The sequence below is a fragment of the Micromonospora sp. WMMC264 genome (genome assembly GCF_027497275.1).
GTDB classification, from domain to species: domain Bacteria; phylum Actinomycetota; class Actinomycetes; order Mycobacteriales; family Micromonosporaceae; genus Micromonospora; species Micromonospora chalcea.
Genome location: NZ_CP114907.1, coordinates 1,313,977 through 1,544,662, shown reverse-complemented (window position 1 = coordinate 1,544,662; position 230,686 = coordinate 1,313,977). Strand labels below are relative to the sequence as shown.

Here is a 230,686-nt window from a genome sequence, read left to right as displayed (position 1 = left end):
CTCCGGCGCGACCGAGAGGCCCGCAAACGGCTTCAGACAGGCGGCCGAGGCAACTCCCAGACTCGCTCGAACTCCCCAGCCACCTGCGGCCACACCAACGCGAGGCCGTCCGCCACCGAGCGAATCTCCTCGGCCTGCGGCCCGCAGATGACGAACTCGTGCGGAATCAGCCGACCCGACTGGTCCTGACGCCCCAGCGGATCCGCGATGCGCAACGCCACCCTGTCCCCGACGGCGTGGCAGATCTCCGGCGCGTCGCCAGCACCCGCGAAAGCGGCTTCGTACTCCGGAAGAGGGTCCGGGAACCCGCCGGTGAGCAGGAAACGGAAGCCCCACACTCGGCCGCGGGTGGCCCAAATGAGGCTCATCGCACACTCCGGAGCAGGATCTGGTTCTCCTCGCCCTTCTCCAGGTCTATCCGGAAACCGGTCAGTGTGGCCGAGAGGAACTCCTTCTTGGACAGCGCCTCGGCATTGACGGCCCTCAGCTTGTCCCCCGCCAGTTTCGCCGCGTTGCTGACGAGGTCCGGACCGACGATATTCATCAGCAGACCGAGCGGGCCGGGCAGTTTGGTCTTGGCCAGCAACGCGAGTGCCAGATCGTCGGCACGACCGAGAAGGCCCTCGAACAGGCGTGCCGGAAGCTGTGTCAACTCGCGCCACCGGTGATGACGCTCGAACGGCAGGACGGCTGCCAGCGGCAAGATCAGATCCAACCCGACGCGCTCGGCCACCGTGATCCTGCCCGGCTCGAACTTCGCCGACGAGAGCAGCACGAAATCCTCGCCCACCGACAGCGCCTCGCGACCCTCCACCAGCCCGGCGATCGCCTCGCGCAACTGCTCGAGCTCGTCGCATGCCTTGGCCACGAGCAGATCACGGAACCTGTACACGTCCATGTCCGGAAGAAGGTCGGCCTTCGACAGCGCCATCACCCAGATCCGGGGGAACTGGGCAAGCGGCTTGCCGTCCTCGATCAGCTCGTCCCGTAGCGACAGGATGCCATTTCGGAGATTGCTGAACAGAGACTTGAGGTACCGGTCCTCCTCGCCCGCGTTGTCGAGCAGCTTCTGGCCATCCACCAGCAGCAGGGCGACGTCCGAGCTCAGTAGGGACCGGAAGGTGTCGGCGCGGCGCTGAGCCTCCTCGGGACTCTGCACGGACTGCTCGAACCACTCCCCCGGATAGTCGTGCCAGACCACCCGCAGCACGTCGAACGGCCGGGACTTCACCGCCGCGGGATCTGATCCGTCCTTCATCTGCACCTTGAAGGCGTACGACGTGGCGGCAAAACGGGTGGTGAGCGGCAGTGTTCCCTCGTCCTTCATGCCGAGGTAGTTCTTGTGCAGCCGGTTACCCTGGCCGATGTCTTCCGCCAGGACGTGGAACAGGCTCCTCTTCAGATACTGCGGCTCCTGCGTGCCACCGTAGAACGACGAGAGCAGAACGGTCTTGCCGCTACCGCTCTCCCCGAACACCGCAATGTGCTGCTCGAACGCCCTCGGCTGCATGTGAGGACCTTACGCGAAACGGCGATCATCGCGATGACCGACGCCAACCACGGCTCATCCGCCCGGCAACCACCGCAGCAGCCCAAACGACCGACACCGCGCGCGACGCCAATCTGGAGTGCTACCGGCCCGCCCTCGATACCGGAACCGCCCCAGCGCTGGCTACCAGTTGGATCGCGCAGACCCGGGGCCGAACACGCCGCGGAAGCAGGTCTATGCGCGATCGCGGGGCCAGCCCGCGCAGGTGAAGGCCGTCACCCTCCGAGCGTCTGGTCGCCGCACCCGATGGCGGCCGGCGGGCCGAGGCCACCGCGAATGCGATGCGCGTCGATGTCTTGACACTCCAGATGCAACCGCCAACAATTGTTCGTAACGCGCATTTAACAACCAGAAGGCATATATCTGCCTCGACGGGATGCACCCCGGCCCTGAAGCCCTGGGAGCGCACGCGATGCGGGTGATGTTAGCGCTAACCTGGGCCGCCCCAGGGGACTAAGGACGGCCGGACCACTGCCGGGCAGCAGCGGATTCGGCGGTCAGCCCGATGTCCGGAGCCAGAGAGGCTGGATCAGATGATCGACCACTTCCCGACGCGGACCACCTCGTCGCGGCGCCGCCCACCGGGCCCGGCGCGGAGCACCAGGTCACTACGCCGGCTGCTGATCGTGCTGGTGGCCGCGACGACGGCGATGGTCGGCGGCGTCGCCGTCGTGTCGTCGCCCGCCGTCGCCGTCACGAACCAGTTCCGAGGCATGAACTGGGCCGTGCTGGGTGACAACTTCAGCACCGGTCCCCTCGTCGTGCAGGGCCTCAGCTCCTCCGACAGCAACGCGACGGTGCGGGCCAAGGCCAACGCCCTCTACGACGACATGGCTTCCACCATGGGCGTCAACACCGTCCGGCTACCCATCAACACCCACACGGTGGGAACGGCGTGGTGGGAGGCCTACCGGGGCGCCATCGACGCCGCCACCGCCCGCGGGTTCAAGGTCATCCTCGCCTACTGGGAGGACGGCGCCGCCTCCGGCGGCCGGATCACGAACCTCGCCGCCTGGAACGCGATGTGGTCCACGGTGACGAACACGTACGGCTCGAACTCCAACGTCTACTTCGAGCCGATGAACGAGCCCCACGGCTACAGCTCGACGGAGTGGCGCAACGTCGCTGCCAACTGGCTCAGCTACCACTATTCGGCGGTGCCCAGCCGGGTGCTCATCGGGGGCACCGGGTTCAGTCAGGACCTGCGCGACATCTGCAACGACAGCCGATTCGCCTCGACGCTGCTGTCGTTCCACCACTACGCATTCTTCTACGGCGAGATGACCTACGACGCCTTCCGGAGCCACATCCAGACCCGCCTCGGCAACTGCGCGTCGCGGGCGGTCGCCACCGAGTTCGGCGCACCCATGAACGACGGCCGCAACTACGCCGACGCGAACAGCACCGACAACTTCGTGCGCCACATCCGCGCCATGGCCCAGGTCATGCGCGACAACCGGATGGGCGGCACCTACTGGCCCGCGCTCGGCGGCAAGCCCGGCACCATCGGCTACGACTGGTACTCGATGTACTCGCTCAGCGGTAGCGGCACCGACCTCAACCTGACCGTCCGCAACACCTCCGGCGCCGACCAGATCCGGTACGCCTGGGGCGACACCATCGGCGGCGGCCCCACGACGCCCCCGCCGTCGACTGACACGTTCTACCGGATCACCGTGCGACACAGCGGCAAGGCCATGGACGTCCAGCAACCGAACACCGACAACGGCGCGCGCGTCGGCCAGTACACGTACAACGGCAACACGTGGCAACAGTGGCAGTTCCAGGACGCCGGCAACGGCTACTGGCGACTCGTCAGCCGCAACAGCGGAAAGTGCCTCGACGTCGTGAGCGCGTCCACCGCCGACGGCGCCGAACTGATCCAGTACACCTGCGGCACCGGCACCAACCAGCAGTTCCAGATGGTCACAGGCGGCAGCTACTTCCAACTCCGGGCACGGCACAGCGGCAAGTGCGTGGACGTACCGGCCGCATCGACCGCTGACGGTGCGGTCCTCAAGCAGTACGCGTGCAACACCGGCGCCAACCAGCAGTGGTCGCGTACGACCGTCTGACCGACCCTCCGGCCGGCGCCCTACGTCGCCTGCGAGGAGGACTGCGGGATGCCGGTCACCTTCGCCGCGGGCCTGTCGGACGCCGCGGCGAAGGTGACCGGCGCGCCGAACGCGGCCCGCCGGACGGCGCGGCGCAGCGCGGCGAGGACGGCAGGACCGGCGAGGACTATCGCCACGGCGGTGGTGATCGCGCGGCCGGTGTCCCAACCGAAGGTGGACGTGACGGCGGTGAACAGGGCGAGACGGTGCAGGTTCTCCAGTACGGGGGCACCGGCGACGTAGGACAGCTCGGTGTCCGCGCCGACGCTGAACGGCCAGAACCACAGGTTCATCAGCAGGCCGTAGCCGTAGGCGGCGAGCATCCCGTACCCGGCCAGGACGGCGACCTCGGCGCGGCCGCGCAGCCGGGCCGGAAGCAGGCCGGCGCCGAGGCCGATCCACGAGGCGCAGAGCATCTGGAACGGCAGCCACGGCCCGACGCCTGCGGTGAGCAGGGCGGAGGCGAACAGCGACGTGGCACCGAGCAGGAACCCGAACCCGGGTCCGAAGACCCGGCCGGCCAGGACGAGCAGGAAGAACACGGTCTCGATGCCCGCGGTCCCCGCACCCAGGGGGCGCAGGGCGGCGTTGACGGCGGCGAGTACGCCGAGCATCGCCAGGGCTTTGCTGTCGATGCCGCCGGAGGTGAGTTCGGCGAGGACGAGCGCCACGAGTACCGGCAGCATGACGATGAAGACCAGCGGCGCCTCGCCGGTGCGGGCGGTGCTCTCCGGGTGTGCGGGGACGAAGAACGGCCAGGTGAAGGTGGCCAGCGCAGCGGCCGAGGCGAGGGTCAGCACCACAGCGGTACGCGGGGCGACCCGCAGCACGCTCATGCCGGTGCCCTGGTCTCGTCGAGCGCGGCGGCGACCTGTTCCACTGTCAGCCAGGGGGCGGGGGCGAGGACCTTGGCCACCTGCGGCGCGAACGCCGGCGAGGCGAGCATGACCTCTGCGGTGGTGCCGTCGGAGACGATCTCCCCTTCGGCCATCACGATCACCCGGTCGGCGAGGGTGGCGACGAGTTCGACGTCGTGGGTGGCGACCACCACGGCTCGGCCGCTGCCGGCCAGCATCCGGGCGACGGCGGTGAACTGCCGCTTGGCATGGTAGTCCAGGCCGCGGGTCGGCTCGTCGAGCAGGACCACCGGCGGAGCGGCGGTGAGCTGCACGGCGAGTGCGAGGGCGAGCCGCTGTCCCTCGGACAGGTCCCGGGGGTGCCGGTCACCGGGCAGTCCGGGGACGAGCTGGTCCACCAGCGCCCGGCAGGTGCCGGCCGGTACGCCGGTCTCCCGGTCGGCCTGGGCGCACTCCGCGTCGACTGTCTCCAGGTAGAGCAGGTCACCGGCGTCCTGCGGGACGAGGCCGACGTGCCGGCGGGCCTGACCGGCCGGCAGGGCCTTCGGGTCGACGGTGCCCTTCGGCCCGGTCACGGCGACGGTGCCGCCGTGGCGTGGGCCGCTGCCCTGCACCGCCCAGAGCAGGCTGGACTTGCCGGATCCGTTGCGGCCCATCAACGCGACGACCCGGCCGGCGCGCAGATCGAGGTCGACGCCGGCCACCGCGACGGTGCCCGGATACCGTACGACGATCTTCCGCGCGGTCAGCGTGGGACCGGTGTCCGCGCCCGCCGGGACCGGCGGCGGCGCCACGCCGGCGAGCCGGTGCCGGAGGTCGGACGCCCGCCGGCGGGCGTCACGGACCGACAACGGCGGCGGTGTCCAGCCGGCGAGGCGACCCAGCTCGATCAGGGGTGGCGCGATGTCGATGTGGGCCAGCCCGGTCGCTGGCGTCCCGTCGTGGACATGGCCGTCGCCGGGCAGGTACAGCAGCCGGTCGGCGTACTGCAGGACGCGCTCCAGCCGGTGCTCGGCCAGCACCACTGTCACTCCGAGGTCGTGCACCAGCCGGGTGACGGTGGCGAGCACGTCCTCCGCGGCGGTGGGGTCCAGCGCGGAGGTGGGTTCGTCGAGCACCAGCACCCGGGGGTGCGCCGTGAGCACCGCGCCGATGGCGACCCGCTGTTGCTGACCGCCGGACAGCGTCCGCAGGGGCCGGTCGCGCAGGTCGGCGATGCCGAGCAGGTCCAGCGTCTCCTCCACCCGCTTGCGCATCACCGCGGGTGGCAGGGCGAGCTGCTCCATCCCGTACGCCAGTTCCTCCTCGACGGTGTCGGTGACGAAGCCGGCCAACGGGTCCTGGCCGACCACGCCGACGACGTCGGCGAGATCGCGCGGCGGATGCGTGCGGGTGTCCCTGCCGTCGACGGTGACGGCGCCGTGCAGGGTGCCGCCGGTGAAGTGTGGGACGAGACCGTTGATCGCCCGCAGCAGCGTCGACTTTCCGGCACCGGTACGGCCCGCGACCAAGCAGAGTTCACCTTCCTCGACGCGAAACGTCACATCCCGCAACGGTGGCGGGCCGCCCTCGGCATAGTGGACGGTGACCCGGTCGAAAGTGATCATGGGCGGTCTCCCGGTGTCGATGCCCTCGCGGCGCGCACTCCGTCTGCCGGCACGTCCGTGACGGGGATGGGCCGGTCCACCGACGGCGGGCGTCCGGCACATACTGTCGGCGGTGGTGGCGGCGCCAGCCAGGCGGGTGCCGCCGCGACGCCGACGGCGAGAAGCATCAGCGGGGTCAGCTGGGGCCAGGTGAGCGGGCTGACCGGCGGGTAGAGCAGTTCCGGGTCCACCGAGCCGGCGAGCATGGTCAGTGCCGCGGCGGCCACCCCGCAGCCGGCCACGAGCAGCTCGGCCGGACGCCAGCGGTCCGGTCGGTACCGGCTGCGGCGGACCCGGCGACCGGCCAGCAGCATGCCGGTCACGGCGGCGGTCAGTCCGGCCAGGAGCATCGGCAGCCCCAGGTAGCCGGGTGCGGCGGTGTCGAGCAGCCCGTAGGTGCCGGCGCAGACGCCGACCAGCCCGCCGAGGACGAGCGCCCCGGTGACGGTTCGCTGCCCGGCGGGCACCGCCGCGGTGCGGCCGTAACCACGGGAGTCCATCGCGGCCGCGAGGGCCAGGGACCGGTCCAACGCGTCGGCCAGCACCGGCAGGGCGATCCCGCGCAGCGCCCTCATCCCGCGGGCGGACGCGCCGCGCAGCCGCCGGGCCCGGCGGACCCGTAGCACGCTCTCCACCAGCTGCGGGGCGACCGACAACGCGACCACGACGGCGGTGCCGATCGCGTACAGCGCTCCGGGTACGGCCTTGAGCAGCCGCTTCGGGTTGGCCAGGGCGTTCGCCGCACCGAGGCAGATCAGCATCGTCGCCAGCCGCAGCCCGTCGTAGAAGCCACCGAGGATCTGCTCGGCGGCGACCGGTCCGAACAGGCGGATGCCCGCCGCCCACGCGGGCAGCGGGATCTCCGGCAGCCGGACCAGGATGTGGTCGCCCTGGCCGCCGCCGAACACGATCCGGAACACCACCCGCATCGTGACGATCACCGCGCCGAGCCAGACGTACATGCGGAACGCCAACGCCCACGGCGCGTCGCCCCGGCGGCGCACCACCACCAGACCGGCGACGGCGACGAGCAGGGCCAGCGGCAGCGGATTCGTGGTGTGGCTGGCCGCGGTGGCCAGGCCGAGCGCCCACAGCCACCATGCGCCCGGGTGCAGCCCCCGGGGCAGCCACCACACCGGCCACCGGCCCGGCAGACGACGGGCGTCGGCCGGCCGCGACCCGGTGACCGTGACGTCAGTCATCCGGGTCGGCGGCACGGCGTCGTCGGGCCGCGACCAGCGCGCCGGTGGCGAGCAGGGCGAGCAGAAGCACCCCGGCGATCGTGCCCAGTGGCAGGCCGTCGTCGTCACGGGACGCGGCGACATCCGTCACCACCGGCTCGTCGGAGGAGCCCTGCGGTGCCGTGCCGGTGGCGGCGCCCGGCGTCGCCGTCAGGGTCGGCGTACCGGCCGTCGGTGACGTGCCGGCGGAGGTCGGCGGGCCGACGGAGACCGGCGGGCCGGAGGTGCCGCCCGGCCGGGTGGGCTCGCCGGGCCGGCCACCGGCGACCGGCGGCGGTGCGACGGTTCCTCCCGCCGGTGGTGGCGCCGCCGGCTCACCGCCCGTGGGCGGCGGCGGCGGTGGTGGCGGTGGCGGTGGCGGGGCGGGGCGTTTCGGCGCGACGCCGGGACGGGGCGCGTCGTCGGCGTTGCGGTTGAGGGAGAACGACCAGCCCTCGAAGCTGCCGGCCGCCGGCTTGCGGTTGAGCACGCCCTTGTCGCTGTACGTCCAGCTGCCGCCGTTCGGGGCGTGCCAGTACGACCAGTAGGCGCTCGCAGGCGGGGTGTCGACGCACTTCTCCGTCGCGGCCGACGGCTTGCCGTCGATCCGGCAGATGAACCCCTCGCCCCAGCGCAGGGTTCCGGTGATCGGGAAGCCCGCGTTCTTGAGCGCCGCGAGGCCGGTGGCCTGGGTGCCCGGCGCGCACCGCACCACCGTCCCGCCGCCGAGCTCGTTGAAGTCCACCACGACTGTGACCCCGGAGGCGTCCGGGCAGTAGCCGGCCGACCCGGCGGCCACCGCAGGACTGCCCGGTCCGATCGTGGTGCAGGCGGTGACCAGGGCGACGGCCAGCGCGCCACGGGCGGCGCGGAGGCTCATCCCGCCCGCCGTCGGCCGAGCACGAGCAGTGTCACTCCGCCACCGATCAGCAGCAGCGCGATCAGCAGGTAGCTACCGATCGCCACGCCGGTCGTCGGCAGCCCGCCCGGCCCGGACGCGGCCGGGGTCGTGATCGGCGGCGCGACGGTGGCCGGCGCCGCGGTCGTGGGCGCGGGTGTCGCCGGAGGGCGGGTCACGCTCGGCGTCGGGCCGGCGGTGCCGGTCGGTGGAGGCGAAGTGGTGAGCGTGGGAGACGCGGAGGGCGTGGACGGCGCGGTGGGCGAGGCCGTGCCGGTCGGGGTGGGAGTCGACGTGGGCGGCGGGTCGAGGCCGATCCGGCCCAGCGGGACCTGGGCCAGCCCGAGCAGGGCCTGCGCGGTGGCCCGGCGCCACTGGTCCCGGTCGGTGTCGGTGATCCCGGCCGCCGCGGCAGCCGTGAATCCGTCGGTGTTGTAGGCGATCGCGCCGGCGTCGGCGGAGGCCGCGCCACCGTTGCCCGCGGTGAGCTGCAGCGCGGCCAGGGCCGTCGCCGCCCGGGCGGCCTCGTCGTCGCGGCCGGCGGCGGCGAGGGCCTGCCCGGCCAGGCCGGTGCTGTTGGAGTTCGCGCCGGTGGTGGGTCCCGAGCCGCCGAAGGAACCGTCGGCGTGCTGCTGGGTGACCAGCCAGTCGGCGCCCTTGCGGGCGGCGTCGCCGGCGCCCGTGGCGCCGTCCTCGGCGGCGGCCAGCAACGCCTGCACGGCCATCGCGGTCGAGTCGACGTCGAGGGTGGCGCCGGGCTGGTCGTCGCAGGACGGCGACGGCCCGTCGGCGGCGTCCGGGTAGAGCCGGAAGCCGCCCGCCGCGCACTGCTGCCGGATCAGGAAGTCCACCGGATCCTGTGGCAGGTCGCCGCTGCGGGCCAGGCCGAGCACGGCGAAGGACTGGTCGAAGGTGTTGCTGGCGTCCGGGCCGCTGTCGGCGGTGGTACGGCTGGTGATCCGTCCCCGCTGGTGCCCGGCGTCGGCCGTGGCGATCAGCGACAGGGTTTCCGCCCGCAGGTCGTAGCCGCCGAAGTCGGTGGGGTCCGCGTCGGCGGCGGCCGCGGCGTAGAGCAGTTTGGCGGTGGCCCCGCCGTCGGTGAAGCCCTCGATGCCCCAGTCGTCGTAGCTGTTGTAGGACCGTACGTGTGTCGCGACCTGCGCGGTCGCCGCCTGCCGGGTCGGTGCGTCGACGCCGGTGGCGGACAGCGCGACCAGGCCGTCGATGGTCAGCCCCCAGTCCTCGGGGGCGAACGGGCCGGGCAGCGCCCCGTCGGTGAACTCGCCGGCCAGCCAGGACGCGGCGTCGCGGGCGGCGGTGATGTGGGCCGGGGCGGGTGCCGCGACAACGGCCGGCGGGGTGCCGGTGATCGCGGCGAGAGCCGTCACCGTGGCTGTACCGAGACCGGTGGTGAGACGCCGGGACAGGGGCATCAGGGGTGCCTTTCGCAGAGCGGTCGGTGAAACCTCCGGAAAGCACCCCGAGAGACGGACACCCCGCTCCGCGTGCTGCGGTGGGCGGGGTGGTCGGACCTCGGCGGCCCGGACTTCACCCTGTAGACCTCGACAGTGGAAGCCGCTCGTCCCGGGCGGGGCATTCCGGCTCGCGAAAGGGACTCTCGCTCACGGTTGCGGGTCAGCGCCGGCTTCGAACCGGCTTCCCCCCACACGGGACGTATGCAGTTGTGCCCGGCGCACCGGGTGCCGACACCGTACCGCCCGGGCGCGCGACGACGCCAGAGCAGCTGCCGGTACCCGGTGCGCCGCTGGTCACACCGTTCGCAGCCGCGGTTCAGGGAGCGGCGATGCTCGGCGGGGCGCCGGCGCCGAAGGACCAGCCCTCGACGCTGCCCGGCGCGGGGTTGTAGCCGGTCGCCCCCGACGTGCTGTAGGACCAGGAGCCACCGCTGGACGCGTGCCAGTACGACCAGTACGCGGTGGCCGGCGGGGTGTTGACGCACGGCTCGGTCGCGGCGGTGGGCTTGCCGTTGATCCGGCAGACGAAGGCCAGGCCCCAGCGGGCGGTGCCGGTGACGGTGAAGCCGGCGGCCTGAAGCGCGGCCAGGCCGGTGGCCGGATCGCCCGGCGCACAGGCGACCTGTACGCCGCCGCCGAGCGCGGCGAAGTCGACGACCACAGTGACTCCCGAGGTGCCGACGCAGGCGGCGGCGTGCGCCGACCGGGGCGCGGGTTCGACTGCGGTCAGCGCGACGCCGGCCACGACGGCGGCCAGCAGGCCGGCCATCCAGGTGCGGGCGGTGGGACGGTGACGGAACACGGGTCCTCCTGTGATCGGGTGAGCGGCGAGGCGGTTCACGGGCAGGCGAGCACCGGTGCGCCGGGGTCGGCGCCGGCGGCGGACAGACGGGCGTACCCGACCCCGGTGAGACCGAGGACGGCCTGGGCGGTGGCCCGGGGCGCGGTGGCCGGGTCGAAGCCGCCACCGTCGAAGTCGACAGCGCCCCGGTCGGCGGGCGCCCCGGCGCAGCCGACCTGGAGTCCGGCGAGGAACGCCCGGGACCGCGCCCAGGCCGGCAGCCGGTGACCGTCGCGCAGGGCCTGCGCGGCGAGGCCGGTGCTGTTGGCGTTCGGTGTGCCGGCCGCGTTGGCGAAGCCGCCGTCGGCACGCTGAACGGACACCAGCCAGCGCAGCCCGGCGGCGGCGTCGGCCGGACGGTCCGCGGCGCGCAGCGCCTGCGTCACGAGCGCGGTGGCGTCCACGTCGGACGTGCAGACCGGTTGGGCGGGCAGCAGCGGGTAGCCGCCGTCCGGGCATCGGGTGCCGGCCAGCCAGGCGGCCGCCGCCGGTGGCGCCCCGGCCGCGGTACGGTCCAGCGCCAGCAGCGCGAAGGACTGGCTGAACGCGTTGCTGTAGTCGCCGTACGCGGACCGGTCGCTGAACCGGCCGGCCGGCGTCTGCAGCGAACGCAGCCGGGCGATCAGGTCCACCCCGCCGACGTCGGCCGGGTCGCCGCCGCGCACCTGCACGGCGAGGGCGAGCTTGGCGGTCGCGCCCGCGTACGCCTCGGAGACGCCGTCGCCGAGGTAGCCGTCGCGGATGTCCGGCCGGGTGACCCAGGCCAGCGCGCCGGCGCCGTGGTCGTCGGCGACGCCGCCGGCGGCGAAGGCGAACACGGCGTCGAGGGTCAGCCCCTGGTCGGGGTAGGCGACACCGTCGAAGACCGCCTCGAAGCGTTCGCCGTCGACGAGTTGCCGGGCGAGCCAGCCGGCGGCGGCCTCCGGGCGGGTGAGGGCGGCGCGATCGGGGGCGGCGACGGCCGGTGTGGTGAGGGTGAGGGCGGCGAGTACGCCGCAGAGGAGCGCGAGCAGGCGGTGCCGGCTTCGGCGGACGACCATCGGAAGCGCCTTTCCGGCCCGGCGGTCGTCGAAAGCCCGGACGACCGCAGTACGCGGGGGCGTCCGGGACTCCGACCCGTGGGCCACGACGGGTGGGGAGCGGTTGCACGCGTACGACGGGTATTCGGGCTCGCCGCCGCAGAGTTCTCTGGGCGGCCTACCGTTGCGGGCCAGCGCCGGATTTCGACCGGTCTTCCCCCGCACGTACACGCGGTGGTTGAGTTGTCGCGACAGTCTGCTGTGGCCGGTGCGCCGATGTCAATGCGCCAGGAACCGGCCACGTGCCGTGACGGCCGGCGGAATCGGCGGTTTCACACCCCGACGTCGAGAGGCCGTCGTCCCGGCGCGTCCGCGTGGAGCACGCCGGTGAAGGACGCCCGGTGAGGACCGGGCGTCCCTCACCGTGTGGTCACTGCCGGCGGGACCGGGAGCCGGTCAACGGCGGAACGGACCGGTGACGCAGTAGGTGATGCCGCCGGACGACGAGCCGGTCGTGCCGCGTTGCGAGGAGAAGTACAGCCGGTCCCCCGCCGGGGTGAACGCCGGCCCGGTGATCTCCGAACCGCTCTGTCCGGTGATCCGCAGGAAGACCGAGATCTTGTCGTCCGGCGTGATCATGCAGATCTCCATGTTGCCGCCGTCCTCGGCGACGTAGAGGTCACCTGCAGTGGACCCGGTGATGTTGTCGACGCCGGTCAGCGGAGGGGCGCCCGGACTGACCAGGTTGTCGTCGTAGGCGAGCTCGTACGTGCCGGCGGCCAGGTTGACCTGCCACACGCGGTTGTCGCCCTTCGTGGTGAACCAGACGGTGTCGTCCGCGTAGTGACAGCCCTCGCCACCGTTGAACGTCTTCGCGCCGGACACCTGCTGCCGGGTCGGGGTGGGCGAGCCGTCCGGGTCGGGCACCGTGGCCCAGGTGAACGTGCCGGAGGTGGCCGTACCGGCGCGGAGGACCTGAAGTGTTCCGGCGGACAGGTCACCCCAGGTGGCCGGCACGAACCGGTAGAACTTGCCGTCGGTCTCGTCCTCGGTCAGGTAGACCACGCGGCGGACCGGGTCGGCCGCGGCCGCCTCGTGCTTGAACCGGCCCATCGCGGGACGCGCCACCGCGGTCCCGCCGAGAGGGTACGTCTCGAAGACACGTCCCAGGGACACCTCCTCGCAGGAGAGCCAGGTGTTCCACGGCGTCTTCCCACCGGCGCAGTTGTTGTTGGTGCCGGAGAGGATCCGCGACGCCCCGACCACGGCGCCGCTGGAGTTGAAGACGAGTCGCGAGGCGCCGCCACCCGCACCGGCCGACACCTCGGAGTTCGACACGTAGATCCAGCCGGTGCCGTTCGGGAACACGGCGCCGCCGTCCGGGGCGTCGTGCCAGGTGTACGACGTCCCCGGCACCGTCCGCCGGGACCGCGCGACGATCGAGCTGGTGAACCCGGCCGGCAACTGGATGCCGTTGGCGTCGGCTGCCTGAAGCCCACCGTAGGGCCCCGCCGCGTTCTGTGCCGGGGCTCCGTACGCCGCCGACCACGCCGTGAACGGCAGGGCGACAGCGCCCGCACCGACAACAGTGGCCCGCAACATGGCTCGACGATCCATGGAACCTCCTCCGTAGGTTCCATGGATCCGACCGTGCGGAGCTTACGCACGCCGATCTGTTGGATGAACGTCGATGGACGGCTCGATGTGCGATGTCCCGCCCACGCCGACCCGGTCGAGGGGTCGTACGGGTAGGAGAGGCAGCGGCACCAACCAGCAGTGGGCGCGCGCGGCCGTCTGACCGGCCCTCCGGCCGCGACCTCCCCTCCCCCGGTCACCGGCGCAGGTGGCCGATGCCGTGCTGGTCGAGCCAGGCGACAGTCCGCGGTACGAACGTCGGCGCCCCCGAGCCGGCGCTGACGTCGGTGGCGACCAGCGGCACCTGGGCGGCGACCGGGAGCAGCGTGGACCGCCAGCAGGCCGGCGTGGCGCAGGCCGAGCGGTCGTCGACGCGCCAGGCGGCGGCCACGCTGCGGCCGTCCGGGTCAGCCGGGCGATATTCCAGCCACCGGCTCAGATCGTTGCCGCCGTCGATCCCGGCGGCGAGGACCAGGTTGAACGAGCCCTGGACGCGAAGCAGGCGGATCTGCTCCTGCACGCCGAAGGGCGGCAGACCGGCGCCGGCGCACTCGGATCCGCCGTCGCGCCAGCAGGTCCAGACCGCCGCGGGATCGGTGCCGCCGACCGCCGGGAAGTCGTAGGACGAGATGTCGAAGACCACTGCGTTGTCGTCGCCGAACACCTCCGCCGCCGCGCTCCAGAACGTGCGGGTGGCGGAGATGTCGCTCTGGCGTAGCGACACGACGGGTGTGATGCCGGCCCGGACGAGCCGGTCGACGTACCGGGCCGCCTCGTCGAGGTAGCCGACGCGGTTCTGCCGATCGGCAGGGCTGCCGGTGTAGGCGTAGCAGGCGTCGCTCAGCACGACCCGTACCGCGTTGACGCCGCGGGCCCGCAGCGCGCCTACCGACGCGTCGTCGACCGGGCCGTCCCAGTGGATCGGTCCCCATGCGCATTCGCCGGGCGCGGCCGACCGGATGATTCCACGGGGCCGGTACGGCCTCGGACTGGCTGCGACCGTGAGGATGCGGTTGCCGAACGCCTTCAGCGCAGGCGCGGCGCCGGGTGCCTGCGGCGGGAGCACCCGGACGCCGCGGACCTCGGCGGTGGCCTGGGCGCCGCTGCTGTCGTAGGCGGTGGCGGTGAGGCGGGTGCCGCTGTTCGGCGGCACGCCGCGCCAGTCGAACGCGTACGGCGCGGTGGTGTCCACGGCGAGCAGCCTGCCGCGCTCGCGGAACTCGACCCGCTCGATCCGTCGGCCGGGCGCCGCCGTGGCCTCGGCACGGATGGGGATGACGCCCGGCGCGGCGAAGAAGTCATTGGGCCGGGGCGAGGTGAGCGCCACCGACGGCCCGCCCGGCAGTGGGCTGGGCCGCGGGCTCCCCGAGGCCGGCGGCGGCGACGAGCCGGTCGGGTCGGCGCCGTCCCCGTCGCACGGCTGGCCGCTCAACACCCAGTCGGTCGGCTCGGGGTCGGCACCCTGGTAGTTGCCGCCGAACCGCACCGTCACCGAGGCGCCGGTCGGCAGCGTGGATCCCGCCGGCGGACGGAGCATGGTCATCGGATACATCTCGCCGCTGCCCAGCGTGTATCCGTCCGGCAGCCGGTCGAGGCCCATGGTGATCGTCTGACCGTTCGCCTGCCGGAACCGCAGCCACCAGTCGGTGACGGGAGCGCCCAGGTTGGTGACGGTGAGCTCGGCCCAGAAGCCGCTGGACCACTCCCGGGTGATGGTGTAGTCCACCGTGCACGCCGTCGCGGCGTAGGCCGGCCGCAGCGCCATCGTCATGGCCCCGCCGACGACGACCGCGGCTGCTGTAGCCAGCGCGAAGATCCTGCGTCGCATCATGCCCCCGTAACATCGACATACATCACTTCATGCAGCCTCGGCGCTCGGGGCACGGCCTGTCAAGGGCTGAACCGGGCCCGGGCCGGGCGGAACGGCGCGGCGTTCCGCCCGGCCGGCGGCTCAGCGTCCGCGCAGCTCGGCCGCGGCGGCGACCAGGTGCTGGAGGGACGCCTCGACCTCGGGATAGCCGCGCGTCTTGAGGCCGCAGTCGGGGTTCACCCACAGCCGCTCGGCCGGCACCGCGGCCACGGCCCGGCGCAGCGCGCCGACGACCTCGTCGTGGGACGGCACCCGGGGTGAGTGGATGTCCCAGACGCCGGGCCCCACACCCCGGCGGTATCCGATCGCGGCGAGGTCGTCGAGGACCTCCATCCGGGAGCGGGATGCCTCGATGCTCGTGACGTCGGCGTCGAGGGCGTCGATGGCCGTGATCACCTCCCCGAACTCCGAGTAGCACAGGTGGGTGTGGATCTGGGTGTCGTCGGCGACTCCGCAGGTGGCCAGGCGGAACGCCCCGACTGCCCAGTCCAGGTACGCCTTCTGGTCCGCCCTGCGCAGTGGCAGCGTCTCACGCAGCGCCGGCTCGTCGACCTGGATGACCCGGATACCGGCTGCCTCGAGATCACGGCACTCGTCGCGCAGGGCGAGCGCGACCTGGTCCGCGGTGTCTGCCAGTGGCTGGTCGCTGCGGACGAACGACCAGGCCAGGATCGTGACCGGGCCGGTGAGCATGCCCTTGACCGGCCGGTCGGTCAGCGACTGCGCGTAGGTGGACCAGTTGACGGTCATCGGCGCCCTGCGTGCCACGTCGCCGTAGATGACGGGCGGACGCACGCATCGGGAGCCGTAGGACTGGACCCAGCCGTGTTCGGTGGCGGCGAACCCGTCCAGCTGCTCGCCGAAGTACTGGACCATGTCGTTTCGTTCCGGCTCGCCGTGCACGAGCACGTCCAGGCCCAGCCGCTCCTGGAGCCGGACGACGTGCTCGACCTCGGCGCGCATCCGCTGCGTGTAGGCGGCGTCGTCGAGACGCCCGGCCCGGTGCTCGGCACGCGCGCGGCGCAGCTCGTCGGTCTGCGGGAACGATCCGATGGTCGTGGTCGGGAGGGGCGGCAGGTTCAGCCGGGCCTGCTGTGCCGCCGCACGCTCCGGGTCCGCGCCGCGCTGCCGATCCGTGGCGCGCAGCGCGGCGAGCCGACCGCGTACGGTGTCGTCGCGCCAGGCGGCAGGGGTGGGCGGCAGCGGCTCGGGCAGGGACGTGGTGCCGTTGCGCAGCGCGCGGCCGAGCCGGACGACCTCATCGACCTTCTGCCGGGCGAAGGCGAGCCGCTGACGCAGCGCCGGGTCGAGAGCGGTCTCGGCGGACAGGTCCTCCGGCACGTGCAGCAGCGAGCACGAGGTGGACACGGCGACGTGGTCGGCGAGGGCGGTGACGGCGGCACCGGCCGCCACGGCGGCCCGCAGGTCGGTACGCCAGACGTTGCGGCCGTCGACGAGGCCGGCCACGATCGTCTTGCCGCGCAGTGGTCCCGCACCGGCCAGCCGCCGCAGGTTGCCGGGCCCGGCCACCAGATCCACGCCGACCGCTTCGACCGGCGTGTCGAGCAGGGCGGGCAGCGCGTCACCGAGCTCGCCGAAATAGGTGGCGACGAAGATCGCCGGCCGCTGTTCCACCGCGCCGAGCCGGGTGTACGCCTCCCGCAGCGCGTCGATCTCGGCGGCGCTCCGGTCGGCGACGTAGGCGGGTTCGTCCAGCTGCACCCATCGCACGCCCGCCGCGGCAAGGGATCGCAGGATGCCGGCGTACACGTCGACCAGGTCGGTCAGCCGGTCGAACGGTTCGCCGCGGGCCTCGGTGGGCTTGGCCAGCAGCAGGAATGTCGCCGGCCCGACCAGCACCGGCCGGCTGTCGATTCCCAGCTCGCGGGCCTCGCGGTACTCGCGCAGCGCCTTGTCGGGATTCGGCGCGAAGGTGGTGTCGGAGCCGATCTCGGGAACCAGATAGTGGTAGTTGGTGTCGAACCACTTCGTCAGTTCGAGCGCCGGCTCGGCATCGACGCCCCGGGCCATGGCGAAATAGGTGCCGAGGTCGCCGAGGCCGAGACGGGCGAACCGGCGCGGAATCGCGCCGACGGCGACGGCCGTGTCCAGCACGTGGTCGTAGTAGGAGAACGTGTTGGACGGGATCGCGTCCAGGCGCGCGTCGCGCAGCGTCCGCCACACCTTCGCCCGTAGCGCGGCAGAGGTCGCCGCCAACTCCTCGGCGTCGATCCGGCCCGCCCAGTAGGCCTCGACGGCCCTCTTGAGTTGCCGGTTGCCCCCGATACGTGGATAGCCCAGCACGGTGCTCTGACCGAATGCGGTACTCATGGAGATCCCTTCCCTCGAAGCACACGAGGCCGATCGAGGCGGGGAGGGAAGGGGTACAGACGGCGTACCGGCTTCCGCACCGGCCGTCCCGAGCGACCGTCGGCGGCGCACACCGGACGGTGCGCGCGGTGCGGGCAGGTCTTCGGACTCGCGGGCGCGACCGGATCCACCCGGTCACCTACTGGCCGTCGCTTCCCAGACCTCACGGTCCAGTGCTTCGATGACGGCTGTCGTTCCCACTCACCGCTGCGGGGCAGTCCCGGACTCACACCGGGTTCCCTCTTACGACGCCACACCCTTCACGGGCACGGCGAACCAGCACCGTTGTCCATCGTATGGGGCGGTGAGCCGACGTGGTCGGCGCGTCCGTCCTGCGGGACGGCGAGCCGTCGCGGCGGGTGGCGGGAGCGACTCGCGGTCGGCCCCCGCCCCCCGTCGCAGGGCCGGTCAGCCCTTGCGCCACTTCTGGCCGGCCGTGCCCGTGCAGTCCCAGAGCTGGAGCCTCGCGCCGTCGTTGCCGTTCCGGTCCTTGATGTCGACGCACTTGTCGGCCTGAAGGTTGACCAGGTCCCCGGCCGAGTTCAGGGTGAACTGCTGGGCGCCGGTGCCGTTGCAGGTGTAGAGCTGCACCACCGCCCCGTTGGCGGTGGACCCGGCGTCGACGTCCATGCACTTGTTGTTCTGGCTCTTCAGCGCCGTGCCGCTGAACGTCCACTTCTGCGCGTTGGTGTTGTTGCAGTTCCACATCTGCAGCGGCGCGCGGTCGACGAAGTTGGAGCTCGGCACGTCGATGCACTTGTTGTTCCAGTTGCTGACCACGGGCACCCCGGTGGTCGGGTTGCCGCCCCCACCTCCGGTGAACGGGCTGAGGATCAGTCCGGCCGAACGGGGGTCGCCGTCGTGCACCAGTGACTCGAATCCGCCGACGTCGTCGAAGGCGAACGCGTACGCCCGGCCGTCGGTCATGTTGGCGTGGATCAGGCGGGCGTACTGGTTGGTGGGGTTGCTGCGGTAGAAGTCGGCGGCGTTCGTGCTGGGCTGGGTGTCGATGGTGCCGAGCGTGCCTCGGTTGAGGGCCGCGCAGAGCGTACGCGAGATCGGGCCGACCACCTGGTCGTTCGGCGCGGGCAGGTCGCCGTCGCATCCCCAGACGCTGGCCGAGGAGGGCCGGTTGAAGGAGGCGACCACCTGGCCGCTGCCGTTTGTGAAGGTCATGGTGTTGCCCGAGGTGCGGCCGTAGTACCGGATGGCCGGCTGGTCGGCGAAGGGCGCCACGGTCAGCGTCTTCGTGGTGTACGCGTTCCACGCGGAGGCGATGTAGGAGTCCAGATAGGTGGTGCTCAGCAGGCCGGCCCCGGCCGCCTTCCCCGGAGCCAGGACGCGCAGCACGGTCCCGTCGGAGCGGGTGTGGACGGTGTTGGCCCAGCCCGGCTGCGCCCGGATGCCGTCGATGACCGCGTTGCGTCCGTTGGCCACCACGTCGCCGGTGCGCTTGGTGACGCCGTTGGCGCCGGTCACCGTGACCGCGTGCGGGATCGCGAACATGTCGACCTGGGAGCTGTTGAGCCACAGCCCGGAGTCGTTGTAGGTGAACTCGCTCCAGTCGAAGAGGATGTCGCGGTTCGCGTCACCGGCCGCCCAGGGCGCGGGCTGCACCAGTCCGTCCGGGGTGAGGAAGAACTTCAGCTTCTGCCCGAGGGCGAAGTAGGCCCGGCCGGAGAAGCCCCGGGGGAACTGGATCGTGGTGCTGCCGCCGTTGCCGGGGCCCGGTATGGAGACGTCCGGCGCGGGCGACGGCGGGATCTGCCCGCCGCTCCACGGCACGAAGGCGCCGCCGGCGGTGACGTAGCCGAGCCGGCCGGAGGACAGCTGGACGCCGATGACGTAGAGGTAGACCGGGTCGGTGCGACCGGTGGTGTTGGTGACGGTGACGGGTAGCAACGCGGGTCCGACCGCGTGGGCGGGCGTGGCGACGACGGTGCCCGCGAGCCCGGCGAGCAGTGCGGACGCGGCGGCGAGCAGCTTTCTTCGAAGACGCATGGCGACACCTCGCTGGAGACAGGGACGGGAGAGCGCTCTCTCAGCAGGGTCTAATTGTTAATATTGTTTGTCAATAGGCGATCACCGATGGACGCGAGACCGTCACGGGCGGGGCACCCGCCGTGCGACGGTCGGGTCCGGCGGGACGACATGCTTGGCGGTCTCGTTGGCGGCGACGTTGACCAGGGTGACCGCGGCGAGGGCCGCCAGCACCACCGGCGGGAGCGCGGCGAGTCCGAGTGGCGCGGACAGTGGGCTGAAGGGCAGCGCGACGGTGACCGTGATGAGCAACAGTCCGGTGCCGGCGAGCGCGGCGGAGGGGCGGCTGCGCAGAAAACTCCGATTGGAGCGCAGCACCAGCAGCGCGATGATCTCGGTGGCGGTGAACTGGACGAACCAGGCGGCGCGGAAGACGTCGGTCGACACGTGCCACCACCAGCGCAGGGCGCCGAGTACGAGGAGGTCCACGGCGATGCTGATCGAGCCGTACACCAGCATGAACCTGCGGATGGTCCGGACGTCGACGGTACGCGGATGCTGGATCTGCTCGGCATCGGCGTAGTCGGTGGACAGGGTGGTGTAGGGGATGTCGGAGAGGAAGTTGAGCAGCAGGACCTGACGGGGCAGCAGCGGCAGGAAGGGCAGCAGGAGCGCGGCGATGCTCATGCTGACGACGTTGCCGAAGGACGCGCTGGTGTTGACCCGGATGTACTTCAAGGTGTTGGTGAACGTGCGGCGGCCGAGGCGGATGCCGTCGGCGATCACGTCGAGGTTCTTGTCGAGCAGCACGATCGCCGCGGCCTGTTTGGCGACGTCGACAGCGGTGTCGACGGAGATGCCGACGTCGGCGGCGTGCAGCGCGGGAGCATCGTTGATGCCGTCGCCGAGAAACCCGACGACGTCGCCGCGTTGGCGCAGCGCGGTCAGGATGCGTTCCTTCTGCAGCGGGTCCACCTCGGCGAACACGGTGACGTCGGCGATCCGCTCCGGCAACTGGTCGTCGGGGCAGGCGGCGAGGTCGGCGCCGACGAGCGGTTCGCCGGCTAGGTCGACGCTGGCGGCGACGTGCCGGGCGGCGTGCCGGTTGTCGCCGGTGACCAGTCGGACCGTGACGCCCATGTCAGCGAGCCGGCGGATGGCGGCGGCGGCGTCTGCGCGGGGTGGGTCCTGGAAGGCGAGCAGCCCGACCAGCGTCATCTCCCGTTCGTCGGCGACGGCGACGGCGGTGGCGCCGGGCATGGCTCGCACGGCGAGGCCCAGCACCCGGTCGCCCTGGTCGCTGAGCGCGGCGAACCGTCGCAGGACCCGCTCGCGTACCTCGTCCAGCGGTACCGTGCCCGCGGCGGTGCGTGCGGTGGCGCAGACGTCGAGCACCGCGCGTAGCGCACCCTTGGTGACCAGGATCGGCTCGTCTCCGTCGCGCACCAGCAGGGACAGGCGCTGGCGGGTGAAGTCGTAGGGCGCCTCGGCGATGCGGGTGCCCGGGTCGGCGGGTGGTTGCCCCCTCATGATCGCCGTGTCGACAGGGTTGGGAAATCCACGCTGGAGGCCGGCGTTGAGCCTCGCGAGCCGGGCCACCTCGGCGTCCGGCTCACCCTCGACCGAGAGGCAGCCGGTGAGGGTGACCGTGCCGGCGGTGAGGGTGCCGGTCTTGTCGGTCAGCAGCACGGTCATGGCGCCGAAGTCCTCGATGACCTCGAGGCGCTTGACGATGACCCGGTGCGCGGCCATCGCACGGGCGCCGGCGGAGAGGCTGACCGCGACGATCGCCGGCAGCATCTGCGGGGTCAGCCCGACGGCGAGGGCGAGCGAGAACAGCAGGGAGTCGATGACCGGGCGGTGCAGCAGCAGATTGGCGACGAAGATGCCGACCAGCAGCACCACCATGATCCGCACGAGCAGCAGTCCGAAGCGGGTCAGCCCGCGTTGGAAGCCGGTGCTGGCGGGGCGGGAGGCGACCCGGCGGGACACCGCTCCGAAGGTGCTGTCGCGGCCGGTGCGCATCACCACCGCGCGCGCGGTGCCGCTGGCCACGTGCGTACCCATCCACAGCGCGTTGCCGCGCGCGGTCAGCTCCGCGTCCGGCGGCGACGGGTCGTCCGACTTGGGTACCGGGAACGACTCGCCGGTAAGCACCGCCTGGTCGACCTGCAGACGTTCCGCCTGAACGATCCGGCAGTCCGCCGGGACGACGTCCCCGGCGCGCAGCACCACGAGGTCGCCGACGACGACCTCCTCGACCGGTACGGACACCTCACGCCCGTCGCGGATCACCTCGGTGTCCACCCGGACCCGGGCCTGCAACGCGTCGACGGCCCGCCCGGCGGCGTGTTCCTGCCAGAAGCCGAGGCCACCGCTGGCCGCGACGATGGCCAGGATGATGGTGCCGTCGATCAGATCCCCGACGGCCATCGACAGCAGGGTCGCGGCAATCAGGATCAGGATGATCGGGCTGGTGAACTGCGACAGCAGGAGCCGCCAGCCCCGCCTGGCGCCCGCGTCGACCCGGTTGGGCCCGTGCTCGCGCAGCAGGGCGGCGGCGCGTTCACCGGTGAGCCCGGCCGTGGAGGCTCCGACGGCGGCCACGGCCTGCGGCAGCGGCCCGGCCCAGAACGCCGCGCGCCCGTCGTCTGCTCGCCCCACTGCGCACTCCGCGGTCGCCGGCCACCCCCACGAGTGACGCTACCGATCCGCCCCACCGCGCGCGGGTGATTGGCCTGCCCGCTCACCGTCGGCCGGTTCGCGCCGTGCCCTCTGCCACGCCCGCAGCGCCACGCCGACGCCGATCAGGGCCAGCAGCGCCCACTCCCCGATGCCCAGTTCCCGTTCCAGATAGCGGTAGGAGGCGGCGCCCAGGTAGCCCAGCAGCGCCACGGCCGTCGCCCACACCAGGCCGCCGGCCAGGTTCGCCCGCAGGAACACCGGCCACCGCATCCCACCTGCGCCGGCGATCATGGGAACCACGGCGCGCAGCACCGCCACCCAGCGTCCGATGAGCACCGCCCACGCCCCGCGGCGGGCGACCAGGCGGCGGGCCCGCGCGATGTCGAGGCGCCGGCGCAGCACTCGCGGGGCGCGGGCGAGCACACCCGCGCCGTACCGGCGGCCGAGGGCGTACCCGGCCTGGTCACCGAGGCAGGCCCCGGCCGCCCCGGCGGCCACCACCGCCCACAGCGGCAGCGCGCCACCGTGGGCCACCAGCCCGCCGATCAGGATCGCTGTCTCACCCGGTACGACCAGCCCGAGCAGCGTCGAGGACTCCAGGGCCGGCAGGACGATCACCAGGGTCAGGACGAGCAGCGGCGGCAGCCCCACGAGCACCGCCAGGATCCTGTCCACCCGATGATTGTCGCCCCGGAGAGTGGCCGGTGAGAGAGAAGCGCCTCCCGCGGGCGGACGAAACGTAGGGTTCGGGTCGACGGCAGGGACGGTGCCGGACGAGGGGCGGCCGAGGACCGGTGGGAGCGCGTACGCATCGCCCGTCGCCGGCGTTGCTGGTCAGCCTGACCGTCTCGGCGTGCCTTCTGGCGGCGCTCAGCGCGGCCGTACGCAGCCACCGGGTGCCTCGCTGGGAGCAGGACCTGTTCACCCTGCTCAACCACCTTCCGGCCGGGCTGACCCCGGTCCTGGTCCTGGTCATGCAGCTCGGCTCGTACCCGGCGGTGTTCGTCGCCGCCGCAGCAGCCGTCATCGCACGCCGCATCGGCGCCGCGTGGACTCTCCTGCTGGCCGGGAATCTAGCGTACTGGCTCGCGGCAGCCGTCAAGGCCGCGGTCGCCCGGCAGCGGCCCGCGGCGCTGTTCACCGACGTGGTCCTGCGCGAGACGATCACCGGACGCCTCGGGTACCCGTCGGGACACGTCGCGGTCGCCACCGCCCTGGCGCTCGTCGCCGCGCGGGCCGGCGGCCCCCGGTGGCGCCGCGCCGCCTGGGTGGTGATCGGGCTGGTCGCCGTCGCGCGGATCCACGTCGGAGCGCATCTGCCGATCGATGTGGCCGGCGGTGTCCTCGTCGGCTGGCTCGCGGTGTGTCTGGCCCGACTCGTGGTCGGCGAGGTCGGGCCGCAACGGTCGGTGCCCGCACTGCGGGCGACGCTGCGGCGGCGCGGGATCGAGGTGGCATGGTTGGCGCCGATCCACGGCGACGCCCGTGGCTCGCAGCCGTGGCAGGCGGTCACCACCGGCGGTCGGCGACTGTTCGTCAAGGTGACCGGTGGCGAGCAACGCGACGCGGACTGGGTCTACAAGCTCTACCGGCGGATGCGCTACCGCCACGTGGCCGACGCGCCGCCGTACCTGAGCGCACGGCAGCAGAGCGAACACGAGACCTGTCTGACCCTGCTCGCCGCGCGTGCCGGCGTGCGGATACCGGCCGTCGTCACGACCGCCGCCGCGCCCGGCGGCGACGCCGTGCTGGTGCAGGAGTTCATCGACGCCGCCCCGCTGGACGCCGTCGTCGGGCCGGTCCCGCTTGCCGCCGTACGCGACGCCTGGGACCAGGTGGCGCGTCTGCACCGGGTGGGCATCGCGCACCGGGACCTGCGGGCCGCGAATGTGCTCGTCGGCCGGGACCACGTCTACCTGGTGGACCTGGGCTTCGGCGCCGACGACGCCTCGGCCGAGCAGCGGGCCCGCGACGTCGTCGAGCTGATGGTCGCCCTGGCCGGCCGGGTCGACCCGGCCGGCGTGGTCGATGCGGCGATCGACCGCCTGGGTGTCGCGGCGGTCGCGGACAGCGTGCCGTTCCTGCAACCCGCGGTGCTGTCCCGCGCCGGCCGGACCGCCCTGCGCGCCCGGCCCGGCATGCTCGACAGCCTTCGCCAGGAGATCCTGCGACGCAGCCCGGACCGCGACCGCCCGGCGGCGAAGGTGGTCCGGATCAGCCGCCGCACCGTCCTGGAGCTGCTGGTCCTGGGGTTGGTCGTGCACCTGCTGCTCCCCCAGCTCGGCGAGATCCGCACCGCCCTGGGGCTGATCGTGCACGCCAACCCGGTAGCGGTCGCCGCGACGCTGCTCGGCTCCGCTCTGACCTACCTGCTCAGCGGTCTCGTGCTCCGGTTGGCCACGGCCGGCCGGGTCCCGCTGGGCGAGGCCACCCTGGTGCAGGTGGCCGCGTCGTTCGCCAACCGGCTGGCGCCCGGCAGCCTCGGCGGCGCCGCGCTCAGCCTGCGTTACCTGCACCAGAAGGGACTCGTCGCCGCTGACGCGGGCACCGCCGTGGCCGTCTCCCGCGCCGCCGGCGTGGTGTCCGTCGTGCTGCTGCTGCCGGTGCTGCTGCCGTTCGCACGCCAGCCCGCCCGCATCCTCACCCACGACGCGGCCAGGGCACTGCCGCTGCTACTGGGCGCCCTGGCCGTGCTGCTGGTCCTCGCCGGCGTGCTCGCCGTACCCCGGGTCCGGCGGCGTGGACGCGCCGCGGCCGGCCAGGTCGTGACCGCGCTGCGCGAACTGCGCCACCAGCACGGGCTGCGGTGGCTCGTCGTCGCGTCGACGGCGCTCACCCTCACCTATGGCCTCTGTCTCTACGTCGCGCTGATCGCCGCCGGCCCGGTCCCGCTGGCCCACCTGCCCCCGGTGATCCTGGTCTGCCTCGTCGGCGAGGGTGTCTCGTCCGCCGCGCCCACCCCCGGCGGGCTCGGCGCCACCGAAGCCGCGCTCGTCTCCGGTCTGCTGCTCTACGGAGTGCCACTGGACGCCGCCGTCGCGGGCACCCTGATCTACCGTCTCGCGACGTTCTGGCTCCCGGTACCGCCGGGATATCTGGCCTTCCGGCTCCTGACCCGGCGCCGGCTTCTGTGAACGCCGGCGACGGGGGGCGATCGTGGGCGGGGCCGGAGCTGCAGTGGCGATCCGCGCGTCTTCGACCGTCTCCCGAGCTACGCCCGGCCGGGTCAGCCGGCCAGCGCCCGGCGACAGCGGGCGAGTTCCGCGCGCAGATCCCGGCGCAGGGCCCGGTCCAGGCCGGGCTGGGCGAGCGCATGGGCGAAGTCGCGGGCCGCCTCGTCCCACCGGCCCAGCCGGGTCAGGGCCGTGCCCCGGTTGTAGCGCGGCACGGGGGCCTCCGACAGCGCCACCGCCCGGTTCAGGTCGGCGAGCGCGGCGGCCACGTCGCCGCGTTCGAACCGGGCGGCGGCCCGGTTCGTCCACGCCTCCACCAGCTCGGGGTCCCCGCTCAGGGCCCGGGTGAGCAGTTCGTCGGCCTCGGCGGGCCGGCCGCGCTCGGCGAGAACCAGGCCCAGGGTGCACAGCAGCGCGGGCTCGTACGGAGCGCCGGCCAGCCCGGCCCGTGCGCCGGCCTCGGCGGCGTCGAGCTCGCCGCGCTCCACGTGCAGGTTGACCAGGGCGATCCGGGCGTCGAGGTGCCCGGGTTCGATGGCGAGCACCCGCTCCAGGTCGGCGCGCGCCCGCTCGGGGCGGCCCCGCTCCTGGTGGAGCACGGCCCGGTTGTAGTACGCCTCGGGCAGGTGCGGTCCCAGCCGGATGGCGGCGTCGTAGTCCCTGATCGCGGCCCGGGTCCGGCCCGCCGCCCGGTAGAGGGCGGCGCGGTCCACGTAGTACTCGCAGTTGTCCGGGTCGTGCGCGATCACGGTGTCCAGGTCGGCCAACGCCCGCGCCGGGTCGCCCAGCGCGAGGTGAACCTGCGCCCGGTTGTGGCGCAGCCGGGCCAGGTCCTGCGGGCGTTCGCCGGGCCCGAGAGCGGCCGTCAGCCGGGCCAGTCCGTCGTCGACGAGCCGCAGCGCGCGGTCGGGCCGGCCGGCCCGGCTGTCCAGCAGCGCCAGGCCCTGCTCGTAGAAGACCGTCGACAACAGCCGCTGGCGTGGGTCGGCCAGCTCGGCGGCGAGGTACAGCGCCCGCTCCAGCCACTGCCGGGCCAGCGCCGGGTCCTGCTCGGCCACCGGCAGGTGCCGGGCGTGCAGCATGGCGGTGGCGTACGCCGCCGACATCGTGATCTTCGGATCGTCGGTGACGGCCCGCGCCTCGTCGTAGAGGTCGAGCGCCTCGGCGGCCCGGTTCAGGGCTGCCAGGGCGGTGGCCAGGCCGGTGGTGAACGCCCACCAGTGCCGCAGGTCGCCGTCGGGGGTGACCGTCGCCCGCCCGCGCCGGGCGACCCGGGCCGCGTGGTGGTAGTAGCCGCGGGCCAGGCTGTCGCCCAGGGCCCGCCGCAGCGCCTGCGGGGTGCGCCCGTCGGGCGCCGGGTCGGGGGCGCCCTCGTCGCGCAGGTCGAGGCGCACCGGGGAAGGCCCGAGCCGGCGGGCCAGCGCGTCCAGCAGCTCGGTGGTCGTCTCGTCGGCGCTGGCGACGTGATCGAACCGGACGGTCACCGGCCGCCGGAGCGTGCCGGCCCAGGCCGCCACCAGCTCCGCCGCGCCGTAGGCAAGGCAGGCGGTACGGCGGGCGGGGTGGAAGCGGATCGGCTCCTCCTCGGCGGCCGGCCGGGCCGCCGGATCGAGCCGGGGGGCGATCGCGCGCAGTTCGACCGCGTGCCGGGCCGCCAGGCGGGGCCGGTCGGCGGCGACCCGACCCAGAAAGACCGAGACCCCGGCGTACGGCCCGTGGTCGCGGTGGCAGTCGTAACGTTCCGGCCCGCCGGTCACCGCAGGGCCCACCGCCGCAGGGGCGGGCGCCCGGAAGCGCCCGCCGGACCGGCAGTTACCAGCACCACTCGATCCACAGCCGGCGTGCGCCCGACACCAGGCGGAGCGCAGAAGTGCGACGGATGGTCATTCTCCTCATAGGAACCTCCGATGTGATCCACCTCAGGACTGGCCCAGAGCGTAATCCCGGTCGATGCAAATAAGAAGGGTGCTCGCAATTCGCGGCGCAGGGCCGAGGTCTAGTAGCGGCGCCGCAGTCGGGCCTCGGCGCGGGGGTTGCGATTGGCGAGGTTCAGGTCGCCGCCGTAGTGCGCCAGAACCCGTGGGTTCATCACCCGGTACCACAGCGGCGGAACGAGAGCGAGCAACACCATCGAGGCGTAGCCTCCGGGCAGCCGCGGCGAGACGTCGAAGCTGCGCAGCGTCTGGTAGCGGCGCAGCGGGTTGGCGTGGTGGTCGCTGTGGCGTTGCAGCTGGAAGAGGAACACGTTGGTGACGACGCGGTCGCTGTTCCAGCTGTGTCGTGGGTCGACCTTCTCGAAGCGGCCGGTGGCTGTGCGCCGGCGGCACAGTCCGTAATGCTCGAGATAGTTGACCGCTTCCAGCAGCGAGAAGCCGACGATCGCCTGTAGGAGCAGAAAGGGCACGAGCCGCCACCCGAACACCGCGATCAGCAGGGCGAAGAGCACGACGGTCATGAGCCCGGCGTTGAGCAGGTTGTTGCGCAGCGTCCACGGACTCTTGTGCCGCAGCCGGAAGCGGCCGGTCTCCAGCCGCCACGCCGAGATGAGGCTGCCCCAGACCGTACGTGGCCAGAACGAGTAGAAGCTCTCCCCCAGCCTGGCGCTGGCCGGATCCTCCGGTGTGGCGACACGGACATGGTGTCCGCGGTTGTGCTCGACGTAGAAGTGGCCGTACCCGGTGGGCGCGAGCGCGATCTTCGACATCCACCGCTCGACCGTTTCGCGCTTGTGGCCGAGCTCGTGTGCGGTGTTGATGGCCAGTCCGTTGACGATTCCGATGGTGGCGACCAGGCCGGCGGCGCCGGCGAGACCGAGGCCGCCACGCGTCCAGACCCATGCTCCGAGCAGCAGGGCGGCGTACTGCGCCGGCAGGAACAGGAACGTGATCCAGCGGTAGTAACGGACCTCCTGCAACCGCCGGGCGACGTCGTCGGGCGGGTTCTCCCCGTCGTCACCGAGCAGCACGTCGATGACCGGGATGAGTCCGAAGACCACCGCCGGGGTGAGCCACCAGGCAGCGGGTCCCGCACCGGCCTGCCACAACGCGTACGCCAGGAACGGCAGCACCGGCACGAGAAGAGCCAGTGGCCACAGGTGCTTCTTGCCGTCATGCCAACCGGCGGCGACCGCTGGAGCATCGATCGAGGTCTGCATGTGCCGCCTCCGGAGTGTCGAGCGCTGCGTCGACTGTCACACGGATACCCATGCTTGACAATATCTGGCCCCGCGTAAATTTGGTGGGCATGCAAGGCGTATGTGTCCAGTCGATAGACTCGGCGCACCATGGTCGACCCTCCGCCTTATCGCCACACCGCGCGCCGCCACCTGCGCGACGCGGTCCTCAAGGCCGGCCGCGACCTGGCGATCGACCGCGGCTGGGACGCGGTACGAATGGCCGACGTGGCGGCCCGCGTGGGCGTGAGCAGGCAGACGCTCTACAACGAGTTCACCAACAAGGCCGGACTCGGCGAGGCCATCGCACACCGCGAGATCGACCGGTTCACGGACGGCGTGCGGGAGGCGTTGTCCGCACACGGCGGCGACGTGCGGGCCGCCGTCCATGCCGCTGTCACGTTCGTGTTGACGCAGGCCGGCACCGACCCGCTGGTCAAAACCGTCCTCAACAGCGCCCGAGGCACCGACGCCCTGCTCCCCTACCTGACCACCCGCGCCGACCTGGCCCTGGCCGCCGCCGTCACGGTGCTGAGAGAGTGGGCGGGCACGCACCTGCCCCGGGTGCCGGCCGATGACGTCACCGTCGGCGCCGAATCCCTCGCGCGACTGGTCGTCAGCCACATCGTGCTGCCGACCGCGCCCGTCGACACCACCGCCGACACCCTCGCCGATCTGGCACAACGCTTTTTGGACCCGCCGCGGGCGTGAACCGGCGCAACAGCTGCCACAGACGGCGGAAGGAGAGCATCCCCTCCGGTGACGATCTGCTGCCGGCCAGGCCGCTTGCCCGCCGGCGGGTGTCGGCCGTCCGGCGTGGTCAGAGGCCGGCGGCGGCGTCGTACCGGCGTCGCAGGTCGGCCATCTCCGATGCGGGCAACGCCTCCCTGAGCGCCAGTTCCTCGTACTTGTCGGGGAACATCTCCCGTAGCCGGTCGACGAACCTGACGTCGGCGGTCGCCTCGACCACCTGAATGCCGGGAGGTTGGGTGGTCATGTCCATGATCACCGGGCCGACGAGCTTGACTGCCCCGTCCCAGTGGCGCTTCTGTTCGGCTACGCCGCAGAGGTGGAAGCCGTAGACCGTCTCGACGTCGGCCAGTGTGGCGGCCTCGGTGGGCTCGTAACCGTAGACATGGACTCCGCAGACGATCGCCGGCGGCGCCTGCTCTCCGGCCGGCGCCTGTGGGGCGGTGTGCCCGGCGTGCTGATGATCTTTCGGGTCCGCCTGCTCGAGGGTCGTACGCATCCGGGTCAGGATCTCCTGGCGGAGAACTGCCGGGTCCGTCCTCGGGGTGGTCGAGGTGACCAGGGCGGCCACACCGAGCGACGCGGCAAGCAGGCACACCTCGATCCACACGAAGACGCTTCGGTACCAGCCGCCGACGCCTACCCGGGAAATCATTGTCGTTCCTCACCTCGTCGCGGTTCCTGATGCTGGCGCAGGGCCCTGCCGGCGGTGGGGTGGCGCGTGCCGCGCCACCCCACCGCAGACGCTGTTACCGGGCGGTGCAGGTGAGGGTGGGTGCGGAGTTGGTGCCGTTCCAGGAGGCGTTGAAGCCGAAGCTGGTACTGGCGTTGGCGCTCAGGGAACCGTTGTAGGCGACGTTCGACGCGGAGACCGACGAGCCGCTGGAGGTGACCGTCGCGTTCCAGGCGTTGGTGATGCTCTGGCCGTTGGGCCAGGTCCACGCCACAGTCCATCCGGAGATGGCGGCGTTGCCGGCCTGGACGGTGACATCGGCACCGAAGCCACCGGACCACTCGCTGGTCTTGCGGTAGGTGGCGGTGCAGGCGCCGTTGCCGGCCGGCGGCGGCGTGGTGGGCGGCGCCGTGGTGGGCGGCGGGGTGGTGGGCGGCGCCGTGGTCGGCGGCGGGGTCGTCGGCGGCGGGTTGTTGCCGCCGCCGAAGATCACGTCACTGCAGAGGTAGTACGGCTGGTCGAGGTGGGACGCCTGCCAGATGGTGTAGACGACGTGCCGCCCGGTGCGGTTGCCCGCGTTCACCTGCGCCTCGTAGAGCCCGGTGGTCGGGTAGCTGCCGGTGCGCAGCACCAGTTCGAGGCTGTTCCAGGTGAGGGGCTGGGTGGTCGGGTCGAAACCCTGCTTGGTGATGTAGATCAACATGTAGTCGGCACCGTGCTTGGCGCCGTCGGTCAGCGTCAGCGTGAAGTTGTTCGGCATCGACTTCGCGGTCCAGGCGCCGACCGCGTCGAGCGAGGCGTACAGGCCGTTCTGGGTGCGACCACCGCTGCACAGCTGCCCGTCCGGCACGGCGGCCTGGTGGTTGCCGCCGACGTTCTCGCGGTACAGGCCGTTCCAGTTCCACATGGTGTTCGGGTTGGCCTGCCACGCCTGCCAGCACATCGGGTCGGTCTGGGCCATCGTGGGGTTGAGGTGGTCGGAACCCCAGCGCTCGTAACATCCGTAGTTGCGTGACGGCGGGTTGGTGACCGATCCGTGCGCCGAGGCCGGACCGGCCTGGTTGACCACGACCATCGTGAACGAGGCGACGAGAACTGCGGCCGCGGCCAGTCCCAGACGGCGTGCTGTCCGTGAGATTTTCATGATGCTCCAGTGGATGCGCCGACGCCCAGTGGCCCTCGCTGGGTGCCCACCCCGGAGAAGGTGACGCCGATCGATTCAAGCCGCCCACCAGGTGGACGGCACTGCTGCCCAGCAGCGCTTGGCGACTCCCAGCCACGATCTTAGTAAAGACCGCCGTCAATGTAAATCGGACCCGTCCCGGATCAGACCGCGAGAGCCGCCCGTACCTCCCGCTCCGCCGTCACTCCCCCGTCGCCGTGCGAGGTGACCCGGCCGGATTCGAGGACGTGATAGCGGTTCGCCACCCGCAGCGCGAACCCGAGATGCTGCTCGACGAGCAGCACGCTGAAGCCGGACTGCCGGGTCAGCTCGACGATCCGCTCCTGGATCTCGGCGACCACCGACGGCTGGATACCCTCGGTCGGCTCGTCGAGCATGAGCAGCCGGGGCCGGGTGATCAACGCGCGGGCGATGGCGAGTTGCTGACGCTGGCCGCCGGAGAGGAGCCCGGCCCGCCGCCGCAGCAGGGGACGCAGCGCCGGGAACAGGTCCAGCGCCTCCGCCGTCGCCACCGCGCCGTCGCGCCGGGCGTCGGCGACGAGGCGCAGGTTCTCCGCCGCCGTCAGGTGCGGGAAGCACTGCTGGCCCTGCGGGACGTACGCCATGCCACGCGCCACCCGCTCGTGCGGCGCGAGACGGGTGACGTCCTCGCCGTCCAGCTCGACGGTGCCGGCGCTCGGGCGCAGCAGGCCCGCCGCGACCCGCAGCAGGGTGCTCTTGCCGGCGCCGTTGTGCCCGAGCACCGAGGCCACCCCGTCGGGCGGGACGGCGAGGTCCACGCCGTGCAGCACCCGGGAACGCCCGTATCCGGCGTGCACCCCACGCAGGGTCAGCATCATGCCTCCAGAGGGCTGGGGACCGACCCGGCGTCGACCGGGTGGCCGAGGTAGACCTCCTGCACGCGCGGGTCCGCCTGGACCTGCGCCACGGTGCCCTCGCTGAGCACCCTCCCCGCGTGCAGCACGGTGACGCTGCGCGCGAAGCGACGCAGGAAGTCCATGTCGTGCTCGATCACCACCACCGTGCGGTCCCGGCTCACCGTCTCCAGCAGGGCGCCCGTGGCGTCGCGCTCCTCGTGGCTCATCCCGGCGACCGGCTCGTCGAGCAGCAGCAGCCGCGCGTCCTGCACCAGCAGCATGCCGATCTCCAGCCACTGCTTCTGGCCGTGCGCGAGCGTGCCGGCGAGCTGGTCGGCCCGGCCGGCCAGCCCGATGGTCTCCAGCGCGGCGGCCACCTCGTCGGGGATCCCCCGCCGGCGCCGGGCCAGGGTGGCCCAGCTCCGGCGGGCGCCCGCGGCGATGTCGAGGTTCTGCACGACCGACAGCTCCTCGAAGACGGTCGACGTCTGGAACGTCCGGCCGACGCCGAGCCGGCTGATCCGGTGCACCGGGCGACCCAGCAGCTCCTGGTCGCCGAAGCGCACCGAGCCGGTGGCCCGCACCAGACCGGTGATCGCGTCGACAAGGGTGGTCTTGCCGGCGCCGTTCGGCCCGATCAGGAACCGGATGTCACCGGCGGGCACCTCCAGCGAGACGCCGTCGACGGCGGTGAAGCCGTCGAAGCTGACCCGCACGTCACGGACGGACAGCCCGTCCAGCCGGTCGTCGCTCACGGGTGCACCTCCGCCCGCTCGGCGCGGCGGCGGGCCAGCGCCCACAGCGACGCCAGGCCGCCGGGAAGGAACGCCACGACCACCACGAAGAGCAGACCCTGCAGGTACGTCCAGGTGCCCGGGAAACGTTCGGAGAGGGCGGTACGCGCCCAGGCGACCGCCACCGCGCCGAGCACCGGCCCGAGCAGCGTGGCCCGGCCGCCCACCGCCACACCGATGACGAACTCGATCGACGGGACGATGCCGATGAGGGCGGGCGAGATGATGCCCACCGCCGGCACGAACAGCGCGCCGGCGAGGCCCGCCATACCCGCCGCCACCACGTAGGCGACGAGCTTGACCGACGCCGGGTCGTAGCCGAGGAAGCGGACCCGCTCCTCGCTGTCCCGCACCGCCACCAGCAGTTCCCCGTAGCGGCTGTGGACGATCTGGCGGGCCAGCGCGAGCAGCGCGAGCAGGACGCCGGCGATGATGAAGTAGACCATCCGCTGGTTGACCGGGTCGTCCAGGTCGTAACCGAAGAAGCCCTGGATGTCGGTGAGCCCGTTGGTGCCGCCGGTGGTCCCCTGCTGGCCGATCAACAGGATCACCATGGCGGCGGCGAGCGCCTGGCTGAGGATGGCGAAGTACGCGCCCCGCACCCGGCGGCGGAACACCAGTGAGCCGAGCCCGAACGCGACGGCCATCGGCAGCAGCACCGCGGCCGGCAGCGCGAACCACGGGCTGGCGAACGGCCGCCACCAGACCGGTAGTTCGTCGAGCTGCCCGTACAGCTGCATGAAGTCGGGCATCCCACCGGGACCCGCGTCGGCGAGCTTGAGGTGCATGGCCATCGCGTAGCCGCCCAGGCCGAAGAAGACGCCCTGGCCGAGGGTGAGCATGCCGCCGCGCCCCCAGGCGATGCCGATGCCGACGGCCACCATGGCGACGCAGAGGTACTTGGCGAGCAGGGCCAGCCGGAAGTCCGACAGCGCCAGCGGCGCGACGGCGAACAGCAGCGCCGCGCCGAACGCGAACCCCGCCGCCGCGCGCAGCCGGGACCGGCCACCGGACCGGCTCGCAGGGGCGATGTCGTCCGGGGCCGGTGCGCCGGCGGTGCTCGGCGGCGCGGGTGTCACGGCGGTCATGCGAGGCTCCTGGTCCGCAGGGTGAACAGGCCCTGTGGCCGCCACTGGAGGAACGCGACGATCGCCACGAAGACGATCACCTTGGCGACGCTGAGGGTCGTGAGGTACTCCCCGGTGGCCTGGAGGACCCCGAGGGCGAAGGCGACGATCACGCTGCCCTTGAGCTGACCGATCCCGCCGACCACGACGACCAGGAAGGCGTCGATGATCAGGTTGGTGCCCATGGTCGGGCCGATCGGGCCGAGCAGGGTGAGCGCCACCCCGGCGAGCCCGGCCAGGCCCGAGCCGAGGAAGAAGGTCGTCCGGTCGACCCGCGCGGTGGGGATGCCGGACACCGCGGCGAGGTCGCGGTTCTGCACGACCGCGCGGATCCGGCGTCCGAGCGGGGTGAACCGCAGCGCCAGCGTGAGGGCGGCGACGGCGGCCAGGGCCAGGGCCAGGATGAACAGCCGGTTGTTGGCGACCGTCAGCCCGCCGGGCACCGCCACGTTGCCGGTGAGCAGATCCGGCGCGCGGGTCTGCACGTTCGGACTGCCGAAGATGTCCCGCGCGAGCTGTTGCAGCATCAGGGACACGCCCCAGGTGACCAGCAGGGTGTCCAGCGGACGGGCGTAGAGCCGGCGGATCAGCAGGATCTCCAGCAGCACCCCCATCGTGCCGGCGACCACGAACGCCACCGGCAGCGCGACCAGCAGCGACAGGCCGGCGCCGGTGATGCTCTGTTGCAGCACGTACGTGGTGTACGCGCCGGCCATGATGAACTCGCCGTGCGCCATGTTGATGACGTTCATCTGGCCGAAGGTCAGCGCCAGCCCGAGCGCGATGAGCAGCAGCACCGCGCCGATGCTGATGCCGGTGAAGAGTTGACCGAAGAGGACTGTCACGGTGGGTACTCCCGTACTGCTGGTCGAAACCCCGGGCGGGGCCACCCCGCCCGGGGCCGGCGTCGTCAGCTCAGGCCGCTCGCCCACGGATAGGTCTTCAGGTACGGGTCCGGCGCGATCGGCTTGCCGGAGTTCCACACCTCGGTGATCAGGCCGTCCGCGCCGACCTTGCCGATGCGGGCGGTCTTGGCGATGTGCTGGGTCTTGCCGTCGACGGTGACCAGGCCCTCCGGCGCCTCGAAGGTGATGCCGTCGGAGGCGCCACGGACCTTCTCGACGTCGAACGCGCCGGCCTTCTCGACCATCGCCTTCCACAGGTAGACGCTGACATAGGCGGCCTCCATCGGGTCGCTCGTCGGCTTGTCCGCGCCGTACTTCGCCTTGTACGCGGCCACGAACTTGCCGTTCGCCGCGCCGGGCGTGGTCTGGTAGTAGTTCCAGGCGGTCAGCTGACCCTCCAGGTACTGGGTGCCGATGCTCTTGACCTCCTCCTCGGCGATGGACACCGACACCACAGGCATCGCGGCGGCGGTGAGCCCGGCCGACTTGTACTCCTTGAAGAACGCCACGTTGCTGTCGCCGTTGAGGGTGTTGAAGACCGCCTTCGCGCCGGACGACCTGACCTTGTTGACGATCGTGCCGAATTCGGTGGACCCGAGCGGCGCGTAATCCTCACCGACCACAGTCATGCCGTTCGCCGCCGCGTACGCCTTGATGATTTTGTTCGCCGTTCGCGGGAAGACGTAGTCGCTGCCGACCAGGTAGACCGATTTCGTTCCCTGGGCCTTGAGGTAGTCGAGCCCGGGGACGATCTGCTGGTTTGTCGTCGCGCCCGTGTAGAAGATGTAGGGCGACTGTTCCAGGCCCTCGTACTGCACCGGGTAGAACAGCAGCGCCTTGTTCTTCTCGAACACCGGCTTGACCGCCTTGCGGCTGGCCGACGTCCAGCACCCGAAAACGGCCGCGACCCGGTCCTCGGAGATCAGCTTCTCGGCCTTCTCCGCGAAGGTGGGCCAGTCCGAGGCGCCGTCCTCCCCGATCGGCTGGATCTTCTTGCCGAGGACGCCGCCGGCCGCGTTGATCTCCTCGACGGCGAGCATGATGGAGTCGCGGACGGTGACCTCGCTGATCGCCATGGTGCCGGAGAGCGAGTTGAGCAGGCCCACCTTGACGGTGTCGCCGGAGACGTCGGCGGTGACGCCGGCCGCGCCGCCCTCGTCACTGGTCTTGCTGCCGCACGCGGTCACGGCGACCGCGGCGACGAGGGTCATGGCCCCCGCCAGGATGCGGCGGCCCCAAAGAAGTGACATCTAATCTCCCTGCGGTGCGCTCAAGTAGCGAAAGGACGGTCGGTGCGGTCCGGTGGAGTTGGCGATGCCGGGGTCGACGGGTGGACGTCGCCTGTGGTCATCGCATCGGCTATGGGCACGCAAAGCGTTGACCGGCATGATTGCGCGGACGTTTCCCGGTCCTTAATTGACTGTTTCCCGGAAACCCGGAGAGAACGCACGCCGCAACGGCTGACACCGCCCCGTGCGAGGCGGTGTCAGCCGTGATGAATTCGGTGAAGAATTGCGCCACCACAATGGTCGGCGGACAGATTCCGCCGACGGTGGACAGACATTCGCGGTATCCACCCCTGGGGTAGATACTTCACGCAGGAAGTATCTTAGGGCCGGGCCGGGTGGACGTGTCAAGGGCCGGTCCCGGGCGGTCAGAGCTGGGCGAGCACTGTGAAGTCGAGACCGTCTGCCTCGGCGAGGTAGATCCGCTGGCGCACGTGCCGTCGACGCAGCTGCAGCCGGCCGCGCGGCCCGTGGTACGCCACCGTGTCGGCAGCCGTCTCGATCGCCCGCACGTCGAGGGTGCGGGCCTGCCCGATCAGCGCGGCGAGCAGCATCACGCCCTCGTAGCAGGACTCCCCCAGGCTGCCCAGCGGCGGCGCCTCCACCCCGAACCGGCGGGCGAACTCGCCGTGGAAGTCGAGGTTCTCCGGCGTCACGAGGCCGGCGAAGAAGCCCGCCGTGCTGTAGAGCCGCCGCGTCGCGCCCGCCCCGCTGGCCAGCAGCATGTTCTCGTCCATCAGGGTACTCAGCCGCAGGCAGCGCTGGTCCATCGCGGCACGCGCGAACGCCCGGTTGAACCGCACCGCGTCCGCGCCGACGAGCAGCATCACCACCGCGTCGGCCTCGCTGCGCTCGATCCGGCGCAACACGTCGTCGAAGTCGTGTGTCTCCAACGGCAGGAACGCCTGCCCCACCACGCGACCACCGCCGCGCAGCGCGTACCGCTGGGCCGCCCGCGCGGTGCGCCGGGGCCACACGTAGTCGTTGCCGACCACGAACCAGCGGCGCGCGCCCTGCTCCCCCGCGAGCAGCCGCATCGCGGGCCACAGCTGAGCGTCCGGCGTCTCGCTGGTCAGATAGACCCCTTCGGTACGCTCACCGCCCTCGTACAGGGCGGTGTAGACGTACGGCACGCGGTGCGCGACCCGGGGCGCGAGCGCCTGCCGCACCGAGGAGATGTGCCAGCCGGTCACGCCCTGCACGGCGCCCACCGACACCAGCGCCTCCACCTGGGCGGCCACCTCAGCCGGCGGGGCGCCACCGTCGACCGGCACCAGCCGCACCTCGCGGCCCAGCACCCCGCCACCGGCGTTGATCTCCTCGACCGCGAGCTGGGCGCAGAGTTCGCAGGTCGGGCCGAACATTCCCGCCGGCCCGCGCATCGGGTACACCAGCGCGATGCTGACCACGGCCCGATCGACTGTGAGCCACGGCGGGGCCGGCGCGGACATGAGCCCATGATTGCCCGGCCGACGTGGGAAAACCATAGCTCTCCATGGAGCGGGACGAGTCGCTACCATGGCAGGGCCACCGGCCCAGGGAGTTCCATGTCAGACGTGCCCGGGGCGCCAGCCGATCTGCTGCGCTCGCTCACCCGCGCCGAACGGCTGCTCTCCCGCCGGTTGGCCGCCGTGCTGGCCGACGACGACCTGACCACCGAGGCGTGGCGGGTGCTCTGCCTGCTCGCCGACGGGCAGGGCCATCCGATGAGCGAAGTGTCCGCCGAGGCGTCGTTGCCGCCGGGGACCCTCACCAAGCTGGTCGACCAGCTCGTCGACCGGAACCTGGTGTTCCGGCGGATCGACCCGCTGGACCGGCGACGCATCCGGGCCCACCTGACCGCCCGAGGCCGCCGCGAGCACGCCCGCCTCGACGAGCGGGTCCGCACCAGCCTCGCCGAGGCGGGCGTACCGGCCGACACTCCCCTGCTCGACCACCTCGCCGACCTGATCGCCCGGCTCGACCCGGCGGCTCGGCGCGATGACGCCGAGGCGGCCGGCGTTCGCCTCACTACACCTCGGTGAGCAGCGGATCGCCTTCGAGGTGGGCGCGCAGCGTGTGCGCGTCGGCAGCGGTGGCGGTCCACAGTGTGGCCGGACCGCCCGCCAGGGGCAGCCGGGCGACGGTGCCCTCGACCGTCGCGGGCTCGTGGGGCAGCGACGGGTCCACCACCAGCAGTGACCCGGTGGCCGGCGCGCCGCCGAGCACCGCGGGGCCGGCCCAGCCAGGCGCGCCCGGTCCCACGGCAAGCGACTGGCGCAGCAACGGACGGCCGTCGTAGTCGACCCGGGTGTGCACGACCGCGCTGCCCGGCGCCTCGCCGTACCGGCCGCAGATCACCTCGTCGCGCCACGTCAGCCTCGCCCCGGCGGCCACCTCGACCCGGGACTCGGCGAGGTGGGCGCAGCCGGCCGCGGCGACCAGTTGCTCGGGCAGCCAGTGCAGCGCGCCGCCGTCGTGCACCACGGCACGGACCGCCATCCGCGACACGACGCCGGGCCGGCCGGGCAGGGCGACCGAGGCGGCGACGGTGTGCAGCCGCACCGCCGCCCCCGGTCCCACGTCGATCTCCAGCCGCAGGTCGTCGCCGGCGAGCGGGCCGGCCGCCCCGCCGACCACGTACACCGTCACGGCCCGACCGCGCCCGGGCGTCTGCCGCAGCAGCAGCGGTGTCTCACCGCGCAGCTCGGCGAGGACCGTGCCGCCCCGGCCGTCGGCCCGGGCCACCAGCCGGGCGTACGCGCGCATCAGGCCGGGCCGCCCCGCGCGGCGACCGGGTGCAGAGCCGCGTGGTGGGCCAGTTCGTGGCGGATCCAGTCGGCGACCCGTCCCGCCGCCGGGTCGCCGACGATCGACAGGAACACGGTCGGCAGGTCGCCGCGCCGGGCCCGCGCGTCCCGGTCCATGACGGCCAGGTCCGCGCCCACCATGGGGGCCAGGTCGGTCTTGTTGATCACGAGCAGGTCGGCGGACGTCACCCCGGGTCCGCCCTTGCGCGGCACCTTGTCCCCGCCGGCCACGTCGACCACGAATATCTGCCGGTCCACCAGCCCTCGGCTGAACGTGGCGGTCAGGTTGTCCCCGCCGCTCTCGACCAGCACCAGGTCCAGCGGGCCGACCGCCTCGGCCAGCTCGTCCACGGCGTCGAGGTTGGCCCCGATGTCGTCCCGGATGGCGGTGTGCGGGCAGCAACCGGTCTCCACGGCGCGGATCCGGGCCGGGTCCAGCACACCGGCCCGCTTGAGGAAGTCGGCGTCCTCGGTCGTGTAGATGTCGTTTGTGACCACGCCGAGTCGCAGCTCCCCGGCGAACGCCCGGCACAGGGCCGCCACCAGGGCGGTCTTGCCGGACCCGACCGGCCCGCCGATGCCGACGCGCAGCGCCCGGCCGGCTTGGGCCAGCGGCGGATGCGGGTCCACCCCCGGCTCGGGGTGGGTGTGCGGAACGGTCTCGTCGTGCGGGGCAGGATTCCGGTCGGCCTCGGGCGCAACGGTGTCAGGACGCAAAGAGACGCACCTCCCAGGTGGCATGAGCTTCGGCATGGATGTCGGCAAGCGGGGCGGCCGCCGCGGGCAGCCGCTCGGGTGGGTCGTCGGCGGCCCGGGCCGCCGCCGCGGCGATGCCGTCACACCGGCCGGCGAGACCCACAAGCAGGGCCTGGACCCGGTACGGGTCGAGGCCGAGCAGGCGTACCGCCGCACTGGCCGCACCGGTCACCGTCCCGTGGACGGCGACCGTGGCGGTCTCTGCGCGGCTCAGGCCCGCGGCGGCGCAGAGCAGCCCGAGCACCAACGGCTGGTGCGCTCCGCCGGGTGTGGCGGGCAGGTCGTCGAAGGACGCCTCCGGCCAGATGGCCCGGCCCGCGCGCAGCAGGGCCCGTCCCTGGCGGCGGGACACCGTACGCAGCGCCGGCGCCGCCGTCCGGGCGTCCAGCTCCGCGTCGAGCAACGCCAGCGTGGACCCGCGTACGGCGGAACCCGACGTCACCGCCCGGTGCGCCGCCGCCGCGAACGCCGCACCGACCAGCCCGGCGGTGGCCAGCCGGCCGGCCAGGAACGCCTCCAACGTGGCCAGGTCGGTGACCCGGCCGGCGGCGACGGCCGCCTCCAGGCCGCCGGAGTGGGCGTGCGCGCCGGCCGGGAAGCGACCGTCGGCCACCAGCAGGAGCAGGCTCGACGTCGTCATCAGAACAGGAAGTACCGCTGGGCCATCGGCAGGCGTGTCACCGGGTCCGGCTCCACCACCTGACCGTCGATCCGCACGGTGAACGTGTCCGGGTCCACCTCGATCCGGGGCATCGCGTCGTTCTCCGGCAGGTCGGCCTTGCCCCGCGAGCGCACGTCCGCGACGGGCACCACCCGCCGCCGCACGTCCAGGCGCAGCCCGGCGTCGAGGGCGGCCGGCGCGACGAACGCCAGGCTGGTCGCAGCCGCCGCGGCGCCGTACGCCCCGAACATCGGGCGCGGCAGCACCGGCTGCGGCGTCGGGATGGACGCGTTGGCGTCACCCATCTGGGCGTACGCGATCATGCCGCCCTTGAGCACCAGGTGCGGTCGTACGCCGAAGAACGCCGGATCCCACAGCACCAGGTCGGCCAGCTTGCCCGGCTCGACCGAACCGATCTCCCGGTCCAGCCCGTTCGCCATCGCCGCGCAGATGGTGTACTTCGCCACGTACCGGCGGGCCCGGTGGTTGTCGGCCGCGCCGTCGCCGGGTAGCGCGCCGACCCGCTCCTTCATGACGTGCGCGCTCTGCCAGGTTCGCAGGATCACCTCGCCCACCCGGCCCATCGCCTGCGCGTCGGAGCCGATGATGGAGATCGCGCCGAGGTCGTGCAGCAGGTCCTCGGCGGCCATGGTGGACGGCCGGATGCGGCTCTCGGCGAAGGCCAGGTCCTCCGGCACGGACGGGTTGAGATGGTGGCAGACCATCAGCATGTCCAGGTGCTCGGCGAGGGTGTTGGCGGTGTACGGCCGGGTCGGGTTGGTCGACGACGGCAGCACGTTCGGCTCGCCGGCCACTGTGATGATGTCCGGCGCGTGCCCGCCTCCCGCGCCCTCGGTGTGGTACGAGTGGATGGCCCGGCCGGCGATCGCCCGCAGCGTGTCGGCCACGAAACCGGCCTCGTTGAGGGTGTCGGTGTGAATGGAGACCTGCACCCCGGAGGCGTCCGCCACCCGCAGGCAGGCGTCGATCGCCGCCGGTGTGGTGCCCCAGTCCTCGTGCAGCTTGAAACCGCCCGCGCCGGCGCGCAGCTGCTCCCACAGCGCCTCCGGTGAGACGGTGTTGCCCTTGCCGAGCAGCAGCACGTTGACCGGCAGCGTGTCCAGCGCCTCGTGCATGCGGGCCAGGTGCCAGGCGTTCGGGGTGACAGTCGTGGCCCGGGTGCCCTCGGCGGGGCCGGTGCCGCCGCCGACGAGTGTGGTGATGCCGCTGGCGAGCGCCTCGGTGACGATCTCCGGGCAGATGAAGTGCACGTGCGTGTCGACGGCGCCGGCCGTGAGGATCCGGCCGTTCCCGGCGATGACCTCGGTGGCCGGGCCGATGACCAGCTCGGGGTGGACGCCGGGCATGGTGTCCGGGTTGCCGGCCCGGCCCAGCGCCACGATCCGCCCGTCGCGCAGACCCACGTCGGCCTTGACCACCCCCCAGTGGTCGAGCACCACCGCGCCGGTGATGACGGTGTCGAGGGCGCCCTCGGCGCGGGTCGCCCGCGACTGGCCCATCGACTCGCGGATCACCTTGCCGCCGCCGAAGACCGCCTCGTCGCCGCCTGCGCAGTGGTCGGTCTCCACCTCGATCAGGAGGCTCGTGTCGGCCAGCCGGATGCGGTCGCCGGTGGTCGGCCCGTACAAATCGATGTAGCGGTCCCGCCGCACGGCGGTCACCGCGTCGGCCCGTCGGTCGTCGGCGCCCCGCTCGTCGGCGCGTCTGTTCCCGGCGCGGCCGGTGGCGCTTCGTCCAGCGGCCCGGCGCACTCGCCGCGCAGGCCGGGCACGACGCGTGCGCCGCCGAGCGGAACCAGCTCGACGGTGCGGCTCACGCCCGGCTCGAACCGGACCGAGGTGCCCGCCGCAACGGCGAGACGCTGACCCCAGGCGAGCGCCCGGTCGAACATCAGGGCCGGGTTGGCCTCGGCGAAGTGGTAGTGCGAGCCGACCTGCACCGGACGGTCGGCCGTGTTGACCACGACCAGAGTGGTCACCGGCCGGCCCACGTTGATCTCGACCGGGCCGGCCGCCGGCAGGATCTCCCCGGGGATCACGGGATCGGGTGGTGCACCGTCACGAGCTTGGTACCGTCCGGGAACGTCGCCTCCACCTGCACCTCCCTCAGCAGCTCGGGGATGCCGTCCTGGACGTCCTCGCGGCCGAGCACGCTCCGGCCGGCCGACATGAGGTCGACCACCGACCGTCCGTCACGGGCCCCTTCGAGAAGGAAAGCGGTGATGATCGCGACGGCTTCGGGATAGTTGAGTCGCAGGCCGCGCTCGCGGCGGCGGCGAGCGACGTCGGCCGCGACGTGGACGAGCAGGCGGTCCTGCTCGTGCGGGCTGAGGAACACGGGATTCTCCGGTGGGGTCGGCGTGGCCCGCTCGCCGTCGGCTCCGCGTGGAGCCGCGCCGGGCAGGACCACCCGGAGTACGAGCTGGAGTCACACGACCGCCGCGACGCCGCCTACGGGTGGCCCGGGACTCCACCATCCCGGCCCGCGCGACGGGCACCCGGCGGTGTCGGTCGGATGCGGACCGCACCGCCCACCGCTTGAGCAGACCGTAGAGGATCGCCACCGGCGGGGGCAACAGTGTGCTCGGTGTGAGGGATCGAGCCCTGCCGGTGTCCGGGTCGGATGGCACGCCAGGGACGCCTCACGGTTCGCGGCGGCGCGGGTACGAGTACGGCGATGGGATCACGACCTCGACCTGTAGACCTTCCCTACCAGGTGACATCGAGTGCCGCCGTTCGGTGCATCCCGTTGCTCCCACCCTCCCCCCGATCCGGGCTGGTGTTCGGACTGAAGCGAAGAAGCTGACATGAATGGTCCCGCGCAGGTTCTTGGCAACGGCTCCTCGCTGCTAGAGCCGCGGCTTTGGCTGACAGCGGCGTCCTGCCACCGACCGCTAACCTGAAGCGCGCTTGACCTGCTCCCACTGCCCTACACTCACCGACCGCCGGCACGCGACGGCGGGCATACGATCACGGCGCTGCGGCCGCGTAGCGATGAAGAATCGAGCGTAGACGCGGCGCGGTCACAGGTATGACCAGCGATGATCGGTAGATGAAGAAGGTACGCGGGGCCGATGGTCAGCGCGGCCGTATCGAGGGCAAGTTGCGCGACCTGCGCGGGCGGCGCCTGACGTCGGTCGACTACTGGAACGTTCACGACTTCGGCCCGAACCGCGCGCCATGGGACTACGGCGACTGGCACCACGCCGTCATGGGCGTGCAACTCGGCACCGACCTCGGCTCCGTGGCCGTAACCCCGACCAACACGGTCTACCCCTATGGCGTCGAGGTCTTCCACGAGCCGATCGGACATCACCTGTTACTCGGCGAATCCGGCCCCGAGCGGGTGGGCCCGGACGTCGACGGCCAGAGTCCCTGGGCTCCACTTCTCGGGTCGAGGGTTCGCGGCACGGCCTGCCACTGGGAGCAGTTCCAGATCGGGCCGAGCCGACGGGCGGACGGCAGCATCGCCGCACCGGCGCATACGGTCGACGTGCCCATCGCGATACGCCTGGACTTCACCGCAGATCCGATCTGGTTCGTCGCGGCCATCCCCCGATTGCCCGGCCCGCAGGGCGTCGTCATCCCCGGCGACGAAATCATGGTGGTCTTCTCCGCCGGGAAGATGCGCGACATGGGCTTCGACGACCCCGCGTTCGTTGGTCCGTCCGCCTGACCAGCTCGACAAGAGGATCGGTTGGGTGCAGCCGCCACGACAGGCGGCAAATTCCGGATGTCAGATGATGACGGTGCCGGGCATCATTCATCGCGTGGGTGCCCGCCGAACGATCGTCCTGGTCGATGACCTCCGTTCGTTCGTGGATGGCCGTAGCGCTGAGGTGGCTCGCACCAGCGCCGCCGGCGTTGAACTCCTTGATCGGAATCGCGACCGGCACCTGGACGAACTGTGGCTGGACCACGACCTAGGTGGGGACGACACGATCTGGCCGGTCGTGGAGGTTCTGGAACGGGCAGTCTTCGACAAACGCCCCTTTGACGTCGGCGTCATCTACATTCACTCCGCCAATCCGGCTGGCGCCGCGAAGGTCGCCCAGGTCCTTCGGCGCTGGGGGTATCGGGTTCGAGTCGCGTCGGGCTCCACGGCCGTCGGCTACCTCGACGGCGTCGCTGAGCTGATCGACTCGAACGCGTCGCCTCACGGTTTTCACGCCGGAGGCGACGAGCCCGGGCGGCGGTGAGCGGCACCGCGCTGCTCCAGCGCACGGACAGGGCTGCCATGAGTGGGCGTCACGCCGCTGGGCTAACCTCAGTCGCCGGCGTCGAGGGTGTCCAGTTATACCCGAATCTCCGCCAGTAGGGCAGCGGGAGGAACTACGACAAAGTCGTAGCTCTCGGGGTCCTGGCGTCCATCCAGGCCGGCGCGCTGAGGCCGCAGAAGGCCCGCCGTAGGGCACGAAGCCAACTGGCTTGGCCTGCCACTCGTCGCGGTACCAGTCGATGGCCGTCTTGAGCGAGGCCGGGTAGCTGTGGTTGCACAGTGGAAGTCCGCCTCGACGTCGTCCTCTTCGAAGACCGGCGGCGGTGCCGGTGACGTGTCGGTAAAAGCCATCCCTGCGGGGCATCGCGCGATTGATGGCTCTATAAGAGGATCCCGGCGTCCAGCCCGGACCGCCCCGCACCAGCGCAGGGTGATTGTTCGACAGCGATGAGTGCATCTAGGGTGAGCGCGTGGCATCCCCTCCCGCCGGATCTGGTGACCTGTACCACGACGACCGCAACACCGCCCGGCCCACTCGTGCCCGCTTCCGCTACCAGGACGAGTGCGTCGCCCTGCGGTGCATCCCCAACCTGCTCTCGGAAGCGGTGACGGCTGTCGTGATCGAGTGGTCGACCGACTACATCGCCCTGCTGCCCGACGACGATCCGGAACTGGTCTCGGTCAAACACCGCGATCCGGGGACCGGAGAGTGGTCGATGTCCGAGTTGAAGCCGGTCATTCGCGATCTGCACCGGGTGTGGCAGGCGATGGGCGAATCGTGCCGCTGCGCCTTTGCTTCAAATGCCGCACTATCCCGAGACGCGCGGAAGCGGATCGACAGTGAGCTCGGCGCCTACATTGATGCCGACCCTGACGAGGTCGAGCGCTTCAAACAAGTGTTGTCCATGCCCGATCCACCACTGCCGCGGCGAAGCGAGATCACCTCAGTCGGCATCCGTGACATGGGCGGCGCGCTGTCCCTCCTGGACCGCGATCGACACTACGCTGAGCAGTGCTATTACGCGCTGGTCGACCGAATCGCTGCCGTCGGCACCGAGGAGCCGCCTTCCCCGGAACAGCGCATCGCGCGACTGACCGGGTCGCTGCGCGCAGTCACTGACCGCGGCCAACCCCAGCGCGACGAGCAGACGCTACTCATCGCCGATCTACGTGAACTGGTCGTGCGGCATCATGATGCGGCGGTCCGACATGCACCACCTCGGCTGGGCCTCACGCCGAGGCCGGCCAGGACGCCGGGCGATGCGAGCAACGAGTGGCAGGGCGGGCAGGAGATCGAGCTTGGCAACTGCCGCTATCTGATCCATGATCCAGTGCACGTCAGGCATCCTGAGGACCGGTCGTACCGGGAGTGTTGCGCACCGGCCCGGCAGCTGGCACCGCAGGAGCGCGACGTCCGCATCGTCCGGCTCGACGTTCTGCGTGCCGGCCGGCGCAGCGACGACCGCCGGGCCCAGTTGATCCGCGCGGCGGATCTCCAACGGCGCCTTCCCGGGCTGGCACGGATCCTCGACGTCCGGCACGACGCGGGCCAGGTGACGGTGATCGCGGAGCGCAGCGGCACCTCCCTACCCGACACGTACGGGCCACCGCCGTACCCCGGAATCGCTCTGGACGCGCTGCTGCGCGGGCTACCGGCGGTAGCACGCACTCTCGACGCTCTGCACGCCGCCGGGCACGCGCACCGCGCTCTGCACCCCGGCACTCTCCTCGTAGCGCTGAATGGGTTGACACTTCGGGATGTCGGGCTCGCGGTGGTGCCCGCCGCCGCAGGCGAAGGGCACCCGGCCTACCGGGCACCCGAGCAGGACCGACCGGCTCTGCTACCGCCGGGGCCGACGACGGACGTGTACCAGCTCGCCGCCGTCATCTATCACCTGGCGGTCGGTCAGCCACCGGGTTCTGCTCCCCCACCGCCCACGGTGATGCGGCCGGAGCTGTCGCCTTCCCTCGATGCGCCCCTGCTGGCGGGCCTCGCCCCGACGCCGGCCGATCGACCCACAACGCGAGACCTCGTCGCAGCCCTGACCGGTGTGCTGCGCAGCGGCGGGACGGTGCGATGCTGACGGGACAACCGAACACCTATCCACTGACCGAGCGGATCGCGTTGACGCCCGGCCGGAAGTTCGCCACCCGCTTCGCACAAGCACGCCAGCGGTATCCCCACCTACCGGACCTCGCGCCGTTCACCGAGGAGCTCAACCACCTCACTCGCCTCGGCGGAGTGCCGGTAACTGTGGACGAGGCGAGGGGCGACGGACGAGCGCAGTGGATCAGGCTCTACGCTCAACGCAGCTGCGTCGGGGTGCGCGTGTCGCCACAACAGGACGCCTACTTCGTCGAGTTCATCGAGCCGCTGAACCTTCGTGGTCACCGCCTCCTGGCCCGCAGCCGGGTTCGCCTGGCACCACGCGGTTGGGTCTACAGTCCGCTGCTCAACAGCGTTCCCGTCGGCTGCCGAGTGCCAGACGCAGCCACCCTCCATGCCTGGCAGCAGCAGGCCGCCCCACCGGCCACGCCGCAACGACCGGCCCGGCACGACGCGTTCTGCGACGCGCTCGACACCGTCGTCGAGGGGGCCCGCCAGATCGAGCTGGCACAACAGCAGGCGCGACCGCCACTCACTTACTATGAGGTACGCAACGCGGCCGAGTCCCGCCGCTCGACCGCTGCCATCCACGTGTTCCTGCTGTCGCGGCCAGGACAGGTCAAACCGGGCGACATGGTGGAGCTGCGTCAGGTGCCCGATCTCCGGGGCCGGGTCCAAAGCGTCGACGGGGAGCGGCTGACGGTCCAGTTCGACGCCGCGGTACACCGACCCCGGATACCCGCCCAAGGCGAGCTGGTGATCAGCGGAAACGATATCGTCCAACGCGTACAACATGGTGCTGTGGCCGCCCTACGGTCCGGTGCGACGCTCAACCCCCGGCTGCTACCGCTCCTGGCCGACCTGGACTTCGCCGGCTTCGCGGAACCGCCCGACAGCGTTGCCGCGCTGCGGCCTGTCGAGGCGCTGGACGCCGACCAGACGGACGCCTTTCACCGTGCGCTTTCCGTGCCCGACCTGCTGCTCGTCCTCGGGCCGCCGGGCACCGGCAAGACCCGTACCATCGTCGAGATCGCGACGGCCGCCGCTGCTCGCGGCGAGCGGGTCCTCGTCGCCTCCCAGACGAACACCGCCGTTGACAACGTCATCGAACGCCTGCCCGCGGCGTTGACCGCGGTCCGGGTCGGCAACGAGACCCGCATCACCGCGGCGGTGCAGCAGATGACAATTGCCGCGACCGCGTCCAAGCTGCAGCGAAGCATTCTGACCCAGTCGGAGGTGGCTGCCCAACGCCTCGCGCCCTGGCTTGCCGAACCATCTGCGGCACAAGCGTGGCTGCACCGCCTTACCAGCGCCATCGAGCAGGTCGGCGCCGCCCGAGCGGCACACGATGCTGCCGCAGCAGCCCAGTACGGCGCCGTCGCGGCCGTCCGCGCCCGGTTGGCACCGTCAGTGGACCGGGCCGCAGCGGCCCGACAGGAAGCGGAACAATTGGCGAGCGAGCTCGCCGCGCGGGTGCAGCGGCTGACCGCCCAGGTGCAGGAGGCACAAGGCCGCTCGACCGGCATCGCAGGATTTGTACACCGGTGGCGGGGAGGCCGCTACCAACGTCAGCTCGATGGAGCCCTCCCCCGGCTTGCCGAGGTGGAGACGGCCCTGACGCGGAGCGTACAGGAGTTTGCCGCCCGGACTGCCGAGCTGCAGCACGCCCTGCACGACGATGCCGCGATACGTAGCGCGAAGATGCGGGTCGCCACGGCGGACGATGCTCTCGGCCGGGCGCACGCGGACGCCCGGACTGCGGCCCTCGCGTACGCTCGGCGTCTGGCTGGTGTGGTCGCCGTGCCACCGGTTCCGGAGGATCTCGACGGGCTGATCGCCTTCGCCGAGTGGTGCAGCAGCAGCGAGCCGATGCTGCGCAACCGTGCCCGGCTGCTGGATGACTGGCGGCAGCAGTTGGGTCAGCCCAGTGAACAGCTGCACGCCGAGCTGATTCGCTACGCCGATGTCATCGGCGCCACCTGCATCGGCGTCGGGGTGCAGAAGAATCAGCTCAGCGACCTCGATTTCGACCTGGCGATTGTCGACGAGGCCGGGCAGATCCCCCTCACCTCCACCCTCGTGCCGCTGGTGCGGGCCCGCCGGGCCGTCCTGGTGGGTGATCACCACCAGTTACCACCGTTCGTTGACGACGACGTGCGGCAGTGGCTGGCCCGCGACGGGGGCGCGCCGTCCGGCACCGAGCCCGCTCAGATGATCGAACTGCTGACCCGCAGCGCCTTCGAGCGACTCATCGAGCGTGCGCCCGCTGCCAACCGCGTGCTGCTGTCCCGCCAGCGCAGGATGCCGGCCGTCCTGGCTGACTTCGTCTCGGCCCAGTTCTATGAGAATCGCCTGCGCACCGGCAAACCGGCCCGGCCCTCGTCGGCAGTGTTTCGCAGCCCGCTCGCCGTGGTGGACACGGCCGACCTGCCGGCGAAGGAGCGTGCCGAGCGGCAACGCGACCGGACCGAGACGTGGCAGCTCGCCGGCTGCGACAACCTCGCCGAGGCGCGGCTCGTGCTCGACCTGGTCCAGTGGTATGCCCGGCACGACCGCGAGTGGGCAGTCATCGCACCCTACCGGGCGCAGGTGCAGTTACTCACCGTACGGCTGGCCGAACTGCTCGGTGACAACGCGGTCGCGGACCGGATCGGCACTGTCGATGCGTTCCAGGGCCGCGAGTACGACAATGTCGTCTACAGCTTCACCCGGAGCAATCCGCAGGGGCGGGTGGGGTTCCTCAGCGAACTGCGCCGGCTCAACGTGGCCATCACCAGGGCCCGCGAGCAACTTGTCCTGGTCGGCGACATGAGCACTTTGGTTCGGGCGAACGATGGACACTTCCGGCACCTGGCCGGTGAGCTGTACCAATACGCCCGGAGTCGCGGTGACGTCGTACCGTCGCGGCAGCTCCGGGACCGGCTCTCATGACCACACCACCGGTACGGGCAGCGCAGCTTCCGATCCGCCGCATCGCGGAGCGGGTGACCGATCTAGCCGGCGTTCAGCCGCTGCAGATCCTTCCACTTCTGCTACCCGTCTGGGCCGTCGACATCAGCGCAACGATCCGCGAGGCCCAGCCATACGAGGTTTTCGACCGCTATCTCTCGCGCGCCATCGCCGAGGCGGGGCTGAACGACGCCCGTTCCCTCGCCGGGTTCTTCGGCGTGCGACCCGCGCTGATCGAACGCGCGCTGCGCTTCCTCGCAACCATCGGCCACCTGCACCGCGACGGTGACACGCTGAGGTTGACCGAGCTCGGCCGCCGTTCAGTACGGGAAGGCTGCCGGTATGTGGAGAAGGAGGACAGGCAGCGGCTCTACCTCGACGGCGTCACCGGGTCACCGCTGCCCCGCACCCACTATTCCGGCACGGTATGGCTGGAGGAGCCGCAGCTGACACTGTCCGATGGCACGAGATTTCATCAACTGGCAACGGTCACGCCGTTTCGCGCCGACACGATCGCGCACCTGCTGCACCGACCCGACCGCGAGGAGTTCAATCTGCCGGCTGGGCTCATAACCGCCACGCCGCACGAGGTACGACAGGCCTGGCTGCCGGCGTACGCCGTGGAATGCGTGTCATCGCTCTTGATCTTCGTTAAGGCCATTGACGGTGCAGACGGATACCTGTCCCGGGTTGTCGGACCGCGCCTCCGTGACGTGGTGACAGCCGAAGGTCGAGCCGACGCCGAGAAGGTCTGGCGGGAGTGGCTCGACGGGTCCGGCTTCCCCGACGTGCGCCCGCGTCAGCTCGCGAATGGGGTACTGCGGGCGTCCCTGCCGGCATCGGTGTTTCCGCGCCGCTACAAGTGGCACCGACTCGGGTCCTTCGAAGTACGTCGTCGGGTATTCCTGCAACTGTGGTGCGAAGACGAGGAGATCCGACGGCAGGCGGTGCTCGAACGCGCTGCCGCGATGGCACGAGCCGGCGCGGCTCGGGACCTGGACGAGCTGACCGACCGAGTGGCGGCGCTGGCACGCCAGCTCGAGGTTGCCGCACCGAGCGTCGCCGAACTTCGTCCCTACGTCGAGGACGCAGGTGCAGCCACCGCGGCCGGCGGCGTCGATGTCGGACAGGTTGCCGGAGGGTGAGGGCCCGCCCGGTGGTGGGTAGCCGGCGCGGTGCGCGGATGTCGACTCGCTGACAAGGGTCCGAACCCGCTCCCAGAAGGGCAGCCGGCGGCGCCAGCAACGCGACCTTCGCGGTCCGGCCATCCCGGCAGGCGCGGCGGTGCTGTTCCTATCGGGTACGGCCTTGCGGGATACGCCGTCGTTTGGGTGTGGTGTGCGGAAATCTCCATGCAGAGGGCAACGGCAAGGGAGGCAGCGTGCTGGTCGCGGACCGCAGACTGGTGGGCCTGCTGCTGCTGACCGCGGTGTCTCCGACGGTCGAGGCCGTCGTCTTGATCTCGCTGGGTTTCGTCGCGGCGCGGGGCCTCGCGCCGCAGGCGGCGGCGGTGTGGCCGTACGACACCTACCACGACCTGCGGTGGCTGTATGTCTATCACGACTCGTGGCCGTCATTCGTGTTCTGGCTCAGTTTGCTGGTGGTGGCCCGAGGGCTTTTCCACACGCTGCTGGTGATGTTGGCATGGCCGGCTGAGGTGCCTCGGCCACCGGCGCGGTGGCTGTTGAAACGGAATGTCGGGCTCGCCGCGTTGGTGGCGGTCTTCGTCGCCCCGTGGGCCTTGATCTCGGTGGCCGCGTCGGTGGTGGCGCTGTCCTGGGTCCTGCTGGCCTCCCTGGTGCCGTTGTTCCTGCTGGCGCCATTCCTGCAACGGGCAGCTGTGGTGGGGCCGTGGTGGCGAGGCCTGCCGTCGATCTCGCTGGTGGGATGGTCGATGCTCAACTTCGTGGTGCTGACCGTGGCCGGCGCGTTGTGCTGGAGTCTGCCGGGCTGGTGGTCGGTGCCGGTGGCCGCCGTGGCCGGGGTGGTCAACGGGCTGCTGTGGAACCGGACGGTCCGTACCGCGCTGATCAATCCGTCGACACGGTGGGTGAGGGTGCCGGCGACTCCCGTCGCGGCGGTTCTCGCCCTTGCGGTGCCGTTGCTCATCCCGCCGATGGTGGATGCCGTGCCGGACAAGAGCCTGCGGGCCGAGGCGGTGGTCCTCGACCACCCGCTGCCGCCCGACGTGCCGCAGGCAGTCATCGTCCTCGCAGGTTACGGGTCGTCGTACGGGGGCGAGCAACCTCTCGACAATCGTGTCGAGAGGTTCTCCTACCGGGGGTTGAGCCGGGACGGCACACCCCTGCCCTACCGGCCGCACGACACCACGATCTCGGTGGCGGACAGCGTGGGACTCCTCGACGAACAGGTGCGACGACTACACCAGCGCACCGGCCGGCCGATCGCCCTGATCGGGGAAAGCGAAGGCGCGATCGTCGCCCGAACCTACCTTCAGCAGCGAGCGCACCCCGCCGTCGACACGCTGGCCATGTTCAGTCCCCTGATCAACGCGGGTCGCGCCTACTACCCGCCCCCGCGCGAGAACCGCGGCTGGGGCGTGGCGACGGGATCGCAGCTTCGGATCGTGTTCGGCGTGATGCGCCTGTTCGGTGGCCCACATGCCGGGCCCGACGAACCGTTCATCCGCTCCCTGGTCGACGACGCGCCGTTCTACCGTAACCAACTCATGTGTCCGGTGCCCGGGATCCGGATGGTCGCTTTCATTCCCACCACCACGGCCGCAGAGGCGCCGCCCGGCGACTACAGCGGGATCCCCGTCTTCCAGATGCCCGGCGTACACGGGGGTCTTCTCAACCGCAGCCTGGTCGAAGACCGGCTCCTGGCCTTCCTCTCCGGCGAACCGATCCAGCAGGAACGCGAGGAGTACCCACTCCTGCAACGTCTCGGCGCCGCCTGGCAGGCCCCGCCCCTGCCCATCGCGGCCAACCCGGCCTGGTCCGCGTTCCGGCAACCCGATCCCGCCTTCACGGGGAAGGTGTGTCAGCCAACCGACTGATCCGTCCTCGTTGGTCGCCGGCCCACCGCGGAGCCGGCCTCTCGCCTTGCGTAGGCGTGCGGGCACCGTCGCCCGGACGCTCTCAAGCGACAGCGCGAGATCGATTGATGATCAGTAAGCGGGCGGCAGCCAGTGCCAGTCCGAGCACCAGCACCGTGCGGATCGGGTGATAGGTGAGGAAGAACAGGTGGAGCCCGACGAAGATCACCACCGCGGCCAGAGCCAGGGACCTCGACCAACGGCGGCGGAGCGGTCCGAGGGCTCCGGCCAGCGCCGTGAACACCCCGACGGCCAGATGCAGCCAAGCCCAGCCGGTGAGGTCGTGCTCGTGCACGGCACCGTCAGCAAGCGAGACGTAGCGGGCGCCGCTCAGGTCGGCCGCACCAGCTACCGCGTCGAAGATCCCGGCCAGGCCCAGCAGGACAGCCGCCAGCCGTAGGCCCCTGTCGCTTGCGTTCCCGTCGGCCACCACACCCTCCGTAGGAACTCGCCCCTGCTGGCGGAGCGTCGATGTGGCGGGCAGACACCCATTCGGGCCCTTGCTGCGCCTGCCCCGCCCTCCGATCTTTGCCGAAACGAGCCGATCCCAGACACCGAAGCGGGAGCGTCACCGCTGCGGGTGACCTCCGGCGGGCCGAGAACGGTCGGTGCGTGACCACATGCACCGGCCGTGCAGGCGTGCCGGGCGACCCGTGCACCCGAACAACCAGCTCGTCAGCGAGCTGCCGATCAGGAATCCGCAGTCCGGTACCTGCCGCAACAGGCACCACGTGTACGAGCGCGGGCACGGCATCAAGCGGATGAGCCACCCGGCGGTCGGACCGAGCATGCTGACGAGGCGCCATGCCGGGCACCCCGGACCAGACGCTGTTCCTCTGCGCCACCGACCCCGGCGTCCCGGCCCACGGCAACCTCCGTCTGCTGGGTCCCCTGACCGCCCAGGCCAAGCGGACGCCTCGTAGGGCCCAACGGGCAGCCCGCTCCCCGAGGCACAGCCACCGCCCCCGCACCTCGCCTACGGGGGCGACGGCCATGGCAGGGGCGTCACAAGCAGAGCGCCCAACGCATGGTCTGCCTCGCGGCAGCCCGGCATGAGGCACGTCCTGGGACATACGCCGGTCATCACGGGTGACGGCCTCGTCGTTACCGAAGGCTTCACGCGGTGGCGCCTCGTGAATGTGATGATCGGAGCCAGGGTCCGGCTGACTGGTGCCCCGCTATGTTCGTCGACTCGGTGCGCCGAGTCGACGCCGGCGGTGGCCCGCCAGGCTGACGGCCACGACGGCGAGGCCGGCGATGACTGCCGCGGCGAGGATGTCGCCTGGGTAGTGCACGCCGACCCAGACGCGGGCGACCCCGACGACAAGCGCCGCTCCGGCCAGTACCACGCCCCACCGGCGGCTCAGGAAGGCGTAGACGCCAAAGGCCAGCGCGAATGCGGCGGTGGCGTGGTCGCTGGGCAGCGAAACTCCCGCACCGTGAGGGATCAGCTGGTGCACGTGATGACTCTGGAATGGGCGCTGCTGACTGTTCGAATGCGCCAGGACGGTGGCTGCGGCAAAGGCGAGGACCAGGGCGGCGCCGAGCTCGACGACCGGGCGTGTTCGTCGGCGGCGCAGTGTCACCACGGCAAGCAACGCGGTGACTGCGAAGATCAGATACAGCAACCTGGTCGCGGCGAACTCCATGACGTCGTCGATACCGTCGATGCGTCCGGCGTGATCGTTGATGAGTTCGAACAGGCGGTAGTTCACCATGTCATCCTGCCGACTCGGTGGCGGGACCTCGGGGAGATCGGGTTATCCGCGGCGTTCCGGTCGGCGAAGCAGCCCGTCGGCGACCAGTTCGATGGTCACCGCGACGGCGACCGCCTCGACGGGTGCGCCGACGCCGAGCAGCACGCCCACGAAGGCACCGGGAAGGGTGACGGTCACCGTCGGCGGTGTTCGACCGATCCCGCCGAGCAGGCGGAAGCAGCGAGCCACACGCCGCCGCCGACCGTGACGGCCGCCAGGACAAGGCCGACGATACGGATGGGCTCGTCGGAGAGTGTTTCCCGGAAGACGGTGATGGCGACGAGAACGCTGACGACGGGGTCGGTGAGCGTGAGAGCTGTCAGGGGTGCGGCGAGGCGACCGTGCTGGAAGGCGGCCTGATTCAGGATCAGCCCGATGGCGACGGCCACTATCAGCGCCGCGGATCGCCAGCTGACCACGGCGGACAGCAGGGAGCCCGGGGAGCCGCCGGCGAGGTCCTTGACCAGCGCCGCCGCGAAGCTGTACGCGACGCCGCTGGCCACGCCCAGCAGCGCGCCCCGCACGGCGCCATGGCGGCGGCGCGCGGCCAGGACGCAGGCCGTAATGGCCGCCACCGCGCAGCTCATGGCGACCGTCCAGGCCGTCGGCGCAGGGCGGGTCACGCCGGCGCGGACGTCGGCGAGAAGCAGGAACGCGGTCAGGCCCACCACGCCCACCGCAACCGCGAGCAGGTCCCGGCGCGCGACGCGCTGGCCGGCGATGACGGCCTCGATCAGCACTGCCATGAACAGCCCGCTGGCCATGATGGGTTGCACGACCGCGAGCGCGCCGGAACGCAACGCGAGCACCTGGAAGACGACTCCGGCCGTGTCCGGGATCCAGCCGGAAAGCCACAGGCGGTTGCGGAACAGCCGCAGCAACAGCCGCGGGTCGAGCGCTGCGAAGCGCGGCTGCTGGGCCGCGGCGCGCTGATGCAGCGCGGCGGACAGCGCGAAGCTGAAGGCCCCGGCCAGCGCGTAAAAGATCATGGCTGGGTGCAGGAGCGGTCCGCGGGTGAGCGCCGGGACGTCACCGCGGGTTCCCATCCACTCCGGCCCCGGACCGTAGGGTCGCGGACACGATCGCGGCCATGTCGTCGGCGCTGGTGAACGCCGGCAGGGCGGAAGCCGCTGTGCGGGTCAACTCCTGGCACAGGTCGGCGGGGTTTCGGACGTAGGTGGTCAGGCCTGCGCCGGCGAGCACCTGCGCATTGGCTCGGCCGTGGCCGGGAAGCGGGCGATAGGTGATGGTGGGCAGACCCGCGGCCAGTGCCTGCTGGCAGGTGAGGCCACCAGCGTTCTCCACGATCAGGTCCACCGCCTGCATGAGGGTGGGCATGTCGTCGACCCAGCCCATGACGTGCCCGGGAAAGCCGGCCAGGCGCCGGCGCAGGCTGTCGTTTCGTCCGCATACCACCACCGGTGTGACACAGCCGGCGGCCAGTACCTCCCTGGCGGTACGGGCCACGTCGCCGGCACCCCAGGACCCGGCGACGATGAGCGCTAGTCTTCCCTTTTCGGGCAGCGTGAACTGGGCGCGGGCGGCGCGTCTGGTGGCATCCGTCGGTGGCCGGTAGCGGGCGGGTACAAGCGGGTCGACGAGTCGGACGTCCGGTGCGCCACGAACAGCGGCTTGCTGCTGGGTGGCCTCGTGGATCACGCAGTAGGTGTCGACGCCGGTCGCCATCCAGGTCGGGTGGATGACGAAGTCGGTGACATAGGTGACGACCGGTGTGCTCAGCCTCCCGCTGTGGCGCAGCGGGCCGAGGATCTGGTTGGCGAACGGGAACGTCGACACGACCAGGCCGGTGTCCGGCGGCATTTGCATCAGCATCCGCCGGCGGGCCGACCGTAAGGCGGACCTGATCATAGCCACCAGCGGTGGCGAACGGTCGGTGATCGTGAACAAGGCGTCGTAGCTGAGCGGGCACCAGCGCAACAGCGACCGGTAACCTTCGCGGATCATCCCGTGCAGGGGCTTGGGCAGGGACGTGAAGAAGTTGAGGTGGTGCACCTCGACGCCGTCGAGGGCGAGCCGGGCAGCCAGTTCAGCGGCGGCGGCGGCGTGGCCCGCGCCGATGTCGGCCGACACCACGACGATCCCTCCGCCGCCACACCGGCGATCCGGTGCAGGCCACGTTCCGGGAGGGATCCGGGCATGAGGATGCTCCCGCCACCCGTTGTTCACGGGCGCGGGTACCCGCTGTCACCGTCGTCACACCTGACCACCGACGCGGCCTGGGCGACTCCCCCCGTGGTCGTCCAGGCCGCGCCCCGAACCTGACCTCACCACCTACGGCGCACGGCCACGGATCCTCCCGACGAGGAGCCTGACAGCGTCCTGGTACTCCGGTTGCGTGTGATACGGCCAGTGGCGTTCCACCGCGGGCGGAACGGTGTCCGTCGGCTCCACGGTGACACCGCGGGGATCGCGCAGCCGCACGTCGACAGTTGCGGCCTCCCGAGGTACGCCAGGCGTGAGGTCGGGATGGTCGAAGATCGGCGCGCCGATCGGGTCGGTATCACGCCACAGGTTGCGCCACCGCCAGTCGATCCGCTCACCGAGCTCCCACAGCACCCGTTCGCCGAGGTAGGCCGGGTAGAGGCGGGCATAGATCCGGTACAGGGGGCTGCCGTGGGTCAGCAACGCGATCCGTGGCAGAGTCTCGGATGGCAGGTGCAGGACGGTGGCGGCGGCCAGTACCGAGCCGTGGCTGTGCCCGGAGATCACCACGGGCCCATGCGCGGCCAGTGCGCAGACCCGCCGCGTCAGTTCGGGCACGGCCCGCGCCGCGTAGCAGGGCGGTGCGAACGGGTGCACCGTCCGGGGCCAGAACGTGCCCAGATCCCACAACACGCCGACGAGCCGGCGGGTCTCCGGCGACCGGTACGCGCGGTAGGCCAGGATCAGCAGTCCGACGACGATGAGGCTGATGATCCAGATACCGATGTCGGTGACATATGCGGTGAGCACGGCGAGGACGTCGTGGCGCCGATTGAGGCGGGCGGCGAGTTGTGTGGGGCCGATCCCGACGAGGTCGAGCGCCACGGTGGCGAGCCCGAGTGAGGAGACCACGAAGAACGCGACCAGGGTCGGCCCGAGTTCCTCGGTGACGAAGGAGCGGGCGACCGTGTCGCGGACCGCGGCCAGCCGCGGCGCCGCCGAAGCGGGCGCGTCGGGGTAGTCCCGCTCGACCACGCGTTGCGCGTACGCCCGACGACGGCGCTGGGCGGCGGGCAGGGTGAGGGCAATCGCCGCGGTGACGACAAGCAACGCGGCCAGCCCGGCGAGCGCGGCCCACCAGTACGCCACCGGTGGTTCCAGTGGGCCCAGCGCAGGTGGGCTGGGCCGGATCGGGTCGGGGATGCGGCCCCGGTCGAGATGGTCGGCGGTGCGGAACACCAACGTGGTGGTGTAGGCGGAGGTGACCGTGACCGACATCGCCGCCACCAGCGGCGTGCCGAGTCCGCGCAGCAGCGCGCGCGAGCCGGCCGGCCGGGTGTGCTGCCGCGCCAGCGTCACCGCGGCGATCAGGACCAGCAGCAGTCCCTGCGCGGTGACCAGGCCGGCGGCCGCGCCCTCGTAGCCGGGCATCTGCCCGACCACCACCGGCATCTCCCGTCGGGACACGGCGTATCCGAGACTCGACACGGTGGCCACCGCGACGAGGATCCACAGCAGGCGTCGCAGCGGGCCGGCCCGCCTCACGCTCACTGTCACCAGCAGCAGCGCCGCGCAGAACAGCACGAGTCCGCCGGTGAGGCCGAGCAGCGCGACGGCTACGCCGTTCCACCGACCGTGTGACACCGCGACGACCAGGCTGAGGTAAACAGTGCCGGCGCCCAGCCCGACATGGATCTGACGCAGCCACGACGTCATCCGCTCGTCGTGCCAGATCCCCGGTGCGGCTAGGCTCCCGGTCGACTCCAGCAGCCGCTCGTGTGGCGGGGCGGCCTCGAAGCCTTCGAAGGCACGCGCCGAGCGCGCGCCGACGGCCCAGAACACCCGCAACGCCAGCAGCGGCACCAATGCCAGCACCGCCAGGCGCGGGCCCATTGGCAACGCCGCCAGCCAGGACAGGTACGGCCGCCCCTGCCGGCACTCCACGTACGGCACGCACTGCCAGCCGGGCAGGTTCATGCTCACCCCGACCAGCGCGAGCGTGAACGCCACGGTCAGCGACCCGGCGAGCAGGCGACACAACCCGCCGAGCAGGCCGAACCGGTCCGCCAGGGTGGGGCGCAGCCAGACCGCGAGGTTGCCCAGCATGAACGGCAACAGCAGCAGCATGGACGCCGTCCGCACCGCCACCCCCGCGGTCAGGGCCCCCCACCGGTACGCCTCCACCACCACCCCGGCGGTGGCGCCGCCCGCCCGACCGAGTCCCTCCCGGACCCGGTAGAACCCGGCGTGCCGGTCCCCCGCCACCCGCACCACGATCGGATGATCGACGATGGTCTCCGCCGACGCGCCGGAGACCCCGTGAACACGCAGCTCGACAGCCTCGTCACCGGGCGCGCTCACCAGGACAGCGTCACAGAAGCTGCCACGGTGCCGCTGCCGAACACCGAACACCGAGAGCGGGGATTGAGCCGCGCCCGGGGTGCGTTCACCGGAGTGGGTGATGGTCGACCTCATCCGGTCGGATCAGCCGTCAGCGCCCCACCTTCACGTAAGCGCAGGCGATCGGACGGGCCGTCGTTCACTGCCCGACAGGGCGGTAGCGGAGGTGTACGACGCCGTTTCGGAATCGGCGCTCGTCGAGGAGTTCGAGGTCGACGCGCATGCCGGACGGCAGGCCCGGCTTACCCCCGCCGACGACCACGGGCCAGACGAACAGCTGGCACTCGTCGACCAGCCCGGCCTCAAGAGCCTGCGCCGCGAGGTTTGCACCTCCAACGGTGAGATCGCTGCCGGCCGTGGCCTTCAGTTCGCGTACCGCGGCGGGGTCGAAGCGGCGTTCGAGCCGGGTGTCGGCGGTCGACACCGCGGCGAGGGTCGTGGAGTACACGACCTTTCCCGCTGCCTGCCAGGCGCTTGCGAAGTCGGCCATGAGGTCGGACTGCGCGGCCAGAGCGGCGTCGGTTTCCCAGACGGCCATCGCCTCGTACAGCCGCCGTCCGTAGAGGAACGTGCCCACGGACCGCAGGAGATCGGTGTAGACGACGAACACCTCGTCGTCCATCGGCAACCAGGCGAACGCGCCGCGTTCGTCCTCCATGTAGCCGTCGAGCGACACGTTGTTCACATAGATCAGCTTGGCCATGCCTTACCTCTCGATGGTCAACCGCAACAGCCTGGACGCACGGGCGCATCACCCAGCAGCCTCGTGGGCTGCCCCGCTCATTGACTACGAACACCCCTGCCCAGATCCGACACCTCCGGCGGACACCAACAGCGAACGGTGCACGCCCACCGCCGCGTGTGCCGGCCGGGGCGACCGCCGGGCGGCTGCGTACGCTGGTGGCGGAGGCGCTGAGGGAACCGTCGGCCCGGCAGACGATCAGGTGATCGTCGCCCCCGCCGGCCCGCGTACGACTCAGGACCTGACGGCGGAAGCCGGACTGTCGGCGGGACCGCCGCGCGGCTGACCAGGAGACCGGAGGAGCGCCCAGGCGCCGCGCACCGCGCGGACTCCGGCGACGTCCCGCCGGACAGGCCGCGGGAACCCGCGCCGTACGCACGGGTTCCCGCGGCCTGTCCCGGGTCCGCCGGGACTCGCCCTACCCCGCCCGCTGCGGGCCGACGACGGTCCAGCAGAGGCCGGCGGGGTCGCGCAACGTGACCTGGTGCGACGGGGCAGCCGGCGGCTCGACATGGGCGCCCGCGGCCACCGCCCGCCGCAGCACCGACTCGGGGTCCGTCCGCTCGATGGTCAACACCTCGTCACGGTTCGCGGCCACCGACGGGTCGCCCGCCTCCCACCACTCGCTCACGATCAGGCGATGACCGCCGACGGCCAGTTCCGCGTGCACGACATGCCCGTCGAGCAGGCACTCCCGTTGGATGGCCACGGCGTCGAAGACGTCCGTGTAGAAGGCGATCGCCTCGCTCGTGTCGCTGACCGTCAGGTGCGGTCCCGTCCGCTGGTCCTGTGCCCGCATGAGACTGCTGCGTCCCTTCGCTACTCGGCGATCCGGGTCCGGCCGGTCCAGCGGAAGACCACCGGCTCGACCGTCGCGGCGGCGGTGCCCCGCTCGAAGTGCTCGTACCCGCCGTAGTACAGGATCTTGATCTTCTTCTCGGCCCTGGACACCCGACGGCTGCGCAGATCGGCCGGCAGGCCGGCCGGGCCGCCCTCCAGGACGACATCGATGACGCCGGCGGCGTCCCGGGCGACCGGATCAGCTTGCGAAACGTCCTTCATGGCACGACCTCCGTCGCATTCCGCACACCCCACGAGCCGCCGCAGGGGCGACGCGGTTCGGTCCACACAGGTCCAACGACACCCGTTGCCGGGTGAACGGACGCTCCGCGGTCGAACGTCCTTGTCCGGTGAGCGGCCACCCGTTCAGCTCCGAACGTAGTGCAGATCACATTTCGTGAGCACCCTTAGCGCACCCCTAGAAACGGCCCTGGGCAGCGACGATGCCGGCGGACCAGCCCGGTCGGGAGGCGGGCTCACTCCCAGCGGAAGAACCGCGTCGCCCCCAGGGCGGCGACGGCGGCCGTGACGGCCAGGGCGATCAGCTGCGGCAGCTCGGGGTCGGCCCCCGCCCACGCCGCGCCGATGGTGTCGACAGTCGCGCCGAGCGGCGAGTAGTCGGCCACGGCCGCCAGGGCACCCGGCATCCGGTCGCGGGGCAGCCAGGCGCCGGCCAGGAAGAGCAGCGGGAAGAACAGCGCGGGGCCGATCGACTGTGCCGCCCGGGCCGACGGCGCCAGCGCCGCGATCAGCAGGCCGACGGCGAACAGGCACGCGACCCCGAGGAGGAAGGCCAGTACGAACCCGGGCAGGTTGGCCGGCGCCGGCTGGTCCAGCAGGAACCGCACGGCGATCGAGGTGACCACCGCACCGAGCACGCCCATCACGAGGTTGACCACGACCTGGGCGACCAGCAGCAGCGCGGGCTGCACCGGGGTGGTCGCCAGACGGCGCAGGATCCGGCGTTCCCGGTAGATGCCCAGCGCCATCGGCAGGGTGAAGAGCGCGAGCATGCCGATGGTGAGAGCCAGCGCGAGCGACGGCAGGAACGTCTGCTCGGCGTGCTGGCCGGTGTCGGCGGCGGTACCGGCACGCTGCGGCAGGCCGAAGACGAGCATCAGGCCGATCGGCAGGGCGAAGACGAAGAACAACGACACGGGCTCCCGGAGGAACAGCTTCGTCTCGACGGCGATCAGCTTGGACAGGGCGCTCACGACGACCTCCCGTCGGTCGGGGACTGCGCGGCGGCCCGGCCGCCGCGGCCGGTCAGGGCGACGAAGGCGTCGTCGAGGGTGGGCTGCTCGACCCGCAGGTCCGTGTAGGTCGTCCCGCGCCCGTTGAGCACTGCCAGGACCGACTGGAGCACGTCCTTCGTGCCGGTCACCGTCACCTCCGCCCCGTAGCGGCTGACCCCGGTCACGTCGGGCGCGGCGAGCAGCAGGGCGTCCTCGACCGGCTCCGCCGGGCGGAAGTGCACCCGGTGCTCGCTGCCGACCCGGGCGAGCAGGCCAGCGGGGCTGTCGATGGCCACCATCCGCCCCTTGTCGATGATCGCGATCCGGTCACAGAGTCGTTGCGCCTCCTCCATGAAGTGGGTGACCAGCACGACGGTGACGCCGCGGTCGCGAATCCGCTCGACGAGATCCCAGGTGTCCCGGCGGCCCTGCGGGTCGAGGCCCGTGGTCAGCTCGTCGAGGATGGCGATCTCCGGCCTGCCCACCAGCGCCAGGGCCACCGACAGCCGCTGCTTCTGCCCGCCGGAGAGCTTCTGGAAGTAGGTGTTGCGCTGCTCGGCCAGGCCGAGGTCGGTCAGCAGCTCGTCGATGTCGGCCCGGTTGCGGTAGAAGGACCGGTACAGGTCCAGCGCCTCCCGCACCCGCACCTTGTCCGGCAGCTGGCTCTCCTGGAGCTGGGCGCCGACGCGCTGGCGCACCTCGGTGCGGTCGCGCACCGGGTCCAGCCCGAACACCCGGACGGTCCCGCCGTCGGGACGGCGCAACCCCTGCACGCACTCCACAGTGGTCGTCTTGCCGGCGCCGTTCGGGCCGAGGACGCCGAAGATCTCGCCCTGCTCGACGGTGAAGGAAACGTCGTCGACCGCGACCTTCTCGCCGTACCGCTTCTGCAGATGATCGACCTCGATGACCGGCATCCGGGATGGTCCTCCTTCATGTGCGGTTTGCCGCCGGGAAGGGCGGACCACTCGGCTGATCGCGGCGTCGGTCCGCGGCAACGGGCCGGACCCGGGCCGACCGACGCCCGACATCATCCGCGCAACCGATGCGCCGATCAACTGATCAGGTGACGAATCGGGGGTGTCGAGGCGGGAAACCATCCTCCACAGGGGTACCGCCCGGCGACAGGGGTGTCGCCCGGTCACGCCAGGTGTCCGGGCGTCCGTCCGGGCGGGCGGCGGCTCCGGGCGGCTTCTCGCCCACGGATCCGGTGTGGCTCGTCACCGCCGTGCCGGACAGAGCGGCAGCAGCTCGTCGAGCCGGGTCAGAACGACGTCCGGGCCGGCCGCGCGCAGCGTCTCCTCGTCGGACTCGCCCCACAGCGCGGCCACCGCCGTCACCCCGGCCGCCCGCGCGCTGGCCAGGTCGCTGGGCGCGTCGCCGACCATCAGCGCCTCCTCCGGCCGGGCCCCGAGCAGGTGCAGCGCCCGCCGTACGATATCGGGCGCGGGCTTCGGGCGGGGCACCTCGTCCGAGCCCACCACGTGGTCGACGAGCGGCAACAGGTCGAGCCGGCCGAGCAGGTCCCGGGCGCGTACACCGCTGCGGCCGGTGGCCACGGCGAGCCCGATCCCCCGCCGACTCAGGGTGCGCAGCAGCTCCGCCGCGCCGACGACCGGGCTGACCCGGTGTGCAAGGCGGTTGCTCTGCCGCACGAACGGCTCGGCGAGCGCCGCCGGCAGACCCATCAGCTCCAGCACCTCCGGCAGGTACCGGCCCGGGTGGCGGCAGTACTCGTCGACCGGGGCCAGGCCGTCGCCGACCACCTCGGCGTAGGCGAGGGCGAACGCCTCTCTGGCCACGGCGAGGCTGTCGACCAGCACCCCGTCGAGGTCGAACACCACCGCCCGGACACCGTCGGGTGCCGCCGTTGCCCTCGCGACCATCGATGTCACCTCCCCGCCCGCACGACCGCCACGGCCGGTAGGGGTGGCAGGCCGCGGAGACCCCCGACTACGGTCAGGACCGTTCTCCCGGCCCACCGGCGGCGCACTCGCCCGCCCGGATCCGGCGGTACCCCACGACCCTACCGGCGTCGCGGCCCCCGGCAGGGCTCGGACCGGGCCGCTGAGAGGATCGCACCATGCCGCTGCTGGGCTGGCTGACGAAGGGCACCGACGAGCACCCGGACGCGATCCGGGTCGGCGGCCGGGCGGCGTCCTGGGTGGAGCTTCGCCGCCTTGCCACGGCGGTGGCCGACGAGCTGCGCGGCGTCGACCGGGTGGCGATCGAGGCCACCGCCACCCTGGAGACCGTGGTCGGCGTGGTGGGCGCGCTGACGGCCGGGGTTGCGGTCGTGCCGATCCCGCCGGACGCCGGGCCGATGGAGCGCGATCACATCCTGCGTGACTCGGACGCGACGGCGCTGCTGGCCCCGGCCGGCGCGGAACGCACCGTCGGTGACGCCGGCCGGCCCGTCGTACCCGTCGACCTGACCCGCCGGTCGGACACCGTCCACCCCGAGCCGGATCCGGCCTGCACCGCGGTGATCCTCTACACCAGCGGCACCACCGGCGCCCCGAAGGGCGCCGTGATCTCCCGCCGCGCGATCGCCGCCTGCCTCGACGGGCTGGCCGACGCCTGGGCATGGACGCCGGACGACCTGCTGGTGCACGGCCTGCCGCTGTTCCACGTGCACGGGCTGGTGCTCGGCGTGCTCGGACCACTGCGGCTGGGCGGCCGGCTGCACCACGTGGGCCGCCCCCGCCCCGACCGGTACGCCGCCGCCAACGGCACGATGTACTTCGGGGTGCCGACGGTGTGGTCCCGAATTGCCGCCGACCCGGACGCGGCCCGGGCGCTGCGTCCGGCGCGGCTGCTGGTCTCGGGCAGCGCGGCGCTGCCGGCGGCGGTCTTCGCCGACCTCGCCACCCTCACCGGTCACCGGGTCGTCGAGCGGTACGGGATGACCGAGACCCTGATCACTGTGAGCGCCCGGACGGACGGCCTACGCCGGCCCGGCACCGTCGGGCTGGCGCTGCCCGGGGTCCGTACGCGGCTGGTCGGCGACGACGGCACCCCGCTCCCGGCCGACGGGGCGACGATGGGCGAGCTTCAGGTCACCGGCCCCACGCTGTTCGACGGCTACCTGAACCGTCCGGACGCCGACGCGGCGAGCCGTACCCCGGACGGTTGGTTCCGCACCGGGGACGTCGCCACCGTCGACCCGGACGGCTGGCACCGGATCGTCGGCCGGGCGTCGACCGACCTGATCAAGAGCGGTGGCTACCGGATCGGCGCCGGGGAGGTGGAGGACGCCCTGCTGACGCACCCGGGGGTCCGTGAGGCAGCCGTGGTGGGCACACCGCACCCCGACCTCGGTCAGCAGGTCACCGCGTACGTGGTGGGCGACGGGGTGGGCGAGGCCGAGCTGATCGACTTCGTGGCCCGGCACCTTTCGGCGCACAAGCGACCACGCGAGGTGCGCCTGGTCGACGCCCTGCCCCGCAACGCCCTGGGCAAGGTGCAGAAGACGCGGCTCAGCGCCGACGGTTAGGACGCGACCGCCGGGATGCTGATCGCGGTGACCACCAGTCCCCGCTCGACCAGGAACCTGCCCGCGAACGCCCGCACCTCGGCCCCGCCGAGCACCGGACCGGGCACCAGCAGCCGGGCCTCGAACGTGCCGGCCGGGTCGAACACGATGTCCGCCTCGGAGAAGTCCAGCCACTGGCCGGTGAGCGGGAACCACGCCTTGTACACCGCCTCCTTGGCGCTGAACAACAGGCGGTCCCAGCAGACGGCGGGGCGGACCGCGCCCAGCGTGACGGTGCGCGACCGTTCGGCCGGCAGGGCGATCGCTCCGAGCACCCCGTCGGGCAGCGGGGCGTGCGGCTCGGCGTCCACCCCGAGGCTGGCGAACGCCGCCGTACGGCCGACGACCGCCGCCCGGTAGCCATCGCAGTGCGTCATACTGCCGACCACGCCGTCGGGCCAGAGCGGGGCACCGCGTGCGCCGGAGACGATCGGCGCCGGGGCGAGGCCCAGCTCGCCGAGGGCCAGCCGGGCGCAGTGCCGCACGGTGGTGAACTCCCGGCGTCGTTTCTCCACCGACCGTGCCACCAGCGCCTCCTCCTCGGGGAACAGGGTCACGCCGGCGGGATCGGTGAAGGACTCGGACACCGCCACGGTGGAGGGCAGGATCTGCTCGATCACGTTGGCCGATGGTAGGCGCTGCGGCACCCCTCGCCGCGGCGGGCCTCGGCGATAGGTGCACCATAGGGGTCGGGTACGGGTGCCGGCCTGCACGGGACAGGTGCCACTCTGAGCGCCGTCCCGGTCCTGCGGGCGGGGCACCTGGATTTGGGGCGGATGGACGCGGGAATGGCGATGCTCACTGGCAAAGTGGTGCGGTTCGACGAGGTGCGGGGCTACGGGTTCATCGCCCCGGACGACGGCAGCGACGACGTGTTCGTGCACGCGAACATGCTCGACGGCGACAAGTGGGCGCTGACGCCCGGCGTCCCGGTCGAGTACGACGCGGTGGAGACCGAGCGCGGGCCCAAGGCCGTGCTGGTGCGGGTGTCCGGCGTCACGGTCGGCGGCGGGCGCAGCAGGGACAGCGGACAGGCCACGGGCGGCGCGGAGGACGACGAGGGCCTGTGCGACGTCCTCTCCGAGCGGGCCTTCTCCGCGGAGACCACCGAGGCGCTGGTGACCTCCGTGTCGGACCTGACCGGAGCGCAGATCGTGGCGGTACGTGCGAGGATGCTGGAGCTGGCCCGGCGGCACGGCTGGGTGGAGGGCTGACCGTGGCGGGGGCGGGTCACCGCTGCCACCTGTCCGGCCGGCTCAGCCGCCGGCGATCAGCAGGGACTTCCTGATCCGCCCGAAGGCGCTGCGCGGCAACTCGTCGACGAAGTGCACCCGCCGGGGGCGCTGGCCCGCCGAGAGGTACCGGCCGACGTGGTCGATGAGCACCTGCGCGGTCACCCCCTCGGCGACGACGTAGGCGGTGACCTGCTCGCCGAGCGCGTGGTGCGGCGTGCCGACGACGGCGGCGTCGCGCACGCCGGGGTGGCTCAGCAACGCCTCCTCGATCTGCCCGGCGGGCATCCGCCGGCCCCGGCTGTGCACCACGTCGAGCCCGCGTCGCCCGATGATCCGGTACGTGCCGTCGGGGGCCACGCTGGCCAGGTCCCCGGTGGCGTGCCAGCGACCGGCGGCGAGGCTCCGCCCGCCGACGTACCCGCTGAACAGCATCGGCCCGCAGACGCTCAACTCGCCCGCCGACTGGCCGTCGGCCGGCACCGGCCGGTCCTCGCGGTCCAGCACGCGCGTCTCGACGCCGGGCAGGGGGGTGCCGACAGCGCCCGGCACCGTACGGTCGCCGGGGCGCCCGGTCAGCGCGACGAGCGTCTCGGTGGTGCCGTAGGCCTGCACCGGCCGGTGCGAGGTGAGCAGTCGGAGCCGTTCGGCCACGGCGCGGGCCAGCGGGCCGTCCGCGGAAACGAGGATCCGCGCCGCGGACAGCGGCCGGGCCCGGTGGCCGTCCAGCGCTATCTTCGCCCACTGGTCGGGCGACGCCAGGTGCACGGAGCCGACCGGCCCGGTGCCGGCGTGGTCGAGGTGGACGAAACGGCTGCCGGCCCGCAGCGCGCCGAGCAGGCCGACGACCAGACCGTACGCCCGGAACAGCGGGGTGCCCTGGACGACCACGTCCTCCTCGCTCCAGTGCCACGCACGGGCCAGAAGGTCGAGGTCGGCGGCGATGGCGCGGCGCGAGATGCGCACCCCTCGTGGCGGCCCTGATGCGCCACCTGTGTAGAGGATGACGGCGTCGCTGCCCGGGGCGGGCTCGGGATGCCGCGTCGAGGCGTGTTCTCGCAGGTCGACCGGGATCGTGGACAGGCCGTCGGCCCCGGACGGGGCACGGCCGAGGATCACCGTCGCTCCGGACTGCCGCAGGATACGGCGGCGTTCGCGTTCGTCGGCGCCGGGAGGCAGCGGTACGAGCGGCGCCCCGGCGAGGAGGGCGCCGAGCATTCCGACCACCGCTTCCAGCGTCGGTGTGCCGTCGACCGCGACCGCGGTCGCGCCCCTGATCCGATCGGCGACGGCGGTGACGCAGCCCAGCAGGGCCTCGCTGGAGAGGGCTTCTCCGGCCACCGTGACCGCGTCGGCCCGATCCGCACCGAATCCACGCAGCACCGGCAGCAGCGTCATCTCCGCTATCCCCTGCGCGGGGCCGCAACGAGTCGCGGCGGCAGCTGGGACATCACGACGGCCACAGAACCCTTCAGGTCTCGGGCCTGCACGGCCCCATGTCCGGCTATCCAGACGGTGGAGACCGGGTGCCCCGAAATTAGGGCCGGGCTATCGTCGGGCACAACCCCTAGCCGCCGAGTCCGAATCCCCCTGTCCGGGCCTACTGGCCAGCTAGGACCGAATCCCGGCCGTCCTGACACAACGGCCGACCCGAGCGCTCACTCCGGCTCGGCGAACAATGCAGAGGCCGCATTTGTCCTCAGCGAGCGAAAATCGACCGTAAAACGTCCTCCTCGATGCCCGGCAGCTCGCCGTCACGGCTTTATCGCATTGACGTGTGCCGCATTAGATCAGCCTTCGGGCCGGATGGGACCGCAGGCCTCCGCAACCAACGGGACACTCGGATTCATAATTCTTTTTCATACATAATCGCAGAATCTCCCAAACGTCCGAATCGTGGCCCGCCGACGCACACCAAGCCTCGACCGCCGGCAGGGCCGGACAGGCATCGATCGCAGTTCCGGCATCAATGCCTTACATCGCAACAATCGAGCGCCTCCGGCAATTGCCGGAGCCCCGACCGGACCCCACGGCCCCGCCCCGGGGGCGGACGACACCTCCACAGCAGCTTCCGGCACCACGCCCGCCCGCGCCGGGATCGGCACGGGCGGGGTCACGAACGCCGAGTTCAACGACGATGACGCCCAGCTCGACGCCTCCGCACGCCGCGACCGCGGCAGCCTCGAACCTTGCGGCGAGAGCGACCGGTAACGCCCGGACGTCGGATTAGCACGGAAGAGCCCATTCGCCAATCAGCAGGCGGGCCGAATAAGCGGAACCATCGGCTCAGGAGAGCGCTCTGTCACGGTACGGGACCAGTCGGCGACTTTCCGTCGCCACCCCCGGTCGGGTCACACGAGACAAGTAACCCATGTTTGCCCATCCTTTACACAACTCGGCTTGCCGCCCAATTGCCCAACTGCCATACTCCCACCATCAAGCAGGTCGATAGGAAGTGTCGACCCCGAGAGAGCTGGGGAATTATCGCCGACGCACACGGGAACACGGCTCGCAGCAGCCAACCGGTCAAGTCGGTCGATGGCGCACCGGCAAGGCTCGACACCAGTCGATCCTTGCCGATAATGGAATGGGTCAAGAATTGCCGGTCTCCAATTTGGTCGAGCTGTCGGGCCGCACCGGGCACCCGGCCCTCCCCCGGAGGGGGCGGTGATGGAGCTGACCGAGCGTTCGAGCCAGCTCGGCCTGCTGGAGCGCCGACTCGCAGACCTGCTCCGCGGCGGCACCTCGCCGAGCGACCGGCCGGTGACCGTGCTGACCGGCCCGGTCGGCTCCGGCAAGACCGCGCTCTCACAGGCCTTCGCCCGGCGCGCCTGCGACGCCGGAGCACGGGTCATCGGCGCGAGCGCCTCCCGCGCGGAGCGCAGCGTACCGCTGGAGGTCGTCCGGCAGCTCGTCCGCGCGGTGCCGTCGTGCGCCGCGGACGCCCCCGACATCCGGGCCCGCCTCGCCCGGCTGCTGGACGCGGGCGCCCTCGCATGGAGCGACGCCGATCCGGCGGACGCGGAGAACGCCCGGATCACCGCCGCCATCGGGCGCGCCCTGCTCGAACTGACCTCGCGGGGGCCGCTGGTCATCGTGGTGGACGACATCCACCACGCGGACGTGCCGTCGCTGCGCTGTCTCGATTACGTGGCCCGGCGGCTCTCCGGCCTATCCGTGCTGATGGTCCTGACGGAGGCGCCACGCACCCGGCCGTGGCAGGCGGACGTGCACGCCGAGATGCTGCAACCGGCGAAGCTGCACCGCATCCGCCTGCCGCTGCTCACCGCCGAGGGGACGTTCCAACTGCTCGCCCAGCGGCTCGACATCCCGCTCGCCCGCAGCATCGCCGAGGAGAGCCACCGGATCAGCGGCGGGAATCCGCTCCTGGTGCACGCGCTCGCCGATGACCAGGCAGCCGCGCCACGGTCCGCCGGCGCCCCGGCGGTCGGCGAGTCGTTCCGGGAGGCCGTGCTGAGCTGCCTGTACCGCTGCGACCGCCTGGTGCTCAACGCCGCCCGGGTGCTCGCCGTGACCGGCGAGCCGCTGCACGGCAGCCTGCTGCCGCATCTCGTCGACGCCCGGTTGCACCCCGCGCTGGGCGCTGTCGACAAGTCGACCAGCGCGGGGCTGATCGACGAACAGGGGTTGCGCCATCCGGCGGTGACCCAGGCCGTGATCGACGGGATGACCGCCGAGGAACGCGTACGGCTGCATCTGGGAGCAGCCCGCCTGCTGCACGACGACGGCGCGCCCCCGGCCCGGATCGCGCCGCACCTGGTGGACATCGGCGAGCTGGCCGAACCCTGGATGGCGCAGACCCTGCTGGACGCCGGCGAGCAGGCGCTGCTCGACGGCGAGGTGGAGACCGCCCTGCGGTACCTGCGCCGGGCGCACCGCAGTGGCGTCGGCGAGTGTCTGCGGGCGCGGATCCGCTCCGCGCTGGCGCGCGCCGAGTGGCGACTCGACCCGCAGGCCACGATCCCCCACCTGGTCAGCGTCGCCACCGCCATCCGGGCCGGGCACCTCGGCAGCCAACAGGCCGCCGGTCCCATCCAGTACCTCCTCTGGCACGGTGAGATCGACAAGGCCGTCGACCTGGTCAGGCACCTCAGCGAGCGGTCGGATCCCGCCGATCCGCAGTCCGTGGCCGAGCTGCTCATCATCACCGGCTGGATCTCGACGCTCTATCCCGGGGTCATGGTCGACCGGCCCGCGCCCGCCGTGGCCGCGCGGGATCCGCTCACGCTGGCCCGGGTCAAGCACGGGCTCAGCGGAGTCATCCTGCTGTCCGGCGTGCTGGCCCGGGGTGACGCGGGCGTGGTCGAGCAGGCCGAGCGGACACTGTCGACCACCGGGCCGGACGACGAACCGCACATGTGGAGGGTCATCTGCGCCCTCATCGCCATGATCTACGCCGACCAGCTCGACCTGGCCGACGACTGGTGCGACCGGCTGGACCGCCACCTCGCCACCCCGCACCACCCCACCCCCTCGGCCACGCTCACCGCCCTGCGGGCCGCCGTCGCCGGCCGGCTCGGCGACCTCCCCCGCGCCGGCAAGCTGGCCGACGAGGCACTGGGGCAGCTCTCGCCGAAAGGCTGGGGGGTGGTGATCGGGATACCTCTCGCCGTCCGGATACGGGCGCTGACCTATATGGACCAGCTCGACACGGCGGCCGCCTGCCTTCAGGTGCCGGTGCCGCCGGCGATCTTCGAGACCCCGCTCGGGCTGCACTACCTGCACGCCCGCGGGACGCACGCCCTCGCCGCGGGAAGCCCCGAGGCCGCGCTGGCCGACTTCCAGCTCTGCGGGCAGCTGATGCAGCGGTGGCAGCTGGACTTCTCGGGCCTGGTGCCGTGGCGCACCGAGTCGGCTCGGGCACTGCTCCGGATGGGCCGCCGTCTGCAGGCGCGCAAGCTGGTGCGCGACGAGTTGGCCCGGCTGCGGCCCGTCCATGTCCGGTACCGGGCCGCGGCCCTGCGGGTTCTGGCCGCGACCGAGGAGGGACAGGAACGGATCCCGCACCTGCGCAGCGCCGTACGGCTGCTGCGGCAGTGCGGCGACCGGATGGAACTGGCGCACAACCTTGCCGACCTCGGTCACGCCTACGAGCAGGCCGGCGACCGGCGGCAGGCCCGCGCCGCGACCCGGTCGGCCCGGGCTCTCGCGGAGGAGTGCGGCATCCCGACGTTGTGGCCCAGCGCCCTGTCCACCAGGGACGGCGCCACCGGCAGCCGGGCGGATGCGGCGGTCCTGGTCCAGGGCCTGACGGACACCGAATCCAGGATGGCCACCCTGGCCGCCCAGGGTCACACCAATCGTGAGATCGCCGAGAAGCTCTTCCTGACGGTCAGCGCGATCGAACAGCGGATGACGCGCATCTACCGGAAGCTGGACGTCAACTCGCGCGGCGAACTCGCCGGACGGCTGCGGTTCGACCGCTCCGGCACGACGGTGCTGGATCCGCTGACGCGGGGCACGGACCCCCCGGGCGGCCGTCCGTCCGGCCCTCGGCCGCGCTGATCCCGGTCGGGCTTCCGCACGGAACAGCCGACGGGCGTCACGCGACCGTCACCCTCGCCGACCGTCGCGAAGAGTTCGCTCACCACCACTGTGGGTACCATCGGCGTGCGCCGGGAGTCGCGGTGTGGCACCATCGAGCCGTACGCCCCGACACCAGCCGCTCACCGGCGTGTCGCCTCCCCCGGGCCGATCGGCTCCAACACCCATCACCCCGAACCGCGCAACCCCTAAATGCCTTCCGGGGCCCGCAGGTTTGGGTGCGAAACGATGGGGTCTCACGCCCGTTGTCGCACCATCATGCCGGTGCCAGACTCGCCTCGACACGCGGACCGTACGGCGAGAAGACCGGTCCGACGAAGGATTTCAGGTCCACCCGGCGTGGCCGCCCGGCGCGCTCCACCCCTACCCGTCGAGACGCGGGCGGAGGGGCGGCTGTCTCCGGCAGGGGTGGCGGTGTCGGGCCGCACCGGCGTTTCCAGGCCCGCGCCGCGTACAAGGAGGGCTTACGCGCAGGTGTTGGTTCAGCAAGAGGAACAGATCACCCGTCTGCGGCGCGTGTTCCACGCGTGCGAAGAGCAGCAGCGCGGACACGTCGCGCTGGTCACCGGTGCCGTGGGCAGCGGCAAGACCAGCCTGCTGGAGTCGTTCGGCGAGTGGACGGCCGGCTCCCGCGGGCAGGTGATGAGCGCGACCGGCTCGCGGGCGGAGCGCGGTCTCCACCTGGGAGTCGTCGGGCAGCTGTTCCACAGTGCACGACTCGCCCCGGAGGCCGCCGCCCACGTCGGGAAGCTGCTGCGCGACGCCACCTCCGCGGTGCCGCTGCCCGAAGTCGGCGGCGAGGCGTCCGACGTAGACCGGGCCTGGGCACCCCTGCTGCACGGCCTCTTCACCACCCTGATCGACCTGACGGCCAACGGGCCCCTGGTCCTCCTCGTCGACGACGTGCACCACGCGGACCCGGCCTCGCTGCACTGCCTGCTCTACGTGACCCGGCGGCTGCGCCACGCCCGGATCATGGTCGTGTTCGCGGAGGCGTCGACGCTGCGCCCGCCGCACCAGCTGTTCCGCGCCGAGCTGCTCAGCCAGCCGCACTTCTCCCGGATCGGCCTGCCACCACTGACCGTCGACGCCGTCGCCCGGCTGGTCGAGGGCGCCGTCGACGACGCCGACACCCGCAGGACCGCGGAACACTACGTACGGATGACCGGAGGCAATCCACTGCTCACCCGGGCGCTGCTCGACGAACGGGCCGGTGGCGGGGGCAGCGACCACGACCTTCCGTCCGTCGGTGACGCGTTCGACCAGGCCGTCCTCGGGTGCCTTTACCGCCACGAGCCCGGGGTACGCCGGGTGGCCCAGGCGCTCGCCGTGCTCGACCGGCCCGCGTCGGCCGAACTGCTCGGCCACCTCCTCGACGTGATGCCCGCGACCACGGTCCCGGCGGTGCGGGTGTTGCGTACCTCGGGTCTGATGGAGTCCGACCAGCTACGCCACTCGCGTATCCTGCACTCGATCCTCGCTGACATGTCGGCCGACGAGCGGCGCGCCCTGCACCAGCGGGCCGCCGAGGTGCTGCACGACCGCGGCGCCGAGGCGAGCGTGGTAGCCGAGCACCTCGTGGCCGCCGGTGCGACGGTGGCCGGCTGGCGGGTACCGGTGCTCCAGGACGCCGCCGGTCACGCGCTCTCGTCCGGCCGGCCCGACGTCGCGGCGGCCTGCCTGCGGCTGCTCGCCAGCGCGCCGGTGGACGAGCGGCAACGCACCGCCACCACCGAGATGCTGGTGAATGCCCGCTGGCAGCTAAACCCGTTGACGGTGAACGGGCAGCTGACGGAGCTGGTGCAGACGGCGCGCGCCGCCGGCTGGTCCACCGATGCGAGCCTCTCCGCGGTGCCGTACCTGCTCTGGCAGGGCCGCGTCGACGAGGCTGTTGAGGCCGTCAGCGGCTTCTCGGCGGACGAGGAGCAGGCTCCGGCCACCCCGCCCGGCCGCCTGCGGATCATGCAGCTTCTGGTCTCCCTCTCCCACCCGGACCACCTGGCGAGCGTACGGCAGACGCCGGCCACCTGGAGCCGCGCGGCCGGCGCCCCGACCACCGTCAGCCCGCTCCTGCAGGCGGTCACGGTGCTCGGCACCGCGCTGACGCCGACCGCCGACAACGACACGGCGCCGACCGCCGAGCAGATCCTGCAGCGCCACCACACGGACGACGGCGCCCTCGGCCTGCTGACCGCGCCCCTGCTGGCGCTGCTCTGGGCCGGCCGGTCGGACCGGGCCGTGGTCTGGGGCGACGTGCTGCTCGACCGGCCGGTGGTTCAGCACGCGCCGGGCTGGCGGGCGGTGATCCGGGCGATCCGGGCGGAGGCAGCCCTGCGCGTCGGCGATCTGCCCGGTGCCGAGCACCACGCCCGCGCGGCCCTGGAGGACATGCCAGCCCCCGCCTGGGGAGTGGCGATCGCCGGACCGCTGTCCACCCTGATCGCGTCCGCGACGGAGTCGGGCCGGTTCGCCGAGGCCGACCGGTGGCTGGCCCACCCGACCCCGCCCGGCATCTTCCGCACCCCATTGGGCCTGCACTACCTGGCCGCACGCGGCCGGCACCACCTGGCCGTACGCCGGCCGCACGCCGCCACCACCGACCTGCGGCGCTGCGGCGAGCTGATGCGCACGTGGGGGATCGACGCGGCCGGACTGGTGCCGTGGCGGCTGGAGCTGGCCCGGGTGCAGCTCAGCGTCGGCAACAAGACGCAGGCCATGCAGCTCCTGCAGGAGCAACTGCGGGTGCCGCACGGGGTCGACGACCGGACCCGGGGCCGTACGCTGCGCCTGCTCGCCACCACCGCCGCCCAGGACCACCGGCGCAAGCTGCTCTCCGAAGCGGTCAACCTGCTCCAGTCCAGCGGCGACCGGTTGGAGCTCGTCCGCGCCCTCGGCGACACCGGTCAGACGCTGCAGCGCGCCGGAGACTCCGCCCGCGCCCGGCTGCTCGTCCGCCGCGCCTACCAGCTCGCGCAGGACTGCGGGGCGTCGGTGCTGGCTCAGCGGCTGATCCGCCGGGAGCCGGGCAGTGGACTGCCGGCGTACCCGGCCGCCGCCGAACTCCAGGAACCGGACGACGGGCTGAGCGACGCCGAGCGGCGCGTTGCCGCGCTGGCCGCACACGGCCACACCAACCGCCAGATCTCCAGCAAGCTCTTCATCACGGTGAGCACTGTCGAGCAGCACCTGACCCGGGTCTACCGCAAGCTCGACGTGAAGCGCCGGACCGACCTGCCGTCCCGGCTCGTCGTGTACGCCGAGACGCTGGCCGACGAGGCACAGAGCGCCACGTCCTGACGGCTGTCGCAGGGGCGCGGTGACCACCGCCCCCTGCGACACGGGGCGAAAGCGAGGGCCCGAACCGCAGATGCGGTTCGGGCCCTCGGCGGATCGTGTCCGGGCGGTCAGTCCATGGCGCGGCGCATGAAGCCACGCATGCCGATCGCCGAGAACACCACGAAGACCCCGGTGAGGACACACATGCACAGCCAGAGCGGCAGCGACTCGACCCCCGGCGGGCCGACGAGCGACCGGGTCGCCTCGCTGATGTAGGTCAGCGGGTTCAGCGAACAGATCACCTGATACCAGCGCAGCGAGTCCAGGCCGAGCAGCGGGAACTGGGTGGCGCCGGTGAACATGATCGGGGTCATCACCACGGTGAACATGATCTGGATGTGCTGCGTGGGCACCAGGGTGCCGAAGGCGAGACCGACCGCCGCGCCGACCAGCGCGCCGATCGCCAACACCCCGACCACCTTGAGCACCACCGCCCAGGGCCAGGTGACGCCGAGCATGAGCATGCCGACCGGGATCAGCACCACACCGGCGATCAGGCCACGGATGCCCCCGAAAACGATCTTCTCCAGCGCCACCAGCGGGGTCGCCATGGGCGCCAGGAGGCGGTCCTCGATCTCCCGGGTGAAGGAGAAGTCCATCATCATCGGCAGCGCGGTGTTCTCCAGGCCGATCAGGAAGGCGTTCAGCGCGATGACGCCGGGCAGCAGCACGTTGGAGAAGTCGTCGCTGGCGTAGCCCAGGTCGCTGAGCACCTTGCCGAAGATCAGCAGCATGAACAGCGGCTGGATGAAGACCTGGAGCAGGAAGCCGATCAGCTCCCGGCCGGTGACGAACAGGTCACGCGAGAGCACCGCGCGGAAGGTGGCGAGCTGGTCCAGCGCGCGCACCGGCGGCGGCGCCGCGGGCGGTGACGGCGCGGACGGGGGGGCGGGGGCGGTGACGCTCACCGAAGTTCCCTTCCGGTCAGGTGGATGAAGACATCTTCCAGACTGGGCTGGCCGATGTTGAGGTCACGAACCTCGCAACCCAGGTCGGCGAGGATCTTCATCGCCATCGGGATGGCGTTGGCCGGCTGACCGCTGGTGTATACCCGGAAGGACAGGGGGGCGTCCGAGTCGGCGGGCGCGTCCGGGACCGGGGCGGGCATCGGCATCGCCGGCATGCCGGGAAACGCCGGCGCGGCGACGGGCGCCTTGGCGGTCATCTTGAAGTGTTCCACCTGCTCCACGTCGGGGATCGCATCGAGCGCGGCCCGCACCTCCTCGGCGGAGGCGCCGGGGGTCACCACGAGGGTCAGGGTGCTGCTGCCCGGCAGCGTACGGGTCAGCGCGGACGGCGTGTCCATGGTGAGCAGCTTGCCGTGGTCGACGATGCCGACCCGGTCGCAGAGCTTCTCCGCCTCGTCCATGTCGTGCGTGGTGACCACCACTGTCACGCCGTCCCGTTTCAGCTCGGCGATCCGGTCGTGCACGAAGAGCCGGGACTGCGGGTCGAGGCCCGCCGACGGCTCGTCGAGGAAGAGCACCCGGGGCGAGTGCATCAGCGCGCGGGCGATCATCGTCCGCTGGGCGAGGCCGCCCGACAGGAAGTCGGTGCGGTGGTTCGCGAAGTCCTTGAGCCCCATCTGGTCCAGCAACTCGTCCGCCCGCCGGATGCGCTGCGCCCGGGGCACCCGGTGGTAGGCCGCGTGGAACAGCAGGTTCTGCCGGACGGTCAGCGCCCGGTCCAGGTTCACCCGCTGCGGTACGACCGCCAGCAACTGCCGGGCGGCGGCGGGCGAGCCGATCACGTCCGCGCCGCACACCCGGGCCCGGCCCGAGGTGGCCCGCACCCGTGTGGTCAGCACCCCGATCGTCGTCGTCTTGCCCGCACCGTTCGGCCCGAGCAGGCCGAAGACCTCACCGGCGGCGACGGAGAAACTCAGCCCGTCCACCGCCGGTGGCATGTTGGGCTGGTACCGCTTGACCAGCTCCGTGACCACCACTGCCTCGTCCACGTCGTCATGCTCCGTCCTGGAACGTCGGTCCGATAGATGTATGTGTGCCGATAGGGGGCGCTAGGGGCACGCCAGGGGCGGAACCGGTCACAGACCCCGCGCGGCCAGCCAGCGCTGGACCGTGCCGGCGAGTTCCGGCCCCCGGTCGGCGACCATGCTGAAGTGGTCGCCGGCCGCGTCGACAGCCTCGTGCGGGTAGGGCCAGCGCGACCGCCAGCCGTCCGGTTCGCCGTCCCACTCCCCCAGCGGCTCGGTGGCCCGCACCAGCAGGGTCGCCGCCGCCATCTCGGTCGGCTGCCAGTCCAGGAACAGCGGCAGGTAGCCCGCCCACGCCGTCGTCCGCCAGTCGTCCATCGGCGTGTACGCGGTGTCCCGGTCGATCATCCCGTCGAGAAGCTGCGGCACCCACCCGCCGAGCACCTCGCTGTCGGCCGGGTAGGTGTCCATGAGCACCACCGCGTCCGGCGGGCGGCCCTGGCGTTCCAGCTCCCCGGCGAGCAGGTTGGCCACCATCGCACCACCGGAGTGACCGGCCACCACGAACGGGCCGGCACCGACGGTACGCAGCACCGTGTCGGCGTGCACCCGCAGCAGCGCGTCGAGGTCGGCGGGAAGCTCCTCGCCCACGCCGAACCCGGGGTTGGGCAGGGCCCACACGTCACGTACGCCCCGGAAGCCGGCGGCCAGCCGGGCGTACTCGTGCGCGCCGGAGAGCAGCGACATCGTGCAGCAGCACACCAACTGCGCCCGGGCGCCGCCCTCGGCCAGCCGGAGGATACCGGCCGGGCGGGTGAGCTGCGCAGGCTCGCGGAAGCGGGGGCGGAACTGGGCGAGTTTGACCAGCAGTTCGGCATACCCGGCCGGGTCCTCGCGCGCCTTCGGCTGGTTGAACAACCCGCCGAGCAGTCCGCCGCCGGCACTCTCCCCGGCAGGTCCACCGGCGTCGTCCGCGCCGAGGAGCTGGCCGAGCAGGTGAACGGCCAGCGCCGTAGGGGTGGGGTGGTCGAAGAGCAGGGTCGCCGACAGCTCCACCGCGGTCTCCTGGCGCAGCGCGTCGCGCAGTTCCAGTGCGGTCAGCGAGTCGAAGCCGAGTTCCAGGAAGTCCCGGTCGGCCTCGACCGCGTTGGGCGAGGCGTGCCCGAGGACGGTGGCCGCCCGCGCCCGGACCAGGTCCAGCAGGATCCGGTGCCGGTCGCCGGCCGGAACGCCGGCCAGCCGCTCGCGCAGCGCGCGGGCGGGATCGGTCGCGGCGTCGCCGGCCCCCGGCTCCGCGCCGGCCGTCGCCTCGGGCACGCCGCGCAGTAGCGCGCTGGGCCGTACGGCGGTGAAGGCCGGCACGAACGCGGGCCAGTCGAGGTCGGCCACGGCCAGTTGGTCGTCGCCGCGGACCAGAGCCTGCCCCAGCGCGGACAGGGCCACGTCGGCGGGCAGCGGCCGGACCCCCCGGCGGCGCAACTGCGCCGCGTCGGTGATCTCGTCCGCCCAGGGCACCCACGCGACGACGGTGGCCGGGCGGCCGGCGGCACGCCAGCCCGCGGCCAGCGCCGCCAGCCCTGCGCCCACGGCGGCGGCGACCGCCGCTCCCCCGCTGCCCCAGACGGCGGCCGTCGAGGCGAAGACGACGAACTCGTCGACCGGCAGGCCGGCGCAGGCCCGCCCGAGCAGTTCCACGGCGGCGGTACGGGCGGCCACGGCGTCGGCCAGCTCGTGCGGGTCCAGCACCGCCACCGGGTCGCCGGCGCCGTCGGAGTCGGCGATGTGCAGGACGGTGCGGATCTCGCTGCCGGTGGCGGCCAGCCGGTCCAGCACCTCGGGCAGCCCGTCCAGGTCGCCGACGGCGGTGACTGTGACGTCCGGGCCGGGCGGGTCGGCATCCGCCACCGGCCCCACGAGGACGAGGTGCGACGCGCCGCGCTCGGCGAGCCAGCGCAGCAGGTGCGGGGTACGCACCTGCGCGGACCCGTGCACCAGGACCGCGCCGCGGGGCCGCCAGTCCGTATCGGTGGCGCCGGCCGGGGCCCGGCGGAGCCGCCGGGCATACACCCCGCCGGCGCGTACCGCCACCTGGTCCTCGTCGCCGCCGGACGCGACGACCCGGGCGAGCGCGGCGAGCGCGACGTCGTCCGGCTCCGCCGGCAGGTCGACCAGCCCGCCCCACACGCGCGGCTGCTCCAGCGCCAGCACCCGGCCCAGGCCCCAGAGGTACGCCCCGGCCACGCCGGGAGCGGCGTCGTGCGCGTCGACGGCCACCGCGCCCCGGGTCACGGTCCACATCGGCGTGCCGTTCCCCGCAGCGGCGAGGGCCCGCACCAGCGCGGCCGTCCCGGCGAGCGCGCCGGTTCCCGCGCCGGCCGCCGGGTCCTCCGCCGCCAGCAGCGAGACCACGACCGACCAGGTGCCGTCGGCGAGCGAGGCCCGGGCGACGGCGTCCAGGTCGTCTCCGACCGTGACCAGCGTCGGCTCCAGGCCCTCGGCGCGCAGCACGGTGAGCACCGCGGTGGCGTCGGTGCCGGCCCCGGCCACCAGCAGGCATCGGCCGGTCGGCGTGGTACGGGCCGGGGACAGGTCGACGCGTTCCCAGTCGGCGCGGTAGCGCAGCCCGTCCAGCTCCGATCCGCGACGCCGCCGGTCCCGGTAGGAGGCGAGGGCGGGCAGCACGTCGGCGAGCGCGTCCTGCCGGTCGGCGGGCAGGCCGAGCTCGGCGGCCAGCTCGGCCGGTCGTCCCTGCGCCACGGCCGCCCAGAACTCCTCGTCCTCTCCGGTCGCGGCGGACGGGACGAGATCCACTGTGGGCGGGTCCGGCCAGAAACGCTCGCGGTGGAAGGCGTAGGTGGGCAGCTCGACGCGCGCGGCGTCGCTGCCGTCGAAGGGAGCCGCCCAGTCGACCCCGGCACCGCGCAGGTCGACCGCGGCCAGCGCGCCGAGCAGCGTGGTCGCCTCCGGCTGGTCCCGGCGGGCGAGCGGCACGAAGGCCGCCGGTTCCATGTCGGGCAGGCACTCCCGGGCCAGCACGGTCAGGGCGCTGTCGGGGCCGAGTTCCACGAAGGTTCCGACGCCGCCGGCGGCGAGGGTGGCGACGCCCGCGTGGAAACGGACGGTGTCCCGGACGTGGTCGACCCAGTAGCCCGGGTCCGTGGCCTGGGCGGCGGTGAGCGGCTCGCCGGTGCGGTCGGAGACGATCGGAAGGTTCGGCGGGTGCCACGCGACCTTCTCCGCGACGATCCGGAAGTCGGCCAGCATGGCGTCCATCCGGGCGGAGTGGAACGCGTGGCTGACCCGCAGCCGACGGGACCGCCGGTCCTCGGCGGACAGCCGCCGCCCGGCCGCGAGCACGGCCTCCTCGTCGCCGGAGAGCACCACCGACCGGGGGCCGTTCACGGCGGCCAGGGACACCCGCTCGTCGAGCAGCGGGACCACCTCCGCCTCGGACGCCTGCACCGCCAGCATCGCCCCGCCGGGCGGCAACTGCTGCATGAGCCGGGCCCGGGCGGCCACCAGGGTCGCCGCGTCGGCCAGCGACAGCACCCCGGCGACGTGTGCCGCGGCCAGCTCGCCGACCGAGTGGCCGAGCAGGAACTGCGGGCGTAGCCCCCAGGCCGTGACCAGCCGGTATGCGGCGACCTCGTAGGCGAACAGCGCCGGCTGGGTGAACTCGGTACGGTCCAGCAGATCCGCGCCGGGCGAGTCGGCCTCGGCGAAGACCACCTCCCGCAGCGGCCGGCTCAAGTGCCGGTTCAGCTCCCCGGCCACCTCGTCGAAGGCGGCGGCGAAGACCGGGAACCGGCGGCACAGCTCGGCGCCCATGCCGAGGCGCTGGGCACCCTGCCCGGTGAAGAGGAACGCGACCTTGCCGGCCGGGCGGGCCACGCCTCGCACCACGCCGGGGGTGTCGCGCTCCTCGGCGACCGCGTGCAGGCCGGCCCGCAGCGCGTCGCGGTCCCCGCCGATCACCGCTGCCCGGTACGGCAGGGCCGCCCGGGTGGTGACCAGCGAGTACGCCACGTCGGCGGGGGTCAGATCGGGGTGATCGGCCAGATGCGCCAGCAGCCGCCGCGCCTGCCCGGCCAGGGCCGGTGCGGAGCGGGCCGAGACGATCCACGGTACCGGCGGGGCGGGCGTACCGGCCGGCCGGACGTCGTCGGTGTCCGTCGCGGCGGCCTGCTCGATGACGACGTGTGCGTTGGTGCCGCTGATGCCGAACGCGGAGACCGCGGCCCGGCGTGGCTGCCCGGTCTCCGGCCATGGCTGCGGGCCGGTCAGCAGGGACACCGCCCCGGCCGACCAGTCGACGTGCGGGGTGGGCTCGTCCACGTGCAGCGTGGGCGGCAGCACCCCGTGCCGCATCGCCAGCACCATCTTCATCACCCCGGCCACACCCGCCGCCGCCTGGGTGTGCCCGATGTTCGACTTCACCGAGCCGAGCCACAACGGCCGATCCGCGGACCGACCCTGCCCATACGTTGCGATCAGCGCCTGCGCCTCGATCGGGTCACCCAACGTGGTGCCCGTACCGTGCGCCTCGACGACATCGACCTGGTCGGCACCCAGCCCCGCGTTCGCCAGAGCCTGCCGGATCACCCGGCGCTGCGACGGGCCGTTCGGAGCGGTCAGCCCGCTGCTCGCACCGTCCTGGTTGACGGCGCTGCCGCGCAGCACGGCGAGGACCGGGTGGCCGTTGCGGCGGGCGTCGGAGAGCCGCTCGACGAGCAGCATGCCGGCCCCCTCGGACCAGCCGGTGCCGTCGGCGGCGGCGGCGAACGACTTGCACCGGCCGTCGGTGGACAGGCCCCGCTGCCGGGAGAACTCCACGAAGACGGTCGGGGTGGCCATCACCGACACCCCGCCGACCAGCGCCATCGTGCATTCGCCCAGCCGCAGCGCCTGGCAGGCGAGGTGCAGCGCGACCAGCGACGAGCTGCACGCGGTGTCCACGGTGACCGCCGGCCCCTCCAGCCCGAGAGCGTAGGAGATCCGGCCGCTCGCCACGGCTGCGGCGCTGCCGGTGCCGAGGTAGCCCTCGACGCCGCCGGTGACCCCGGTGAGCAGGGCCGCGTAGTCACCCTGGCTGCTGGTGGCCGCGTAGACACCGGTGGGCGCGCCGCGCAGCCGGGTGGGGTCGATGCCGGCCCGCTCGAACGCCTCCCAGGCGGTCTCCAGCAGCAGCCGCTGCTGCGGGTCCATGGCGAGGGCCTCGCGGGGGCTGATGCCGAAGAACGCCGGGTCGAAGTCCCCGGCGGAGTAGAGGAACCCGCCCTCACGCACGTACGACGTGCCCCGGCTGTCGGGGTCGGGGTCCGGGTCGTAGAGCGCGCCCAGGTTCCAGCCCCGGTCGTCCGGGAACGCCGACATCGCGTCGCCGCCGGCGGCCACCAGGTCCCACAGTTGCTCGGGTGACCCGACACCGCCGGGGAACCGGCAGCTCATGCCGATGATCGCCACCGGTTCGCTGAGCGCGGCGGTGAGCTGCTGGTTCTGCTGCTTGAGCTTCTGGTTGTCGAGCAGGGACGCACGCAGCGCGCCGACGACCTCGTCCAGGGAAACATTCATCGGGCGCTCCTCAGGGCCGGCCGGGTCACGAGTCGGAGCCTTCCAGGGCCATCCGGACCAGGCCGGCGACGTCGAGTTCGCGGATCTGGGTCTCGGGTGCGGACGGCGTGACCGGGGCAGCGGACGCCACGGCCGGCGTGCCGGCACTCGTACGGGCCAGCTGGAGCAGCTGGTCGAGCAGGCCCGCCTGCCGCAGCTCGTCGAGCGGGATCGCGGCGAGGGCCCGGCGCACGGACTCCTCGTCGCCGCCGTCGCCGTCGTCCCCCGCAGCGCCCGCGAAGAGCTGCTCGTACAGGTGGCCGGCCAGGCCGTCCGGGGTGGGGTAGTCGAAGACGACGGTGGTGGGCAGGTCGTGCCCGGTCGCCGCGGTGAGCAGGTTGCGCAGTTCCACCGCCGTGAGCGAGTCGAAGCCGAGGTCCAGGAAGCCCCGGTCGGTCTCGATCGCGTCGGCGGAGGGGTGGCCGAGCACCTTCGCCGCGTCGACCCGCACCATCTCCAGCAGTGCGGCCCGCCGCTCGTCGTCCGGCAGCGCCCGCAGCCCGGCGAGCAGGTCCCGGGCGCCGGGCGCGACCGCCTCCGGCGCCTCGGCGGGGGCGGCGGCCAGCCCGCGTACGGCCGGCAGGTCGGCCAGCAGCGGACTGGGCCGCAGCGAGGTGAACAGCGGCTGGAAGGTGGCCCAGTCGACGTCGGCGACGGTGACGCAGCTGTCGCCGACCGCCAGGGCGTGCCGCAGCCCGGCCATCGCCACGCCGGGCGGCATCACCTGGAGGCCGCGGCGGCGCAGTTGCTCCGCCGCACCCTCGGTGTACATGCCCGACTCGGTCCACGGTCCCCAGGCGATGGAGGTGGCCGCCCGGCCCTGGCCGCGTCGCCGCTCGGCGAGCGCGTCCAGGTAGGTGTTACCGGCCGCGTACGCGCCCTGTCCGCCGCTGCCCCACACCGCCGCGATGGACGAGAAGAGCACGAACGCGTCCAGTTCGGCGTCGCCGAGCAGCTCGTCGAGGTGTTCGGCGCCGCAGACCTTCGGGGCGATGACGTACGCCAGGTCCTCCAGGGTGGTGTCGGCCAGCGGCACCACCTCGCTGACACCCGCGGCGTGCACCACCGCGCGCAGCGGCGGCCCCTCCCGCCGGAGATCGGCCAGGAGGTCGGTGACGGCGGCGCGGTCGGCGGCGTCGCAGCGGACCACCCGGCAGTCCACGCCGAGCCCGGCCAGCTCGGAGATCAGCTCGGCGGCGCCCGGGGTGCCGGTCCCCCGCCGGCTGGTCAGCACCACCCGTTGCGCGCCCTCGGCGGCCACCCAGCGGGCCACGTGCCCACCGAGCGCACCGGCGCCGCCGGTGATCAGCACCGTGCCCCGGGGCTGCCACGGCGTGAGTTCCCCGTCGGTGGTGGTGGCCGGTACGAGCCGCCGCACCAGCACCCCGGACTCGCGGACGGCGAGCTGGTCCTCCACGCCGCCGCCGGTGAGGATGCCGCCGAGACGCATCGCCGTCCACGGCTCCAGGTCAGTGGGCAGGTCGACCAGCCCGGCCCAGCGGGCGGGCTGCTCCAGCGCGGCCACCCGGCCCAGGCCCCACAGCATCGCCTGCCGCGGGTTGGCCGGGGCGTCGCCGTCGCCGAGGCCGACGGCGCCCTGGGTGACGCACCAGAGCCGGACCGAGGCGTCGAGGTCGACGAGCTGCTGGAGCAGGTGCACGGTCGCGGCGAGGCCGCGCGGCAGCGCCGGGTGCTCGGCGTGCGGGGCGTCGTCCAGGCCGAGGAAGGACAGGATCGACAGCGGCCCGTCGCCCGCGCCGAGCGCCTCGGTGAGCACGTCGGCGAACCCGCCGCACAGCTCCTCGGAGTCGGCGGCGGTGTCCACGGGCACGATGCTCACCTCGGCGCCCAGGGCCCAGGTGCAGGAGTGCAGGTCGGGGTCGTCGGCCCGGTCGGCGGGCAGCAGCACCAGCCACCGGCCGGGGTCCTGCTCCTGCGAGGTCTCCGCGATGGGCTCCCAGACCGCCCGGTAGCGGGTGCCGTCGACCAGGGCCTGCTCCCGGCCGCGCCGGCGCCACGCCGACAGGGCGGGCAGCACGGTGCCGAACGGCTGGTCGCGGTGCACGTCGAGGTCGCGGGCCAGCGACTCCAGGTCCTCGGCCTCGACCGCGGCCCAGAAGCGGCGCTCGACCTCGGTGGCCTCGTCGGCGGCCACGAGGGCGGCCCACGGCGGCGGCTCCGGCCAGTAGCGCTGCCGGTCGAACGCGTAGGTGGGCAGCTCGACCCGCTGGGCGCCGGTACCGGCGTAGACGGCGGACCAGTCCGGGGAGACGCCGTGGGTGTGCAGCGCGGCGAGCGCGCGCAGCAGGGTGCTCGGCTCGGCGCGGTCCCGGCGCAGGGCGGGCACCACCAGTGGGGCCCGGCCGCCGGCCGGGGCCTCGGCCAGGACGGCCTGGGCGAGGGCGGTGAGCACCCCGTCCGGGCCGATCTCGACGTAGCCGGTGACGTTGCGCTCGCGCAGTGCCACGACGGCGTCGGCGAAGCGTACCGCCTCGCGGGCGTGGCGCACCCAGTAGCCGGGCGCGCCGATCTCCGCCGCGTCGACCGGCGCGCCGGTGACGGTGGAGACCATCGGGATGCTCGGAGCCGCGTACCGCAGCCGTCCGGCGACGGCGGCGAGGTCGTCGAGCACCGGATCCATCAGCGGACTGTGGAACGCGTGGCTGACCGCCAGGCGCCGGACCCGGACACCCCGGGCGGCCCACTGGGCGGCCAGTTCCTCGACGGCGTCGCCGGCCCCGGACACCACGACCGCGGCGGGGCCGTTGACGGCCGCGACGGAGACCCGGTCGGCCCGCTCACCGAGCGTGGCGGTCACCTCGGCCTCGGTGGCGGCGACGGCGAGCATCGCGCCCCCGGCCGGCAGCGCCTGCATCAGCCGGCCCCGGGCGGCGACCAGCTCGGCGGCGTCGGCCAGGGAGAGCACACCGGCGGCGTGGGCGGCCGCGATCTCGCCGATCGAGTGCCCGGCGACGGCGTCGGGGCGGACCCCCCACGCCTCGAACAGCCGGAACAGCGCCACCTCCACGGCGAACAGCGCCGGCTGGGTGAATTCGGTGCGGTCCAGCGCCTCGGCCTCATGCGTGCCGGGCTCGGCGAAGAGCAGTGGCCTGAGCGGGCGGGGCAGGTGCGCGTCGAGGGCGGCGCAGGCCTCGTCCAGGGCGGCGGCGAAGACGGGGAACGCCTCGGCCAGCTCGCGACCCATCCCGGCCCGCTGGGCGCCCTGTCCCGAGAACAGGTACGCCACCTTCGGCCGGGGCACCGCCACGCCGGTGACCACCAGCGGCGCGTCCTCGCCGGCGCCGAGGGCGCGCAGCCCGGCGCCCAGCGCGATCCGGTCGGTGGCCAGCACGACGGCCCGGTGTTCCAGGGCGGCCCGGGCGACGGCCGACGACCAGCCGACGTCGACCGTACGTGGCGCCTCCAGCCCGGTGAGCTGCTCGGACCAGCGCTGCGCCTGGGCGGCCAGCGCGAGCCCCGAACGGCCCGACAGCAGCACCGGCACCACCGGCAGCCGCGCCGGGTCACCGGTCGGCTGCTCGGCTTCGACCGGCTCCGGGGCCTGCTCCAGGATGGTGTGCGCGTTGGTGCCGCTGATGCCGAACGAGGAGACGGCGGCGCGGCGCGGGTGGTCGGTGACCGGCCAGGGGCGGCCCTCGCGGAGCAGTTCGACCGCACCGACGCTCCAGTCCACCTGGTCGGTCGGCTCGTCCACGTGCAGGGTCTGCGGCAGGTAGCCGTGCCGCAGCGCCAGCACCATCTTGATGATCCCGGCGACACCGGCGGCGGCCTGGGTGTGACCGATGTTCGACTTGATCGAGCCGAGCCAGAGCGGCTGCTCGGCGGGCCGCTCCCGGCCGTACGTGGCGAGCAGGGCCTGCGCCTCGATCGGGTCGCCGAGCTTCGTGCCGGTGCCGTGCGCCTCGACGGCGTCCACGTCGGCCGGGGCGAGGCCGGCGTTGGCGAGCGCCTGCCGGATCACCCGCTGCTGCGACGGCCCGTTCGGGGCGGTGAGGCCGTTGGAAGCGCCGTCCTGGTTGACGGCGCTGCCCCGGATGACCGCGAGCACCGGGTGACCGTTGCGGCGGGCGTCGGAGAGCCGCTCGACGAGCAGCAGGCCGAGGCCCTCGCCCCAGCCGGTGCCGTCGGCGGCGGAGGCGAACGCCTTGACCCGGCTGTCCGGGGCGAGGCCCCGCTGCCGGCTGAAGCCGACGAACACCCCGGGGGTGGACATGACGGTCACGCCGCCGACCAGGGCGAGTGAGCACTCCGAGCGGCGCAGCGCCTGGCAGGCCCAGTGCAGCGCGACCAGCGACGACGAGCAGGCGGTGTCGACCGAGACGGCGGGCCCCTCCAGCCCGAGGGTGTACGACACCCGGCCCGACAGGACGCTGCCGGCGTTGCCGGTCATCAGGTGCCCCTCGGCGCCCTCGGCGCTGAACATCAGGTTGCGGTAGTCCTGGTAGTTGGTGCCGACGAATACGCCGGTGGCGCTGCCGCGCAGCGTGTGCGGGTCGATCCCGGCCCGCTCGACCGCCTCCCAGGACGCCTCCAGCAGCAGCCGCTGCTGCGGGTCCATGGCGAGGGCCTCGCGGGGGCTGATGCCGAAGAAGCCGGCGTCGAAGTCGGTGGCGCCGGTGACGAAGCCGCCCTCACGGGCGTAGCTGGTGCCCTCCTTCTCCGGGTCGGAGTCGAAGAGCCGGTCCAGGTCCCAGCCCCGGTCGGTGGGGAACTCCCCGATGGCGTCGCCGCCGGCGGCGAGGAGCTGCCACAGTTGCTCCGGGGTGTCCGCCCCACCGGGCAGGCGGCAGCTCATCGCCACGATGGCGATCGGGTCGTCGTCCTCGGCCGCGGCGGCCGGGGCGGGGGTGGTCGCGTCGGGGACGATCCCGGTGAGCAGTTCGCCGAGGTGCGCGGCGAGCACCGTCGGGTTCGGATAGTCGAAGGCGAGCGTCGCGGGCAGCCGCAGGTCGGTGGCGGCGGCCAGGAAGTTGCGCATGTCGACTGCCGTCAGCGAATCCAGGCCGAGGTCGCGGAAGGGCTGGGTGGCCGGGATGTCGTCGGCGGCGCCGTAGCCGAGGGCCGTCGCCGCGCACTGCCGCACCAGCTCCAGCAGTGTCGCGGTGCGCTCCCCCGGCGCGAGCGCGGCGAGCCGCCGGGCGAGGGCCGACGGTACGCCCGTCTCCTCCTCGGCGGCCTCCTGCTGCCCGGCCGGCTGCGTCGCCTCCTGGGCCTCGGCGAGGTCGCCGATCAGCGGGCTGGGCCGTACCAGGGTGAACGCGGGGGCGAAACGGGCCCAGTCGATGTCGGCGACGACTGTGGTGGGCTCGTCGCGGCGCAGCGCCCGGGCGAGGGCCTCGACGGCCAGTTCCGGGTCCATGCCGATCATGCCGCCCCGGCGCAGCCGTTCCTGGGCGCGTTCGTTCTCGGCGGGCAGGCCGGCCCCGCGCCAGGCGCCCCAGGCCACCGAGAGGGCCGGCAGTCCCTCGGCCCGGCGCCGCTCGGCGAGGGCGTCGAGGAAGGCGTTGGCCGCCCCGTACGCGCCCTGCCCGGCGTTGCCGGTGGTTCCGGCCACCGAGGAGAAGAGCACGAAGGCGTCCAGGTCGAGGTCGCGGGTCAGCTCGTCCAGGTGCAGCGCGGCGACGCACTTCGACGCGGCGACGGTGTGCAGGCGCTGCGCGGTGACGGTGTCGACGATGCCGTCGTCGAGGACGGCGGCGGTGTGCAGCACGGCGCTCAGCGGGGCGTCGGCGGGGACGGCGGCGAGCAGGTCGGCCACCTGTGCCCGGTCGGCGACGTCGCAGCGAGCCACTGTGACCCGTACGCCGAGACCGGTCAGCTCCGCCTCCAGCTCGGCGGCGCCCGGGGCGTCCGGGCCGCGCCGGCTGGCCAGCAGGACGTGCGCGGCGCCGGAGCGGCCCGCCCAGCGGGCCAGATGCCCGCCCAGTCCGCCGGTGCCACCGGTGATCAGCACGGTGCCGTGCATCCGCCGGGTGTCGTCCGCGTCGCCGGACTCGACCGGCTCGGGTTCGGTGATCCGGGTGAGGCGGCGGACGAAGACGCCGGAGGCGCGGACGGCGAGCTGGTCCTCGCCCCGGCCGGACTGCTCCGCGCCGTCGTCGCCGAAGGCGTCTTCGCCACCGCTGGCGCCGAGCGCCGCGCAGAGCAGCGCGCCGGCCTGCGCGTCGAGCACGTCGGGCAGGTCGAGCAGGCCGCCCCAGCGGGCGGGGTGTTCCAGGGCGACGGCGCGGCCGAGCCCCCAGACGGAGGCGGCGGCGGGGCGCGGCGCCGGGTCGTCGGCGCAGGCCACGACGGCTCCCCGGGTGGCGCACCACAGCGGCGCCTCGACGCCGAGCAGCCCGAGCGCCTGCACCAGCAGGGCGGTGCCCGAGACGGCCAGCGAGGTGGCCGGGTGCTCCGGGTGCGCCCGCTCGTCCAGACCCAGCAGCGAGAGCACGGCGACGGGTCCGTCCGGGCCGGTGAGCGCGGCGCTCAGCCGCTCGGCCAGCGCCGCCGGGTCGTGTGTGACGTCCAGCTCCACCGGGACGACGTCCGCGCCGAAGTTGCCCAGGGCCGACAGCACGTCGGTGACCAGCGGGTCGTCGCCCAGCGCCGCGGGCACCGGCACGAGCCAGGTGCCGGCGAGCCAGGTCAGCGGCAGGTCGGGCAGGGCCCGCCAGGTGACCCGGTAGCGCCAGCGGTCGATGTCCGGGGCCGCGTCGGCCGCGGTGAGGAAGAGCGGCGGCGCGGGCCAGTACCGGTGGTGGTCGAAGGCGTACGTGGGCAGGTCGACGGTGGCCGCGGCGGGCAGCACCCTCGTCAGGTCGACGGGCAGGCCGACGGCGTACGCGGTGGCGAGGTTGGTCAGCAGCCGGGTCGCGTCGTCGTCACCACGACGCAGACTGCCGATGGTGTGCCCGCTCACACCGGCGTCGTCAAGGATCGCGGTGACCGGCATCGTCAGCACCGGATGCGGGCTGATCTCGACGAACGTGGTGTGCCCGGCAGCCACAGCCGTCCGCACGGCCGCGTCGAAGAGCACAGTCTGCCGCAGGTTGTCGTACCAGTAGTCAGCGGTCATCACCGCCGGATCCACCCAGTCCCCGGTGAGAGTGGACACGAGCCGGGTGTGACCGGCCCGCGGACCGACACCGGCCAGGTCCGCCCGAAGCTGCTCGGCGACCTCCTGCACCGCGGGCGAATGCGACGCGTAGTCCACGGGGATCAGCCGGGCACGAACACCCTCGGCCCCGCACGCCTGGACAAGGCCGGCGACGTGCTCCGGAGGACCCGACACCACGACGGTGGACGGGCCGTTGACCGCCGCGACCCCGACACCCGGGAACGCGGGCAGCCGCTCGGCCACCGCCTCGGCCGACAGGTCCACCGACGCCATCGTCCCGGTACCCCGCAGCACCGCCAGCGCACGCGACCGCAACGCCACCGTCCGCGCCGCGTCCTCCAGGCTCAGAATGCCCGCCACACACGCCGCGCCGATCTCACCCTGCGAGTGACCGATCACCGCGTCCGGAACCACACCCGCCGCACGCCACACCGCTGCCAGAGCGACACCGACGGCCCACAGCACCGGCTGCACCACCTCGACCCGGTCCAGCCACGACTCGTCCTCGCCCGTGAGCACCGACACGAGATCCACATCGAGATACGGCGCCAACGCCCGCCGGCACTCCGCCAGACACTCGTCGAACACCGGCGTACGACCCACCAGCCCCGCCGCCATCCGCGCCGACTGCGCGCCCTGACCCGGAAACACGAAGACCGGACCCGCACCCGGACTCGACGCCACCCCCGTGACCACGTTCCCCGCCGGCTGACCGGCAGCGAAGGCATCCAGCCCGGCAAGCAACCCCTCGACGGACGACCCGACGACAACGACGCGATGGTCGAACGCCGACCGGGTAGCCGCCAACGACCAGCCCACCTCCACCGGATCGATCCCACCCCGCTCACGCACGTGCCGCGCAAGCCGGGCAACCTGACCGGCCAACGCCGTCCCCGACCGCGCCGACACCGGCCAGGCCACCACATCCGAAGCGACCAACCCCGCCCCACGCCCACCCGCATCCGACTCGACCGGCTCAGCCGACTGCTCGATGATCACGTGAGCGTTGGTGCCGGAGATGCCGAACGAGGAGACGGCGCCCCGGCGTACCCGGCCCGTCTCGGGCCACGGGCGGGCCTGCGTCACCAGTTCCACCGCGCCGGCCGTCCAGTCGACGTGCGGCGACGGCGCGTCGACGTGCAGCGTCGCCGGCACGAGGCCGTGCCGGATGGCGAGCACCAGCTTGATCACGCCGGCCACGCCCGCGGCGGCCTGGGCATGGCCGATGTTCGACTTCACCGAGCCGAGCAGCAGTGGCGGTGCCTCGTCACGGTCCTGCCCGTACGTGGCGATGAGCGCCTGCGCCTCGATCGGGTCGCCCAGCCTGGTGCCGGTGCCGTGCGCCTCCACCACGTCGACGTCGGCGGTGGAGAGCCGGGCGGAGGTGAGTGCCTGGCTGATGACCCGCTGCTGGGCCGGCCCGTTGGGCGCGGTCAGCCCGTTCGACGCGCCGTCCTGGTTGACGGCGGTGCCGCGGACCACAGCCAGGACGCGGTGGCCGTTGCGGCGGGCGTCCGACAGCCGCTCGACCAGCAGCCAGCCGACCCCCTCGGAGAACCCGGCGCCGTCGGCGGCGGCGGCGAACGACCGGCAGCGCCCGTCGGTGGAGAGTGCGCGCTGCCGGCTGGATCCGATGTAGAGGCCCGGGGTGGCCATCACGGTCACCCCGCCGGCCAGCGCCAGGTCGCACTCCCCCGCCCGCAGCGCCTGTACGGCGAGGTGCAGCGCCACCAGCGACGACGAGCAGGCCGTGTCGATGGATACGGCCGGTCCTTCGAGCCCGAGGGCGTACGACACCCGGCCCGACGCGACGGCCGCCGCGCCCCCGGTCATCGAGTGCCCTTCGTCGCCGTCGGGCGACATCATCAGCAGGGTGCCGTAGTCCTGCCCGTTGGTGCCGACGAACACCCCGGTCCGGCTGCCGCGCAGCGAGGCGGGGTCGATGCCGGCGGCCTCTACCGCCTCCCAGGAGGTCTCCAGCAGCAGCCGCTGCTGGGGGTCCATGGTCAGCGCCTCGCGCGGCGAGATGCCGAAGAAGGCGGAGTCGAAGTCGCCGGCCCCGTCGACGAACCCGCCCTCCCGGGCGTACGAGGTGCCCGGGTGGTCGGGGTCGGGGTGGTAGAGGCGCTCCAGGTCCCAGCCCCGGTCGTCGGGGAAGGGCGCGACGGCGTCCCGGCCGTCCCGCAACAGCTCCCACAGGTCGTCGGGGTTGCGCACCCCGCCCGGCAACCGGCAGCTCATCGCCACGATCGCCACCGGCTCCAGTTCCTGGGACTGGGCCTCGCTGAGTCGGCGGCGGGTGTCGTGGAGATCAGCCATGACCCGCTTGAGGTAGTCGCGGAGCTTGTCTTCGTTGGCCATCGGAGTGCCGCTTCCTCGAAAGAGACGGGAGAGAGCTGGAGCTGGGTCAGGAGATGCCGAGGTCCTTGTCCACCATCGCGAACAGTTCGTCGTCGGTGGCGTCGTCGAGGTGCCGGCCGATGTCGGCGCCACCGCTGTCCTGGCCGAGCCGGGAGAGCATCGCCTGCAGGCGTACGGTGGCCCGCACCCGGGCCGCCTCGTCCCGGGCGACCACGTCGAGGCCCTCGGCGATCCGGTCCAGATCGTCGAGGAGCGCGTTCGGGGTGACCACGTCGTCGTGGGCGACCTCGGCGTAGAGGTACTCCGCCAGGGTCGTCGGGGTCGGGTAGTCGAAGACCAGGGTGACCGGGAGGGCCACGGCGGTGGCCGCGCCGAGCCGGTTACGCAGCTCGACGGCGGTGACGGAGTCGAAGCCCAGCTCCCGGAACGCCCGATGCTCGTCCACGGAGTCGGCGGACGGGTAGTTGAGCACGGCGGCGACCTGGCCACGGACCAGGCCGAGCAGCACGGCGAACCGCTCGGCGGCGGGCAGCCCGGCGAGCCGCTCCCGCAACGACTCCGGGCCGTCGCCGACCTCCACGCTGTCCATCGCCTCGGCGGCGGCGAGCCGCCGCACGTCCGGCAGGTCGCTGATCAGCGGACCGGGCCGGGTGGCGGTGAACGCGACGGAGAACCGTTCCCAGGCGATGTCGGCGATGGTGAGGAACGCCTCGCCGTGGTCCACGGCCTGGTGCAGCGCGGTGATCGCCGCCTCCGGGGTCATCTCGGGTACGCCGTGGCGGTGCAGCAGCTCGCCGAGCGGCCCGTCGGCCATGCCGCCGCCGGCCCACGCCCCCCAGGCGACGGAGGTGGCGGTGAGGCCGAGGCCCCGGCGGTGCTGGGCGAGCGCGTCGAGGAACGCGTTGCTCGGGGCGTAGTTGCCGACGCCGGAGCTGGCCACGCTGCCGGCGAAGGACGAGAACATGACGAACGCGGACAGCTCGTGGTCGAGGGTCAGCTCGTGCAGGTTGTACGCGACGTCGACCTTGGCCCGCAGCACCCGTTCGATCTGCTCGGGCCGGATGTCGTTGATCATGGCGTCGTCGAGGACCGCGGAGGCGTGCACGACCGCGGTGAGCGGGTACTCGGCGGGGATCGCCTCGATCAGCTCGGCCAGGGCGTCGCGGTCGGAGGCGTCGCACTCGACCACTGTGGCCTGGGCGCCCAGCGCGGTGAGGTCGTCGACGAGCTGCTGCGCGCCGGGCGCGGCCATGCCCCGCCGGCTGACGACGACGATGTTCTCCACACCGCTGCGGGCCAGCCAGCGGGCGGCGTGCCCACCGAGTGCGCCGGTGCCGCCGGTGACGAGCCCCGTGCCGTACGGCTGCCACGGGTTGGCGGGCTGACTGTCGCCGAGCGGGACGCGGGTGAGCCGGCGGGCGAGCAGGCCGCTCGGGCGTACCGCGATCTGGTCCTCGTCCCCGGCGGTGGTGAGGGCCGCGACCAGCAGGTCGGCACAGCGGTCCTCCACGGCCTCGGGCAGGTCCACGAGGCCGCCCCAGCGCTGCGGGTGCTCCAGCGCGGCGACCCGGCCGAAGCCCCAGACCAGCGACTGCGCCGGGGCGCGCAGCAGGTCGGCCATGCCTACCGACGCGGCGCCGGAGGTGACGCTCCACATCGGCGCGCGCAGGCCGATGTCGCCGAGGGCCTGGAAGAGCGCGACGGTGGCGGCGAAGCCGCCGGGCACGGAGGGGTACAGCGGGTGGGCCAGCTCGTCGAAGGCGAGCAGCGAGACCACGCCGGCGACGTCGGCGGTGGCGTCGCCGCCCGGTCCGGCGGCGAGCGCCTCCTGCAGCAGCTTGCCGAACTGGTCGCGGTCGACGTCGGGCGTGGAGACGGCCACCGGCACGAGCGTCGCGCCGGCCGCCGCGATCGCCTCGACGCAGGCGTCCTGCCAGGGCTCGATGATGTCGCCGGTCGGCATGACCACGACCCAGGTGCCGTCCATGCCCCGGTTGGCGACGCCGGTCAGGGGCTTCCAGGTGTCCTGGTAGCGCCAACTGTCGATGTCGGCCTGCCGGCGCCGCTGCCGGCGCCAGGAGGTGAGCATCGGCAGGGCCGGCAGCAGCGCGTCGAGAACCTCGTGTGCCGGGGTCTCCTCGGTGGCGATGGTCTCGGCGAGGGCCGTGACGTCCCCGCTCTCGACGGCGGCCCAGAAGCCCGCGTCGCCCGGGTCGCCGCTCATGCCCGACAGCAGGGTCTCCAGGTCGGGCCCGCCGCTGCCGTCGAGCCAGAACCGCTGGTGGTCGAAGGCGTACGTGGGCAGCGGCGCGACCTCCGTCTCGGCGAGGACGTCCGCCAGGTCGACGGGCAGGCCGACGGCGTACGCGGTGGCGAGGTTGGTCAGCAGCCGGGTCGCGTCGTCGTCACCACGACGCAGACTGCCGATGGTGTGCCCGCTCACGCCGGTGTCGTCGAGGATCGCGGTGACCGGCATCGTCAGCACCGGGTGCGGGCTGATCTCGACGAACGTGGTGTGCCCGGCGGCGACCGCCGTACGGACCGCGGCGTCGAACTGCACGGTCTGCCGCAGGTTGTCGTACCAGTGCTCCGCGCCCATGGTGAGCGGGTCGGCCCACTCGCCCGTGAGGGTGGAGACCAGCCGGGTGTGGCCGGCCCGCGGGGTGACGCCGGCCAGGTCCGCGCGGAGCTGCTCGGCCACCTGCTGCACGGCCTCGGAGTGCGACGCGTAGTCCACGGGGATCAGCCGGGCGCGGACGCCCTGCGCCTGGCACGCCTGCACGAGGTCGGCCACGGGCTGCGGCGGGCCGGACACCACGACGGTGGACGGCCCGTTGACGGCCGCGACTCCGACGCCCGGGAACTCCCCCAGGCGCTCGGTGACCGCGTCGGCGGACAGGTCGATCGACGCCATCGTCCCGGTCCCCCGCAGCACCGTCAGCGCCCGCGACCGCAACGCCACTGCCTTCGCGGCGTCCTCCAGGCTCAGGATCCCGGCGACACAGGCCGCGCCGATCTCGCCCTGGGAGTGACCGATCACCGCGTCCGGGACGACGCCCGCCGCGCGCCACACGGCCGCCAGGGCGATGCCGACGGCCCACAGCACCGGCTGCACGACCTCGACCCGCTCCAGCCACGACTCGTCGTCACCGGTCAACACCGCGACGAGGTCCACGTCGAGGTACGGCGCCAGGGCCCGCTGGCACTCGGCCAGCTTCGCGTCGAACACCGGCGTACGACCGACGAGCCCGGCCGCCATCCGCGCCGACTGCGCCCCCTGACCCGGGAACACGAAGACGGGACCTGCGCCGGCGCTGGTGACCGTACCGGTGACGAGGTTCCCCGCCGGCTGGCCGGCGGCGAGGGCGTCCACCCCGGCCAGCAGCTCGTCGGCGGTCGACCCGACGACGGCGGCACGGTGGTCGAACGTCGAGCGGGTGGTGGCCAGCGACCAGCCGACCGCCGCCGGATCGATCTCGCCGCGCCTGCGCAGGAAGTCCGCGAGCCGGGCCGCCTGCCCGCCCAGGGCGGTCCTCGACCGGGCCGACACCGACCAGAGGGTCACGTCCGAGGCGACCAGGCCCGGCCGGCGCGCGGGCTCGACGGCGTCGGTCCCGTCCGCCTGCCCGCCGTCGGCGGTCGCCGCCTCGGCGACGCGCGGGCGGTACTCCTCCAGGATGACGTGGGCGTTGGTGCCGCTGACCCCGAAGGAGGAGACGCCGCCGCGGCGGGGGCGGTCCAGTTCCGGCCACGGCTTGGACTCGGTGAGCAGGGAAACCGCCCCGGCCGTCCAGTCCACGTGCGGGGACGGCTCGTCGATGTGCAGGGTCTCCGGCATGACGCCGTTACGCAGCGCCATCACCATCTTGACCAGCCCGGCGACGCCGGCGGCGCTCTGGGTGTGGCCGATGTTCGACTTCACCGAGCCCAGCCACAGCGGACGGTCCGCCGGGCGGTCCTGCCCGTACGTGGCGATGAGCGCCTGCGCCTCGATCGGGTCGCCGAGGGTGGTGCCGGTGCCGTGCGCCTCGACCATGTCGACGTCGGCGGAGCCGAGCCGGGCGTTGGCGAGGGCCTGGCGGATGACCCGCTGCTGAGAGGGGCCGTTGGGGGCGGTGAGCCCGTTGGAGGCGCCGTCCTGGTTGAGGGCGCTGCCCCGGATCACGGCGAGGACCGGGTGGCCGTTGCGTTCGGCGTCGGCCAGCCGCTCCACGACGAGCACGCCGCCGCCCTCGCCCCAGCCAGTGCCGTCCGCGCCGGCCGCGAAGGCCCGGCACCGGCCGTCGACGGACATGCCGCGCTGCCGGGAGAAGACGACGAACACGCCGGGGGTGACCATGACGGTGACGCCACCGGCGATGGCCAGGTCGCACTCGCCGCGGCGCAGGGCGTTCACGGCGAGGTGCAGGGCCACCAGCGAGGAGGAGCAGGCGGTGTCCACGGTGACGGCCGGGCCGTTGAGGCCGAGGGTGAACGAGATCCGGCCGGACGCCACGCTCGTGGTGTTGCCGGTGCCGATGTACATGTCGACGCCCTCGGGCACGTTCGGCAGACCCATGCCGTAGTTCGAGGTGCTCAGCCCGACGAAGACACCGGTGGAGCTGCCGCGCAGCGACAGCGGGTCGATGCCGGCCCGCTCGACGGCCTCCCAGGACGTCTCCAGCAGCAGCCGCTGCTGCGGGTCCATGGCGAGGGCCTCACGCGGCGAGATCCCGAACAGGGACGGGTCGAAGTCACCGGCGCCGTCGAGGAACCCGCCGATGCGGGTGTAGCTCTTGCCCGGCTTGTTCGGGTCGGGGTCGTAGAGCGCCTCCAGGTCCCAGCCCCGGTCGTCCGGGAACTCGGTGAGCGCGTCCCGGCCGTCGGCGACAAGCTCCCACAGGTCCTCCGGCGACCGCACACCACCCGGGAAGCGGCAGCTCATCGAGACGATGGCCAGCGGCTCCTGGTCGCGGGCCTCGACGGTCTGCAGCTTGCGCTTGGTGTCGTGCAGGTCGGCTGTCACCCGCTTCAGGAAGTACCGCAGCTTGTCGTCGCTCATCGGGTGGCCCCTGCCTCGGTCCGAAGGTTGGTCATCTCAGGAGATTCCAAACTCTTTGCTGATGAAGTCGAAGATCTCGTCGTCGCTGGCCGAGTCGAGGTCTGGCCGGTCCGGTTCGACGGCGGGCCCGGCCGCCAGATCGGACGCCTTGGCGAGCAGGTCCTGCATCCGGGCGGTGAACCGGGCGCGGGCCGCCGGGTCGAGCGGGATGGCGGTGAGCAGGCTCTCCACCGTGTCGATGCCCTGGAAGAGCGGCTGGGTGGAGGGCGCCGCGTCGGCGGCGATCTCGCTCGTCAGCTTCTCGGCGAGCGCCGTCGGCGTCGGGTAGTCGAACACGAGCGTCGCCGGCAGCCGCAGGCCGGACAGGCTGTTGAGCCGGTTGCGCAGGTCGACGGCGGTGAGCGAGTCGAAGCCCAGGTCGGTGAAGAGCCGGTTCGGGTCGACCGCGTCCGAGCCGGCGTGGCCGAGGACGGCGGCGATGTTCGCGCGTACCACGTCGAGCACCACCTTGAGCCGCTCCGGGGCGGCCAGTCCGGCGAGCCGCCGGCCGAGCTGCACCCCGCCGGAGCGGGCACCGGTGGCGTCCATGGAGCGTCGCAGCGGCACCCGGACCAGGGCCCGGAGCATGGGCGCGAGGGTGCCGGTCTCCGCCTGCCCGCGCAGCGTCCCGACGTCCAGGCGCATCGGCAGGACGGTTGCCGCGTCGAGCCGCCACGCGGCGTCGAAGAGATTCAGCGCCTGCTCGGTGGCCAGGCCGGTGGCGCCCTGCTCGGCCATCCGCCGCACGTCGTCGTCGCCGAGGTGGCCCGTCATGCCGCTGGCCTGCGCCCACAGGCCCCAGGCGAGCGAGATGCCGGCGAGCCCGCGTGCCCGGCGGTGCGCCGCGAGGGCGTCGAGGAAGGCGTTCGACGCCGCGTAGTTGGACTGGCCGGCGCTGCCCAGCGTGGCCGCCGCCGACGAGAACAGGACGAAGGCCGCGAGGTTCGCGTCGGCCGTGAGGCGGTGCAGGTGCCAGGCGGCGTCGATCTTCGGCACGGCGACCGCGTCCACCCGTTCGGGGGTCATCGACTCCAGCACGCCGTCGTCGAGGACGCCGGCGGCGTGCACCACGGCGGTGAGCGGGTGCGCTGCCGGCACCCCGGCCAGCAGCGCCGACAGGGCCTCGGGGTCGGCGGCGTCGCAGGCCGCGACGGTCACCTCCGTACCGGTGCCGGCGAGTTCGTCGACCAGGTCGCCGATCCCCTCGGCCGCCGCGCCGCGCCGCCCGGCCAGCAGCAGGTGCCGTACGCCGTGGCTGGTGGCGAGGTGGCGGGCCAGGATGCGGCCCAGCACGCCCGTGCCGCCGGTGATCAGCACGGTGCCGGCCGGGTCGATCCCGCCGGGCAGCGGCTCGACACCGGCCGGAACCCGGCCGAGCCGTGGGGTGCGGACCTGCCCGTCGCGCACGGCGAGCTGCGGCTCGCCGGAGGCGATGGCGGCGGCCAGCGCGGCGGCGCTGTCCGGGGCGTCGTCGAGGTCGACGAGCTGGCACCGGCCCGGGTGTTCGAGCTGGGCGGCACGCAGCAGGCCCCAGACCGGGGCCTGGCGCAGGTTCACCTGCTCCTGCTCCCCCGCCGCGACCGCGTCCCGGGTGACGAGCACCAGCCGCGAGTCGGCGAACCGGTCGTCGGCGAGCCAGGTCCGCAACGCGGCGAGCGTACGGTGCGTGGCGGCGCGCGCCTGCGCGGCGAGCTCCGGGTCCGACGGGTTCCCGGCGTCGCCGACCGGGACGATCACCAGCTCGGGCGCCGGCTCACCCCCGGCGAGCAGGTCGCCGAGGGTGTCGAGCCCGACGTCGGTACGCACCCGGGCACCGGCCGCCTCGCAGGCCGCGCTGAGCACCAGGTCGTCGCCGAGCGCCACCCAGCGGGTGGCCGCCGGCACGGGGCCGGTGGGCACGGGCAGCACGGGCCAGTCCACCTGGAACAGCGACTCGTGCCGGCCGGAGCGGGCCGCGCCGAGGGAGTCCCCGGAGACACGGCGCATGATCAGCGAGTCGACGTGCAGCACCGGGGCGCCGGTGGCGTCGGCCACCTGGAACGAGACGCCGACCTCGCCGGCCGCGGCGACGCGCACGCGCAGGGCGGTGGCCCCGGCGGCGAGCAGGGAGACCCCGGTCCAGGCGAACGGCAGGCGGGGCACGCCGGCGTCGGCGCCGTCGCCCATCCGGCCGAGGAAGCCGCCGATCGACATGGCCTGCAGCGCGCCGTCGAGCAGCGCCGGGTGCACGCCGAAGCGGCCGGCCTCGGCGTGGTGGCCGGCGGGCAGCTCGACCTCGGCGAAGACCTCGTCGTCGCGGATCCACGCGGCACGCAGACCCCGGAACGCCGGCCCGTATCCGAAGACGGTCGCCTCGATGCCGGAGTAGAAGTCGTCGGACTCGACGCGCGTCGCGCCGGGCGGCGGCCACACCCCCAGGTCGAAGGCGGGCGCGGCGTCGGCCGGCTGCGGGCCGAGCAGGCCGGTGGCGTGGCAGGTCCAGGCGACGTCGGCGAGGATCTCGTCGGAGCCGTCCCGGTAGGGCCGGGAGTGGAGCTGGACGGTGCGCCGCCCGTCGTCGTCGCGGTCGCCGACCGTCAGCTGCACCTGGAGCGCGCCGAGTTCGGGCAGGACGAGCGGGGCGAGCAGCGTCAGCTCCTCCACCGTCGGGCAGCCGGCCTGCGCACCGGCGTATGTGGCGAGTTCCACGAAGGCGGTGCCGGGCAGCAGGATGTTGTCCATCACCCGGTGCTCGCCGAGCCACGGGTGGGTACGCACCGACAGCCGCCCGGTGAAGACCATCCGCTCGCTGTCGGGGAACGTCAGCGTGGCGCTGAGCAGCGGGTGCCCGGCGTCCTGGAGACCGGCGGAGCTGACGTCCTGCGCCCGGTGCGCCGGCGGCTCGACCCAGTACCGCTGGTGGTCGAAGGCGTACGTGGGCAGGGCGACAGGGTCGGTCCCGGCGAGGACGGCCGTCAGGTCGACGGGCAGGCCGATCGCGTGGGCGGTGGCGAGGTTGGTCAGCAGCCGCGTCGGGTCGTCGTCACCGCGGCGCAGGCTGCCCAGGGTGTGCCCGGTGACGCCGGCATCGTCCAGGATCGCCGTCACCGGCATCGTCAGCACCGGGTGGGGGCTGATCTCGACGAACGTGGTGTGCCCGGCGGCGACAGCGACGCGCACGGCGGCGTCGAACTGCACGGTCTGCCGCAGGTTGTCGTACCAGTAGCCGGCGTCCATCGAGGACGATTCGACCCAGTCCCCCGTCAACGTCGAGACGAGCCGAGTGTGCCCCGGCTGCGGGCTCACGTCGGCCAGGTCCGCGCGCAACCGCTCCGCCACCTCCTGCACCGCCACCGAGTGCGACGCGTAGTCCACCGGGATCAACCGCGCCCGCACCCCGTCGGCCTGACACGCCTCCACCAGATCCGCGACCGGCTGCGGCGGACCCGACACCACCACGGTCGACGGACCGTTCACCGCCGCGACGCCCACCCCGGGGAAGCCCGGCAGGCGCTCCGTCACCGCGTCCGCGCGGAGGTCGACCGACGCCATCGTGCCGGTGCCGCGCAGCGCGGTCAGGGCCCGGGAGCGCAACGCCACCGCCTTCGCCGCGTCCCCGAGCGACAGGATCCCCGCCACACACGCCGCGCCGATCTCACCCTGCGAGTGACCGATCACCGCCGCCGGAACCACACCCGCGTGCTGCCACACGGCGGCGAGGGCGACGCCGACGGCCCACAGCACCGGCTGCACGACCTCCACCCGCGCCAGCCACGACTCGTCGTCACCGGTGAGCACCGACACGAGGTCCACGTCCAGATACGGCGCGAGAGCCCGCTGGCACTCCGCCAGCCGCGCGTCGAAGACCGGCGTACGACCCACCAGGCCCGCCGCCATCCGCGCCGACTGCGCACCCTGACCCGGGAACACGAACACCGGGCCCGCACCGTGCGACGACGACGTCGCCGCGACCACGTTGCCGGCCGGCGACCCCGACGCCAGAGCGTCCAGCCCCGCCAGCAACTCCTCCGCGCTCGACCCGACCACGACCGCCCGCTGGTCGAACGTCGACCGGGTCGTCGTCAGGGACCAGCCCACCGCCGCCGCATCGACCTCGCCGTGCTCGCGTACGTGCCGGGCCAGCCGGGCCGCCTGGCCGGTCAGGCCTTCCCTCGACCGCCCCGACAGCGGCCATGCCACGACGCCGGAATCCACGAGGCCGGGCCGGGTGTCCACGCGTGCGGCGTCGACCGGCTCGTCACCCTGCTCGATGATCACGTGGGCGTTCGTGCCGGAGATGCCGAACGACGACACCGCCGCCCGGCGCGGCCGGTCCACCACCGGCCACGGCCGCGACTCCGTGGCCAGCTCGACGGCGCCGGAGGTCCAGTCGATGTGCGGGGACGGCTCGTCCACGTGCAGCGTCGCCGGGACGAGGCCGTGCCGGATGGCCTGCACCATCTTGATCACACCGGCCACCCCGGCGGCGGCCTGGGCGTGGCCGATGTTCGACTTGATCGAGCCGAGCAGCAGCGGCCGGTCGGCGGGCCGCTCCCGCCCGTACGTGGCCAGCAGGGCCTGCGCCTCGATCGGGTCACCGAGCGTGGTGCCGGTGCCGTGCGCCTCGACCACGTCCACGTCGGCCGTGGTAAGGCGGGCCGACGCCAGCGCCTGGCGGATCACCCGCTGCTGCGACGGACCGTTCGGGGCGGTCAGCCCGTTGGAGGCGCCGTCCTGGTTGATCGCCGAGCCGCGCACCACCGCGTACACGGTGCGGCCCTGCCGGCGCGCGTCGGAGAGCCGCTGCACGAGCAGCATGCCCACGCCCTCGGACCAGCCGGTGCCGTCGGCCGACGCGGCGAACGACTTGCACCGGCCGTCGGCGGCCAGGCCGCGCTGCCGGGAGAACTCGACGAAGGCGGTCGGGGTGGCCATCACCATCACGCCACCGGCGAGGGCCATGTCGCACTCGCCGCGCCGCAGCGCCTGACCGGCCCAGTGCAGGGCCACCAGCGACGAGGAGCAGGCCGTGTCCAGCGACACCGCCGGCCCCTCCAGCCCGAACGTGTACGCCACCCGGCCGGAGATGACGCTGCTGGTCATCCCGGTCAGCATGTAGCCCTCGGCGGCCTCCGGCGAGTACGCGAGCAGCGAGCCGTAGTCCTGGCCGCTGGTGCCGACGAAGACGCCGGTGCTGCTGCCCCGTACGTCGGCCGGGTCGATGCCGGCGGACTCGAAGGACTCCCAGGTGGTTTCCAGCAGCAGCCGCTGCTGCGGGTCCATGGCCAGGGCCTCGCGGGGCGAGATGCCGAAGAAGCCGGGGTCGAACCGGTCGACGCCGCTGAGGAAGCCGCCGCCGCGGGCGTAGAAGGTGCCGGGGGCGTCGGGGTCGGGGCTGTAGAGGCTGTCGAGGTCCCAGCCACGGTCGGTCGGCAGGTCGCTGATCGCGTCGACGCCGTCGACCACCAGCCGCCACAGGTCGTCGGGCGACCACACGCCGCCGGGCAGCCGGCAGGCCATGCCGATGATCGCGAGGGGCTCGTCGTCGCCGACCGGCACGGTGGTCGTCGCGGGTCGCACGGGGACCGGGGTGCCGGCGATCTCCGTACCCAGGAAGCCCGCCAGGTCGTGCGGGGTCGGATAGTCGAAGACGAGGGTGGCCGGCAGCCGCATCCCGAAGGCGTTGTTGAGCCGGTTGCGCATCTCGACGGCGGTCAGCGAGTCGAAGCCGAACTCGCTGAACGCCCGGCGCGGCTCGATGGCCGCCGGGTCGGGGTAGCCGAGCACGGCGGCGGCCTGCCCGCGGACGATCTCGACCAGCGCGGCGGCCCGCTCGGCGTCGCCCAGCCCGGCGAGCTGCTGCACCAGTGACGCGCCGGTGGTGGCCGCGGCGGCGCGCGCGGGCGTGCGGATCAGCGCCCGGTACAGCGGCGGGATGCTCCCGCCGGCGAACTGCACCTTCATCGCGGCGAGGTCCAGCCGGGCCGGGACGAGCGCGGCGTCGGTGGTGCGGCAGGCCACGTCGAAGAGCGCGAGCCCCTCCTCGGCCTCCATGGCGGCGACCCCGGAGCGGGAGATCCGGTTGAGGTGGACGTCGTCCAGCTCGGTGGTCATGCCGCTGCGGTCGGCCCAGAGGCCCCAGGCGAGGGTGAGCGCGGCGAGGCCGCGCGCCTTGCGGTGGTGGGCCAGCCCGTCGAGGAACGCGTTGGCGGCGGCGTAGTTGCCCTGGCCCGGGCCGCCTGCGGTGGCGGCCAGCGAGGAGTACGAGACGAACGCCTTCAGGCCGAGGTCGGCGGTCAGCTCGTGCAGGTGCCACGCGGCGTCGACCTTGGGCCGCAGCACGCCGTCCATCCGCTCGGGGGTGAGCGAGGAGATGACGCCGTCGTCGCGGACGCCGGCGGCGTGGACGACAGCGGTGAGGGGGTGCTCCGCCGGGATGCCGGCCAGCAGCTCGGCCACGGCGGCGCGGTCGGCGACGTCGCAGGCGGCGACGGTGACGCTCACGCCGAGCGCCTCCAGCTCGGCGCAGAGCTCCGCGACGCCCCCGGCGGCGCGGCCGCGCCGGCTGGTGAGGATGAGGTGCCGGACGCCGTACGTGCTGACCAGGTGCCGGCTCATCAGCTGGCCGAGGGTGCCGGTGGCGCCGGTGATCAGGACGGTGCCGTCGGAGTCGAACGGGGCGGCCGGCGGCTCGGCCGGGGCGGGAACCCGGGTGAGCCGGGCGCCGGCGGCGACACCCGCGCGGATCACGACCTGCGGTTCGTCGGTCGCGACGGCCGGGACGAGCACGGCGGCACAGCCGGCCACGTCGTCGACGTCGACAAGCACGAACCGGTCGGGGTTCTCCGACTGGGCGGAGCGGAGCAGGCCGATCGCGGCGGCGCCGGCCAGGTCGGTCAGGTCGGCGTCCCGGTCGGTGGCGACCGCGCCCGAGGTCAGCACCACCAGCCTGGACACCGCGTAGCGCTCCTCGGCGAGGAACTGCTGGAGCACGGCAAGCACCCGGTGGGTCGCCTCGGCGACGGCGCGCGGCACGTCCGCCGACGCGGGCGGGTCGAGCAACGGCAGGACCAGCACGCCGGGCGCGTCCGTCCCGTCGTCCATCGCCGTGGCCAGGGCCGTCAGGTCGGGGTACGCCGCCACGGCCGTGCCGGTGGCCGCGACCGCGTCGGTGAGCGCCGCGGCGTCGCCGATGACCGCCCAGTCGGCAGTGGACGGGCCGGCGGGCAGCGCGAGCGGCGCCCAATCGACCTGGAAGAGCGACTCGGTGCCGCCGCCGGAGGCGGTGCGGAGCTGGTCGGCGGAGACCGGCCGCAGGACCAGGGAGCCGACGGAGATGACGGGCGCACCGGCGACGTCGGTGAGCAGCAGCGAGATGCTGTCGGGGCCGGTGTGCGAGACCCGGACGCGGGCCGCCGCGGCCCCGCCGCCGTGCAGGGCGACGTCGTTCCAGGAGAACGGCAGCCGGCCGTACCCCGGGGGCATGCCCGCCCCTGAAGGCTCTCCGGCCGACGTGGTCAGGCCGAGGGTGTGCAGCGCCGCGTCGAGCAGGGCCGGGTGCAGGCCGTACCCGCCGGCCTCGGCGGCGGGGGCCTCGGGCAGCGCCAGCTCGGCGAAGAGGTCGTCGCCGCGCCGCCACGCGGAGCGCAGGGCGATGAAGGACGGACCGTAGTCGTAGCCCTGGGCGGAGAGGTTCAGGTAGAGGTCGTCGGTGCCGACCTCGGTGGCGCCCGGCGGCGGCCAGGTGGTCAGGTCGGACCAGCCGGCGGGGCCGCTCGGGGCGGCGGGGCCGCTGGCCAGCACACCGCTGGCGTTGCGGGTCCAGGTCCGCTCGCCCGCGCCCTCGGCCGGCTCGCCGTCCTGGGCGGAGTGCAGCGACACGGACCGGCAGCCGGTCTCGTCGGCCGGGCCGATCCAGAGCTGGATGTCGACGCCCCCGGTCTCCGGCAGGATCAGCGGCGACTCCAGGGTGAGTTCGCGGACGTGGTCCGCGCCGACGTGCGCGCCGGCCTGGAGGGCGAGTTCGACGAAGCCCGTGCCGGGCAGCAGCACGGTGTCGAAGACGACGTGGTCACAGATCCACGGGTGGGTACGCCGGGCCAGCCGGCCGGTGAACAGGAATCCCTCGGCGTGCGCGACGCCGACGGCGGCCCCGAGCAGGGGGTGTTGCGCGGGGCGCAGGCCGACGGCGGTGACGTCGCCGGTCCACCCGGCGCCCGCCTCGGGCCAGTAGCGCTGGTGCTGGAAGGCGTACGTGGGCAGGTCCACGCGGCGCGCGCCGGTCTCGGCGAACCACTGCCGCCACTCGACCGCCACCCCGCGCACGTGCAACTCGGCCAGCCCGGCCAGCAGCCCGTGCACCTCGGGCCGGTCCGCGCGCTGCGCGGCGACGGCCAGCACGGCGTCGTCGGCGGGAAGGATGTCGGCCGCCATCGCGGTCAGCACGCTACGCGGGCCGACCTCCAGGAACGTATCCACACCCGCCGCCCGCAGCGCCGTCACCCCATCGGCGAACCGCACCGCCTCGCGTACGTGCCGCACCCAGTACTCCGGCGTGCGGATCTCATCGCCGGCCAGGGCCCCGGTCACGTTCGACACGACCGGCAGCACCGGCGCGGCGAACTCCAACCCGTCGAGAACGGCCCGGAAATCAGCGAGCATCGGCTCCATCAACGGACTGTGGAACGCGTGGCTGACCGCGAGCCGACGCGTACGCACACCCCGGTCCTTCCAGACCCGCTCCACCTCGTCGAGGGCCTCGACGGCACCGGAGACCACGACGGCCTGCGGACCATTGACCGCCGCGATCCCTACACCGGCCAGCCCGTCCAGCGTGGCCGCCACGTCGGTCTCGGTGGCCGCGACGGCCAGCATCCCACCCCCGGCGGGCAGCGCCTGCATCAACCGGCCCCGCGCCGCCACCAACGCACAGGCGTGCTCCAGCGACAGCACCCCCGCCACGTACGCGGCCGTGACCTCACCGATCGAGTGGCCGCCGACCAGGTCGGGGGCGACGCCGAAGGACTCGACGAGACGGAACAGCGCCACCTCGACGGCGAACAGACCGGCCTGCGTGAACACCGTCTGATCCAGCAACTCCGCCTCAGCCGAACCCGGCTCGGCGAAGAGCACCTCGCGCAGCGGGCGCGGCAGGGCCCTGTCCAGGTGCCCGCACGCCTCGTCGAGGGCGGCGGCGAACACCGGGAACTCCGCGTACAACTCCCGGCCCATGCCGGCGCGCTGCGCACCCTGGCCGGAGAACAGCACCGCCAACGGACCCCGGCCGCCGGCCTGGCCCGTGACGACCGCACCCGACGGCTGCCCGGCGGCCAGGGCACGCAACCCGGCCAGCAACTCCTCACGGCCGGTCGCGGAAACCACGGCCCGGTGCTCCAGGGTGGAGCGTGAGGTGACCGACGAGAAGGCCACGTCCAGGGGCCGCAGGGTCTCGTCGGCGGCGATCCGGGCCGCCCAGCGGCCCGCCTGCGCGGCGAGGCCGGCCGCGTCCCGGGCCGACACCGGCACCGGCACGACCGGCCGCTCGACCGGCAACGCGGCGGCGGCCGACGGGGACTGCTGGGGCTCTGGAGCCTGCTCCAGGATGGTGTGGGCGTTCGTGCCGGACACCCCGAACGAGGAGACGGCCGAGCGGCGCGGCCGGCTCACCGCCGGCCACGGCGTCGCCTCGGTCACCAGCGACACCTCGCCGGCCGACCAGTCGACCTCGGGCGTCGGCTCGTCCACGTGCAGGGTGGGCGGTACGACGCCGTGCCGCATCGCCATGACCATCTTGATCACACCGGCGACACCGGCGGCGGCCTGGGCGTGACCGATGTTCGACTTGACCGACCCGAGCAGCAGCGGCGCCGAGTCCCCCCGGTCCTGCCCGTACGTGGCGAGCAGCGCCTGCGCCTCGATCGGGTCGCCGAGCCGGGTGCCGGTGCCGTGCGCCTCCACCACGTCCACGCCGCCGGTGGCGAGGCCGGCGTTGGCCAGCGCCTGCTGGATCACCCGCTGCTGCGACGGCCCGTTCGGAGCGCTCAGGCCGTTGGAGGCGCCGTCCTGGTTGACGGCGCTGCCCCGCACCACGGCGAGGACGGGGTGGCCGTTGCGCTGCGCGTCCGACAGCCGCTCCAGCACCAGGACGCCGACGCCCTCGGACCAGCCGGTCCCGTCGGCGGCGGCGGCGAACGCCTTGCAGCGGCCGTCGGCGGCGAGGCCGCGCTGCCGGGAGAACTCGACGAAGGCGGCCGGGGTGCACATGGCGGTGACCCCGGCGACGATCGCCAGGGTGCACTCCCGCTGCCGCAGCGCCTGCCCCGCCAGGTGCAGGGCGACCAGCGAGGACGAGCAGGCCGTGTCGATGGTGACCGCCGGGCCCTCCAGCCCGAAGGTGTAGGCGATCCGGCCGGAGACCACGCTGCCGGCGTTGCCGGTCATCAGGTGCCCCTCCAGGCCCTGCGCGGCGCCCATCAGCACGGTGCCGTAGTCCTGGCCGGTGCTGCCGGCGAAGACGCCGGTGCGGCTGCCGCGCAGCGAGTGCGGGTCGATGCCGGCCCGCTCCAGGGCCTCCCACGATGTCTCCAGCAGCCAGCGCTGCTGCGGGTCCATCGCCAGCGCCTCGCGGGGGGAGATCGCGAAGAAGCCCGGGTCGAAGTCGGCCAGGTCGTGGACGAAGCCGCCCTGCCGCGTGTACGACGTGCCGCTCTGTTCAGGGTCGCTGTCGTAGAGCGACCCGAGGTCCCAGCCGCGGTCCTCGGGGAAGTCGGTGACCACGTCCCGGCCGGACGCGACCACCTCCCACAGGTCCTCGGGAGAGCGCACCCCGCCGGGGAAGCGGCAGCTCATGGAGACGATGGCGACCGGTTCCTGTTCACCGGCCTCCACCTCGCGCAGGCGCTGGCGCACCTGGTGCAGGTCAGCGGTGACCCGCTTGAGGTAGTCGAGAAGCTTCGCCTCGTCAGCCATGGACCGCGCACTCCTTGTGTTGACCCGTCGTCGCAGCAGCGATCACGTCAGGACATCCCCAGCTCGCGGTCGATGAAGTCGAAGACCTCGTCCGGCGTCGCGTCCTGGAGCTTCTCGGCGACGGTGTCGCCGTCCGCCGGGGCGTCGGCCTCGTTGAGGGAGGCCAGCAGCGCCCGCAGCCGTTCGGTGATCCGAATTCGGGCGCTGCGGTCCGGCGCCGAGCCGGAGAGTGCCGCTTCCAACCTGTCCAGCTCACCGAAGACCGGTGCGACCCCGGCCACGCCGCCGTCGACGATCGCGGCCCGCACGTATTCGGCCAGCCCGGCGGCGGTCGGGTAGTCGAAGACCACGGTGGCGGGCAGCCGCACGCCGGTCGCCGCGGTGAGCCGGTTACGCAGCTCCACGGCGGTCAGCGAGTCGAAGCCGAGTTCGCGGAACGCCCGGTCCGGCTCGACGGCGTCCATCGAGGCGTGCCCGAGCACCGCGGCGGCCTGCCCGCGTACCAGCTCCAGCAGGGTCTTGCGTCGTTCGGCGTCGGTCTGCCCGGCGAGCAGGGCGGCCAGGGACTCCGCGGAGACGCCGGTGTCCTCGGCCCGCTCGGCGACGGCCCGCCGTGCCTCGGCCACACCCGCGATGAGCGGGCTGGGCCGCACGGCCACGAAGCCGGGCACGTAGCGGGCCCAGTCGATCTCGGTCACCATCGTCGCCGGCTCGCCCCGCGCGACGCACTGGGCGAGCGCCGTGAGCGCGAGCGCGGTGTCGAGGCGGGCCACGCCGGTACGCCGGCGGCGCTCCTCGACGGCCTGGTCGGTGGCGGCCATCCCGCCGGCTGCCCAGGGGCCCCAGGCGACCGAGGTGGCCGGCAGGCCCTGGCGGTGCCGCTGCTCGGCGAGCGCGTCGAGGTAGGCGTTGGCGGCGGCGTAGCTGCCCTGACCGGCGGCGCCGAGCTGGCCGGCCATCGCGGAGAACAGCACGAACGCGCGCAGTTCCCGCCCGAGGGTGAGCTCGTGCAGGTGCAGGGCGCCGAGCACCTTGGGTCGCAGGACGGTGGCGAGCCGGTCGGGGGTGAGCCCGTCGAGCACCCCGTCCTCCAGCACGCCGGCGGCGTGCACGACGGTGGTCAGCGGCGCGTCGGCGGGCACCTCGTCGAGCAGCTTGGCCAGCGCGGCCCGGTCGGCCACGTCGCAGGCCGCGACGGTCACCCGGGTGCCCGCCCCGGTCAGCTCACGGACGAGTGCCGTGGCGCCGGGGGCGTCCGCGCCGCGGCGGCTGACGAGCATCAGGTGCTCGGCGCCCCGGGCGGCCAGCCAGCGGGCCACCTCCGCGCCGAGCGCGCCGGTGCCGCCGGTGACCAGCGTCGTGCCCGGGTAGCCGGCCGCGTCGGTGGGTGCCTCCCCGCCGGGCGCGCGTACCAGCCGCCGGACGAGGACGGTGGCGCCGTCGACCGCCAGCTGGTCCTCGCCGTCAAGGCCGGCGAGGGCGGCGCAGAGCAGGTCCCAGCCGTGGTCGTCCAGGGTGGCCGGTACGTCGACCAGGCCGCCCCACCGCTCGGGGTGTTCGAGGGCCACGACCCGGCCGAGGCCCCAGAGCAGCGACTGCTCCGGGCGGCCGGCGGTGCCGCCCCGGGTGGTGCCGGCGGCGCCCCGGGTGACGCACCACAGCGGCGCGGCGACGTCGAGGTCCCCGAGCGCCTGGATCAGCGCCAGCGACCGGGCGAGGAACGGCGGCACCGGCTGGGTGTCGTCGACCGCGCCGTCGGCGAGGGCGAGCAGGGACAGCACCCCGTCGACCGGGGCCGTTCCGCCGTCGGAGGTACGGGCGACACCGCTCAGGTGCGCGGTGAGGGCGGCCCGGTCGGTCAGGTTCTCCGGCAGCGACACCAGCCGGACGTCGGCGCCCCGGCGGGACAGTTCGGCGACGGCGGCCTCGCCCTCCTCCGGGTGCCGCGCGTCGGCGATCACCCACCAGGCGCCGGGGAGGAAGCTGACGGGCGTGCCGGTGTACGGCTGCCAGACGCTGCGGTAGCGCAGGTCGTCCAGGGCGGACCGGCTGCGCTGCCGGCGTCGCCAGGAGGCGAGCACGGGCAGGGCCCCGCCCAGCCGTTCCAGGGATTCCGTCGCGTCCTGCTCGGTGAGTTCCGCGAGCGCGGCCAGGTCCTCGCGTTCGACGGCCGCCCAGAACGCGGAGTCGACGCCGCTCGGGGTCTCCTCGGCGCCGTCCTGCCCGGTCACGGCGGTGGGCCAGAAGCGGCTGCGGTCGAAGGCGTAGGTGGGCAGTGCCACCACGTCGGTCTCGGCGAGGACGGCCGTCAGGTCGACGGGCAGGCCGATCGCGTGGGCGGTAGCCAGGTTGGTCAGCAGCCGCGTCGGATCGTCGTCACCGCGGCGCAGGCTGCCCAGCGTGTGCCCGGTGACGCCGGCGTCGTCCAGGATCGCCGTCACCGGCATCGTCAGCACCGGATGGGGGCTGATCTCCACGAACGTCGTGTGACCCGCCTCGACCGCCACCCGCACGGCGGCGTCGAAGCGCACCGTCTGCCGCAGGTTGTCGTACCAGTAACCGGCGTCCATCGAGGACGGGTCCACCCAGTCACCGGTCAACGTCGAGACGAGCCGAGTGTGCCCCGGCTGCGGGCTCACATCGGCCAGGTCCGCGCGCAACCGCTCCGCGACGTCCTGCACCGCCACGGAGTGCGACGCGTAGTCCACCGGGATCAACCGCGCCCGCACCCCGTCGGCCTGACACGCCTCCACCAGATCCGCGACCGGTTGCGGCGGACCCGACACCACCACCGTCGACGGGCCGTTCACCGCCGCCACCCCGACACCCGGGAACGCCGGCAGCCGCTCAGCCACCGCCTCAGCCGACAGGTCCACCGACGCCATCGTCCCCGTGCCCCGCAGCACCGTCAGCGCCCGCGACCGCAACGCCACCGCCTTCGCCGCGTCCTCCAGGCTGAGGATCCCGGCCACGCACGCCGCGCCGATCTCGCCCTGCGAGTGACCGACCACCGCCGCCGGGGTGACCCCGGCGTGCTGCCACACCGCCGCCAGGGCCACACCAACAGCCCACAGCACCGGCTGCACGACCTCGACCCGCGCCAGCCACGACTCGTCGTCACCGGTCAACACCGACACCAGATCGACGTCCAGATACGGGGCCAGGGCCCGCTGACACTCCGCCAACCGCGCGTCGAAGACCGGCGTCCGACCCACCAGACCGGCCGCCATCCGCGCCGACTGCGCACCCTGACCCGGGAACACGAACACCGCACTCGTCCCGACGGCCGTACCCGTGACCAGGTTCCCCGCCGGCGCACCAGCCGCCAGGGCGTCCAGCCCCGCCAGCAACTCCTCCATCCCCGACCCGACCACAGCGGCCCGCTGGTCGAACACCGACCTGGTAACAGCGAGAGACCAGCCCAACGCCGCCGCGTCGAGGTCGGCGTGCGCGCGGACGTGCTGGGCCAGGCGAGCGGCCTGACCGGCCAGCGCGCCCTTCGACCGCCCCGACACCGTCCAGACGACGACGTCGGAGGCCACGAGCCCCGGGCTGCGATCCTCGGCGGCCTCGCCGTCGGGCTCCACGCTCTCGGCGGGGAGGTCCTCGGGCAGTTCGATGATGACGTGGGCGTTGGTGCCGGAGATGCCGAACGACGACACCGCCGACCGGCGCGCCCGGTCCACGGCCGGCCACGGCCGCGACTCGATCGCCAGCTCGACGGCCCCGGAGGTCCAGTCGATGTGCGGCGACGGCTCGTCCACGTGCAGCGTCGCGGGGACCACGCCCTCCCGCATCGCCAGCACCATCTTGATCACACCGGCGACGCCGGCGGCGGCCTGGGTGTGGCCGATGTTCGACTTGACCGAGCCGAGCAGCAGCGGCTCGTCGCGCTCCTGCCCGTACGTGGCGAGCAGGGCCTGCGCCTCGATCGGGTCACCGAGCGTGGTGCCCGTGCCGTGCGCCTCGACCACGTCCACGTCGGCCGCGGAGAGCCGCGCCGAGGCCAGCGCCTGCCGGATCACCCGCTGCTGCGAGGGACCGTTCGGGGCGGTCAGCCCGTTCGAGGCGCCGTCCTGGTTGACGGCACTGCCCCGCACGATCGCCAGCACCTCGTGACCGTTGCGCCGCGCGTCCGACAACCGCTCCACCAGCAGCACGCCCACACCCTCGCCCCAGCCCGTGCCATCCGCACCCGCAGCGAACGCCTTGCACCGGCCGTCGGCCGCCAGGCCCCGCTGCCGGGAGAACTCCACGAACAGCCCGGGCGTCGCCATCACGGTCACGCCGCCGGCGAGGGCCAGGTCGCACTCGCCACGCCGCAGCGCCTGCACCGCCAGGTGCAACGCCACAAGCGACGACGAACACGCCGTGTCCACCGACACCGCCGGCCCCTCCAACCCCAACGCGTACGCCACCCGACCCGACACCACACTCGCGGCGTTGCCCGTTCCCGCGAAGCCCTCCACCTCGTCCCCCGCCACCATCAGCAGGGCCCCATAGTCCTGACCATTCGTGCCCACGAACACCCCTGTTCGCGAACCCCGCAGAACCCCAGGCTCAACCCCTGCCCGCTCGACCGCCTCCCACGAAACCTCCAGCAACAACCGCTGCTGCGGGTCCATGGCCAACGCCTCGCGGGGGGAAATCCCGAAGAAACCGGCATCAAACTCCGCCGCCTCGTAGAGGAAGGCGCCGCTGCGGACGTAGGAGGTGCCGGTGGAATAGGGGTCGGGGTCGTAGAGGCGCTCGACGTCCCAACCCCGATCGCCGGGGAGGTCCGACACCGCGTCGCGGCCGGCGTGCAGCATCTGCCAGAACCGCTCGGGATCGTTGGCCCCGCCGGGGAAGCGGCAGGACATGGCCACGATGGCCACCGGCTCGTCGTCGCCGAACGCCACCGGGGCGGCCTCGACGGCCACGGCGGCCTCCCCGCCCAGTTCCTCGTGCAGGTGCCGGGCGAGCGCGGTCGGCGACGGGTAGTCGAAGACCAGGGTCACCGGCAGCCGCAGCGAGGTGGCGGTGGCGAGCCGGTTGCGCAGTTCCACCGCGGTCACCGAGTCGAAGCCGAGGTCGCGGAACGCGTGGTGCGGGTCGACGGCCTGGCCGTCGGCGTACCTGAGGACCGTGGCCGCCTGGTCGCGGACCAGGTCGAGCAGCGCCTGCTGGCGCTCGGCGGCGCTCATCCGGGTGAACGCGCCGGCCGGGCCGGCCTCGTCGGTCTCCTTCGTCTCGGCCAGTCCCTTGGTGGCCTGCAACCGCTGCGCCTCGGGGATCTCCGAGATCAGCGGGCCGGGTCGGGTGGCGGTGAACGCGACGAAGAACCGCTCCCAGGCGATGTTCGAGATGGTCAGGAACGTCTCGTCGTGCTCGACGGCCTGGTGCAGGGCCGCGACGGCGAGCCGCGGCGGCATCTCGGGTGCGCCGTGGCGGTGCAGCATCCGGCCGAACTCGCCGTCGGCCATGCCGCCGCCGCCCCAGGCGCCCCAACCGATGGAGGTGGCGGGCAGGCCGAGGGCGCGGCGGTGCTCGGCGAGGGCGTTGAGGAACGCGTTGCCGGGGGCGTAGTTGCCCACGCCGGAGCTGCCGACGGTGCCGGCCATCGACGAGAACAGGATGAACGCGTCGAGGTCCAGCGCGCGGGTCAGCTCGTGCAGGTTCAGTGCGGCGGTGACCTTCGCGCTGAGCGCGTAGTCGACCTGGTCCAGCGTCAGCGAGTTGATCACCGAGTCGTCGAGCACGGCTGCGGTGTGCACGACTGTGGTCAGCGGGTGCTCGGACGGCAGGTCGGCGAGGACGGCGGCGAGCGCCGAGCGGTCGGCGGCGTCGCAGGCGGCGACTGTGACCCGGGCGCCCAGTGCGACCAGTTCAGCCTCGAGGTCGGCGATGCCCTCGGCCTGCCGGCCGCGCCGGCTCACCAGCACCAGGTGGGCGGCGCCGTTGGCGGCGAGCCAGCGGGCCATGTGCCCGCCGAGCGCGCCGGTGCCGCCGGTGACCAGGGCGGTGCCGGAGGGCCGCCAGGCGCGCGGGGCGGGCGTGTCGCCGAGCGGGGCGTGCAGCAGTCGCCGGCCGAACGCGCCGGCCCACCGCAGCGCGACCTGGTCCTCCCCGTCGGCACCGGTGAGGACGCGGACCAGCCGTCGGCCGGCCGCGTCGTCGAGCTCGTCGGGCAGGTCGACGAGGCCGCCCCAGCGGTCCGGGTGCTCCAGCGCGGCGACCCGGCCGAAGCCCCAGGTGAGCTGCTGGAGCGGGTGCGGCAGCGGGTCGGCCGGGCCGGTCGCGACGGCGCCCCGGGTGAGGCACCACAGGGGCGCGCGGACGCCGGCGTCGCCGAGCGCCTGCACGAGGGTGACGGTGCCGGCGAAACCGACCGGCACGGACGGGTACGCCGGGGCGGGCGTCTCGTCGAGCGGCAGCAGCGACACGATCCCGGCGGGGCGGGGGCCGCCGTCGGCGAGGTCGCGCAGTCGGGCGGCGAGCGCCGCGCGGTCCGTGCGGTCGGCGTCCAGCGCCAGCGGTACGACGGTGCCGCCATGGCGCCGCAACGCCTCGGCGCAGAAGCCGGCCTCGGCCGCGCCGGTGTCGTCGGGGCCGGTCAGCAGCCACCAGGTGCCGGTGACGGCCGGCTCGCCGGAGGCGTCGGGGGCGACGGGCGTCCAACTGTCCCGGTACCGCCACGAGTCCACGGTGGCCTGGTCGCGGTGCCGGCGACGCCAGGCGGCGAGCACCGGCAGCACGTCGGCGAACGCCGTCTCCGGGACGGGCCCCGGCTCGGTCGTGGCGGAGAGTTCGGCCGTGAGCGCGGTCAGGTCCTCCGCCTCGACGGCCGCCCAGAACCGGGCGTCGACCTCGTCGTCGGCCACGTCACCGGCGGTCCCGACCGCGGGGGCGGGCGCGGTCGACGGCTGCGGCCAGTAGAGCTGCCGCTGGAACGGGTACGTGGGCAGGTCGAGGCGACGCCCGGCGAGGCCGGCGAAGGCGGGCCGCCAGTCCACGGCCGTACCTCCGGCCCAGACCTCGGCCAGGGCGCGCAGGAAGCGGCCGAGGCCGCCCTCGCCCCGGCGCAGGCTGCCGGTGACGGTGACCGCGTCCGGGTCGGCGGCGGCCAGCTCGACGCTCTCCTGCGCGGCCATCGTCAGCACTGGGTGGGCGCTGACCTCGACGAAGGTCTGGTAGCCGGCGGCGACGAGGCTGCGTACCGCTTCGTCGAAGCGGACGGTCTGCCGCAGGTTGCGGTACCAGTAGTCGGCGTCGAGGGCGGCGGTGTCGAGCCAGTCCCCCTCGACGGTGGAGCGGAACCGGACCTCGCCGGTGCGGGGCCGCAGCCCGGCGAGCAGTTCCAGGAGCTGCTCGCGCAGTTGCTCGACGTGGGCGGAGTGGGAGGCGTAGTCCACGGGGACGCGGCGCACCCGCACCTCGTGGGACTCGTAGTGGGCGACGAGCTCGTCGAGGGCGGTGCCGTCGCCGGAGACCACGACGGAGGTGGGTCCGTTGACGGCGGCCAGGGCGATGCGGCCGGCCCAGCGGGCGATCGTCGCGGTGGCCTCGTCGGCGGTGGTGGCGACCGAGACCATGCCGCCGTCCCCGGCGATGCCGGCGATGATCCGGCTGCGCAGCGCGACCACGGCCGCCGCGTCGTCGAGGGTGAGGCCACCGGCGACGTACGCGGCGGCGATCTCCCCCTGGGAGTGGCCGACGACGGCTCCGGGGCGCACCCCGTACGACTCCCAGAGCGCGGCGAGCGAGACGCTGACCGCGAACAGGGTGGGCTGCACGACGTCGACGCGCTCCAGCGACGGGGCGTCGGGCGCGCCGCGCACCACGTCGGTCGGTGACCAGTCGACGTACGGGCGCAGCGCCTCGGCGCAGGCGGCGAACGTCTCCGCGAAGACGGGGGCGGTGTCGAGCAGCTCGGCGGCCATCCCGGCCCACTGCGATCCCTGGCCCGGGAAGACGAACGCGACCTCGCCCGGCGTGCCGGGGGCGCGGGTGACGGTCTGCGGGCCGGGCCGGCCGGCGGCGAGCGCGTCGAGGGACGCGGCCAGGTCGTCGCGGTCGGCGGCGAAGACGACGGCCCGGTGGTCGTGGGCGGCGCGGGTGGCGGCCAGCGACCAGCCGACGTCGGCGAGCGCGTCGTCGTCCACTGTGCCGAGGTGCTCGCGCAGGTCCCGGGTGCGGGCGGCGAGGGCGTCGACGGTGCGCCCGGAGAGCACCCAGGGCAGCTCCCCGGTCGGCACGTCGGCCGCCGGTCCGGGCTCCGGCTCGTCGGCGGGGGCCTGTTCGAGGATGGTGTGCACGTTGGTGCCGCTGATCCCGAACGAGGAGACGGCGGCGCGGCGTACCCCGTCGGCCGGCTCCCACGGCCGGGCGGAGGTGAGCAGCTCGACGCTGCCGCCGGTCCAGTCGACGTGCGGGGTGGGCTCGTCCACGTGCAGCGTGGGCGGCAGCACCCCGTGCCGCATCGCCAGCACCATCTTCATCACCCCGGCCACACCCGCCGCCGCCTGGGTGTGCCCGATGTTCGACTTGATCGAGCCGAGCCACAACGGCCGGTCGGCGGGCCGGTCCTGGCCGTACGTGGCGATGAGGGCCTGCGCCTCGATCGGGTCGCCGAGGGTGGTGCCGGTGCCGTGCGCCTCGACGGCGTCCACCTGCTCGGCGGTGAGTCCGGCGTTCGCGAGGGCCTGCCGGATCACCCGCTGCTGGGCGGGGCCGTTGGGGGCGGTGAGGCCGTTGGAGGCGCCGTCCTGGTTGACGGCGCTGCCGCGCAGCACGGCGAGGACCGGGTTGCCGTCGCGGCGGGCGTCGGAGAGCCGCTGGAGTACCAGCAGGCCGACGCCCTCGCCCCAGCCGGTGCCGTCCGCGGCTCCGGCGAACGGCTTGCACCGGCCGTCGGCGGCGAGACCGCGCTGGCGGGAGAAGCCGACGAAGATGCCGGGGGTGGCCATCACGGTGGCGCCGCCGGCCAGGGCCAGGTCGCACTCCCCCGTCTGCAGGGCCTGCGCGGCCAGGTGCATCGCGACCAGCGACGACGAGCAGGCCGTGTCGACGGTGACGGCCGGGCCGTGCAGCCCAAAGGTGTACGCCAGCCGGCCGGAGATGACGCTGGCGGAGGTGCCGGTGGCGAGGTAGTTCTCGTCGACGTCCCCGGTGGCCATCAGCAGCGAGCCGTAGTCCTGGCCGTTGGTGCCGACGTACACGCCGGTGCGGCTGCCGCGCAGGGCGGTCGGGTCGATCCGGGCCCGCTCGAACGCCTCCCAGGTGGTCTCCAGCAGCAGCCGCTGCTGCGGGTCCATGGCGAGGGCCTCGCGGGGGCTGATGCCGAAGAACGCCGGGTCGAACTCGCCGGCACCGGCGACGAAGCCGCCCTCCCGGACGTAGCTGGTACCGAGGTGCTCGGGGTCGGGGTGGTACAGCTCGGCGAGGTTCCAGCCGCGCTCGCCGGGCATCAGGCTCAGCGCGTCGGTGCCGGTGGCCAGCAGGTCCCAGAGCTGCTCGGGCGAGGTGACTCCGCCGGGGAAGCGGCAGCTCATGGCGACGATGGCGATCGGTTCGCGGTCACGGCCGGTGCCGTCGGCGACCACCTCGCCGGTGGTGTGCCCGGCGGTGAGGCCGTGCAGGTGGGCGGCGAGTTCGGCGACCGTGGGGTGGTCGAAGACCAGCGTGGCGGGCAGGGTCATACCGGTCTCGGCGGTCAGCCGGTTGCGCAGCTCGACGGCGGTGAGCGAGTCGAAGCCGAGGTCACGGAAGGTGCGCTCGGGCAGCGGCCGCCCGGCCGGGTAGCCGAGCACGACGGCGGCCTGGGTGCGTACGAGGTCGGCGAGCTGCGGCAGGGACCGGCCGACCACCACGGCGCGGACGGGACCGGTGGGCACGGCGGGCACCCCGGGCAGGGCGGCGATCAGTGGCGTGGGCCGGCCCCAGGACGCGGCGAGGCGTCCCCAGTCGACGGCGGCGACGGTGACCGCCGGCTCGGCGGTGTTGACCAGCCGGCCGAGGGCGGTGACGGCCTCGGCGGCGGGGAGCGCGTCGACCCCGCCCCGGGCGAGCCGGGCGGTCAGGGCGGCGGCCATGCCGTCCTCAGCCCAGGCGCCCCAGGCGATGGCGGTGGCGGGCAGGCCCTGGTCGCGTCGCCAGGCCGCGAACGCGTCGAGATAGGCGTTGGCCGCCGCGTAGTTGCCCTGCCCGGCACTGCCGATGACGCCGGCGAGGGAGGAGAAGAGCACGAACGCGTCGAGGTCGCGGTGGGCGGTGGCCTCGTGCAGGACCCGGGCGGCGCGGACCTTGCCGTCGAGGACGGCCTGCATCCGGGTCAGGTCGAGCCCGTCGAGGACGCCGTCGTCGATCACGCCGGCGGTGTGCACGACGGCGGTCAGCTCCGGCAGCCCGGAGACCAGAGCCTCGACGGCGGCCCGGTCGGTGACGTCGCACCCCACCACCCGCACCGCACCCAACTCGGCCACCAACTCCGCCACACCCGGCGCCCCCGGACCCCGCCGCGAGGCGAGGACCACCTCACCGGCCCCGTTCGCCAGCAACCACCGCGCCACATGCCGACCCAACGCACCCGTACCACCGGTCACCAGCACCGTCCCGGCAGGCCGCCAACCCACACCCACCGGCGGCACGGCCGGCACCAGCCGCCGGCCGAGGACGCCCTGGGGGCGGATCGCCACCTGGTCGTGCCCGGCGTCGGCGAGGACGGCGAGCAGCGCGTCGGCCGTGGCGCGGTCGGCGCGGGCGGGCAGGTCGACCAGGCCGCCCCAGCGGTCCGGCTGTTCGAGGGCGACGACCCGCCCGAGGCCCCAGGCCAGGGCGGCCCACGGGTCGGTGAGGGTCTCGCCGGCCCCGGCGCGCACGGCGCCCCGGGTGAGGCACCAGAGCCGGCCGGGCAGGCTCGCGTCGGCGAGCGCCTGGGTGAGGGTGAGCAGCAGCGCGGCGCCGACGGAGACGGCCGGGGCGTCCGGCAGCGCCCGGTCGGTCGCGGGCAGCACGCAGAGCACGCCGGCCCAGCCCTGCTCGCCGTGGCCGCGCAGCAGCCCGGTCAGCTCGGCGCGATCGACGCCCGGGGCGACGGTCAGGGTGTCGACGTGGGCGCCGGCACCGGTCAGCGTGCCGGCCACCCCGGCGTCGTCGTTGTCGGCGGTGACGACGAGCCAGCGGCCGGTCAGCGCCGCAACGGCGGCGGGGCGTACGGGTTCCCACTCGACCCGGTAGGTCCAGCCGTCCACCACGGCGTCGCGCTGCCGGGCCCGCCGCCACGACGACAGCACCGGTACGGCCGGGGCGAGCGCCTCCACTGCCGCGGGATCGTCCTGCACGGCCAGGTGGGCGGCGACCCCGGTCAGGTCGCCACGCTCCACGGCCGCCCAGAAGTCCCCCTCGGCGGCGTCACCCGGCACGGCCGTCGCGGCGGTGCCGCCGACCTCGGGCCAGTAGCGCTGGTGCTGGAAGGCGTACGTGGGCAGGTCCACGCGGCGCGCGCCGGTGTCGGCGAACCACTGCCGCCAGTCGACCGCCACCCCGCGCACGTGCAGCTCGGCCAGCCCGGCCAGCAGCCCGTGCGCCTCGGGCCGGTCGGCGCGCTGCGCCGGCACGGCGAGCACGGCGTCGTCGGCGGGCAGGATGTCGCCGACCATCGCGGTCAGCACGCTGCGCGGGCCGATCTCCAGGAACGTGTCCGCCCCGGCGGCGCGCAGCGCGGCGACCCCGTCGGCGAAGCGGACGGCCTCGCGGACGTGGCGCACCCAGTAGTCGGGCGTGCGGATCTCGTCGGTGTCGGCCAGTGCCCCGGTCACGTTCGACACGACCGGCAGCGACGGCGCGGCGAAGGTGAGCTTGTCGAGCACCGCGCGGAACCGGGCGAGCATCGGCTCCATCAGCGGGCTGTGGAACGCGTGGCTGACCGCGAGCCGACGCGTACGCACACCCCGGTCCTTCCAGACCCGCTCCACCTCGTCGAGGGCCTCGACGGCACCGGAGACCACGACGGCCTGCGGACCATTGACCGCCGCGATCCCCACGCCGGCCAGCCCGTCCAGCGTGGCCGCCACGTCGGCCTCGGTGGCCGCGACGGCCAGCATCCCACCCCCGGCGGGCAGCGCCTGCATCAACCGGCCCCGCGCCGCCACCAACGCACAGGCGTGCTCCAGCGACAGCACCCCCGCCACACACGCGGCCGTGACCTCGCCGATCGAATGGCCACCCACGAAATCCGGCACGACCCCGAAGGACTCGACCAACCGGAACAACGCCACCTCGACGGCGAACAGACCGGCCTGCGTGAACACGGTCTGGTCCAGCAGGTCGGCGTCGGCCGAGCCCTCGGCGGCGAAGAGCACCTCACGCAGCGGGCGCGGCAGGGCTCTGTCCAGGTGCCCGCACGCCTCGTCGAGGGCCGCAGCGAACACCGGGAACTCGGCGTACAGCTCCCGGCCCATGCCGGCGCGCTGCGCGCCCTGGCCGGAGAAGAGCACCGCGAGCTGGCCGCGCGGCACCCCGGCACCGAGCACGACCGTACCGGCCGGTTCCCCGGCGGCGAGGGCGCGCAGCCCCGCGAGCAGGTCGTCGCGGCCGGTCGCGGACAGCACGGCCCGACGGTCCAGGGTGGAGCGGGAGGTGACCGACGAGAAGGCCACGTCGAGCGGGCGGAGGGTGTCGTCGGCGGCGAACCGGGCGGCCCAGCGGCCGGCCTGCGCGGCGAGCGCGGCGTCGGAGCGGGCGGAGAGCAGCACGGGGGCCACCGTGCGGGACTGCGGCGTGGTCGCCTCGGCCTCGACCTCGGCGGGAGCCGGGGCCTGCTCGATGATGGTGTGCGCGTTGGTGCCGGAGACGCCGAACGACGACACGGCGGCCCGGCGCGGCCGGTCCACGGCCGGCCACGGCGTGACGGCGGTGGCGAGGGTGACGGCCCCGGCGGTCCAGTCGATCTGCGGCGACGGCTCGTCGACGTGCAGGGTGGGCGGCACGACGCCGTGCCGCATCGCCATCACCATCTTGATCACACCGGCCACGCCGGCGGCTGCCTGGGTGTGCCCGATGTTCGACTTCACCGACCCGAGCAGCAGCGGCGCAGCCTCGTCGCGGTCCTGCCCGTACGTGGCCAGCAGCGCCTGCGCCTCGATCGGGTCGCCGAGCCGGGTGCCCGTGCCGTGCGCCTCCACCACGTCGACCTGCTCGGGCGCGAGCCGGGCGTTGCCGAGGGCCTGGCGGATGACCCGCACCTGGGAGGGGCCGTGCGGGGCGCTGAGCCCGTTGGACGCGCCGTCGGAGTTGACCGCGCTGCCGCGTACCACGGCGAGCACCGGGTAGCCGTGCCGCTGCGCGTCGGAGAGCCGGGTGAGCAGCAGCATGCCGATGCCCTCGGACCACGAGGTGCCGTCCGCGCCGGCGGCGAACGCCTTGCACCGCCCGTCGGCGGCGAGACCGCGCTGCCGGCTGAAGCCGACGAAGACCGCCGGGGTGGGCATCACCGTCACCCCGCCCGCCAGGGCCAGCTCGCAGTCGCCGTTGCGCAGGGCCTGCGCGGCCAGGTGGATGGCGACGAGCGAGGACGAGCAGGCGGTGTCGACCGTGACCGCCGGCCCCTCCAGCCCGAGGGTGTACGCGACGCGGCCGGAGATGACACTGGTGGCGTTGCCGGTGAGCAGGTGACCCTCGCCGTTCTCGGCCTGCGCCATCATGCCGTCGTAGCCGTGCGACGAGGCCCCGACGAAGACGCCGGTACGGCTGCCCCGGACGGCCGGCAGCGGCAGCCCGGCCCGCTCGAACGCCTCCCAGGAGGTCTCCAGCAGCAGCCGCTGCTGCGGGTCCATGGCGAGGGCCTCGCGGGGCGAGATGCCGAACAGGTCGGCGTCGAAGTCGGCGGCGGAGTAGACGAAGCCGCCCTCGCGCACGTAACTGGTGCCCGGGTGGTCGGGATCGGGGTGGAAGAGGTTCTCCAGGTCCCAGCCCCGGTCGGCGGGGAACGGCCCGATCCCGTCGCCGCCGTCGTGCACGAACTGCCACAGCGCCTCGGGGCTGTCGACGCCGCCCGGGTAGCGGCAGCTCATCGCCACGATGGCGATGGGCTCGGAGTCCCGGCTCTCCAGCTCGCGCAGCCGACGCCGGGTACGCCGCAGCTCCGAGGTCGTACGCTTCAGGTACTCGACGTACCTCTCGTCCTCGTTGCTCACCGTGGACCTACCTCACTCGGCATGCCGATGTCGTTGCGGCTGGTGGTCACGACGTCTCCAGCTCGCGGTCGATCAGGTCGAAGATGTTCTCGGCGGTGGCCGACTCCAGGTCGTCGTCGCCGTCCGCGTCCGCCTGCCGCTCGGTCAGCCGGCCCAGCAGGCCGTGCAGCCGGTCGGTGATCCGGCGGAACTCGTCGTCGGCCGGGTCCAGCCCGACGAGCGCCGCCTCCAGCCGGTCGAGTTCCCGGCCCGCCGCCGACGGCTCGCCGGCCGGGCTCACCGGGGCGAACTGCCCGGCCAGGTGGACGGCGAGCGCCTCGGGCGTCGGGTTGTCGAAGACCAGCGTCGCCGGCAGCCGCAGCCCGGTGGCCGCGCCGAGCCGGTTGCGCAGCTCCACGGCGGTCAACGAGTCGAAGCCGAGTTCCCGGAACGCGCGGGTCGGCTCGATGCCGGCCGGGTCGCCGTGGCCGAGGACGACCGCCACGTGCGCCAGCACCAGGTCGCGCAGGGCGCGTACCCGCTTGTCGTCGGGCAGGGCGCGCAGCGTCTCGGCGTACGCCTGCCCGTCGGCGGCCTCGCCGGCCGCGGCCCGGCGGCCGGCGGCGCGGACCAGGTTGGTCAGCAGCGGGTGTACGGGCGACCCGGGCGCGACCACGCCGGTGGCGATCTTGGCGGGCATGATTGTCGCCCGCTCCGAGCGCCAGAGAGCGTCGAACAGGGCGAGCCCCTCGGCGTCGGAGAGCGCCGCCATGCCGCCCCGGTCGAGGCGGCGGATGTCGGCCGAGTCGAGGTGGCCCGTCATGCCGCTGGCCTGTGCCCAGCGGCCCCACGCCAGCGCGACCGCCGGCAGGCCGAGGGCCCGCCGGTGCTCCGCCAGGGCGTCGAGGAACGCGTTGCCGGCGGCGTAGTTGCCCTGGCCCGGACCGCCGAACACGCCGGCGGCGGCGGAGAAGAGCACGAACGCGCTCAGGTCGTGGCCGAGGGTGGCCCGGTGCAGGTTCCACGCCACGTCGACCTTGGGCCGCAGCACCGCGGCGAGGCGGTCGGGGGTGAGCGACTCGACGGTGGCGTCGTCGAGGACGCCGGCGGCGTGCACGACGGCGCGCAGCGGATGCCGCCGGTCCACCATGGACAGCACGTCCGCCACGGCGTCCGGGTCGGCCAGGTCGGCGGCGACGATCGACACGTCCGCGCCGAGCGCCTTCAGGTCGGCGAGCAGTTCGTCGGCGCCCTCGGCGTCCGGGCCGCGCCGGCTGACCAGCAGCAGCTGCCGGGCGCCGTGCGCGGTGACCATGTGCCGGCAGAGCAGCGCGCCGAGGGTGCCGGTCGCCCCGGAGACCAGGACCGTGCCGTCGAGCCGGGGCGCCTGCGGAATGCTCAGGGCCAGCTTGCCGACGTGCCGGGCCTGGCTGAGGAAGCGGAACGCCTCGGGGGCGCGCCGGACGTCCCAGGTGCGCCGGGGCAGGGGCCGCAGCGCACCGGCGGCGAAAAGCGCCATCAGTTCGCCCAGCATCGCGCCGATCTTCTCCGGGCCGGCCTCGATGAGATCGAAGACCTGGTAGCTGACGCCCGGGTGGTCGGCGGCGACCTGCCGTGGGTCCCGCTTGTCGGTCTTGCCCATCTCGACGAACCGGCCGCCGTCGGCGAGCAGCCGCAGCGACGCGTCGACGTACTCGCCGCGCAGGGCGTTGAGCACCACGTCGACGCCCCGCCCGCCGGTGCGGTGGGCGAACTCGTCGGCGAAGTCGAGGCTGCGGGAGGAGGCGAGGTGCGCGTCGTCGAAGCCGGTGTCGCGCAGCGCCGGCCACTTGCCGGGGCCGGCCGTGCCGTAGACCTCCGCGCCGAGGTGGCGGGCGATCTGCACGGCGGCCATGCCCACGCCGCCGGCCGCCGCGTGCACGAGCACGGACTCGCCCGCGCGCAGCCGGGCCAGCTCCACCAGCCCGTACCAGGCGGTCAGGAAGACCACGGGCACGGCGGCGGCGTCGGTGTAGGACCAGCCGTCGGGGATGCGGGTGACCAGCCGGCGGTCGGTGACCGCCGCCGAGGCGAACGAGCCGGAGAAGATGCCCATCACCCGGTCGCCGGGGGCGAGGTCGGCGACGCCCGGCCCCACGCCGAGCACCACGCCGGCGCCCTCGTTGCCCAGCACCTCCTGGTCGGGGACCATGCCGAGGGCCAGCACCACGTCGCGGAAGTTCAGCCCGGAGGCGCGCATCCCGACCAGGACGTGGCCCGCCGGCAGTTCCCCGCCCCCCTCGGGACCGGGCAGCAGGGCGAGGTTCTCCAGGGTGCCCTTCTCGGTGACGTCGAGGCGCCACGGCACCTCGTCGGCGGGCAGCGGCAACACACCGGCGTCGCGGGCCCGGGCCAGCCGGGGCACGAGCGGCGCGCCGTCGCGCAGCGCGAGCTGCGGCTCGCCGGAGGCGACGGCCGCCGGGACGGCCGCCAGGGAGGCGGCGGCGTCGTCGGTGTCGAGCAGCGTGAACCGGCCGGGGTGCTCGGACTGCGCCGAGCGGACCAGCCCCCACAGGGTCGCCCGGGCCAGGTCGCAGGGGGCCTCGCCCGGGGCCGCGCCGACCGCGCCCCGGGTGTGCAGCACGAGCCGGGACCGCTCCAGCCGAGGCTCGCCCAACCACTGCCGCACCAGCGCGAGGGCGTCGCGGGCCGCGTCGTGCGCGGCCTCACCGGCCCGCTGCGGGTCCGGCTCCGCGCCGGAGCGCAGGTCCAGCACCACATCGGGTACGTCCCCGGACTCCCCGATCTCGGCGACCAGCGCCGCCAGGTCGGCGTGGGACCGCACCGGGTGCCCGGCGGCGGCGAGCGCCCCGGCGAGGCCGAGGGTGTCGTCGCCGAGCAGCGCCCAGCGGGCCTCCCCGGCCGCCGCCCCGGTGTCCGTCAACGGCGTCCAGTCCAGGTGGAACACCGACGTGCGGCGCAGGGCGGCGCCCTCGTCGGCCCGGCCCGCGGCGACCGGGCGGAACGTCAGCGACTCGACGGTGGCGACCGGCTGGCCGGCGGTGTCGGCGAGCGTGACCGCGACGGTGTCCGGGCCGAGCGGGCGCAGCCGCGCCCGCAGCCGGGTGGCGCCGTGGGCGTGCAGGGCGACCGAGCGGAAGGCGAACGGCATCCAGCCCGCCCCCGAGGTGTCCGCCGCGTCGCCGAGCAGGGCGGTGACGCCGCTGGCCTGGAGGGCCGCGTCGAACAGGGCCGGGTGCAGCCCGAAGCGGGACGCGTCGGCGCTCGCCTCCTCGGGCAGGGCCACCTCGGCGTAGACCTCGCCGTCGCCGCGCCACACCCGGCGCAGCCCCCGGAAGGAGGGGCCGTAGCCGAGGCCGCCCTCGGCCGTCTGCGCGTACCAGGCGTCCAGGTCGGCGTCGACCTCGACGGCGTCGGCCGGCGGCCACTGCCCCGGTACGGCGGTCGGGGCGGGCAGCTGCGGCAGGAGGAGTCCCTCGGCGTGCCGGGTCCACTCGGCGTCGGCGTCCTCTTCGGGGCGGGAGTGCACGGTGACGCTCCGCTCGCCGGTGTCGGCGGGCGGGCCCACGCGTACCTGCACCTGCACCGCGCCGGTCGCGGGGAGCACCAGCGGGTTGATCAGCGTCAGGTCGCCCACCTGGCCGGCGTCGACCTCGTCGCCGGCCCGGACCACCATGTCGACGACGCCGGTGCCGGGGACGATCACCGCCCCGCCGACGGCGTGGTCGGCCAGCCACGGGTGGGTACGCACCGACAGCCGCCCGGTCAGCACCACCGTCCGGTCGTCGGCGACGGGTACGGCCGCGCTGAGCAGCGGGTGCCCGGTGTCCTGGAGGCCGGCCGAGCCGACGTCGCGTACGCGGTGCGCGGGCGCGTCCAGCCAGTAGCGTGCCCGTTCGAAGGCGTAGGTGGGCAGTGCCACCACGTCGGTCTCGGCGAGGACGGCCGTCAGGTCGACGGGCAGGCCGATCGCGTGGGCGGTAGCCAGGTTGGTCAGCAGCCGCGTCGGATCGTCGTCACCGCGGCGCAGGCTGCCCAGCGTGTGCCCGGTGACGCCGGCGTCGTCCAGGATCGCCGTCACCGGCATCGTCAGCACCGGATGGGGGCTGATCTCCACGAACGTCGTGTGACCCGCCTCGACCGCCACCCGCACGGCGGCGTCGAAGCGCACCGTCTGCCGCAGGTTGTCGTACCAGTAACCGGCGTCCATCGAGGACGGGTCCACCCAGTCACCGGTCAACGTCGAGACGAGCCGAGTGTGCCCCGGCTGCGGGCTCACATCGGCCAGGTCCGCGCGCAACCGCTCCGCGACGTCCTGCACCGCCACGGAGTGCGACGCGTAGTCCACCGGGATCAACCGCGCCCGCACCCCGTCGGCCTGACACGCCTCCACCAGATCCGCGACCGGTTGCGGCGGACCCGACACCACCACCGTCGACGGGCCGTTCACCGCCGCCACCCCGACACCCGGGAACGCCGGCAGCCGCTCAGCCACCGCCTCAGCCGACAGGTCCACCGACGCCATCGTCCCCGTGCCCCGCAGCACCGTCAGCGCCCGCGACCGCAACGCCACCGCCTTCGCCGCGTCCTCCAGGCTGAGGATCCCCGCCACGCACGCCGCGCCGATCTCGCCCTGCGAGTGACCGACCACCGCCGCCGGGGTGACCCCGGCGTGCTGCCACACCGCCGCCAGGGCCACACCAACAGCCCACAGCACCGGCTGCACGACCTCGACCCGCGCCAGCCACGACTCGTCGTCACCGGTCAACACCGACACCAGATCGACGTCCAGATACGGGGCCAGGGCCCGCTGACACTCCGCCAACCGCGCGTCGAACACCGGCGCACGACCCACCAGACCCGCCGCCATCCGCGCCGACTGCGCACCCTGACCCGGGAACACGAACACCGCACCCGCGCCATGCGACAGAGCCGCCGCCGCGACCACGTTGCCGGCCGGCGACCCAGACGCCAGAGCGTCCAGCCCCGCCAGCAACTCCTCCGCGCTCGACCCGACCACGACCGCCCGCTGGTCGAACGTCGACCGGGTGGCGGCGAGGGACCAGCCCACCGCCGCCGCGTCCACCTCGCCGTGCTCGCGCACGTACTCCGCCAGGCGAGCCGCCTGGCCGGTCAGGGCACCCTTCGACCGCCCCGACAGCGGCCACACCACGACGCCGGAGGCCACGAGCCCGGGGCCCTGCTCGGCCGGAGCGGCAGCCACGGCCTGCGGCTCGCCGGCCTGCTCGATGATCACGTGGGCGTTGGTGCCGGACATGCCGAACGACGACACCGCCGCCCGGCGCGGCCGGTCCACCACCGGCCACGGCCGCGACTCCGTGGCCAGTTCCACCGCGCCGGAGGTCCAGTCGATGTGCGGCGACGGCTCGTCCACGTGCAACGTCGCCGGTACCACGCCCTCCCGCATCGCCAGCACCATCTTGATCACACCGGCGACGCCCGAGGCGGCCTGCGTGTGGCCGATGTTCGACTTGATCGAGCCGAGCAGCAGCGGCGCGCCGCCCTCGCGGCCCTGGCCGTAGGTCGCCAGCAGGGCCTGCGCCTCGATCGGGTCACCGAGCGTCGTGCCCGTGCCGTGCGCCTCGACCACGTCCACATCCGCGCTGCCCAGCCGGGCCCCCGCGAGGGCCTGGCGGATCACCCGCTGCTGCGACGGGCCGTTCGGGGCGGTCAGACCGTTCGAGGCGCCGTCCTGGTTGACCGCCGACCCACGCACCACCGCCAGGACCCGGTGCCCGTTGCGCCGCGCGTCCGACAGCCGCTCCACCAGCAGCACGCCCACACCCTCGCCCCAGCCCGTGCCGTCCGCACCCGCCGCGAACGCCTTGCACCGGCCGTCGGCCGCCAGGCCCCGCTGCCGGGAGAACTCGAAGAAGGTGCCGGGGGTGGCCATGACCGTGACGCCGCCGGCGAGGGCGAGGTCGCACTCGCCACGCCGCAGCGCCTGCACCGCCAGGTGCAACGCCACAAGCGACGACGAACACGCCGTGTCCACCGACACCGCCGGCCCCTCCAACCCCAACGCGTACGCCACCCGGCCCGACACCACACTGGCGGCGTTGCCCGTGGCCCCGAACCCTTCGGCCTGCTCCCCCGCAGCCATCAGCAGGGCCCCATAGTCCTGACCATTCGTGCCCACGAACACCCCTGTTCGCGAACCCCGCAGAACCCCAGGCGCAACCCCTGCCCGCTCGACCGCCTCCCACGAAACCTCCAGCAACAACCGCTGCTGCGGATCCATCGCCGCCGCCTCGCGCGGCGAGATCCCGAAGAAACCGGGATCGAACTCGCCGGCCCCGTGCAGGAAGCCGCCCTTGTCGGCGTACGTGGTGCCGGGGTTGGCCGGGTCGGGGTCGTAGAGCCGGTCGAGGTCCCAGCCCCGGTCGGTCGGGAAGTCGCCGATCGCGTCGACGCCGTCGGCGACGAGGCGCCACAGCCGTTCGGGGCCGTCGACGCCGCCGGGGTAGCGGCAGGCCATGGCGACGATGGCCACCGGCTCGTCGTCACCCACGGCGGCCGGGACGGCGACGGGAGCCGCCCCGGCGTCGGCGCCGAAGAGGCCGGCGAGCAGGAAGCGGGACAGCACCACCGGGGTGGGGTGGTCGAAGACCAGGGTGGTGGGCAGCGCCTGCCCGGTGGCGGCGACGAGCCGGTTGCGCAGCTCCACGGCGGTCAGCGAGTCGAAGCCGAGGTCGCGGAACGCGGTGGTCGCGCCCACGGCGGCAGCCCCGCCGTCGTGGCCGAGCACGTCGGCGGCGAGTTCGCGGACCAGGTCGGCGACGGTCTCCTCGCGGCGGGCCGGGGTCAGCGCGGCGAGGCGCCGGCGCAGCGTCGCCGCCGGGCCGTCGTCGCCGTCGTCGGCCGCGCCGCCGTCGAGGGCGGCCCGCGCCTCCGGTACGCCCTCCAGCAGCGGCCGGCGGCGCGCGGAGGCGTACGCGGGGGCGAACCGGGTCCAGTCCACGTCGGCCACCGTCACTGTGACGTCGTCGTGGTCGAGGGCCTGCTGCAACGCGGCCATGGCGACGGCCGGGTCCATGGCGGGCAGGCCCCGGCGGCGCAGGTTCCGCTCGGCGTCGGCGGCGTGCATGCCGCCGTCGGACCAGGGGCCCCAGGCGATGGCGGTGCCGGCCCGGCCGTCGGCGCGCCGCCGCCGCACCAGCGCGTCCAGGTAGGCGTTGCCGGCCGCGTACCCGGCCTGCCCGCCACTGCCCCAGGTGGCGGCGATGGACGAGTAGACGACGAAGGCGTCCAGCTCCCGGTCGGCGAGCAGGTCGGCGAGGTGGGTGGCCCCGGCGGTCTTGCCGACTGTCACCTCGGCCAGTTCGGCGGGGGTGACCTCGGCCAGCGGGGTGGCCTGCGCGACGCCGGCGGTGTGCACGACGGTGCGCACCGGCGGGCCGTCGGCCTCGACCCGGTCGAGCAGGTCGGCGAGGGCGGCCCGGTCGGCGATGTCGCAGGCGGCGACGGTGACCCGGGCCCCGAGGCCGGCCAGCTCGGCCTCCAGCTCGGCGGCGCCGGGGGCGTCGGGTCCGCGCCGGCTGACCAGCACGACGTGCTCGGCTCCGGCGGCGGCGAGCCAGCGGGCGGCGCGCGCCCCGAGCCCGCCGGTGCCGCCGGTGACCAGGGCGGTGCCGGTGGGCGTGAACCGGCGCGCCGGCGGACGGTCGCCGAGGGCGGCGCGGACGAGGCGGCGGGCGAAGACGCCGGGGCCGCGTACGGCGAGCTGGTCCTCGCCGGTCGAGCCGGTGAGGATCGCGGCGAGCCGGAAGGCGGCCCGGTCGTCGGGGTCGGACGGCAGGTCGACCAGGCCGCCCCAGCGGTGCGGCGCCTCGACGCCGACGACCCGGCCGAGGCCCCAGATCGCGGCCTGCGCCGGGTCGGCGAGCCGGTCGTACGAGGCGGCGGCGACCGCGCCCCGGGTGACCAGCCACAGCGGCGCTGCCACGCCGGCGTCGCCGAGCGCCTGCACGAGGGCGAGGGTGGCGGTCAGGCCGGGCAGGACGGTGCCGTCGGCGGTGCGTGGTTCCCCGGCGAGCAGGGACACGACGCCGGCGGGCTCGGTGCCGGCGAGGGCCGCCGCGAGGCCGGCCCGGTCGGCGTCCGGCTCCACCGTCAGTGGCAGCACGTCGGCGCCGGCGCCGGTCAGCGCGGCCCGGACGGCCCGCGCCGCCGGGTCGTCGGCGTCGTCGGCGGGCAGCGCCAGCAGCCAGGTGCCGGCCAGCCGGGCGGGGGCGGGCTCGGGGGCCACCTGCCATTCCTCCCGGTACCGCCAGCCGTCGAGGACCGAGTGTTCCTGCCGCTGCCGCCGCCAGTCGGCGAGGACGGGCAGCAGGGTACGCAGCGACTCGGCGGCGGCGGTGTCGGTGACGGCGAGGGTGTCGCGCAGCGCGTCGAGGTCGGCGCGTTCGACGGCCGCCCAGAACCGGCGGTCGAGCGCGCCGGCCCCGCCCGTCGTGGTGTCGTCGGCGGGCGCCTCGGCCGGCACCCAGTAGTGCTGCCGCTCGAACGGGTAGGTGGGCAGGTCGACGAGCCGGCCGGGCCGGCCGGCGAGGACGTCCGCCCAGTGCGGCGGCGTGCCGGCGACGTGCAGCTGGGAGAGGGCGGCGAGCAGGGCACGGCGGTCCGGGCGGTCCCGGCGCAGCACCGGCACCACCACGGCGGAGGCGGCGTCGGTCCCGATCCCGGCGAGGGTCTCCTGGACGCTGGCGGTGAGCACGGCGTCCGGCCCGACCTCCACGAAGGTGCCGACGCCGTGGGCGCGCAGGGCGCGTACGCCGTCGGCGAAGCGGACCGCCTCCCGGACGTGGCGCACCCAGTAGCCGGGGTCGGTGAGCTGCGCCGGGTCGGCCAGCTCGCCGGTCACGTTGGACACCACCGGCAGGGTGGGGGCGCGCAGGTCGAGGCGGGCGGCGACGGCAGCGAACTCGGCGAGCATCGGCTCCATCAGCGGGCTGTGGAAGGCGTGGCTGACCCGCAGCCGCCGCACCTTCACCTCCCGGCCGGTCCAGAGTTCCGCCAGCTCGTCGATGGCCGCCGCGTCGCCGGAGACGACGACGGCGTCGGGGCCGTTGACGGCGGCGACGGCGACCCGGCCGGTCAGCGCGGCGATCGACTCGGCGACCCGGGCCTCGTCGGCGGCCACGGCGAGCATCGCGCCGCCGGTGGGCAGGTCCTGCATGAGCCGCCCCCGGGCGGCGACGAGGGCGCACGCGTCGTCGAGGCTGAGCACGCCGGCCACGTGGGCGGCGGTCAGCTCGCCGACGGAATGCCCGGCGACCATGTCGGGGGCCAGCCCCCAGGAGCCGAGCAACCGGTGCAGCGCCACCTCGACGGCGAACAGCGCGGCCTGGGTGAAGACGGTCTGGTCGAGCAGGTCGGCCTCGGCGGTGCCGGGCTCGGCGAACAGCAGCGGCTTCAGCGGCCGGGGCAGCCGGTGGTCGAGGTGGCCGCAGACCTCGTCGAGCGCCTCCGCGAAGACCGGGTACGCCTCGTACAGCTCCCGGCCGGCGCCGGCGCGCTGGGCGCCCTGGCCGGAGAACAGGAACGCGACCCCGCCGCGTTCGGCGGCGGCGCCGGTGACCAGCCCGGGGGCGGGCCGGTCGTCGGCGAGGGCGTGCAGCGCGGCGAGCAGGCCGTCGCGGTCGTCGGCGAGCACGACCGCCCGGTGCTCCAGGGGCGAGCGGGAGACTGCCGAGGTCCAGGCGACGTCGGCCGGGCGCAGGTGCGCGTCGTCGGCGACGTAGGCCGACCAGCGCTCGGCCTGGCGGCGCAGCGCGGTGCGGGTGCGGCCGGTGAGCAGCACCGGCGCGGGCGCGGGCGGCACCGGGTGGTCCGCCTCGACGCCGGCCGGTTCGGGCTGTTCGAGGATGAGGTGGGTGTTGGTGCCGCTCATCCCGAACGACGAGACGGCGGCCCGGCGCGGCCGGTCCACGGCCGGCCACGGCGTGGCCTCGGTGACGAGGGTGACCGCGCCGGCGGCCCAGTCCACGTGCGGGGTGGGCTCGTCGACGTGCAGGGTGGCCGGCACGACGCCGTGCCGCATCGCCAGCACCATCTTGATCACACCGGCGATGCCGGCGGCGGCCTGGGTGTGCCCGATGTTGGACTTGATCGAGCCGAGCAGCAGCGGCGCGGCGTCGCCCCGCTCCCGGCCGTACGTGGCGAGCAGCGCCTGAGCCTCGATCGGATCGCCGAGGGTGGTGCCGGTGCCGTGCGCCTCCACCACGTCGACCAGGTCGGGGGTGAGCTTCGCGCCGGCCAGGGCCTGCCGGATGACCCGCTGCTGGGACGGGCCGTTGGGGGCGGTGAGGCCGTTCGACGCGCCGTCGGAGTTGACCGCCGAGCTGCGGATGACGCCGAGCACGGGGTGGCCGTTGCGGCGGGCGTCGCTGAGCCGTTCCAGCAGCAGCATGCCGACGCCCTCGGACCAGCCGGTGCCGTCGGCGGAGGCGGCGAACGACTTGCACCGGCCGTCGGCGGCGAGGCCGCGCTGCCGGGAGAACTCGACGAACGGGCCGGGGGTGGCCAGCACGGTCGCGCCGCCGGCCAGGGCGAGGCCGCACTCGCGCTGGCGCAGCGCCTGGCAGGCGAGATGGATGGCGACCGACGCCGACGAGCAGGCGGTGTCCACGGTGACCGACGGGCCTTCGAGGCCGAACGTGTACGCCAGCCGACCGGACACGACACTGGCGGCGGTGCCGGTCAGCACGTACCCCTCGACGCCGGGCGCCCGGTGCAGCACGGCGGCGTAGTCCTGCCCGGAGGTGCCCACGAAGACGCCGGAGCGGCTGCCACGCAGCGACAGCGGGGCGATGCCGGCGCGTTCGAACAGCTCCCAGGTGACCTCCAGCAGCAGCCGCTGCTGCGGGTCCATGGCGACCGCCTCGCGCGGCGAGATGCCGAAGAGCGCGGCGTCGAACTGCCCCGCGTCGCGCAGGAACCCGCCGGCGGTGGTGTACGAGGTGCCGGCGTTGTCCGGGTCGGCGTGGTAGAGCCGGTCCAGGTCCCAGCCGCGGTCGGTGGGAAAGTCGCCGATGGCGTCCCCGCCGGACGAGACGAACTCCCAGAGCTCCTCCGGCGAGCTGATGCCGCCCGGGTAGCGGCAGCTCATCGCCACGATCGCCACCGGCTCGGACTCCTCGGCGGTGACCTCGCGCAGCCGTTGGCGGGTCTGCTGCAGCTCGGCGACGACGCGCGTCAGGTATTCGCGCAGCCGATCTTCGTCCGCCATGACATCTCGCTTTCTCGTGACACCACAGATCCCGGGCGGCTCAGGAGAGCCCGAGGTCCTGGTCGATGAGGTCGAACAGCTCCTGGTTGCTGGCCGCCCGCAGCCGGCCGGCCACCTCGGCGGTGTCCTCCCGGCGTTCCTCGGCGGCGCCGAGCCGTTCGAGCAGGCTGTGCAGGCGCATCGTGATCCGCACCCGGCCGATGTCGTCCGGGTCGCGCAGCGCGAGGGCGCCCTCCAACTGGTCCAGCTCCGCGAGGGTGGGCAGCGCCTCCACCGACGCTTCGTCGAGCAGTTCGGCCCGCAGGTGCTCGGCCAGCGCCTGCGGGGTCGGGTGGTCGAACACCACCGAGCTGGGCAGGCTGAGCCCGGTCGAGCGGGCCAGCCGGCCCCGCAGCTCCACGGCGGTGAGCGAGTCGAAGCCGAGGTCCCGGAAGGGCCGCCCGGCCTCCACGGCGTACGGGCTGTCGTGGCCGATGACCTCGCCCGCGGCGGTGCGGATGAGATCGACCAGCAGCCGTGCCTGTTCGGCCTGCGACAACTCGCCGAGCCGCTTGCGCAGTTCGCCGGCGACCTGGTCGCCGTCCTCGGCGTCGGCGCGCGCCGCCGCGGCCTGGGCGGCCACCTCGGCGATCTCGCTGATCAGCGGCCGGGGCCGGGCGGAGGCGAACACCGGCGCGAAGCGTTCCCAGTCGATGTCGGCGACGGTGAGGGCGGTGTCGTCGCCGTCGAGGCCGGCGCGCAGGGCGGCCATCGCCGGTTCCCGGTCGAGCAGGGACACCCCGCGCCGGCTCATGGCCGCCGCGTGCGCGTCGGTCACCATGCCGCCGCCGGCCCACGGTCCCCAGTTCACCGAGAGGTGCCGGGCCCGCCCGGCCGGCCGGGACTGCGCCCAGGCGTCCAGGAAGGCGTTGCCGGCGGCGTACGCCCCGTGGTCGCCGACGCCCCAGACGGCCGCGATGGAGGAGAAGTGCACGACCAGGTCGAGCGCCTCCGGGTCGAGGAACTCGTCGAGGTGCCGCGCGCCGGCGATCTTGCCGGAGACGACGTCGGCGAGTTCCGCCTCGGTCACGGCGGCGACCGGGTTGAGCCGGCCCACCCCGGCGGCGTGCACCACGGCGTGCACGGTCTCACCGTCGGCGCGCAGGCCACGGACCAGGTCGGCGACCGCGTCCCGGTCGGCCAGGTCGCAGGCCAGCACCCGCGCCTCGGCGCCGAGAGCGGCCAGTTCCGCCACCGCCTCGTCCGCGCCGGGGGCCGCCGCGCCGCGCCGGCTGACCAGCAGCAGCCGCCGCGCGCCGTGCCGGGCGAACCAGCCGGCGGCGTACCGGCCGACGGCGCCGGTGCCGCCGGTGACCAGGACGGTGCCCGGCGCCTGCCAGCCGGCCGGCGCCTCGGCGCGGGGCGCGCGCTCCAGCCGCCGCAGGTACGTCCCGGAGTCACGCACCGCGAGCTGGTCCTCGTCGCCGGCGGCGGTGAGGGCCGCCAGGACTCCCTCGGCGGCGGCGGTGTCCAGGGTGGCGGGCAGGTCCAGCAGGCCCCCCCAGTGCCGGGGGTGTTCCAGCGCGGTCACCAGGCCGAGGCCCCACGTGGTGGCCTGGGCGGGGTGGGCTACGGGGTCGTCGGCGCCGGTGGCCACGGCCCGCCGGGTGAGCAGCCACAGCGGCACCGGTGGCAGGGCGTCCGTGACCGCCTGCACCAGGGCCAGGTTCGCGGTCAGGCCCAGCGGCACGGCCGAGCGGTCGGGGTGCGCCCGCTCGTCGAGGGCGAGCAGCGACACGATCCGGGTGGACGCCGCGGCGGCGAGCTGCCCGGCGAGCGTGCTCCGGTCGGTCGTCGCCGGGTCGACGGCGAGCTGCCGCACGATGCCGCCCCGCGCGGTGAGCAGTTCGGCGAGCCGGTCGACGACCGGCTGGTCCGTACCGCTGTGCACCAGGGTCCACGTGCCGTCGACGGCACCCGCGACGAGAGCCCGCGGGCGCCAGGTGATCCGGTAGCGCCAGCCGCCGGCGAGGGTGTCCTCCTGCTGCTGGCGCCGCCACCGGTCCAGGTCCGGCAGCAGTTCCCGCAGCGGCCGGTCCGCGTCGAGGCCGAGCCGGCCGGCGAGCGCGTCGCCGTCGCCGGACGCCACGGCCCGCCAGAACGCCGAGTCGACGTCGTCGTGCGCGGCGGCGGGGGTGTGGGTCGCCGCCGCGTCGAGGGTCGGCCAGAACCGCTGGTGGGCGAACGCGTACGTGGGCAGGTCCACCGGGGCGGCGGCGCCGGGCAGCAGTGCCGGGAAGCGTACGGGCACGCCGTGGCAGTGCAGCCGGGCCACCGCGCCGAGCAGGGTGGCCACCTCGTCCTGGCCGGGCCGCTGCACGCCGGTCACGACGACCGGCGCGTCCACCGGCAGCGCGTCGGCGGTCAGGGCGGTCAGCACGGTGTCCGGCCCGATCTCCAGGAACCGGGTCACCCCATGGGAGTGCAGGTGGGTGACGGTGTCGGCGAAGCGCACCGCCTCGCGGACGTGGCGGACCCAGTAGTCGGGTGTGCAGAGCTGCTCGGGGTCGACGACCGTGCCGGTCAGGTTCGACACCAGCGGCACCGTCGGCGGGGCGTACGACAGGGTCGCCGCGACGGCCGCGAACTCGGCGAGCATGGGCTCCATCAGCGGGCTGTGGAAGGCGTGGCTGACCCGCAGCCGCTTGGTGCGTACGCCGAGGTCGGCGAAGTGGGCGGCCAGTTCGGTCAGCACGTCCTCGGCGCCGGCGACGACGACGGCGGCCGGCCCGTTGACGGCGGCGACGGCGGGCTGTCCCGGCGTGCCGGACAGGGCCCGCAGCACGTCGACCTCGGGCGCGGCGACGGCGAGCATCCCGCCGCCGGGTGGCAGGGCCTGCATCAGGCGCCCCCGGTTGCCGACGAGCGCGCAGGCGTCGGCCAGGTCGAGCACTCCGGCGACGTGGGCCGCGCTGATCTCCCCGACCGAGTGCCCGGCCACGAAGTCGGGCCGGATCCCCCAGTGTTCGAGCAGCCGGAACAGCGCCACCTCGACGGCGAAGAGCCCGGCCTGGGTGAAGACGGTCTGGTCGAGCAGGTCGGCCTCGGCGGTGCCGGGCTCGGCGAACAGCACCCCGCGCAGCGGCCGCGGCAGGTACGCGTCCAGGTGCTGGCACGCCTCGTCGAGGGTCGCCGCGAAGACGGGGAACGTCTCCCACAGGCGTCGGCCCATCCCGGCGTGCTGCGCGCCCTGGCCGGAGAAGAGCGCCGCCAGCGCGCCGCCGGGCTCGGCGGCGCCCCGGGTGAGCCCGGGGTGGTCCTGCCCGGCCGCCAGGGCCCGCAGGCCGGCGAGGGCGGCGTCGGCGTCGGCGGCGAGCAGCACCGCGCGGTGCCGCAGCGGGGACCGTCCGGTGGCCAGTGCCCGGGCCGCGTCGGCCGCGGGTGTTCCGCTGCCCGGCAGCCAGTCGGCCAGCCGGGCCGCCTGCGCCCGCAGGCTGTCGGCGGTGTCTGCCGATACGACCCACGGCAGCAGCGGCGTCCCGTCGGCGGCACCGGGCGTGCCGCGGCTGGAGCCGGTCGTGGGCGCGTCGGCGCCGGCCGGACGGGGGGCGGCGGTGTCGGCCGAGGGCGTGGCGGGCGCCTGTTCGAGGATGACGTGCACGTTGGTGCCGCTGACCCCGAACGACGACACGCCGGCGCGGCGCGGCCGGTCCACGTCCGGCCACGGCTGCGCCTCGGTCAGCAGCGCGACGGCACCGGACGACCAGTCCACGTGCGGCGACGGCTCGTCCACGTGCAGGGTGGGCGGCAGCAGGTCGTGCTGGAGGGCCAGCACCATCTTGATCACGCCGGAGACGCCGGCGGCGGCCTGGGTGTGGCCGATGTTCGACTTCACGGAGCCGAGCCAGAGCGGCCGGTCGGCGGGGCGCTGCCGCCCGTACGTGGCCAGCAGGGCCTGCGCCTCGATCGGGTCGCCGAGCCGGGTGCCGGTGCCGTGCCCGTCGACGGCGTCCACGTCGGCGGCGCTCAGCCGCGCGTTGGCCAGCGCCTGGTTGATCACCCGCTCCTGCGCGGGCCCGTTGGGGGCGGTCAGGCCGTTGCTGGCGCCGTCCTGGTTCATCGCCGAGCCGCGCACGACGGCGAGGATCCGCCGGCCGTCGCGCTGGGCGTCGGAGAGCCGCTGCAACATCACCAAGCCGACGCCCTCGCCCCAGCCGGTGCCGTCGGCGGCCCCGGCGAACGACTTGCACCGGCCGTCGAGGGCGAGCCCCCGTTGCCGGGCGAACTCCAGGAACGGGCCGGGGGTGGCCATCACCGTCACGCCGCCGGCAACCGCGACGTCGCACTCGCCCTGCCGCAGGGACTGGCAGGCCAGGTGCAGCGCCACCAGCGACGACGAGCAGGCGGTGTCGACGCTGACGGCGGGACCCTGCAACCCGAAGTGGTACGCCAGCCGACCGCTGATGACGGCGGCGACGTTGCCGGTGGCCTGGTAGCCCTCGGTCTCGACCCGGGCGGCCATCAGCAGCGTCGCGTAGTCCTGGCCGTTGGTGCCGACGAAGACGCCGGTGTTGGTCTCCCGCATGTCGGCGGGCGCGGTGCCGGCCCGCTCGAACAGCTCCCAGGCGCTCTCCAGCAGCACCCGTTGCTGCGGGTCCATCACCATCGCCTCACGCGGAGAGATGCCGAACAGGGCGGCGTCGAAGCCGGCGGCGTCGGTGAGGAAGCCGCCCTCGCGCACGTACGAGGTGCCGGGCCGGTCGGGATCGGGGTCGTAGATGGCTGCCAGGTCCCAGCCCCGGTCGGTCGGGAACTCCGCTATGCCGTCGCGTCCCTCGGCGACGAGTCGCCACAGGTCCTCGGGGCCGGCGACGCCGCCGGGGTAGCGGCAGCTCATCGACACGATGGCGATCGGCTCGTCCAGCGCGGTGGCGGCCCGCACGGGCTCGGTCGCCGGGGTGTCGTCGCCCGCGAGCCGGCCCGCCAGGTGCTCGGCGAGGGCGTCGGGCGTCGGGCGGTCGAACACCAGGGTCGCCGGCAGGTTCAGTCCCACCGCCTCGGCGAGGCGGTTGCGCATCTCGACGGCGCTGAGCGAGTCGAAGCCGATCTCCCGGAACGACCGGTCCGCCGCCAGCGCCTGCGGCGAGGACAGGCGCAGCACCGCCGCCGCGTGGACGCGTACGAGGTCGAGCAGGACCCGACGGCGTTCCGGTGCGGCGAGGCCGGCCAGCCGGCCGCGGAGCGGGGACGCCGCGTCGGGCGTGCCGCCGTCGCGCTGCCCGGCCGCGAGCAGCCGGGCCACCTCGGGGATGTCGGCGATCAGCGGCCGGGGGCGGGCCAGCGTGTAGGTCTGCAGGAACCGGTCCCAGGCGATGTCCGCCACGGTGAGCGTGGTGTCGCCGTGGTCGAGCGCCTCGGCCAGGACGGAGACCGCGAGGTCGGGGCGCATGGCCCGGACGCCCGAGCGGAACATCTGGTCGGCGGCGCCCTCGGCGTCGACCATGCCGCCGCCGTCCCAGGCACCCCAGGCGACGGCGGTGGCGGCCCGTCCGCGCCGTCGCCGGTCCTCGGCGAGCGCGTCGAGGAAGGCGTTGGCGGCGGCGTAGCCGCCCTGGTGCCCGCCGCCCCAGACGCCCGCGCCGGAGGAGAAGAGCACGAACGCCGACAGTTCGTCGCCGCACGCCTCGTCGAGGTTGACCGCGCCGGCCACCTTGGCCCGCAGGGCGTCGGCGAGGTCGGCGACGTCGGTGGCCGCGACGGGCGCGGCGTGGGCGACGCCGGCGGTGTGGAACACGGCCCCGATGTGGGTGCCCTGCCCGGCGAGCCGCTCGACGAGGGCCCGTACGGCGGCCGCGTCGGCGACGTCGCAGGCGGCCACGGTGACTGTGGCGCCGGCGGCGCGCAGTTCGTCGGCCAGCTCGTCGGCGCCGGGCGTGGCGGGGCCCTGGCGGCCGGTCAGCACCAGCTCAACCACGCCCTCGCGGGCCAGCCAGCGCGCCACCTGGGCCCCGATGGACCCGAGGCCGCCGGTGACCAGGACGGCGCCGCTGGCGGGACGCCAGTCCTGCGTCGCGGTGCGCTCGGCGCGGGCGCGGACCAGTCGCCGGGCGAACACCCCGGAGGGGCGCAGCGCCAGCTGGTCCTCCGCGTCGACGCCGGCCAGCACCGCCACGAGCCGGGCCCGGTCCCGGGGGTCCAGCTCGGCGGGCAGGTCCAGCAGTCCGCCCCAGCGGTCCGGGTGCTCCAGGGCGACCACCCGGCCGAGCCCCCAGAGCATCGCCTGGCGGGGGCGGTCGAGCTGGTCGGCGCGGCCGGTCGAGACCGCGCCGGCGGTGGCGCACCACAGCGGGGCGGTGACGCCGGTGTCGCCGAGGGCCTGGACCAGGGCGTACGTGGCGGCGAGACCCGCCGGGACGACCGGGTGGGCCGGGTGCGGCGCGTCGTCCAGGCCGAGCAGGGAGAGCACCCCGGCGACGGGCCCGCCGGTACGCGCCAGCCGCTCGGCCAGCACCGGCCGGCCCGTCTCCGGCACGTCGATCCGGACGACCTCGGCCCCGCCCTCGCCCAGCGTCCGGGCGACGCCGTCGACCAGGGGGTGCTCGGCTTCGGCGGCCGGCACGACCAGCAGCCACGTGCCGGCGAGGGTGGCCTCCGGCGCGACGACCAGCGGCTTCCAGGTCACCCGGTAGCGCCACGAGTCCACGGTGGACTCGTCGCGGCGGCGCCGGCGCCAGGAGGAGAGCAGCGGCAGCGCGGGGTCGAGGGAGCTGACCGTGGCCTCGTCGATGCGCATGGCGGCGGCCAGCGCAGACGCGTCGGCGCGTTCCACGGCCTCCCAGAAGCGCCGGTCCGCCTCGTCGGTACCGGCGGGGGCGGGGACGGTCGCCGCCGTCGGCTGCGGCCAGTAGCGCCGGCGCTGGAAGGCGTACGTGGGCAGCGGGGGCGGCGGGCCGGTGGGGGCGCCCAGGATCGCCGTCCAGTCGACGGGCACGCCGTGCACGTGCAGTCCGGCGAGGACCGTCAGCATGCGCTGCCAGCCGCCGGCCACGGTGTCGTCGGCGGCCACCACGACGGCGTCGTCGGCCCGCGCGCTCTCGCGGATGCCGGCGGCGAGCACGGTCGCCGGGGCAGCCTCGAGGAGGACCCGGTGGCCCTGGTCGAGCAGGGCGCGTACGGCCGGTTCGGCGTCGGCGTCGGTGGTCAGGTCCCGATACCACCGGGCGGCGTCGAGGCCGTCGGTGTCGACCGGGCCGCCGGTCGTCGCCGAGTACAGCGGCACGTCGGCCGACCGGAGGGTGATCCCGGCCAGCGCGTCCGGGCCGTCCTCCGCCGGGCTGGCGAGGGCGATCGTCCTCGCCGCGTCCTCCAGCGACAGCGCGCCGGCCACGCAGGCGGCCGCGAGCGCGCCGTGAGCGTGCCCGAGCACGGCGGCGGGTCGTACGCCGAGGGAGCGCCACCAGCGTCCCAGCGAGACGGCCACGGCCCACCGGACGGCCGGCGCCACCCCGGGGTCGGCCGGGGTGGGAGCGCCGTCCGCGCCGCGCAGCACGGCGGCGAGCGACCAGTCCACGTGGGGGGCGAGGGCCGCCTCGCAGGCGGCGATCGCGGTGGCGAACTCCGGTGCCCGGTCCAGCAGCTCGACGGTCGCGGCGGGCCACGGGTCGCCGTGGCCGGGGAAGACTAGGACCGGGTCGGCGGCGCGCGCCGCGACGCCGGTGACGGCGGCGGTGGCCTCGCCGAGGTGGAACGACTCCAGGGCCCGCGTCAGGTCGACGGTGTCGCGGCCGAGGACGACGGCGCGGTGGTCGAACGTGGCCCGGGTGGTGACCAGGGCGTGCGCGACGTCGGCCGGCGCCAGCTCCGGGTGTGCCGCGAGGTGCGCCTTCAGCCGGGCCGCCTGGTCGCGCAGCGCCGGGGCGTCCACGGCGGAGAGCACGAGGGGTACGACGTCGGCGCGCGGCCGGTCGGTGGGCCGCGCACCGGCCGTCTCGGCGGGCGGCTGCTCGATGATGACGTGCGCGTTCGTGCCGGAGATCCCGAACGACGACACCGCCGCCCGACGCGGCCGGTCCACGGCCGGCCAGGGGGTGGGCTCGGTGGCGAGTGCGACCGCCCCGGCGGTCCAGTCGACGTGCGGGGAGGGCTCGTCCACGTGCAGGGTCGGCGGGACGAGGCCGTGCCGCATCGCCATGACCATCTTGATCACACCAGCGACACCGGCGGCGGCCTGCGTGTGCCCGATGTTCGACTTCACCGACCCCAACAGCAGCGGCCGGTCGACGGGACGCTCCTGCCCGTACGTGGCCAGCAGAGCCTGCGCCTCGATCGGATCACCCAGCGTCGTGCCGGTGCCGTGCGCCTCGACGGCGTCCACGTCGGCCGGGGTCAGGCGGGCGTTCGCGAGGGCTTGGTGGATCACGCGCTGCTGCGACGGGCCGTTCGGGGCGGTGAGCCCGTTCGACGCGCCGTCCTGGTTGACGGCCGTGCCGCGCAGGACGGCGTGGATACGCCGGCCCTCCCGCTGCGCGTCGGAGAGTCGTTGCACGAGCAGCACGCCGACGCCCTCGGACCAGCCGGTGCCGTCGGCCGACGCCGCGAACGACTTGCAGCGACCATCCTGCGACAGACCGCGCTGCCGGGAGAACTCGATGAACGTCCCCGGCGTCGCCATCACCGTCACACCACCGGCCAACGCCAGATCACACTCACCCGACCGCAGCGCCTGCGCGGCGAGGTGCAGCGCCACCAGCGACGACGAGCACGCGGTGTCGACGGTGACCGCCGGGCCTTCGAGGCCGAACGTGTAGGCGACCCGGCCGGACAGGACGCTGCCGGAGTTGCCGGTGCCGACGTAGCCCTCGACCTCGTCGGCAAGCTCCATCAGCTGGGAGGCGTAGTCGTGGTACATGACGCCGGCGAAGACACCGGTCCGGCTGCCCCGCAGCCGCTGCGGGTCCAGCCCGGCCGACTCGAACGTCTCCCACGACGCCTCCAGCAGCAGCCGCTGCTGGGGGTCCATGGCGAGGGCCTCGCGGGGCGAGATGCCGAAGAAGGCGGGGTCGAACGCGCCGGCGTCGTACAGGAAACCGCCGTGGCGGGTGTACGACGTGCCGGGGTGGTCGGGGTCGGGGTCGAACAGGCTCTCCAGGTCCCACCCGCGGTCGGTGGGGAACTCCCCGATCCCCTCCCCGCCGGCGGCCAGCAGCGCCCACAGCTGGTCGGGCGTCTCGACGCCGCCCGGGTAGCGGCAGGCCATGCCCACGATCGCGAGCGGCTCGTCGGCGCGGGTGGTGGTCCGCGCGCCCGGCGCGGCGGGGCGACCTGCGGCGCCGGCCAGTTCGGCGTGCACATGGGTGGTGAGCGCCTGCGGCGTCGGGTAGTCGAATACGAGCGTCGAGGGCAGCCGCAGGCCGGTGGCCGCGTTCACGCGGTTACGCAGGTCGACGGCGGTCAGCGAGTCGAAGCCCAGCTCGCGGAACGCCCGGTCGGCGGGCACGGCTTCCGCCCCGCCGTGCCCGAGCACCTGCGCGACGAGGCCGCGTACCAGCACGTCGAGCTGGGCGCGCGCCTCGTCGGCGGTCAGGCCGCCGATGCGGGTCGCCCAGGTGGTGCCCTGTCCCGCCTGGCGGCGGGTCGTGGTCGTACCGACCAGGTTACGAAGCATCGGCGGCACCAGGCCGGCGCCGGCAGCGGCCCGGAGGGCGGCCAGGTCGATCACGGCGGGCACCAGGGCCGGCCGGCCGGCGGTCAGGGCGGCGTCGAACAGCCGCAGCCCGGTCTCGGCGCTCATCGCGGTGATGCCGCCCCGGGTCGATCGCGCCCGGTCCGCCTCGTCGAGGGACGCGGCCATGCCGGGGGTGTCCCACATGCCCCAGGCGAGGCTGACCGCAGGCAACCCGAGCTGCCGCCGGTGGACCGCAAGCCCGTCGAGGAACGCGTTACCCGCCGCGTACGCCGACTGACCCGGCGAACCCAACACACCCGCCACCGACGAGAACACCACGAACAAGTCGAGATCCAGACCCGCCGTCGCCTCATGCAACAACCAACCCGCCGACACCTTCGGCGCCAACACCCCGGCCAGCCGCGCCGCCGTCAGCCCCTCCACGACACCGTCGTCCAGGACGCCGGCGGTGTGCACGACACCCGCCAGCCGACCCTCGGCGGAAACCTCACCGACCAGCCCGAACACCTGGTCCCGGTCCGTCACGTCGCAGGCGACCACCCGCACCGACGCACCCAACGCGGACAACCGCTCCGACAACTCACCCGCACCCGCAGCCTCCGGACCACGACGCGACACCAGCACCAGCGACCGCACACCGTGCACCGACACCAGATGCTCCGCCACCAACGCACCCAACGCACCCGTACCGCCGGTCACCAGCACCGCACCGTCACCCACCACGGCACCGTCCGCCGACGAGGGCGCTACCGCGCGCACCAGGCGCGGCACGAACACCTCACCCGAGCGCACCGCGACCTGACCACCGAACGTCACCGGCTCGTCGGCCACCGAAGTCAGCACAGCCAGCAGCCCGGCGTCCACGTCACCGTCGACGTCCGCCAGGACGATGCGACCCGGATGCTCCGACTGCGCCGATCGCAGCAGACCCCAGACCGCCGCTGCGGCCAGGTCGGTGACCCGGTCTCCGTCCCCGACCGACACCGCACCCCGGGTCACCACCACCAACCGCGACTCCGCCAGCGCGTCCGCCGCCAGCCAGGACCGCACCGTCGCCAGCACCTGCGACGTCGCCGCCCGCACCGACTCGGGGCCATTGTCGACGGCGGCGGGCATCTCACCGGAGACCGAAGCAGGTTCCGTCTCGGCGTGCAGGGCCCGGCGCAGGCCACCCGCCGGCACCAGCAACAGACGCGGCGCCACACCCGACGCCACGGCGACCGCCTCGACGTCGGCGTACACCGGCAGCTCAGCGACGGCCGGCAGGCCGGCGGCGGGCGAGCCGAGCAGCGCCCACCCGGAGGCGTCCCCGGCCGGGGCGACCTCCTGGGCCTGCCAGGCGACCTCGAACAGCGACCGGGCCGACGCGTCCGGGGACGCCGACACCCCGGTCAGCTCGCGCAGGGCGAGGGTGTCCACCGACACCACGGCCGCGCCCGACTCGTCGCACGCGACCAGGCGCACCGCCGAACCGTTGCGGGTCAACCGCACCCGCAGCACCCGCGCACCCGAGGCCCACACCTGCACACCCTCGAACGCGAAAGGCACCCGCGCCCCGCCCGAGCCCTCCGAGCCGGACAGCAGCCCGATCGGGTGCAGCGCGGCGTCCAGCAGCGCCGGGTGCACGCCGAACCCCGCGGCGTCACCGGCCACCTCGTCCGGCAACACCACCTCGGCGAACACCTCGTCACCGCACGCCCACACCCGGCGCAGCCCCCGGAACACCGGCCCGTACGACAGGCCGCGCTCGGCCAGGGCCGGATACCAGCCCGCCACGTCCACCTCGACGCCGTCGACCGGCGGCCACTCCCCCACGCCCGGCTCGTCGGCCGACGCCGGCTCCAGCACACCCTCCGCGTGCGAAACCCACTCCGCCTCGGGATCACCCTCGGGCTGCGAGTGCACGGCCACCACACGCACGCCCGCCTCGTCGGCCGCGCCGACGCGTACCTGCACCCGCACCGCACCCGCCTGCGGCAGCACCAGCGGCGCGGCCACGGTCAGCTCCCGCACCCGCGACGCACCCACCTCGTCACCCGCCCGCACTGCCAACTCCACCAGGGCAGCGCCCGGCACGATCACCGCGCCGGAGACGACGTGGTCGGCGAGCCACGCGTGCGTCGACGTCGAGAGACGGCCGGTCAGCACCACCATGTCCTCGCCGGCCACGGAGACCGCCGCGCCGAGCAGCGGGTGCCCGGCCGCGCCGAGGCCGGCACCGGAGACGTCCGTCCAGCGGCCCGCCGGCTCCAGCCAGTAGCGCTGGTGCTCGAAGGCGTACGTCGGCAGGTCGACGTGCCGGCCGCCGGCCCGGTCGAGCAGGCCCGCCCAGCCGACGGCGCGGCCGTGCACGTGCAGCGACGCGAGGGCCTCCAGGAGGGCCTGCGGCTCAGGCCGGTCGTGGCGCGACACCGGCACCAGCAGGGGCGCCGGCTCGTCCTCCGCGCGCTCGGCGAGGCAGTTCTGCGTCATGGCGGTGAGGACGCCGTTCGGTCCCACCTCCAGGTAGGTGTCGACCTCCTCCGCCCGCAGGCAGTCGACGGCGTCGGCGAAGCGAACGGTGCCGCGTACGTGGCGCACCCAGTAGCCCGGGTCGCAGATCTGGTCGGCGTCGGCGACGCGGCCGGTCAGGTTCGACACCACAGAGATCGTCGGCGGCCGGAACGTCAGTCCCTCGGCGACGGCCGCGAACTCGGCCAGCATCGGGTCCATCCGGGCGCTGTGGAAGGCGTGGCTCACCCGCAGGCGGCGGGTCTGCGCACCCCGCTCGGACCACACCCGCTGCACCTCGTCGAGCGCCTCGACGTCGCCCGCGACCACCACGGCGGCGGGGCCGTTCACGGCGGCCACGTCCAGCCGGCCGGTCAGCCCCGCCAGGGAGGCGGCCACCGCGGCCTCGTCGGCGGCCACGGCGAGCATGCCGCCGCCCGCCGGCAGGGCCTGCATGAGCCTTCCCCGCGCGGCGACCAGCGCGCACGCGTCAGCCAGGGAGAGCACGCCCGCCACGTGCGCCGCCGCGATCTCGCCGATGGAGTGCCCGGCCACCAGGTCCGGCACCACACCGAACGACTCGATCAGGCGGAACAACGCCACCTCGACGGCGAACAGGCCCGCCTGGGTGAACACCGTCTGATCCAGCAGCTCCGCCCCGGGCGTGCCCGCCCCGGCGAAGAGCACCTCCCGCAACGGACGCGGCAGCAGCGGATCCAGGTGACCGCACACCTCGTCCAGCGCGGCGGCGAAGACCGGGAACGCCGCGTACAACCCGCGACCCATGCCGGCGCGCTGCGCGCCCTGGCCGGAGAAGAGGAAGGCCACCCGGCCACGCGGGGCCGACGCGCCGGTGATGACGGCGCCGGTCGGCTCGCCCGCGGCGAGGGCCCGCAGCCCGGCGAGCAGGTCGTCGGCGTCGCCGGCCAGGACGACCGCGCGGTGTTCGAGCCCCGCGCGGCTGACCGAGGAGACCGCGACGTCCACCGGACGTGGGGCGTCGATGCGGGCGAGGTGGTCGGCCCAGCGGCCGGCCTGCCCCGCGAGCGCCTCTGGCGTACGGGCGGAGAGGAACACCGGGGCGAGCGGGAGCGCGACCGGCGCGTCGACGGCGGGGGGTGCCTCGTCGGTGGACGGGGCGTCGTCGCCGGGCGCCTCCTCCAGGATGACGTGCGCGTTCGTACCGCTGATGCCGAAGGACGACACGGCGGCCCGGCGCGGCCGGTCGGTGGCCGACCACGCGCGCGCCTCGGTCAGCAGCGAGACCTGCCCGGCGGACCAGTCGATGTGCGGGGACGGCTCGTCGACGTGCAGGGTGGCGGGCATGGTGCGGTGGCGGATCGCCTCGATCATCTTGATCAGGCCGGCGGCGCCCGCGGCGGCCTGGGTGTGACCCAGGTTCGACTTGACCGAGCCCAGCCAGAGCGGCCCGCCGTCGCCCCGGTCCTGCCCGTACGTGGCCAGCAGCGCCTGCGCCTCGATGGGGTCGCCGAGGGTGGTGCCGGTACCGTGCGCCTCGACCACGTCGACGTCGGCCGGCGAGAGCCGGGCGTTGGCGAGGGCCTGCCGGATCACCCGCTCCTGCGACGGGCCGTTGGGGGCGGTGAGTCCGCTGCTGGCGCCGTCCTGGTTGACCGCGCTGCCCCGGACGACGGCGAGGATGCGCCGGCCGTCGCGGCGGGCGTCGGAGAGCCGTTGCAGGAGCAGCACGCCGACGCCTTCGGACCAGCCGGTGCCGTCGGCGGCGGCGGCGAACGACTTGCACCGGCCGTCGGAGGCCAGGCCCCGCTGGCGGGAGAAGTCGGCGAAGGTGCCCGGGGTGGACATGACCGTCACACCGCCGGCGAGCGCGAAGTCGCAGTCCCGCTGGCGCAGCGCCTGCGTCGCGAGGTGCACGGCGACCAGCGACGACGAGCATGCCGTGTCCACAGTGACGGCCGGGCCCTCCAGCCCGAAGGTGTACGCCACCCGGCCGGACACCACGCTGCCGGAGTTGCCGGTGCCGATGTAGCCCTCGACGCCGTCGGGCAGGTCCAGCACCCGCGACGCGTAGTCGTGGTACATGACCCCGGCGAAGACGCCGGTCCGGCTGCCACGCAGCGCCTGCGGGTCGATGCCGGCGTGCTCGAACGCCTCCCAGGAGGTCTCCAGCAGCAGCCGCTGGTGCGGGTCCATCGCCAGGGCCTCGCGGGGGCTGATGCCGAAGAAGCCCGGGTCGAACTGTGGCGCGTCGTAGAGGAAGCCGCCCTGGTTGCTGGTCGACGTGCCCGGGTTGTCCGGGTCGACGTTGAAGAGCCGCTCCAGGTCCCAGCCCCGGTCGGTCGGGAAGTCGCCCACCCCGTCGCCGCCCCGGTCGACGAGGTCCCACAGCTCGGCCGGGCTGGACACCCCGCCCGGGAACCGGCACGCCATGCCGATGACGGCCATCGGCTCGCGGTCCTTGGCCTCCACCTCGCGTACCCGCCGGCGCGCGTCGCGCAGGTCGGCAGTGGCACGCCGGAGGTAGTCGAGGAACTCTGCCTCAGTGGGCATCGGGCCACTCCGTATCGGGGTTCGAGGTGTGCGACATGCCGGATCAGGCCGAGCCGAACTCTTCGTCCAGCAGGCTGAAGATCTCCTCGGCGGAGGCCGACTCGAGGCTGGTGCCCTCGTCGGCGGCGGAGTCCGCACCGGCCTCGGTGTAGGTCCACAGGGAGAGCAGTTCGCGCAACCGGACGCCGACGGCGGCCCGGTCGGTGTCGCCGGTGGACACCGCGCGCATGGCGTGCTCCAGCTTGTTCAGCTCGCCGAGCACCGTCAGCGCGGACGTGCTGCGCTCCGCCAGCAGCGCGCCGCGCAGGTACTCGACGAGCGCGGCCGTGGTCGGCCGGTCGTAGATCAGCGTCGAGGGCAGCCGCAGGCCGGTGGCCGCGTTGAGCCGGTTGCGGAACTCGACAGCGGTCAGCGAGTCGAAGCCCAGCTCGACGAAGCCGCGCTCGGCATCGATCGAGCGGATCGACGCGTAGCCGAGGACGGCGGCGGCGTGGGTCCGCACCAGGTCGGAGAGCACCTGGTCGCGGTCGGCCTCCGCCGTGGCGGCGAGGGTCTCCCGCAGCGCCTCGGCCGGGTTCCGCTCGGCGGCCCGGGCCGCGCCGGTCGCCGCCGGCCGCACCAGCGACCGCAGCACCGGCGGCACCGCCGCCGGCCCGTGCCGGCCGATCAACGCGAGGTCCAGGTCGACCGGTACGACCACCGGCTCGGCGAAGCGCAGGGCCTCGCTGAACAGGTCCATGCCCTCCTCGGCGCCGAGCGGCACGAAGCCGCCCCGGTTCATCCGGGCCTCGTCGACGTGCCCGGTCTGCCCGTCGCCGGTGTCGTTGACCCACGGGCCCCAGGCCAGCGAGAGCGCCGGGAGTCCCCGGTCGTGCCGGTGCTGGGCGAGGGCGTCGAGGAAGCAGTTCGCCGCCGCGTGGTTGGCCTGCCCGGGGCCGCCGAAGAGGCCGGCCGCCGAGGAGAAGAGCACGAACGCGGCCAGGTCCAGCTTCTCGGTCAGCTCGTGCAGGTGCCAGGCCGCGTCGACCTTGGGTCGCAGCACGGTGTCGAAGCGCTCCGGGGTGAGCGCCGGCAGGACACCGTCGTCGAGCACCCCGGCGGCGTGCACCACGCCGGTCAGTGGCAGGTCGGCGGGGAGCTGGTCGACCAGCAGGGCGAGCGCCTCGCGGTCGGTGACGTCGCAGGCGGCCACCCGGACGGTGGCGCCCAGTCCGGCCAGCTCGTCGACCAGCGCGGCGACGCCCGGGGCGTCCGCTCCGCTGCGGCTGACCAGCAGCAGGTGCCGTACGTCGTGCCGGGTGACGAGCCGGCGGGCCACGAGCCGCCCGAGCAGGCCGGTCGCCCCGGTCACCAGGACGGTGCCGGCGGCCAGGTCGGGGCCGGACGCCTCGGCCGGGGGCGGCCCGAGGCGGGTCAGCCGGGGCACCCGGAGCTGCCCGGCGCGTACGGCGAGCTGGGGTTCGCCCGTGGCGAGGGCGGCCGGCAGCAGCGCGGCGGCCGGGGCGTCGTCGTCGACGTCGACGTCGACGTCGAGGAGCACGATCCGGTCGGGGTTCTCCGTCTGGGCGGAGCGCAGCAGGCCCCAGGCGGTGGCGGCCGGCACGTCGGCGATCCGCTCGTCCGGGTCGACCCGGACCGCGCCGCGGGTGACCACCACCAGCCGGGCGGCGGTCAGGGCCTCCTCGGCGAGCCACTGCTGGGCCAGTGCGAGCATCCGGTGGGCGACCCGGTGCGCCTGGGCGGCCGGGTGCGGCTCGTCGGCGGCGGCTCCGGCGCAGGTCACCACCACCGCGTCGGGCGCGGCGGCGCCGGCGCGTACGTCGGCGACCAGCGTCGACAGGTCCGGGTGCCGGTCGGCGCCGGACCAGTCGGCGCCGAGGACGACCAGCCGGGAGGCGGTGTCCGCGCGGCCGGTGGTGGGGGCGAGCCAGTCGAGGCGGTGCAGGGACCGGCTGGCGGAGCGGCGGGCGGCGCTGAGCTGCTCGCCGGAGATGGGCCGCAGGACCAGACCGTCGACGGAGGCGACCGGGGTCGCGCCCGTGTCGGTGACGGTCAGGGCCACGGAGCCGGCGTCGGTGGCGCGCAGCCGGATCCGCAGCTCGCGGGCACGGGTGGGCCGGATGGTGACGCCCGACCAGGTGAACGGCAGGCCCGGGCGGATGCCGGGGCCGCCGTCGGTGCCCGACGCGCCGCCGGCGGGGTCGCCGGCCGGGTCGTCGGCCGTGGCGCTGGCGCCGATGGCGTGCAGCGCCGCGTCCATCAGGGCCGGGTGCACCGAGAACGCCGTGGTGTCGGTGGACGCGTCGGCGTCCAGGGCGACCTCGGCGAGGATGTCCGGGCCCGAGCGCCAGGCGGCACGCAGCGCCCGGAAGGTGGGGCCGTAGTGGTAGCCCTGGGCGGCGAGCCGGGCGTAGAGCCCGTCGAGGGCGATCGGCTCGGCGTCGGCCGGCGGCCACACGGCGGCCGGCGCGGGGTCCGGGTCGGCGGTGTCGGCGAGTTGCCCGGAGGCGTGCCGCTGCCAGGGCCGGGAACCGTCGGCCGCGGTGTCGTCGTCGCGCCGGGTGTGAATGGCGACGGGCCGGTGCCCGGTCTCGTCCGGCGGGCCGACGCGTACCCGCAGGTCGATTCCTCCCTCGGTGGGGATCGCCAGGGGCGCCTCCAGGTTCAGCTCGGCGACGGTCGCCGCGCCGGCCTGCCGGCCGGTCCAGGACGCGAGCTCCACCAGGGCCGTCCCGGGCAGCAGCACCATGCCCAGCACGGCGTGGTCGGCGAGCCAGGGGTGGGTGGTGAGGGTGATCCGGCCGGTGAACAGCAGTCCCTCGTCGCCGGGCAGGTCGGCCACCGCGCTGAGCAGCGGGTGGTCCACCACGTCGAGGCCCACGGCGGGCAGGACGGAGCGGTGCGCGCCGGTGCGCTCCAGCCAGTAGCGGTGCCGGTCGAAGGCGTACGTGGGCAGGTCGACCGGTTCGGACTCGGGCAGCAGCCGGCGGTGCTCCACCGGCAGGCCGAGGGCGTGCGCGGTGGCGAGGCCGGTCAGCAGCCGGGTGGCGGCGTCGGCCGAGCCGCCGAGGGTGTCCAGGACGTGTCCGGGGGTGCCGGCGGCGTCGAGCGCGGCGGCGATCCCGGCAGCCAGTGCCGGCTCCGGCGAGACCTCCACGAAGGTCAGGTGGCCGGCCGCGACGGCGGCACGCAGGGCGGCGTCGAGCCGCTCCGGCCCCCCGTCCCCGGCGCCGGGGACGGCCGGGTCGGTGCCCGGGGTGGCCGGGTCGGTGCCCGGGGTGGCCGGGTCGGTCCAGTGGTCGACGCCGAGGCCCGCCGCGTCGGCCCAGTCCCCGGTGACAGTGGAGGCCAGCCGGGCGGTCCCGGGCTGCGGCGCGAGCCCCGCCAGGGCGGCGCGGAGGCCGTCGTGGTCCAGGCCGCCGGCGGCGGCGCGGGCCCGCATCGCCACCGTGCGGGCGGCGTCGGGCAGGGACAGCAGGCCCGCCACGTACGCGGCCACGACCTCGCCGTCGCCGGTGCCGACGACAGCGGCGGGAGTGACACCGGCGTGCCGCCAGACGGCGGCGAGTGCCACGCCGACGGCGAACCGGACGGGCCGGGCCAGCTCCGGCCGGTCGGCCCAGGCAGCGTCCGCGCCGGTGAGCAGGGCGGCCGGATCGACGTCGACCCAGGGCGCGAGGGCCTGCCGGCACTCGGCGAGGGTGTCGTCGAAGACCGGGCAGCGGCCCACCAGTTCGGCCACCGCGCCCGCCGGGGCGGCGCCCGGGAAGACGAACACCGGTCCCGCCCCGTGGTTGGCGACGGTGCCGGTCACGACGTTGCCGGCCGGGGTGCCGGCGGCGAGCGCGTCCAGGCCGGCCAGCAGCTCGCCGGGGGTCGCGCCGAGCACGGCGGCGCGCCGGTCGAACGCCGAGCGGGTCGCGGCGAGCGACCAGCCGACCGCTGCCGGGGCGAGGCCGGGGTGCGCGCGCAGGTGCCGGGCCAGCCGGGACGCCTGCGCGGCCAGGGCCGAGGCGGAGCGGGCCGAGACGGGCCAGGCCACCACGTCGGCGGTGAGCAGCCCGGCGGGGCGTTCCCCCGCCGCAGCGGCTGGCGGCGGCATCGGTGCGTCGGCCGCCTCGGCGCCGGCGGGCGCGTCGGCGGGCAGCTCGACGACCACGTGGGCGTTCGTGCCGGAGATACCGAACGAGGAGACCGCCGCGCGGCGGGGCCGGCCGGCGGCCGGCCACGGCCGGGACCGGGTCACCAGCTCCACGTCGCCGGCCGACCAGTCGATGTGCGGCGACGGCTCGTCCACGTGCAGCGTCGCCGGTACGGTGCCCTCCCGCATCGCCAGCACCATCTTGATCACGCCGGCCACACCGGCGGCGGCCTGCGCGTGGCCCATGTTCGACTTGACCGAGCCCAGCAGCAGCGGGCCGGCGTCGCCCCGGTCCTGCCCGTACGTCGCCAGCAGCGCCTGCGCCTCGATCGGGTCACCGAGGACGGTGCCGGTACCGTGCGCCTCGACGACGTCCACGTCGGTGACCGCCAGCCCGGCGCCGGCCAGCGCCTGCCGGATCACCCGCTGCTGGGAGGGGCCGTTGGGGGCGGTCAGCCCGTTCGACGCGCCGTCGGAGTTGACGGCGGAGCCGCGTACCACGGCGAGGACGCGGCGGCCCTGCCGCCGGGCGTCGGAGAGCCGCTGCACGAGCAGCATGCCGACGCCCTCGGACCAGCCGGTGCCGTCCGCCGTCGCGGCGAAGGACTTGCACCGCCCGTCGGAGGCGAGTCCGCCCTGGCGGGAGAACTCCTGGAACGCCGTCGGGGTGGCCATCACGGCCACGCCGCCGGCCAGCGCCAGGTCGCACTCGCCGCGCCGCAGCGCCGCCCCGGCGAGGTGCAGCGCCACCAGGGACGAGGAGCAGGCCGTGTCGACGGTGACGGCGGGGCCCTCCAGCCCGAGGGCGTACGCGACCCGGCCGGAGATGACGCTGTGCGCGGCGCCCGTCATCAGATAGCCCTCGACGCCCTCGGGTACCTCGGTCAGCCCCGTGCCGTAGCCGGAGGTGGAGGCGCCCACGAAGACGCCCGTACGGGTGCCCCGCAGCGACGCCGGGTCCACCCCGGCCCGCTCCAGCGCCTCCCAGGACGTCTCCAGGGTGAGCCGCTGCTGCGGGTCCATGGCGAGGGCCTCGCGGGGCGAGATCTCGAAGAACGCGGGGTCGAAGTCCGCCACGTCGTGGAGGAAGCCGCCCGCCGGCGGGCGCGTCCCCTCGGCCGGCTCGGGGATCTCCCAGCCCCGGTCGGTGGGGAACGGCGAGATGGCGTCCACGCCGTCGGCGACCAGCCGCCAGAACGCCTCCGGCCCGTCGACGCCCCCGGGGTAGCGGCAGGCCATGCCGACGATCGCGACGGGCTCGTCGGCGTCGACGACGACGGCCTGCGGGGCGTCGGCCGGGGCGGCGCCGGAGACCAGCTCGCGCAGGTGCGCGGCCAGCTCGGCGGGGGTCGGGTAGTCGAAGACCAGCGTGGTGGGCAGCCGCAGGCCGGTGGCCGCGTTCAGCCGCCCCCGGAAGTCCACGGCGGTCAGCGAGTCGAAGCCGAGGTCCTTGAACGGGCGCCCGCGCAGCTCGTCGGGGGTGGCGTGGCCCAGCACCGCCGCGGTCTGCTCGTTGACCAACCGCAGCAGCTCCCGCTCCTGCTCCGCCGCCGGCAGCGCCGCGAGGTGGCGCAGCGGCGCCGCGACCCCGTCCGCCGGCGCGGCGGCCTCCTCCTGCGCGACGAGCGCCCGCACCTGCGGCAGGTCGCCGAGGAACGGGCTGGGCCGGGCCACCGTGAACGCGGGGTGGAACCGGCTCCAGTCGACGTCGGCGACGGTCACGCAGGGCGTGGGCCGCCGCAGCGCCCGGTCGAGGGCGACGAGCGCCTTCTCCGGATCGACGGGCGGCAGGCCCATCCGGTTGAGCTGCTCGGTGGCGACGTTCTCGGCGGCCATGCCGTGCGCGCCGCCCCAGGCCGTCCAGGAGACGGCGGTGGCCGGCCGGCCCCGGTCGCGCCGGTTGACCGCCAGGGCGTCCAGCAGGGAGTTGCCGGCGCCGTACGCGCACTGCCCGGCGCTGCCCCACACGCCGGAGATGGAGGAGAACATGACGAACGCGGCGAGGTCGCGCTCGGCGAGGCAGGCGTCGAGGTGCAGGGCGCCGAGTACCTTGCCCGCGACGACGTGGGAGAACTCGTCGAGGGTGGTGTCGGTGATCGGGGTGAGCTGGTCGGTGCCGGCGGCGTGCACGACCGCCGTCAGGTCGGGCAGCGAGCCGACCAGGTCCGCCACGGACCGCCGGTCGGTGACGTCGCAGGTGGCGGCGGTGACCCGCCCGTCGGCGCCGTACCGGTCGAGCAGGTCCGCCACGGCGGGGGCGGCGGCGCCCCGGCGGCTGGCCAGGACCACCCGCCCGGCGCCCCGGTCGAGCAGCCAGCGGGTGACGTGGCCGCCGAGGGCGCCGGTGCCGCCGGTGACCAGGACAGCGCCGGACCACCAGTCACCGGCCGGGCTCTCGTCGCTCGGCGGCGGGGCCGGGGTGAGCCTGCGGGCCCAGGTGCCGCCCGGGCGCACGGCCACCTGGTCCTCGCCGCCGTGGCCGGCCAGCACGGCGGCGAGCCGCCGGGTGGTGGCGGCGTCGACGGTGGCCGGCACGTCGACCAGGCCGCCCCAGCGGTGCGGTTGCTCGACAGCCGCCGCGCGGCCGAGGCCCCAGACCTCGGTCTGCAGCGGGTGCGTGACCCGGTCGCCCGGGGCCGCCGCCACCGCTCCGCTGGTGACGCACCACAGCGGCGCCACCAGGTCCAGGTCGGTCATCGCCTGGACGAGGGCGAGGGTGCCGGCGGCGGCGAGGGTCACGCCGGGGTGCTCGGGCAGCAGCCGGTCCTGGCCGGCGACGACGGCGAGCACGCCGTCGACAGCGCGGCCGCCGGTCAGCACCCGGAGCCGGGCGGCGAGCGCCGCGCGGTCCAGGTCCGCGGCGCCGACGCGCAGCACCAGCGGCTCGGCGTCGCCGAAGAGCCCGGCCAGGCCGTCGGCCCACGCCGGCGCGTCCTCGGCGGGCAGCACGACCAGCCAGCGGCCCGCCGGGGCGTCGCCGTCCGCGACCGGCACGGGCTGCCAGCTCACCTGGTACGACCAGCCGTCCACGAGGGAGCGTTCCCGCCGGGACCGGCGCCAGGAGGACAGCACGGGCAGGGCCGGCAGCAGCGCCCGCACCTGCTCGTCGTCGTCGCCCAGCTCGCCGCGCAGCGTGTCGACGTCCGCCTGCTCCAGGGCGGCCCAGAACTCGTCGTCGCCGTCGGCGGAGGCGGTGTCGGGGCCGGCGGGCGGCGGCTCGGGCCAGAAGCGCTGGCGGCGGAAGGCGTACCCGGGCAGCGGCACCCGCGCGGTCTCGGCGCCCGCGTACAGCCGCGTCCAGGCGACCTCCACCCCGCCGACGTGCAGCTCGGCGAGGGCGGTGAGCGCCGACGTGGGCTCGGGGCGGTCGCGGCGCAGCAGCGCCACGGCGGCGGTCTCGTCGTCGGCCAGGACGTCGCGGGCCAGCGCGGTGAGCACCCCGCTGGGGCCGACCTCCAGGAACGTACGCACGCCCAGGGCCCGCAGCTGCTCGACGCCGTCGGCGAAGCGGACCGCCTCCCGCACGTGCCGCACCCAGTACTCGGCGGTACGGATCTCGTCGGCGTCGGCGACGGCGCCGGTCAGGTTCGACACGATCGGCAGCGCCGGCGGTTGCAGCTCCAGCCGGCGCACCACGGCGGCGAACTCGGCGAGCATCGGTTCCATCAGCGGGCTGTGGAAGGCGTGGCTGACCCGCAGCGGCCTGGTACGTACGCCCTGGTCGGCCCAGCGGCGTTCGAGTTCCTCGACGGCGTCGGCGGCGCCGGAGACGACGACGGCGGTGGGCCCGTTGACGGCGGCCACGGCGACGGCGTCCTCGACGCCGGCCAGGGCGGCTCGGACGGCGTCGGCGGGGAGCTGGACGGCCAGCATCGCGCCGCCGGCCGGCAGGGCCTGCATCAGCCGGCCCCGGGCGGCCACCAGCGTGGCGGCGTCGGGCAGCGACAGCACACCGGCCGCGTGCGCGGCGGAGAGCTCGCCGATCGAGTGGCCGAGCAGCACGTCCGGGACGATCCCCCAGCTCTCCAGGAGCCGGAACAGCGCGACCTCGACGGCGAACAGGCCGGCCTGGGTGTAGAGGGTCTGGTTGAGCAGCCCGGCCTCCTCGTCGCCCTCGGGCGCGAAGAGCACCGGGGCGAGCGGGCGGGGCAGGTGCCGGTCCAGCTCGGCGCAGACCTCGGTCAGCGCCCGGTCGAAGACGGGGAACGCGGCGGCCAGCTCGCGGCCCATGCCGCTGCGCTGCGCGCCCTGGCCGGAGAAGAGGAACGCGAGCTTGCCGCCGCGCGGGCCCGCGCCGGTGACCAGGCCCGGGGCGTCGCCGCCGGTGGCCAGCGCGCGCAGGGCGGCGGTCAGGTCGGCGCGGTCGCCGGCGAGCAGCACGGCGCGGTGCTCGAGGCCGGCCCGGGTGCTCGCCGACGACCAGCCGACATCGGTCAGCCGCGGCTCGGGGCGCTCGTCGAGCCAGTCGGCCCAGCGGGTGGCCTGCGCGGTCAGGGACGCGGCGTCGCGGGCGGAGATCAGCACCGGCACCAGGCCGGCACCGTCGACCGGGGCGGTGACGGGCGCGGTGACCGGGTCGGTCGCGGCGGCGGGGCCGTCCGGGGTGTCCGCCGGGTCGGCGGCGGGCGCCTCCTCGATGATCACGTGGGCGTTGGTGCCGCTCATGCCGAAGGAGGAGATGCCCGCGCGGCGGGGCTGTTCCCCGGCGGGCCACGGCTGCGGCTCGGTCGCCAGCGACACCGCGCCGGCCGTCCAGTCCACGTTGGGCGTCGGCTCGTCGACGTGCAGGGTGGCGGGCACGGTGTCGTGCCGCAACGCCATCACCATCTTGATCACGCCGGCCACGCCGGCGGCGGCCTGGGTGTGGCCGATGTTCGACTTCACCGAGCCGAGCCAGAGCGGCCGGTCGGCCGGACGGCCCTGCCCGTACGTCGACAGCAGCGCCTGCGCCTCGATCGGGTCGCCGAGGGTGGTGCCGGTGCCGTGCGCCTCCACCACGTCGACCTGCTCGGGCGCGAGCCGGGCGCTGGCCAGCGCCTGGAGCACGACCCGCTGCTGGGACGGGCCGTTGGGGGCGGTCAGACCGTTGCTCGCGCCGTCCTGATTGACCGCGCTGCCGCGTACGACCGCGAGGACGGGGTGGCCGTTGCGGCGGGCGTCGGAGAGCCGCTCGACGAGCAGAAGGCCGGCCCCCTCGCCCCAGGCGGTGCCGTCGGCGGCGGCCGCGAACGACTTGACCCGGCCGTCCATGGCCAGGCCACGCTGGCGGCTGAAGCCGATGAAGGCGGACGGGGTGGACATGACGGTGGCCCCACCGGCCAGTGCCAGGGTGCACTCGCCCTGCCGCAGCGCCTGGCAGGCCAGGTGCAGCGCGACCAGCGACGACGAGCAGGCGGTGTCGACGGTGACGGCGGGGCCCTCGATGCCGAGCGCGTACGAGATCCGGCCGGACACGACGCTGGCCGCGGTGCCGGTGAGGATGTAGCCCTCGGTGCCGGGCGGCGGCTGCTGGAGCAGCCCCACATAGTCCTGGCCGGTGGTGCTGGCGAACACTCCGACCTGGTGGCCGCGCAGCGTCGAGGGGTCGATGCCGGCGTGCTCGAACGCCTCCCACGACGTCTCCAGCAGCAGCCGCTGCTGGGGGTCCATGGCCAGCGCCTCGCGCGGCGAGATGCCGAAGAACGCGGCGTCGAACTCGGTGGCGGAGTCGACGAAGCCGCCCTCGGCCACGTACGACGTGCCGGGGTGGTCGGGGTCCGGGTGGAACAGCCGGGCCAGGTCCCAGCCGCGGTCGGCGGGGAACGCGGAGTAGGCGTCGCGGCGGGAGTCGACGAGCTCCCACAGTTCCTCGGGCGAGGCCACCCCGCCCGGGAAGCGGCAGGCCATGCCGACGATGGCGATCGGCTCGCGGTTGGCCGCCTCAAGCTCGCCGAGCTTCCTCCGGGTCTGGTGAAGGTCCGCCGTCACCCATTTCAGGTACTCCCGGAGCGTATCTTCAGTCGCCATTGACGCCACCTCTTCGGGTCGGAGAGAAACAGCGACCCAATACCGTCCACGGACGCCACAAGCCGCGAAGATCCAAACCCATTCAGCCGACCACGAATTGCCAGACAAAATGGCGTTTCAGCCCCCCACCAGGTCTTACGCGCCGGACGAAAGGTAATTGTCGCCGGACGGCGGTCACAACCCCTAGCGTGCCCCTACGGGTGCCCCTAGGTGGCGGGGGCGCAGGCTGGGCCGACCCGCCCCGCGACCGGTGTGGCGCACCGCCCTCGCGGGGTGCGGCCGGGCGGGTGCGCGGACCCGCCCGGCCCAGCGTGTCACGACCTTCGACAACGGTCGTACGACACCATTCCTAGATCCCCGGCAAATTGCCGCCGGGGCCACCCAGCTCGCGGTGGATGAAATCGAAGATCTCGGCATCGGTGGCGTCGTCGAGGGTGTGCGTGGCCGATTTCTCCTCGACGGGACCACGGTCGTCGCCCCACCGGGCGACGAACGCCTGCAGCTGCACCAGCAGCTTCTGCCGGGTCAGCCGGTCCGGCGCGTCGGCCGCGAAGACACCGTCGAGCCGTTCCAGCTCGGCGAGCAGCGGGGCCGCCGCGGCGGCGCCGTCCTCCGCGAGCCGGTCGCGCAGGTGCCGGGCGAGGGCCGCCGGCGTGGGGTAGTCGAACACCACGGCGGCGGGCAGTTGGACGCCGGTGGCGGCGCGGAGCCGGTTGCGCAGCTCCACGGCCGTCATCGAGTCGAACCCGACCTCGCGGAACGCCCGGTCGGGCTCCAGCCCCGCGTCCCCGCCGTGGCCGAGCACGGTCGCCGCCAGGCCGCCCACGAGGTCGACGAGGACGCCTTCGCGTTCGGCGGGGCTCAGCGGCCGCAGCCGCTCCCGCAGCGCGGTCGCCGCCTCGTCGTCCGCCGGCTGGCGCTCGTCGTCGGCGGGCATCGCCGCGCCCGCCTCCGGGACCCCCGTCAGCAGCGGGCACGGCCGCATCGACGCGAACGTCGGCACGAACCGGTCCCAGCGCACGTCGGCGACGATCAGCCCCGCCTCCGCCCGCAGCGCCTGACCGAACGCCTCGAGGGCCAGCTCCGGGGGCAGCCCCGGCAGGCCCCGCCGGCGCAGCTGCGCCTGCTCGGGCGACTCGGGGTCGTCGCTCCACGGGCCCCACGCCACGGCGGTGGCCGCCAGTCCCCCGTGCCGCCGGTTCGCCGCGAGCGCGTGCAGCAGCGCATCGCCGGCGGACTGGCCGGCCCGGCCGCCCGCGCCCCACACCCCCGTGGTCGAGGTGCACAGCACGAACGCGTCGAGCGGGCGGTGCGCCAGCTCGTCGGCGTACCTGGGGACGTCGCCGACGGTGGCGGCCAGGTCGGCGGCCAGGCCGGCGAGGGTCAGCTCGGCGAGCGGCACCGAGCCGGTCTCGGCCGGGACGTGCACGAGCGCGGTCACCGACCGTTCCTCGGCGGCGAGCTGCTCCATCAGGTCGCCGAGCTTGCCCGTGGCCGGCTCGGCCAGCGGGAGCACCTCGGCGCCGTGGCGTCCCAGCCAGTCGGTGGTGTGCCGGGCGAGGGCGCCGGTCCCGCCGGTGAGCAGGACGGTTCCGTTCGGCCGGTAGCCGTCGCCCGCCGCCGGCAGCCCGGTGTCGCGGACCAGCCGCCGGGTGTGCACGCCGGCCTCCCGGACGGCGAGCTGGTCCTCACCGTCGACGTTGACCAGCGCCCCGACCAGGGCCGCGTACGCCGCCTCGGCCGGGCCCGCCGGCAGGTCGACGACTCCGCCGACGTGCCGGGGGTGTTCCAGCGCGGCGACGAGGCCGAGGCCCCACGTGGTGGCCTGCGCCGGGTGCGCGACCGCTTCCCCGTCGACGGCGACGGCGCCGGTGGTGGCCAGCCACAGCGGTACGGCCGGGCCGGAGCGGCCGGTGTGCGCCTGCACCAGCAGCAGGTTCGCCGCCAGGCCGGTCGGCAGTGCGGTCTGCTCCGGGTGCGGCGCCTCGTCCAACGCCAGCAGGGACAGCAGCGCCGTCGGCTGGTGCGCGGCGGCGAGCCGGTCGAGGTCGGCGGCCAGACCGTCGCGGGTGGCGGTGGCCGGGTCGACTGTCAGCAGGTGCACCGCCGCGGCGCCGGCCGTGAGGGCGGCGAGCACCCGGTCGGTGACCTGGTGCGGCGGGGCCACGACCAGCCACGTGCCCGGGTCGGCGCCGGTCAGCGCCCGGCGTTCCCAGGTGACCCGGTACCGCCAGCCGGCCAGGGTGCCGTCGAGCTGCTGGCGACGCCGCCACGACTCCAGTTCCGGCAGCAGCTCGCGCATCGGCTGGTCCGGGTCGAGGCCGAGGCGGCCCAGGTCGCCGTCGGTGACGGCCCGCCAGAACGCGTCGTCGACCGGGTCGGCGACCGGTGCCGGCGACGTGTCGAGGGTCGGCCAGTAGCGCTGCGGCCGGAACGCGTACGTCGGCAGCTCGGGCAGCAGGCGGGGATCCGGGCGGGGGCCGGCCAGCGCGGCGAGCACCGCCGCCCAGTCGACGTCCCGCCCGGTGCCGTCCACGACGGCCAGCGCGGCGAGCAGGGCGGCCGGCTCGTCGGCGCCGGCGCGCAGCGCCGCCACGGCAGTGCCGTCCTCGTCGCCGGGCAGCAGGCTGGCGGCCATCGCCGTCAGCACCGCCTGCGGTCCGAGCTCCAGGAAGGTGTCCACGCCCGCGTCGCGCAGCGCGGCGATCCCGTCGGCGTACCGGACGGCCTCGCGGACGTGGCGCACCCAGTAGTCGGGCGTACGGATCTCGTCGGGCTCGGCGAGCCGCCCGGTCAGGTTCGACACGATCGGCAGCAGCGGCGCGGCGAACGCCAGCCCGTCGAGGACGGCCCGGAACTCGGCCAGCATCGGTTCCATCAGCGGGCTGTGGAAGGCGTGGCTGACCCGCAGCCGGCGGGTGCGCACCCCGCGTTCCCGCCAGAGCCGCTCCAGCCCGTCGAGGGAGTCGACGGCCCCGGCGAGCACCACGGCGGTGGGGCCGTTGACGGCGGCGACGCCGACCCGGTCACCCAGCCCGGCCAGGGACTCGACGACGGCCGCCTCGTCGGCGGCGACGGCGAGCATCCCGCCCCCGGCGGGCAGGGCCTGCATGAGCCTTCCCCGGGCGGCCACCAGCGTGGCGGCGTCGGCGAGGGACAGCACGCCGGCGACGTGCGCGGCGGTGATCTCGCCGATGGAGTGCCCGGCGACGTGCCCGGGCACCACCCCGAACGACTCGACCAGCCGGAACAGGGCCACCTCCAGCGCGAACAGCCCCGCCTGGGTGAAGACCGTCTCGTCGAGCAGCGCCGCCTCGGCGCTGCCTTCGGCCGCGAACAGCACCGGCTTCAGCGGCTGCGGCAGCTGGTGGTCCAGGGCCGCGCAGACCTCGTCGAGGGCCGCCGCGAAGACGGGGAACGTGTCGTACAGCTGGCGGCCGGCGCCGGGGCGCTGGGCGCCCTGGCCGGAGAACTGGACGGCGAGGCCGCCGGCGCGTCGCCGGGCGGTGACCACCGCTGGGTGCTCCTCCCCGGCGGCCAGGGCGCGCAGCGCGGCCAGCCGGGTCTCCCGGTCGGCGGCGATCACGGTGGCCCGCCGGCCGAGGTGAGCGCGGCCGTCGGCGAGCGCCCAGGCGACCAGGCCGGCCGGGTCGTCGCCGGTCGCGACGTGGTCGGCCAGCCTCCCGGCCTGCTCGCGCAGGGCGGGCAGATCGGCGGCGGAGACCGGCCACGGCAGGGCCACGGCGCGGTGGTCGCGTCGCGCTTCGCCGTGCCCCGCGGTCACGTCGAACGTTGCGGTGTCGGCGGCGGCGACCGGCGCCGGGGCCTCCTCGATGATCACGTGGGCGTTGGTGCCGCTGATGCCGAACGAGGAGACGCCGGCCCGGCGGGGTCCGTCCGTGGCGGCCCACGGTCGTGCTTCGGTGAGCAGCGCCAGCGTGCCGGAGGACCAGTCGACGTGCGGGGTCGGCGCGTCGACGTGCAGGGTCTTCGGCAGCACCTCGTGTTGCAGGGCCAGCACCATCTTCATCAGGCTCGCCGCGCCCGCCGCGGCCTGGGTGTGGCCGATGTTCGACTTCACCGACCCGAGCCACAGCGGCCGCTCGGCGGTTCGGTCCCTGCCGTACGTGGCCAGCAGCGCCTGCGCCTCGATCGGGTCGCCGAGGGTGGTGCCGGTGCCGTGTGCCTCGACGACGTCCACGTCTGCGGGGGTGAGGCCGGCGTTGTCCAGCGCGTGCCGGATGACCCGCTGCTGGGCGGGCCCGTTCGGGGCGGTGAGGCCGTTGCTCGCGCCGTCGGAGTTGACGGCGCTGCCCCGTACGACGGCGAGGATCCGGTTGCCGTCGCGCTGGGCGTCGGAGAGCCGCTGGAGCAGCAGGACGCCGACGCCCTCGCCCCAGCCCGTGCCGTCGGCTGCCTCGGCGAACGCCTTGACCCGCCCGTCGGCCGCGAGGCCGCGCTGCCGGGAGAACTCCAGGAACGCGCCCGGGGTCGACATCACCGTGACGCCGCCGGCGAGGGCGAGGTCGCACTCGCCGCTGCGCAGCGCCTGCGCGGCCAGGTGCAGCGCCACCAGCGACGACGAGCAGGCCGTGTCGACGGTGACCGCCGGGCCGTGCAGCCCGAACGAGTACGCCAGGCGGCCCGAGACCACCGACGCGCCGTTGCCGGTCGCCTGGTAGCCCTCCACCTGCGAGCGGGCGCCCAGCAGCAGCGTGGCGTAGTCCTGCCCGTTGGTGCCCATGAAGACGCCGGTGGCGGAGCCACGTACCCGGTGCGGGTCGATGCCGGCGCGTTCGAAGACCTCCCAGGTGGTGTGCAGCAGCAGCCGCTGCTGCGGGTCCATGGCGAGGGCCTCGCGCGGGTTGATCCCGAAGAACGCGGCGTCGAAGCCGACGACGTCGTGCAGGAAGCCGCCGCTGCGGGTGTAGCTGGTGCCGACCCGCTCCGGGTCGCTGTCGAACAGGCCGTCGAGGTCCCAGCCCCGGTCGGCCGGCATCGGCGTGACCGCGTCCACCCCCTCGGCCAGCAGGCGCCACAGCTCCTGCGGCGACGACACGCCGCCCGGGAATCGGCAGGCCATGGAGACGATCGCGATCGGCTCGTCGGCCGCCGGCCGGGCAGAGGCCACGCCGCCGGTGACCGGGCCGCCGTCCGCGCCGACGACGATTTCGGTACGCAGGAAGCGGGCCAGTTCCGCCGCCGACGGGTGGTCGAAGACCACTGTCGACGGCAGGGTCAGGCCGGTGACCCGGCCCAGCCGGTCCCGCAGTTGCACGGCGGCGAGGGAGTCGAAGCCCAGTTCCCGGAACGCCCGGCCGGCGGGCACCTGGTCGGTGGTGGGGTGGCCGAGCACGGCCGCCGCCTCCGCGCGGACGAGGTCGACCAGCAGCGCCTCCTGGCCGGTCGCCGGCAGCGTGGCGAGCCGGTTGCGCAGCCCGTCGGTGGCGGCGGCGCTCTCCGGCCGCTGCGGCTCCTCGGCGACGGCGGGGGCGACCCGGTCGAAGAGGTGGCTCGGCCGTGCGGCGGTGAACGCCGTGACGAACCGGGACCAGTCGACGTCCACGATCACCGGGGCCGCCTCGGGGGCGTTCACCCAGCGGCCGAGCGCCGCGACGGCGGCGTCGGGCGCGAGCGGGCTGAACCCGCGGCGGCGCAGGCCGTCGGCGGTCTCCCCGGCGGCCATGCCGTCCTCCGCCCACGGGCCGTACGCCAGCGCGGTGGCGGGCAGGCCCTTCGCCCGGCGGGCTGCGACGAGGGTGTCGAGCAGGGCGTTGCCGGCCGCGTAGCCGGCCTGCCCGCCGCCGCCCCAGACACCGGCGACCGAGGAGAAGACCACGAACGCGTCGAGGTCGCGACCCCGGCAGGCGGCGTCGAGGTGCAGGGCGCCGAGCACCTTGCCGGCCAGGGTGTCCGACAGCTCGCCGTCGGTCACCTCGTACGCCGGGGTGGTGCCGCCGGACGTCCCGGCGGTGTGCACGACGGCGGTCAGCTCCGGCAGGTCCGCCACGAGGGCGTCGACGGCGGCCCGGTCGGTGACGTCGCACGCCACGACCCGCACCGCACCCAACTCGGCCACCAACTCCGCCGCACCCGGCGCCCCCGGACCCCGCCGCGAGGCGAGGACCACCTCACCGGCCCCGTTCGCCAGCAACCAGCGGGCCACATGCCGACCCAACGCTCCTGTACCACCGGTCACCAGCACCGTCCCGGCAGGCCGCCAACCCACACCCACCGGCGGCACGGCCGGCACCAGCCGCCGGCCGAAGATGCCGCTGCGCCGGACGGCCACCTGGTCCAGGGTGCCGTCGGCGAGGACCGCGACGAGCCCGGCGCGGGCGCCGCGGTCGGCGCGGGCGGGCAGGTCGACCAGGCCGCCCCAGCGGTCCGGCTGTTCGAGGGCGACGACCCGGCCCAGGCCCCAGGCCAGGGCCGCCCAGACGTCGTCGACCCGTTCGCCGGCCGTGACGGGCATCGCGGTCCGACTGAGCGCCCACACCCGTCCGGCCAGGCCCGTGTCGGTGAGCGCCCGGACGAGGGTGAGCAGGGCGGCCGTGCCAGCGGGCAACGCCGGCGTGTGCGCCGGGGGCCGGTCCTGGCGGGGCAGGACGCAGAGCACCCCGGCCCAGCCGTCCCCGCTGATCCGGCGCAGCCGCTCGCCCAGGTCGGCGCGGTCGAGGGTGGACGACACGGTGAGCGTGTCCACCCGGGCGCCGGCCTGGGTGAGGGTCTTCGCCACGCCCGCGTCGGCGCCGCTGTCGACGGTGACGATCAGCCACCGCCCGGACAGCCTGGTCTTCGGGTTCGGCCGGACCGGCTCCCACCCGATCCGGTACGACCACCCGTCCAACGCGGTGTCCCGGGACCGGTGACGACGCCAGCGCGAGAGGACCGGCAGGGCCGGGCCGAGCGTGTCCAGGGCGTCGGGGTCGTCGCCGAGTTCGGCGGCGAGGGCGGCCAGGTCGCCACGCTCGACGGCGGTCCAGAACTCGACGTCGCCGCCGTCCGGGGCGGCCCGCTTCTCGGCCGTGCCCTCGGGCCAGTAGCGCTGGTGCTGGAAGGCGTACGTGGGCAGGTCCACCCGCCGCGCGCCGGTCTCGGCGAACCACTGCGTCCAGGTCACCGGCACGCCGTGCACGTGCAACTCGGCCAGGGCGTGCAGCAACGCCTGCGCCTCCGAACGGTCACGGCGCTGCACAGCCAACGCCAGCACGGCCTCGTCATCAGGCAGCACGTCGGCGGTCATCGCGGTCAGGACGCTCTGCGGCCCGACCTCCAGGAACGTGTCCACACCGGCAGCCCGCACAGCGGCGATCCCGTCGGCGAACCGCACCGCCTCGCGCACATGCCGCACCCAATACTCCGGCATGCGGATCTCATCGCCGGCCAGGGCCCCGGTCACGTTCGACACCACCGGCAACAACGGCGTGGCAAACGTGAGGCCGTGCAGGACCGCGCGGAAATCGTCAAGCATCGGCTCCATCAACGGACTGTGGAACGCATGGCTCACCGTCAGCCGGCGAGTGCGCACGCCCCGGTCGCGCCAGTGCCGCTCCACCTCGTCGAGGGCCTCGACGCCACCGGACACCACCACTGCGGTGGGTCCGTTGACCGCAGCGACGCCCACCCGGTCGGCGAGCCCGGCGATCGACTCGACCACCGCGGCCTCGTCGGCGGCCACGGCCAGCATGCCGCCACCGGCCGGCAGCGCCTGCATCAACCGACCCCGCGCGGCGACGAGCTGACACGCGTCGGCCAGGGACAACACGCCCGCGACATGCGCCGCCGTCACCTCACCGATCGAGTGACCAGCCAGCATGTCCGGCACGACCCCGAACGACTCCACCAGACGGAACAGCGCCACCTCGACCGCGAACAACCCGGCCTGCGTGAACACCGTCTGATCCAGCAACCCCGCCTCAGCGGAACCCTCCGACGCGAACAGCACGTCCTTGAGCGGACGCGGCAGCAGCGGATCGAGGTGCGCACACACCTCGTCCAGCGCGGCGGCGAACACCGGGAACAGAGCGGACAACTCCCGGCCCATGCCGGCGCGCTGCGCGCCCTGGCCGGAGAAGAGCAGCGCGAGCTGGCCGCGTACGGCGGTGGAGCCGGTCACGACGGTCCCGGAGGGCTCGCCCGCGTCGAGGGCCCGAAGCGCGGTGAGCAGGTCGTTGCCGTCGGCCACCACGGCGACGGCGCGCTGTTCCAGCGCGGGCCGGGTGGTGACGGAGGACCAGGCCACGTCCAGCGGACGCGGGGCCTCGTCGGCGGCGAGCCAGCGCGCCCACCGGCCCGCTTGGCCGGCCAGGGCCGCGTCGGAGCGCGCGGAGAGCAGCACCGGCACGACCGGCGGCATGTCGCGGGCAACGACCTCACCCTCGATCGTCTCAGCGGGCGGCTGCTCGATGATCACATGCGCGTTCGTGCCGGAGATCCCGAACGACGACACCGCCGCCCGACGCGGCCGGTCCACGGCCGGCCACGGGGTGGGCTCGGTCGCGAGGGCCACCGCCCCGGCCGTCCAGTCGATGTGTGGGGACGGCTCGTCCACGTGCAGGGTCGGCGGGACGACGCCGTGGCGCATCGCCATGACCATCTTGATCACACCGGCGACACCGGCGGCGGCCTGCGTGTGCCCGATGTTCGACTTGACCGAGCCGAGCCACAACGGCTCCCGCCCCTGCCGGTCCTGCCCGTACGTGGCCAGGACGGCCTGCGCCTCGATCGGATCACCCAGCGTCGTACCCGTACCGTGCGCCTCCACGGCGTCCACGTCGGCCGCAGTGAGCCGCGCGTTCGCGAGGGCCTGCCGGATCACCCGCTGCTGCGACGGACCGTTCGGCGCCGTCAGCCCGTTCGACGCACCGTCCTGGTTCACGGCCGTGCCCCGCACCACGGCGTAGATCTTCCGGCCCTCGCGCTGGGCGTCGGAGAGCCGCTGCACCAGCAGCACGCCGACGCCCTCGGACCAGCCGGTGCCGTCGGCCGACGCCGCGAACGACTTGCAGCGACCATCCTGCGACAGACCGCGCTGCCGGGAGAACTCGATGAACGTCCCCGGCGTCGACATCACCGTCACACCACCGGCCAACGCCAGATCACACTCGCCGGAACGCAACGCCTGCGCGGCGAGGTGCAGCGCCACCAGCGACGACGAGCACGCCGTGTCCACGGTGACCGCCGGCCCCTCCAGCCCGAAGGTATAGGCGACCCGACCGGACAGCACGCTGCCGGAGGTGCCGGTCCCGACGTAGCCCTCCACCTCGGTCGGCAGGTCCATGAGCCGGGAGGCGTAGTCGTGGTACATGACACCGGCGAACACACCCGTCCGGCTGCCCCGCAACCGCTGCGGATCAAGCCCCGCCGACTCGAACGACTCCCACGACGCCTCCAGCAGCAACCGCTGCTGCGGATCCATCGCCAGGGCCTCACGCGGCGAAATACCGAAGAAACCGGGGTCGAACTCTGCCGCGCCGTACAGGAAACCACCACGCCGCGTATACGACGTACCGCTACGCCCCGGATCCGGATCGAAGAGCGACTCCAGATCCCAACCGCGATCCGCCGGGAACTCCCCGATCCCCTCACCGCCGCCGGCCAGCAACTCCCACAGTTCGTCGGGGGATTCCACCCCGCCCGGGTAACGGCAGGCCATGCCCACGATCGCGATCGGCTCGTCGGCGCCGACGACCGTGCCGGCGACCTGTGCGCTGGCCGACGCGCTGACGCCGGCCAGCTCCGACCACAGGTGGTCGGCGAGCACGGCCGGGGTCGGATAGTCGAACACCAGCGTCGAGGCCAGCCGCAGCCCGGTGGCCGCGTTCAACCGGTTACGCAGGTCCACCGCCGTCAGCGAGTCGAAGCCCAGCTCCCGGAACGCCCGGTCCGCCGGCACCGACTCCGCACCACCGTGCCCCAACACCTGCGCAACGAGGCCCCGTACCAGCACGTCGACCTGGGCGCGGCCCTCGTCCTCGGTGAGCCCGGCGAGCCGGTCGGCCCAGCCGCCACCGCCCTGCCCCGCCTGGCGGCGGGTGCCGGTCACGCCGATCAGGGTGCGCAGCACGGCCGGCACGGGGCCGCCGGAGGTCGCCGCCCGCAGCGCGGGCACGTCGATCACGGCCGGTACAAGGGCCGGACGGTCGGCACGCAGGGCGGCGTCGAAGAGTTCCAGCCCGACCTCGGCGCTCATCGGCGTCAGACCCGCCCGCGCGGACCGCGCCCGGTCCGCCTCCTCGATCGAGGCGGCCATGCCGGCGGTGTCCCACATGCCCCACGCGAGACTGACGGCCGGCAGACCCAACTGCCGCCGGTGGACCGCAAGCCCGTCGAGGAAGGCGTTGCCCGCCGCGTACGCCGACTGACCCGGCGAACCCAGCACACCAGCAACCGACGAGAACACCACGAACAGATCCAGATCCAGACCCGCCGTCGCCTCGTGCAGGAACCAACCCGCCGACACCTTCGGCGCCAACACCCCGGCCAGCCGCGCCGCCGTCAGCCCCTCCACGACACCGTCGTCCAGGACGCCGGCGGTGTGCACGACACCCGCCAGCCGACCCTCGGCGGTGACCTCGGCAACCAAAGCGCCGACCTGGTCCCGGTCGGTCACGTCACAGGCGGCGATCCGCACGGACGCGCCCAGCGCGGACAGCCGCTCCGACAGCTCACCCGCACCGGCGGCTTCCGGACCGCGCCGCGACACGAGCACCAGCGACCGCACGCCGTGCACCGACACCAGGTGCTCCGCGACCAGCGCCCCGAGCGCACCCGTACCGCCGGTCACCAGCACCGCGCCGTCACCCAGGCTGGGCGTCTGCGCGGCCGTGATGCCGGCCCGGACCAGGCGCGGCGAGTACACCGCGCCCTCGCGGACGGCGAGCTGGCCGCCGGTCGTGGCCGGTTCCCGCAGGACGCCGTCCAGCAGGGCAACCAGCGCGGCGTCCAGGTCGCCGTCGACGTCCGCGAGGACCATGCGGCCCGGGTGCTCCGACTGCGCCGAACGCAGCAGACCCCACACCGCCGCGCTCGCCAGGTCGGTCACCCGGTCGCCGTCGCCGATCGACACCGCACCCCGGGTCACGACCACGAGCCGCGAGTCCGCCAGAGCGTCCGCCGCGAGCCAGGACTGCACCGTCGCCAGCACGTCCGAGGTCACTGCCCGGACCGACTCCGGCGTCGCCGCGCCGGGCGCGGGGAACACCGGCAGCAGCAGCGTCCGGGGGACGGACTCCTTCCCCGTGACCGTAGCCACGTCGGCGTACGTGGGCATTCCTACCGGTGCCGGCAGCTCCAGGCCGCCGGTCACCAGCGCCCATCCGGAAAGCTCCCCGGCGGGTGCGGTCTGCACGGCCGGCCACCGCAGCTCGAACAGCGACCGCGAGGCCACGCCCGGCGCGGCCGCGCCGGTCAGCTCTCGCAGGACGAGGGAGTCCATCGACACGACCGGCGCGCCCACCTCGTCGTACGCGGCCAGCCGCAGCCCGGAGCCGTCGCGGGTCAGGCGCACCCGCAGCGTCCCCGCGCCTGCGGCGTGGACCTGCACGCCCTCGAAGGCGAACGGCACCCGTGGTCCGTTCGATTCCTCGCCACCGAGCAGCAGCCCGATCGGGTGCAGGGCGGCGTCCAGCAGCGCCGGGTGCACGCCGAATCCGGCGCTCTCCGTGGCGGCGGCCTCCGGCAGGGCCACCTCGGCGAACAGTTCGTCGCGGCCGACCCAGGCGCGCTGGAGTCCCTGGAAGACCGGCCCGTACGACAGGCCGTGCTCCGCCAGCGTCGCGTACCACCCCGCGAGGTCCACCTCCGACGTCGGGGCGGGGGGCCAGGTGATCGTGTCGGGCTCGTCGGCGGTGGACGCCTCCAGCACACCCTCCGCGTGCCGGGTCCAGCCCGCCTCGGGATCGTCGTCGGGGCGGGAGTAGACGGCGACGGGACGCTGCGGCGACTCCGACGTGGACACCCGCACCTGAATGCGTACGCCGCCGGATTCGGGGAGCACCAGCGGGGCGGCCATGGTCAGCTCCCGCAGCCGGGAGAGGCCCACCTCGTCGCCGGCCCGTACGGCCAGCTCGACCAGGGCCGTGCCGGGTACGAGCGTCAGCCCGGAGACCGTGTGGTCGGCCAGCCACGGGTGCGTGGTCAGGGAGAGCCGGCCGGTCAGCACCATCTCGTCGTCGCCGGCCAGGTCCACTGTCGCGCCGAGCAGCGGGTGCCCGGTGCGGCCGAGTCCGGCCCCGGACACGTCGCCCGTACGCGCCCGGCCGGCGGTGGGCCAGTAGCGCTGGTGCTGGAAGGCGTACGTGGGCAGGTCGACGCGGCGCGCGCCGGTCTCGGTGAACCACTGCGTCCAGGTCACCGGCATCCCGTGTACGTGCAGCTCCGCCAGGGCGTGCAGCAGCGCGTGCGCCTCCGGGCGGTCACGGCGCTGCACAGCCACCGCCAGCACGGCGTCGTCGTCGGGCAGCACGTCGGCGTTCATGGCGGTCAGGACGCTCTGCGGACCGATTTCCAGGAAGGTGTCCACACCGGCGGCCCGCAGGGCGGCGATCCCGTCGGCGTACCGGACGGCCTCGCGCACGTGCCGCACCCAATAGTCGGCCGTGCGGATCTCGTCGCCGGCCAGGGCCCCGGTCACGTTCGACACCACCGGCAGCAGCGGCGTGGCAAAGGTGAGGCCGTGCAGGACCGCGTGGAAATCGGCCAGCATCGGCTCCATCAGCGGGCTGTGGAACGCGTGGCTCACCGTCAGCCGGCGAGTGCGCACGCCCCGCTCCCGCCAGACCCGCTCCACCTCGTCCAGGGCCTCGACGGCACCCGAGACGACGACGGCGGCAGGCCCGTTGACGGCCGCGATACCGAGGCGGCCGGTCATCCCGACGATCGACTCGACCACCGCAGCCTCATCGGCGGCCACGGCCAGCATGCCGCCGCCCGTGGGCAGCGCCTGCATCAACCGACCCCGCGCGGCGACGAGCTGACACGCGTCGGCCAGGGACAACACGCCCGCGACATGCGCCGCCGTCACCTCACCGATCGAGTGACCGGCCAGCATGTCCGGCACGATCCCGAACGACTCCACCAGACGGAACAGCGCCACCTCGACCGCGAACAACCCGGCCTGCGTGAACACCGTCTGATCCAGCAACTCCGCCCCGGGCGTGCCCTCCGACGCGAACAGCACCTCCCTGAGCGGACGCGGCAGCAGCGGATCGAGGTGCGCACACACCTCGTCCAGCGCGGCGGCGAACACCGGGAACCCGGCGTACAACTCCCGGCCCATGCCGGCGCGCTGCGCGCCCTGGCCGGAGAAGAGCAGCGCGATCTGGCCGCGCTGGCCGGTGGCGCCGGAGACGACCGTACCGGCGGGGTCGCCGTCGGCGAGGGCGGTCAACGCCGCGACCAGGTCGTCCCGGTCGGCGGCGGTGACGACCGCCCGGTGTTCCAGCGCGGGCCGGGTGGTGACGGAGGACCAGGCCACGTCCAGCGGACGCGGGGCCTCGTCGACGGTCAGCCAGCGCGCCCACCGGCCCGCCTGCGCCGACAGCGCGGCGGCGTCGCGGGCCGACAGCAGCACCGGCACGACCGGCGGCACGTCGCGGGCGACGACCTCGCCCTCGATCGTCTCAGCCGGCGGCTGCTCGATGATCACGTGCGCGTTCGTGCCGGAGATCCCGAACGACGACACCGCCGCCCGTCGCGGCCGGTCCACCCGTGGCCACGGGGTGGGCTCGGTGGCCAGGGCCACCGCCCCCGCCGACCAGTCGACATGCGGCGACGCCTCGTCCACATGCAACGTCGCCGGCACCAGACCGTGCCGCATCGCCATGACCATCTTGATCACACCAGCCACACCGGCCGCGGCCTGCGTGTGCCCGATGTTCGACTTCACCGACCCGAGCAGCAGCGGCCGATCCTGCGGACGCTCCTGCCCGTACGTCGCCAGCAGAGCCTGCGCCTCGATCGGGTCACCCAGCGTCGTACCCGTGCCGTGCGCCTCCACCACATCCACCTCGGCGGTGGTGAGCCGGGCGTTCGCCAGCGCCTGCCGGATCACCCGCTGCTGCGACGGACCGTTCGGCGCCGTCAAGCCGTTCGACGCACCGTCCTGGTTCACGGCCGTGCCCCGCACCACCGCCAGCACGCGGTGCCCGTTGCGCCGCGCGTCCGACAGCCGCTCCACGAGCAGCACGCCGACGCCCTCGGACCAGCCGGTGCCGTCGGCGGACGCCGCGAACGACTTGCAGCGACCATCCTGCGACAGCCCGCGCTGACGGGAGAACTCGATGAACGTCCCCGGCGTCGCCATCACCGTCACACCACCGGCCAACGCCAGATCACACTCGCCGGAACGCAACGCCTGCGCGGCGAGGTGCAGCGCGACGAGGCTGGAAGAACAAGCGGTGTCGACGGTGACCGCCGGGCCCTCCAACCCGAAGGTGTAGGCGACCCGACCGGACAGCACGCTGCCCGACGTGCCCGTGCCGACGAAGCCCTCGGCGTCCGGCGGCAGGTCCATCAGGCGGGAGGCGTAGTCGTGGTACATGACACCGGCGAACACACCCGTCCGGCTGCCCCGCAACCGCTGCGGATCAAGCCCCGCCGACTCGAACGACTCCCACGACGCCTCCAGCAGCAACCGCTGCTGCGGATCCATCGCCAGGGCCTCACGCGGCGAAATACCGAAGAAACCCGGGTCGAACTCCGCCGCCCCGTACAGGAAACCACCATGGCGCGTGTACGACGTACCGCTGTGCTCCGGGTCCGGGTCGAACAGGCTCTCCAGGTCCCAGCCGCGATCGGTGGGGAACTCCGAGATCCCGTCGCCGCCGCCGGCCAGCAACGCCCACATCTGGTCGGGACTGTCGACGCCACCGGGGTAGCGGCAGGCCATGCCCACGATCACGATCGGCTCGTCGGTGCCGGCGGTGAGCACCGCCGTCTGGCGGGCGGTGATCTGCCCGGAGACCTGCTCGTGCAGGTGGTCGGCGAGCACGGCCGGGGTCGGATAGTCGAACACCAGCGTCGAGGCCAGCCGCAGCCCCGTGGCCGCGTTCAACCGGTTACGCAGGTCCACCGCCGTCAGCGAGTCGAAGCCCAGCTCCCGGAACGCCCGGTCCGCCGGCACCGACTCCGCACCACCGTGCCCCAACACCTGCGCGACCAGGCCGCGCACCAGCACGTCGATCTGGGCGCGTGCCTCGTCGGGCGCCAGGCCCGCGAGCTGGTTGGCCCAGTCGCCGCTCCGCGCGGCCCGTCGCCGGGCCGCCGTCGACCCGATCAGGGTACGCAGCACGGCCGGCGCCGGGCCGGCGCCGAGCGCTGCGCGCATCGCCGGTACGTCGATCACGGCCGGCACCAACGCCGGCCGCTCCGCCACCAGGGCGGCGTCGAACAGCTCCAACCCGATCTCGGCGCTCATCGGCGTCAGACCCGCCCGCGCGGACCGCGCCCGGTCCGCCTCGTCGATCGAGGCGGCCATGCCGGCGGTGTCCCACATCCCCCACGCCAGACTCACCGCAGGCAACCCGAGCTGCCGCCGCCACACCGCCAACCGGTCGAGGAACGCGTTACCCGCCGCGTACGCCGACTGACCCGGCGAACCCAGCACACCAGCAACCGACGAGAACACCACGAACAGATCCAGATCCAGACCCGCCGTCGCCTCGTGCAGGAACCAACCCGCCGACACCTTCGGCGCCAACACCCCCGCCAACCGCTCGGCGGTCAGCCCCTCGACCACGCCGTCGTCCAGGACACCGGCGGTGTGCACCACACCCGCCAACCGGCCTCCAGCGGAAACCTCCGCCACCAGGCCGAACACCTGATCCCGGTCCGTCACATCACAGGCGACCACCCGCACCGACGCACCCAACGCCGACAACCGCTCCGACAACTCACCCGCACCCGCAGCCTCCGGGCCACGCCGCGACACCAGCACGAGAGACCGCACACCATGCGCCGACACCAGATGCTCGGCCACCAACGCACCCAACGCACCCGTACCACCGGTCACCAGCACCGCACCGTCACCCACAACCGGCGTCTCCACCGACACCGGGGCGACCGCACGCACCAGACGCGGCACGAACACCGCGCCCGCGCGCACCGCGACCTGACCGCCGTGCGTCGACGGCTCGTCGGCCACTGTGGTCAGCACACCCAGCAGCCCGGCGTCCACGTCGACGTCGACGTCCGCCAGCACGATGCGACCCGGGTGCTCCGACTGCGCCGACCGCAGCAGACCCCACACCGCCGCACCGGCCAGGTCGGACACCCGGTCGTCCGCCGCCACCGACACCGCACCCCGCGTCACCACCACGAGCCGCGACTCCGCCAGCGCGTCCGCCGCCAGCCAGGACCGCACGGTCGCCAGCACGGCCGTGGTCGCCGCGCGTACCGCGTCGGGGACGGCGCTCTCCGGCGCGTCGAGCGGCAGCAGCAGCGCCCTCGGTGCGACCGTCCGGCCGGCGTCGACCGCCGCGACGAGCGGCTCGACGTCGCCGTACGCCGGCAGGTCGGCGGTTGCCGGCGAGCCGACCAGCGCCCACCCGGAGAGGTCCCCGGTGGCGGCGATCTCCTCGGCCTGCCAGGTGAGTTCGAACATCGCGCGGGCTGCCGCGCCCGCCGTGGTCACGCCGGTCAGCTCGCGCAGGGCGAGGGTGTCCACCGACACCACGGCCGCGCCCGACTCGTCGCACGCGACCAGACGCACCGCCGAGCCCGTACGCGACAGCCGCACCCGCAGCACCCGCGCGCCCGAGGCATACACCTGCACACCCTCGAACGCGAACGGCACCCGCGGCCCACCCGGACCCTCCGCACCCACCAGCAGCCCGATCGGATGCAGCGCCGCATCCAGCAGCGCCGGGTGCACACCGAAGCGCGCCGCCTCCGTCGCCACCTCATCCGGCAACGCCACCTCGGCGAACACCTCGTCGCCGCCCGTCCACACCCGGCGCAGCCCCCGGAACACCGGCCCGTACGCCAGGCCACGCTCCGCAAGCACCGGATACCAGCCCGCCACGTCCACCTCGGACGCACCGACCGGCGGCCACTCCCCCACGCCCGGCTCGTCGGCCGACGCCGGCTCCAGCACGCCCTCCGCATGCCGCACCCAGTCAGCCTCCGGATCACCCTCGGACTGCGAGTGCAGCGCCACGACCCGGGTGCCGGTCTCGTCGGCCGCGCCGACGCGCACCTGCACCCGCACCGCGCCGGACTCCGGCAGCACCAGCGGCGCGGCCACGGTCAGCTCCCGCACCCGCGACGCGCCCACCTCGTCACCCGCCCGCACCGCCAGTTCCACCAGCGCGGTGCCCGGCACCACCACGGCGCCGGAGACGATGTGGTCGGCGAGCCACGCGTGCGTCGACGTCGACAGGCGGCCGGTCAGCACCACCATGTCCTCGCCGGCCACGGAGACCGCCGCGCCGAGCAGCGGGTGCCCGGCCGCGCCGAGGCCCGCCCCGGACACGTCGGCGGTACGCGTCTGGCCCGCGCCGAGCCAGTACCGCTGGTGCTGGAAGGCGTACGTGGGCAGGTCGACCCGGGCGGCGCCGGCGTCGGTGAACCACTGCGTCCAGGTCACCGGGACGCCGTGGACGTGCAGGTCGGCGAGGGCGTACAGCAGTGCCTGCGGGGCGGGCCGGTCCCGACGCTGGACGGCCACCGCCAGCGCGTCATCGGCGAGCAGGTCGGCGTTCATAGCGGTCAGGACGCTCTGCGGGCCGATCTCCAGGAAGGTGTCGACCCCGGTGGCCCGCAGGGCGGCGATGCCGTCGGCGTAGCGGACGGCCTCCCGCACGTGCCGCACCCAGTACTCGGCGCGGGTGATCTCCTGCGGGTCGGCGAGCGCGCCGGTCAGGTTCGACACCACCGGCAGCAGCGGCGCCCGGAACGCCAGCCCCGCCAGGACGGCGCGGAACTCGTCGAGCATCGGCTCCATCAGCGGGCTGTGGAACGCGTGGCTCACCACCAGCCGGCGGGTCCGCACGCCCCGGTCGCGCCAGACCCGCTCCACCTCGTCCAGGGCCTCGACGGCACCGGAGACGACGACGGCGGCAGGCCCGTTGACGGCCGCGATACCGAGGCGGCCTGTCATCCCGGCGAGAGACTCCGCCACCGCAGCCTCGTCGGCGGCCACGGCCAGCATGCCGCCACCGGCCGGCAGCGCCTGCATCAACCGACCCCGCGCGGCCACGAGAACGCACGCGTCGGCCAGGGACAACACCCCGGCCACATACGCCGCGGTCACCTCACCGATCGAATGACCGGCCAGCACGTCGGGCACGATCCCGAACGACTCCACCAGGCGGAACAACGCCACCTCGACCGCGAACAACCCGGCCTGCGTGAACACCGTCTGGTCCAGCAACTCCGCCTCGGCGGACCCCGACGACGCGAACAGCACCTCCCGCAACGGACGCGGCAACAACGGATCCAGGTGCGCACACACCTCGTCCAGCGCGGCGGCGAACACCGGGAACCCGGCGTACAACTCCCGGCCCATCCCCGCACGCTGCGCACCCTGGCCGGAGAAGAGCACGGCCAGCTGCGTACGCATCGTGCCGGTCCCCGTTGCCACGGCGGCGGCCGGCTCACCGGCGGCGAGCGCCCGCAGCCCGGCCAGCAGTTCGTCCCGGCCCGTCGCGGTGACCACCGCACGGTGCTCCAGCACGGCCCGGCTGACTGTCGACGACCAGCCGACGTCGGCGGGGCGCAGTTTCTCGTCGTCGGCGATCCAGCGGGCCCAGCGGTCGGCCTGCGCCGCGACGGCGGCCTCGGAGCGGGCCGAGAGCAGCACGGGGGTCGGCAGCGACCCGGCGGCGGGCGTCGGCGCGTGCTCGCCCCGGGTGGGCTCCGCTTCGGCGGGGGGCTGCTCGATGATCACGTGCGCGTTGGTGCCGCTGACGCCGAACGACGAGATCGCGGCGCGACGGGGCCGGCCCGCCGCGGGCCAGTCGCGGGCCTCGGTGAGCAGGGAGACCGCCCCGGCGCTCCACTCGATGTGCGGGGACGGCTCGTCGACGTGCAGCGTCGACGGCAGCACGCCGTGCCGCATCGCCATGATCATCTTGATGATGCCGGCCGCCCCGGCGGCGGCCTGGGTGTGGCCGATGTTCGACTTGATCGAGCCCAGCCACAGCGGCCGGTCGGCGGGCCGGTCCTGCCCGTACGTCGCCAGCAGGGCCTGCGCCTCGATCGGGTCACCCAGGGTCGTGCCGGTGCCGTGCGCCTCGACGGCGTCCACGTCGGCCGTGGTGAGCCGGGCGTTCGCCAGGGCCTGCCGGATGACCCGCTGCTGCGACGGGCCGTTGGGGGCCGTCAGCCCGTTCGACGCGCCGTCCTGGTTCACGGCGCTGCCCCGCACCACCGCCAGGATCCGCCGACCCTCCCGCTGCGCGTCGGAGAGCCGTTGCACCAGCAGCACACCGACGCCCTCGGACCAGCCCGTGCCGTCGGCCGACGCCGCGAACGACTTACACCGGCCGTCCTGCGACAGACCCCGCTGCCGCGAGAACTCCACGAACGTGCCGGGCGTCGCCATCACCGTCACACCACCGGCCAGGGCGAGGTCGCACTCGCCGCCGCGCAGCGCCTGCACCGCGAGGTGCAGCGCCACCAGCGACGACGAGCACGCCGTGTCGACAGTGACGGCCGGGCCTTCGAGGCCGAACGTGTACGCGACCCGGCCGGACAGCACGCTGCCGGAGGTGCCGGTGCCGAGGTAGCCGCCCACGCCCTCGGGCAGGTCCTGCACGCCGGAGGCGTAGTCGTGGTACATGAGCCCGGCGAAGACGCCGGTCCGGCTGCCACGTAGCCGCGACGGGTCGAGGCCGGCCGACTCGAACGTCTCCCAGGACGCCTCCAGCAGCAGTCGCTGCTGCGGGTCCATGGCGATCGCCTCGCGCGGCGAGATGCCGAAGAAGTCCGGGTCGAACTCGGCGGCCCCGTACAGGAAGCCACCGTGGCGGGTGTACGACGTCCCGGGGTTGTCCGGGTCGGGGTGGAAGAGCCGGTCGAGTTCCCAGCCCCGGTCGGTGGGGAACTCGCCGATACCGTCGGCGCCGGCGGCGACCAGGTCCCACAGCTGCTGCGGGTTCGTCACGCCGCCCGGGTAGCGGCAGGCCATGCCCACGATGGCGATCGGCTCGTCGACGTTTGTCGCCCGCACGGCCCGCTGCTGCTCGGCGACCTGGCCGGACAGCTGCTCGTACAGGTGCTCCGACAGGGCAGCGGGGGTCGGGTAGTCGAAGACGAGCGTCGACGTGAGCCGCAGTCCGCTCGCGCTGTTGATCCGGTTACGCAGCTCGACGGCGGTCAGCGAGTCGAAGCCCAGTTCCCGGAACGCCCGGTCCGCCGGCACCGCATCGGCGCCGCCGTGGCCGAGCACCTGCGCGATCATCCCACGCACCAGCAGGGCCACCTGCGTACGCGCCTCCTGCGGGTCGAGGCCGGCCAGCCGGTCGGCCCACGCGCCGGTGCCGGAGCGGCGACGCTTCGCGGCCGGTCCCACCAGGCCCCGCAGCATCACCGGCACCCGGCCGGCGGCGGTCCGTGCCCGCATGGCGGGCAGGTCGACAACGGCCGGCACCAGCGCCGCGCCGCCGTGGGTCAGGGCGGCGTCCCACAGCCCGAGCCCGACCGGGGCGGTCATCGGGACCAGACCGGCCCGGGTCACCCGCGCCCGGTCGGTGTCGTTGATCGACGCGGCCATGCCGTCGGTGTCCCACATGCCCCACGCGAGGCTGACGGCGGGCAGCCCGCGCTGCGCCCGCAGCACGGCGAGGGCGTCCAGGAAGGCGTTGCCGGCCGCGTACGCGGCCTGGCCGGGAGAGCCGAGCACCCCGGCGACGGAGGAGAAGAGCACGAACAGGTCGAGGTCCAGCTCGGCGGTCGCCTCGTGCAGCCACCAGCCCGCCGTGACCTTCGGGGCCAGCACGTCCGCCAGCCGGTCGGCGGTGATCCCGCTGACGATGCCGTCGTCGAGGACGCCGGCGGTGTGGACCACCCCGGCCAGGCGGTCGTCGGCGGTGATGGACCGGACCAGCTCGCCGACGCGCTCGCGGTCGGTCACGTCCGTGGCGACCACGCGGGCGGTCGCGCCCAGCGCGGTCAGCCGCCGCACCAGTTCGTCGGCTCCGGGGGCCGCCGGGCCCTGCCGGGACGCCAGCACCAGCGAACGCACGCCGTAGGCGGTGACGAGGTGTTCGGACACCAGGGCGCCCAGCGATCCGGTGCCGCCGGTGACGAGGACGGTTCCCCCGCCGAGGGTCGCCGGGGTCCGCGCGGCGCCCGTGGCGCGGACCAGCCGCGGCAGGTACGCCGTACCCGAACGCACCGCGACCTGCCCGCCGAGGTCGGGGTCGTCGGCGGCTGCGGCGAGCAGGGCCAGCAGGTCGGCGTCCAGGTCGGCGCCGGGTTCCAGGTCGGCCAGCACGAGCCGGCCGGGGTGCTCCGACTGGGCCGAGCGCAGCAGGCCCCAGACCGCCGCCCCCGCCAGGTCGCTGACGCGGTCGTCGGCGCCGGTGGTCACGGCGCCGCGGGTCACGACGACCAGCCGCGAGTCCGCCAGCGGCTCGGCCGCCAGCCACGCCTGCACCGCGCCGAGGACGTCCGTCGTGGCGGAGCGCACCGCGTCGGGCACGTCCGTCCCGGAGGTCGCCGGGGTGACGGGTAGCAGCAGCGCCGCCGGGGCGGTGCCGTCCGTCGCCGCCGTGGTCAGAGCGGCGACGTCGGCGTACGCCGGGAGCTGCGGCGCGCCGTCGAGCGGGCGGTCACCGAGCACGGCCCAGCCGTACGCGCCGTCGGGCGCGGCGATCTGCTCGGGCTGCCAGGAGACCTCGAACAGGGATCGGTACGCCTCGTCCGGCGCGGCCGCCAGGCCGGTCATCTCGCGCAGTGCCAGCGAGTCCACCGACACCACGGGCACGCCCGTCTCGTCGGCGGCGACCAGCCGCACCGAGTTGCCGGAGGCGGTGAGGCGGACCCGGAGCGTCCGGGCGCCGACGGCGTGGACCTGCACACCCTCGAACGCGAACGGCACCCGGGGACCGCCGCCCGACTGGTCGGCGGGCAGCAGCCCGACGGGGTGCAGGGCGGCGTCCAGCAACGCCGGGTGCACCCCGAAGCCCGCCGGGTCGCCGGTGACCTCGTCGGGGAGTGCGACCTCGGCGAACACCTCGCCGTCGGCGGTCCACGCCCGGCGCAGGCCCCGGAAGACCGGCCCGTACGCGAGCCCGTGCTCGGCGACCGTCGCGTACCAGCCGGTGACGTCCACCTCGGACGCGCCGGGTGGCGGCCAGGCGCCCAGGGTGGGCTCGTCGGCAGTGGGGACGCCGACGAGGCCGTCGGCGTGCCGGATCCAGCCCGACTCGGAGTCGTCCTCGGGCTGGGAGTGCACGGTCACCGAGCGGCTGCCGGTCCCGTCGACGGGACCGACCCGGACCTGGACCCGTACCCCGCCGCCGGTGACGGGCAGCACGAGCGGGGCGAGCACTGTCAGCTCGCGGACGCGGGACGCGCCGACCTCGTCGCCCGCCCGGACGACGAGGTCCACCAGCGCGGTGCCCGGCACCACCACGGCGCCGGAGACGACGTGGTCGGCGAGCCACGCGTGCGTCGGCACCGACAGCCGGCCGGTCAGCACCACCATGTCCTCGCCGGCGACCGACACCGCCGCGCCAAGCAGCGGGTGCCGCGCCACGCCGAGGCCGGCCCCGGAGACGTCGGCGGACTGGCCGGTGGGCGGCAGCCAGTACCGCTCCCGCTGGAAGGCGTATGTGGGCAGGTCCACCCGCCGCGCGCCGGTCTCGGCGAACCACTGCGTCCAGGTCACCGGCATCCCGTGCACGTGCAACTCGGCCAGGGCGTGCAGCAGCGCGTGCGCCTCCGAACGGTCACGGCGCTGCACAGCCACCGCCAGCACGGCGTCGTCGTCGGGCAGCACGTCGGCGTTCATGGCGGTCAGGACGCTCTGCGGACCGATTTCCAGGAAGGTGTCCACACCGGCGGCCCGCAGGGCGGCGATCCCGTCGGCGTACCGGACGGCCTCGCGCACGTGCCGCACCCAATAGTCGGCCGTGCGGATCTCGTCGCCGGCCAGGGCCCCGGTCACGTTCGACACGACCGGCAGCAGCGGCGTGGCAAACGTGAGGCCCTGCAGGACCGCGCGGAACTCGGCCAGCATCGGCTCCATCAACGGACTGTGGAACGCATGGCTGACAGTGAGCCGGCGGGTCCGCACGCCCCGGTCGCGCCAGACCCGCTCCACCTCGTCCAGGGCCTCGACGGCACCCGACACCACCACAGCGGCGGGCCCGTTAACCGCCGCGATACCGAGACGGTCGGTCATCCCGGCGAGAGACTCCACCACCGCCGCCTCGTCGGCCGCCACCGCCAGCATGCCGCCGCCCGTGGGCAGCGCCTGCATCAACCGACCCCGCGCGGCGACGAGCTGACACGCGTCGGCCAGGGACAACACGCCCGCGACATGCGCCGCCGTCACCTCACCGATCGAGTGACCGGCCAGCATGTCCGGCACGATCCCGAACGACTCCACCAGGCGGAACAGCGCCACCTCGACCGCGAACAACCCGGCCTGCGTGAACACCGTCTGATCCAGCAACCCCGCCTCAGCGGACCCCGACGACGCGAACAGCACCTCCCGCAACGGACACGGCAACAACGGATCGAGCTGCGCACACACCTCATCCAGCGCGGCGGCGAACACCGGGAACAGAGCAGACAACTCCCGACCCATCCCCGCACGCTGCGCACCCTGACCCGAGAACAACAGCGCCAACTGGCCGCGCTGGCCGCCCGGGCCGGTGAGCACGCCGGCCGAGACCTCGCCCGCCGACACGGCTTCGAGGCCCGCCAGCAGTTCGTCCCGGCTCGCCCCGGACACGACGGCCCGGTGCTCCAGTACGGAACGCGACGCCACCGACGACCACGCCACGTCGAGCGGGCGCGGGGCCCCGGTGCCGCCGAGCCACTGCGCCCAGCGGCCGGCCTGTGCCGACAGCCCGGCCGCGTCGCGGGCCGACAGCAGCAGCGGCAGCACCGCCGGCACCCGGGACGGCTCGTCACCGGTGACCGGCTCGTCGCCGTCGGCCGGCTCGTCCGCGTCGGTCGGCGTGGGCGGCTGCTCCAGGATCAGGTGCACGTTCGTACCGCTGATGCCGAACGACGACACGGCGGCCCGGCGGGGCCGGTCCACCGCCGGCCAGGGGCGCGCCTCGGTGAGCAGGGAGACCGCGCCGGCGGACCAGTCCACGTGGGGGGTCGGCTCGTCGAGGTGCAGGGTCCGTGGGAGCAGGCCGTACCGCATCGCCTGCACCATTTTGATCATGCCGGCGACGCCGGCGGCGGCCTGGCTGTGGCCGATGTTCGACTTGATCGAGCCGAGCAGCAGCGGCCGGTCGGCGGGGCGGCCCTGACCGTACGTGGCCAGCAGGGCCTGCGCCTCGATCGGGTCGCCGAGGACGGTGCCGGTGCCGTGCGCCTCGACGGCGTCCACGTCGGCCGTGGTCAGTCGCGCGTTCGCGAGGGCCTGCCGGATCACCCGCTGCTGGGCCGGCCCGTTGGGGGCGGTGAGACCGTTGGACGCGCCGTCCTGGTTGACGGCGCTGCCGGCGAGCACGGCGAGCACCTGGCGGCCCTGCCGCCGGGCGTCGGAGAGGCGCTGGACGAGCAGCACGCCGACGCCCTCCGACCAGCCGGTGCCGTCGGCGTCGGCGGCGAAGGACTTGCAGCGCCCGTCCGGGGCGAGGCCGCCCTGGCGGGAGAACTCGACGAAGGCGCCGGGCGTCACCATGACGGTGACGCCGCCTGCCAGCGCCATGTCGCATTCGCCGCCGCGCAGCGCCTGGGCGGCCAGGTGCACAGCCACCAGCGAGGACGAGCAGGCGGTGTCGACCGTCACCGCCGGGCCCTCCAGCCCGAAGGTGTACGACACCCGGCCCGAGATGACGCTGTGCGCGCCGCCGGTGAGCTGGTAGCCGGCCAGCTCGGCCGGGGTGTCGGTGGTGCCGTAGCCCGACGGGGAGGCGCCCACGAAGACGCCGGTACGGCTGCCGCGCAGCTCCTCCGGGTCGATGCCGGCCTGCTCCATGGCCTCCCAGGACGCCTCCAGCAGCAGCCGCTGCTGCGGGTCCATGGCGACGGCCTCGCGCGGCGAGATGCCGAAGAAGCCCGGGTCGAATGTGGTGGCGCCGTCGACGAAGCCGCCCTCGCGGGTGTGTGAGACGGGTTGCCCGTCGGCGTCGACGGCCAGCAGCCGGCCCATGTCCCAGTGGCGGTCGTCGGGGAAGCCGCTGATGCCGTCGCGCCCGGTGGCGACCAGCTCCCACAGGTCGTCCGGGTTGGCCACGCCGCCCGGGTAGCGGCAGCTCATGCCGACGATGACGATCGGGTCGTCGTCGACCGGCCCGGCGGGGCCCCAGGCGGTGACGGTCTCGACCTCGTGCAGGCGCAGCGTCGCCGACAGGTGGTCGGCGAGGGCGGCCGGGTTCGGGTAGTCGAAGACCAGGGTGGTGGGCAGGTTGAGGCCGGTGGCGGCGCCGAGCCGGTTGCGCAGCTCGACGGCGGTCAGCGAGTCGAAGCCGAGTTCCTTGAACGCCCGGTTGGCCTTGACCAGTTCGGTGCCGGAGTGGCCGAGCACGGCGGCGGTGTGCGTGCGTACGAGCTCGGTCAGGTGGCGGTCCTGCTCGGCGCGGGGCAGCGTCAGCAGGTGCTGCCGCAGCCCGCCGCCGACGGTCCCCTCCGGTTCCGCGTCGACCACGCGCAGGGCGTCGCGCGCCTCGGCGATGTCGTCGAGCAGGGGGCGGGCGCGGGCGGCGGCGAACGCCGGGGTGAACAGGGACCAGTCGACGTCCGCCACGGTCACCGCCGGCCCGGCCCGGCCGACGGCGCTGCGCAGCGCGTACACGGCCTGGGCCGGCGACATGGGGCTGAGGCCACGGCGGGCCAGCAGTTCCTGCCCCTCGCCGCTGGCCATGCCGCCGTCGGCCCAGGGGCCCCACGCCACGGCGGTGGCGGTCAGGCCGCGGGCGCGGCGCCGCTCGGCGAGGGCGTCGAGGAAGGCGTTGCCGGCGGCGTACGCGGCCTGGCCGCCGCTGCCCCAGATTCCGGCGATGGAGGAGAACAGCACGAACGCGTCGAGCGGTCGGTCGCCCAGCAGCTCGTCCAGGTGCACGGCGCCGGCGATCTTGCCGTCGAGCACCCCGGCCAGGCCGGCGAGGTCGGTGTCGACGAGCATGTTCAGCTGGCCCACCCCGGCGGCGTGCACCACCGCGGTCAGGGGCGCCGGGTCGGCGTCGACGTCGCGCAGCAGCGCCTCGACGCGGGCGCGGTCGGCCATGTCGGCGGCGACCAGGCTCACCCGGGCGCCGAGCGCGGTCAGTTCGTCGCGCAGCTCGGCCGCCCCGGGGGCGTGCTCGCCGCGGCGGCTGGTCAGCACGAGGTGCTCGGCGCCGTTGGCCGCCGCCCAGCGGGCCACGTGCGCGCCGAGCGCCCCGGTGCCGCCGGTGACGAGGACGGTGCCGGACGGCTGCCAGCGGTCGACGGTGCCGACGGCCGCGGGCGTGGCGCGCACCAGGCGCCGCACGAAGACGCCGGAGGGCCGCACGGCAACCTGGTCCTCGTGGCCGCCCCCGGTCAGGACGCCCACCGCGTGGTCCCAGTCGCCGCGCCCGGGCGCGTCCGGCAGGTCGACCAGGCCGCCCCAGAGCTGCGGGTGTTCCAGCCCGGCGACCCGGGCCAGGCCCCACAGCCCGCCCTGGGCGACGCTGCGCACCGGGTCGGTGTCGCCGGTGCCGACAGCGCCCCGCGTGAGCATCCACAGTGGTGCCGCGACGTCGGCGGCGTGCAGGGCCTGCACCAGCGTCATCGTGGCGGCCGTGCCGAGCGGCACCGCCGGCTGGCCGGGGTGGGGTCGCTCCAGCAGGCCCAGCAGGGAGACGATCCCGGTGAACGGGGTGTCCCCCACGGCGCCGGCCAGCCGCGACGTCACCTGGTCGCGCTCGGCGAGCGGGTCCACCGCCAGCCGGGACACCTCGCCGCCGGCGGCGCTCAGCGCCCCCGCGAGCGCCCCGGCCCACTCGGTCGTGGCGGCGTCGTCGGCGGGCTCCACGAGCAGCCAGCGTCCCGGCGGGGTGAGCGGTGCGGGGACGGTGGTCCGCTTCCACACCACCCGGTACGACCAGCTGTCGACGACGGCGTCCCGCAGCCGCGCCTTGCGCCAGGACGACAGGACCGGCAGGGCCGGGGCCAGGACGCCCGCCCCGTCGGTGCCGAACTGCGCGGCGAGGGCCGCCACGTCGGAGCGCTCGACGGCCGACCAGAACTCGACGTCCACCACGTCCGGGCTGACCGGGCCGGTGGCCGAGGCCGGCATCTGCTCGGGCCAGTAGCGCTGCCGCTGGAACGCGTACGTGGGCAGGGCGACCGGGGTCGCTCCGGCGCCGGCGTAGAGGGTCGCCCAGTCGACGGGTACCCCGTTGACGTGCAGTTCGGACAGGACGGCGAGCAGGGCCCGCGACTCGGGGCGGTCGGCGCGCTGCGCGGCGCCGGCCAGCACCCCGTCGTCGGCGGGCAGGATGTCGCCGACCAACGCGGTCAGCACGCTGCGCGGGCCGATCTCCAGGAACGTGTCCACCCCGGCGGCGCGCAGCGCGGCGACCCCGTCGGCGAAACGCACAGCCTCCCGCACGTGCCGCACCCAGTAGTCGGGACTACGGATCTCGTCGACGTCAGCCGGCGCACCGGTCACGTTCGACACGACCGGCAACGCCGGCGCCTCGAACGTCAACCCGTCCAGGACCACCCGGAACTCGTCCAGCATCGGCTCCATCAACGGGCTGTGGAACGCATGACTCACCGACAACCGGCGCGTACGCACACCCCGCCCACGCCAGACCCGCTCCACCTCGTCGAGCGCCTCCACCGCACCGGAGACCACCACCGACGTCGGCCCGTTGACAGCCGCGACCCCCACACCGGTCAAGCCGTCCAGCGTCGCCAGCACATCGGCCTCGGCCGCCGCAACGGCCAACATCCCACCACCGGCCGGCAACGCCTGCATCAACCGGCCCCGCGCCGCCACCAACACACACGCATCCGCCAGCGACAACACCCCCGCCACATGCGCGGCCGTGACCTCGCCGATCGAGTGACCGCCGACCAGGTCGGGGGCGACGCCGAACGACTCCACCAGGCGGAACAACGCCACCTCGACCGCGAACAGACCCGCCTGCGTGAACACCGTCCGGTCCAGCAGCTCCGCCTCGGCGGAACCCTCGGCTGCGAACAGCACCTCCTTGAGCGGGCGCGGCAACAGCGCGTCGAGCTGTGCGCACACCTCGTCCAGCGCGGCGGCGAAGACCGGGAACTCCGCGTACAACTCCCGGCCCATGCCGGCACGCTGCGCGCCCTGACCGGAGAAGAGCACCGCGAGCGGACCCCGGTCGGCGGCCTGCCCGGCGACCAGCGCGCCGGACGGCTGCCCGGCGGCCAGGGCGCGCAGCCCGGCCAGCAGCTCCTCACGGCCGGTCGCGGAGACCACGGCCCGGTGCTCCAGCGCGGAGCGCGACACGACCGACGACCAGCCGACGTCCACGGTGCCGAGGGCCTCGTCGTCCTCCAGCCACCGGGCCCAGCGACCCGCCTGCGCGCTGAGCGCTGCCTCGGAGCGGGCGGAGAGCAGCACGGGCACCGCCGGCAGGGCGACGGTGGGGGCCGGCCCGGTGTCGGCGGGGTCGGCGGCGTCCGGGGCGGGCGGTTCCTCGATGATGGTGTGCGCGTTCGTGCCGGAGATCCCGAACGACGACACGGCCGCCCGGCGGGGACGGTCGGTCGCCGGCCACGGCGTCGCCTCGGTCACCAGCGACACCTCGCCGGCCGACCAGTCCACCTTCGGCGTCGGCTCGTCGACGTGCAGGGTGGACGGCACGAGCCCGTGCCGCATCGCCATCACCATCTTGATCACACCGGCCACGCCGGCGGCCGACTGGCTGTGGCCGATGTTCGACTTGATCGAGCCGAGCAGCAGCGGCCGGTCAGCGGGGCGGCCCTGGCCGTACGTGGCCAGCAGGGCCTGCGCCTCGATCGGGTCACCGAGGACGGTGCCGGTGCCGTGCGCCTCGACGGCGTCCACGTCGGCCGTGGTCAGCCGCGCGTTCGCCAGGGCCTGCCGGATCACCCGCTGCTGGGCCGGCCCGTTGGGGGCGGTGAGACCGTTGGACGCGCCGTCCTGGTTGACGGCGCTGCCGCGGATCACGGCGAGGACCGGGTGTCCCTTGCGCTGCGCGTCCGACAGCCGCTCCACCAGCAGGATGCCGACGCCCTCGGACCAGCCGGTGCCGTCGGCGGCGGCGGCGAACGACTTGCAGCGGCCGTCGGGGGCGAGCCCCCGCTGCCGGGAGAAGCCCACGAACGGGCCGGGGGTGGCCATGACGCACACGCCGCCGGCCAGGGCCAGGTCGAAGTCGCCCTGCCGCAGCGCCTGGCACGCCAGGTGCAGGGCGACCAGCGACGACGAGCAGGCGGTGTCCACGGTGACCGCGGGGCCCTCCAGGCCGAGGGCGTACGCGATCCGCCCGGAGACGACGCTGGTGGCCGTACCGGTCAGCAGGTAGCCCTCGTCGGCGCCCTCGGCCTCGCTCTGCGGGCCCATGCCGTAGCCGTTGGCGGCGGTGCCGACGAAGACGCCGACCTTCTGCCCCCGCATCGAGGCGGGCGCGACGCCGGCGTGCTCGAACGCCTCCCACGACGTCTCCAGCAGCAGCCGCTGCTGGGGGTCCATCGCCACGGCCTCGCGCGGCGAGATGCCGAAGAACGCGGCGTCGAAGTCGGCCGCGTCGTAGAGGAAGCCGCCCTCGCGGGTGGTGGAGCGGCCGGCCCGGTCGGCGTCCGGGTCGTACAGGTTGTCCAGGTCCCAGCCCCGGTCCGTCGGGAAGCCGCCGATCGCGTCGCCGCCGGAGGCCACCAGGTCCCAGAGCTGCTCGGGGCTGGCGACGCCACCCGGATAGCGGCAGGACATCGCGACGATGGCGATCGGCTCCCTGGCGGCGGCGGTCAGCTGCTGGTTGAGCTGACGGAGGCGGCCCGTCTCCTTGAGCGACGCGCGAAGCGCCTCGACGACCTTGTCTGCGGACGTAGACATCATGAGCTCCGTACTGGGGACAACGGTCAGGAATCGGTTCCGTCAAGCGCCAGCCTGACGAGGGCGTCGGTGTCGAGGTCGTCGAGGTCCAGGTCCTCGTCGGTGGACTCGTCACCGTCGTCGCCGTCGGTGTCGGCGAGGTTGAGCAGCAGGTCCAGCAGCCCGGCCTCACGGAGGCGGGCCAGCGGGATCGCCGCGAGCGTCTGCCGGACGGCCGCCTCCGCCGGGTCGCCGTCGTCCGCCTGCGCCGCCTCGGGCAGCAGGCCGTCGAGCAGGTTCTCGGCGAGCACGGCCGGGTTCGGGTAGTCGAAGACGAGGGTCGCGGGCAGCGACAGGCCGGTGACGCCGGTCAGTCGGTTGCGCAGCTCGACCGCCGTCAGCGAGTCGAATCCGAGCTCCTTGAACGCCCGCTGCGGCTTGACCCGGTCCGTTCCCGCGTGGCCGAGCACGGCCGAGGCGTGGGTGCGGACCAGGTCGACCAGGTGCCGGACCCGCTCGGGGCGGGGCAGGGTGAGCAGGTGCTCCCGCAGGGCGTCGGCGGCACCGCCGGGCTGCTGCTCCACGGCGTGGGCGTGCAGCGCCTCCCGGGCCTCGGCGATGTCGTCGAGCAGCGGCCGGGGGCGGGCCGAGGCGTACGCCGGGGCGAAGACCGCCCAGTCGACGTCCACCACGGTCAGCGCCGCCCTGGGCAGGCCGGCGGCGTACCGCATGGCGTGCACGGCATCGGCCGGCGCCATGGCGGTCAGGCCGCGCCGGGCCAGCATCTGCTGGGCTTCGCCGGTGGCCATGCCGCCGTCGGCCCACGGTCCCCAGGCCACGGACGTCGCCGCCAGGCCCCGGCCGCGCCGCTGCTCGGCGAGCGCGTCCAGGAAGGCGTTGCCGGCGGCGTACGCGGACTGCCCGCCGCTGCCCCACACCCCGGCGATGGAGGAGAAGAGCACGAACGCGTCCAACGGCCGGTCGCCGAGCAGGGCGTCCAGGTGCAGCGCGCCGGCCACCTTGCCGTCGAGCACGCCCGCGAACGCGGCCAGGTCGGTGTCGGCGATCAGCCCGGACTCGCCGGCGCCCGCCGCGTGCACCACGGCCGTCAGCGGCGCCGGATCCTCGTCGAGGCGGGCCAGCAGCTCCGCCACCTGGTCGCGATCGGCGACGTCGCAGGCGACGACCGACGCCCGTACGCCCTGGGCGGTCAGCTCCTCGCGCAGCTCCACGGCCCCCGGGGCGTCCCCGCCGCGGCGGCTGGTCAGCACGACGTGCTCCGCCCCGTTGGCCGCCGCCCAGCGGGCCACGTGCGCGCCCAGCGCGCCCGTGCCGCCGGTGACGAGCACGGTGCCGGACGGCCGCCACCGCTGCGCCGTGTCGGGGGCGGCGGGCGCCGAGCGGACCAGGCGACGGACGAACACCCCGGAGGGGCGTACGGCAAGCTGGTCCTCGTCGCCGGCGCCGGTCACCACCCGCGCCAGCCGGTCCCAGGCCGTCGCGTCGGCCTGCTCGGGCAGATCCACCAGCCCGCCCCACAGGTGGGGGTGTTCCAGGCCCGCCACGAGCCCCAGGCCCCAGAGCCCGCTCTGGACGGCAGCGTGCACGGTGTCCCCGTCGCCGGTGCTGACCGCGCCCTGCGTCAGGCACCACAGCCGGGTCGTCGCCCCGGTGTCGTGCAGCGCCTGGAGCAGCAGCAGCGTGGCGGCCGTCCCGACCGGCACGGCCGGGTGGGCGGGGTGCGGCTGGTCGCGGAGGCCGAGCAGGGAGAGCACGCCGGTGACGGGACCGTCGGCCAGCGCGTCGCCCAGCCGCCGGGCGAGGCCCGCCCGGTCGGTGCCGGCCGGGTCGACGGTGAGCCGGACCACGTCGGCGCCGACCTCGGCGAGGGCCTTGGTGACCGCCTCCGCCCGGGTGCCGTCCGCCAGGTCGTCCTGCGCCGTCACGAGCAGCCAAGCGCCGGGCCGCGCGGGGCCGGCGGTGATGTCGGCGCGCTTCCATCCGACGCGGTACGACCATGCGTCCAGGACGGCCCGCTGCGTGCGCGCCCGGTGCCAGGTCGACAGGACCGGCAGCGCCGGGGTGAGGGCGTCCAGGGCGGCGCCGTCGTCGCCGAACTGGGCGGCGAGGGCGCTCAGGTCGCCGCGTTCGACGGCCTTCCAGAAGTCGGCGTCGCCGCCGTCGGTCGCCGTCTGCCGCGGCCGGTTCGCCGGCTCGGGCCAGTACCGCTCCCGCTGGAAGGCGTACGTGGGCAGGTCCACCCGCCGCGCGCCGCTCTCGGCGAACCACTGCGTCCAGGTCACCGGCATCCCGTGCACGTGCAACTCGGCCAGGGCGTGCAGCAACGCCTGCACCTCCGGACGGTCACGGCGCTGCACAGCCACCGCCAGCACACCGTCGTCGTCGGGCAGCACGTCGGCGGTCATCGCGGTCAGGACGCTCTGCGGCCCGACCTCCAGGAACGTGTCCACACCGGCGGCCCGCAGGGCGGTGATCCCATCGGCGAAGCGCACCGCCTCGCGCACATGCCGCACCCAATACTCCGGCGTGCAGATCTCATCGCCGGCCAGGGCACCGGTCACGTTCGACACGACCGGCAGCAGCGGCGTGGCAAACGTGAGGCCGTGCAGGACCGCGCGGAACTCGGCCAGCATCGGCTCCATCAACGGGCTGTGGAACGCATGGCTCACCGTCAGCCGGCGAGTGCGCACGCCCCGGTCGCGCCAGACCCGCTCCACCTCGTCCAGGGCCTCGACGGCACCGGAGACGACGACGGCGGCAGGCCCGTTGACGGCCGCGATACCGACCCGGTCGGTCATCCCGGCGAGAGACTCCACCACCGCAGCCTCATCGGCGGCCACCGCCAGCATCCCGCCACCGGCCGGCAGCGCCTGCATCAACCGACCCCGCGCGGCCACGAGAACGCACGCGTCGGCCAAGGACAACACGCCCGCGACATGCGCCGCCGTCACCTCACCGATCGAGTGACCGGCCAGCATGTCCGGCACGATCCCGAACGACTCCACCAGACGGAACAACGCCACCTCGACCGCGAACAACCCCGCCTGCGTGAACACCGTCTGATCCAGCAACTCCGCCTCGGCGGACCCCGACGACGCGAACAGCACCTCCCGCAACGGACGCGGCAACAACGGATCCAGATGCCCACACACCTCGTCCAACGCGACGGCGAACACCGGGAACAGAGCAGACAACTCCCGGCCCATCCCCGCACGCTGCGCACCCTGACCCGAGAACAACAGCGCCAACTGGCCGCGCGCGGCGGCAGAACCGGTCACGACGGCCCCCGACGGCTCGCCGGCCGCCACTGCCGCGAGACCCGCCAGCAGTTCGTCCCGGCTCGCCCCGGACACCACCGCCCGGTGCTCCAACGCCGACCGCGACGCCACCGACGACCAGGCCACATCCACGCCGCGTGGGGCCTCGTCCACGGCGAGCCACCGCGCCCACCGGCCCGCCTGCCCGGCGAGTGCGGCGGCGTCGCGGGCCGACAGCAGCACCGGCACCACCGGCACCTCGCGGACGACGACCTCCCCCTCAACCACCTCGGCGGGCGGCTGCTCGATGATCACGTGCGCGTTCGTGCCGGAAATCCCGAACGACGACACCCCCGCCCGACGCGGCCGACCCACCCGCGGCCACGGCACCGCCTCGGTCGCCAGAGCGACCGCCCCGGCCGTCCAATCGACGTGCGGGGACGCCTCGTCCACATGCAGCGTCGCCGGGACGACGCCGTGCCGCATCGCCAACACCATCTTGATCACACCAGCCACACCCGCAGCCGCCTGCGCATGCCCGATGTTCGACTTCACCGACCCGAGCAGCAGCGGCCGATCCTGCGGACGCTCCTGCCCGTACGTCGCCAGCAGAGCCTGCGCCTCGATCGGGTCACCCAGAGTCGTACCCGTACCGTGCGCCTCCACCACATCCACCTCGGCGGTGGTGAGCCGCGCGTTCGCCAGGGCCTGCCGGATCACCCGCTGCTGCGACGGACCGTTCGGCGCCGTCAAGCCGTTCGACGCACCATCCTGGTTCACGGCGCTGCCCCGCACCACCGCCAGGATCCGCCGGCCCTCCCGCTGCGCGTCGGAGAGCCGTTGCACCAGCAGCACACCCACACCCTCGGACCAGCCCGTACCGTCCGCCGACGCCGCGAACGACCTACACCGGCCGTCGGCCGACAGACCACGCTGCCGCGAGAACTCCACGAACGTGCCGGGCGTCGCCATCACCGTCACACCACCGGCCAACGCCAAATCACACTCACCCGACCGCAACGCCTGCACCGCGAGGTGCAACGCCACCAGCGACGACGAGCACGCCGTGTCGACAGTGACCGCCGGGCCTTCGAGGCCGAACGTGTACGCGACCCGGCCGGACAGCACGCTGCCCGAGTTGCCGGTGCCGATGTAGCCCTCGACCTCGGGCGTCTCCATCAGGCGCGTCGAGTAGTCGTGGTAGATGACGCCCGCGAAGACACCGGTCCGGCTGCCCCGCAGGCCCGACGGGTCCAGGCCCGCCGACTCGAACGTCTCCCACGACGCCTCCAGCAGCAGCCGGTGCTGCGGGTCCATGGCGAGGGCCTCACGCGGCGAGACACCGAAGAAGCCGGGGTCGAACTCCGCCGCGCCGTACAGGAAGCCGCCGTGGCGGGTGTACGAGGTGCCGGCGTGGTCGGGGTCCGGGTCGTACAGCGTCTCCAGGTCCCAGCCCCGGTCGGCCGGGAACTCCCCGATGCCCTCCCCACCGGTGCTGACCAGCTTCCACAGCTCGTCGGGAGACTCCACCCCGCCGGGGTAGCGGCAGGCCATGCCGACGATCGCGATCGCCTCGTCGGCGTCGCCGGTCGCCGCCTCGTCGGTCGTGACGGCGCCGGGCCGGGTGCCCGCGAGTTCCGCGTACACGTGGGCCGCCAGGACCTGCGGGGACGGGTGGTCGAACACCAGGGTCGAGGTGAGGCGCAGGCCGGTCGCGCCGTTCACCCGGTTGCGCAGCTCGACGGCGGTCAGCGAGTCGAAGCCCAGGTCCTTGAACGCCCGGTCGGCCGGCACCGCCTCGGCGCCGCCGTGCCCGAGGACCTGCGCGACCAGGCCCCGGATCAGCTGGTCGACCTGCGCGAGGCCGTCCTCTGCGCTGAGGCCGGTGAGGCGGTCGGCCCAGCCGCCGGGGGCGCCCTGGCCGGCGCGGCGGCGGGTCGTCGCCACGTCGACCAGGTTGCGCAGCATCGGCGGTACGACCGCGCCGGCTGCTGCCGCCCGCAGCGCGGGTACGTCGATCGCGGCCGGCACCAGCGCCGCCCGCTGTGCCCCCACGGCGGCGTCGAAGAGTTCCAGGCCGGTGCGGGCGTTCATCGGTCGGAGTCCGGCGCGTGCCGTACGGGCCCGGTCGTTGCCGCCGATCGAGGCGGCCATGCCTGCGGTGTCCCACATGCCCCAGGCGAGGCTGACCGCCGGCAACCCGAGCTGCCGCCGCCACACCGCCAACCCGTCCAGGAACGCGTTACCCGCCGCATACGCCGACTGACCCGGCGAACCCAACACACCCGCCACCGACGAGAACACCACGAACAAGTCGAGACCCAGACCCGCCGTCGCCTCGTGCAACAACCAACCCGCCGACACCTTCGGCGCCAACACCCTTGCCAGACGCTCCTCGGTGACCCGCTCGATCACCCCGTCATCCAGGACACCAGCGGTATGCACCACACCCGCCAGCCGACCCCCGGCAACGACCTCCGCCACCAGTGCGCCGACCTGCTCCCGGTCGGTCACGTCGCAGGCAACGACCCGCACCGACGCACCCAGCGCCGACAACCGCTCCGACAACGCACCCGCACCCGCAGCCGCCGGACCACGACGCGACACCAGCACCAGCGACCGCACACCATGCGCCGACACCAGATGCTCCGCCACCAACGCCCCGAGCGCACCCGTACCACCGGTCACCAGCACCGCACCGTCACCCACAACCGGCGTCTCCACCGACACCGCAGCGACCGCACGCACCAGACGCGGCACGAACACCGCGCCCGCACGCACCGCGACCTGACCGCCGGCCGGGTCCGCGGCGAAGCGGGCCAGGACGCCCAGCGTGCCGGGGTTGATCGCGTCGTCGACGTCGGCCAGGACGATGCGACCGGGGTGCTCGGACTGCGCGGAGCGCAGCAGGCCCCACACGGCCGCGGCGGCCAGGTCGCTCACCCGGTCCCCGTCGCGGACGGCCAGCGCGCCCCGGGTCACCACCACGAGCTTCGAGTCGGCCAGCGCGTCGACGGCCAGCCACTCCTGCACCAGGCCCAGCACGTCGGCGGTGACAGTGCGTACGGCCTCCGCCGGGTCGCCGTCGTCGGCGGGCGACGCGGCCGGCGTGAAGAGCAGCAGGCGCGGCGGGGCGATGCCGGCGTCGATGGCGGCGCGCAGCTGCCGGATCGTCTCGGCGGAGGGGCCACCGGGGACGCCCGGCAGGGCCGGCCCGCCCAGCACCGCCCAGCCCGACGCGTCGTCGACCGGGTCGGCCTCCTCGGCCTGCCAGGCCACCTCGAACAGGGAGCGCGACGCCGCGTTCGGGGCGGCCACCCCGGTCAGCTCCCGCAGGACGAGGGAGTCCACCGACACCACCGGCGCGCCCGCCTCGTCGCGGGCGGTCAGCCGCACCGCGGAGCCGTTGCGGGTCAACCGCACCCGCAGCAGCCTCGCGCCGGAGGCGTGCACCTGTACGCCCTCGAAGGCGAAGGGCACGCGCGGCCCGCCCGTCTCCTCGGCGCCGGGCAGCAGCCCGATCGGGTGCAGGGCGGCGTCCAGCAGCGCCGGGTGCACGCCGAAGCGAGCCGCCTCCGCCGCCGCGTCGTCCGGCAGGACCACCTCGGCGAAGACGTCGTCCTCGCCGGTCCACACCCGGCGCAGCCCCTGGAACGCCGGCCCGTACGACAGGCCGTGTTCGAGGAGCGCCGGGTACCAGCCGGTCAGGTCCACCTCGGTGGCGCCGGCGGGCGGCCAGGCGGTCGGCTGCGGTTCGTCGGCCGTGGCCGGTTCCAGCACGCCCTCCGCGTGCCGGGTCCAGCCCGCCTCGGGATCGTCGTCGGGGCGGGAGTAGACGGCGACGGGACGCTGCGGCGACTCCGACGCGGACACCCGCACCTGGATCCGTACGGCGCCGGACTCGGGGAGCACCAGCGGCACGAGCACCGTCAGGTCACGCAGTCGCGGCAGGTCCGCCTCGTCGCCGGCGCGGACGGCAAGCTCCACGAGGGCCGTGCCCGGGACCAGCGGCACGCCGGAGACGACGTGGTCGGCCAGCCAGGGGTGGGTGGTCGGGGAGATCCGGCCGGTCAGCACGATCTCGTCGTCGCCGGCCAGGTCCACGGCCGCGCCGAGCAGACCGTGCTCGGCCACGCCGAGGCCGGCGCCGCTGACGTCGCCGGCGCGCAGCCGGCCCACGGCCGGCCAGAAGCGCTGCCGCTGGAACGGGTACGTCGGAAGGTCGACCGGGCGGGTTCCGGCCGGCAGGAGGGCGGTCCAGGTGATCGGCGTGCCGTGCGCGTACAGCTCCGCAAGCGCGTGGACCAGCGACGCCGGCTCGGGTCGGCCGGGGCGCAGGGTCGCCACGACCGCCGCCGCGTCGTCGTCCGGCAGGCAGGCGCCCACCATGCCGGCGAGCACCGCGTCGGGGCCCAGTTCGAGGAAGGTACGGACGTTGCGCTCGCGCAGGCTCGCGACCCCGTCGGCGAAGCGGACGGTTTCGCGTACGTGGCGGACCCAGTAGTCGGGGGTGCCGATCTCGTCGGGGTCGGCGACCTGCCCGGTCAGGTTCGACACGATCGGCAGGACGGGCCAGTGGAACGTCAGTCCGTCGAGCGTCTGCCGGAACTCGGCCAGCATCGGCTCCATGAGCGGGCTGTGGAACGCGTGGCTGACGGTGAGCCGGCGCGTACGCACACCCCGGTCCTTCCAGGCCCGCTCCACCTCGTCGAGGGCCTCGGCGGCGCCGGAGACCACCACGGCGGTGGGCCCGTTGACGGCGGCGACGCCGACCCGGTCGGCGAGCGAAACGATCGACTCGGCCACCGCGGCCTCGTCGGCGGCCACGGCGAGCATGCCACCGCCCGCCGGCAGGGCCTGCATGAGCCTGCCCCGCGCGGCGACCAGCGCGCACGCGTCGGCCAGGGAGAGCACGCCCGCCACATGCGCCGCCGCGATCTCGCCGATGGAGTGCCCGGCCACCAGGTCCGGCACCACACCGAACGACTCCACCAGGCGGAACAACGCCACCTCGACCGCGAACAGGCCCGCCTGGGTGAACACCGTCTGATCCAGCAACTCCGCCCCGGGCGTGCCCTCCGACGCGAACAGCACCTCCCTGAGCGGACGCGGCAACAACGGATCCAGGTGACCACACACCTCGTCCAACGCGGCAGCGAACACCGGGAACGCCCCGTACAACCCGCGACCCATACCGGCGCGCTGCGCGCCCTGGCCGGAGAAGAGGACGGCGGTGCGGCCGCTGCGGGCGATCCCCCGCACGACGGCGGCCGAGGGCTCGTCGTCGGCCAGCGCACCGAGGGCGGCGAGCAGCCCGGCGCGGTCGGCGGGCAGCAGCACGGCGCGGTGCTCGAAGGCGCTGCGGGCGGTGGCGAGGGCCCGGCCCACGTCGGCGATGGTCAGGTCCGGCTCGCCGTCGACGAGGGTCCGCAGCCGGCGCGCCTGCTCGTGCAGGGCGGCGGCGTCGCGGGCCGACAGGACGCAGGCGACGAGGTCGCCCGGGACGCCCGTGGCGGGGGCGGCCTGCGCCGGGGCGGGCTCGGGGGCCTGCTCGACGATGGTGTGTGCGTTGGTGCCGCTGATGCCGAACGACGACACCGCCGCGCGGCGGGGCCGGTCGACGGCGGGCCACGGCCGGGCCTCGGTGAGCAGCGCGACCGACCCGGCCGTCCAGTCGATGTGCGGGGACGGCTTCTCGGCGTGCAGGGTCGGCGGCAACACGCCGTGCCGCATCGCCAGCACCATCTTGATCACACCGGCGACGCCGGCCGCCGCCTGGGCGTGGCCGATGTTCGACTTGACCGACCCCAGCCACAGCGGACGGTCCTGCGGTCGGCCCTGCCCGTACGTGGCCAGCAGCGCCTGCGCCTCGATCGGGTCGCCGAGGGCGGTGCCGGTGCCGTGCGCCTCGACGGCGTCCACATCGGTGGTGGCGAGCCGGGCGTTGGCGAGCGCCTGCCGGATCACCCGCTGCTGTGCGGGGCCGTTCGGCGCGGTCAGACCGCTGCTGGCGCCGTCCTGGTTGACGGCGCTGCCGCGCACGACGGCGAGCACGCGGTGACCGTTGCGCTGCGCGTCGGAGAGGCGCTCCAGCAGGAGCATGCCGACGCCCTCGGCGAAACCGGTGCCGTCGGCGCCGGCGCCGAACGCCTTGCACCGCCCGTCGGGCGACAGGCCGCGCTGCCGGGAGAACTCGGTGAGCATGCCGGGGGTGGACATGACGCTCACCCCGCCGGCGAGGGCGAGGCGGCACTCGTCCTGCCGCAGCGCCTGGGTGGCCAGGTGCAGCGCCACCAGCGACGACGAGCAGGCGGTGTCGACGGTGACGGCAGGGCCCTCCAGGCCGAACAGGTACGAGATGCGGCCGGAGGCGACGCTGCCGGCGCTGCCGTTGCCGACGTGGCCGTCCAGTTCGTCGGTGCCGCCGGCGGCCTGGGAGGCGTAGTCGTGGTAGATCAGGCCGACGTAGACGCCGGTGCTGCTGCCCCGCGCCGAGTGGGGGTCGATCCCGGCCCGCTCGAAGGCCTCCCAGGAGGTCTCCAGCAGCAGCCGCTGCTGTGGGTCCATCGCCAGGGCCTCGCGGGGCGAGATCCCGAAGAAGGCGGCGTCGAACTGGGCGGCGTCGTGGAGGAAGCCACCCTGCCGTGGTACGGCGCCCGGGTCCTGGCCGTCGGCGCGCAGGTCGTCGAGGTTCCAGCCCCGGTCCGTGGGGAAGGGCGAGATGACGTCGGCGCCGGCGGTGACCACGTCCCAGAGCTGCTCGGGGGTCTGCACGTCGCCGGGGAACCGGCAGGCCATGCCGATGATGGCGATCGGCTCGTCGAGGGCGGCGGCGGTGCCGACCGCGGCGGGCCGGTCCACGACTGCCGCGCCGCCGAGCTCCCGGTCCAGGAACTCGGCGAGCACCACCGGGGTCGGGTAGTCGAACGCCACGGTGGCGGGCAGCCGCAGGCCGGTGGCGGCGGAGAGCCGGTTGCGCAGTTCCACCGAGGTGAGCGAGTCGAAGCCCAGTTCCTTGAAGGCGCGCTGGGCGTCGACGGTCTCCGCCGAGCGGTGCCCGAGCACTGCCGCCACGCCGGCGGCCACCAGGTCGAGCAGGTGGGAGCGCCGCTCCGCCGGGCCGAGCGTCGCCAGCCGGTCGCGTACGGAGGCGGTGTCCGCGAGGCCGCGACCCACCGCGCGCCGGGCCGGGCCTCCCGCACGGACCACGTCCCGCAGCAGGCTGGGCACGTTCTGGCCGGTCGCCCGCGACGCCGGCGGCAGGTTCATGAGGACGAGGTGCGCCGCGCCGCGTTGTCGCGCCAGCTCGTACAGCGCCACGCCCTGCCGGTCGGTCAACGGGGCGCTGGTGGCGCGGATCGCCTTGCGGTGCTCGTTGCCGCCCAGGTGGGCGGTCATGGCGCTGCTGGTCGCCCACAGCCCCCAGGCGAGGCTGGTGGCGGGCAGCCCCTGCTCACGCCGGTGCCGGGCGAGGGCGTCGAGGAACGCGTTCGCGGCCGCGTAGTTGCCCTGCCCCGGCGAGCCGAGGGTGGCCGCCACCGACGAGAACAGCACGAACGCCGACAGGTCCAGGTGCCGCGTGGCCTCGTGCAACGCCCACCCGGCGTCCACCTTCGGTGCCAGCACCGTACGCAGGGCGGACTCGTCCAGCGAACCGATGGTCGCGTCGGCGATCACCCCGGCGGTGTGCACCACGGCGGTCAGCGGGTGCGCCGGGTCCACCAGTTCCAGCAGCCGGGTCACCTGCGCGGGGTCGGTCACGTCGGCGGTGCCGGCGGTGACCCGGGCGCCCGCGCGGGTCAGCTCGTCGACCAGCTCCCGGTAGTGCTCGGGGCCACGGCGGGAGGCCAGCAGCAGGTGCCGGGCCTGGCCGGTGGCGACGAGGTGCCGGGCGAACACGCCGGCGAGGGCGCCGCCGGCGCCGGTGACGAGCACGGTGCCGTCCGGGTCGGCGGGGGCGGGCACCCGCAGGACGACCTTGCCGATGTGCCGGGCCTGGCTGATGTGGCGCAGCGCCTGCCGGGCCTGGCGCACGTCCCACGCCCGTAGCGGCAGCGGGCGCAGCGCGCCGCGAGCGAACAGGTCGAGCAGCTCGGTGAGCATCTCCCCGATGCGCCGGTGCCCGGCCTCGTTGAGGTCGAACGCGCGGTAGGTGACGCCCGGGTGGTCGGCGGCGACGGTTTCGGCGTCGCGTACGTCGGCCTTGCCCATCTCCACGAACCGGCCACCGCGCGGCAGCAGCCGCAGCGACGCGTCCACGAACTCACCGGCGAGGGCGTCGAGCACCACGTCGACGCCGGCACCGCCGGTGGCCGCGCCGAAGGTCTGCTCGAACTCGGTGGTCCGCGACGACGCGATCCGCTCCTCGGCCACCCCGAGTTCCCGCAGCACGCCCCACTTGCCGGGGCTGGCGGTGGCGTGGACCGTCGCGCCCCAGTGCCGGGCGAGCTGGATGGCGGCCATGCCGACGCCACCGGCGCCGTTGTGGATCAGCACCGACTCGCCGGACCGCAGCCCGGCGAGGTCCCGCAGCGCGTAGTACGCGGTCAGGAACACCACCGGCACGGAGGCGGCCTGCGCGAACGACCAGCCGGCGGGGATCTTCGCCACGAGGTCGCGGGTGGCGATCACCTCGGGGGCGAAGGCCGGCTCGAACATGCCGAGCACCCGGTCGCCGGGCGCCAGGTCGGTCACGCCGGGGCCGACCTCGACCACGACGCCCGCGCCCTCGCTGCCCATCACGGCCGCCGGATCCGGGTACATGCCCAGGCCGATCAGCACGTCGCGGAAGTTCACGCCGGCCGCGCGCACCGCGATGCGCACCTGGCCCGTGTCCAGGGCGGCGGAGGCGGCGGGCACCATGCCGACGCCGTCGAGGGTGCCGGGGCTGACCGCCCCGACCCGCCACAGTCCGTCCGGCGGGACGAGTTCGTCGGCGGCCTGGCCGGCGGGCCGGCCCAGGCGAGGCGTGCGCACCTCGTTGCCGCGTACGGCCACCTGGCCGCCGGTCGGCGAGGGGTTCTCGGCGACGGCGGCGAGCACGGCGAGGGTGGCCGGGGTGAGGTCCCCGTCGACGTCGGCGAGGACGATCCGCCCCGGGTGCTCGGACTGCGCCGAGCGCAGCAGACCCCAGACCGCCGCGCCGGGCAGGTCCCGCACCGCGTCCGCCGGGGTGGCGGCCACCGCCGCACGGGTCAGCACGACGAGCGTGGTGTCGGCCAGCGCCTCACTGTCCAGCCAGGAGTGCAGCACTGCCAGGACGCGGGCGGTGGCCGTACGGACTTCGTCGGGCAGGTCGCCGTCCGGGGTGCCGGCGGGCACGGGGACCACGAGCGCGCGGGGCGCCTCGACCGTACCGGCCGAGACCGCCGCGGTCAGCTCGCCGACGGTCGGGAACACCGGCGTGACGAGGTCCGCCGGGGCGGGTCCGTCGCCGAGCAGCACCCAGCCGGAGACGTCCCGCGCCGGGGTGACCGTCTCGGCCTGCCACGTCACCTCGAACATCGACCGCTCCGCGGCCTCCGCCCCGGTGGCGTCGGTCATCTCCCGCAGGGCGAGCGACTCGACCGACACCACGGGCACGCCGGACTCGTCCCCGGCCACCAGCCGCACGCGCGAGCCCGCCCGGGTCAGCCGCACCCGCAGCGTCCGGGCGCCGGAGGCGTGCACCTGCACGCCCTCGAACGCGAACGGCACGCGCGGTCCGCCGGAGCGCTCGGCCAGCAGCAGCCCGACGGGGTGCAGGGCGGCGTCCAGCAGCGCCGGGTGCACGGCGAAGCCGCCGGCGTCGCCGGCCGCCTCGTCCGGCAGGGTCACCTCGGCGTACGCCTCGTCGCCGGCGGTCCACAGCCGCCGCAGGCCCCGGAACGCCGGTCCGTAGGCCAGGCCGCGCTCCGCAAGCGCCGGGTACCAGCCGGCGAGGTCCACCTCGGTGCCTCCGGCCGGCGGCCAGGAGCCCAACGCCGGCTCGTCGGTGGCCTGCTCCAGCAGACCGTCGGCGTGCCGCGTCCAGGGGTCCTCGGGGTCGCCGTCGGGCTGCGAGTGCACCGCCACGCTCCGGGTCCCGGAGCCGTCGGCCGCGCCGACGCGCACCTGCACGCGGATCGCGCCCGGGTTCGGCAGCACCAGCGGCGCGGCGACGGTCAGTTCCCGCACCCGGGAGGCGCCGACCTCGTCGCCGGCGCGCACCGCGAGCTCGACGAGGGCCGTGCCCGGCAGCACCACGGCGCCGCCGACCACGTGGTCGGCGAGCCACGGGTGCGTGGACGCCGACAGCCGGCCGGTCAGCACGACCTCGTCGTCGCCGGCGAGGCGCACCGCCGCGCCGAGCAGCCCGTGCCCGGCCGCGCCCAGCCCCGCGCCCGACACGTCGCCGGTGGCGGAGCGGTCGAGCACCGGCCAGAACCGGTCCCGCTGGAAGGCGTACGTGGGCAGGTCGACAGGGGTGGCGCCGGAGCCGGCGAAGACGCGCGACCAGTCGACGGGCACGCCGGCGACGTGCAGCTCGCCGAGGTTGGCCAGTAGCTGACGCGGCCCGTGCCCGTCGCGGCGCAGCGAGCCCACCACCACGCCGCCGTCGGCCTTCCGGTCGAGCGCGTCCTGCACGGCGATCTTGAGTACGGGGTGCGGGCTGACCTCGACGAACGTCCGGAAGCCCCGCTCGATCAGCTGGTCCACGACCGGCGCGAGCCGGACCGGCTCCCGCAGGTTGCGGTACCAGTAGTCGGCGTCGAGCCCGGCGGTGTCGATCGGCTCGCCGGTGACTGTGGAGTGGAAGGGCACGGTGCTGGAGCGGGGGTCCACGGTGCCGAATCGGGCGATCACCTCGTCGCGGATCGGGTCGACGTGGCCGCTGTGCGCCGCGAAGTCGACGGCGATCTGCCGGGCGCGGACGTCGCGCTCGGCACAGTGCGCGAGCAGTTCGGCGACCGACGCCGAGTCGCCGGCGACCACTGTCACGGCGGCGCCGTTGAGGGCGGCGACGGAGAGGCTGCCCCGCCACGGCGCGATGAGCCGCTCGGTGTCGGCGGCCGGGAGCGGCACGGAGACCATGCCGCCGCGACCAGCGATCGACAGCAGGCCGTGGCTGCGCGCGACGACGAGCCGTGCGGCTTCGGCGAGGGTCAACGCGCCGGCGACGCAGGCCGCGGCGAGTTCCCCCTGCGAATGCCCGATGACGGCGGCCGGTTCGACGCCGCACGCGCGCCAGAGATGCGCGAGGGACACCATGACGGAGAAGAGCGCGGGCTGGACCACGTCCACCCGGTCCAGGGGCGGCGCGCCGGGCGCCTGCCGCAGCACGTCCCCCAGGTTCCAGTCGACCAGCCGGGACAACTCCTCGGCGCACTCGTCCATCCGCTGCCGGAAGACCGGCGAGGTCTCCATCAGGTCCAGCGCCATCGAAGTCCACTGGGAGCCCTGGCCGGGGAAGACGAAGACGACCTTCGACGCGGCGTCCACGCCCGCCGGGGAGGTGTCGCCGTCGGCGAGGGCGGCCAGCCGGGCGAGCGCGTCGTCCCGGCCGGTGGCCACGACGACCGCGCGGTACGGGTGGTGCGCCCGCTGGGTGGCCAGGGAGAAGCCGAGGTCCCGCGGGTCGAGGTCGGCGTCGCCGGCGAGCCGTTCGCCGAGGCGGGCAGCCTGTGCCCGGAGCGCGCGGGGGCTTCTGCCGGAGACCGGCAGGGGTACGGCGGCGGGCCCGACCAGGCCGGGAACGTGCCCCGCCGGCACGGGCGTCGGGGCCGGCTCGCCGGGTGCCTGCTCGATGACGGTGTGCGCGTTGGTGCCGCTGATGCCGAACGACGACACGGCGGCCCGGCGCGGCCGGTCGACGGCGGGCCACGGCCGGGCCTCGGTGAGCAGTGCGACGGCTCCGGCACTCCAGTCGACGTGGGGCGAGGGCTCGTCCACGTGCAGGGTCGGCGGCAGCACGCCGTGCCGCATCGCCAGCACCATCTTGATCACGCCGGCCACCCCGGCCGCTGCCTGGGAGTGGCCGATGTTCGACTTGATCGAGCCGAGCCAGAGCGGCTCGCCGGCGGCACGGTCCTGGCCGTAGGTGGCCAGCACCGCCTGCGCCTCGATCGGGTCGCCGAGGACGGTGCCGGTGCCGTGCGCCTCGACCGCGTCCACGTCGGCCGGGGCGAGCCGCGCGTTCTCCAGGGCCTGGCGGATGACCCGCTGCTGCGACGGGCCGTTCGGCGCGGTCAGCCCGTTGGACGCGCCGTCCTGGTTCACGGCGGAGCCGCGCAGCACGGCGAGCACCCGGTGCCCGTTGCGCCGGGCGTCGGAGAGGCGCTCCACGAGCAGCATGCCGACGCCCTCGGACCAGCCGGTGCCGTCCGCGCCGGCGGCGAACGCCTTGCACCGCCCGTCCGGGGCGAGGCCGCCCTGCCGGGAGAACTCGGAGAACATGCCGGGCTGCGCCATCAGCGCCACCCCGCCGGCCAGGGCCATGTCGCACTCGCCGCCGCGCAGCGCCTGGGCGGCGAGGTGCAGCGCCACCAGCGACGAGGAGCAGGCGGTGTCGACGGTGACCGCCGGGCCTTCGAGGCCGAACATGTAGGCGACCCGCCCGGAGGCGACGCTGCCCGCCGTGCCGGTCAGCAGGTGCCCCTCGAGGCCGTCCAGGTCGTCGCGTCCGCTGGTGGCGTAGCCGGATGAGGCGGCGCCGACGAAGACGCCGGTGGCGGTGCCGCTGAGGGTGGCGGGGTCGATGCGGGCGTACTCGAAGCTCTCCCACGCGGTCTCCAGCAGCAGCCGCTGCTGCGGGTCCATGGCGAGGGCTTCACGGGGGCTGATGTTGAAGAAGCCGGCGTCGAAGTCGGCCGCGTCGTAGAGGAAGCCGCCCTGGTGGGTGACGGTGCCGCCGGCCTGGTCGCCGTCCGTGCCGTACAGCCGGTCGAGGTCCCAGCCGCGGTCCGCCGGGAACTCGCCGATGGCGTCGGCCCCGGAGGTGACGAGCTGCCACAGCTGCTCGGGGGTGGCGACGCCGCCGGGGTAGCGGCAGGCCATGCCGATGATGGCGATCGGCTCGTCGGCGTCGGCGGTGACGACCGTACGGACGGTGGCGCCGGCTCCCGTGGCCGGGCCGAGCTGCGCGAACAGGTGCTCGGCCAGCCGGGCCGGGGTGGGATGGTCGAAGGCCAGCGTGGCGGTCAGCCGCAGCCCGGTGGCCGCACCGAGGCGGTTGCGCAGTTCCACCGAGGTCAGCGAGTCGAAGCCCAGGTCCTTGAAGGCGCGGGCGGCGGGGACCGCCTGTGCCGAGGCGTGCCCCAGCACCGTGGCGGCCTGGCCGCAGACCAGGTCGACGAGCGCCTGCCGGGCGTCCGCCTCGGACAGGCCGTCGAGCCGCTCCCGCCACGACGCCCCGGCACTCGGCCGATCGGTGGCGGTGCGGCGCCGGCCGCCGCCGCGCAGCAGGTGCCGCATCAGCGGCGGTACGCCGCTCGCCTCGCCGGTGACGTGGAGGCGGGCCGCGACGAGCACCGGCCGGGCCGCCGGCAGGGCGGCGTCGAAGAGTTCGACGCCCTCGGCCGGGGAGAGCCGGCTCATCCCGACGCGCCGCAGCCGCTGCTGGTCGTCGCCGTCGAGGTGGGCGGTCATCGTGCTGTCGGTGGCCCACATGCCCCAGGCGAGGCTGGTGGCGGGCAGCCCCTGCTCACGCCGGTGCCGGGCGAGGGCGTCGAGGAACGCGTTCGCGGCCGCGTAGTTGCCCTGCCCCGGCGAACCGAGGGTGGCCGCCACCGACGAGAACAGCACGAACGCCGACAGGTCCAGGTGCCGCGTGGCCTCGTGCAACGCCCACCCGGCGTCCACCTTCGGCGCCAGCACCGTACGCAGGGCGGACTCGTCCAGCGAACCGATGGTCGCGTCGGCGATCACCCCGGCGGTGTGCACCACGGCGGTCAGCGGGTACGCCGGGTCGATCCCGGCGACCAGCTCGGTGACCTGCGCGGGGTCGCTGACGTCGACGGCCACGGCGGTGACGTCGGCGCCCGCGTCGGTCAGTTCCCGGACCAGGGTGGCGTACGCGTCGTCCCGGCCGGGTGCGCGGCGGGAGGCCAGCAGCAGGCGGCGGGCCTGGCCGGTGGCGACGAGGTGCCGCGCGAGCACGCCGGCCAGGGTTCCGGCCGCGCCGGTGAGCAGCACGGTGCCGTCGGGGTCGGCGGGCGCGGGGATGCGCAGCACCACCTTGCCGACGTGGCGGGCCTGGCTGACGTGCCGCAGCGCCTGCCGGGCCTGACGCACGTCCCACACCCGTACGGGCAGCGGACGCAGCGCGCCCCGCGCGAAGAGGTCGAGGATCTCGGTGAGCATCTCGCCGATGCGGGTGCTGCCCGCCTCGTTCAGGTCGAACGCGCGGTACGCCACGCCCGGGTGGTCGGCGGCGACCGCCTCCGGGTCGCGTACGTCGGCCTTGCCCATCTCCACGAACCGGCCACCGCGCGGCAGCAGCCGCAGCGACGCGTCCACGAACTCACCGGCCAACGCGTCGAGCACCACGTCCACCCCGGCACCGCCGGTGGCCGCGCCGAAGACCTGCTCGAACTCGGTGGTCCGCGACGACGCGATCCGCTCCCCGGCAACCCCCAGGCCCCGCAGCACACCCCACTTGCCGGGGCTCGCCGTCGCGTGGACGGTGGCGCCGAGGTGGTGGGCGAGCTGGATGGCGGCCATGCCGACGCCACCGGCGCCGTTGTGGATCAGCACCGACTCGCCGGACCGCAGCCCGGCGAGGTCCCGCAGCGCGTAGTAGGCCGTCAGGAAGACCAGGGGGACGGACGCCGCCTGGGTGAAGGACCAGCCGGCGGGCATCTTGGCGATGCGCCGGCGATGGGCGACGGCCTGCGGGCTGAACCCGAGTTCGAACATGCCCATCACCCGGTCGCCGGGCGCCAGGTCGGTCACGCCGGGGCCGACCTCGACCACGACGCCCGCGCCCTCGCTGCCCATCACGGCCGCCGGATCCGGGTACATGCCCAACCCGATCAGCACGTCGCGGAAGTTCACGCCGGCCGCGCGCACCGCGATGCGCACCTGGTCCTCGCCCAGCTCCGCGGGCGTGGCCGGCACCGGCGCGATCCCGTCCAGGGTGCCGCCGGTGACGGGGGCGAGGTGCCACGGGCCGGGCGGCGGGGTCAGTTCGTCGCCCACCGGCCGCGCCAGCCTCGGCACGAGGGTGCGCTCGCCGCGCACCGCGAGCTGGCCGCCGGAGACCGACGGGTCGACGGCGGCCCCGGCCAGCACGGCGAGGGTCGCGGGGGTCAGTTCGCCCTCGACGTCGGCGAGGACGATCCGCCCCGGGTGCTCCGACTGCGCCGAGCGCAGCAGGCCCCAGACGGCGGCGGCGGCGAGGTCGGTGACCTGGTCGTCGTCCCCGCTGGCCACCGCGCCCCGGGTCACCACCACGAGCTTCGTGTCGGCCAGCGGCTCGGCGGCGAGCCAGGACCGCAGCACGTCCAGCACACCGCTGGTGGCCGCCCGCACGGCCTCCGGCACGGGGACGCCGGGATCGCCGGCGGGCACCGTCAGCAGCACCTGCCGGGCCGTGGCCCCGTCCGCCGCCAGGGTCGCCACGTCCGCGAAGACCGGCACCTCCGGCAGCGCGTCCGGTGCCGGCCGGCCCAGCACCGCCCACCCCGGAAGGTCGTCGACGCTCTCGATCTGCTCGGCCTGCCAGGTCACCTCGTACAGCGACCGGGCGGCACCGCCCCGGGTCGCCGTCGCGGTCATCTCCCGCAGCACGAGCGAGTCCACCGAGACCACCGGCGCGCCCGAGCCGTCGCAGGCGACCAGCCGCACCCCGGAGCCGTCCCGGGTCAGCCGCACCCGCAGCGTCCGGGCGCCCGAGGCGTGCACCTGCACGCCCTCGAACGCGAACGGCACGCGCGGCCCGCCCGTGGCCCCGGCCTCGAGCAGCAGCGCCACCGGGTGCAGCGCGGCGTCCAGCAGCGCCGGGTGCACCCCGAACGCGCTCGCCTCGCCGGCCGCCCCGTCCGGCAGCGTCACCTCGGCGTACGCCCCACCGTCGGCCGTCCAGGCCCGCCGTACGCCCTGGAACACCGGCCCGTACGACAGGCCGTGCTCGGCCAGCGCCGGATACCAGCCGGTCAGGTCCACCTCGGTCGCGCCCGCCGGCGGCCACTCGCCGAGCCCCGGCTCGTCGGCCGACACCGGTTCGAGCAGGCCGTCGGCGTGCCGCACCCAGTCGGTGTCGTCGTCCTCCTCGGGCTGGGAGTACACGGACACCGTCCGGACGGCGGCGTCGTCGGCAGCGCCGACGCGCACCTGCACGCGTACCGCCCCGGAGTCGGGCAGCACCAGCGGCGCCGCCACGGTCAGCTCCCGTACCCGCGACGCGCCCACCTCGTCGCCGGCGCGCACCGCCAGCTCCACCAGGGCGGTGCCCGGCACCACCACGTTGCCGCCGACCACGTGGTCGGCCAGCCACGGGTGCGTCGACGTCGACAGCCGGCCGGTCAGCACCACCTCGTCGTCGCCGGCGAGCCGCACCGCCGCGCCGAGCAGCGGGTGCCCCGCGACGCCGAGGCCGGCGCCCGACACGTCGCCGACCCGCCACGGCAGCACCTCGGGCCAGAACCGCTCCCGCTGGAAGGCGTACGTGGGCAGGTCGACCCGGGCGGCGCCGGTGTCGGCGAACCACTCCCGCCAGGACACCGGCAACCCGTGCACGTGCAGCTCGGCGAGGGCGTGCAGCAGCGCCTGCGCCTCGGGCCGGTCCCGGCGCTGGGCTGCGACGGCGAGCACGTCGTCGTCGGGCAGCACGTCGGTCGTCATCGCGGCCAGTACGCTCTGCGGGCCGACCTCCAGGAAGGTGTCGACCCCGGCGGCGCGCAGCGCGGCGAGCCCGTCGGCGTAGCGGACCGCCTCGCGGACGTGCCGTACCCAGTAGTCGGCGGTGCGGATCTCGTCGGCGTCGGCGAGCGCACCGGTCAGGTTCGACACGATCGGCAGCGTGGGGGCGGCGAGGTCCAGCCGCTCGACGATGCCGCGGAAGCGCTCCAGCACCGGCTCCATCAGCGGGCTGTGGAACGCGTGGCTGACGGCCAGCCGGCGGGTACGCACACCCCGGTCGCGCCAGACGCGCTCCACCTCGTCGAGGGCGTCGACGGCGCCGGAGACCACGACGGAGGTCGGGCCGTTGACGGCCGCGACGCCGACCCGGTCGGTCAGCCCGGCGATCGACTCCGTCACGGCCGCCTCGTCGGCGGCCACGGCGAGCATGCCGCCGCCGTCGGGCAGCGACTGCATGAGCCGGCCCCGCGCCGCCACCAGCAGGCAGGCGTCCTGGAGGGACAGCACCCCGGCCACGTGCGCGGCGGCGATCTCACCGATCGAGTGCCCGCCCACGAAGTCCGGCACCACGCCGAACGACTCCACGAGGCGGAACAGCGCCACCTCGACGGCGAAGAGCCCGGCCTGGGTGAACGCGGTCTGGTCCAGCAGCTCCGCCTCGGCGGAGCCCTCCGGCGCGAACAGCACCTCCTTGAGCGGGCGCGGCAGCACCCGGTCGAGATGCCCGCACGCCTCGTCGAGGGCGGCGGCGAAGACGGGGAACTCGGCGTACAGCTCGCGGCCCATGCCGGCGCGCTGCGCGCCCTGGCCGGAGAAGAGCACCGCCAGCGGACCGCGGTCCCCGGCCTGGCCCGTGACCACGGTGCCCGACGGCGCGCCCGCCGCCAGGGACTCCAGGCCCGCCAGCAGACCCGCACGGTCCCCGGCGACCACCACCGCACGCCGGTCGAGCGTCGAGCGGGACACCACCGACGACCAGGCCACATCGAGCGGGCGCGGCTCCTCGTCGTCGCTGAGCCAACGGGCCAGCCGGTCCGCCTGCGCGGCGAGCGCGGCCGGCTGCGCGGCGGAGAGCAGCATGGGCACGACGGCGGGACGGCGGGACGGGGTGGCGTGGTCGCCGGCCGGGTCGGGGGCCGGCGCCTGCTCCAGGATCAGGTGGGCGTTCGTGCCGCTCATGCCGAAGGACGACACGCCAGCCCGGCGGACGTGCTCGCCGCCGGCCCACGGGCGCGCCTCGTCGAGCAGGGCCACGGCACCGGTCGACCAGTCGACGTGCGGTGAGGGCCGGTCCACGTGCAGGGTGGGCGGCAGCACGCCGTGCCGCATCGCCATCACCATCTTGATGACGCCGCCGGCGCCGGCCGCGGCCTGCGGGTGGCCGATGTTCGACTTCAGCGAGCCCAGCCACAGCGGGCGGTCGGCGGTGCGGCCCTGCCCGTACGTGGCCAGCAGCGCCTGCGCCTCGATCGGGTCGCCGAGCCGGGTGCCCGTGCCGTGCGCCTCGACGGCGTCCACGTCGGACGGACTGAGCCGGGCGTTCTCCAGCGCCTGCCGGATCACCCGCTGCTGCGCGGGGCCGTTGGGGGCGGTCAGCCCACTGCTGGCGCCGTCCTGGTTGACGGCGCTGCCCCGGATCACCGCCAGGACGGGGTGCCCGTTGCGCCGGGCGTCGGAGAGCTTCTCGACGAGCAACATGGCGACGCCCTCGGACCAGCCGGTCCCGTCGGCGTCGGCGGAGAACGCCTTGCACCGCCCGTCGGAGGCGAGCCCCCGCTGGCGGGAGAACTCGACGAAGGCGCCCGGCGTGGCCAGCACGGTGACGCCGCCGGCCACGGCGAGGGAGCACTCACCGTCGCGCAGGGCCTGACCGGCGAGGTGCAGGGCGACCAGCGACGAGGAGCAGGCGGTGTCGATGGTGACGGCCGGCCCCTCCAGCCCGAAGGAGTACGCCAGCCGGCCGGACATGACGCTCGCGGCGGTGCCGGTGAGGACGTAGCCCTCCGTGCCCTCGGGCAGTTGCCGCAGCACGGACGTGTAGTCCTGCCCCGCGGTGCCGACGAACACCCCGGTACGGCTGCCCCGCACCGACGCGGCGTCGATGCCGGCCCGCTCGAAGACCTCCCAGGTCACCTCGAGCAGGAGGCGCTGCTGCGGGTCCATGGCCAGCGCCTCGCGCGGCGAGATCCCGAACAGGGTCGGGTCGAACAGACCCGCGTCGCGCAGGAAGCCACCCCGGTTGCTGTACGTGGTGCCGGGGTGGTCAGGGTCGGGGTCGTAGAGCCGGTCGAGGTCCCAGCCCCGGTCGTCGGGGAACGCGCCGGTGGCGTCCACCCCGCCGGCGACGACGTCCCAGAGGTCTTCAGGTGAGGCGACGCCACCGGGGAAACGGCAGGCCATGCCGACGATCGCGATCGGCTCGGCGTCCTCGTCCTCCAGCTCGGTCAGGCGCCGACGCGCCAGGCGGAGCTCGGAGGTCACCCACTTCAGGTGTTCGAGGAGCTTGTCTTCGTCCGCCATGACCCACCCGCCCAGAGCTTGCTATCGATCGGAATCTGCCGATTCGTTGACCACACCACCGCCGGCGGGCCGGCTTCGTGCACAGGTGGGTGCAGACGCGGCCGTTCGGCTCACGAAACCCACACCTGTTCCTGATTCCGGTCGTCGTGCCTGCTCAGGCGCCCGCCACGCCGGACAGTCCCGCCGACACACGCCCGCCACCGTGACTGGACGGTACTGAGCGCCCAACACCCGCCCAACCCCTAGAGAACCCCTGATCGACCGGCCCGCGGGCGGCGTCCCGGCAGGCTCCGGGAGCGGCGGTGACCAGCGCCACGAGGGCCATTCAGGCGGCCGACGGCAGGATGCGGCGCAGCCGGCCGGGGGGCGTCGACCGGCGGCGCCACTCCCGCGGGTAGCCGACCGAGACCTCTTCGAACCGGACCCCGTCGTACCAGGTGGTGCGCGGGATGTGCAGGTGACCGTAGACGGCGACGCGGGCGTCGAAGCGGACGTGCCAGTCGGCAGTGGTCTCGGTGCCGCACCACTGGGCGAACTCCGGGTACCGCAGGATCCGGGTGGGCTCGCGTACGAGCGGGAAGTGGTTGACCAGGACGGTGGGCAGCCCGCCGCGCTCGGCGGTGAGCCGGCGCTCCGTCAGGGCCAGCCGCGCCCGGCACCAGGCGTCCCGCGTCGGGTACGGGTCCGGGTGCAGCAGGATCTCGTCGGTGCAGACCACGCCGACCTCGTGGGCCCGTGCCAGGGCCTGCTCCTTCGTGTACGTCCCCGGGGGCCGGAAGGTGTAGTCGTAGAGCAGGAACAGCGACGCGATCAGGACCGGGTCGTCGCCCTGCGGGTCCCAGACGGGGTACGGGTCCTCCGGAGTCACCACCCCGAGCCCCCGGCACAGCTCCACCAGGTGCTGGTAGCGCGCGTCCCCCCGCAGCTGGATCGGGTCCTCGCGGGGAGTCCACAGCTCGTGGTTGCCGGGGGCCCAGATGACCTTGGCGAAGCGGCGGCTGAGGAGTCCCAGCGCCCACTCGATGTCGCCGACGAACTCCCCGACGTCGCCGGCGACGACGAGCCAGTCGCCGTCGCGCTCCGGCCGCAGCCGCTCGACGATGGCCTTGTTCTCCGCGTGCACCACGTGCAGGTCGCTGATGGCGAGCAGTTGAGGCAAGCCGGATCCGGCCATGCGGACCTCCCGTCCATCCGGGGTACCGCACGCACCCACATCCGTACCGCTCGGCTGCCGGTGGGCAGGGCGAGACGGCCTGGCGTGCTCCGACCCTACGGAGCCGGATCCACACCGGCACACCCCTAGACAGGCTTCGTGGACCCCTAAGGGCGCGCCTGCGCGACGGCGCCGGCCAGGCGTCCGGCGCCGTCGGGTGCCCCTTTCCCCGGCCCGTCCCGCCCGGGTCGGGCAGTGTCCGCTCAGGACTTGCCGAACTCCCGCTGGATGATGTCGAAGAGCTCGTCCCGGCTGGCCGACTCCAACTCCTCCGCGGCGGCCGGCGCCGGTGCGGTGGCGGCGGGGCGGCCCCGCCACCGGGTCAGCAGGTCCTCCAGCCGACCGACGACCGCGTCGTCGACCTGGTCGCCCGGCAGCCCGCCGAGGAGCTTGTCGAGGCGTTCGATCTCGGCCACGATCGGCAGCGCCGGCTGCTCGGGCGCCAACTCGGCCCGCAGGTGACCGGCGAGCGCGTTCGGGGTGGGATGGTCGAAGACGAGGGTGGCGGGCAGTCCGATGCCCGTTGCGGCGGTCAGCCGGTTGCGCAGCTCGACTGCGGTGAGCGAGTCGAAGCCCAGTTCGAGGAAGCCGCGGGCGGGCCTGATCCCGCTCGGCGTGGCGTGTCCCAGCACCGCCGCGGCGGTGCCGCGGACCAGGTCGAGCAGGATGCGGTCGCGCTCCGGCCCGGAGGCGGCGGCGAGCCGCTCGCGCAGCGCCGACGCCGCGCCGCGGTCCTCGCCCTTCGGCGCCTCCTCGGCCGGTGCGGGCTGTGCTGCTTCGGGGATGTCGGTGAACAACCGGGACGGACGCAACGCCGTAAACGACGGCACAAACCGATCCCACCGCACATCCGCCACCACCACCTGCCCCTCACCACCATCCAACACCCCCTGCAACGCCGCCACCGCCAACTCCGGAGCCATCCCCGGCAAACCACGCCGACTCAACTGCTCCCCCGCCACCCCCACCGCCATACCCGCCTCAGCCCACGGCCCCCACGCCACCGACGTCCCCACCAACCCACGCCCACGCCGCGACACCACCAACCCATCCACAAACGCATTCGCCGCCGCATACCCCACCTGACCCGCAGAACCCCACACCCCCGCAATCGACGAAAACACCACAAACGCATCCAAATCCAAACCAGCAGTCAACTCATCCAACACCACCGCACCACCAACCTTCGCCCGCAACACCTCCTCCACCTCACCCACACCCACCTCACCCAACGGCGTCAACTGCGCCACACCAGCCGCATGCACCACCGCCCGCAACCGCTCACCCCGACCCACCAAATCCCCCAACAACCCCGCCACCGCACCACGATCCGCCACATCACAACCCACCACCGACACCCGCACACCCAAACCCTCCAACCGCCCCACCAACTCACCCACACCCGCCGCACCACCACCACGCCGACTCACCAACACCACATGCTCCGCACCCACACCCACCGCCCACAACGCCACCCGCGCACCCAACGCCCCCGTACCACCCGTCACCAACACCGTCCCCGACAACCGAAAACCACCACCAGCACCCGCACCCGCACCCGCCGGACAACCCGCACGCACCAACCGCCGCACAAACACACCCGACGACCGCAACGCCACCTGATCCTCAACCCCCGACAACAACACCCCACACAACCAACCCCACACACCACCACCCAACACACCCGGCAAATCCACCAAACCACCCCACCGCAACGGCACCTCCAAACCCACCACCCGACCCAAACCCCACACCGCAGAACCCGCGACATCCGCCAGCTCGTCCGAGTCGCCGACCGACACCGCCCCGCGCGTCAGCCACCACAACCGGCCCGACCCACCGACGTCGGTCAGCGCCTGCACCACGGCCAGCGCCGTCGACACCTCGGCGGCGGCCGGAACCGGGGACGCCTCCCGCGGCTCGGCCAGCGACAGCAGGGACACCACGTGGGCGTCCCGGGCGTCGGAGCTCATCGCCTCCAGCAGCAGCCGCGCCACCCGGTCGCGGTCGGCGCCGGCCGGGATCAGCACCGGGACCGCCCGGTCGGCCCGGGCAGCCAGCGCCGCGGCCACCGGGTGGTCCTCCTGCCCGGGCGCCATCAGCAGCAGCCAGGTTCCCGCCAACGTCGCGGAGTCCGGCACGGCGGCCGTACGCCACGTCGCCCGGTACCGCCAGGAGTCGACGACCGCCCGCTGCTGCGTCGCCCGCCGCCACCGGGCGAGCTTGGGCAGCAGCGCCGTGGACGGCTCGTCCGCGCCCACGGCGAGATCCTCGCCCAGTACGCCGAGGTCCCCGGACTCGACCGCCGCCCAGAACTGCTCGTCGGACGGGGCGTCGGCCCGCTCCGGAGCCGAGCCGGGCTGGGGGTCCTCCAGCCAGTAGCGCTGCCTGTCGAAGGCGTAGGTGGGCAGTTCCACCGCGCGCGGCCGGGTGCCGGTCTGGCCGAGGTACGCCGCCCAGTCGACGGCCACGCCGGCGGCCCAGAGCTGCCCGGCGGCAGTGGTGAGGGTGGTGACGCCGGGCTGGCTGCGGCGCAGCGTGGCGACGTACCGCACGTCGTCGGCGGTGTCCGCCTCGGCGGCCATGGCGGTGAGGACCGCGTCCGGGCCGATCTCCAGGAAGGTGTCCACCCCCTGTGCCCGCAACGCCGCCACCCCGTCGGCGAAGCGCACCGGCTGCCGCACGTGCCGCACCCAGTAGCCGGGCTCGGTGATCTCTGCGGCGTCCGCGACCGCGCCGGTCACGTTCGACACGATCGGGATCCGCGGCGGCTGCCAGTCGAGCCCCGCCACCACCGACGCGAACTCGTCCAGCATCGGATCCATCAACCGCGAATGGAACGCGTGACTGACCGCCAGTTCCTTGACCCGCCAACCCCGCTCACGGCAGGCCCCCACCACCGAGGCGACCTCATCGGCCGCGCCCGAGACGACCACCGACGCGGGGCCGTTGACCGCCGCGATGTCCACGGCCGCGCCCGACGCGCCGAGCAACTCGGCGACAGCCTCCTCCGACGCACCGACCGCTGCCATCACCCCACCCGACGGCAGAGCCTGCATCAACCGACCCCGCGCCGCCACCAGGGAACAGGCATCCGCCAACGACAACATCCCCGACACGTACGCCGCCGTCACCTCACCGATCGAATGACCCGCCAGGAAATCAGCCCGCACACCCCACGACGACAACAACTCCCACAACGCCACCTCCACCGCGAACAACCCCGCCTGCGCGAACACGGTCTGATTCACCAGAGCCGCAGTCTCCGAACCCGGCTCCGCGAACACCACCTCGCGCAACGCACGCGGCAGACGCGGATCAATCTCCGCGCACACTTCGTCGAACGACGCCGCGAACACCGGAAACGCCTCGTACAACTCCCGGCCCATACCCACACGCTGCGAACCCTGACCCGTGAACAACACCGCCCGACGACCCGCCGACACCACACCCGCAGACCGACCCTCGGCAACAGCCGACAGCCCGGCCACCAGCTCGTCCACGTCCGAGCCCCACACCACCGCCCGATACTCCAACGCCGCCCGCGACGTCACCAACGACCACGACACATCAGCCACCGACAGGTCAGACCGACCCCGCACGAACGACGCCAACCGCCCGGCCTGACCCGACAGACCCCGCTCCGAACGCCCCGACAGCACCCACGGCACCGGCACCCCGACGGGCACGGCAGACGCCGCGGCGTGCTCCGGCTCCGCCTGCTCGATGATCACGTGCGCGTTCGTGCCGGAGATCCCGAACGATGACACGGCAGCCCTGCGTGCGCGGCCCGCACCCGGCCACTCGCGCGCCCGGGTCACCAGCTCCACCGCACCCGACGACCAATCCACATGCGACGACGGCACATCCACATGCAGCGTCGCCGGCACGGTCCCGTACCGCATCGCCAAGATCATCTTGATGATCCCAGCCACCCCCGCAGCCGCCTGCGTATGACCGATGTTCGACTTCACCGACCCCAACAACAACGGCACATCCCGACCCTGCCCATACGTCGCCAACAACGCCTGCGCCTCGATCGGATCACCCAACGACGTACCCGTACCGTGCGCCTCCACCACATCCACATCAGCCGCCGACAAACCCGCACTCGCCAGCGCCTGCCGGATCACCCGCTGCTGCGACGGACCATTCGGCGCCGTCAAACCATTCGACGCACCATCCTGATTCACCGCCGAACCCCGCACCACCGCCAGCACCCGACGCCCGTCACGCCGCGCATCCGACAACCGCTGCACCACCAGCACGCCGACGCCCTCGGACCAGCCCGTGCCGTCCGCGGCGTCCGAGAACGACTTGCAGCGGCCGTCGGCGGACAGGCCGCCCTGGATCGAGAACTCGGCGAACGTGCCCGGTGAAGCCATCACGGTGACGCCGCCGGCCAGGGCGAGGTCGCACTCGCCGGACCGCAGCGCCTGCGCCGCCAGGTGCAACGCCACAAGCGACGACGAACACGCCGTGTCCACAGTCACCGCCGGGCCCTCGAAACCGAACGAGTACGCCACCCGGCCCGACAACACGCTTGTCGCGTTGCCGGTGAGCAGGTGGCCGCCGACCTCCTGGGCCCGACCGACCGACCCGCTGGCGTACCCCTGGAAGCTGGCCCCGGCGAAGACGCCGACCGCGCCGCCCCGCAGGGTGGTCGGGTCGATGCCCGCCGACTCGACTGCCTCCCACGAGGTCTCCAGCAGCAGCCGCTGCTGCGGGTCCATGGCGAGCGCCTCCCGCGGCGAGATGCCGAAGAACTCGGCGTCGAACTCGCCGGCGTCGTAGACGAAGCCGCCCCTGCGGGCAAAGGACGTGTCGGACAGGCCGCTGCTGAGGAAGCTGTCCCAGCCCCGGTCGAGGGGGAACTCGGAGATGCCGTCGCGTCCGGTGGCGAGCAGTTGCCACAGTTCTTCCGGGGACGCGACACCACCCGGGAGGCGGCAGCCCATGCCGACGATCACGATCGGGTCGTCGTCGACGGTGGCGACCCTGCGGTCGGCCGGCGCGTCGCCCGATGCTCCGAGCACGGTCTCCCGGATGAAGGCGACCAGGGCGGCCGGCGTCGGGTGGTCGAAGACGAGGGTGGAGGGCAACGCGAGGCCGGTTTCGGCGGTCAGCCGGTTGCGCAGCTCGACTGCGGTGAGCGAGTCGAAGCCGAGACGCTGGAACGCCCGGTCCGGCCGCACCGCCTCCACGGTGGCGTGGCCGAGCACCGTGGCGACCTGGGAGCGTACGAGGTCCAGGAGGGACGCCTCGACCTCCGGCGGCGTCAGGGCCGCGAGCCGCTCGCGCAGTGCGGAGGCCCGGTCGGTGGGGCCGGTCTCGGCTCGGGACGCCGCCTCGATCGCCGCCTGTGCTTCGGGGATGTCGGTGAACAACCGGGACGGACGCAACGCCGTAAACGACGGCACAAACCGATCCCACCGCACATCCGCCACCACCACCTGCCCCTCACCACCATCCAGCGCCCGCTGCAACGCCGCCACCGCCAACTCCGGAGCCATCCCCGGCAGACCACGCCGACTCAACTGCTCCCCCGCCACCCCCACCGCCATACCCGCCTCAGCCCACGGCCCCCACGCCACCGACGTCCCCACCAACCCACGCCCACGCCGCGACACCACCAACCCATCCACAAACGCATTCGCCGCCGCATACCCCACCTGACCCGCAGAACCCCACACCCCCGCAATCGACGAAAACACCACAAACGCATCCAAATCCAAACCAGCAGTCAACTCATCCAACACCACCGCACCACCAACCTTCGCCCGCAACACCTCCTCCACCTCACCCACACCCACCTCACCCAACGGCGTCAACTGCGCCACACCAGCCGCATGCACCACCGCCCGCAACCGCTCACCCCGACCCACCAAATCCCCCAACAACCCCGCCACCGCACCACGATCCGCCACATCACAACCCACCACCGACACCCGCACACCCAAACCCTCCAACCGCCCCACCAACTCACCCACACCCGCCGCACCACCACCACGCCGACTCACCAACACCACATGCTCCGCACCCACACCCACCGCCCACAACGCCACCCGCGCACCCAACGCCCCCGTACCACCCGTCACCAACACCGTCCCCGACAACCGAAAACCACCACCAGCACCCGCACCCGCACCCGCCGGACAACCCGCACGCACCAACCGCCGCACAAACACACCCGACGACCGCAACGCCACCTGATCCTCAACCCCCGACAACAACACCCCACACAACCAACCCCACACACCACCACCCAACACACCCGGCAAATCCACCAAACCACCCCACCGCAACGGCACCTCCAAACCCACCACCCGACCCAAACCCCACACCGCAGAACCGTCCAGGTCGGTCAGAGGCTCGGAGTCGTCCACGGAGACGGCACCGCTGGTCAACCACCACAGCCGACCCTCGACCTCAGTGACTGCAAGCGCCTGCGCGACCGCCAGCGCCTCGACGACACCGGCGCCGGCCAGCGACATCAGCGAGATCATCCCGGCGACCGGTCCTGCGGCCGCCGAGGCGGCGGACAGCCGACGCGCGATCCCGTCCCGGTCCAGCTCGTCCAGCACCACGGGGATCATCTCGGCGCCCCGCTCCGCCAGCCCGGCCAGCAACGGGTGGTCCTCCTGGCCGGGCACCATCAGCACGAGCCAGGAGCCGGTCAGGTTCTCGTTCCCGGTCACGTCCTGGCGCCGCCACACCACGCGGTAGCGCCAGGAGTCCACCGTCGACCGCTGCTGTGCGGCCCGCCGCCACTGCGCGAGCTTCGGCAGGACCGCGCTGAACGGTTCGTCCGCGCCGACACCCAGCTCGCCGCCGACCAGGTCGGGGTCGCCGGACTCCACGGCCGCCCAGAACCGCCCGTCGAGAGCTTCGCCGTGCACGTCCCGGCGGGCCGCGGGCGCCGCCTCGGGCCAGTACCAGGTGTGGTCGAAGGCGTACGTGGGCAGGTCGACCACGCCCGGCCGGGCGCCGGTCTGACCGTGGTAGGCAGCCCAGTCGACCGGCACACCCGCCACCCACAACTGCCCCAGCGCCGACGTCAACACGCCGACCTCCGGCTGATCCCGCCGCGACACCGGAACCCGCCGCACCCCGGCATCCGCGACGATCTCCGCCACCATCGCCGTCAACGTCGCATCCGGGCCCACCTCCAGGAACGTGTCCACCCCCTGCCCCCGCAGAGCAGCCACCCCGTCGGCGAACCGCACCGGCTGCCGCACATGCCGCACCCAGTACTCCGGATCCACCAGCTCCAGCGGCTCCGCGACCGCGCCGGTCACATTCGACACGATCGGCACCCGCGGCACCCGCCAGTCCAGCCCCGCCACCACCGACGCGAACTCGTCCAACATCGGATCCATCAACCGCGAATGGAACGCGTGACTGACCGCCAGTTCCTTGACCCGCCAACCCCGCTCACGGCAGGCCCCCACCACCGAGGCCACCTCATCGGCCGCGCCCGAGACGACCACCGACGCGGGACCGTTGACCGCCGCAATGTCCACGACCGCGCCCGACCCGCCGAGCAACTCGGCGACAGCCTCCTCCGACGCGCCCACCGCTGCCATCACGCCACCGGCCGGCAACGCCTGCATCAACCGACCCCGCGCCGCCACCAGGGAACAGGCATCCGCCAACGACAACATCCCCGACACGTACGCCGCCGTCACCTCACCGATCGAATGACCCGCCAGGAAATCAGCCCGCACACCCCACGACGACAACAACTCCCACAACGCCACCTCCACCGCGAACAACCCCGCCTGCGCGAACACGGTCTGATCCACCAGAGCCGCAGCCTCCGAACCCGGCTCCGCGAACACCACCTCGCGCAACGCACGCGGCAGACGCGGATCAATCTCCGCGCACACTTCGTCGAACGACGCCGCGAACACCGGGAACGCCTCGTACAACTCCCGGCCCATACCCACACGCTGCGAACCCTGACCCGTGAACAACACCGCCCGACGACCCGCCGACACCACACCCGCGGACCGGCCCTCAGCCACCGCCGACAGACCAGCAACCAACTCGTCCACCGACGAACCCCACACCACCGCCCGATACTCCAACGCAGCCCGAGTCGTCGCCAACGACCACGACACGTCCGCCACCACAAGGCCGGACCGATCCCGCACGAACGACGTCAACCGCCCGGCCTGACCCACCAGACCCCGCTCCGAACGCCCCGACACCACCCACGGCACCGGCACCCCGACCGGCGCGGCAGACCCCGCGGCAGACTCCGGCTCCGCCGCGACCTCGGGGACGGCCTCGGGCTCCGGCTGCTCCAAAATCACGTGCGCGTTCGTCCCCGAGATGCCGAACGACGACACACCCGCCCGCCGGGGACGCTCCACGTCCGGCCACTCACGCGAGGCCGTCACCAACTCCACCGCACCCGACGACCAATCCACATGCGACGACGGCACATCCACATGCAACGACGCCGGCACGGTCCCGTACCGCATCGCCAAGATCATCTTGATGATCCCAGCCACCCCCGCAGCGGCCTGCGTGTGACCGATGTTCGACTTCACCGACCCCAACAACAACGGCACATCCCGACCCTGCCCATACGTCGCCAACAACGCCTGCGCCTCGATCGGATCACCCAACGACGTACCCGTACCGTGCGCCTCCACCACATCCACATCAGCCGCCGACAAACCCGCACTCGCCAGCGCCTGCCGGATCACCCGCTGCTGCGACGGACCATTCGGCGCCGTCAAACCATTCGACGCACCATCCTGATTCACCGCCGAACCCCGCACCACCGCCAGAACCCGACGCCCGTCACGCCGCGCATCCGACAACCGCTGCACCACCAGCACACCGACACCCTCGCCCCACGCGGTGCCGTCCGCAGACTCGGCGAAGGCCTTGCAGCGGCCGTCCGCCGACAGCCCACCCTGGCGGGAGAACTCGATGAAGGCGCCCGGGGTGGACATCACCGTGACGCCGCCGGCCAGCGCGAGGTCACACTCGCCGGACCGCAGCGCCTGCGCCGCCAGATGCAACGCCACAAGCGACGACGAACACGCCGTGTCCACAGTCACCGCCGGCCCCTCGAAACCGAACGAGTACGCCACCCGACCCGACAACACGCTCGCGGAGGCACCCGTCGCGCCGTACCCGGCGAGCGCCTCCCCGGCCTCGCGCACGACGGTCTCGTAGTCCTGGCCGTTGGTGCCGGCGAACACCCCGACGCGGCTGCCGCGCAGCGCGAGCGGTTCGATCCGGGCGTCTTCGAACGCCTCCCAGGAGACCTCCAGCAGCAGCCGCTGCTGCGGGTCCATGGCGAGCGCCTCCCGCGGCGAGATGCCGAAGAACTCCGCGTCGAAGCCGCCCGCGTCGGCCAGGAAGGCCCCGCGCGAGACGTAGGAGTCGGTGCCGGTCAGCGACTCCAGGTCCCAGTGCCGGTTGGCCGGGAAGTCCGACATCGCGTCGGCACCGGCCGTCAGCAGGTCCCAGAGCCCCTCCGGGGACTCGGCTCCGGCCGGGAAACGGCAGCCCATGCCGACGATGACGATCGGGTCGTCGCCCACGACGGGGCCGGTGGCGGCGGGGACGGGCAGCGCCTGCCCGCCGAGCAGCTCGGCGTGGATGTGGCCGGCCAGAGCCGCCGAGTTCGGGTAGTCGAAGGCGAGCGTGGTCGGCAGCGCGAGGCCGGTCGCCGCGTCGAGCCGGTTGCGCAGCTCGACAGCTGCCAGCGAGGTGAAACCGAGATCCTGGAACGCCCGGTCCGGCGCCACCCGCTCGACGGACTCGTGGCCGAGCACGGCGGCGACCTCGGCGCGTACCAGCTCACCGAGGACGCGCAACTGCTCCGCGCCGGGCATTCCCGACAGGCGCAGGCGCAGGTCGGCCGCCGGCACCGGGGCGTCGGCGGGCACCGCCGCGCCGGCCTCGGCCAGCAGGTCGCGGACCAGCGGGTGGGCGCGCCGCGGACCGGTGGCGGCCACCCGGGCCCAGTCGATGTCGGCCACGACGAGGTACGTCTCGTCGCGGTCCAGCGCACGGCTGAAGGCGCGCACGGCTGTCTCCGGTGCCATCGCGCCGAAACCGGTACGGCTGAGCCGCTGTTCGAAGTCGCCCGCGCTCACCCCGCCGTCGGCCCACAGGCCCCAGGCGAGCGAGGTCGCCGGCAGTCCCTCGGCGCGGCGGCGCTGCGCCAGGGCGTCGAGGAACGCGTTGCCGGGCGCGTACGTGGCCTGGCCGGCGGCGCCCATGAGGCCGGCGAGGGAGGAGAAGAGGACGAAGGCGGAGAGGTCGCTGCCCCGGGTCAGCTCGTCCAGGTTGCGCGCGGCGTCGACCTTCGCCCGCAGGGCGGTGGCCAGCTGGTCGACACTCACGGCGTCGACGACGTTGTCGTCGAGGGCGGCAGCGGTGTGCACGACCGCGTTCAGCGGAAGCTCGGCGGGGATCGAGTCGAGCAGCGTCGCGAGCGCGGCCCGGTCGGCCACGTCGCAGGACGCGAGGGTTACCCGGGCGCCGAGCCCGGCGAGTTCCTCGGCGAGGGCGGTCGCGCCGGGCGCCTCGCCACCTCGCCGGCTGACCAGGAGGAGGTGTTCGGCTCCGTCAGCGGCCAGCGCGCGGGCGACGTGTCCCCCGAGTGCCCCGGTGCCGCCGGTGATCAGCACCGTGCCGCGCGGCGTCCAGGAACCGCGCGCACCGGTGTCGCCGTACGTCGCACGAACGAGCCGGCGGGCGTGGCCGCCGGTGCCGCGCAGGGCGATCTCGTCCTCCCGGCTGGTGCCGGCGATCAGCGTCCGGAGCATCCGCACGACGCTCTGGTCGGGCTGCTCAGGGAGGTCGACGAGCCCGCCCCACCGGTGCGGGTGCTCGGCGCGCAGCACGCTGCCGAAGCCCCACGCCATGGCCTGCACGGGGTCGACGTGCCGGTCACGGGATCCGACGGAGACCGCGCCGCGGGTGGCGATCCAGAGCCGGGCGGTGATCCCGGCGTCGCCGAGGGCCTGCGCGAGCGCGACCGTGGCGGCGAGGCCCGTTGGCACGGAGGCGGCCCCGGCGTACGGCCGGGTGTCGAGGGCCAGCAGGGAGAGTACGGGCAGCACGTCCCCGTCGCGGCCGGTCGACGCCTCGGCGAGGTCGTGGGCGAGGCGCTTGCGGTCGCACGTGGCGTCGACCTCGACGATCCGCCCGCCGGCGGCGCCGAGGGCGGCGGCCCAGTCCGTCACGGCCGCGTCGGCGCCGGCCGGTACGACGAGCAGGAAGTCGGTCGCCTCGGCGCGGGCGGCGTCGTCCGTGAGCGGCTGCCAGGCCACCCGGTAGCGCCAGGAATCGAGGGCCGCCTCGGCGTCCCGGCGGCGTCGCCAGGTGGACAGCGCCGGCAGCACGTCCGCGAGGGGGGCGTCGGCGTCGACGGCCAGGCTCTCGGCGAGGGTCGTCAGGTCCTCCGCCTCGATCGCCCGCCAGAAGTCCTCGTCGGCGGCGGTACGCCGGGCGGCGGGGGGACGGTAGGACCGCGTCGTCGCGTTGATCCAGTAACGTCGATGGTCGAAGGCGTACGTGGGCAGGTCGACCACGCCCGGCCGGGCGCCGGTCTGACCGTGGTAGGCAGCCCAGTCGACCGGCACACCCGCCACCCACAACTGCCCCAGCGCCGACGTCAACACGCCGACCTCCGGCTGATCCCGCCGCGACACCGCGACACACCGCACCCCGGCATCAGCGACGATCTCCGCCACCATCGCCGTCAACGTCACGTCCGGGCCCACCTCCAGGAAGGTGTCCACCCCCTGTGCCCGCAGAGCAGCCACCCCGTCGGCGAACCGCACGGGCTGCCGCACATGCCGCACCCAGTACTCCGGATCCACCAGCTCCAGCGGCTCCGCGACCGCGCCGGTCACGTTCGACACGATCGGGATCCGCGGCACCCGCCAGTCCAGCCCCGCCACCACCGACGCGAACTCGTCCAACATCGGATCCATCAACCGCGAATGGAACGCGTGACTGACCGCCAGTTCCTTGACCCGCCAACCCCGCTCACGGCAGGCCCCCACCACCGAAGCCACCTCATCGGCCGCACCCGAGACGACCACCGACGCGGGGCCGTTCACCGCCGCAATGTCCACGACCGCGCCCGACCCGCCGAGCAACTCGGCGACAGCCTCCTCCGACGCGCCCACCGCCGCCATCACCCCACCCGACGGCAGAGCCTGCATCAACCGGCCCCGCGCCGCCACCAACGTGCACGCGTCCCTCAGGGACAACATCCCCGACACGTACGCCGCCGTCACCTCACCGATCGAATGACCCGCCAGGAAATCAACCCGCACACCCCACGACGCGAGCAACTCCCACAACGCCACCTCCACCGCGAACAGACCAGCCTGCGCGAACACCGTCTGATCCACCAAGCCGGCATCGGAAGTACCCGCCTCGGCGAACACGACCTCCCGCAACGCACGCGGCAACAAACCATCAAAACGGGCGCACACCTCGTCGAACGCCGACGCGAACACCGGGAACGCCTCGTACAACTCCCGGCCCATACCCACACGCTGCGAACCCTGACCGGTGAACAACACCGCCCGACGACCCGCCGACACCACACCCGCAGACCGACCCTCAGCCACCGCCGACAGACCAGCAACCAACTCGTCCACCGACGAACCCCACACCACCGCGCGGTGCTCCAACGCCGCCCGAGTCGTCGCCAACGACCACGACACGTCCGCCACCGCAAGGCCGGACCGTTCCCGCACGAACGACGCCAACCGCGCCGCCTGACCCACCAGACCCCGCTTCGAACGCCCCGACACCACCCACGGCACCGGCAACCCGACCGGCGCGGCAGACCCCGCGGCGTGCTCCGGCTCCGCCTGCTCGATGATCACGTGCGCGTTCGTCCCCGAGATGCCGAACGACGACACACCCGCCCGCCGGGGACGCTCCACGCCCGGCCACTCACGGGAGGCCGTCACCAACTCCACCGCACCCGACGACCAGTCCACATGCGACGAGGGCACATCCACGTGCAACGACGCCGGCACCACCCCGTACCGCATCGCCAAGATCATCTTGATGACACCCGCCACCCCCGCAGCCGCCTGCGTGTGACCGATGTTCGACTTCACCGACCCCAGCAGCAGCGCGTCCCGGTCGTCGCGGTCCTGCCCGTACGTGGCGAGCAGCGCCTGGGCCTCGATGGGGTCGCCCAGCGTCGTGCCCGTGCCGTGCGCCTCCACGACGTCGACGTCGGCGACGCCCAGCCGGGCGTTCGCGAGGGCCTGCCGGATCACCCGCTGCTGCGACGGGCCGTTCGGCGCCGTCAACCCGTTCGACGCGCCGTCCTGGTTGACGGCCGTGCCCCGCACGACCGCGAGGACCCGGCGCCCGTCACGCCGCGCGTCCGACAGCCGCTGCACCAGCAGCACCCCGACGCCCTCGGACCAGCCCGTGCCGTCCGCCGTGTCGGAGAACGACTTGCAGCGGCCGTCGGGGGCCATGCCCCGCTGCCGGGAGAAGTCGATGAACGTCTCGGGCGTCGCCATCACCGTGACGCCGCCGGCCAGCGCCAGGTCGCACTCGCCCGACCGCAGCGCCTGCACCGCCAGGTGCAATGCCACAAGCGACGACGAACACGCCGTGTCCACAGTCACCGCCGGCCCCTCGAACCCGAACGAGTACGCCACCCGACCCGACAACACGCTGCTGGCCGTGCCGACGCCGAGGTAGCCGTCGAGGGTCTCGGGGACGTCGGCCAGCCCTGCGGCGTGGTTGTGGTACATCATGCCGGCGAACACGCCGACGGGGCGGCCACGCAGCGCAAGCGGGTCGATCCGGGCGTCCTCGATGGCCTCCCACGAGGTCTCCAGCAGCAGCCGCTGCTGCGGGTCCATGGCGAGGGCCTCGTGCGGCGAGATCTTGAACAGGTCGGCGTCGAAGTCGGCGGCGTCGGCCAGGAAGCCGCCCTCGCGGGCGTAGCTGCTGCCCCGGCGCGCGCCGGACGGGTCGTACAGGTCGTCGACGTCCCAGCCGCGGTCGGCGGGGAAGCCGGTGATGCCGTCGCCACCGGAGACGAGGAGGTCCCACAGTTGCTCGGGGCTGCGTACGCCGCCGGGGTAGCGGCAGCTCATGCCGACGATCGCGATCGGCTCGTCGAGCGCCGCGACGGCGGCTACCGGAGCCGCCCGGGTGCCGGCGTCCGTTGCGGTCTCGGCGTCCAGGTGGTCGGCGAGGGCGAGCGGGGTCGGGTGGTCGAAGACCAGCGTCGCGGGCAGGCGCAGGCCGGTGACCGCGCCCAGCCGGTTGCGCAGTTCGACGGCGGTGAGCGAGTCGAAACCGAGCTCGGTGAACGGACGCCCGGCCTCGACGGCGGCGGCGTCGGCGTACCCCAGGACCGTCGCGACCTGGTCGAGGACGAGCCGCAGCAGGGCCGCGGCGCGCTCCTCGCGGTCGAGGCCGGCGAGCCGCCCGGTCAGCGCGGCGGTCTCCGCCGGGCCGGACCGCGCGGCGCGGCGCCGGGGCGCCCGGACCAGGCCGCGCAGGACCGGCGGCAGGGTGCCCGCCTCGGCCTGGGCGCGCAGCGCCGGCCCGTCCAGCGCCATCGGCACCGTCGCGGGCAGGCCGGTGAGCAGGGCGGCGTCGAGGAGCGCGAGGCCGTCCGCCGCGGGAAGCGGGCGTACGCCGGCCCGGGCCAGCCGGTCGGTGTCGGCGCGGTCGAGGCCGGCGGTCATGCCGCCGCCCGACTCCGCCCACGGGCCCCAGGCCAGCGAGTGCGCCGGCAGGCCCGCGGCCCGTCGCCGGTGGGCGAGCGCGTCCAGGAAGGCGTTGGCCGCCGCGTAGTTGGCCTGGCCGGGGCTGCCCGTCACGCCCGCCGCCGAGGAGTACGTGACGAAGAGCGCGAGGCGGCCGGCGGCGGTCAGCTCGTGCAGGTTCGCGGCGGCGTCCACCTTCGGCCGCAGCACGTCGCCGAGCGTCTCGGGGGTGAGCGAGGTCAGGGTGCGGTCGGCCAGTACGCCGGCGGTGTGCACCACGCCGGTCAGCGGGTGCGCCGGGTCGATCCGGTCCAGCAGCGCGGCGAGGGCGGCCCGGTCGGCGGCGTCGCACGCCTCGACAGTCGCGGTGGCGCCCAGGTCGGCGAGGGCGGCGACCAGGTCCGCTGCGCCGTCGGCGTCGGCGCCGCGCCGGCTGGTGAGCAGCAGGTGCCGGGCCCCGTACCGGGTGACCAGGTGGCGGGCGGTCAGTGCGCCGAGGGCACCGGTGCCGCCGGTGACCAGCACCGTGCCCTCCGGGTCCAGCGCCGGCGCCGGCGCGTCGGGTTCCGGGGCGGCGACGAGCCGGGGCACGCGGAGCGCCCCGTCGCGTACCGCCGCCTGCGGCTCGTCGGCCGACAGCAGGCCGGCGAGGACGGCCGCGCAGTTCTCCTCGTCGTCGACGTCGACGACGAGGAAGCGGCCGGGGTGCTCGGCCTGGGCGGAGCGGAGCAGGCCCCACACGGCGGCGCCGGCCAGGTCGGTGACCTCCGCGTCGTCGTCCACGGCGACGGCGCCGCCGGTGAGGACCACCAGCCGGGAGTCGCCGGTGTGCGGTTCGGCGGCGAGCCAGCCCTGGAGCACGGCGAGGACCTCGGCGAGCAGGTCGTGGACGGCGCCGGGGCCGGTCGCGCCGGCCACCGGGTACAGCACGGCGTCGGGTACCCCGGCGTCGCGGAGCGCGTCGAGGTCGGCGTACCGGGCGGCGGGCGGGCCGGACGGCAGCGGGGCGGGACGTTCGCCGAGCACCGCCCAGGTCGTGCCGTCGGCAGCGCCCCCGGCGACGGGGTGCCGGAGCCAGTCGAGGCGGAACAGCGAGCGCCGCCACGCGGACCCGCCGGCGGTGAGCTCCCCCGCCGGCAGGGGCCGCAGCACCAGGGAGCCGACCCGGGCGACCGGCGCCCCGGTGGCGTCGGCGACCAGCATGGACACCGTGTCCGGACCGGTGGGGGTCAACCGCACCCGCAGCGTGTCGGCGCCGTGGGCGGACAGCGTCACGTCGGACCAGGCGAACGGCATCCGGGCCTCGCCGGGGTCGACGACGCCCAGCCCGACCGCCTGCACGGCGGCATCGAGCAACGCCGGGTGCAGCCCGTACCCACCGGCGTCGCCGGCCGCCGGCTCGGGCAGCGCCACCTCGGCGTACACGTCCGCGCCGACGCGCCAGGCGGCACGCAGCCCGGAGAAGGCCGGGCCGTACGCGAACCCGGCCCGTGCCGCCCGCCCGGCCAGCTCCGACACGTCCAGGGAGGTGGCGTCGCTCGGCGGCCACTGCGCCAGCACGCCGGTGTCCTCATCCGGCTCCTCGGTGAGCAGGCCGGTGGCGTGCCGTACCCAGATGTCGTCGGTGCCGGCGCGGCGGGCGTGGACGGTGAGCTGCCACGCTCCGCCGCCGGTGCGTTCGGCGGCGACCTGCACGTCGACGCCGCCGGTCTCGGGCAGCACCAGCGGCGCCTGGAGGGTCAGCTCGGCGAGCCGTTCCGCGCCGACCTCCGCGCCGGCCCGCATCGCCAGTTCCACGAACCCGGTGCCGGGCAGGAGCACGACGTCGCGCAGGGCGTGCTCGGCCAGCCAGGGCTGGGTCTCCACGGACAACCTGCCGGTGAGCGTCACCTCGTCGCCGTCGGCCGAGCGGAACACCGCGCCGAGCAGCGGGTGGCCGGTCGGGGTCAGCCCGGCGGCGGTCACGTCGGCGGGCTGCGGCAGGGGCAGCAACCAGTAGCGTTCGCGCTGGAACGCGTACGTGGGCAGGTCGACCGGCACGGGCGGGCCGGCGAACAGGGCCGCCCAGTTCACCGGCACGCCCCTGGCCCACACGGTGGCCGCGGCGGCCAAGGCGGTGGTCGCCTCGTCGTGCTCGGCGCGCAGCACGGGGGCGCAGACCGCCTGGTCCGCGCCGACGATCTCCTGGGTGAGCGCGCAGAGCACTCCGCCCGGGCCCACCTCGACGTACGCGCCGACACCCAGCTCACGCAGCGTGGCCACGGCGGCGTCGAAGCGGACCGTGTCGCGGACGTTGCGCAGCCAGTACGCCGGGGAGCACACCTCGTCGGGGTCGAGCACCGATCCGGTCACGGTGGAGACCACGGGGATGCGGGGCGCGGCGAAGGTCAGTTGCCCGAGCACGTCGCCGAACGCGTCGAGCATCGGGTCCATGCGGGCGGAGTGGAACGCGTGGCTGACCCGCAGCCGCCTGGTGCTGCGGCCGAGGGCTGCGAAGTGTGCGGCGACCGCCAGCACGGCGTCCTCGTCGCCGGAGACGACGACGGACTCCGGGCCGTTGACGGCGGCCAGCCCGGCGCCGGGCGTCCCGCCGGCGGTGGCCAGGTGCGCGCGGACCTCCGCCTCGGTGGCGCGGATCGACACCATGGCGCCACCGGTGGGCAGCGCCTGCATCAGCGTGCCCCGGGCGGCCACCAGGCGGGCGGCGTCGGGCAGCGACAGCACGCCGGCGATGTGCGCGGCGGCCACCTCGCCGACCGAGTGCCCGGCCACGAAGTCCGGCACGACACCCCAGGACTCGACGAGCCGGTAGGCGGCGACCTCGATGGCGAAGAGCGCCGCCTGGGCGTACCCGGTGCGGTCGAGCACGTCGGCGGGGCCGTCGAGCACGCCGCGCAGCGGCCGGTCGAGGTGCCTGTCCAGCTCCGCGCAGGCGGCGTCGAAGGCGTCGGCGAAGGCCGGGAAGGCGGCGTACAACCGCTGGCCCATGCCGACGCGCTGGGCGCCCTGGCCGGTGCAGAGCACGGCGACGCGGGTGGGACTGGCGACCCCGCGCCGCACGGACGGGGCCGGGACCCCGTCGGCCAGCGCGCCGAGCCCGGCGAGCAGTTCGTCCCGGTCGGCGCCGAGCAGCACCGCACGGTGTTCCAGGACGGACCGGCCGGTGGCCAGGGCCCGGCCCACGGCGGCCGGCGCGGCGTCGGGGTGCTCGGCGAGCCAGGAGCGCAGCCGGTC

General features: G+C 74.3%; 72 protein-coding genes, 2 pseudogenes and 3 riboswitches (1 of these 77 cut by a window edge). Of the genes and pseudogenes, 14 read left to right on the top strand and 60 right to left on the bottom strand.

Features of this window, described 5'->3' with window-relative positions:
- Window positions 1-32: 32 nt before the first annotated feature.
- Both O7542_RS06385 and O7542_RS06380 read right to left on the bottom strand, forming a co-directional pair.
- Window positions 33-368, bottom strand: coding sequence for a hypothetical protein (locus O7542_RS06385; protein ID WP_281605854.1), 336 nt, complete (start codon window positions 366-368; stop codon window positions 33-35).
- Window positions 365-1,510: a hypothetical protein gene (locus tag O7542_RS06380; RefSeq protein WP_281605853.1), complete on the bottom strand. Its 1,146-nt coding sequence runs from the start codon at window positions 1,508-1,510 to the stop codon at window positions 365-367. The genes O7542_RS06385 and O7542_RS06380 overlap by 4 nt, the downstream gene beginning before the upstream one ends.
- 572 nt (window positions 1,511-2,082) lie before the next feature.
- Between O7542_RS06380 and O7542_RS06375 the strand changes: the two genes are divergently transcribed.
- Window positions 2,083-3,624, top strand: coding sequence for an RICIN domain-containing protein (locus tag O7542_RS06375; protein WP_281605852.1), 1,542 nt, complete (start codon window positions 2,083-2,085; stop codon window positions 3,622-3,624).
- A 20-nt stretch (window positions 3,625-3,644) separates the two neighbouring features.
- On the opposite strand, the gene O7542_RS06370 is transcribed toward O7542_RS06375, so the two are convergent.
- From O7542_RS06370 to O7542_RS06310, 13 genes are all read right to left on the bottom strand, one after another.
- Complete coding sequence (locus O7542_RS06370; RefSeq protein WP_281605851.1) at window positions 3,645-4,499, bottom strand: ECF transporter S component; 855 nt, start codon at window positions 4,497-4,499, stop codon at window positions 3,645-3,647.
- On the bottom strand, window positions 4,496-6,127 hold the full coding sequence (locus O7542_RS06365; protein ID WP_281605850.1) for an ABC transporter ATP-binding protein: 1,632 nt from the start codon (window positions 6,125-6,127) through the stop codon (window positions 4,496-4,498). Before O7542_RS06365 ends, O7542_RS06370 begins: the two co-directional genes overlap by 4 nt.
- Window positions 6,124-7,368, bottom strand: coding sequence for a CbiQ family ECF transporter T component (locus tag O7542_RS06360; protein ID WP_113973119.1), 1,245 nt, complete (start codon window positions 7,366-7,368; stop codon window positions 6,124-6,126). The genes O7542_RS06365 and O7542_RS06360 overlap by 4 nt, the downstream gene beginning before the upstream one ends.
- Window positions 7,361-8,266 carry a hypothetical protein gene (locus O7542_RS06355; RefSeq protein ID WP_210882204.1) on the bottom strand — a complete coding sequence of 302 codons (906 nt, stop codon included), beginning with the start codon at window positions 8,264-8,266 and terminating at the stop codon, window positions 7,361-7,363. Before O7542_RS06355 ends, O7542_RS06360 begins: the two co-directional genes overlap by 8 nt.
- Window positions 8,263-9,717 (bottom strand): terpene cyclase/mutase family protein, encoded by a 1,455-nt coding sequence (locus O7542_RS06350; RefSeq protein ID WP_210882202.1) that lies wholly within the window; start codon window positions 9,715-9,717, stop codon window positions 8,263-8,265. Before O7542_RS06350 ends, O7542_RS06355 begins: the two co-directional genes overlap by 4 nt.
- A 136-nt stretch (window positions 9,718-9,853) precedes the next feature.
- Window positions 9,854-9,991, bottom strand: a riboswitch (cobalamin riboswitch).
- An 84-nt stretch (window positions 9,992-10,075) separates the two neighbouring features.
- On the bottom strand, window positions 10,076-10,528 hold the full coding sequence (locus tag O7542_RS06345; RefSeq protein ID WP_176722815.1) for a hypothetical protein: 453 nt from the start codon (window positions 10,526-10,528) through the stop codon (window positions 10,076-10,078).
- Between the two features lie 68 nt (window positions 10,529-10,596).
- Complete coding sequence (locus O7542_RS06340; protein WP_210882200.1) at window positions 10,597-11,640, bottom strand: peptidase; 1,044 nt, start codon at window positions 11,638-11,640, stop codon at window positions 10,597-10,599.
- A gap of 97 nt (window positions 11,641-11,737) precedes the next feature.
- A riboswitch (cobalamin riboswitch) is annotated at window positions 11,738-11,874 on the bottom strand.
- A gap of 201 nt (window positions 11,875-12,075) precedes the next feature.
- Window positions 12,076-13,236 carry an alkaline phosphatase PhoX gene (locus tag O7542_RS06335; RefSeq protein WP_281605849.1) on the bottom strand — a complete coding sequence of 387 codons (1,161 nt, stop codon included), beginning with the start codon at window positions 13,234-13,236 and terminating at the stop codon, window positions 12,076-12,078.
- Window positions 13,237-13,450: 214 nt separating this feature from the next.
- Window positions 13,451-15,085: an Ig-like domain-containing protein gene (locus O7542_RS06330; protein WP_281605848.1), complete on the bottom strand. Its 1,635-nt coding sequence runs from the start codon at window positions 15,083-15,085 to the stop codon at window positions 13,451-13,453.
- Between the two features lie 120 nt (window positions 15,086-15,205).
- The gene (gene metE / locus O7542_RS06325; RefSeq protein WP_281605847.1) at window positions 15,206-17,455 is read right to left on the bottom strand and encodes a 5-methyltetrahydropteroyltriglutamate--homocysteine S-methyltransferase; all 2,250 of its coding nucleotides are present in this window, start codon (window positions 17,453-17,455) and stop codon (window positions 15,206-15,208) included.
- Window positions 17,456-17,570: 115 nt separating this feature from the next.
- Window positions 17,571-17,790, bottom strand: a riboswitch (cobalamin riboswitch).
- Window positions 17,791-17,902: 112 nt separating this feature from the next.
- A complete protein-coding gene (locus O7542_RS06320; RefSeq protein ID WP_281605846.1) occupies window positions 17,903-19,495 on the bottom strand; it encodes a beta-1,3-glucanase family protein in 1,593 nt (530 codons plus the stop codon).
- Between the two features lie 102 nt (window positions 19,496-19,597).
- The gene (gene mgtA / locus O7542_RS06315) at window positions 19,598-22,138 is read right to left on the bottom strand and encodes a magnesium-translocating P-type ATPase (protein ID WP_281605845.1); all 2,541 of its coding nucleotides are present in this window, start codon (window positions 22,136-22,138) and stop codon (window positions 19,598-19,600) included.
- A 39-nt stretch (window positions 22,139-22,177) separates the two neighbouring features.
- Window positions 22,178-22,834: a DedA family protein gene (locus O7542_RS06310; RefSeq protein ID WP_166456141.1), complete on the bottom strand. Its 657-nt coding sequence runs from the start codon at window positions 22,832-22,834 to the stop codon at window positions 22,178-22,180.
- 119 nt (window positions 22,835-22,953) lie between these two features.
- On the opposite strand from O7542_RS06310, the gene O7542_RS06305 reads away from it, so the two are divergent.
- Complete coding sequence (locus O7542_RS06305) at window positions 22,954-25,293, top strand: lysylphosphatidylglycerol synthase domain-containing protein (protein WP_210882175.1); 2,340 nt, start codon at window positions 22,954-22,956, stop codon at window positions 25,291-25,293.
- Window positions 25,294-25,385: 92 nt separating this feature from the next.
- Here the strand turns inward: O7542_RS06305 and O7542_RS06300 are convergent, their stop codons facing one another.
- Both O7542_RS06300 and O7542_RS06295 read right to left on the bottom strand, forming a co-directional pair.
- Window positions 25,386-27,101, bottom strand: a complete 1,716-nt coding sequence (locus O7542_RS06300; protein ID WP_281605844.1) for a tetratricopeptide repeat protein — start codon at window positions 27,099-27,101, stop codon at window positions 25,386-25,388.
- A 227-nt stretch (window positions 27,102-27,328) separates the two neighbouring features.
- The gene (locus tag O7542_RS06295) at window positions 27,329-28,486 is read right to left on the bottom strand and encodes an alkane 1-monooxygenase (protein ID WP_043322873.1); all 1,158 of its coding nucleotides are present in this window, start codon (window positions 28,484-28,486) and stop codon (window positions 27,329-27,331) included.
- Between the two features lie 129 nt (window positions 28,487-28,615).
- Here O7542_RS06295 and O7542_RS06290 point away from each other — a divergent pair, with 129 nt between their 5' ends.
- Entirely contained in the window at window positions 28,616-29,215 is a 600-nt protein-coding gene (locus O7542_RS06290; RefSeq protein ID WP_064445449.1) for a TetR family transcriptional regulator, read from the top strand.
- A gap of 109 nt (window positions 29,216-29,324) precedes the next feature.
- Here the strand turns inward: O7542_RS06290 and O7542_RS06285 are convergent, their stop codons facing one another.
- The 8 genes from O7542_RS06285 to O7542_RS06250 all read right to left on the bottom strand — a co-directional run bounded on the left by O7542_RS06285 (window position 29,325) and on the right by O7542_RS06250 (window position 37,530).
- On the bottom strand, window positions 29,325-29,909 hold the full coding sequence (locus O7542_RS06285; protein WP_281605843.1) for a hypothetical protein: 585 nt from the start codon (window positions 29,907-29,909) through the stop codon (window positions 29,325-29,327).
- 94 nt (window positions 29,910-30,003) lie between these two features.
- On the bottom strand, window positions 30,004-31,071 hold the full coding sequence (locus O7542_RS06280) for a lytic polysaccharide monooxygenase (protein WP_043322864.1): 1,068 nt from the start codon (window positions 31,069-31,071) through the stop codon (window positions 30,004-30,006).
- Between the two features lie 182 nt (window positions 31,072-31,253).
- Window positions 31,254-31,946: an urea ABC transporter ATP-binding subunit UrtE gene (gene urtE / locus O7542_RS06275; RefSeq protein ID WP_281605842.1), complete on the bottom strand. Its 693-nt coding sequence runs from the start codon at window positions 31,944-31,946 to the stop codon at window positions 31,254-31,256.
- Window positions 31,946-32,722: an urea ABC transporter ATP-binding protein UrtD gene (gene urtD, locus O7542_RS06270; RefSeq protein WP_082930887.1), complete on the bottom strand. Its 777-nt coding sequence runs from the start codon at window positions 32,720-32,722 to the stop codon at window positions 31,946-31,948. Before urtD ends, urtE begins: the two co-directional genes overlap by 1 nt.
- A complete protein-coding gene (urtC, locus tag O7542_RS06265; protein ID WP_281605841.1) occupies window positions 32,719-33,849 on the bottom strand; it encodes an urea ABC transporter permease subunit UrtC in 1,131 nt (376 codons plus the stop codon). Before urtC ends, urtD begins: the two co-directional genes overlap by 4 nt.
- A complete protein-coding gene (gene urtB, locus O7542_RS06260) occupies window positions 33,846-34,733 on the bottom strand; it encodes an urea ABC transporter permease subunit UrtB (RefSeq protein ID WP_043329910.1) in 888 nt (295 codons plus the stop codon). Before urtB ends, urtC begins: the two co-directional genes overlap by 4 nt.
- 65 nt (window positions 34,734-34,798) lie before the next feature.
- Window positions 34,799-36,043, bottom strand: coding sequence for an urea ABC transporter substrate-binding protein (gene urtA, locus O7542_RS06255; RefSeq protein ID WP_043322858.1), 1,245 nt, complete (start codon window positions 36,041-36,043; stop codon window positions 34,799-34,801).
- Between the two features lie 404 nt (window positions 36,044-36,447).
- On the bottom strand, window positions 36,448-37,530 hold the full coding sequence (locus tag O7542_RS06250; RefSeq protein ID WP_043322855.1) for a substrate-binding domain-containing protein: 1,083 nt from the start codon (window positions 37,528-37,530) through the stop codon (window positions 36,448-36,450).
- A 96-nt stretch (window positions 37,531-37,626) separates the two neighbouring features.
- On the opposite strand from O7542_RS06250, the gene O7542_RS06245 reads away from it, so the two are divergent.
- Window positions 37,627-38,103, top strand: a complete 477-nt coding sequence (locus O7542_RS06245) for a MarR family transcriptional regulator (RefSeq protein WP_210871382.1) — start codon at window positions 37,627-37,629, stop codon at window positions 38,101-38,103.
- On the opposite strand, the gene O7542_RS06240 is transcribed toward O7542_RS06245, so the two are convergent.
- Genes O7542_RS06240 through O7542_RS06215 form a run of 6 tightly spaced genes read right to left on the bottom strand, consistent with a single transcriptional unit; the run spans window position 38,090 to window position 42,643 of the window.
- On the bottom strand, window positions 38,090-38,827 hold the full coding sequence (locus O7542_RS06240; protein ID WP_281605840.1) for an urease accessory protein UreD: 738 nt from the start codon (window positions 38,825-38,827) through the stop codon (window positions 38,090-38,092). The two genes, O7542_RS06245 and O7542_RS06240, sit on opposite strands and share 14 nt — an antisense overlap.
- Entirely contained in the window at window positions 38,827-39,585 is a 759-nt protein-coding gene (gene ureG, locus O7542_RS06235) for an urease accessory protein UreG (RefSeq protein WP_197494839.1), read from the bottom strand. The genes O7542_RS06240 and ureG overlap by 1 nt, the downstream gene beginning before the upstream one ends.
- Window positions 39,575-40,264, bottom strand: coding sequence for an urease accessory UreF family protein (locus O7542_RS06230; protein ID WP_043322844.1), 690 nt, complete (start codon window positions 40,262-40,264; stop codon window positions 39,575-39,577). Before O7542_RS06230 ends, ureG begins: the two co-directional genes overlap by 11 nt.
- Entirely contained in the window at window positions 40,264-41,967 is a 1,704-nt protein-coding gene (locus O7542_RS06225; protein WP_281605839.1) for an urease subunit alpha, read from the bottom strand. The genes O7542_RS06230 and O7542_RS06225 overlap by 1 nt, the downstream gene beginning before the upstream one ends.
- Window positions 41,964-42,344, bottom strand: a complete 381-nt coding sequence (locus tag O7542_RS06220; protein ID WP_051610833.1) for an urease subunit beta — start codon at window positions 42,342-42,344, stop codon at window positions 41,964-41,966. The genes O7542_RS06225 and O7542_RS06220 overlap by 4 nt, the downstream gene beginning before the upstream one ends.
- Window positions 42,341-42,643: an urease subunit gamma gene (locus tag O7542_RS06215; RefSeq protein ID WP_043322840.1), complete on the bottom strand. Its 303-nt coding sequence runs from the start codon at window positions 42,641-42,643 to the stop codon at window positions 42,341-42,343. Before O7542_RS06215 ends, O7542_RS06220 begins: the two co-directional genes overlap by 4 nt.
- Window positions 42,644-43,357: 714 nt before the next feature.
- On the opposite strand from O7542_RS06215, the gene O7542_RS06210 reads away from it, so the two are divergent.
- The gene (locus tag O7542_RS06210; RefSeq protein ID WP_281605838.1) at window positions 43,358-43,981 is read left to right on the top strand and encodes a hypothetical protein; all 624 of its coding nucleotides are present in this window, start codon (window positions 43,358-43,360) and stop codon (window positions 43,979-43,981) included.
- Between the two features lie 94 nt (window positions 43,982-44,075).
- Window positions 44,076-44,504 carry a cyclic-phosphate processing receiver domain-containing protein gene (locus O7542_RS06205; RefSeq protein WP_281606450.1) on the top strand — a complete coding sequence of 143 codons (429 nt, stop codon included), beginning with the start codon at window positions 44,076-44,078 and terminating at the stop codon, window positions 44,502-44,504.
- A 201-nt stretch (window positions 44,505-44,705) separates the two neighbouring features.
- On the opposite strand, the pseudogene O7542_RS06200 reads toward O7542_RS06205, so the two are convergent.
- Window positions 44,706-44,798, bottom strand: a pseudogene (locus tag O7542_RS06200) (NAD(P)H-dependent oxidoreductase); the annotation flags it as partial.
- A 196-nt stretch (window positions 44,799-44,994) separates the two neighbouring features.
- Here O7542_RS06200 and O7542_RS06195 point away from each other — a divergent pair.
- From O7542_RS06195 to O7542_RS06180, 4 genes are all read left to right on the top strand, one after another.
- A complete protein-coding gene (locus tag O7542_RS06195) occupies window positions 44,995-46,608 on the top strand; it encodes a hypothetical protein (protein WP_281605837.1) in 1,614 nt (537 codons plus the stop codon).
- Window positions 46,602-49,562: an AAA domain-containing protein gene (locus tag O7542_RS06190; RefSeq protein WP_281605836.1), complete on the top strand. Its 2,961-nt coding sequence runs from the start codon at window positions 46,602-46,604 to the stop codon at window positions 49,560-49,562. The genes O7542_RS06195 and O7542_RS06190 overlap by 7 nt, the downstream gene beginning before the upstream one ends.
- Window positions 49,559-50,725 (top strand): hypothetical protein, encoded by a 1,167-nt coding sequence (locus O7542_RS06185; RefSeq protein WP_281605835.1) that lies wholly within the window; start codon window positions 49,559-49,561, stop codon window positions 50,723-50,725. Before O7542_RS06190 ends, O7542_RS06185 begins: the two co-directional genes overlap by 4 nt.
- A gap of 236 nt (window positions 50,726-50,961) precedes the next feature.
- Window positions 50,962-52,599, top strand: a complete 1,638-nt coding sequence (locus O7542_RS06180; protein WP_281605834.1) for a hypothetical protein — start codon at window positions 50,962-50,964, stop codon at window positions 52,597-52,599.
- A gap of 82 nt (window positions 52,600-52,681) precedes the next feature.
- On the opposite strand, the gene O7542_RS06175 is transcribed toward O7542_RS06180, so the two are convergent.
- The 12 genes and pseudogenes from O7542_RS06175 to O7542_RS06120 all read right to left on the bottom strand — a co-directional run bounded on the left by O7542_RS06175 (window position 52,682) and on the right by O7542_RS06120 (window position 63,661).
- Complete coding sequence (locus O7542_RS06175) at window positions 52,682-53,068, bottom strand: hypothetical protein (RefSeq protein WP_187693726.1); 387 nt, start codon at window positions 53,066-53,068, stop codon at window positions 52,682-52,684.
- A gap of 748 nt (window positions 53,069-53,816) precedes the next feature.
- On the bottom strand, window positions 53,817-54,353 hold the full coding sequence (locus O7542_RS06170) for a phosphatase PAP2 family protein (protein WP_281605833.1): 537 nt from the start codon (window positions 54,351-54,353) through the stop codon (window positions 53,817-53,819).
- Window positions 54,354-54,398: 45 nt separating this feature from the next.
- Window positions 54,399-54,533 (bottom strand): hypothetical protein, encoded by a 135-nt coding sequence (locus O7542_RS06165; RefSeq protein ID WP_255358557.1) that lies wholly within the window; start codon window positions 54,531-54,533, stop codon window positions 54,399-54,401.
- Window positions 54,530-55,384 carry a DMT family transporter gene (locus O7542_RS06160; protein WP_281605832.1) on the bottom strand — a complete coding sequence of 285 codons (855 nt, stop codon included), beginning with the start codon at window positions 55,382-55,384 and terminating at the stop codon, window positions 54,530-54,532. The genes O7542_RS06165 and O7542_RS06160 overlap by 4 nt, the downstream gene beginning before the upstream one ends.
- A 40-nt stretch (window positions 55,385-55,424) precedes the next feature.
- Window positions 55,425-56,495 (bottom strand): annotated as a pseudogene (locus O7542_RS06155) (glycosyltransferase); the annotation flags it as partial.
- A gap of 192 nt (window positions 56,496-56,687) precedes the next feature.
- Window positions 56,688-58,919, bottom strand: a complete 2,232-nt coding sequence (locus O7542_RS06150) for a hypothetical protein (RefSeq protein ID WP_281605831.1) — start codon at window positions 58,917-58,919, stop codon at window positions 56,688-56,690.
- A gap of 178 nt (window positions 58,920-59,097) precedes the next feature.
- Window positions 59,098-59,661: a dihydrofolate reductase family protein gene (locus O7542_RS06145; RefSeq protein WP_166456131.1), complete on the bottom strand. Its 564-nt coding sequence runs from the start codon at window positions 59,659-59,661 to the stop codon at window positions 59,098-59,100.
- Between the two features lie 457 nt (window positions 59,662-60,118).
- Window positions 60,119-60,499, bottom strand: coding sequence for a VOC family protein (locus O7542_RS06140; RefSeq protein ID WP_064445437.1), 381 nt, complete (start codon window positions 60,497-60,499; stop codon window positions 60,119-60,121).
- A gap of 20 nt (window positions 60,500-60,519) precedes the next feature.
- Window positions 60,520-60,762, bottom strand: a complete 243-nt coding sequence (locus O7542_RS06135) for a DUF5988 family protein (RefSeq protein WP_030498879.1) — start codon at window positions 60,760-60,762, stop codon at window positions 60,520-60,522.
- A 254-nt stretch (window positions 60,763-61,016) separates the two neighbouring features.
- Window positions 61,017-61,754: an ABC transporter permease gene (locus tag O7542_RS06130; RefSeq protein WP_043322827.1), complete on the bottom strand. Its 738-nt coding sequence runs from the start codon at window positions 61,752-61,754 to the stop codon at window positions 61,017-61,019.
- Window positions 61,751-62,692, bottom strand: a complete 942-nt coding sequence (locus O7542_RS06125; RefSeq protein WP_043322824.1) for an ABC transporter ATP-binding protein — start codon at window positions 62,690-62,692, stop codon at window positions 61,751-61,753. Before O7542_RS06125 ends, O7542_RS06130 begins: the two co-directional genes overlap by 4 nt.
- A gap of 303 nt (window positions 62,693-62,995) precedes the next feature.
- Complete coding sequence (locus O7542_RS06120; RefSeq protein ID WP_281605830.1) at window positions 62,996-63,661, bottom strand: HAD-IA family hydrolase; 666 nt, start codon at window positions 63,659-63,661, stop codon at window positions 62,996-62,998.
- Between the two features lie 197 nt (window positions 63,662-63,858).
- Here O7542_RS06120 and O7542_RS06115 point away from each other — a divergent pair, with 197 nt between their 5' ends.
- The gene (locus O7542_RS06115) at window positions 63,859-65,271 is read left to right on the top strand and encodes an acyl-CoA synthetase (protein WP_281605829.1); all 1,413 of its coding nucleotides are present in this window, start codon (window positions 63,859-63,861) and stop codon (window positions 65,269-65,271) included.
- On the opposite strand, the gene O7542_RS06110 is transcribed toward O7542_RS06115, so the two are convergent.
- Entirely contained in the window at window positions 65,268-65,930 is a 663-nt protein-coding gene (locus tag O7542_RS06110) for a 4'-phosphopantetheinyl transferase superfamily protein (RefSeq protein WP_043322816.1), read from the bottom strand. The genes O7542_RS06115 and O7542_RS06110 overlap by 4 nt on opposite strands.
- Window positions 65,931-66,086: 156 nt before the next feature.
- On the opposite strand from O7542_RS06110, the gene O7542_RS06105 reads away from it, so the two are divergent.
- Window positions 66,087-66,524 carry a cold shock domain-containing protein gene (locus O7542_RS06105; protein ID WP_069088288.1) on the top strand — a complete coding sequence of 146 codons (438 nt, stop codon included), beginning with the start codon at window positions 66,087-66,089 and terminating at the stop codon, window positions 66,522-66,524.
- A gap of 42 nt (window positions 66,525-66,566) precedes the next feature.
- Here the strand turns inward: O7542_RS06105 and O7542_RS06100 are convergent, their stop codons facing one another.
- Window positions 66,567-67,940 carry an AMP-binding protein gene (locus O7542_RS06100; RefSeq protein ID WP_069088287.1) on the bottom strand — a complete coding sequence of 458 codons (1,374 nt, stop codon included), beginning with the start codon at window positions 67,938-67,940 and terminating at the stop codon, window positions 66,567-66,569.
- Window positions 67,941-69,212: 1,272 nt separating this feature from the next.
- Here O7542_RS06100 and O7542_RS06095 point away from each other — a divergent pair.
- Window positions 69,213-72,068: a LuxR family transcriptional regulator gene (locus O7542_RS06095; protein ID WP_281605828.1), complete on the top strand. Its 2,856-nt coding sequence runs from the start codon at window positions 69,213-69,215 to the stop codon at window positions 72,066-72,068.
- Between the two features lie 513 nt (window positions 72,069-72,581).
- Complete coding sequence (locus O7542_RS06090; RefSeq protein WP_166456128.1) at window positions 72,582-75,404, top strand: AAA family ATPase; 2,823 nt, start codon at window positions 72,582-72,584, stop codon at window positions 75,402-75,404.
- Window positions 75,405-75,511: 107 nt separating this feature from the next.
- On the opposite strand, the gene O7542_RS06085 is transcribed toward O7542_RS06090, so the two are convergent.
- The 14 genes from O7542_RS06085 to O7542_RS06020 all read right to left on the bottom strand — a co-directional run.
- The gene (locus O7542_RS06085; protein WP_043322806.1) at window positions 75,512-76,351 is read right to left on the bottom strand and encodes an ABC transporter permease; all 840 of its coding nucleotides are present in this window, start codon (window positions 76,349-76,351) and stop codon (window positions 75,512-75,514) included.
- Window positions 76,348-77,400: an ABC transporter ATP-binding protein gene (locus O7542_RS06080; protein WP_166456127.1), complete on the bottom strand. Its 1,053-nt coding sequence runs from the start codon at window positions 77,398-77,400 to the stop codon at window positions 76,348-76,350. Before O7542_RS06080 ends, O7542_RS06085 begins: the two co-directional genes overlap by 4 nt.
- A gap of 87 nt (window positions 77,401-77,487) precedes the next feature.
- A complete protein-coding gene (locus tag O7542_RS06075; protein WP_166456126.1) occupies window positions 77,488-82,947 on the bottom strand; it encodes a type I polyketide synthase in 5,460 nt (1,819 codons plus the stop codon).
- A gap of 25 nt (window positions 82,948-82,972) precedes the next feature.
- Window positions 82,973-92,470, bottom strand: a complete 9,498-nt coding sequence (locus tag O7542_RS06070; RefSeq protein ID WP_281605827.1) for a type I polyketide synthase — start codon at window positions 92,468-92,470, stop codon at window positions 82,973-82,975.
- A 46-nt stretch (window positions 92,471-92,516) separates the two neighbouring features.
- A complete protein-coding gene (locus tag O7542_RS06065; protein WP_281605826.1) occupies window positions 92,517-97,511 on the bottom strand; it encodes a type I polyketide synthase in 4,995 nt (1,664 codons plus the stop codon).
- A 36-nt stretch (window positions 97,512-97,547) separates the two neighbouring features.
- Complete coding sequence (locus O7542_RS06060) at window positions 97,548-108,497, bottom strand: type I polyketide synthase (RefSeq protein WP_281605825.1); 10,950 nt, start codon at window positions 108,495-108,497, stop codon at window positions 97,548-97,550.
- Window positions 108,498-108,544: 47 nt separating this feature from the next.
- Window positions 108,545-122,671: a type I polyketide synthase gene (locus tag O7542_RS06055; RefSeq protein ID WP_281605824.1), complete on the bottom strand. Its 14,127-nt coding sequence runs from the start codon at window positions 122,669-122,671 to the stop codon at window positions 108,545-108,547.
- Between the two features lie 46 nt (window positions 122,672-122,717).
- Window positions 122,718-133,901, bottom strand: a complete 11,184-nt coding sequence (locus O7542_RS06050; RefSeq protein WP_281605823.1) for a type I polyketide synthase — start codon at window positions 133,899-133,901, stop codon at window positions 122,718-122,720.
- A gap of 40 nt (window positions 133,902-133,941) precedes the next feature.
- Complete coding sequence (locus O7542_RS06045) at window positions 133,942-148,587, bottom strand: type I polyketide synthase (RefSeq protein WP_281605822.1); 14,646 nt, start codon at window positions 148,585-148,587, stop codon at window positions 133,942-133,944.
- Between the two features lie 43 nt (window positions 148,588-148,630).
- Window positions 148,631-158,734, bottom strand: coding sequence for a type I polyketide synthase (locus O7542_RS06040; protein ID WP_166456119.1), 10,104 nt, complete (start codon window positions 158,732-158,734; stop codon window positions 148,631-148,633).
- A 349-nt stretch (window positions 158,735-159,083) separates the two neighbouring features.
- A complete protein-coding gene (locus O7542_RS06035; RefSeq protein ID WP_281605821.1) occupies window positions 159,084-188,900 on the bottom strand; it encodes a type I polyketide synthase in 29,817 nt (9,938 codons plus the stop codon).
- Between the two features lie 26 nt (window positions 188,901-188,926).
- Window positions 188,927-211,495 carry a type I polyketide synthase gene (locus O7542_RS06030; RefSeq protein WP_281605820.1) on the bottom strand — a complete coding sequence of 7,523 codons (22,569 nt, stop codon included), beginning with the start codon at window positions 211,493-211,495 and terminating at the stop codon, window positions 188,927-188,929.
- 325 nt (window positions 211,496-211,820) lie between these two features.
- Entirely contained in the window at window positions 211,821-212,669 is an 849-nt protein-coding gene (locus tag O7542_RS06025; protein WP_174536216.1) for a metallophosphoesterase, read from the bottom strand.
- Window positions 212,670-212,911: 242 nt separating this feature from the next.
- A protein-coding gene (locus O7542_RS06020; protein ID WP_281605819.1) for a type I polyketide synthase crosses the window boundary here: on the bottom strand, window positions 212,912-230,686 show its 3' portion. The gene runs 1,479 nt beyond the window's last position; only the last 17,775 of its 19,254 coding nucleotides appear in the window; its start codon lies beyond the right edge, outside the window — the gene reads right to left on this strand; the stop codon is at window positions 212,912-212,914.

Bases quoted from the DNA above. Each gene is read 5' to 3' on its own strand.
- O7542_RS06360 (WP_113973119.1), bottom strand. From the start codon at position 7,368: ATGACTGACGTCACGGTCACCGGGTCGCGGCCGGCCGACGCCCGTCGT.
- O7542_RS06145 (WP_166456131.1), bottom strand. From the start codon at position 59,661: ATGGCCAAGCTGATCTATGTGAACAACGTGTCGCTCGACGGCTACATG.
- O7542_RS06065 (WP_281605826.1), bottom strand. From the start codon at position 97,511: ATGAGCGACGACAAGCTGCGGTACTTCCTGAAGCGGGTGACAGCCGAC.
- O7542_RS06320 (WP_281605846.1), bottom strand. From the start codon at position 19,495: ATGCGTCTTCGAAGAAAGCTGCTCGCCGCCGCGTCCGCACTGCTCGCC.
- O7542_RS06095 (WP_281605828.1), top strand. From the start codon at position 69,213: ATGGAGCTGACCGAGCGTTCGAGCCAGCTCGGCCTGCTGGAGCGCCGA.
- O7542_RS06355 (WP_210882204.1), bottom strand. From the start codon at position 8,266: ATGAGCCTCCGCGCCGCCCGTGGCGCGCTGGCCGTCGCCCTGGTCACC.
- urtC (WP_281605841.1), bottom strand. From the start codon at position 33,849: ATGACCGCCGTGACACCCGCGCCGCCGAGCACCGCCGGCGCACCGGCC.
- O7542_RS06070 (WP_281605827.1), bottom strand. From the start codon at position 92,470: ATGGCCAACGAAGACAAGCTCCGCGACTACCTCAAGCGGGTCATGGCT.
- O7542_RS06045 (WP_281605822.1), bottom strand. From the start codon at position 148,587: ATGCCCACTGAGGCAGAGTTCCTCGACTACCTCCGGCGTGCCACTGCC.
- O7542_RS06330 (WP_281605848.1), bottom strand. From the start codon at position 15,085: ATGATGCGACGCAGGATCTTCGCGCTGGCTACAGCAGCCGCGGTCGTC.
- O7542_RS06120 (WP_281605830.1), bottom strand. From the start codon at position 63,661: ATGGTCGCGAGGGCAACGGCGGCACCCGACGGTGTCCGGGCGGTGGTG.
- O7542_RS06250 (WP_043322855.1), bottom strand. From the start codon at position 37,530: ATGTCCGCGCCGGCCCCGCCGTGGCTCACAGTCGATCGGGCCGTGGTC.
- O7542_RS06040 (WP_166456119.1), bottom strand. From the start codon at position 158,734: ATGGCGACTGAAGATACGCTCCGGGAGTACCTGAAATGGGTGACGGCG.
- O7542_RS06140 (WP_064445437.1), bottom strand. From the start codon at position 60,499: ATGCGGGCACAGGACCAGCGGACGGGACCGCACCTGACGGTCAGCGAC.
- O7542_RS06240 (WP_281605840.1), bottom strand. From the start codon at position 38,827: ATGCGCGCGTACGCCCGGCTGGTGGCCCGGGCCGACGGCCGGGGCGGC.
- O7542_RS06100 (WP_069088287.1), bottom strand. From the start codon at position 67,940: ATGACGCTGCTGCCGGTGCTGCGTGGATTCGGTGCGGATCGGGCCGAC.
- O7542_RS06375 (WP_281605852.1), top strand. From the start codon at position 2,083: ATGATCGACCACTTCCCGACGCGGACCACCTCGTCGCGGCGCCGCCCA.
- O7542_RS06160 (WP_281605832.1), bottom strand. From the start codon at position 55,384: ATGATCTTTTACGCGCTGGCCGGGGCCTTCAGCTTCGCGCTGTCCGCC.
- O7542_RS06290 (WP_064445449.1), top strand. From the start codon at position 28,616: ATGGTCGACCCTCCGCCTTATCGCCACACCGCGCGCCGCCACCTGCGC.
- O7542_RS06385 (WP_281605854.1), bottom strand. From the start codon at position 368: ATGAGCCTCATTTGGGCCACCCGCGGCCGAGTGTGGGGCTTCCGTTTC.
- O7542_RS06370 (WP_281605851.1), bottom strand. From the start codon at position 4,499: ATGAGCGTGCTGCGGGTCGCCCCGCGTACCGCTGTGGTGCTGACCCTC.
- O7542_RS06285 (WP_281605843.1), bottom strand. From the start codon at position 29,909: ATGATTTCCCGGGTAGGCGTCGGCGGCTGGTACCGAAGCGTCTTCGTG.
- O7542_RS06060 (WP_281605825.1), bottom strand. From the start codon at position 108,497: ATGGCTGACGAGGCGAAGCTTCTCGACTACCTCAAGCGGGTCACCGCT.
- O7542_RS06365 (WP_281605850.1), bottom strand. From the start codon at position 6,127: ATGATCACTTTCGACCGGGTCACCGTCCACTATGCCGAGGGCGGCCCG.
- O7542_RS06035 (WP_281605821.1), bottom strand. From the start codon at position 188,900: ATGTCTACGTCCGCAGACAAGGTCGTCGAGGCGCTTCGCGCGTCGCTC.
- O7542_RS06115 (WP_281605829.1), top strand. From the start codon at position 63,859: ATGCCGCTGCTGGGCTGGCTGACGAAGGGCACCGACGAGCACCCGGAC.
- O7542_RS06380 (WP_281605853.1), bottom strand. From the start codon at position 1,510: ATGCAGCCGAGGGCGTTCGAGCAGCACATTGCGGTGTTCGGGGAGAGC.
- O7542_RS06185 (WP_281605835.1), top strand. From the start codon at position 49,559: ATGACCACACCACCGGTACGGGCAGCGCAGCTTCCGATCCGCCGCATC.
- O7542_RS06105 (WP_069088288.1), top strand. From the start codon at position 66,087: ATGGACGCGGGAATGGCGATGCTCACTGGCAAAGTGGTGCGGTTCGAC.
- urtE (WP_281605842.1), bottom strand. From the start codon at position 31,946: ATGCTGACCCTGCGTGGGGTGCACGCCGGATACGGGCGTTCCCGGGTG.
- O7542_RS06335 (WP_281605849.1), bottom strand. From the start codon at position 13,236: ATGGATCGTCGAGCCATGTTGCGGGCCACTGTTGTCGGTGCGGGCGCT.
- O7542_RS06340 (WP_210882200.1), bottom strand. From the start codon at position 11,640: ATGGTCGTCCGCCGAAGCCGGCACCGCCTGCTCGCGCTCCTCTGCGGC.
- O7542_RS06125 (WP_043322824.1), bottom strand. From the start codon at position 62,692: ATGCCGGTCATCGAGGTCGATCATCTGCAGAAGCGGTACGGCGAGAAG.
- O7542_RS06345 (WP_176722815.1), bottom strand. From the start codon at position 10,528: ATGGCCGGCCTGCTGGCCGCCGTCGTGGCCGGCGTCGCGCTGACCGCA.
- O7542_RS06350 (WP_210882202.1), bottom strand. From the start codon at position 9,717: ATGCCCCTGTCCCGGCGTCTCACCACCGGTCTCGGTACAGCCACGGTG.
- O7542_RS06210 (WP_281605838.1), top strand. From the start codon at position 43,358: ATGAAGAAGGTACGCGGGGCCGATGGTCAGCGCGGCCGTATCGAGGGC.
- O7542_RS06295 (WP_043322873.1), bottom strand. From the start codon at position 28,486: ATGCAGACCTCGATCGATGCTCCAGCGGTCGCCGCCGGTTGGCATGAC.
- urtA (WP_043322858.1), bottom strand. From the start codon at position 36,043: ATGTCACTTCTTTGGGGCCGCCGCATCCTGGCGGGGGCCATGACCCTC.
- O7542_RS06030 (WP_281605820.1), bottom strand. From the start codon at position 211,495: ATGGCGGACGAAGACAAGCTCCTCGAACACCTGAAGTGGGTGACCTCC.
- O7542_RS06025 (WP_174536216.1), bottom strand. From the start codon at position 212,669: ATGGCCGGATCCGGCTTGCCTCAACTGCTCGCCATCAGCGACCTGCAC.
- O7542_RS06075 (WP_166456126.1), bottom strand. From the start codon at position 82,947: ATGAATGTTTCCCTGGACGAGGTCGTCGGCGCGCTGCGTGCGTCCCTG.
- O7542_RS06190 (WP_281605836.1), top strand. From the start codon at position 46,602: ATGCTGACGGGACAACCGAACACCTATCCACTGACCGAGCGGATCGCG.
- O7542_RS06050 (WP_281605823.1), bottom strand. From the start codon at position 133,901: ATGGCGGACGAAGATCGGCTGCGCGAATACCTGACGCGCGTCGTCGCC.
- O7542_RS06245 (WP_210871382.1), top strand. From the start codon at position 37,627: ATGTCAGACGTGCCCGGGGCGCCAGCCGATCTGCTGCGCTCGCTCACC.
- O7542_RS06135 (WP_030498879.1), bottom strand. From the start codon at position 60,762: ATGAAGGACGTTTCGCAAGCTGATCCGGTCGCCCGGGACGCCGCCGGC.
- O7542_RS06230 (WP_043322844.1), bottom strand. From the start codon at position 40,264: ATGACGACGTCGAGCCTGCTCCTGCTGGTGGCCGACGGTCGCTTCCCG.
- O7542_RS06280 (WP_043322864.1), bottom strand. From the start codon at position 31,071: ATGAAAATCTCACGGACAGCACGCCGTCTGGGACTGGCCGCGGCCGCA.
- metE (WP_281605847.1), bottom strand. From the start codon at position 17,455: ATGAGTACCGCATTCGGTCAGAGCACCGTGCTGGGCTATCCACGTATC.